Origin of the sequence: Burkholderia sp. MSMB0856, assembly GCF_001524645.2 — a bacterium.
GTDB lineage: Bacteria > Pseudomonadota > Gammaproteobacteria > Burkholderiales > Burkholderiaceae > Burkholderia > Burkholderia diffusa.
In genome coordinates this window covers 744625-975310 of record NZ_CP013429.1, presented here as the reverse complement: position 1 = coordinate 975310, position 230686 = coordinate 744625, and the positions used below count along the sequence as shown (strand labels likewise).

Genomic DNA, 230686 nt, shown 5'->3' with positions numbered 1-230686 from the left:
CAGATCGTCGGCAACGAACGGCAGCGCGGTCCTGCTCGCGAGCTGCAATTCGAGCGCCGCGATCCGCAGCGCGAGGAACAACTGATCGCGCGTCCCTTCGCTCAGGCCGGCGACCTCGACCGACGTGCCCTTCGTGCGTCGCGCGTACAGCGCAGGCGGCGTCCGTTCGGTGTCGACGGTCAGCCGCGCGAATTCGCCCAGCGTCAGCCCCGCGAAAATCTCGCCCGCGCGGCGCAGCATCGGCCCCTGCTTCTGGTCGCGATAGCGATCGGTCGCCCACTTCAGCAGACGGCTCGCGGTCGCTGCTTCCAGATACTGTTCAGCCGCGTCGCCCATCGCGGCCAGCGCTTCCTGCCGCTTCGCCTCGGCCACGGCCGCGTTCGCCTGGCCGTCGATCGCGCCGAATGCCTGCTGGGCGACGACCTGCTGTTGCGCGAGCGCGTTCAGGCGCTTGCCGACGTCGTCGAGCGACTGCTTCACCGCCTCAAGATGCGCGGGCACGTCGGCGATGTCCTGTTCCGCGACCTCGGCCTCGACGGCCGACTGGGACAACCCGTCGCCATCGCGCACCAGTGCCTCCTTCGCGACATCGACGGCCTGTCGAAGCTGGCGCTGGCGATCCGATCGTTCGGCCAGCGGCAGCGCCGCGTCGATCGACGCGACGCCGGCCAGTTGCAGCAACGGCTGAATGCGTGCGTCCGCACCCGCCACCGCGGCGGCCGCGTCGGCGACCTTGCCGTCGGCCTGCCGCACCGCGTCGTCGGCACGATCGATTGCACGCGCGGTTTCCCGTGCGGCCGCCACGCGCATCGTCAATCGGCGCGCGACGTCCAGCCAGTTGCCGCTCGCCAGCCATTCGGGTTCGAGCGCTTCGGCCAGCCGCCGGGCACCGGCCTCGAGCGCAGCCAGCTCGGCACGAATCGCGGCGATCCGGTTGCGCGGCGCATCGGCGGCGGCCAGCTCTTCCGTCACCGCATTCGCGAGCCCGAGCGCCCCTTCCGCCGCAGCCAGCGTCACCGCGTTCGCGGACAGCTTCGCGTCGGCGAGCGCGTCGCGCCATTGTGCTTGCCACGCATCGTAGGCGGCCTGGGCCTGGCCCGCGCGCGAACGGGCCGTCGCGCATCCGCGTTCGGCTTCGCGCGCGCGGTCCTCGAGGCTGTCCTTCTGCGCAAGCGTCTTCTCCGCCGACTGCACGAACGTCTCGGCGATCGCGATGAGTGCCGCCAACCCGTCGGCGTCGCCGCCGCGCGAGACCAGGCGCAGCGCCGAACGCAACGCGGCTTCCGCGCCGGCGCGTGCATCGCGGATCGTCGCGAATTCGCGGCGCTGGCGGTCAAGTTCGAACTGCGCGGCAAACACCGTGTCGCGCTTCGCGAGCCAGTCGCCCATCGCCGCCAGCGGCATGCCGGGCACGCCGGCCGTCGTCGCCAATTCAGACCACACGTCGCGATGCACGGCGAGTTCGCGTTCGCGCTCGTCCATGGCCGACTGTCTGCGCATCAGCATGGCACGCGCGGATTCGACCTGTTGACGCAGTGATTGCAGCGTCGCCGCCGCTTGCGTGGCGCCGAGCTGCGCGTCGACGAGTTCGTCGGCGAGCCGGATCGCATCGTCGACGGCCGGCGCGCCCGTTGCCAGATCGACCACGCCGTTGCGGATGTCGCCCCACGCGCCGTCGCGACGCGCGCGCGCCGCCAGCACTTCGGCAGTCGTGACGACCTTGTGGGTCTCCGCGAAATGTCTCTCCTGCAGTTCGAGCCGCTCGTATTCTTCCTGCGCGCCGTCCCGTGCATCGCGCGCGGCGGCCGCCGCGCTCGCGCGCTCGCTTGCTTCGTTGAGCAGCGCACCGAGCCGCGCCGCCGACGGCACGTCGAGCACACGCAGCGCGTCGACCGGCCTGCGCCACTGGCCGAGCGCATCGAGCGCGTCGGCGAGCGTGCGCTCGGCGGCGGCAATGTCGCGCTCGAGCGCCAGTTCGCGCTGGCCGCTACCGCGAAAGCCCTGCGCATCGGCGAGCGCGGCACGAAGCACTTCCGGCACATCGACGGTAGACAGACGCGCGAGTTGTTCCTGCGCCTGCGCGAGTTCCTGCATGCGTTCGTCGAGCGATTCCCGCGCGCCGGCCAGCGCCTGATGCAGCGCGCCGTGGTCGCGCAAGAGATTCGCGACAGTCGTCAGCGACAGCGCGGTCGGCAATGCCGCGCGCAGCGACGCCTCGTCGATCGGCCAGCCGAGCTGCGCGGCCGCGGAGCCCGCGGCGGTCAGATGCCGCTCCACGTCCGCGCCGAGCAACAGCAGATCCTGAGCGTGATTCATGCATGCGCCGCGCAACCGGTCGAGCGCTTCGATGTCGCCTTCGAGCGCCAGCGCATCGGCGTCCGGATCGATCGCATCGCGCGCCTGGCGTTTCGCGAACAGGTCCGTGCGACGCTCCTCGAGCACCTTCTGTTCCGCCGCGAGATCGCCTTGCGCTTTCAGCAAGTCGGCATACGCGGTCGGCGGCAGCTCGACGACTGTGCCCAGTTCGGCAAGCGCCGCTTCCTTGATCGTCAGTTCCTTCAGGTATGGCGCCAGCCGCCGCACACGCTCGAGCTTCGAACGCAGCGCTTCGAGGCGGCGCTGCTCCACGCGCGCGTGCTCGATCTCCTGCTCGACCGCGTCGCGCGCCTCCTTGCGATCGACCCAGTCACGCGTGCGCACCTGGACCGCCTTCAGTTCGCCGACCGCTTCGTTGAACGACGTCTCGGCGTGCGCGAACGCGCTGCCGCTGCGTCGCGGCGCCCACAGCTCGCCCGCACGCGCGTCGAGCTCCTCGCGCACGGGCCCGAGGGTGCCGACACCCGCCGCCGATTCGAACAGCACCTGGCCGAGCTTGTCGGACGCATCGAGAATGCTCCGGCCGCCGTCGACGAGCCGCCCATGGTCGAGCCCGAACATCTGCTCGAAAAACTCGCGCGTCGCGCCGTCGAGGATGGCCGCGAGGTAGTCGTCCGGCAGCTTGTCGTCGGCGGGCGTGCGCAACGGGCTGCGCCCGCGGGCGCGATGAAATGCAAGCGCGCCGGTGCCCCCCTCCAGCACGCCGCCGATCCGCAGGTCGGGCGTCGCATGCAGGAAGTCGAGCGGCGTCTGCAGTTTCATCCCGAACAGCAGTTCCGACACGGCCGTCCGGATCGTCGACTTGCCGGCCTCGTTCGGCCCCACGATCACGTGAAAATCCTGTCCGGCCGACGGAAAGCGCAGCGTCTCGTCGGTGAACTTGCCGTACTTGATTAGATCGAGCTGGCTGATGCGCATCGCTTATTCCCCCCTCGCCAGCCGCGCGAGCAACGCGGGACCGACCTGCTCGACCAGCGCCGTGAGTTCGCCCGCGCGCGCCATCGTCAGCAGCGGCACCTCTTCCTTCACGTCGCTGCGCACCTTGCCGACGAACGGCTTCAGGTCGCGTTCGAGCAGCGCGAGAAAATCCGGATCGTGCGCGGCGTCGGCCAGAATCTGCTTCAGATCCTCCAGCGCCTCGAGCTGCTCGCTCTCGCCCTGCGGCTGCTCGGGCGCGGATGTCGCGAGACGGACCTTCTCCAGCCACAGCCGTTCGTTGCCGATGATGCCGATCTGATTCAGCACCTCCGCGCGCAATTGGGGCGCACGGCCGAAGAAAAGACCGTGCGCGGGCGTGCGCCCCGTGACCGTCACGCGCACCGCGCGCGGCACGTGACCGTCGACGGTCAACAGCGCCTCCAGCGACTGGCCGATCTTTCTCGACAGGTCGGCGACCGTGAAGCAATCGGATGCGTCGACCGACAGGGCTTCCCAGCGCAGCACGTCGAGGTACAGGCGCTCGACCTGCGTGCGCCCCTGCTCGACCGTCACGAGCACCGCGCCGCGGCGGCCCGTCTCGCGGATATGGCGACCCTGCAGGTTGCCGGGAAACACGACGGTCGACGGCCCCGACCATTGCTGGAACTCGTGCACGTGGCCGAGCGCCCAGTAGTCGTAGCCCTTCGCGTGCAGTTCCGCCAGCGTGCACGGCGCATAGTTCGCATGCGCCGCATAGCCTTCGAGCGCGGTGTGCAGTACGCCGATGTTGTAATGGCCCGGCACGGGATCCGGATAGCCGATCGCGAGATTGTCGACGACGGCCTTGTCCTTGAAGCTCTGCCCATGCAGCGCGACGTCGAATTCCGGCAGCCGATGGGTTTCCGGCTTGCGATGGCCGAACACGGTGACGTTGTCAGGCAAGGTCAGCTTCTTCGTCATCTCGCTTTCGGCATCGTGATTGCCGCCGAGCACGAATGCGCGAATGCCGGCCTTGCGCAGGCGCCCCATTTGCTGGCCGAAGAAAATGCCGGTGTTGTGGTCCTTCCAGTCGCCGTCGTACAGGTCGCCGGCGATCACGAGGAACGCGACCGCCTCTTCGATCGCACGATCCACGAGCTGCCGCAGCGCCTCGCGCGACGCGTTGCGCAACTGCGCGGCCGGCGCGTCGGGATACGCGCTCAGGCCGTGCAACGGGCTGTCAAGATGAATGTCTGCCGCGTGGATGAACTTCACGAAGATTCCTCTGTTTCAGGACGAAGGGGCGATGTCGACAAGCATTGTGCGCCGTCGAGCGACGCAACGCGGGCGAGGTACGAACCGGACCGTCGCCGTTGCATCGTCGCGATGCAACGCTCGTCCAGGCGATGATGCCACCTGTCGCCAGCGGGTCGGGATGGTACCTGAAAGCGGGCGTCGGGAAGGTGCACGACTCCACGCCCTCAATCCGCGCGTGATCGCGCAGCCTCGACGAACCTGCGCCCCGAAACACGGCGGTCGCGATGCCTCGGATGATCTTCTGAAGTCGACGGCTGACGGCACCCTCGACATTCGTCCCGTGCGTGTCACTCGCGGCGCGGCGCGGGTCGCGGCGCAAAGCCGTCGTCGTTGCCCGGGAACGGATTCGCATTGCGACGCAACGCTTCCTCATCGCTTTCCTTCTGTGCGAACAGCGCAACGCCGATCACGCCGACGTTCGCCGTATCGCCGTACTTCGAATTCGCGACGTAGCTGTCGGGCACCGACGCGAAGCGGAACGCGGCGACTTCATCGCGGCTCTTGCGGAAGCCCTCGATCGTCAGCGTACGGCCCGGATACAGCACGTAGCCACCGTTCGCATAGCTGCCCGGCCGCCCCGACAGCACGTCGAGCCCGTCGACCGTCGACACGACCTCGAACGCGCGGCGCCCCTGGTTGCGCAGCACGATCATATAGCGTGCGCCTTCGACACCCGCCATGTGCCAGCGGCCGTCGCTGCGCGCGAGACGCAGCGGCGCGCCTTTCTCGTCCGTGAACGACAACGCGATGTCGCCGTTCGCGAGCGCGACGCGCGTCGGCAACCGGCGAATCCGCGACGCGGGCGGATGCCCGGGCAGTGCATCGTTGTAGTAGACCGACGCGAGATCCGTCGGCGTCGTCGGATCCGCGCGTTTGAAATCGACCTTGCGGGTTTCGGAATGCACCGACTCGCCCCACGCGGTGCCGAGCCCGCGACGTTCGCCGGCATCCTGGCTGGCCGGTGCGCTCGCCGAAGTCGGGGGCGGCGACGCGCACGCCGCGAGCCACAGCACGCAAGCGAGCGCGAGAAGACGGAACAGGATGGTCATGATCGTGATGCCTCGGAATGTTATCGGACCACGCCGGGCAGGCCGGGGCGGCACTTTGGAGTCGTCTGTCGTCACGATGCCGCTCGGACATGCTTGCCTGAATCGACCTGCGCCGCCCGAGGGCGGCCCGGCGATCGGGAGCCTCGCTATTTAAGCACGGTGAGCAAGCAATGGGCAGAGGGTGTGCGGACCGCCTGTTTCGATCCACGGCACACCAACGCGACCACGATGCGCGGCGCGCCCAATGAAAAAAGCCCGGCCCGCATCGAAGCGGGCCGGGCCTTGGCGGGAAGCGTATCGCTTACAGCGCGCCGCCTTGTGCCGACGCCGAACCCTTCACGCCGACCGAAGCGCCGCCCTGCACCGCGTTCGTCGCGCCCTCGAGCGCTTCGCCGGCCTTTGCCTTCGCGCCACCGGCGACATCACCCGCCGTCGATACCGCGCCTTGCACGTGGCTCTTCGCGGAGTTCGCGACATGCTTCACGTGCGACTTCGTCGCGTGCACGGCCGATGCCGCGGCATCCTTCGCCGAGCCGGCGGCCGAGCCGACTGCCTGCGTCGCGCCACCGACCGCGTTGCCCGCTGCCGAGCCGACGCCGCCAACCGTCTTGCCCACGCCGTTCAGCGCACCGCCGACGAGATTGCCTGCGCCCGAACCCGAGCCCGCGGCATTCGCGCCTGCACCTGCCTGCACGCCCACACCACCGCCGAGCAGCGGCGTCTGGACTTGTGCGCCGACGCCGGCGGAACCTTCCGCGCCCGTCTGCGCCGTTTGTGCGAAAGCAGCCGATGCGATTGCCGTCAGCGCGGCACCAAGCAGAATCGTGCGAATCTTGTTCATGGTCATTCTCCCCAAAGACGTTGTTGCTGCGGGCCGCCGTCATGCGGCTGGTCGCATGCCTCGCCGCGACGTGCGGCAGGTGGAGCTAATGTAGCCGCGCCAACGTCCAAAACCATCGAATTGCGGGGACTGTTACTTCAGTTGCAAATGCTGACGATTGACTCACACTGTTTGACAAACATCGCGCTCGGCGCGTGATTGGCGTCGCTCGATGGCATGAATCGGCGCACGAAGTATCTGCTAGCACGGAAAGCGACCATTCCTGTAGGCGTCCCAAAGAACGTGTGTCGGCCAGCCGTCGGTGCAGCCAGATAATCGGCTTCTCGCGATCAGCTCGATGTCGTCGGACATGCACGCCGGGATCGCTGTCGATTTTGTCGAATGCCATCATCCAGCAGACGTCGAACGGCTCCGCCTCGCGGCTGGTCAGCGCGCGACCGCAATCGACATCACAGAGTAAATCGAAAAATCCCGGCCACTTGCCACGATGCGTGGTCGTTCTGTTCGTCGATCGTTGCTGCCATGCGCCGCCTTCATGTTCCATGTCGGTGACGCGCAGCGCCGTGCCCGCTTCGAACCGCAGACCGGCACGATCATCGGCGACTTCGAGCTGCGCGGCCGCTTGCCTGGCTGCACGCGAGCGGCTTTCACGCAGCCGACCTGAGTCCACACGTGCTGCGCAACACATATGCGCGCCGCCCGTTGCTCGACGGACATCCGCATGCCGATGTCAGCGCGATGCTTGGTCTCGCCAGCTTGTGAACGGTTACGCGAATCCGGCTGACGCGGGCACCCGATGCGGGCGCCGATCGCGCACGCGAGAATGCTGATCGGCGTTGTGCACGCAACGACGTGCGGTCAGTCCTATTCGCCCTTGTTCGACTGGATCAGCCGCAGAATGCGGGTGTCATACGGCGACTGAATGACTTCCGCGATGCGGATGTCGGTTGCGGCAGGATGCAGCGGATTCAACAGAAAGTTATGCGCGTGCGGCACGACGACGCTCGGGACGCGCAGCAAGGCGCTCGGTTGCGTATGCAACCACTCGGTCCCGGCACTGCGGGTCCAGTCGACGTTCTCTCGCCAGTCGGCCGGCGCATCGCCATCCGCGATCTCGGCAACGTCCACCGATTCAGGCACCTCGATGCGAAGCAACTGGTATCCGCTCGGCAATTGCGCGACGGTGGCGATTTCGAAGTGAACGAGCGTCTCGAGCAGCGCGAGCGCCGGATGCTCGGCGAGGTAGACGACGGGCTGCCCGGCAAAATGCCAGCGCCCGCCGGCCCGCAATCCGCCGACGCCTTTCAGGTCCGCGTAATTGCTGATCCGCCACAGCGTCGTCAAGCGAAGTACCCCTCGTCGATCTGCGTGAGGGCTTCTTCGACGAGTCGCGCGCCATGCTCGGTACTCGACATGTCGAGCGACGTGCGTCCGCCGAAGCGCTGGAGCCCGTTGCGCAGCCACGCCATCGCCTTGTCCTGGTCGCCGAACGTGGCCGTCGCCTGTGCGACGATGCGCGCCAGCCGGATCGCCTTGTCGGATTCCTCCGGTGACAGGCGCTCGTGCGCCTGGCGGCGATGGCTCAGCGTGCGCCGCGGGATGATGAAAGCGAGTTCATCGGACTTCAGGCCGCGCTCCGACAGCCGGTCGATCACCGCGACGTCGACGCGCGCGCTCGCCAGCTCGGCGAGATCGGCGCCCGAGCGCACGCGAATCGCGAGCAGCTGCTCGAGGATCGTGAACTCGGCCTGGCGCGGGTGCGCGACGCCCGACGGATGAAACGCGATCGTACTCATGGCTCTTCTCCGGCAATTTGCCCAATCATTATAGGCGTTTTGCCGAAGACGGGCGAATTCGGTCGGTGGCCGCCCCGACGGCCGGCAGTTCTTGGTGGCGGCGAAGCGGCTTCCCTGCTCGCGGCCCTGCCCCCATCACGCGTGGTTGAAGATTCGCCGTGGAGCGGAAATCGCGAAATCACGTATATCAAACCGCTCGCTGACGTCATGAAGTTGTCACGTAACAATTTTTCTGATGAATAACCATCGGCAGAGCGGCACCTGCCCTGTCTCAATTGCAACGCGATTGGGAAAGCGAATTTTCGTGCCCGCCATCGATACTTCGTTATCCGATTCGATTTGGCCATCTACTGAACGGGATCGGCGTACGGTCGCCCTCCCGGAGCGCGCCCGCCCATCGGTTCTGCGCCAACATGCCTTGCGAATCATCCGGTCCGCCGACGATGCTGCGCCAACTGCAACCCGCGACCGCCATCATGCACACCAACAATCATCAGACAAACCCCCATTTCTCCCTTGAATCGTTTACCCAGTTGCAATAATTATTCGCTGGAACGTGTATTCCCGACCGGTATCGCGATCGCTACGATGCAATCAACCGCTCAACGTAACCAGCGAAGCGCGAAATCTACGAAAACCGGAGGTCACCATGAAGTCGTTCATCTACGCAGTCGCCGCTGCCGCTGCCCTGTCCGCATCCCTTGGCGCATTCGCTCAGTCGAACCCATCGGACCAACTGACGCGCGCTCAGGTCCGCGCAGAACTCGTCCAGCTCGAACAGGCCGGGTACAAGCCGGAAGTGTCCGACGTCCACTATCCGAATGCGCTGCAGACCGCGCAGGCACGCGTGACGAACAGCGACTCGACGGGTTACGGCGCACAGGCTGCGGCCGGCGTGCGTACTGGCCGCGCGATCGCGGTCAAGCAGAACGCTCACGACTCGGTCTATTTCGGCCAGTAAGACCGCCGCACGCTGCGCATACCGCGATACGCCCGCTGCCGACGAAGCACCCCGCTCCCGTTCACCGGGGCGGGGTGTTTCGCTTTCGGTGCACGCGACATGCGCGCTGCACGCAGCCCAACCGACGCGTGGGCGCGGATCGGCCGCCGCAACGCGCCGTTCACGCAGACCGCCGGCGTTTGCGCATAGAATGGCCGCGTGGTCGGCGCCGGCCGAAGCGAACGCGAGCGAAGCCTCGACTCACCGGGCATACCCACTCGCTGGCCGATCCGATGCCGCACTCATCGCATTTTTCGAAAAGGAGCGGTTTCATGTCTCAAACATCCGGTTCCATGATCACGTTTCGCCGTCCGGACGGCCAGGAACTGCAGGGCTACCTCGCCACGCCGGAAAAGACCGAAGGTGCACCCGCGGTCGTCGTCATTCAGGAGTGGTGGGGCCTGAATGACCAGATTCGCGGCGTCGCCGATCGCCTCGCGCGCTGCGGCTACATTGCGCTCGTGCCCGACCTGTATCGCGGCAAGTCGACCGTCGAGGAGGAAGAAGCGCATCACCTGATGACGGGCCTCGATTTCGGCGATGCGGCATCGCAGGACATTCCCGGCGCGGTGCAATACCTGAAGACGCGCGCGTCGCGCGTGGCGATCACCGGCTTCTGCATGGGCGGCGCTCTCACGCTGCTGTCGCTGCAGTTCGCCGATGCGGACGCCGGCGTTACCTGGTATGGCTTCCCCCCGCTCGACTACCTCGATCCGTCGAAGATCAAAGTGCCGCTGATGGGCCACTGGGGCACGCAGGATGCGTTCTTCGCGATCGACCAGGTCGATGCGCTGGAAAAGAAGCTGACCGACGCAAAGGTCGACGTCGAATTCCACCGCTATCTCGCGCATCACGGGTTCGCGAACGAAACGGCTGTCGGCCCGGGCCGCATCGGCGGCACGCAGTTCGATCCGGTGTGGTCGCAGATCGCGTGGGATCGAACGCTCACGTTCTTCGGGCGCACGCTCTGGGACAAGCAGCAGTAATATCGCAGCGGATCTCCACCGCTGCTGAGCTGCGATGCACATGAAGCGAACGCCACGGCCTTGCAGCCGTGGCGTCGTCGTTTTATGGAGCGAATGCGTTATGCGACCGTCTCGCGCGTCACGGGTTCGACACCGAAGCGCACGACGGAATGTGTGTGCCACGGCCGGCTCCGCAATACACCACCGTTTCGAAAACTCGGCCGCGCCCTCGCCATCAAGTTCGGTATGCAAAATATCCTGCACGGCCAAACGTCGATTCACGGACCGCGTCTGCGAGTGCCGGGTCATTCGACCCGTCACTCGTTGTCCACCTTCGCTCAGGACTCGCAGGAACCGCGCAGCGCCGCCTCGTCGGCGGACAGCATTTCGGGCACGCATTCGCGCAGGAAATCGACGAACGTGCGGATCTTTGCATCGAGGTACTGGCGCGACGCATACAGCGTGTAGACCGTCAGCTTCTGCAGCCGGTACTCGGGCAACACGCGAACCAGCGCACCGCTCGCCAGTGCAGGCACCGCGGTCGACATCGGCAATGAGCCGATCCCGAGGCCGGCGCGCAATGCGGCGCCGAGCGCATCGGCGATATTGACCTGAAAATCCGGCAGCGGCAGTTCGAACGTCTCGCGACCATCAGGGCCGTCAAGATGCCACCGGTCGCGCGGAAAGATCGGCGTGACGATCTGCAGGCACGCATGCGATTCGAGATCGCGCACGGTGCGCGGCGTGCCCCGTTCCTTCAGGTATGCCGGCGACGCACACAGCACGCTGTGCACATCGCCGAGCCGCTGCGACACCAGTCCCGAGTCGGGCAGCTCCGTCGCACTCAATTGGAGCGACACGTCGTAGCCTTCGTCGATGATGTCGGGCACGTGCTGCGACAGCGTGAGCTCGACGGCCACCGACGGATAACGCTGCCGGTATCGCACCACCGCCGGTACCAGGTAGGCCTGACCGAAACTGGTCGTCGCATGCACATGCAAGCGGCCCGACGGCTTCGCCTGCGCGTCGGCCGCCTCGGCTTCCGCTTCGTCGATATAGCCGAGGATGCGCTGGCAGCGGTCGAGATAGCGCTGTCCGGCATCCGTCAATGCGATGCGGCGCGTGCTCCGGTTGAGCAGACGGGTGCGCAGGTGCGTTTCGAGTTGCGCGACCGAGCGCGATGCGTAGGCGGTGGTGATGTCCAGGCGCTGGGCCGCGCTCGTGAAGCTGCCCTCCTCCGCCACCCGGACGAAAATGCGCATCATCTGTAACGTGTCCATCGACATGTCCCCGGGATTGAAATCGCCTTGCAGCGGCGCCCGCCCCGGCACGTTCCGGTCTGGCGCGAATTGTGCGGAACAGTACCGCAGCGGTGCAGACGTGTCCAGTTTGCCGTGCGCCGCATTGGCGGGCGATCGTTCATGCGGCGCCGCATGTCGAAGGACGACCGGCACCGGATCGTTGCAGGCCGCATTGCGGCCTGCCGGGGCACACATCGCGCGTGTAGCGTCACGCTCAGATCGGGTCGAAGGGATTGCGCAGCACGATCGTGTCGTCGCGCTCGGCGCCGGTCGTGATCATCGACACGGACACGCCCGCGATCGTCTCGACGCGCGCGATGAAATCCCGTGCGGCACGCGGCAACGCCGCGCGCTCGCGTACACCCTTCACGGTGCCGTCCCATCCGGGGAACGTTTCGTAGACGGGCGTTGCGCGCGCCTGCGCATCGACGCTCGCGGGCAGATAGTCGACACGTGCGCCGTCAAGTTCGTAGCCGACGCACAGCTGGATTGACTTGACGCCGTCGAGCACGTCGAGCACGTCGAGCTTGGTGAGCGCGAGTGAATCGATGCCCGAAATCCGCACCGCCTGCCGCAACTGCGCGGCGTCGAGCCATCCGCAGCGGCGCGGCCGGCCCGTGTTGACGCCGAACTCCTGGCCACGCGCGCGCAGCGCTTCGCCGGTGGCGTCGGTCAGTTCGGTGAGGAACGGTCCGCCGCCGACGCGTGTCGCGTACGCCTTGGTCACACCCAGTACATGGCCGAGTTTGGACGCGCCGAGGCCCGTGCCGGCCGCCGCGGCCGATGCAACAGTGCCCGACGACGTCACGAACGGATACGTGCCCCAGTCGATGTCGAGCATCACGGCCTGCGAGCCCTCGAACAAGATGCGCTCGCCGCGGTCGTTCGCGTCATTGAGGTCGGCCCACACGGGACGCACGAACGGCAGGATCTTCGGCGCGATGTCGACCAGCGTTGCCAGCATCGCGTCGCGCGAGCACGGCTCGAGCCCCAGGCCGCGGAACCATGCATTGTGGTGATCGACCAGCACGTCGAGCTTATCGGCAAGCTGGCACGGCTCCGCCAGATCGGCGACCCGCAGCCCGCGGCGCCCGACCTTGTCCTCGTAAGCTGGCCCGATCCCGCGCAGCGTGGTGCCGATGGGTTCGCGACGTAGACGCTCCTGCGCCTGGTCGATAACACGGTGAATCGGCAGGACCAGCGTGGCGTTCTCCGCGATCGACAGATTGTCCGGCGTCACTGACAGCCCGAGCTGGGCCATGCGTCCGATCTCGGCCAGGAGTGCTTCCGGATCGAGCGCCACGCCGTTGCCGATCACACCGCGCTTGCCGCGCACGATGCCGCTCGGCAGCAGCGCGAGCTTGTACGTCTTGTCGCCGACGACCAGCGTATGCCCCGCGTTGTGGCCGCCGTTGTAGCGTGCGACGAGATCGGCCTGCGCCGCCAGCCAATCCACGACGCGTCCCTTGCCTTCGTCACCCCATTGGGCGCCCACCACCACCACGTTCGGCATGCTCCATACTCCATGTGAGAAATCCAGACATCCATTCCGGCCGCATTGGCCGTTTGTGTGCCATATTGGCGGAGCAGGATCACCCGATCAAACGATTAAATCTGAGCAGTCGTGTGAATAAATTTCACGCGAAACGATGCATGGCCCGACGACTCCCTCCATTGAATTCGCTGCGCGCGTTCGAAGCCGCGGCCCGCCTCGGCAGTTTCACGCTCGCCGCCAACGAGCTGTGCGTGACGCATGGCGCGATCAGCCGGCATGTTCAACAACTTGAGGCATGGCTTGGCCGACCACTGTTCGAGCGCCACAACCGGCGCGTCGAACTGACCGACGCCGGTCGCATGTACCTTGCTGAGGTCGGTGCGTCGTTCGACCGGATCGCGCTCGCCACCGCGCAGCATTTCGGCCAGGGGCAGCAGCGCGTGCTGCGCGTCAGCGCGCCCGCGACGTTTTCGCTTCGCTGGCTCGTGCCGAAGCTGTCGTCGTTCCAGGTTGCGCATCCGGCCATCGAGGTGCGGCTGTCGACGTCGAACGAGCCCATCGAGAAGTTGCGCGACAAGGTCGACCTGATCGTCCGCGGCGGCCCGCAGGCGATCGACGGATATGTTGCCGAAGAGTTTCTATCCGAAATCCGGCTGCCCGTATGCGCGCCGAAGCTGCTCGAGGGTCGGCCGTTGCGTACGCCGGCCGATCTCGCCGGCTTCACACTGCTGCATGCGGCGACGTACCCCGGTATGTGGCCCGAGTGGCTCGCGGCGGCCGGGCACGCGAATCTGGTGCCGCGGCATTCGCTCACGCTCGAGCATTTCTATCTGACGCTGCAAGGCGCGCTCGACGGCCTCGGCGTCGCAATGGGGCCGATCGCCCTCGTTGCGGACGACATCGCCGAAGGCCGGCTGGTGCAGCCGTTCAGCGAACCGGCACTACCGCCGTGGCGCTATTTCACTTACGTGGCGGCTGCACGCGCGGAAGACGAAGCCGTGCGGGCATTCAAGGACTGGCTGAAAGCAACGGGGAACGCAACGGCGGATGCGCGGCGCTGATCAAGCCGGTATGTCGGCGACAGTCGTTGCGCAATGCGCACCAGCTCGATTGGTGCGGGTTTCATGTGCCTTTGCGCGGAGTGGTATTGCTCGCGAATGATCGCTTCTCGCCTCGTGATTCATCTAACGATCTGTTGTAATCCGTAGGATTCCTCTTAGACTGAACAAGCAGAATTGGGCGTGTCGCTCAAGGAGCACAGGAAGACTAAACGAATCGAGTTGGCATTCACCTCACCAAGAAACAAAGGATATCGAATCAATTGACTCGGATATCACGCCTCCATGGTGACCGGTCGCGCATCGCGTTTCGGCAGCAGAAACGACAAACCCCGGCTCGTGCCGGGGTTTGTCTCGTGGGGGGAACGCTTATTGGCTTGCGCCAGCGGCTTCGCCCGCCTTCTTCTCAGCGTTCTGCAGATTCTGCGGATAGTTCGGATCGTTGGCCGCCGGCTTGTAACCAGCGTCTTCGAGTTTCTTCAGTTCGGCGTTGTTCTTCGCACGCGCTGCCTTGTGTTCGGCTTTGCGTTTTGCCCGTGCTGCCTTGCGTGCTTCACGTTTCGCGGCTTTCGCATCCGATGCGGCGGATGCGGCCGGTGCACTGGCGTCGGTCTGCGCGAACACCGGAGCGGCGGAGCCGAAGAGGAACGCGGCTGCCGTCGCAGCCAGCGTCAGTTTTTTGATCTGGATTCGCATCGCTGAACTCTCTTTTCTGATTGGTCACGGAGTGAAAGCACATCGAGATACCGCCCCTGCCCCTGGTCGGTCTTCATGTCGCGGTCAGGGCCTTTGCATCATAACCGCGTTGAAAAAAATGTGGCGCCATCATGCATACATTGTTGGGAATACGCGTATGGGGCGTCGTATCGTCATGTGTTCCGCGCACGTCCGCCCCGCGTTTCGCAGGGGCCAGGTGATGCATCGTGCTCGGGAATCACGCAGCGTGCACGACCGCCGCAACCGTGTAACGAAGCGGATCGTTCCACCGATACGGTGCAGATTGCCGATGAGGATGAGATCGATTTCGGTGCTTTACGCACTCGCGCGACGCCGACTGTTTCACCCGTGGAATCTGCTGCTCGCGCAACGCGATCGTCGCCTCATGAGCGGGATATGCAACGGAATCGCGAACCTGTGCGCCATGTTGCGATTCGCTGTCGCGCGAACGACGGTTCCTCCCATAAACGACCACGCTTCATTCTGTACCGAGCCTGCCGCATTTCCCGCACGTCGACACAATGCGAACGATCGGGTAACCGATCGTCGCACGCGTGGCTACCTGTTCGGTTCTATTCGTCGCCAGATGTGGGAGATGACGTTTGCGGGTAGAGACGACCTCCGCCGCTCAAGGTGAACGCTTCGATAGGCATTTGTTCACGATTGGCACGGGCACCACGCTAATGGTCGTATGAGCGAATGCGCGACGCTAGTCATCGTACCGACGTCGCGAAGAGTCTCGAGTCTATGCGGCAAGGACGGCGACACACCAGGCGCTGCGCGCGTGCCTCACAGCTTTTCCATCGGATGACTGCATCTGGTGCGGGGGCGTCGCGTGCATGGTTTGTTCGTCCGACAGACGCCTTGTAGGTGAGCTTTTACAGGAGGCGGTAACTTCGGGCGGTGAGAATTTTCGGGATTCGAGCACGGGTTCGATGAGGGTGAGCCATATTGATGGCGCCAGCTTCACGTTCGAGGCAGTTGCCAGGATTGTTGTTATCTAGCGGCGCGGTTGGCGTCTCGCTCGGCACAGCGATGGGTTTTCGTCGCGCCGGTCGAGACACAGTGGCAATTCCGATGCCGGTTCAAAGGTAGAAAACCGCGACGGAGAGTGACCGGTGCAAGAGCCAGCCCATTTCGTCTGTGCACGGGTCATGGAGCAGAAAGCCCCAGACAGACCAACACGTGACAGTCGAAGACTTTTCCACGGAAGCACCGACTCGAACGCTAAAAAAACCGCTTGAGAATGAATTCCAATGATTTCTCACTGCCATGACGAGAACCGGCGGCACTCCCTTGTTGGCCGCAGCGTCCGTAGTCTGCGGGTAATCCCGGATGGGAAACATACCGCTGGGGGCCCTTTTTCGATCCCATAAATGGGAACCTGGGGACTGAAAGCGGGGATTTCCTCCCATAAGTTTCTACGTTTGAGTGTTTGTTAGTAGGTACTCACCTTCATGGGGAGCCTTGCCAGGCCTCGGACGCTTGCAAAATAAGGCCGAGATTGAGGGTCCCACAGGCATTAGGCCCAGAATTGCTGTGCTCGTCGAGCCTCACCGGTTCGCTTTGGTAGCGGTTTATGGGGTTGCTTTTTCTGCACAGGCACACGTGTGTTTACATCTTTGGTAAACCACGTTTACTTCTTTAACTACTTTTAGACGGCTCACAGCCTTGTCTGGCAAGGGTTTGACAGGTGTTCGGTACCCATTTATGGGGGCACAGGCGGAAGGGTATGGGGTTTCAGGTCTGTGGATTTGGGGAATCGGGTACCGCGCTGTGGGAAATGGGGGTTGTGGATATGGGGCACGCGTAGCCTGCTATGGGATTTTGGCCCAAAAACGCCTCAGGTAACCTTTTATGGGGGGAATCTATTGGTACCCATTTATGGTGCGTCCTTGCTGTTTCGTCTACGGTGGCGGGCACAGCATTTCATGTGGGGTTGCCGGTTATGGGATGGATTCCAGGTAGTCATTTATGGGTGCCGTCGCGGACAGAATGATCTAGTCCTGCTTGTCCCCTCGGAACTGGGGTCCCATAAACAGTATCAGGCCGGCGGAAAGGTGACCTTCTGTGGGGAAATCCCAAGGTAGTCATTCATGGGAGGTATTTTCGGTTGCCGAGCGCAGATGAAGGCAAAACGCCGAGTTGGAGGATCGGGATAGGTAACCATTCATGGGATGTGCTAAAGGTAGTGTGTTATGGGGGAATGCAGACCGTGTTGCAGGGCACCACGAATCGAGTTCAGCGATCCCGTTCTTCCGGATTATTTCCCATGAATGGCTACCTTCAGTTGGGCAAGTCCCGTGCCGGATTCTGGCTACAGACCACACAGGTAGCAGGTTTTGGGAGCTGATTTTGGCGGAAAGGTATATGGATATGGGGTTCCGCACAAATCGTAAAAATGGAATTTTTCCTTTTAAGACGCGGTGTTATCGGCGATATTGGAAGTGATACTGGAGAAGAAGGCATTGCCCGATAACTCGAAAAGGTATAAAGTCCGCCATCAATACGGTCACCTTCTCCGGACATCACGATGCCGCGCAAGCCCGCAATCAAAGGCTCCGACAAGCAGGTTTCGCTATTTCAGACGCCCGAGCCCCCCGATCTGCTGCGCAAGGCGGTCCAGGCAATTCATATCGCTCCGAAGTCCGGAAAGATCGGCCTGCAGCAGCGCAAGATGTTCAGCTCGCTGATCAAGAACGCCCTTCGTCAGGAAGCGTTCGAACCCGGCCGGACCAGCTTCTCGATCTCGATCGCCGCGCTGTCGCACGAGAGCGGGTTGAACAGCAACAACACGAAGTATGTGAAGGATACGGTCAACTCGCTGATCAGTACCGTCGTCAACTGGGACTACCTTGCCGCGGATCGCTCGACGGTGTGGAAGGCGTCGGGCCTGCTCGCCGGCGCCGAGCTCGAGCAATCGGTGCTGAAGTACAGCTTCTCCGACCAGATTCGCAGCGAGCTACTCAATCCGGAAATCTACGCGCTCATCGATATGCGGATCGCGCGCGAGTTTCGGCGTTCGCACTCGCTTGCCCTTTGGGAAAACACGGTGCGCTACGAGGGGATCGGCATCACGGCAAAGATCCCGCTGCCGAAATTCCGCGACCTCATTCTCGGTCAGGACAAGGCGTCGCAGTCGTACAAGGAGTACAAGCTCTTCAAGAGCAAGGTCCTGGTGCCGTGCATTCAGGAGGTGAACGAAGTTTCCGACCATACGCTCGAGCTGATCGAACACAAGTCAGGTCGCAGCGTGGAGGCCGTACAGTTCAAGGTGACGCGCAAGCAGAGCGCGGATACGGTCGAGGAAGGCGACGTCAAGAACGAAGCACTCGTTGACGAGGTCGCCAAGTTCGGCATCCCGCGTTCGGAAGCGCGCCGGTTGATCACGCAGTACGGTGTGCAGCGCATCAAGGCGGCGATCGCCTATACGCTCAATCGGACTACGAAGAAGAACGCAGCGCCGGTCGACAACGTGGCCGCGTATTTCCGCAAGGCGCTGACGCACGGCTATACGTTGGCCGACGGTCAGGGGACCGAAACGGCCGCGCCGACAAAGGAATCCAGGCAGAGCAAGCAGGAACAGATTCGCGACAAATACCTGGCGGCGAAGGTCGATGAAGCCGGCGCGTATTTCCGCGAGCTGGAGATCGACGACCAGACCAAGCTGATCGAGCGCTACAACGAAACGGTGGCCGGTTCGAAGGATCTCACGCTGTCGCCGAAGAAGAAGGCGAGTAAGCTGGCGCAAACCAGCTTCTTCCGATGGTTGGCGCTCGATACCTGGGGCGAACCGACCTCGGACGACTTGCTGGAATTCCTGCTGAAAAGCAGCCTCGCGACCAACTGATCAAGGCCTCGCAGCCTGCCATGCGCCGTGCACCGGACTTCATCCGGCCGCGCGGTGCCATGCAGGTGCGAGGCCTTTGCTTTGGTCGCCTTCTCTTATTTTTGCGCGGCTACCGCCAGATCAGCGACGTATGCGTCGATCACGCTCTTGAGCCGGTCGGCGAGCGCTTCCTGGTGGGACGCATCGACCCCCTTCAGTTGCAGATCCAGACGCCCGTCCGGATAGGTCTTCAACTGGCCGATCGCGCGTGACTCAAGCGCGAAATCGTGGCGAACGCTGTAACGCGTGCGCCCGGTCTTCTTGTTGCCGTCGCTCTGTGCGCGCAGGAAATTCTCGAGGTCGCGCACGGACTTTTTCCGGTCGATCACCGCCGTGAGCAGACGGTCGGCAGCTGGTTCGCCCAGGCGCTCGAAAATTAGTTTCAGGAAGTACGCGGCCTGCAGCCCGACCACATCGTTCGCGCTGGCCATCCGTTCGAGCAGTGTGTTCGGCAGTGCGTTCAGCGACAGTGTCTTGCTGATCGATGCCTTGTCCTTGCCGATTTTCTCCGCGAGCGTGTTCTGGTCGGGGAATACCTTTTCGTCGAGGAGACGCTTCCATGCGACTGCATCGTCGAAGATGGTCTGGCGTTCGTGGTCGTGGTTGGCGCGATACGCGATCGTGTAGAGCTGCTCGGGCGTGTGGTCCGTGCGAAACGTCGCGTTGATCGTCTCGTCGCCGTTGATGCTCGTCGCGCGCAAGCGGCGTTGCCCGTCGATCACGACGAGCTTGCCGGGAAATTCCGGAAGACGCGTGACCTTGATCGGCTCGATCTGCCCTTCCCGCTTCAGCGTCAGTGCGAGTTCGTGCAGGCTCGACTCGGAATAGAACACGCGCGGGTTGAACGGGTTCGGGATGCAGTCCTTGACCGCAACCTTCTGCGGCGCGCCGAGATCGAGCGCGTCGGATGGGGGGACGGCGGTCGAGATGACGGGGGTTGTGGCTTCGACGGGAGGATTCGACGCGGGCGTCGGCTCGGGCAGGCGCGTTTCCAGCGCTGCGTTTTCCTGTGCGAGCCCGCGCAGCAAGCCTGCTGCGAGATGCAGGTTGCCGGTCGGCTTCTTGTCTTTCGATGTGTCCTTAGCCATGAGCGGCTCCCGTAGCGCGCGTCGACGCGATGTATTGGGCCATTTCGGTGACCAGTCTCTCGATTTCCGCGCGGGCTTCCTTCAGTCCCTTCAGGTATCGATTGTGATGATGGATCGTGGTGCCGAGGGCAAATGTCTGCCGGTAGACCTCGCGTTGCGCAATCTGACTGTCGAGCAGATGCTCCCCTATTTCTTCAGCCCTTAGAATTTTTAAAATTTCTTCTCGCATTTTAGTTTTTCCATTGACGCTATTCAGCATCAGCGCGGAAGACAAATTCGGGTTACGAACAGCACGCATCGATTCGATCATACGAATCATCGCGACGGTGCTGTACAGGTCGGCCGGCGATGGGGACAGCGGCACGAGGCAGAAGTCGGCGACTTCGAGCACGGATGCGATGCGCGGGTCTTCGAGGTTGCCGGGGCAATCGACGACGATCACATCGAAATTTGCATCCTGCTTCTTGATCTCGCCGCCGATGCCACGGCCGGCGGGGGCCAGCGACAGAACTGTCATCGGCAGCGTATTTTCGCCGCTCGTCACCCATCTGACCGACGTGCCTTGAGGGTCGGCATCGATCAAGGCGACCTTGTTGCCGCCCGCCTCGAAGGCTGCAGCAATATTGACGGAGATGGTGGTCTTTCCAGTACCACCTTTTTGATTACTGACGGCGATCTTGAAAGCCATTAAATTCCTCCAAGGAGTTTTGCGTAATATATGCAGATATTGCTAAAAAGTCCAGAAAAGTATTGGATGAACAGAAGGATTTTCGGATAGATGTTGTTGTCACGTGACAAGCTAATCAAATGGATAGAAAGTTACTTGTAATTCGAACGCGAATGAGAAATAAAACATATGACATTCCATTCGAGATGGAAGGTGCTAATGACTTCAGTGTCGATAGTGACCATGGGTCACAGTGCTGATCCCGAATGCGGTCTCGCCATCGTTGGAAATTCCGGCGCAAGTTGGCAATCGGCTTGTGAACCGCTCTGGGCTGCGTCGGGATCTAAAGTTGTCACGTGACAAGCCGATTTGGCGGGTTAGAGCCCCAAATGCTGCTGGGTGGGAAGCATGCAGACACGACGCGAGATGGTAATGCCGACAATTTCTTCTTCCTCGATTCTCGTTACGGCGCCCTGCGTTCAGATATGACGGCTGGCACTGGCACTGGCACTGATGCGGGTTGTTACGTGACAACGCACCCAAGCGTTGATTTTGGGCACCCATCTCTTGCCTTAGCGTAACTACTGTAGACGGTACGGGTGCGAAGAAATCCGTGCAATATATGAGTTGGTCGTGTTCGATTGGGTCCAGGTCACTTTTGCGCAAACCATCGGGTTGTTGTCACGTGACAACCGTTATGGACGGATGCCGGGGTGGGGGTCTTGACACCGATGCCGTATCTTCAGTGTCGCCCTATGAGGAGGTGCTGGATTAGCCGGGGATATGTCAGCGATCGATGTTGGTCGAGCCGGTTGATGTCTTGGGTAGGCATGCCCGCGCCGCGCGTGTCTCTATCCTGCGGAGGCACACTAATTCTGGCGATATGATATGACCCCAATAAAAGAGGCGATTCGACATCCAGAGGCAATGACATAGGGTAGGGGGCGGGACAGATATCGCATCTTGTTGTGTTGGCCGCCGCTCCGACGGTCGAGGGAATCGGCATTGCGCCACACGTTCTCGATGGGGCTTGAGGCGCAAATTCCTTGGCGTCGGCGAGGAGAGACGGCGCAAATCAGCAGGGCGTGAAACAATTTTGAAAAAGAGGGGGCGTTCGGAAACCGTTGTCTAGCAATGGGTTGCGCCACTTTCTTCACGTTGTTTCACGCAAAACGGGTGCGTGCGACGGATGAAATAGGGGCGCATGAACTTGACGTGCGTTATCGTGTCTGGATAATGATGTTCCACGTGATAGCGTGTCAAATGAGACGTGTTTTGTGATAAACGATACGATTTTTTTGAGTCGACACGCAGTTCGATCGGCCTATTGGCGATCCAAGACATCGCGTGGATCGACCAGCAGGGACTTGCTAGGTGTAGCGAGTTCTATATCGCTAGTTGTCACGTGACAACGCGCTGCGGCGACGGTGCCGGATCGCAAGCCTGTCGGCATCGGGGAAATTGAAGCGGGCGTCTGGCCGATATTGCATTTGCGACGCGCACGCAGGCGGCGTTGAGCGAAGGCGGATTCTGTAGACGGCCTCGGAAGACCGTTTCCTATGCGTCTTGCCGGTGTCCATCACAATGCCGCTGAAGGAGAATCTGCAGACTTTGCGTCAAGAGGATGAAGCGCATCGCCACCGGTGGTGTATATCTCCCACTTCTCCGGATGTCTGCTATCGGGGGCGACCAATCATCGTCACCGACGATCGCCCAAAGAGTCCGCTACTAAGTCGCATACCACAACGAAAATTCACCGCCGCGGCGTTCCCGTCCAGAAACCGCCGCGGCCAACGAACCTACTTCGTCGCCTGCGATGCGCACAGCTGCTGCCTCCGGCGCGTCTTCGTTGCGGAAGCCTTTGCTGGCTCATCGACCGTTCGCCACCAACGTTCGCCGCGATGCGGTGCATCCAGATTGAGTCGCTCGCCCATCCTGGGCGTCGATAGCTCGACGCCGCGCACCATTGCCAACGCGGTGACGCGCTCGAACGGCTCCTGCCAACGGTGCATCGCGAGATCGAACGTGCCGTTGTGAATCGGCATCAGCGTGCGCCCGCGCAGGTCGATGTGCGCTTGCACGGTTTCTTCCGGCTGCATGTGCACGTAGGGCCATTGCGGGTCGTATGCCCCGGTCTCGATCAGCGTCACGTCGAAGGGCCCAAGCCGTTCGCCGATTGTCCGGAAACCGTCGAAGTAGCCGGTATCGCCGCTGAAGAACACCCGCAGGTCGTCGTCAACGATGACCCACGACGCCCATAGCGTGCTGTTGCCGTCAAACAAGCTGCGCCCGGAGAAGTGCTGTGCCGGTGTCGCGGTCAGCGTCAGGCCATCGACTTCGACACTTTGCCACCAGTCGAGCTGGCGTACCTTTTTTGCGTCGATACCCCATTCGATCAGGCGGTCGCCGACGCCCAACGTCGTGACGAACACGCCAGTGGTCGCCGCAAGCGCAAGCACCGTCTCACGGTCGAGGTGATCGTAGTGATCGTGCGACAGGAGCACACCACGCAACGGCGGGAGGTCCTCGCGCGCGATCGGCGACGCATGGAAGCGTTTCGGGCCGATGCGCCGGAACGGCGATGCGCGTTCGGCAAATACGGGATCGGTCAGCCAGAATTCGCCGCGCAGTTTCAACAGCAGCGTCGAGTGCCCTAGCCGATACAGGCTGCGGTCGGGGGCCGCGTCGAGTTGTTCGCGAGTCAGTGAATCGATGGGCAATGCGCCTGTCGGAACCGTGTTGCGTGGTTTGTTGACTAGCATGTTCCATGCAATGCCGAGCGTTTTACCGAAGCCTTCGGCCGGTCGCGGTGCAACGTTGCTGAAGCGTTCGCCGTTGTGCTGCGGCGACTCGCCAGACAGGGTGCGGCCACGCCTGGCGGCGGCGAAACCTAACATGCGATGAAGAAATACGAGAGGCGAAGCCATGTCGATTCGTCCGGAAAATAAAGTACACCGAGCAGTGTAGTTTATCTCTGTAAAAAGTAAACTCTGGGGTGTAAAATTTTTCGAATGAATACGAGCACTTCCCCTCAACGGCTGACCGACCGAAAGCGTGCGGCAATACTCGCCGCGGCGATCGACGAATTCCTCGCGGCCGGCTACGACGCGACCAGCATGGATCGCATCGCTGCTCGCGCGGACGTGTCGAAGCGCACCGTCTATAACCATTTCCCGGGCAAGGAAGCATTGTTCGCGGCGATCCTGCATCAGCTGTGGGACGCAACGCTGACCGCCGGCGCGCCGGCCTACTGCGCCGATGTCCCGCTGCGCGATCAACTGATCGCGCTGCTGGGCCGCAAGTTGCGGTTGCTGAACGACGAAGCGTTTCTTGCACTCGCCCGCGTCGCGATCGGTGCGGCTATCCATTCGCCGGAGCGCGCGCGCGACATGGTCGAACGCATGGGCGAGCGCGAAGAAGACGTGACGGTCTGGATTCGTGCGGCCGCGGCGGCTGGCCGGTTGTCGGTGACCGATCCCGTATTTGCCGCGCATCAACTGCACGGGATCGTGAAAGCGTTCGCGTTCTGGCCGCAAGTGACGATGGGCCAGCCGCCGCTCGGCGTGCAGGAACAACAGAAGGTCGCGGAAACGGCTGCTGACATGTTTCTTGCGTACTACGCGCGCGCGGATCACGCCGATGTGTCACGTACAGTGCAAGACTGATCGCGCGTCGCGCGAAGCGCGATGCGGAATAGTCGCGTCGATATCCGCAACGCGAGCCTCATCCTCCGCCTCGAGGAAAGCGCCATTCGATAAGCGGCGAACTCAGGCACTGGTACACACGTCTACGTAGCCAGATTGAGCCGCACCGACGCATGCGGCACGCGCAAATGAAACCGAACGCGAGCGAAAACCGATGAAGACGCTGTTGATCGTCTATCACACGATGACCGGAGGCACGCAGCAAATGGCCGAAGCGGCCGCGGCTGCCGCGCGCGCGCAACCCGGCGTCGACGTCAGGTTGCAGCGTGCGGATGCGACCAGCGCGGACGACGTGCTCGCCGCCGACGCCTACCTGTTCGCGACGCCGGAAAATCTCGCCGCGATGTCCGGGCTGATGAAGGATTTCTTCGATCGCTGTTACTACGCAGCGCTCGATCGCGTGAACGGTCGCCCGTATGCGACGATGATCTGCGCAGGCAGTGACGGACAGAACGCGCTGCGTCAGATCGACCGGATCGCCACCGGATGGCGGCTCAGGAATGTGTCGCCGGGCCTGATTATCTGCACCCATGCGCAAACGCCGGAGCGGATCCTCGCGCCGAAGACGATTGGCAGCGAGGATCTCGCGCGCTGCGCGGAGATCGGCGCGGGGCTCGCTGCGGGTCTTGCACTCGGCGTGTTCTGATTGCCGGCGATCAAGTCGGCCGAAGCGGGGCTGCGGCAGCGCGCAATGACCGGAGCGCGACGCCTGCCGTATGGCGCCGATTGCAGCGAATTCCCGAGACGCGCATTTTGCGCGAGACATCGCTCGTGCGAATCGCATTGCCGTTTGCGACAGCTGCACCCGTGGAATGTCGATGCCTTAGTCGGCCTTTGTCGACACTGGCGGCCGATGGTATTTGGGCCACAGGCTTTTCACGAGATCGCGTGAAGCGCCATACGCATGGCAGCTGTCGATCTTGAGCGGTTTCCCGTCATCGCCTCGCTGATTCAGTGACGATGGGCGCACGCCGACCGTCGTTTGATAGGCCGCGGTCGCGACAGGACCGAGAATTTCCTTCAGATGTGTGCACGTGTCACACGACGGCAGACGCTTGCGGACCTCGCTGTTCCACCCGGCACCGATGCGCAGTCCGACGAGCGCCTGCAGCGTGTCGCCGCCGCCCGGACACTGTGCATAAGGATGCGACCTGATGAACGTGGATACCGCGCGCACGATCATGTCGGTGTCGAAGACCAGCGTTACGCCGAGATCGTGAATCGGCGCCAGCGCCGCGATGGTGCGCGTGCCGCCGGGCGGCGTGAAATCGCTCGTTTTGCGGTCCGCGAGACAGGCCGTGACTTCGAACAGACCGTCGCTGCGCCGATAGCCGCGCATGTCGATCTGCCGATGGTGAATCTCTTCGCGCGTGATGCCGTCGTGCGGGAAGTCGTGTCGGGAATTCATGTATTCGCTCCGTGTCGTACGGCCGGGGTCATTTTGCATTCGACCGCGATGTCGTCGACTGAACAGCGCGTCGTGAAGCCGGCCACGGCGAACCGCCGACGCTGTCGATCCGGCCAATAGTACGCACTTTCCGATGCCGGCATGCGCTCGACGATCGATGCGGCCGCAACTAATAGCCTGACGGTAGAGATCGATGCACGCTCGCCGCGCCGCGCGTATCGTATGCGAAAGCCCGGTCTTTCGGACGATGCGAATCGGCAGAATCTGACGTCTTCGCTATCCGTACCATTGCTCGCCATTTCGTACTGTGGAATAACCGATGCATCGCGTAACTGGTGCACTGAATCCGAAAGACCAGTAACGACACTACGTAACGCGAGTCTCGATCCACCGCGAAAACGCCGCCATAATGCGCAACACGACCGCGCGGACGCATTGCCTTTCCATCGGATCCGTCAAATGCGAACCGGTGAGTCAACCGACTGCCGCGCGTACCGGTATACTTCCACTCCTGCCTTTATCCGGCATCGTGGCCGGGTGCCTGAAACAGTGGTGGTGGCGATGCGGCCCCGCAATGATCCGCGTCGGTGGCAGACGAGCCGCAGGCGATGCGGCGAACGCCGATGTGCGGAATGGCTGCACGAACCACACCTTATATTCCTGGTGGATTGAATTTATGGGTTTTGAACAACTTGCCGAATTGCGGGCGCAGCTCGCAGCAAAGGCCAAGCAGGAGCGCAACGCGAAGCGACCGGCTACGCAACCGGACGCAGGCGCGAAGCCGAAGTCCGGCGACCGGCCCGCTCGTGGGGCCAAATCGGGTGCCGGGGCCAAAGCGTCGTCCGGCGCGAAGCCCGCTTCGGCGAAGCCGTCGACGCCGGTCGATCCGGTCATCGTCGCGATCGGCAAACTGCAGCGCCGCTTCCCGCGCGCGTTCCCGAAGAATCCGGCTCCGAAGGTGCCGCTGAAGGTCGGTATCTGGGACGACCTCGCTCGCGAGGCGCAAGCTGTCGGCCTGAGCGAGGCCGAGCTGCGCGAGGCGATGTCCACGTGGTGCCGCGGCAATCGTTACTGGTCGTGTCTCGTCGAAGACGCGGTGCGGGTCGATCTGCAAGGTAACGAAGCGGGGCGCGTGACGCACGACGACGCGGCGCGTGCGCGCCGGCTGAAGTCGCGCCGTCCGGGCAACAAGGGCGGCGCGCAAGCGGCGAAGGGCGCACCGCAGCAGCCGAAGGTGGAAGCGCAGGCTGCAGCCGCGCCGCAGCCTGCGACCGCGGAAGCACCGGCCGACGCAGCACCGCAGCCCGAGCAGCAAACGGCCGCGAGCGAGTAACACGCGATGTGTCACTGCGCGACCGCGCGGTGACGGCCTGCCTGCACCACGCATGCAGCGCACACATGACAGACCGACCTGTCCTCCGGGGCAGGTCGGGACTGCCTCCGCTGGCGACACAGCCAGTCAGCCTCACCCAATCCTCATCGAACTGCCAATCGTGACCCACGTCCACTCGCTCACGTTTCGTCACGATAATTCGTTTTCCTAATGTAATCGGATTGAAGATGAAACCCTGGATGCGCTCCCACACGAACTTGTCGCACGTGGGCCGCAGCATAAACGCGAAGTGCGGCCATATTTGAAAGGCCGCAGGGCGATGTCCGGACGCACCGCACGGTCGCCCGCCCGTCAGTTGGCGACCAGTCACACACACGCGATAATCTCCCCGGCACGAATCGTCGGGCCGGAGCGTTGCCGGTCGCGCATGACGCGACAGCTACCTGAAAGCCGGCGCAATTCGTCCGACATTCCCCAAAATTGAAAGGCACCGGCAAGGCGTACGCATCACCGCATCACACGAAGCTTGCCGATTTCATACGCACAACGCGCTACGCAAAGACCGCATCATGAACCCGAGACATTCCGCGATTCTCGTCGCGCTTACGGCTGCCGCGCTGTTCGGCGCCGCGACGCCGCTCGCCAAGGCACTGATCGGCGCGATGTCGCCGTTCATGGTCGCCGGCCTGTTCTATCTCGGCAGCGGAATCGGCCTCGGCGTCGGAATCCTGTTGCGCGGGCTGCGCCGCCGCCGCGCGCCGGCCGAGAACGCCGCGCCGCTGCAACGCTCGGACCTGCCGTGGCTCGCCGGCGCGATCGCGGCCGGCGGCGTCGCGGGGCCGGCGCTGCTGATGCTCGGGCTGTCGAGCACACCGGCTGCGACGAGTGCGCTGCTGCTCAATCTCGAAGGCGTGCTGACGGCGGTCATCGCGTGGGTCGTGTTTCGCGAGAACGTGGATCTTCAGGTGTTTCTCGGCATGGTCGCGATCGTCGCCGGCGGCACGCTGCTGTCGTGGAGCCCGGGGCGCGCGGGCGTGCCGATCGGCGCGTTGCTCATTGCCGGCGCATGCCTGTGCTGGGCGATCGACAACAATCTGACCCGCAAGGTTGCCGCGAACGATGCGATGGTCATCGCGTGTGCGAAGGGCCTGGTCGCCGGGCCCGTGAACATCGGTATCGCGCTCGCGACCGGCGCGGCACTGCCTGCCATTCCGGCCGCGGCCGCCGCGATGCTGACCGGCCTCGGCGGCTACGGGATCAGTCTCGTGTTGTTCGTCGTGGCGCTGCGCCATCTCGGCAGTGCGCGTACGGGCGCGTATTTTTCGGTGGCGCCGCTGTTCGGTGTCGTGCTGTCGCTGCTGATCTGGCCGGCGCTGCCGTCCGTCACGTTCTGGATCGCGGCCGCGTTGATGGCGCTCGGCATCTGGCTGCACGTGCGCGAACGGCACGAACACGAGCACGCGCATGAACGACTCGAGCATACGCACCGGCATCGGCATGACGAACATCATCAGCACACGCACGATTTTCCGTATGACGGTGATGAACCGCACACGCATCCGCACGTGCACTTGCCGATCACGCACAGTCACGCGCATTTCCCGGACATTCACCACCGCCATCGGCACTGATTGCGCGGCAACGGACAACGGCGCGCGCGGCGTGCAATGCGCATCGCAAAGTAGCTGTTTATGGGGACGTTATCGGGTGCCCGCGGGGTCGCGTCGACGTCGTTCGATTGCGACTCAGTCTTCTGTCTGAATCAACCGGATCAACGACCCGTCCGGGTCGATCAGCGCGCCGACGGTGCCGCCCCATGCCTCGCGCTTCGGCCGATGCGCGCGTGGCCAGCCGGTCGTCCGTTCCGGAATGCCGGCGGCGAGCACATCGTCGAAAAACGCGCCGACGTCGCCGAGCCGGAAACAGCAGCTGAACCAGCTCGTGGCCGGGTCGAGAGCGGGATGCGAAAAGAATTCGAGCAGCAGATCGCCGCGTCTCAGGATCATCCAGCCGTCGTCGCGCCAGGTTTCGACGAACCCGAGCTTCGCGTAGAACAGCGACGTGGCTTCGAAATCCCGCGACGGCAGATTGGGACTCGCAAAGTCGGTCAAGGCGGGTTCTCCAGTGAGCGTTGCGGTCGAATGAACGCGCGGGAAAACGCGCGGACGGGATGTCGCGCATCATCGGTCAAACGATGCGCACCGACAAGCTGCGCAGGCCGCCGTCGCGATTATCGCCCCGGGGGAAGCAGAATCCGAAATCCTCGCAGCCCGGGCATCCGGGCGCGGGCCCGGGCGGCCGGCCGAGCGATGCGGCCACTTCCTGCGCGAGGAATTTCTTCCAGCGCAGCTGCGCGACATTGCGTGCGGCAAGCGCGGGGAAATAGCGATCGAGCATCGCGGTTACCGCGTCGCGTCCGTCAAGGCCAAGATCGCGCCACAGGTGATCGGGGCGCAGGCACGCATGCGCGATGATTGCAGCGACGCAGTCGGCGTCGTCGTGCGCGACGGCGGGATATGCATCCCGCATCAGCAGCGCGTGCAGTGTCTCGACGAATTGCGCGTGCGCGGCCGGCAGCGGTGCGACGGTGGCCGTCGGCGCGAGCGCCGACGCGACGGCGGAACTCAGGCGCGGAAACTGGCGGGCAAGCAGGCCGTTCAACCGGGCGGGAGACAGGCCGAGCAGCGCGAGCTCGTTGCGGCACGCACGTGCCGCAATGAGTTCACCGAACAGACGTGCACCCGGAGAATCGGTGTCGGCCGCGCCGGACAGCAGCGCTTGCAATATGCGTCGATGCGCATGCTCGAGCGCGGACGTCATTGCAATCACCGGAGGATCACTCGACCCCAACGATCACGCTCGACGCCTTGAACAGCGCGGACGCGGCTTTGCCGCTCGCAAGGCCGAGACGATCGACGCTGTCGTTGGTGACGATCGCGACGATCTCGGCGCCGCCTGCCGCCTTGATCACGACTTCCGAATTGACCGCGCCCTTCGCGATCGATGACACGGTGCCCGCGACGCAGTTGCGCGCCGACACCTTGCTGCCGTCGACGTCGACCATCACGATCACCGACGATGCCTTGACGAGCGCGAAGGCCTTCGCGTCGGCCGCGAGACCGAGCGATGCCACGCTGCCGTGCGTGATCACGGCGACGATGTCGAGGCCGTCCTGGGTACGCAGCGTGATTTCGTCGTTGACGGCACCGGGCTTGACGGCGCTGATCTGGCCGGCGAATTGATTACGGGCGCTGGTGCGCATGATGACTCTCCAGGAAAGGGGCCGCCCGGCGGGCGGCGAGCGAACAGCGGAAACCGCGGACGAGTTTACCGGCAATGCAAGTCAAGCGCGACGTGGGCATCGACATACCGGACATGCGAAACGGCGCACGATGCTGCGCGACGGCAGGCGCGTCGTACACGCCGTGCCGCGCGCGCTTACTGCGCTTACTACTTCGCGGCGGCCGACGCAGCAGCTGGCGTGCCCGCCGCCGACGTCTGCCGCACCGCCGCGGCCGTTATATCGCCTTCCCAACCGCCGCCGAGCGCGAGGAACAACTTCACCTGGTCTGCGGCGACCTGACCTTCGGCCGCGGCGACCTGCGCACGCACGCTCGTCAGCGTGCGCGTCGCATCGAGATCCGAAATGAACGATTCGCGGCCGGCCGTATACAGCCGATGCGTTTCGTCAGCGGAACTGCGCGCCGATTCGTAGGCCGTGCGCAGCGCGTCGGTGCGCTGCACGTCGGCTGCATAGGTCGCAAGGCTCGACTGCGTCTCGCGCAGCGCGTTCAGTACGACGCCGTCGAAGTGCGCGAGCGCGCCGCCGGTCGCCGCCTCGGCTTCGCGCACGCGCGCGCGCTGGCCGTTGACCGGGAACGACCAGCTGATCAGCGGTCCGAACGACCAGCGATTCGTGGTGGACGAGAACAGGTCGGCGGCGACGCCGACCGAACCGGCGGACGCGCCGATGCTGATCGACGGATACAGCGCGGCGGTCGCGACGCCGATCCGTGCGGTCGAGGCGGCGAGCTGACGCTCGGCTTCGCGAACGTCGGGACGGCGGCGCAGCAGCGCTGCGCCGTCGCCGATCGGAATCGGCTGGCGCAGCTTCGGCAGGCGCTCGCATTCGGCGACTGCCTTCGGCAGGTCCGCGGGCGAACGCGCGAGCAGCGCGGCGAGCTGGTATTGCGCGATCTTGCGGCGGCCTTCGAAGCGCGGGATGTCGGCCGCGAGCGTGCGCACCTGCGTGACGCCGCGCGTGACGTCGGTCTGGTTGCCGCGTCCCGCATCGCGCAGGCGCTGCGACAGCTTCACGCGCTGCTGCTGCAGCGCGAGCGACTGCTTCGCGATCGCGAGTTCGTCGCCGGCGGAGCACGATTCGACGTATGCACGCACGACGTCCGCGACGACGGTGATGCGCGCGAGGTCGGCGGCCGCCTGCACGGCTTCGCTGTCCGCGCGCGCGGCCTCGACGCCGCGACGCAGCTTGCCGAACAGATCGAGCTCGTATGACACGCTGATGCCGACCGCGCCTTCGTTCACGACCGGCAACTTGTTTTCGAGCAGATATTGTTCGGCCGATTCCTGCGCGCGCTGCACGGCTGCTTCCGCGCTCCCGGAGAAGCCGCCTTGTTCGTTCGCGACTTCCAGCGCTGCGCGCGAACGCGCGAGGTTGGCCGCGGCGACGCGCAGGTCGGTGTTCGATTTCAGCGCACTGCGCACGAGTTCGTCGAGCACGGGATCGTCGTACAGCTGCCACCAGTTGCCGGGCACTGCGTCGCGCGACACGAGCGTGCCGTTCGCGTCGTCGAGCGCGTGGTTCGCGAGCGGCGCATTCACGTATGCCTGCTGCGGCAGCTTGTAGTCGGGGCCGACGGATTTGCACGCGCCGAGTGCGAGCGCGAGCGGCGCGAGTGCCGCCGCGAGGCGCAGGCCGTGCCGCTTCATTGCGATGCCCCCGTCGCGCTGACGGCCGCGGGCGCGGATGCCGCGGACGCGCCGGCGGCCGGCTTCGCATTGTCGTCGCGGCGCGTGTCGGTGCGCACCGCGACGGTCGCGGTGCGGCCGGCGATCATCCGGAAGTCGTCGGGCACCTCGTCGAGCACGACGCGCACCGGCACGCGCTGCGCGAGCCGCACCCAGCTGAATGCGGGGTTCACGTTCGGCAGCAGGTTCGCGCCCTGCGTGCGGTCGCGATCCTCGATCGCGGCGACGATGCTCTGTACGTGGCCGCGCAGCGGATGTGGCTCGCCCATCACGACGATGTCGACCGGCTGGCCGATACCGATGCCGCGCAGCTTGGTTTCCTCGAAGTAGCCGTCGACGCGGAACGAATTGCGGTCAACCACCGACAGCACCGCGCGGCCGGCCGGCACGTATTCGCCGACGCGCGGCGCGCGGTCGTTCAGGTAGCCGTCGACCGGGCTCACGATCGTCGTGCGCTGCAGATTGAGCTTCGCGGTGTCGAGCGACACCTGTGCATCGGCGGCGGCAGCTTCGCCCTGTTCGACGCGCGTGCGGCTTTCCTCGACCTGCTCGCTGGCGACCAGGTTGCCGAGCTGCAGGTTGCGCGCATATTCGCGCTTCGCCTGAGCGAGCGTCGCGCGACGCTGCGCGAGCGTCGCTTCGGCCAGCCGCTCCGCGAGCGTGTAGCGGGCCTGGTCGATCACGAACAGCACCTGGCCGCGCTTCACCTCCTGGTTGTCGGCGACGTGCACCGCGGTGATGAGCCCCGACACGTCGGGCGCGACCTGGATCACGTCGGCGCGCACATGGCCGTCGCGTGTCCACGGCGAGAACATGTAGTAGTTGATGATCCGCCACAGTACGAGGGCGGCCACGACGACGACGATCAGGGTGAGCAGGATCTGCCCTGCCGAGAGCCAGGTTTTTTTCACGGTTAGCTAGCCACGAGATGGTGAGACACGATGACGACCGCGGCAAGCACGAACACGTAGATGCCGAGGTCGAAGATCGAACGGTGCCAGACGAGGCGGTAAAAGCCGACGCGTTCGAGCAGCGCGCGCACGACGATGTTGATCAGGTAGGCGATCAGCATCAGCACGAGCGGAGCCGGCACGAATACGCCGAAGATGTCGATTTCGCCGATCATGGTCGCGGTCGGAAAGACAGGTTGGAAAGCGGGATCATGCGGGCGCTCCGTCCGGTGCGGCACGCGGCGGCTGCGCGGACGCGGCCGGGTACAGCGACAGGCGCAGGCCGACGAGCGCGTGCAGCGTGTCGCGCAGCCGGCGGTGTGTCGCGGGCGTGGTCGGCGCTGCGGGAGCGGCGTGCGTCGTGCCGTCGCCCGCCGATGCGGCGGCCGTGCCGGGCAGGTTGCGGCCGGCCACGCGCTGCAGCGCGTCGTCGATCGATGCGAGCAGCGCCGGCGGTGCAGGCTGTCGCGCATTCGCGGCCGCGCAGCGCGCGTAGTGATCGGTGACGCCGGCCAGCACGCGGTCGATCGCGTCGGGCACGTCGCCCGTCAGCTTGCGGCGCGAGCGGCGCAGGTCGAGCGCGTTCAGCGCGATGCGCAGGTCGCGGAAGCTCTCGATCGACGGATGGCGGTGGTCGTCCGATGCGCCGAGGCGCGGCAGCAGTTGCGTGACGCGATCGAGCATGCGCGACGCGTGGTTGCGCTGGTCGTCGAGTGGTTGCGTCGATGCGGAGCGTGCGACGTCTTCCCAGCCCGAACGCAGCAGGCGCCGCACCGCGAGTTCCGCGCCGAACGGACGCGTCGCGCGCGTCCAGACGTACGCGAACAGCAGCCCGGCGACACCCGCGAGGTTGCTGTTCAGGAACACGAAGAAATCGGCGTCGTACGCGCTCTGGATGCTGATGAAGGTGGCGGTGTTCACCGCGACGAGCATCGTCACCATGTTGAACTGCGGGCGCGGCAACAGCGTGCCGATCAGGATGAACGGCCCCGCGAACATCAGGACGAGCATCGGGAAGTCGTGCACGTGCGGCAGCACGACGAACAGGTACAGCCCGGCGAACACGACGCTCGCGGCCGTCGACAGGAAGAACTTGAACACCAGCGGTGCCGGCTCGTCGAGCGCGGCGAAGAAGCTGCACGACACGGCCACGAGCGTGACGGCCGCGGCACCGTCGTGCCAGCCTGACGAGATCCACAGCGAGCATGCGACCACGATCGCGAGCACGACGGTGAGCGTCGAGAACAGCATCATCCCGCGATCGAAGAAGCGTTCGGTGCCGCCGAGCCGCCAGTGCCGGAAACGCGGCTGCCAGACGCCCGACTCGTTCGCGATCAGCGCGCGCAGCGAGCGGCAGTCCTGCCAGATGTCGATGACCTGATGCAGCCGCCACAGCGCGTTCGACAGCAACGCGCCGTCCCAGCTCGCGAGGGCACTGTCGGACGGCTGCAGCGACGCAATGCGCTCGCGCAGATTGTCCGCGACCGGATCGTGGGCCACGTCGCCGTCGGTGCCGGTCTTCACGGCCGGCAGCGGCGCGTCGAACCACTTTGCCGCGTCGGCGAGCAGCGCGTCGAGTGCCGGTGGCCGCACGTGCAGGTCGCGCATCAGCGCGATCAGCGGATCGGCGAGCGACGACATCAGCGGCAGGAACAGCTGCATGCGGCCCGCGAGCGCCTGCGCACGGGCGAGCACGCGCGGGTGCGCATGGTCGTAGCTCAACTGGCTCAGCAGGAATTCGAGACCGGTGATGGTCGCGGCGAGGCGTTGCCGGCACGCCGACAGCGCCTTGCCCGCGATGTGCCCCGACAGTGTCTCGCGACCGTAGAACGCCGCGTCCTTGAACCATGCGTCGGTGCGCTCGATCAGCGTCGGCGCGAGCCGGTTCGGGAACACGGCGCTGCCGACCACGCTCGCGCACACGATACCGAGCACGATTTCCTCGGTCCGCGCGATCGCGACGTCGAAGATCGTCGACGGATCGGTCACCGTCGGCAGCGCGACCAGCGGCATCGTGTAGCCGGCGAGCATGAACACGTAGCTGCGCGCGGTGCGGTCGGAGATCGCGAGGTAGAGCAGTGTGCCGCACCACGTCGCGACGATGATGCTGAACAGGAACGGCGTCTCGACGAACGGCGGCACGAACAGGATCGCGGCGGCCGCGCCGAGCGCGGTGCCGAGCGCGCGATACAGCGCCTTCGAGCGCGTCGCGCCGACGAACGGGTTCGACACGATGTAGACGCTCGCCATTGCCCAGTAAGGGCGCGGCAGCTGGAAATACAGGCCGAGGTACAACGCCAGCATCGACGCGGCGAACGTCTTGCCCGAGAACAGCCAGTCGCGAAGGCTCGGATAGGTCATGGCGCGGAATCGGCGGGGTGAGATGGACGCGACGCCGGATGCTGCACGTCAGCCGCGTTGAACGCGTTCAACACGCGCAGCGTCGCTTCGAGATCGGCACGGGTGACGCCCTTGAGCACCTGGGCGCGCAGCACGCGCAGATCTTCCTCCATCTTGGCGGTGACCGCGCGGCCGGCAGCCGTCAGCGAGATCGTCTTCGCGCGGCGGTCGTGCGGATCCTCGTCGCGGCGAGCGAGGCCGGCCGCGCACAGCTGGTCGAGCAGGCGCACGAGCGACGGCCCCTCGATGCCGACGTGTTCGGCGAGCGTGCCCTGGCGCACGCCCTCGCCGAGGCGGCCGGCAATCAGCAACGGCGTCGCGCAGGCTTCGGACACGTTGTACGCGGTCAGCACGGTGTCGCTCGTGCGGCGCCATTTGCGCGCGGTGAGCACCAGCAGGCTGCTGACGGCGAGGCGGAGGTCGTGCAGATTGGGCATGGGCGAGATGATAGGGGCAAAAACATTCGATAGCAAACTATCGTTTTTGTCACTCGCATGTCATGCCGCACGCCCGGGGCGTCGACCTGTAACGAGCAATTTAGGCGGTCGGTCCGGCGCCGGTCAAGCTGTCAAATTGCAAGCGAGCGGCGGATCCTTACATGTCGCGTGCAATCCGGATCGAGCGCGGCGATCGCACGTGGCGGGTCGGCGGTCCGGCGTGGGTTGTAGGGGCGTTGTAAGAAAAATGCGATCTGGATGATCGCGTACCGGCCGTGCCGCCCGACCGGGATCGCGCGATGCGCACCGTACTGTCCTGCCTCCGCACGCGATTGCACTAGGACAATAATCTCCGGGTGTCTTTCTGAGCGACCATGCGGAAGCAACGACGGAGACATCGAGATGGGACGGACCGAGGTATCGGCGCGCTGGCACGACGCGATCGGCGCGGTGCACGGCATCGAGTCGAAATACAAGCGGCTCGTAAAGGCGATCGCCACCGACATCGAAAGCGGCGCCCTTGCACCGGGCGCGCGGCTCGCGCCGCAGCGCGACGTGGCGTCGAGTCTCGGCGTCAGCGTGCAGACCGTCACCAATGCCTACAAGGAACTCGAAAGACAGGGCCTGATCCGCTGCGAAGTCGGGCGCGGCAGCTTCGTGGCCGCGCGCGTGACCGAATCGATGTCGAACTACATCCTCGATACGGCCGAGCGCGAACTGGTCGACTTCTCGATCGCGCGCATCGTGCACACGCCGGAGCACGACGCCGCGTGGCGGGCCGTCTGCGCGGCGCTGGCCGCTGCCGACGACCAGCCGTGGATCCGCTCGTTCCGGCCGATCGCGGGCCTCGATGCGCATCGCGAAGCCGGTGCCGCATGGCTCGCGTCGCTGAATCTGCCGATTCATCCCGAATCGTTGCTGATCACGAACGGTGCCGCGCACGGCATCTTTCTCGCGCTCGCGTCGATCGTCGGGCCGGGCGACACCGTGCTGTGCGAGAGCCTGACCGACCACGGCGTGATCGGCTCCGCGAACGTGCTCGGGTTTACGCTGAAGGGGCTCGAGATGGATGAACACGGGATCCGTCCCGAACATTTCGAGGAAATGTGCGACGGCGAGCGAATCAGTGCGCTCGTCTGCACGCCGACCCTCAATAACCCGACGGTATCGATGATGTCCGATTCGCGCCGCAAGTCGATCGCGCGCATCGCGTCGCGCTACGGCGTGTATGTGATCGAGGACGACGTATACGGCCCGCTGCCCGCGAAGACGGCCACGCCGATCGCGAGCCTGATTCCGGACCTCGGCTTCTACTGCACGAGCATGACGAAATCGGTGCTGACCGGGCTGCGCACCGGCTATCTCGCGATGCCGAGGCGGCTCGCGCTGCGCGTCGAGAGCGTGCTGCGCGTGAGTAGCTGGATGGCGACGTCACCGATCGCGGAGATCGCGACGCGCTGGATCGCGGACGGCACCGCGCGACGGCTCGTCGAACTGCAGCGGGAGCGGCTCGCGGTGCGCCAGGACATGGTGAAGGCCACGCTCGGCCCGTATGTGCTGGGTGCGCATCCGAATGCGCTGTCCGCGTGGCTGCGCGTGCCCGACTACTGGCAGGCCGACCGGCTCGTGCGCGAATTGCGGACCCGCAAGATCGCCGTGACGTCGCCCGATCCGTTCCTCGTCGGCGGCACCGAGCGGCCGAACGCGGTGCGCGTGTGCATCGGTGCGGAGACGACGGATGCTGCATGCAATGCCGCGCTCGCGACGATCGCGGGCGTGTTCGAGCAGTATCCGCACGTGCACGATTTTCACTGAAGCGAAGCGGGCGTCGTGCCAGCGACGCACAATGTATCAGGACATTCGAAAGCGCAATTTGGAACATTAGACTGGATCGCACTACATCAATGATGAGGCGTGCGATCCATGTCCCTTCTGTCGCTGTCCGACGTCTACCGCGCGCGCCGACGCATCGCCGGGCATGCGTGCGTCACGCCGCTCGTCGCGTCCGCCGCGTTGTCCGCGCGGGTCGGCGCTTCCGTCCACCTCAAACTCGAAACGCTGCAGCCGACCGGCAGCTTCAAGCTGCGTGGCGCGACCAACGCGCTCGCCGAACTCGCGGCACGGCGCGTGACGCGCGTCGTCACCGCGTCGACCGGCAATCACGGCCGTGCGGTCGCGCATGCGGCGCGCACATTCGGCATCGAGGCCGCCGTCTGCATGTCGTCGCTCGTGCCGGCGAACAAGGTCGACGCGGTCGCCGCGCTCGGCGCGCGGGTCGTGATCGCCGGCGACAGCCAGGACGATGCGCAGGCCGCGGCGCGGCGCCTCGTGCGCGACGAAGGCTACGCGTACGTGCCGCCGTTCGACGATCCGCACATCATCGCCGGACAGGCGACGATCGGCGTCGAGATTCTCGAAGCGCTGCCCGATACGTGCACGCTCGTCGTGCCGCTGTCCGGCGGCGGATTGTTCAGCGGCGTCGCGTTTGCTGCGAAGGCGATCCGACCCGCGATCGAGGTGATCGGTGTGTCGATGGCGCGCGGCGCCGCGATGCACGCGAGCCTCGCGGCCGGACGACCAGTCGACATCGATGAACAGCCGACGCTTGCCGATTCGCTCGGCGGCGGCATCGGCCTGGACAACCGCTGCACGTTCGACATGACGCGCGCGCTGGCCGACGACGTCGTGCTGCTCGACGAGCCGGCGATCGCGCGGGGCGTCGCACATGCGTACCGCGAAGAGCGCCTGGTCGTGGAAGGCGCGGGTGCGGTCGGCATTGCCGCATTGCTGGACGAACGGATCGCGCACAGAGATCGCGGCGGTCCGATCGTCGTGATCGTCAGCGGCGCGAACATCGACATGGCCGTGCATCGCCGGCTCGTTTCGGAGAACTGACATGGCCCATCCCGTCACGCTGCTCGGACAGGCGCAACTGCGCGCACTGGTCCCGCTCGATCTCGCCGCGATCGACCAGGTCGAGGCCGCGTTCGCGTCGCTCGCGACCGATGCGGTCGCGATGCCGCCGATCCTCAATCTCGCGCTGCCGGCGCGGCACGGTGAGGTCGACGTGAAGACCGCGTATCTGCCGCGCTTCGACAGCTTCGCGATCAAGGTCAGTCCCGGCTTCTTTGACAACCCGTCGCTCGGGCTGCCGAGCCTGAACGGGCTGATGCTCGTGCTGTCCGCGCGCACCGGCCTGACCGAGGCCGTGCTGCTCGACAACGGCTACCTGACCGCCGTGCGCACCGCGGCGGCCGGCGCGGTAGCCGCGCGCCGGCTCGCGCGCGCCGATGCACGCCGCGCGGCGATCATCGGCTCGGGTGAACAGGCGCGGCTGCAACTTGACGCGCTGATGCTCGTGCGCGATATCGCGCACGTGACGGTCTGGGCGCGCGACGCCGAGCGTGCCACGCGCTTCGCGGCCGACGTGCGAGCCGCGCACGGGATCGAGGCGGTTGTCGCGCGCTCGGTGCATGCGGCGCTCGCCGACGCGGACGTCGCGGTGACGACCACCCCCAGCCGCGAGCCGCTCGTGCACGCCGAGGATCTGCATCCGGGGTTGCACGTGACGGCGATGGGCTCGGACGCCGACTACAAGACCGAACTCGCGCCGTCGGTGTTCGGCGCGGCGCGCTACTTCTGCGACCGGTTGCAGCAGACCCGCGTGGCAGGTGAACTCGCGCACGCGATCGCCGCCGGTGCTGTCGCGCCCGACGCGGTGTTTCCCGAACTCGGCGAAGTGATCGCCGGGCAGCGCGAGGGCCGCAACCATCGCGACGACATCACGATCTGCGACCTGACCGGCACCGGCGCGCAGGACACCGCCATTGCCGTGCTCGCGCTGCAGCGCGCCCGCGCGGCCGAGGTGGGTACGATTTTTCACAACGACCTCACGACTTGAGAGGAGACAGATGTCCGCAGTCATCGAAACCCACGAAGCCGCGCCGCGCCTCGCGTTCGAGCGCGGCGAGTATGCCGCGCGCATCGCGAAGACGCGCGCGGCGATGCAGCGGGCCGGCATCGACCTGCTGATCGTCACCGACCCGACCAACATGGCCTGGCTCACCGGCTATGACGGCTGGTCGTTCTACGTGCACCAGTGCGTGCTGCTGCCGATGGACGGCGAGCCCGTCTGGTACGGCCGCGGCCAGGACGCGAACGGCGCGAAGCGCACCGTGTTCATGGCGCACGACAACATCGTCGGCTATCCGGATCATTACGTGCAGTCGACGGCCCGTCACCCGATGGACTTCCTGTCGACCGAGGTGATCGCCGCGCGCGGCTGGAGCATGCTGCGCATCGGCGTCGAACTCGACAACTACTACTTCAGCGCGGCGGCGTACGCGTCGCTGCAGAAGCATCTGCCGGCCGCGCGCTGGGTCGATGCGACGGCGCTCGTGAACTGGCAGCGCGCGGTGAAGTCGCCGCGCGAGATCGAGTACATGCGTGTCGCCGCGCGGATCGTCGAGCGCATGCATGCGCATATCGTCGACACGATCGAGCCCGGCATGAAGAAGAGCGATCTCGTCGCGCAGATCTATGCGACCGGGATCGGCGGCGCGGACGGCTTCGGCGGCGACTATCCCGCGATCGTGCCGCTGCTGCCGACCGGCGCCGACGCCGCCGCGCCGCATCTCACTTGGGACGACACGACATTCGCGCGCGGCGCGGGCACGTTCTTCGAGATCGCGGGCTGCTACCGCCGCTATCACTGCCCGCTGTCGCGCACTGTCTATCTCGGCAAGCCGCCCGCGCACTTCGTCGAAGGCGAGCGCGCGGTGGTGGAGGGGATCGAGGCGGGGCTTGCCGCCGCGAAGCCCGGCAACGTATGCGAAGACATCGCGAACGCGTTCTTCGCGGTCCTGCGCCGTGCCGGCATCGAGAAGGACAGCCGCTGCGGCTACCCGATCGGCGCGAGCTATCCGCCGGACTGGGGCGAGCGCACGATGAGCCTGCGCCCGGGCGATCGCACGGTGCTCGAACCCGGCATGACGTTCCATTTCATGCCGGGACTGTGGCTCGACGACTGGGGGCTGGAGATCACCGAAAGCATCCTGATCACCGAGACCGGCGTGGAGACGTTCTGCAACGTGCCGCGCAAGCTGTTCGTGAAGGAGTAGAGCGATGCGTGCTTCTCCGATCACGCCGACCGTCGATTTCGACGCGGACGGCGAACAGCATGGCTTTCTGAAGCTGCCTTACTCGCGCGACGATTCTGCGTGGGGCGCAATCATGATTCCGGTGACCGTCGTGAAGCGCGGCGACGGGCCGACGGTGTTGCTGACCGGCGGCAATCACGGCGACGAATACGAAGGGCCGGTCGCGCTGTCGAAGCTTGCCGGCTCGCTGAAGGCGGCCGACGTGACCGGCCGCGTGATCGTCGTGCCGTTCATGAACTACCCGGCGTTTCGCGCCGGCTGCCGCACGTCGCCGATCGATGCGGGCAACCTCAACCGCAGTTTTCCGGGGCGTCCGGACGGCACCGTCACCGAGAAGATCGCCGACTACTTCCAGCGGCATCTGCTGCCGCTCGCGACGCACGTGCTCGATATCCATGCAGGCGGCCGCACGCTCGATTTCGTGCCGTTCGCGGCGATCCACGTGCTGGATGACCGCGACCAGGAAGCACGCTGCGAACGCGCGATGCGCGCGTTCGGCGCGCCGTACTCGATGCGCATGCTGGAGCTCGACAGCGTCGGGCTTTTCGACACCGCGGCCGAGGCGGCCGGCAAGGTGTTCGTGTCGACCGAGCTCGGCGGCGGCGGATCGTCGACGGCCGCGAGCGTCGCGATCGCCGAGCGCGGCGTGCGCGGTTTTCTCGCGCATGCGGGCGTGCTCTCGAGCGGCGACGGCGAGCGCGGCCGCACGCGCGCCGCGCCACGCACGACCACGCTGCTCGACATGCCGGACGGCTCGTGCTTCACGACCAGCGAGCATCGCGGGCTGCTCGAGATGTGCCGCGATCTCGGCAGCGAGGTCGACGCGGGCGACGTGCTCGCGCGCGTGCACGACATCGACCGCACGGGCGTCGCGCCGGTCGAATACGTCGCGCGGCGGCGCGGGTTGCTCGCGGCCCGGCACTTCCCGGGCATCGTGCAGGCCGGCGACACGATCGCGGTGGTCGCCGACATCGTCGAGCGCAACATTCCGGTGGCCGCATGAGGATGCGCACGACGTGATCAAGCTCGACCGATACGACCTGGCGATCCTGCGCATCCTCGAGCGCGACGGGCGCATCACGAAGTCGAAGCTCGCGGAGGCCGTGAACCTGTCGATCTCGCCTGCGTGGGAGCGCGTGCGCAAGCTCGAGGAAAGCGGCGTGATCCGCGGCTATCGCGCGGACGTCGACTGGATCGGAACGTTCTCGGGCAGCCGTATCGTCGTCGAGGTGACGCTGTCGCGTCATACCGCGCCTGACATGCGGCGCTTCGAGGACCGGGTGAACGCGGCGCCCGAAGTCGCGCAGTGCTATGCGACGGGCGGCGGCGTCGACTACGTGCTGCACGTGGTCGCGCGCGACATCGACCACTACCAGCGCTTCATCGATGGTCTGCTGATGGACGACCTCGGCATCGAGCGCTACTTCACGTACGTCGTGACGAAGGTCGTGAAGTGCGAATCGGGCGGTGCGCCGGACTGGCACTGAAACTTCGTGCGAACGCGGGCCAATACGGAAAAAACCGCAAGGCGTGGGCGCCGAAACCGAAATTTCCGCACCCGGCGGCACGACAGAATGAAGCTCGTGCCCACCCAAACGAGGAGACGCAGCATGCTGCCCGGACACCCCGTTCTGTTCAAGTCGACGTGCTATGTCGACGGTCGCTGGATCCACAGCGACAGTGCCGCGACGGTCGCCGTCGTGAACCCTGCCGATCAGACCGTGATCGGCCATGTGCCGATGCTGGAGCGCGCACAGATCGTCGCGGCCGTCGACGCCGCGCAGCGTGCGTTCGACACGTGGCGCTGGACGCCGCAAGCCGTGCGCAGCGCGGCGCTGCTGCGCTGGCATGCGCTGATCCTGCGGCATCTCGACGATCTCGCCGCATTGCTGTCGCTCGAACAGGGCAAGCCGCTCGCCGAGTCGCGCGGCGAGATCCGTTATGCGGCGAGCTTCGTCGAGTGGTTCGCGAACGAGGCGAAGCGTGTTGCGGGCCGCACGATCCCGACGCACATCGACGGCGCGCATCTCGGCACGCTGATGGAGCCCGTCGGCGTCGCGGCACTGATCACGCCGTGGAATTTCCCAGCCGCGATGATCACGCGCAAGGCCGCCGCCGCGATCGCGGCCGGCTGTGCGGTGGTGGTGAAGCCCGCGCACGAGACGCCATTTTCGGCGCTCGCGCTCGCGCAGCTCGCCGACGAAGGCGGCTTCCCGGCCGGTGTGTTCAACGTCGTGCTCGGCGAGCCGCAGATGGCGATGGAAACTCTCGTCGGCGATGCGCGCGTGCGCGCGGTGAGCTTCACCGGATCGACGCGCGTCGGGCGGCTCGTCACCGAGACCGCCGCCAAGGCCGGCATTCGCAAGGTCGCGCTCGAACTGGGCGGCAACGCGCCGTTCATCGTGACCGAGGACGCGGACCTCGAGCAGGCGGTGCGGATCGCCGTCGGCGCGAAGTTCCAGACCTCCGGCCAGGACTGTTGCGCGGCGAACCGGATCTTCGTCGCGCGCCCGCTCTATGAAGCATTCGTCAACCGCTACGCGAACGCGGTGCGCGAACTGAAAACCGGCCCGGCGTTCGAGCCGGACGTCGACGTCGGTCCGCTGATGCACCAGGCCGCGTTCGACGCGACGGCGGCACGCGTCGACGACGCACGTGCACGCGGCGCGCGCATCGTCACGGGCGGGCGGCAGCACGCGCTCGGCGGCTGGTTCTACGAACCGACCGTGATCGCGGATGCCGCACCCGGCATGCGCGTGTACGACGAGGAGAACTTCGCGCCGATCTCGGCGGTGTGTGCGTTCGACACGCTCGACGAAGTGGTCGACAAGGCCAACGACACCGAATATGGCCTCGCCGCCTACGTGTGCGCGACGCGCATCGACACGATCTTCCAGCTCGTGCGGCGGCTCGATTTCGCGATGGTGTCGGTCAACGGCGTGAAATTCACCGGCGCGCCGATCCCGTTCGGCGGGATGAAGGCGTCGGGCCTCGGGCGCGAAGGCGGTGCCGAAGGGTTCGAACCGTTCACCGAAACCAAGTATTTCTGCCTCGGCAATCTCGGCCTGCCCGTCGCGGCGACGGCCTGACCCATTCAAAGGAGCCCATCATGAAACAATCGATCGACGCATTGCTGCGCGAGGACCGTGCCCACTTCATGCACCCGTCGACGCACGCATACGACCATGAGACCGGCGCGCTGCCCGGCAAGATCGTGCGCGGTGCGCACGGCATTCACATCGAGGATCACCAGAGCAAGCGCTATATCGACGCGTTCGCCGGCCTCTACTGCGTGAACATCGGCTACGGCCGCACCGAAGTCGCCGACGCAATGTACGCGCAGGCGAAGCAGCTCGCGTACTACCACACGTATGTCGGCCACTCGTCGGATGCGATCATCGAGCTGTCGTCGCGCATCATCGACTGGGCGCCGGCCGGGATGAAGAAGGTTTACTACGGGATGTCGGGTTCCGACGCGAACGAGACGCAGGTCAAGATCGTCTGGTACTACAACAACGTGCTCGGCCGCCCGAACAAGAAGAAGATCATCTCGCGCGAGCGCGGCTATCACGGCTCCGGCATCGTGACCGGCAGCCTCACGGGCCTGCCGAGCTTCCACCAGCATTTCGACCTGCCGATCGATCGCGTAAAGCATACGGTGTGTCCGCACTGGTATCGCAAGGCGCCGGCCGGCATGAGCGAAGCGCAGTTCGTCGCATACTGCGTCGACGAGCTCGAGAAACTGATCGCGCGCGAAGGCGCCGACACGATCGCCGCGTTCATCGCGGAGCCGGTGATGGGCACGGGCGGCATCATCGAGCCGCCGCCCGGCTACTGGCCCGCGATCCAGGCCGTGCTGCGCAAGCACGACATCCTGCTGATCTCGGACGAAGTCGTCTGCGGGTTCGGGCGTCTCGGCTCGAAGATGGGCGCGCAGCACTTCGGGATCTCGCCCGATCTGATCACGGTCGCGAAGGGGCTGACGAGTGCGTATGCGCCGCTGTCGGGCGTGATCGTCGGCGAGAAGGTGTGGGACGTGATCGCGCGCGGCTCGCAGGCGCACGGGCCGATGGGGCACGGCTGGACGTATTCGGGCCACCCCGTGTGCGCGGCCGCCGCACTCGCGAACCTCGCGATCCTCGAACGCGAGAACCTGGTCGGCAACGCTGCCGAAGTGGGTGCGTATTTCGCCGCGAAGCTGCGTGACGCGTTCGGCGCGCATCCGCTCGTCGGCGAGGTCCGCAGCGTCGGGATGCTGGCGGCGCTCGAATTCATGGCCGACAAGGATGCACGCACGCCGTTCGATCCGGCGCTGAAGATCGGCGCGCAGGTATCGGCCGCGGCGTTGCAGCGTGGCGTGATTGCGCGCGCGATGCCGCACGGCGACATTCTCGGCTTCGCACCGCCGCTCGTGATGACGCGCGCCGAAGCCGACGAGATCGTCGCGATCGTGAAGGAAGCGGTGGACGAGGTCGCGGAGCGCAATGTTTCGAGCGTAGCCTGAGTCTCTTGCGGGTCCGATGCGCGCGCAAGCGCGCGAAGTGACGCCGTCGCACCGAAGTGCGGCGGCGTTTTTGCTTCACGGGGGATCAGTCGCGAAAGCGGTGCTTCTTGCCATGACGCATCACCATCGCTGCAAGAATGGCGGCGATCGATCGAACATCGTCAATATGGTCCGCACGGCGCCCGCTGCGTGCCGCGCATCACTCAGTAGTCCCACACGACAGGGACGAAGCGGAAGCCGTCGCCGTCTCTTGCAATGTGGCCGATCGACGGAAACGCGACATGCGCCGCGGCCAGCATCGCGCCGGTTTCGGCGGCGTCGTTGAACAGTGCGATCCGGACGTCGGTAGCCGCTTGCGGATCGTGCTCGAAGCCGTTTTGCCAGTCAGGATGGTCGAAGTTCACTTCGAAGATCGCATCGCCCGCGAACGTCAGTCGTTCGCCGTTCGATGCGATATCGACCACGCAGTGTCCCGGCGTATGGCCGCCGGTCACGCGCGCCGATACGCCGGCCGCAACTTCCACGGCGTGGTCGAACGGTACGATGTGCTCGCGATACAGCTCCACGAATCGCGCCGCGGCCTTGCGTAGCGCGGGCGGGACGGTTTCCGGCATCACCGTCTTGCTGAAGTCCGGATTCTTCCAGAACGCCAATTCCGCGGCCGACACGTGAATGCGCACGTCGGGGCTCAGCCGGGCCTTGACGCCGTCGACGTTCAGGCCGCCGACGTGATCCATATGCATGTGGGTGATCACGATGTCGGTGATCGCGGCGAGATCGATGCCCGCGGACTCGGGACGCATCACCGACCGTCCCGCGCGCGTGAAGTATTCGAAGCCGTCGCCCACGCCCGAGTCGATCAGGATCAGGCGATCGGCGCTGCGCACCAGCGCGATATTCAGCGCCCAGTCGAACATGTCGCGTTGCAGGAACCGTCCGTCGAACCATTCGTTGCGGTCCGCCTAGCTCACATTGGTGGACATCGTGGAAGTCGGCAGCGGCAGAACGCCGTCGCTGATCAGCACGACGTCGACGTCGCCGATGCGCACCGCGTAGCGGGATGGAACGAGCTCACCAGCCGCTTCCTTGCCAAGAGGGGTCGTTACCGGCCGCACGTTGTGGATTGATCCGTTCATGTTCAATCGTCCTCTTCATCGAGTGGGGTCTTCCGCGCTGCGCAGCGCGGTTCGCGCGCAGTCGTGCATGACGCGCTTTTCGTGTCGCGCGCATGCCGATCGAGCATGTCGGCGATTGTAGGGAGGCCCGACGAACGCCTGAAGCACCGCGCCTGCGAACATCGTGTTGTCCTCGCGACAACAATCCGCCGGCGGGTTCATGGCGCTGAAATGCACATCGCCCGCCGTCCGTCGTCGGACCGCGGGCGATGCAAGGGATGCCGTTTATGGGAGCGGCGTGCGCGCCGCATCCGGTATCAACCCGGCTGTCGCCCCGGCACCGTCTCGCCACGCAGCGAGCATCCGCGCGTCTCGATCACCCCCGACAGCGCCACCAGCCCGATCGCACAGGCCGCCATCATGTAATACGCGGGAATCAGCGCATTGCCGGTCTTGCCGATCAGCCAGTCGTTGACGATCGGCGCGGTGCCGCCGAACAGCGACGTCGACACGTTGTACGCGATCGCCATGCCCGCATACCGCACGTGGGTCGGGAACATCGCCGGGAACATCGCGGAGATGGTCGCGAGCTGCGGCACGTACAGCAGACCCAGCACCGCGAAGCCGACGAATGCACCGAGCACGCCGTGCGTCATCAAGGTGAACATCGGCACGGCCGCAACGAACAGTCCGACCAGCGAGATCCACCACATCGCCTTGCGGCCGACGCGATCCGACAGCCAGCCGGCGAACGGCAGCAGCACCATCATCGCGAGCATGCCGATCAGCGGAATCAGCAACGACATGTTCTCGCTGACGCCGAGCTCCTTGTGCATGTAGGTCGGCATGTACGCGAGCAGCACGTAGTTGACGACGTTCAGCGCGACGACGAGCCCGCCGAGCAGCAGCAGTGGCCGCGCAAAACGGACCAGCAGCTGACCGATCGGCAGCGCGGTCGCGGCGGTGCTCTGCTCGCGCCGATGCGCCTGCTCCTCGAGTTCGCGGAACACCGGCGTTTCCTCGAGACGCGAACGCAGATAGAAGCCGATCAGCCCGAGCGGCGCCGCGACGAGGAATGGCAGGCGCCAGCCCCACGCGTGCATCGCGGTGTCGCCGAGCAGCAGCGCGAAGCCGAGCATCAGCAGCGCGCCGAGCGAGAACCCGGCGAGCGTCGCGAATTCGAGGAAGCTGCCGCACAGGCCGCGTCGCGAATCCGGCGCGTATTCGGCGATGAAGGTCGCCGCGCCGCCGTATTCGCCGCCGGTTGAAAAGCCCTGCACCATGCGCAGCACGATCAGCGCGGCCGGCGCGAGCCAGCCGGCGCTCGCGTAGGTCGGCAGCACGCCGACGAGCAGGGTCGCGCCCGACATCGTGAGAACGGTCAGCGCGAGCACGCGCTTGCGGCCGAGGCGGTCGCCGAGCGGGCCCCAGAACAGGCCGCCGAGCGGGCGGATCAGGAACGAGATCGCGAAGGTGCCGAGTGCGAACAGCGTCGCGCTGGCCGTGTTGCCGGGAAACAGCGCGGCGGAGATGTAGGCGAGTCCGTACGCGTAAATGCCGTAATCGAACCATTCGGTCGCATTGCCGAGGGCGGCGGCCGCGATCGCGATCCGCGGCAGGCAGTGCGGCTCGTCGCCGCGGGAAGCCGTCTCGTCCGGAACGGACGTGGCGGCGGAAACGGAAGTCCACGATGGCACGTATCGCATGAGGGGTCCTCGCTATCAGCGTGCGCCCGGGCGGGCGCCGACGAGGATCAAAGTAATCCCGCCAATTAGCGATGCCCGATGTCATAGGACGATGTGGGGATCGGGGTTTTCCCGTGCCGTGGTCGCTGCTTACCGCACGTGCGGCAGCAACGCGCGCAGCCAGCACGCGACCGCCACCGCGCCGCCATCCGGCGTGCCGATCGCGCGTTCGCCGAGATAGCTCGCACGCCCCGCGCGCGGCGTCATGCCGGCCGTTCGCTGCGCGCCGTGTTCCGCCGCGTCGACGGCTTGCGCCCATGCGCCAGCGGGGTCGCGCTCATGATCGAGCGCGCGATCGAACGCATCGGCGGCCGGCACCAGCGCATCGAGCATCGTCCGGTCGCCGGCACGTGCGCCGCCCAGTTCGGAGATCGCATCCACCGCGCTGCGCAATGCCGCAGCCCAGTCGCGCGCCGAGGGTGCGGCGGTATCCGAGGCATCGGCGAGGCGCCGCGACGCGCGCAGCAGCGCGGTCGCATAAAACGGTCCCGAACTGCCCGCGATCGCTCGACGCAACGTGGTGCCCAGCGCCGCGAGCGCGCCGGCCGGCGTGCCGTACGCGGCTTCCGGCAACGCGAGGATCGCCTGCGCGGCGCGATACATGCTCGCGCCGAGATCGCCGTCGCCGGCGGCCGTGTCGAGTTCCGTCAGCGTCGCTTCGTTGTCGATCAACGCTTGCGCGACCGCGTGCAGCGCCGGCTGCAGCCGTGCTGCCCACGCGCGGCCGGCCGAATCGAGCGGCGGCAGCGGCTGGTCGGGCGCGGCTGCCGAGGCCACCCGGATCTGCGCGTTGACCGCGCCGCCGCCGGGCCAGGCGCGCGCCTGCGTCGGCGCGTCGAGCAGGGCGGCGCGTTCGTCGTTCAGCCGCAGCAGCGAGATCGAGCAACCGGGCATGTTCAGCGCCGACAGGAACGTGCCGGCCCATGCCCGCGCGACGGCGATGCCGCGCCGGCTCAGGTTGTCGTACGCGGCGCGCAGCACGATCGCCAGTTCCATGTCCGGCGTCGCGCCGAGACCGTTGACGAACAGCGCGACGCGCTCGCCGCGATCGAGCACGAGATCGGCGACGATGCTCGACAGCAGTGTCTCGACCAGCGCGTCGGCCGGCAGCGGCGCGGTGCGTTCGACGCCTTTCTCGCCGTGGATGCCGAGGCCGAGCTCGATCTCGTGATCGGCGAGGCTGAACCCCGACTTGTCGGCGCCGGGGATCGTGCAGCCGTCGAGCGCGACGCCCATCGTGCCGAGTTCGGCGGCCGCGTCGCGCGCGATTGCCGCGACGCGGGCGAGCGGCAACCCGCGCGCGGCGGCCGCGCCGGCCAGCTTGTGGATCAGCACGGTGCCCGCGATCCCGCGTCGTTGCCCGCGTTCGACGCGGCCGCGCAGCGACACGTCGTCGGCGACGATCACGGTCTCCACGGGAATGCCCTCGGCGCGCGCAAGTTCGGCGGCCAGCCCGAAATTGAGGCGGTCGCCGGTGTAGTTCTTCACGATGAGCAGCGCGCCGTTCGGGCCGGCGCACGCGCGGATCGCGGCGAGCACGGCGTCGGTGGGCGGCGACGTGAACACCTCGCCGCAGACGGCCGCGCTCAGCATCCCTTCGCCGACATAGCCGCCGTGCGCGGGCTCGTGGCCGCTGCCTCCGCCGGACAGGATCGCGACGGGGCGCTGCGACGGCTCGGGCAACGGCTGGCGCACGAGCACCTGCTCGTCACCGAGGATCGCGACATGCGGCGACTGCCGCGCGATGCCTTCAAGCATTTCGCGCACGACATCGGACGGGTGGTTCACGAGCTTTTTCATGGCAACGGGTTCCTGACGGTGGGACGAAGCCCGGCGGCACGCATGCCGTGCCGCCGGGCTTCGAACTTTGGATGGTAGACGGCGCGCTCAGAAAGCGGCGCGCCGCGCGGCCGGCGTTACGTAACATCGAAGCATTCGTAGCACGAATGTAACGAAAACAGAGCCGCTCATGGGGACCGAAACGTATCGAGCATGATTGCGGGCAGCACTCGCACGGGCGCGCTGAGGCTGGCGTTGCGGCGGGCAGGCCCGTTCGCCTGGCGCCAATGGCATGGAAAATGCTGTTTCTCTCCCGGTCCTCAACCGAACATTTCCATCGCCCGGACCGCGAGGAGACCACCATGTATCGAACCCGCATTGTCACGTCCGCGGCGTTGCTCGCCGCCGCCGGCATGCTGGCCGCCTGTGGCGGCAACGACGTCGCCGCACCGTCGAGCGCGAACGCGAGCACCAGCGGCGCAACCGTCGGCGGCAATACGCCGGGCAGCAACACCTCGGACGGGGGCTGGGGCACCAGCGGCGCCCCCGGCACCCGTGGCGTCGTGAGCACCGCCGGCGCGCTCGCGATCGGCGTCGGCTCGACCGTCAGCGCGATATCGTTGCCGGTACTCGGGAATACCGTGACGCGCAGCGCAGGCGACACGATCTCGAGCGTCAGCACGATTTCGCGCGCCGCGACCGATGCGCTCAGCAACGGGCTCGGCAAGATCGGTTCGACGTCGAACCCGGTCGGCACGACGGTCGCCGGCCTTGGCGACGTCGTCGGCGCGACGGCGAATCCGGTCGCGGGCCTCGCGCAGACCGTCCGCGCGCTCGGCTCGGGGCCGCTGGCGCCGCTCGCGCCGGTGACGACACCCGTCGGCGCGGTGCTCGACACCGTGGCCGGCGGACTCGGCACGGCAGGCAATACGGTCGGCGCGACGCTGGCGTCGGGCGCCGTGCAACAGGTCACGCAGCCGCTCAGCTCGGCCGTCACGCCGCTCGTCATCACGGCTGGCCAGGCGACGCAGCAGATTGGCGCGACCACGGGCCTCGGGCAGCCGGTGGCCGGTCTGCTCGGACAAGTCGGCAGCGCGCTGGCGACGACGGGCTCGCGAATGGGGTCCGTTTCGTCGCAGCCGGCCGTCGGCGCGGTGGGGGCGCTCGTCGGCGCGCTCGGCAATACCGTCACGAACGCGGGTGGTCTCGTGAACTACAACGGCCCGAATGGCGTCGCGCCGATTCCCGGCCTGATCGTGAGTCTCGCGGGCGCTTCCATTACCACCGTGCAGAACGGTCCGTCGAACGGTTCGAGCGCGTCCGGCCCGCTCGGCGGCGTGCTGTCGGGGCTCGGCTCGACGCCGCTCGGGTCGCTGACCGGTGCGCTCGGCGGCACGACCGGTGCCGGTGCGGCAAGCCCGCTGGCGCCGGTGACGAATCTCGTGTCGACGGTCACCGGCACGCTCGGTGGCGCGGCGGGCGGAGCCGGTTCCTCGGCGAATCCGCTCGCGCCCGTTACGTCGTTGCTCGGCGGCGTGACGGGCGGCGTCGGGAAATAGTGGCGTACCGCACGGCGAGCAGCGCATCGGCTTGGCCGGCCCATGCCGTCGATGAATTGCCAAAAGCCGAAGCGTCGGGCGCCCGCGTCGCCGACGCGCGGCGCCGCGTGCTGCCGCGCGATCGCGCTCACTTGACCGCCGCGATCGCCTTCGCGCGAATCAGCCGCGCACGCAGCACATTGCGGCTGATGCCGAGCAGTCGAGCAGCCTGCACCTGATTGCGGTGACTGAAGTCGAACGCGACCCGCATCACGGTATCCTCGATGCGTTCGAACAGGTTTTCGTGGGGCTCGTCGAACAGCGCGCACAGTGCCAGTTCGAGCGCTTCCTGACCGGGCACGCGGCCCGCCGCTTCCCGCGCGCCGGCAACCACGACCCGCACGCATGACGTCGACAGGTTCAGGTCGGTGTCCTGCAGCGCATCGTGGCGGCTCACCAGCAGCGCGTGATGGATCACGTTCTCCAGTTCGCGGATATTGCCGGGCCACGAATGCGCTTCGAGGCGGCGCGCCGCGCGCGGGTCGATGCTGCGCGGCCCGTGGCCGACGCGGCTGCGGTATTCGTCGAGGAAGTGGCGTGCGAGCGGCAGGATGTCGCCCGGCCGTTCGCGCAACGTCGGCACGTCGAGCCGCACGACGTTGAGCCGGTAGAACAGGTCGGCGCGAAACCGTCCGTCCGCCACCGCTTGCTGCAGGTCGACGTTGGTTGCGGCCACCACGCGCACGTCGATCGGAACGCCCGTGCGCGAGCCGAGCCGCACGACCTCGCGCTCCTGCAGCACGCGCAGCAGCTTGACCTGCATCGACAGCGGCAGGTCGCCGATCTCGTCGAGAAACAGCGTGCCGCCGTTCGCGGCTTCGAACCAGCCGTGCTTCGCGCCGACCGCGCCCGTGAATGCGCCTTTCTCGTGACCGAACAGTTCGCTGTCGACGAGCGTGTCGGAGAGCGCGCCGCAGTTCACGGCGACGAACGGGCCGCCGCCGCGATGGCTGACGTCGTGCACCTGACGCGCGATCAACTCCTTGCCGGTGCCGGTCTCGCCGACGATCAGCACGTTCGCGTCGCTCGGCGCGACGAGCCGTACGCGTTCGAGCAGCGCGAGCGAACGCAGATCGACGAACACGGGCGCGCGGGTGCGGGCTCGCGCATGGTGCGTGGAGCGCTCGAGAACGGGCGCGCCGCGCGATTCGTCCGGCTGCGCGGTGACGACACGAAGGTTGACCGGACGCGGCGTGGCAAACAGGGAGGTCATGGCGATGAAGGCGTGAGTCGATCGAACGGTTCGAACCAGCGTCGACTGGCGCCGCGGTCCGGTTGCTGCCTGGTCAGCAGAGTGTTCAGTGTTTTTCGCCGCACGGGAAACATCGATTTCTGATAACGAAAGCCGGATTGCTGCGCAGGATGCAACGGCGCGGAAGCGCGCCGTCGCGACAGCGGATTCGACGTCATCGCGTTCAATGCAATGGCGTCCGGTCGCGGCGATCCGCCGAATGGCGGGCGCGAAACTGCTGATCGAGCAGCAGCGCATCAGCAACGCTGTTTCCGTCGGTTCATCGCGCTGCGGAATATCGATGCGATGCGGCTGGCGAAACGCTTTCCATGGCTGGTTATTTGGCCGCGAAAGCTTTGACAGATGGGCGATCGAATGAAACTTCGTGATGCGGATGATCTGCGCGATCGTGCATCCGTCGACAATGGCACGCTCCTTGCGAACCCGACCTGAATCCGCGCGCGCTTGTCGCCGCCGCGTAGCCCGTCTTTCGTTTTTTCCTTCGATCAGGACCTCTCATGAGCATTCACGAACCAGCAGCCGACGGCGTCAAATTCGCGTACTGGGTGCCGAACGTCAGCGGCGGCCTCGTCGTCAGCACGATCGAGCAGCGTACCGACTGGAGCCTCGAGTACAACCAGAAGCTCGCGCGCACGGCCGAGGCGGCCGGCTTCGACTACGCGCTGAGCCAGATCCGCTTCACGGCCGGCTATGGCGCCGAATACCAGCACGAGTCGGTCTCGTTCAGCCAGGCGCTGCTGCATGCGACGACGAAACTGAAGGTGCTCGCCGCGATCCTGCCGGGGCCGTGGCATCCGGCCGTAGTCGCGAAGCAACTCGCGACGATCGACCACATTTCCAACGGACGCATCGCGATCAACGTCGTCAGCGGCTGGTTCAAGGGCGAATTCACATCGATCGGCGAGCCGTGGCTCGAGCACGACGAACGCTATCGGCGCTCGAAGGAATTCATCCAGGCGCTGAAGGGCATCTGGACGCAGGACAATTTCACGTTCAAGGGCGACTTCTACCGCTTCAACGATTACACGCTGAGCCCGAAGCCTGTTCAGAAACCGCACCCGGAGATATTCCAGGGCGGCAGTTCGCGCGCGGCGCGCGACAACGCGGCGAGCGTGTCGGACTGGTACTTCACGAACGGCAATACGCCGGAGAACCTGAAGGCGCAGATCGACGACATCCGCGCGAAGGCCGCCGCGAATGACCATCGCGTGCGGATCGGCGTCAACGCGTTCGTGATCGCGCGCGACACCGAGGAAGAGGCGCGGGCCGTGCTCGACGACATCGTCCGGCACGCACACGTCGAGGCCGTGCATGCGTTCGGCGATGCGGTGAAGGAGGCCGGCAAGGCATCACCGGAAGGCGAGGGCAACTGGGCGAAATCCACGTTCGAGGATCTCGTGCAGTACAACGACGGTTTCCGCACGAACCTGATCGGCACGCCGCAACAGATCGCCGAGCGGATCGTCGCGCTGAAGGCGATCGGCGTCGATCTCGTGCTCGCCGGGTTCCTGCATTTCATCGAGGAAGTCGAGTATTTCGGCAAGCGCGTGTTGCCGCTCGTGCGCGAGCTCGAAGCGCAGCGGCACGCGGTTGCCGCGTGATGCGCGAGGGTGTGCAGGACGTGGCGATCGTGTGAACGTCACGGCCGGCGCCGCGTGCCGCCGGCCAACAACGATCGCTGCGTCACGACGAGCGGCGCGGGCCGGGCGTGAATTCATCCGATCCGCGTCCTGCCGCCCGCGTCACGCTGCACCCGCCATTTTCGATGCCTCGACGAGCATCTGCACGCTGAGGCCACCGAGCACCGCACCCATCGCCCAGCGCTGCGCGAGCAGCAGCGCCGGACGCCCATGCAGGAACTTTGCGATGCCGCTCGAGCAGATCGCGACCAGTCCGTTCGCCGACGCGAACGCCGCGATCAGCAACGAACCGAGAAAGAGCGACTGGCCGAACACGCTGCCTTGCCGGTAATCGATGAACTGCGGCAGCAGCGACACGAACAGCATCACGAGCTTCGGATTCAGCACGCTGGTCGTCGCGCCCATCGCGAGCAGCCGCAGCGGCTGCTCGTTCGGCAGTGTCTTCACCTCGAACGGCGACCGGCCGCCCGGCCGGACCGCCTGCCACGCGAGGTAGAGCAGATACGCAGCGCCCACCACGCCGAGCACGGTGCCCGCGTACGGCACGCTCAGGAACAGCGTCGTGATCCCGAACGCGGCGCCGAACATGTAGAACAGATAGCCCACCATCACGCCCGCCAGCGATATCAGCCCGGCGGTGCGCCCCTGCGCGATCGAGCGCGACATCACGTAGACCATGTTCGGCCCCGGCGTGATCGCGAGCATGCCGCCGATGACCAGGAATCCGTAGAGCGAGCCGGAGGTGTGCATGGTTGCTGCTTCCCGCGATGAATGTCGATGGCATTCATTGTCCGGCGATGGAGGCGGTCAGTAAAACGGGATAAACTGAATCGATTGATCAGATTTTCTGAATACCATGAAAAAGCTCGATCTCGATGTGCTGGCAATGGTGGTGGCGGTGACGGAATCCGGTTCGTTCGCGCAGGGCGCGCAAGCGGTGCACCGGTCGCCGTCGGCGGTGAGCATGCAGATCAAGGCGCTGGAGGATGCGCTCGGCAAGCCGCTGTTCATTCGCGACACGCGCAACGTCACGGCCACCGACGACGGCCGCATGCTCGCCGAATACGGCCGCCGGATGCTGGCGATGCGCGACGAGGCGTGGGCGTCGGTCGTGCGCCCGGAGATCCGTGGGCGCGTGACGATCGGCGTGCCGGACGATTACATCTCGTCGCTGCTGCCGCAGGTGCTCGGCAAGTTCGCCGCGATGCATCCGCGCGTCGAAGTGCGCGTGATCGGCCAGCCGAGCAGCGCGCTCGTGCCGATGCTGAAGGACAACACCGTCGACCTTGCCTGTCTCACGCGCATCAAGGGCGTGACCGGCGAACTGGTGCGGCGCGAGCCGATCGTGTGGACGGGCTCGGCAAAACGGAACGTGTGGGAAGAGCGGCCGCTGCCGGTCGCGTTCTTCACGCACGGCGGCAGCATGGCGCGCGATCACGCGATCAAGGCGCTGAACCGGCAGAAGATTCCGTTCCGGATGTCGTACGAGAGCCCGAGCTTCCTCGGCTTGCTCAGCATGGTCGAGGCCGGCCTCGCGGTCGCGCCCCTCGCGCGCTGCAGCATTCCCGCGCATCTGGTTCAACTGTCGCCGAACGAAGGGTTGCCGCCGCTCGACGCGCTCGACGTCGTGTTGGCGCGCAGCGCGCAGTCGGCGCGCCCGCCGTGCGATTACCTCGCCGAACAGATTCTCAATGAATGGCGCGCGTGATCGCGCGGTCCGTCCGCCCGCGCGTCAGCACGATTTCAGCAGCCATTCCCGAAACGCCACCAGCGACGGCAGCGTGTCGTTTTCCGGCGGATACACGAGGTAGTAGCTGCGCTGGCTGGTGATCGCGTCGCCGATCGACACCAGTTCGTTGCGGCTCAGCTCGTCCTCCACCAGCACCTTCGGCACGAGGCCGATCCCCATCCCGGCCCGCACGGCCTGGATCAGGTGCGACGTCAGCTCGAAACTGGGGCCGATCCGCATCTCGCGATGATCTAGCCCGAAATGCGAGAACCATTCGGCCCACGCGTGCTGATTGCTCGTCACACCCAGCAGCGTCTGCCCCACCGCCCACGCCGGCGCACGCGGGCCGGCCTTGCGGCGCCCGGCCGCCGCATCGGGGCTCGCGATCGCGATCAGGAACTCGTTGTACAGCCGGTGCGCGTGCAAGCCGGGCCAGTCGCCCGCGCCGACGGTGATGGCCGCGTCGAGGTCGTCGGTGTGGAAGTCGATGCCACCGATCCGCGAATGCAGGTGTACGGTCACGCCCGGATGCGCGGCGTAGAAATCGTGCAGATGCGGCAGCAGCCATTTGGAGCCGAAGGTCGGCAAGGTCGCGAGCCGCAGCGTGCCGGCTCCGGCCTGATGCGACATCGCCTGCAGCGTCGCACCGCGGATGCGCCCGAGCGCGCCGCTCAGCTCGACGAAGTAGCGCCGTCCGACTTCCGTCAGCTTCACCGAGCGGCCCTCACGCCGGAACAGCGGCACGCCGAGCTGATCCTCGAGCGTCTGGACCTGCCGGCTGATCGCGCTCTGGCTCAGCGACAGCTCGTCGGCCGCGCGCGTATAGCTTTCGTGGCGCGCGGCGGCTTCGAACACCAGCAGCAACGACATGGACGGAGTCAGGCGACGATAATTCATGAGTTTTATGCAAGTTTTGCCGGGGGAGAATTCGTTTGTTTCTCGCGATGATTCGCAAGATACTGGATTTCCGCGTTGCGGGGAATCTTGCTCAAAACTCATGTTTCCGAGCGAAGCCACGCGCCGCTCCATCCACATTGCGCTTTCATCCCATGTCGATCGCTTCGTTGCCCCGTCCCGTCAGCCCGCCCGAGGGCCGTTATCGCGACTTTCTCGCCGCCCTCCAGGCGGCCGGATTCGCCGGTGAAATCCGCGCGGACCATGCGAACCGGACCGTGCAGGCGACCGACAACTCGATCTACCAGCGCCTGCCTCAGGCGGTGATCTGTCCCGCGCATGCGGAGGACGTGCGACTGCTCGCGCGCCTGCTCGCCGAGCCTGCGCACCGCGACGTCGCCGTGGCGGCGCGCGGCGGCGGCACGGGCACCAATGGACAGTCGCTGACCGACGGCGTGGTCGTGGATCTGTCGCGCAACATGAACCGGATCCTGGAAATCAACGCCGGCGAGCGCTGGGTGCGCGTGCAGGCGGGCGTCGTCAAGGACCAGCTCAACGCCGCGCTGAAGCCGCATGGCCTCTTTTTCGCGCCCGAGCTGTCGACGTCGAACCGCGCGACGGTCGGCGGAATGATCAACACCGATGCGAGCGGGCAGGGCAGCTGCACGTACGGCAAGACGCGCGACCACGTGCTGGCGCTCGACTTCGTGCTGATGGGCGGCGAGCAGCTGCACAGCGACGCGCTCGCCGATGACGAACTGGAACGCCGCTGCGCGCGGCAGGACCGCGTCGGCAAGGTTTATCGCACCGCACGCCGTATCAGCGACGAAAAGGCCGCGCTGATCGACGCGAAGTTTCCGAAGCTCAATCGCTGCCTGACCGGCTACGATCTCGCGCACCTGCGCGAACCGGACGGCCACTTCAACCTGAACAGCGTGTTGTGCGGCGCCGAAGGCTCGCTCGGTTTCGTCGTCGAGGCGAAGCTGAACGTGTTGCCGATCCCGAAGTATTCGGTGCTCGTCAACGTGCGCTACGCCGGTTTCATGGACGCGTTGCGCGATGCGCGTGCGCTGCTCGAACTCAAGCCGCTGTCGATCGAGACGGTCGACTCGAAGGTGCTGATGCTCGCGATGAAGGATTTCGTGTGGAGCAGCGTGGCCGAGTATTTTCCGCAGGACGATGCGCGTCCGACGCTCGGCATCAACCTGATCGAATTCAGCGGCGACGATGCCGACGACGTCGATGCGCGCGTGCGCGCGTTCGTCGAGCATTTGCGCACCGACACGAGCGTCGAGCGGCTGGGTCACACGCTCGCGACCGGCGACGATGCGGTGAAGCGCGTGTACGCGATGCGCAAGCGCGCAGTCGGCCTGCTCGGCAACGTGCAGGGCGAGGCGCGCCCGCAACCGTTCGTCGAGGACACTGCGGTGCCGCCCGAGAATCTCGCCGCGTACATCGCCGAATTCCGCGCGCTGCTCGATGGCCACGGGCTGCAATACGGGATGTTCGGCCACGTCGACGCGGGCGTGCTGCACGTGCGCCCGGCGCTCGACATGAAGGACCCGAAGCAAGCAGCGCTGGTGCGACCGGTGTCAGACGCGGTTGCTGAACTCACGCAGCGGCATGGTGGCCTCTTATGGGGCGAACACGGCAAGGGCGTGCGCTCCGAATATGCACCGGCGTTCTTCGGCGAGCTGTATCCGTCGCTGCAGCAGCTGAAGGCCGCGTTCGATCCGCACAACCAGTTCAACCCCGGCAAGATCGCGACGCCGCCGGACAACGCGCTGCGGCTGCTGAAGATCGACGAAGTGCCCACGCGCGGCGACCACGACCGACAGATCGACGAGCGCGTGTGGCAGAGCTACGGCACGGCGATGCACTGCAACGGCAACGGCGCGTGCTACAACTTTGATCCGGACGACGCGATGTGCCCGTCGTGGAAGGCGACGCGCGAACGCGTGCAGTCGCCGAAGGGGCGCGCGTCGCTGATGCGCGAATGGTTGCGTCTGCAAGGACAGGCCGGCATCGACGTCGTCGCGGCGGCGCGCGCGCGACAGCCGTTCTTGCGCGGCCTCGTTGCGCGCTGGCGCAACAGCCGCGCCGCGCGCGACGGCGAAGCCGACTTCTCGCACGAGGTGTACGACGCGATGGCCGGCTGCCTCGCGTGCAAGTCGTGTGCGGGGCAGTGCCCGGTCAAGGTCAACGTGCCCGAGCTCCGCTCGCGTTTTCTCGAGCTGTATCACCAGCGTTACCAGCGGCCGCTGCGCGACTATTTGATCGGCTCGCTCGAATTCACGATGCCGTGGATGGCGCGCGTGCCCGCGCTGTACAACGGCCTGATGCGTGCCGGCTGGGTGCGCACGCTGCTCGAGCGGCACGTCGGCATGGTCGACAGCCCGCTCCTGAGCCGCTTCGACCTCGCGGCCGTGATCCGGCAGTGGAACGTGCGGCCGGCCGATCCGCGGGCGCTCGCCGCGCTGGACGAGGCGCAGCGCGCGCGCAGCGTCGTGATCGTTCAGGATACCTTCACGCGCTATTTCGACACCGAGCAACTGGCGACGCTGATCGAGCTGGCCGCGCGCGTCGGCTTCCAGGTGTGGCTCGCACCGCTCGCGCCGAACGGCAAGGCGCTGCACGTCCAGGGCTTCCTCCGCGCGTTCGAGCAGGCGGCGATTCGCAACGCGACGCAACTGGCCGCGCTCGCGCGATCGGGTGTCGCGCTCGTCGGCCTCGATCCGGCGATGACGCTCACATATCGGCAGGAATACCTGAAGGTGACGGGGCTCGCCGACGTGCCGAAGGTCGCGCTGCCGCAGGAGTGGCTGCTGCACGCGCTGCCGGAAGCCGCGGCGGGCGCGGGTTCGGGCGACGTATCGGCGGCGTATCGGCTGCTGCCGCATTGCACCGAGAAGACCAACGCGCCGGACAGCGGCAAGCAGTGGGCGCAGGTATTCGCGCGTCGCGGGCTGCGCCTGGCGGTTCAGGCGGCCGGCTGCTGCGGGATGTCGGGGACGTACGGGCACGAGGCGCGCAACCTGCAGACGTCGCAGGCGATCTATGCGCAATCGTGGGCCGCGCATGTCGATGCGCCGGACGAGGCGGGCGAAGCGCTGGCGACCGGGTATTCGTGCCGCAGCCAGGTGAAGCGCATGTCCGCCCGGCAGCTGCGTCATCCGTTGCAGGCGCTGCTCGATCACGTGCGTGCGGCGGGGTGACGGGCGGTGGTGAGTGTGATGCGGCAGCGCACGCGTCGGATCGAGCGGCACGTGCAACGTCGCGACTGACACCCGCCCTGGCTCAGGCGCCGGCTTTCGCAGTCTTCCGGGCGCGCGGCTTGCGCGCTGCCGGAAACGCGCCGACGCCGCGCGGCCGTTTCGGCTCGATGCCCGTTTTACCGATGACGTGCCGGAAATCGATCTCGTGCGCGGCGAGCGCGCCGATCAGGGTCGCGATGACCGCGAGGTGGGAAGGGACGGTGCCCTTGCTCGAATAGTTCGTGATGGAACTTTCGTTCATACGGATCAGGCGGGCGAATTCCCGAGCCGTCAACTGCGCTTTCTTCAACTCCTGTTGAAATTCCGCATACGCCATTGCACACATGTCGCTTCATCTCCGCAAAACTTGAATCGGCTCCGCGCGGCGCCGGCGCCGACGGATGGCGTTCCCGTCGTGCCGGCGTCGCGGGGCGTTACATCTTCACCTGGTCGAGGAAGGTCTTCTTGCCGCTCTTGTAGCCGTAGATCGAGATGATCCCGTGCGTCAGGTCGCCCTTCGCGTCGAACGTCGTCGTGCCGATCACGCCTTCATATTTCGTCGATGGCATCGCCGCGAGGATCTTCGCCGGGTCGGTCGAGTTCGCGCGCTTCATCGCGTCGACCGCGATATAGACCGCGTCGTACGCGAACGGCGCGTCGAACTTGATGCCCTGGTTGAAGCGCTTCTGGTACTTGGCGAGGAACGCCGCGCCGCCCGGCATCTTCTCGAGCGCCGCGCCGGCCTGCGAGCACAGCACGTTGTCGGCTGCCGGGCCGGCCAGCTCGGCCAGCGAGTCGGTGCACACGCCGTCGCCGGACAGGATCTTCGCGCGAAGGCCGAGCTGCTTCGCCTGCTTCGCGAGCGGGCCGCCGGTGGCGTCCATGCCGCCGTACATGATCGCGTCGGGGTTCTCGCCCTTGACCTTCGTCAGAATCGCGCGGAAGTCGACGGCCTTGTCGTTGGTCGCATCGTGCGACAGCACCTTCAGGCCGAGCGCCTTCGCCTTCTTTTCGAATTCGTTCGCGAGACCCTGGCCGTACGCGGTCGAATCGTCGATCACCGCCACGCTCTTCACGCCTTTCGACTGCGCGTAGCTCGCGAGTGCCGGACCTTGCTGCGCGTCGGTCGCGACCACGCGATAGGTCGTCTTGAAGCCCTGCTGCGTGTAGGTGGGGTTCGTGGCCGACGGTGAGATCTGCACGATGCCGGCGTCGCTGTAGATCTTCGACGCGGGAATCGACGTGCCCGAGTTCAGGTGGCCGATGACGGCGACGACCTTGTCGTCGACGAGCTTCTGCGCGACCTGCGTGGCCTGGCGCGGGTCGGCCGCATCATCCTGTGCGTCGAGCTGCAGCGTGATCTTCTTGCCGCCGATCGTCAGGCCCTTCGCATTGATTTCCTCGACCGCGAGGCGTGCACCGTTCTCGTTGTCCTTGCCGAGGTGCGAAATGCCGCCCGTCGTCGGTTCGACGCTGCCGATCTTCACGACCTGGTCGGCCATCGCGCCCGATGCGGCCGCGAATGCGGCGGCGGCCAGTGCGACGGTCATCAGGGGTTTGCAGCGCATGCCGACAATGCTTCGTTCCATCTGCCATCTCCGTTGATTGATATTTCTATTGCCGCCCGGTCGACCGCGCGCCCTCGTGAGGCGATCGGCGAGCCGGACAAGTCTCCGTGACCCATGACGGGTTCGGCTTGCATGTCGCCGGGCCGTCGAGGCCGGCGATTTCGTGTGACCACATGCAATTGGTATGAATATATCCGAACCCGTTTGTGCCCGCTTGCGCGAATTGCCCAGCCTTGCGCAAATGTGATGCGCTTGCGCCGCTTTTCGCGCAGATGTGGCTGTTTTGTACCGTCGAATGCTCCGATTATTCGACCGGACCGCCACCAATGACCATGGACAGTGCAACGCAATCAATCGAGAACTGTTCGGTCGGTTTGTCTGCACACTTTCATCGTCACGAACGCCGCAGCAAAGCGGCCATCCGATTGATGCAACTAACGGTCAAGTCCGCCCGCGTCGATGAATTGGCGCGCGGTATCGAACTGCATGTGTGTCCAGTTTTGCAGCCGACGGGGCCCGGCTTGGCGGAACCGCGCCCCCGTCATTCTTCGAGCAAGTCTTGCCGTCCGACGAAACCGCTCGCCTATGTCCGTCCGCGCAAGGCCACGAGTATCACGCCGGCAATTGCGAGCAGGCCACCGCACACCGTCTCGATGCCGGGGCGCTCGCCCGTCAGCGCCATCGACAATGCCGTCGCGACCGCCGGCGTCAGATAGAGGAAATTGGCGGCGCGCGCCGCGCCGAAGTGGCCGAGCGCGAAGGTCCACGTCGCGTAGCCCAGCGCGGCGGGAAAGACGCCCAGCACCAGGACGGCAAGCACCGTGTCGCGCGAAGCCCCGCCGCCGAGCGACATGAGCGCGCCGGGCAACCATGGCGTGAGCAGCACCGCACCCGCCAGCAGCGTATAGGCGGCGCAGGGCAGCGCGCCGTATACGGGAATCAGCCGCCGCTGCAACACGAAATAGCTGGCCGAACACAGTGCCGCGCCGAGAATCAGCGTGCTCCCGGAGCCGAGGACGAGACCGCCCGGCTGTCCGTGCGCGATCACGGCGATGCCGGCCAGGCTGACCAGCGAGCCGAGCCATCCCCAGCGATTGAAGCGTTCGCGCAGAAACACCGCGGCCAGCACCGCCGTGAAGATCGGCAGCGTGTTCACGATGAAGCTCGCGGCGCCGGCCGACACGGTCTGCTCGCCGGTATTGAGCAGCGCGTTGTAGAGCGCGATGCCGAGCAAGCCGCAGACGAGAAAGCGCAACGCGTCGCCTTTGGCCGGCATTTGAGGCCGCCGCCACGCGAGCCATGCGATCACGAGCACGGCCGCGGTCGCGAAGCGTGCGGCCGCGAGTTGCAGTGGGGCCAGCCCGTGCAGGCCGATCCGGATGAACGGGAAGGCGGAGGCCCACGAGACGATCGTGAACGCCACCGCGCCGGCCGCGACGAGCGGCAGTCGCGCGCCGCGCGACGAGGGGGAAGAAAGCGTGTTCATGCGGCAATGGTGCGGCGTGGTCAGATGTTAAGCTAGCGCACAGATCAACATGCGGGTATGAATATGGCTCACAGCTCGGTGCGCATGCGGCAGCGTGTGGCGGACGCGCTGCCGGCCCTCGCGTCGGCACCCGGCCCGCGTCCGCCGCTGGCCAGTCTGGAGACCGTCTGCACGGTGGCGCGCCAGGGTTCGTTTCTGGCGGCCGCCGATGCCTCCGGCGTCACGCATGGCGCGATCAGCCGGCGCGTGGCGGCCGTCGAGAACTGGCTGGGCATGGCATTGTTCGAACGTCATGCGCGCGGCGTGCGGCTGACGCCGGATGGTCAGCGCTTCGTCGGCCGGATCGAACAGGCGTTCGCGATCATCGACGGTGCGGCCGATCAGTGGCGCTCGCCGCGCACGCCGCGACTGGTCAGGATGAGCGTGGTGCCTGCGTTCGCGCAGCTCTGGTTGCTCGAGCGCCAGCATGCGCTCGAGAGCGAAGCGCCCGCGTTGCGCATCGAGCTCGGCATCGAGGTTCGCAACGTGGATATCGCCGCCGGCGAAGCGGATCTGTCGATCCGTTACGGGCGCGGCAACTGGCGTCGGCTCGAGACGCGCGAGTTCATGCCGGAGACGCTTTATCCGGTCGCGCATCCGCGGCTCGCCGCGCAACTGGCCGCGCTGCGCCGTCGAAACGGCGACGCCGCGCTGCTCGAGATGCCGCTGTTGCACGACTCCGACGTGACGGGCTGGCGTACCTGGTTCGATGCGCTCGGCATTCCGTTCAAGCCGCGCGCGCAGGATCGCCGCTTCGAGGACTACAACCTTGTGCTCGCGGCGGCCGAAGCCGGGCTCGGCGTGGCCCTGGCGCGGATGCCGCTCGCCGATGCGTATCTCAAGCGCAGCGCGCTCGTGCGCGTGAGCCGGCATGAGGTCGAGTCGCTGCTGAGGTATCACTTCGTGCATGCGAAGGGCGAGAATCGTCCGGAAGTGCTCGCGCTGATGGAGCGGATGCGGGCGGCGCTGCGGTAGGCGACGGCAGCGTCGGGACCGGCGACGCGACGTGCGTCGACGCCGCTGGTGCTCGACCGCGGCCATGGGATCGTCGACAATGCGACCGCGGAAAACCGCGAGATCCGAAGATGAACGAGAATCGATAGTTTTTGCAGACGTGCGGATGCAGAGGGAGAGAGTGAGTAATGAATAGACCAGACAAGTCGTCGAAAGCGCGTGCGGCGCTCGACCAGCTGTTTTCGGGCATGGCGCCCGCGGATGCGCAGCAGCGCGCGTCGCGTCCGGGCAATCCGTTCGAAGCGGCAGGCGACCCCGCCGGCGCCGACGGCCGCGTCGAAGTCACGTTGTCGACGAGAATCCAGTTGCGCGGCTATCCGGGCGCGGATGCGTTCATGAAGCGCATGGCCGAAGCCTGGGGCCTCGCGTGGGGCCCGTACGACGCCGTGCGGGCGACGGCGACGCTGCCGGCCGGCTGGCGCTCGCGCCGACTTCCGGAAGTCACGCAGATCGTCGATGAACGCGACGTGCTGCGCGCGGAAAGCAGCCTGCAGGGCGGCGAGATGTCGTATCTGAAAGTGCATCCGCGCTATTACATCGATGCGCGCAAGGGGTTCGGCTGGCGCAAGTCGTCGAAGGCGTCCGACGATCCGGATCTCGACGGTCCCGACTGGAACTGCTACGTGATGGATCGGGAAAAGTCCGTCGAAGTGCACGAGATGACGACGTCGTCGTCGAAGGCCGATCTGGACAACGCGCGTGCGACGTTGCTGAAATGGCTCGACGAGCACTACCCGAAGCATCGCGATCCGTTCGCGTACTGGACGGATTGCGAACGCCCGTTGTAAGGCGCGCACGGCGCGCCGTCGCCGCGGAGGGCAATTGAAACAGACCGGTGCGGTCCCGATTCTCTGGGCAGCGTTCGGCGCGGCGTTCGGCTCGACCGTCGTCGAGTTGCTGCTCTGGCCGATCGCCGGAGAAGACGCCTTTCACAACCTGCTTCGCGACGCGCGCCTGACGGCCGCCCTCGTGATGGGGCGATCCGTGCTCGGTGCGTCAGCGGGCTTCGATCCGACGATCATGGGCGTGGCGACGCTGGTGCATGCCGCGCTGTCGCTTGCCTATGCGGCCGTGCTGGCGAGAATGGTCCGCAGCCTGTCGCCGGGCGGCGCGCTGCTTGCGGGCGGCGCATTCGGATGCGTTCTCTACGGCATCAACCTGCATGTGTTCACCGCGGTGTTCCCGTGGTTCGCCGCAGTGCGCGGCGCGATCACGCTGGTCGCCCATGTGGCGTTCGGTGTCGTTGCGGCGGGCGTCTACTGCATCGTCCGGCGCTCGCCGCGCGCATGATCGCCGACGGTCCCTGCGTCGTGCATTCGCATCCCGACCCCTGGAATAATCCGGCACGCTACATCGTCTAATGATCGGGTGACTCGATACGAAGCCGTACGTCGTTCGTGATGCCAAGGATCGAGTGGTCGGGGCAATCATGCAGGAGCCGATCATGTGCAACTTGTTTCGGGTCGGGATGGGCGTCGTCTGTCTCGGCTGTTCCATGTGCGTGCTTGCGCAAACGTACGACGACACACTGGATGAAGGCGCCCGTTGCCGTGCGGTCGTCGTGCAAGCGGAAATCGACGGCACGGAGCAGCAGATCGTCGGGCGCGCGTGTCGGCAAAGCGACGGCACCTGGCAGATGATGCAAAGCCAGGACGGCACCATCGTTTGGTATCCGGACACCGCTTATCCGTACGCCGACCCGTGGTACTGGGGGCCGGCGGTGTTCGTCGGCACGGGCGTCAGCTTCGTCTTCATCGACCGTTTCCATCATCGCCATCACTTTGACCACTTCGGTCACGTCGGTCACTTCGATGGGGGCATGCGTGGCCGCATCGGCGTTCCGATGGGCACCGGCTTTCATCGTGGCCCGGCTTTCGTCGGCGGGGAGCACGGGTTCGGTGGGATGCGCCGGCATTGAGATCGCACCGCTCGCGACCGTCGAGCCGCCATTGGCGAAGAAATAGCCGGCGCCGAACGACGGCGTGCCGTTCGCGTAGCTCAGCCCGAAGCTGTAGGTGCGGCCGCTGCCGGTCGCGCCCGCGACGCCGCCGAAGCCGTACTGCGCGGCGAGCTGGAAGCCGGAGATCAGCGGGCTCGAGTATTTCACCGAATGGCTGACGCGCAGACTGTTGTCGTCGTTATCGAGGTCCCCCGGCGTCGAAGTAGTTGTTCTCGGTGAGGTTTGCTAAACACATCTACGCGCCTTGCGAAGTGACCACATCTTCATGTGAATCGCACCGAGTGTTACAGGCACCCTCGCGTCCAAACCAGCGTGCCTGCTGCGTAGTGCTGCTGGCTTCCATCATTCAGCATCGAAGTGCCTCGCTCGAACCGGCAGAGCGCTTACGTTCATCAGCCGAACGCCGGCGGCTCGCCGTGCAATCTAGCTTGCATCGTTATTTCGAAGAAACCCGACGTTGAGGCTTCCATGGTCACCGAGGTCGCGCTGGAGCGATGCATTACGCCTACAAGATATGGTCGAGAACCGATTCAAAACAGCTCGGATGTCCGAACATATGAACGCGACCCTGCTGCGTAATCGCATGATTCTCGACAGCGTCAGGACCACATCCTTTGAACGAAGGCTGGCACCGATCTCGATCGCCAAGGCATTCGCGGGTGATGTCTCAAGTGCATGCGTCGCGACATGCGCGGAATGCGAGCTGTCAGTCGGTACGGGGCGAGGCATGCCGTTAGCTGTCGTTCGAGCCCCTCTTTCTCTGCCGGATGTCAGTTGACGGAGCGCTTATGAATCTCAATACTGAGATAAGAGCGTTGTTCGCCGCGCTGTTGGGCAGTTTGGAATGGATGCGGGTGAACGAGAATGAATTCAGCCTATCCTCAAATCGGGGTGAAAGATGAGATTCGGCCGATGTGTTGCAGTAGTTGGCCTGTGTTCGGCGCTGACGACGATCGCCCATGCGGGTCCGGAGACATCGCACACGGTCGTCAAGCAGGTCAAACTGGTAGCCCATATCGGTGACAGCCTGTTCGTAACGAAACTTGACCGCACTGCGTATGGCGTGGTGGAGTTGACCGCGATTGGCAGTTCGGGTCCGGCGTTGACGGCGACCGTGCCGATCCATATCCGCACGACGGATCCCGACGTGCGCGTCACGCTGCAGCAGCCACTGCGGTTATCGAATGGCCGCGGCGATCTGGCCAATGCGAAAGTCGAGTTGATGGGCAAGTCGGGCGACGTTGAAATTGTTGCCAATGCCGGTCGCGTGCTAACGCTGGAAAAACCCGCATGCGACGGTTTCGGTGGTTTCGACGAAGTCCGTCAAGTGAAGATCACCGCGAAAGTACTTGCCATCAGCGAGGCGTCGCCAGCCAATGCCAGTTATCGTGGAGACATGGTATTGATATTCGAGCCGACTGCTTCCGCGGGGCGTGAGTTGGTGCCGGGAACAATCGTGACGGCTGGGGAGTGAGACATTCCCCGATGGGTATCGTCGACCGCGGGTGTCAATGAAGCGCTTTGTATACGCGTCCGCCCGCATTTGTCCTCGGATGCCTTTCGGAATCTGCCGGCGGTCTGAACGGCTTAGCGACGGTGCCGCATTGCACGATAACCCCCGCTGGGAAATGGTGTCCGCGATAGAGTGACGTCACTCGTCATTCCGTTGTCCTACGCGATCGCCCCTAACAACGTGACAGTGCATGTCCTTCATTCCGCACGTCATGCCGGCAAGCAGCGTGAATAGAGCACCGCCATGCCCGCAAGGGCTATAAACGGGCCGAATGCAATCGGCGTGTCGGCGCGATTGCGCCCGGTGGCGATCAGTATGATGCCGGCGACTGCGCCGGCAACCGACGATATGACGACGATCCATGGGAGTGACGCCCATCCTAGCCACGCACCGAGCGCGGCCAGCAGCTTGAAATCGCCATATCCCATTCCTTCGACACCACGCAGCAGCCTGAACAGCCAGTAGAGCGTCCACAACACCAGATACCCGCAGACTGCGCCGATCACTGCGCTAGAAACCGTCGTGAACACGCCCGCGAGATTCACTATCAAGCCAGCCCACAACAGCGGCAAGGTGATCATGTCGGGCAGCAGCCGATACCGTATGTCGATGATGCTTGCCACAACGAGCGACACGCTGAATCCGCACGCGGCCACCGCCGCGAACGTCGGACCAAAAGCGAAGCACGCGAGAACCGCCGAAAACGTACACGCGGCGGTGACCCACGGTAGCAGTGTCGCGAGACGTTCGCCGCAGCGAAAACAACTGGGTGCGAGACGCAGCAGTCGGATCGATATGACGCGCTCCAGCGGTGTCAGCATACGGTCGCAGTGGTCGCAACTTGTGCCGTGCGCGGGTCTAGTGGGCACTGGTACACCGTCGCGTTCGAGGGCGCCTGGCAGATATGCAACCGCGAACGTCGCCAGCAGGCCCGACACACCGCCAAGCAAAATGAAAAGCAGCCACGTCATGGGGGGCTCATTTGGACGGGCGCCAATGCCTGGGATGTGTCTTGCCCGAGGATGGCGCAGGGATATTGCCGCGATCGCGAATTGACAGCGGTTCGAAAAAAGAATCTTCAGCCGAATGGCTGCGGATCGTCTTGAACAAGACAAACCGGTGGAGAAACCGGCGAATGAAAAATTCAGAAATTGATGGATTCCATGGCGACGAAAACAGGACTGTCGATTGGATGAATAAAATTATAACTCCTAGGCTGATGCGGTCTTGCGAGCGGTAATAAATTTTTATCGAGACAAAAAATCTGACTAATCAACTGTCATTCAAGGGATCGCGGCGATAGCATTCTGCTGTTCGTGGCAGATGCGTCGGCGAGGTATGCCGGGTGGCCGCGGTGGGGCCGAGTCCGAACTGCGCTGGTCGATCAATGCCGTCGGCGTGGATTGATGTTGCTCATCACGCGAGTCGGGGGAGTGTGGCGCCAGTTACTAGTCGAATTCCGGGCGCTGGAATCGCAGTATCGGTGCTTTCGTGATTTCGCGTGTGGCGAGTTTTTTCTATGTCGGTGGCCGTCGTTTATTTTTTGATTGGAAAATACTGTTATGCCTTTGATGAAACAATTTAATGCGGAAAATCGTCGTCGAATTCGTAAACAGCTGGGTCAGGGGATGACCGAGTACATCATTATCGTTGCGCTGATCGCCGTGTCGGCAATTGCCGTGTATGCATTCTTCGGCAAGACGGTGCGCGATCAGACCGCGGGTCTCGCAACCGAGCTGTCCGGCAAGAGCGGCCAGTCCAACATCAGCTCGGCGCAGGCTGACGCGGGAACGGCGACGACCGAGGCGGGCAAGACGAAGGGCCTCGGCAGCTACACCAACGACTCGATCAACAGTTCGGGTGGCAAGTAACACACGCCGTCTCTCATAAGCAATGGTGTTCCGTACCTGTTCAGGCGGAGTGGTGCCTGCCCGCGAGAGCGGGCAGGCACTCGTTCCCGCATTGCTGTTTCTGGTCGTGGGCGGCGTTGCGCTCAACCTTGCGTTCAATTCGCTCCAACTGACCAGTGCCAAGATCAAGTTGCAGAACACGGCGGATGCGGGGGCGTATGCGGTCGCGTTGATGCAGGCGCGCGACTACAACTTTTCCGCGTACACCAATCGCGCCATGGTTGCCAATCAAGCTGCAGTCGCGCAGATGGTCAGTCTGAAATCGTTCGTCGACATGCTGGACGAACATGTTGCTCCCGGCTCGCGTTCCGATCGTTTGGCGGATCAATACAGTGGTGGCGCGGATGACTGGTTCGTGAAAAAGAGCCGGGCGAGGGAAATGATTCATCCGGTGCGTCAGCGCCTGGATTCCGATCTTCCGGGTATGGCGCGCAGTCTCGACACGATCATCGCGGCGTTGAGCAGCGCGCAGCGTGCGTATCACGAAGCAACGCTTGCTGGCGCACCGAACCTCGCCGATGAGATCGCACGTGCTAACGAACCCAATACGCGTGTCATGGACGGATCGTTCGACGATCGGCTATCGCGAACGGAATTCGCCGCGTGGCGGACGCATTCGACAACGTTCGACCCGAGTGCGGGCTACGACGATCGATTCGCCGACGTAGTGGCTGACGCGCGCACGCTTGGCGACTTTGTGCGCAGTCGGCCGGTGGAAGAGTTTGGAAGCGGGTTCGTGCCGGGATGCTGGGGGAGCGTCGGTCGTCGTTCGAGGATGGATGGCGGCACCCAATTGCGGCCCGATCGCCGTGGGTGGCAGGCCATCGATGGCGCAATGACGCGCGTCTGGACGGCGCATGACTGCATCGAGATTTACACGAAATGGGTATGGGTGGAGGACAAGCCTCCCGAGAACGAGGTGGGCGAAGAGGGCGAACAAGGCGATGGCGAACCACCCGTCCCCACGGGGCACTGGGAACGTCGCGAAGTGACGATTGTCAGGGCAGGCATTGATGACACGAGTACGGAAGGCCGGGCGGGCGCGGGGAACGGCAATGCGATGAGCTATCAAAGCTGGTATGGCTATGGCGGGTACCTGAATTTCGGCTATCCAAGCGGTTCGCCAGGATGGGTGTCGTCGGCAATGCGATCGCAGTACGCAGCGGGGCCGGGCATGACGATGAGCATGAATGGCGGTTTGCAACCCTATCGGGATCTGGCTGGACAAGGCGTGGCGAGCGCTGCGCCACGCATCACGATCCGCGTGGCACGCGCGCAGGGCTCGACGATCAGCGATTCGCGCCTGCTCGGCGGCGGGCGACTCGCGCTCTCGCACGATCCGCGCCCGCTGATGGCCGTCGCCTCCGGGGAGGCGTATTTCGTGAGGCCGGACGAGAAGGGGCTGCGGTCTGTCTACGGATTGCTGCGTTACCCCTCCAACTGGTCGCGCACTGACCGGCGAACCGAGTACCCGAGCTTGTTCAGTCCGTACTGGGAAGCGCGACTGGCTGCGGTTCCGGAGGATGCGCGGGCGAGTGGAGGGGTGCGATGAACCGTCGGTACAGGTGGCCTTCCGTGCGCCGTCAACGCGGGCAGGCGATGGTCGAAATGGTCGCCGGGCTCGGGTTGGTGTTCGTCGCCGGGTTCCTCGCGATGGCGATGCTCGGCAAGCTTAACGACGTGCGTAACAAGGTGCTGGTTGGCTCGCGCTACGTTGCATGGGAGCGCACGGTATGGACGAATCCGGACGACGCGGGTACGGGCTCCGACAGCTGGTGGTATCAGAAATTCGGCGCGGGTGCGCAAACCGTGACCAAAACGGACGACGTGCTGTTGAACGAGTTCCTTGCGCGTGTCGTTGCGCCGCGTCGCACGTCCTTGTCAAGCAGCGACGGCAGTGTTGCGCTGTCTGCGGCGTTGCCGGCCGCGTGGCGCGACCCGGGTGGCGCGGCGTTCGTCGAATCGGCGCGCGACATCGCGGTATCCACGCGCGCGACCGATCGACTGACTGCGGGAACGACGAAGCTCGCAAACAAGACGATCGGCGTCTATCAGTCGCCGCGCGTGCGCCAGGAGGTGGCATTGCAGATGGCGTCGCGCACGGCTCAGGACGGGCGAGTATCGGTGCATGTCGGATTGCGCGGCGAGAGCGCAAAGCGGCTGTGGCCGTCGCTCGCGCAGCTGACGTTCCAGGACACGACCACGCTCGTGACCAATACCTGGACACCGGATGGCAGGCTCGGCCTGGTGTCGGCGATCGGGCCCGAGGTGGCGGCGCCGGCGGCAAAGCTCGACGCGATGCTGCAGACGCGTGATCGGCAGACGCTCGTCAAGGCCATGGACGGTGTAGGCACCGTGCTGGGGCCAGCGTACCTCAAGCCGGGCCGAATCGAGGCAGACGTGGTGCCTGCGGGGGTGCTGAAGTGAGTGCGGCGTCATGGTGGCGGTGCTGGGTGCTGGTGGGCACCGTCTGGGCGGGAACGCACGCGAGCGCGCAGACCTGCGACCGAATGCCGGTGCCTGCGGCTCGCGCGCAGTCGATCGGCGGCGACATGCTGTTGAACGGCATGCCGGCCGCGGTCTGGGCGCTGACGTTCGACATGACGGTCGAGCAGGTCGAGCGCGCGTTCCGCGCCTATTGGGAGCGCGCGGAATTGCCCGCGATCGGGATGTCGGGCCCGCGCGGCCGGACGATGAGCGGGCTCGACGGCGTTTGCCAATACGTGCTCGAACTGCCGGCCGGCCAGCACGGCGACACGACCCGCGGCGTCCTGAGCGTGATGCGGCTCGACTCTGCCGGGGCGCGGAATGCAATTCCGGTGTCGGTTGCTGCACTGCCGGCCGGCCGTGTTCTGTCCGACCTCGAAAGCCGCGATCCCGGGCGAGCGGGACGCACATGGGTGATCGCGTTGCCGGGTCGCGCCGACGAGCATGCCACGCGCTATCGCGACGCGCTGGTGCGTGCCGGATGGCGGACGATGTCGAGTACGACGGTTGCGCAGTCGAACGTGCGGCGTGCGCCCGATGTCGGGCTCGCGATGCAAAAGGGTAGGTACAAGCTGGACGCCGTGTTTTCCGGACAGGCTGGACAAGCCACGGCGGTGATCAATGTGATGGAGAGTGGTTGATATGCAACGTTTGACTGGCCGCATGCGGCGTCAACGCGGCCAAGCCTACGTGGAGTACTTCGTGGTCGCTGGATTGATTATTGCAGGACTCGTCGTGGGCGGCGATACGTCGGTCATGAATACGCTTCTGGTCGCGATGAAGTCGTTCTTCGGCGCATACAGCTATGCGTTGTCATTGCCCTAAGCGCGTCAGGATAGTCCAGTGATATTCAGTCGAATCAACTATCGTTCGCTGTTCGCGAACACTTGGCTGCTGGTCAGCATTGCCATGATCACAGCGGGCGGCATCACCTGGATGACGTACCGCTACATCACGGCCAGCGAGGCCCGCATAAAGGCCGAGGCCGAGACACGTCATCAGGGGCGCGGCGTCTCCGTGGTCGTGCCGCGTGCCGACGTACCGGCCGGTACGCCGCTGACGAGCGACGTGTTCGTTGCTCGCGACATTCCGGCGGATCTCGTCTATGACGATATGCTGCGCGCGGCCGATTTCAACCAGTTCCGGCTCGCGACGCTCGTCAAGCCAGTCAGGCGCGGGCGGGCGTTGCGCGCGCAGGATATTGATGCGCTGCGGGCGCGCGACTTCTCGGACATCCTGCCGTCCGGCACGCGCGCGCTCACCTTGCAGATCGACACGGTCAATTCGACCGATGCGATGCTGCGTCCCGGCAACCACGTGGATCTCTACTGGATTGGCCAGAACCCGGATTCGACGATGAGCGGCGGCAACGACGCGGCTGGCGGCGCCCAGTCCATCCTGCTATTGATGCCGGATGTGCTCGTGCTCGCGACCGGCAACGATGTGCGACCGCGCGACACAGGCGAGGCAGCGCGAGACATGGCCGACGGCGCGCAGCGCGAAAGCTACGCGACGGTCACGTTACAGGTGCCGGTCGCGGAGGCCGCACGCATCGTGCTCGCGCAGAAGGTCGGCATGTTGCGCCTGATCCTCCGTAACAGCGAGGATCGTGCCGCGCCGCCGCCGAAGCGGCTTGATGAACCGGGGTTGTTCGCGGCCGCGCCGGACGGTGCCGTCGCCGAAAGCGACGTCGTCGAAATCATCACCGGGGGCAGAGGTAGCGCGACGTTGTCGCGAATCGCTGCGTCGCCGGCCGATGCCGGTATCCCCGGCAGCGCGCCAGTGCCGGCTCCGGTGTCGAAACCGGCCGCACGGCCCCTGGCAGCGAGCGGAGCCTATCAGCAGGCAAACGCGCTTGCAGACCGCCTGCAAGCCGAAATGGGTGCGTCCAGCGCGCCGCGGTAACGTTCGAGAACGCAATACGGGTTGTTCATGAAAGTCATAGATTGTGCGGCGGAGCGCCGCAGCAGGGTGTTGTCGTGCGCATTGGCCGGCGTGCTTGCTGCCCAGGGCATGCCACAAGCGTTCGCCGCGCCACGTATCAACCACGAGGAGCACGTCGCGCCGGCGCGTGCCGCGGTACTCGATTTGTATCGCGGCGAGATCCGGATGATCGACGTACCGGGCCAGATCAAGCGCATCGCGATCGGTGACGGCACTCTGGTGACGGCGAATGTCGTCGATGGCCGGTTGATGTTGCTGGCGGAGAAGCCCGGCATCACGTCGCTCGTCGTCTGGACGACGAACGGCGTCGCAGTGAATACGACGGTGCGCATCGCGAAGGGCAACGTGCACGAAACCGCCGCGCAGCTGCGCCGGGTCCTGGTCGGTGTCCCCGGCGTGCAGGTCGTGGAATCCGGCCCGAACATCGTGCTGACCGGCACGGTGCACCGCGACATGCTCGGCCGCATCAAGGCAGCGACCGTCGACGTGCCGAATCTGCTCGATGCGACGATCGTCGATGAAGGCGATGCGCTGAAGAAGACGATCCACTTCAAGGTGCAGATCATGGAACTCACGCGGAATGCGCAGGAGAATCTCGGCATTCAGTGGGACCAGAAAATTGCCGGGCCGCAGGCGGGTGCGCAAGGGTTCATCGGAAGCCAGGCCGCCACGGCGGCGGGCATGGTTTTCGCGGGAATATCGACGCAGATCACGTCGATGATCAATCTGATGGTCAACAACGGCGATGCCTACGTGCTGGCGTCCCCCGAGCTCAATACGAAGAGCGGCGGCACGGCGAGCTTCCTCGCGGGCGGGCAGGTGCCGATTCCGCGCGCCGGCGCGCTGGGTACGACCGACGTCGAGTACAAGGACTACGGGATCAAACTGAATATCAAACCGGTCGTCGACGCGAACAACGTGATCTCCGCGCAGATCGACACCGAGATCAGCCAGATCGATCCATCCGTGTCCTACGGCGGCTACCCGGGCTTTCTGACGCGTAGCGCGCGATCCGATATCTCGTTGCGAGCGGGGGAAACCATGGCGATTTCCGGCCTGATCAATGCGGACGCGATTGGTAATGCGAGCCGCGTGCCCTTTCTCGGGCGGCTACCGATCATCGGGCGCCTGTTCAGGTCCGACGAGTTTCGTTCGAAGCGCAGTGATCTCGTGATCCTGGTCACGCCGCTCATCTCGGATCCGACGCTCGCACCGAATACGGACATGCTCGCGCGCGCCAACCTTATCAACCGCGGATTCCACGACAAGCACGGCGATCCGAGTCCGCTTGCCGACGATTCGCGCGGCTCGAACGGCACGCTGAATCCGATCGGGCCGACCCGGCCGCAGCAGTTCGGCCCCGTTCGAGTGCAGCCGGCACCGTTACATGCTGCGCCGGGCGGCGACGAGGCGGGCGCATCGGGGCCAGCCGGGCGCGGCGACGGTAGCGCCGACGCCAGGCCGGCTTCGGCCGATACGGCGGACGAACGAGCGACGACGGGCGAGCCGAACTTAAAGAACGCGCGGGGCGACTTCGACACGAAGGACGAGGCCGCGCGTCCTGCGCGGCCGTTGCACACAATTCTCGCAACGCCGGTGACGTGGCGTCCGGCAGTGCCGGCTTCCGCTGTCGATGCAGAGGCGCCCGGCCGCGCGGCGGCTGCCGGTGCGCCGTGACGACCGCTCGAAAGGAGAGAACGTTATGCTGAGTTTGCAAGTACAGGCCCGTCACGGCGTGCAGCGGATCGTGCAGGTCGAGGATGTCTGCACGATCGGCAAGTCACCGGATTGCGACATCGTGGTCAAGGGGATGCTGATCGGCCGAATCCAGGCCCGCATCGCGCTACACGGCAACGCGTGGTATCTCGAGGATCAGGGCGGGATCGTCACCACGCTCGTCAACGGCTCACCAGTCGAGAATTTCGGTCCACTGACGGATTCCGACGAAATCGAGGTAGGAACGACGAGGATTCGCGTGGTGACGGAGACGCAGCACCGTGCGGCTGGCGGTGCGCCGGACGCTGCGGCGCGGCCCACGGCGGCGGCGAGCGAGGAAGCCGCGCCACCGGCCACGCCATCCGCGCAAGCGAAACCGGCGGCCCATGCCGCCCCCGTGTTCGACGCTGAGTCGCCGTCGTCCACACGTGCCGAGCGGCGGGACCGGCGCCCGGCGCGTCGCGCGTCAGTCGCGCCGGATCAACGGACGTCGTCGATCAACAGTCGTGCCGGCATCGAACTGCGAAAGCAGGTGCATATGCGCCTGATCGCCGAGTTCGATTTGCGCCGTCTCAACGTCGCGAGAATGGACGAGGATGAATTGCGGCGCACGGTGGGCAGCGCGCTCGACGAGATCCTGAACGGAGATCCGAGCTTCCGGTCGCCCGACGTGTCGCTCGATGCGTTGCGAAAGAGCGTATTCGACGAAGTGATCGGGCTGGGGCCGCTCGAGGAGTTGATCGCCGATCCGGACGTTAGTGAAATCATGGTGAATTGCCACGACGAGATCTTCATTGAGCGGCGTGGCAAGTTGACGCGGTCGCCAGTGATCTTCACCGACGATCGTGCGGTGCTCGGTGCGATCGAACGCATCGTCGCGCCGATCGGACGCCGCATCGACGAAAGCTCGCCGATGGTCGACGCGCGTCTGTCGGACGGATCCCGTGTCAACGCCGTGATTCCGCCGCTCGCGCTGAAAGGGCCGAGCATGACGATCCGAAAATTCTCGCAGCGCAAGTTGACGGGCGAGGACCTGATCGATTTCGGCTCCATGTCGGCGGATATGCTCGAGTTCCTGCAAACGGCCGTCGAGCAGCGTGCGAACATCATCATCTCGGGCGGGACAGGGTCGGGCAAGACCACGCTGCTCAACGTGCTGTCGAGTTACATTCCGGATGATGAGCGGATCGTGACGGTCGAAGACGCAGCAGAGCTTCAGTTGTCCCAACCGAACCTCGTGTCGCTGGAGGCGCGTCCGCCGAACATGGAAGGCAAGGGCGCGGTCCATATCAGGGATCTCGTGAAAAACTGCCTGCGGATGCGTCCGGACCGGATCGTGGTGGGCGAATGCCGTGGCGGCGAAGCGCTCGACATGCTGCAAGCGATGAATACCGGCCACGACGGTTCGCTCACGACCGCGCACGCGAACTCACCGCGCGACTGCATCGCGCGACTTGAAGTGATGACGCTGATGGCCGGTCTGGACTTGCCGGTACAGGCTATTCGCGAGCAGATTTGCTCGGCCGTCGACATCATCGTCCAGCAGACGCGCTTCTCGTGCGGCTCGCGGCGCGTCACGTACGTAACGGAGGTGAGCGGAATGGAGTCAGGCGTGATCCAGCTGCAGGACGTGTTCGTATTCAAGCAGGACGGGTTCGGCGAGGACGGCAAGGTGCAGGGCACGTTCCGCCCGACGGCTTACGTCCCCGACTTCTACCAGGAGCTGATCCGCCGGCGCATTCCGGTCGATACGACGATATTCACCGGCGGCGCGGAGCTCACGCACCCATGAACATCGTCGTGCTGCTCGCGGCCCTGTTCGCCGGGCTTGCGATTTTCCTGGTCGTGGCGATCAAGCTCGGACGCCGTGCCGTCACCACGCGCTCGAAGCGTGTGGTCAACGAGCTCGAGGCATCGCTTGCGGAAGCATTCGTGTTCGCGAACCGCCAGCGCGTCGCCTTTCTGTCGCTGCTGGCCATCGTCCTGCTGCCGTTACTTGCCTATCAGCTGTTCGACAGCGTGTTCTTCGCGGGCCTCGGGCTCGTCGTGGCGCTGATGGCGCCGGGCCGCGTGTTCGCGGTCATGCGCAAGCGGCGCACCGCACAACTCGAACGCCAACTGCCGGACGTATTGCTGATGATGGCCGGCGCATTGCGCGCGGGAGCAAGCTTCGCGGTCGCGCTCGAAAGTGTCGTGTCCGAATCGCCGGCGCCGATTTCCCAGGAGCTTGAACTGCTCGTACGAGAGCTGCGTCTCGGCATCGATCTCGACATCGCCATGCAAAACATCGAGAAACGCATTCCGGTGCCCGATTTCCTGATGGTCACGGCGGCCGTCACCATTTCGCGTGAAGTGGGAGGGAACCTCGCGGAGGCCCTCGAATCGGTCGCACGGACGCTGGGTGCGAAGTTGCAGATGGAAGGCAAGATCCGTGCGCTGACGTCGCAGGGCCGGATGCAGGGCGTGGTGATGACGTTGCTGCCGGTCGGGCTTATGTTCGTGCTCGACTTCATGGAGCCGGAGGCGATGGCTCCTCTGTTCCACGAACGGATCGGTTGGATGACGCTCGGCGTGATCGGGGTGATGGAGTTCCTCGGTTACAAGGCGATTGCCAAGATTACCAATATCGACGTATGAGCCGGGCGTGCCGCGTCGTCATCCGGGAGTGAAGTGATGATTCTGTTCATGTCGGCGCTTGTCGGCTTCGGTGCGATGTTCGTGCTGTTCCTGCTGACGCGATTTGCCTTGCAAGTGCAACAGGCAGTGCCGAAAGAGGACCGTGCGTATCTCGACCCGTTGCCCAAGGGGCTGAGGGTCATCTGGCCGCTCGTCAATGTTGTCGAGCACTGGATGGGTGACCGTCTCGGTACCGCCTATGTCGAGCGGGTCGATCTGCAATTGCGGCTCACGCACCTGATTTTTCTGATGTCGGCGCGCCAGTTCGTGGCGCTGAGCGTCGTGTCGGCCACCGTGGCGACGTCGTTCGCGCTGTCTGCGATGGCGGTGCTCGGGGTGTTCTCCTTCCTTGCGCCGCCCATTGTCGCGCTCCTGGGTTACTACTATCCGCGCATCTGGATGCGCGACGTCCGACGCGCACGGATCGCCGCGATCCAGAAGCAGCTGCCGGTTTACCTGGACTTCCTGACGCTCGCGGTCGAAGCGGGCCTCAACATCAACGGCGCGATTCAGAAGGCGGTGGAAAAGGGGCCGGACGGACCGCTGCGGCGCGAGTTCGAACATGTGCTGCGCGACCTCAAGTCGGGTTTGAATCGCGCCGATGCGCTGCGGCGCTTTGACGAACGGCAGGGGATCAAGGAGATCACCAATCTGGTCGGTGCCGTGATTCAGGCCGAGCGGATGGGCGCGGGTCTCGCGAGCACGCTGCGTTTCCAGTCGGAGCAACGGCGCGCGGAGCGCTTCCAGCGTGCCGAGAAGCAGGCGATGGAAGCGCCTGTCAAGCTCGTGTTTCCGTTGATGGTGTTCATTTTTCCCGTGACGTTCGTCGTGCTCGGGTTCCCGATCGCGATGAAGTTCATGCAAGGAGGATTTCTGTGAGGCAACGCGTACTAGTCGTGGGGGGGCGCGTAACCGGCGTGCGCGTGGCCGTTACGGAATCGGCGCGCGAGCGTATGAAGGGCCTGCTGGGGCGCGATGCGCTCGGCCCCGACGAAGCATTGCTGCTTGCGCGATGCGGGGCCGTGCACACCTTCGGGATGCGCTTTGCGATCGACGTGCTGTTCGTGAGCCGGACGAACCGGGTCGTCGCCGTCCATCGCGGGGTGCGCGCGGGCCGCATCCTGATGCACTGGCGCGGTGCGAAGACGCTCGAGATGGCGTCCGGTGCCGCCGCGCGTCATGGGATCGGCGTCGGCATGGACCTTGCGTGGGATGCGTGACGCGATGGCGATTCGTCTCAAACGTGCGCGTCAGCGCGGTCAGTCGCTCGTCGAGTTCGTGATCGTTGCACCCGTATTGTTGTTCTTCTGCTTCGGCCTGCTGCAATACGCATTGATGTATCAAGCCAAGGCGACGCTCGATTCGGCGGCGTTGGAAGCAGCGCGCGACGGCGCGGTCAATCATGCCGAACTCGCGCCGATGCAGCGCGCGCTCGCGCGCGGCCTTGCGCCCCTTTACGCACACGAAGCGAGCGCTAAAGGTGCTGAAAATGCGCTCGCGCGCGCCAGGCAGGATGTGCTGGCGCATGCGCGGATCGCGATCGTCAATCCGACGCGTGCGCAACTAGACGATTTCGGACAGGCCCGCTACGACCCGCAGACGCGCACGACGGTCGTTGAAATTCCGAACGATCTGCTGCGCTATCGCCGGACGCAAATCGGCCGCGCGTCGGGCACGGACATCCAGGACGCCAACCTGTTGAAGATTCGCGTGCACTACTGCTATGACATGGTCGTGCCGTTTGTGAATCGCGCCGTGTATTACGCGGTCAACGCAATCGGAGCGGTGTCGCGCGATGGCCTGTCACCGACCGAGCCCGTCGATTCGAACCAGGATCCGTACGGTGCGCCCGCCACGCCGGACTTCATGTGCAGGCGCAAGCTGGAGGACGGGCGCACGACGGGGCGCTGGCCGATCGCGTTGGAGTCGGAAGTCGTCGTGCGGATGCAGTCGGCCTATCGCGGTGCGGTCGGACAGGTCATGGACCGATGAGCGCGCCACATGCATGGCGGCTGCGCCCGCATAGGCAGGGTGCGCGGCCGGTCGGTGCGCTGCGTCGGGGCTGCGTGGCGGTTGCGATGATCGCCGTGGCTCCGCCAGCGGCTGCCGCCGGTGACGTGATGGCGCACGGCGTAGCGATGATCGTCGGCGGTGCGCAAACGGCGGCGGCGCCTGATACCGCCGCGCGACGCGGCGTGGTGCTCACGTTCGCGGTCGCCGGCGCGCAGCCGCGGACGATGGTGACTGCTTACGCACACCGGCGCATGCAGGCGCTGGCGCCGCTCGTGGCGGAGATCGCGCACGCGTTTCGGCTGGACGCGGCATTGTTGATGGCGGTCATCCATGCCGAATCGGCGGGCGATCGCCGCGCGATTTCACCCAAAGGCGCGACCGGCCTGATGCAGTTGATGCCGGCCACGGGCGCAGAATACGGCGCGACCGATCTGTTCGATGCACGACAGAACATTGTGGCCGGCGCCCGCTTTCTGGGCGAACTGCTGCAACGTTACGGCTCGCGCGATCTCGCGCTGGCCGCCTTCAATGCGGGCGCGGGGGCGGTCGATCGCTACGGCGGCCGCATCCCGCCCTACGACGAAACGAGACGCTACGTCGTCAGGGTCAATGGCCTGTATGCACGCTATGCGCACGCAGACGAGGCATTGACGCAGGCGATGCAGTGAAAATCTGACTAATCAAATTGGTTCGTGCGTTGTGAACGGAGATACTGCCGCAAGCAGGCATTTCCAGCCGCGTATGCGTCGTAACGGAAACCATGACCAGTCATTCGATTCGTGCAATGAGCAGAAGACCCCCTATTACTTATGGACGCGGCCCGCGTGCTGCAAACGTCCCCGGCGCGGCCGAAAAGCGCATGCATGCGCTGGCCAACGAATTTCGTGTGGCGATGGCCGCATGCCATTACGGCGCGGCGCGCCGTCTCGCCGAGCGCGCGCTCGCGATTGCGCCGGGCAACCCGACCGTGCTGGGCGATTACGCACTTTGCCTGATGCGCGAAGGGCGCCATGATGCGGCCTACCGTGTCTATCGAGGCATCGACGCGCTGCCGCCGGCGCGACAGAACCTCGTCTCTCCGACCTGGATAGACGGATTGGCCGAGGTATGCGGCTGGCTGCACAAGCCCGATGAGCTGCGTCATTACGGATATCGGTCGCTCGCGGCCGCGGATGCCCGTTTTTCTGGCAATCGTCGCTGGACGGTGCCCGTTGCGCCGCCGCCGTCCTTCGATGCGAGCGAACCTGCTCGCAACGTGATTGCCTACAGTTTGTACGGGGCCGATCCGCGCTACGGCGAGACGGCCGTGATGAACGTACGAACGGCGGCCGAGTTGTTCCCGGGCTGGATCTGTCGCGTGTACCTCGATGACACGGTGCCTGATCACGTACGAACGCGTCTACGCGATGGAGGGGCGCAGGTGGTGACCGTCGACGCCGTGACCCGCCGTGCAATACCGGGCACGATGTGGCGCTTTCTCGTGCTCGACGATCCGTCCGTGACTCGCTTCATGGTGCGCGATGCCGACGCGCTGCTGTCCGAGCGTGAGACATCGGCGATTGCCGCATGGATCGGCAGCGACCGCTGGTTTCATCACATGCGCGACTACTTCACACACACGGAGCTGTTGCTCGCCGGCATGTGGGCAGGCTGCGGTGGCGTGTTCCCGCCCGTGGCGCAGCTGATGGCCGATTATGTACGGCAACATCCGGATGAGCGCCGCTTTACCGACCAGCACTTTCTGCGTGAAGTCCTTTGGCCGACGATTCGCGACAGCGTGCTGAACCACGACGAACTGTTTGGTTTTCACGACGCCCGGCCGTTTCCTCCGCATCCTCCCGTGCGTTGGCGCACGGCCGAATTTCATGTGGGCAGCAATGCAAGCTACCGGCGAATCGGTGGCCCGAGCGCGCGTGGCGACGGTGAAACGCAGCCCGTCATCATGACCTGCGGGGCAGACGGGCCGCTTTGCTACGACGCGATCGTACGCGACGGGCATTGGTCGCTCGATTTGCCGTTCTTCCTGATCGATGCATTCGAGAAGGGCGAGTTGCGCATCGACGTGATGCACGCGGGCGCGTCCGAACCCGTGTAGGAAACTCAGGTCAGGCCGTTGGGACGGCCGTGATTCGACAGCCGGCCGTCATTGCATGACGAGTCGGTTTTTTCATGCCCTTATTTCGAGATATTCGCGGGAGGATCGGAATTGGGGAGGCGCTTTCCGGACGGTAACAGGGAGATTTAATTTGCCGTGCTTCGTCTTTGTTGAGTTGAATAATTAAGAGTTTTCTTAGGATTTTGCGGAATAAATTGTGAATAACATTTAAATTGATTGAGATTCAAAGCGACCTATAAAAAATATGTGATTTTCTGACGAGTCAACTTGATGGTAGTCGGGTTCATGGCAAGAATTGGCTGTTGTTTTAGACGTGGATGGTTGTGTCTTTGCTGGGGAAGCGGAGCGAATGCCGTGTGCGTCTTTTTTTCAAGTCATTGGCAAACAATAAACCAAGGAAGCGCTTGTGAGTACTCGTGTCATCAAACTCGCTGTCGTCAGCGGCAAGGCGATCAATAAAACCGTCGAACTGAATCCTGGTGTGGCGGGGGCGCCAAAGGTCCTCGAGGCGGTTCCCAACGGAAAATACGTACTGATCGACGAATCGACCGGGCTGGCACCCCGGCATGTCACGGTCAAACGCGTCGGTAAGGATCTGCATATTGGCCTGGATGGTGCGAGTGCGGACGAGCCGCAGGTCATCATCGAGGATTACTATGGATCGAGCAGCCAACTGGTCGGCGAAGCAGAGGGCGGCCAGTACTACGACTACGTCGTTTCCTCGAGCGCGGACGGGGAAGCGGAACTGGGCGCGCTCGCCGCGAACGTGGATGCGCCGGTCGGACTGAGCCAGTCCGGTCTGGTGCCGGGTTTCGCCGAAACGATGGCGGCTACGCAGGGGGCGGGATCGCTTGGTCTCGGCACGCTGGGCGCGTTGGGCACCGCGTTTGCCGTCCCCGTGGCGGCCCTTGCGGGCGGAATCGCGGCCAGCGCGGGCGGGCGCTCGAGCGGAGATCAGCCTGAATTGAAGCAGGAGGAACAGCCTGCTCCGCCTGCTGCACCGTCGCTTACCGGCGTCTACGACGACAATGGCGCCGCGTTGAAGTCGATTCCGGACGGGGGTTACACGGATGACGAGACCCCGGTATTCAAAGGCACTGGGCAGACGGCCGGCGATACGATCGAAATCCGGCTCGGTAACGAAATCGTTGGCCGGACCACCGTCGGTGCGGACGGCACATGGTCGCTTTCGCTCAGCGAACCGCTCTCCAACGGAAACTATACGTTCTCGATCGTCGAGATCGATGCATCCGGTCGTGCCAGCGATTCGACCGATTATTCGCTGACGGTCGACACGTCGCCGCCAAGCCGTCCGCTGATCGACCGCGTGATCGACGACGCCGATCCGCACGTCGGCATCGTCAATCGCCAGGACGTGACGAACGACGATCGACCGACGATCGAAGGGCGCGGCAAGATCGGATCGATTATCTATATTTACGACAACGGCGGGGCGACGCCGATCGGCAGCGTTGCAATCGGTGACAGCGGGACCTGGTCGTTCCAGGTGCCCGAATCGCTCGCGGACGGCAATCACAGTCTCACTGCGAAGGCGGTGGACCGCTTGGGCCGCGAGAGTGCGCCTTCGCGTGCATACCAGATTGTCGTCGATACGACGCCACCCGAGCAGCCGACAATCGGCGAGGTCGTCGATCATGTCGGATCGATTCAGGGGCCGTTGGACAATCACAGCTCGACCGACGATCAGAAGCCCGCGCTGTCGGGCAATGCCGAAGCGGGTTCGATCGTGACGATCTACGACGGCGGCAAGGCGATCGGCTCGACCGTCGCCGATCAGGAGGGGCATTGGTCATTCACGCCGAGCCAGCCGCTCGCGGACGGTGAGCACGTACTGACGGTGCGCGCAGAGGACAAGGCGGGCAACACGAGCCAAGCGAGCGACCCGTTTACGATCGACGTCGACACCACGCCGCCGGCCAAGCCGGCTATCACGGATGTGATCGACAACGCCGGTGACGTGACCGGGCCGTTGAAGCCGCACGATACGACCGACGACGCGCGGCCGGAAATCAAGGGGAGCGCTGAAGCACACAGTGTCGTGCTGATCTACGACACGGTCTTCGGCAAACAGGTGTTGCTCGGTAGTGTGCGCGCAGATGCGGACGGCCATTGGTCGTTCCGGCCGCCGTCGCCGCTGCCGGAGGGCGACCACGAACTGAGCGCGATCGCGCGCGACGCTGCGGGTAATGAGAGCGAGCTCGGCGACGGCTTCGACTTTACGCTGCAGATCGGGGGCGTACCGGTTACGCCGTCGATCACGGGCGTGTTCGACGCGGTCGAACCACACATCGGCAACGTCGAGAAGTACGGCGTGACGAACGACGCGCAACCGACCGTAACGGGTACCGCGCCTGCTGGCAGCATCGTGCGCATCTTCGTCGACGGCAAGATCGTCGCGAGCGTGACAGCTGATGGATTCGGCCGCTGGAACTACCGGCCTGAGACGCCGCTTACGGAGGGCTCGCACAGCTTCTCGGCCTCCGCGCAAACGGCGGATGGCAAGGTGAGCCCGTCGACGGGCGACTATTCGATCGTGGTGGACACGATTGCGCCGGAGGCGTCGAAGGACGAGACGCTGCTGGATGACGTTGGTAACGTGACGGGCCCGATCGCGAACGGGACGACGACGGACGACGCGACGCCGGTATACAGCGGCAAGGCGGAGGCCGGCGCGGTGGTGACGATTTACGATGGCGACAAGGCGATCGGCTCGACGGTGGTGAACATGGACGGCACGTGGTCGTTCCGTCCGACTGGGCCGCTCGCCGACGGCGCGCACAGTCTGTCGACGACGGTAACGGACCGGGCCGGCAACGTGAGCGGCCATAGCAAGCCGCTCGAGTTTACGGTCGATACGAGCCATGTCGTGGTCACGATCGATCAGGTGATCGACCACGTTGGCACGGTGCAAGGTCCGTTGCAGCCTGGACAGACGACGGACGACCGCCAGCCGGAAGTGACGGGCAAGGCGAAGCCTGGCTCGCTGGTGAAGGTATACGTGGACGGAGAGGTGGCCGGCTCGGTGCAGGCGGGCAGTGACGGGCAGTGGTCGCTGAAGCTGCCGGCCCCGTTGTCGGAGGGGGCGCACGAGATCGCGGCGTCGTCGACGACGAACGGGGTGGAGAGCGCGCTGACGGAGCCGTTCGAGCTGACGGTGGACGTGACGGCGCCGGATCGGCCGACGATCGAGTCGGCGTATGACGACGTGGGTGCAGTGCAGGGCACGATCGTGAACCACGGGACGACGGACGATACGACGCCGACGCTGAAGGGCTCGGCGGAGCCGGGCGCGGTGGTGACGATCTACGACGGCGGCAAGGCGATCGGCTCGACCGTTGCGAACGCGGCGGGCGGCTGGTCGTTCACGCCGGGTACTCCGCTCGCGGACGGCGAGCATGATTTCAAGGTGACGGCGCGGGACGCGGCGGGCAATGAAAGCGGCGCAAGCGAGGTCTACGCGATAAAGGTCGATACCTCAGGGCCTGGCACGGTCGTCATTACGGACGCCTTCGACGACCAGTTGCCGCAAACCGGCTCGGTGTCGAACGGTGGGTTCACGAACGACACGCGTCCGACGCTGCATGGCACGGCGAAGCCGGGTTCGATCGTGACGATCCGCGATGGCGACACGACGCTGGGTTCGGCCACGACAGACGCGTCGGGCAAGTGGAGCTTCACGCCGGACTCGGCCCATGCGCTGACGGAGGGCAAGCATGCGCTGATTGCGCAGTCGAAGGACATATCCGGCGCGCAAAGCGCGCCGTCGCAGCCGTACGAGTTGAACATCGACTTGACGCCGCCGGGCAAGCCGTCGCTCGAGGAAGTCATCGACAACGCCGGCAACGAGACCGGGCCGCTGCATCCGCACGATACGACCGACGATGCGCAGCCGACGCTGCGAGGCGCGGCCGAGCAGAACAGCATTGTCATGATCTATGACGTCGCGAACGGCACGAAGGTACTGCTGGGCAGCACGCGGGCGGATGCGGACGGCCACTGGTCGTTCCGGCCCGCTTCGTCGTTGCCGGAAGGGACGCACACGCTGTCGGTGATCGCGAAGGATGCCGCTGGCAATGAAAGCGCGTCGAGCGATGGCTTTGATTTCACGTTGCAGGTGGGCGGGGTGCCGAGCGCACCGTCGATCACGGGCGTGTTCGACGCGGTCGAGCCGCAGGTGGGCAATGTCGCGCCGAACGGCGAGACGAACGACACGCGGCCGACGGTGAGCGGCACGGCGCAGCCGGGCCACACCGTGCACGTGTTCGTGGACGGCAAGGAGGTGGGGATCGTCATCGCTGGGGACAACGGCCGCTGGTCGTATCGCCCGGAGACGCCGCTGGCGGAGGGCGAGCACGCATTCAGTGCGAAGGCCGAGTCGCCGGACGGCAAGATGAGCCCGTCGACGGGCGACTATTCGATCGTGGTGGACACGATTGCGCCGGAGGCGTCGAAGGACGAGACGCTGCTGGATGACGTTGGTAACGTGACGGGCCCGATCGCGAACGGGACGACGACGGACGACGCAACGCCGGTATACAGCGGCAAGGCGGAGGCCGGCGCGGTGGTGACGATTTACGACGGCGACAAGGCGATCGGCTCGACGGTGGCGGGTCAGGACGGACGGTGGACGTTCCGGCCGTCGGAGCCGCTGTCGGACGGTGCGCATCGACTGTCGACGACGGTGACGGACAAGGCGGGGAACACGAGCGAGCGAGGGGATTCGCACGAGTTCACGGTGGACACGAGCAAGATGTCGATCGCGCTGGACCAGGTGATCGACCACGTTGGCACGGTGCAGGGCCCGCTGCAGCCTGGACAGACGACGGACGATCGCCAGCCGGAAGTGACGGGCAAGGCGAAGCCTGGCTCGCTGGTGAAGGTGTACGTGGACGGAGAGGTGGTTGGCTCGGTGCAGGCGGGCGGCGACGGGCAGTGGTCGCTGAAGCTGCCGGCCCCGTTGTCGGAGGGGGCGCACGAGATCGCGGCGTCGTCGACGACGAACGGGGTGGAGAGCGCGCTGACGGAGCCGTTCGAGCTGACGGTGGACGTGACGGCGCCGGATCGGCCGACGATCGAGTCGGCGCATGACGACGTGGGTGCAGTGCAGGGCCCGATTGTGAACCACGGGGTGACGGACGATACGACGCCGACGCTGAAGGGCTCGGCGGAGCCGGGCGCGGTGGTGACGATCTACGACGGCGGCAAGGCGATCGGCTCGACCGTTGCGAACGCGGCGGGCGGCTGGTCGTTCACGCCGGGTGCTCCGCTCGCGGACGGCGAGCATGATTTCAAGGTGACGGCGCGGGACGCGGCGGGCAACGAGAGCGGCGCAAGCGAGTCGTTCAACATCACCGTCGATACGTCGGATCCGGGTACGACCGTCATCACCAACGTCGTCGATGATGTCGAGCCGCAAACCGGCTCGGTGTCGAACGGAGGGTTCACGAACGACACGCGTCCGACGCTGCATGGCACGGCGAAGCCGGGTTCGATCGTGACGATCCGCGATGGCGACACGACGCTGGGTTCGGCCACGACGGACGCGTCGGGCAAGTGGAGCTTCACGCCGGACTCGGCCCATGCGCTGACGGAGGGCAAGCATGCGCTGACTGCGCAGTCGAAGGACGCGGCTGGCGCGCAAAGCGCGCCGTCGCAGCCGTACGAGTTGAACATCGACTTGACGCCGCCGGGCAAGCCGTCGCTCGAGGAAGTCATCGACAACGCCGGCAACGAGACCGGGCCGCTGCATCCGCACGATACGACCGACGATGCGCAGCCGACGCTGCGAGGCACGGCCGAGCCGGGCAGCATCGTACTGATTTACGACACGACGTCCGGCGCACAGGTACTGCTGGGCAGCACGCGGGCGGATGCGGACGGCCACTGGTCGTTCCAGTCCGAACCCCTTGAGAATGGCCATCACTCGCTGTCGGTGGTCGCACGTGACGCGGCGGGCAACGCAAGCGAGCCCAGCGACGGCTTCGACTTCTCGGTGCTGACGGGCGTGCCGAGCGCGCCATCGATCACGGGCGTGTTCGACGCGGTCGAGCCGCAGGTGGGCAATGTCGCGCCGAACGGCGAGACGAACGACACGCGGCCGACGGTGAGCGGCACGGCGCAGCCGGGCCACACCGTGCACGTGTTCGTGGACGGCAAGGAGGTGGGGATCGTCATCGCTGGGGACAACGGCCGCTGGTCGTATCGCCCGGAGACGCCGCTGGCGGAGGGCGAGCACGCATTCAGTGCGAAGGCCGAGTCGCCGGACGGCAAGATGAGCCCGTCGACGGGCGACTATTCGATCGTGGTGGACACGATTGCGCCGGAGGCGTCGAAGGACGAGACGCTGCTGGATGACGTTGGTAACGTGACGGGCCCGATCGCGAACGGGACGACGACGGACGACGCGACGCCGGTATACAGCGGCAAGGCTGAGGCCGGCGCGGTGGTGACGATTTACGACGGCGACAAGGCGATCGGCTCGACGGTGGCGGGACAGGACGGACGATGGACGTTCCGGCCGTCGGAGCCGCTGTCGGACGGTGCGCATCGACTGTCGACGACGGTGACGGACAAGGCGGGGAATACGAGCGAGCGAGGGGATGCGCACGAGTTCACGGTGGACACGAGCAAGATGTCGATCGCGCTGGACCAGGTGATCGACCACGTTGGCACGGTGCAGGGCCCGTTGCAGCCTGGACAGACGACGGACGATCGCCAGCCGGAAGTGACGGGCAAGGCGAAGCCTGGCTCGCTGGTGAAGGTGTACGTGGACGGAGAGGTGGCCGGCTCGGTGCAGGCGGGCAGTGACGGGCAGTGGTCGCTGAAGCTGCCGGCCCCGTTGTCGGAGGGGGCGCACGAGATCGCGGCGTCGTCGACGACGAACGGGGTGGAGAGCGCGCTGACGGAGCCGTTCGAGCTGACGGTGGACGTGACGGCGCCGGATCGGCCGACGATCGAGTCGGCGCATGACGACGTGGGTGCAGTGCAGGGCCCGATCGTGAACCACGGGGTGACGGACGATACGACGCCGACGCTGAAGGGCTCGGCGGAGCCGGGCGCGCTGGTGACGATCTACGACGGCGGCAAGGCGATCGGCTCGACCGTCGCGAACGCGGCGGGCGGCTGGTCGTTCACGCCGGGTACTCCGCTCGCGGACGGCGAGCATGATTTCAAGGTGACGGCGCGGGACGCGGCGGGCAACGAGAGCGGCGCAAGCGAGTCGTTCAACGTCACCGTCGATACGTCGGCGCCGGCTAGACCGTCGATTGCGGAAGTGATTGATAACGTCGGTAACGTGACCGGGCCGCTGAAGCCGCACGATACGACCGACGATACGCAACCGATGCTCAAGGGCACGGCCGAAAAGAACAGCGTAGTGCTGATCTACGACACGGCGTTTGGCGCGAAGGTGCTGCTGGGCAGCACGCAGGCGGATGCGGACGGCCACTGGTCGTTCCGGCCCGGTTCGCCGCTGACCGAAGGGCAGCACGAACTGACGGCTGTTGCACGCGATATTTCGGGTAACGAAAGTGAGCCGAGCGACGGCTTTGATTTCACGCTGCAGGTGGGCGGGGTGCCGAGCGCACCGTCGATCACGGGCGTGTTCGACGCGATCGAGCCGCAGGTGGGCAATGTCGCGCCGAACGGCGAGACGAACGACACGCGGCCGACGGTGAGCGGCACGGCGCAGCCGGGCCACACCGTGCACGTGTTCGTGGACGGCAAGGAGGTGGGGATCGTCATCGCTGGGGACAACGGCCGCTGGTCGTATCGCCCGGAGACGCCGCTGGCGGAGGGCGAGCACGCATTCAGTGCGAAGGCCGAGTCGCCGGACGGCAAGATGAGCCCGTCGACGGGCGACTATTCGATCGTGGTGGACACGATTGCGCCGGAGGCGTCGAAGGACGAGACGCTGCTGGATGACGTTGGTAACGTGACGGGCCCGATCGCGAACGGGACGACGACGGACGACGCAACGCCGGTATACAGCGGCAAGGCGGAGGCCGGCGCGGTGGTGACGATTTACGACGGCGACAAGGCGATCGGCTCGACGGTGGCGGGTCAGGACGGACGGTGGACGTTCCGGCCGTCGGAGCCGCTGTCGGACGGTGCGCATCGACTGTCGACGACGGTGACGGACAAGGCGGGGAACACGAGCGAGCGAGGGGATTCGCACGAGTTCACGGTGGACACGAGCAAGATGTCGATCGCGCTGGACCAGGTGATTGACCACGTTGGCACGGTGCAGGGCCCGCTGCAGCCTGGACAGACGACGGACGATCGCCAGCCGGAAGTGACGGGCAAGGCGAAGCCTGGCTCGCTGGTGAAGGTGTACGTGGACGGAGAGGTGGCCGGCTCGGTGCAGGCGGGCGGCGACGGGCAGTGGTCGCTGAAGCTGCCGGCCCCGTTGTCGGAGGGGGCGCACGAGATCGCGGCGTCGTCGACGACGAACGGGGTGGAGAGCGCGCTGACGGAGCCGTTCGAGCTGACGGTGGACGTGACGGCGCCGGATCGGCCGACGATCGAGTCGGCGTATGACGACGTGGGTGCAGTGCAGGGCCCGATCGTGAACCACGGGGTGACGGACGATACGACGCCGACGCTGAAGGGCTCGGCGGAGCCGGGCGCGCTGGTGACGATCTACGACGGCGGCAAGGCGATCGGCTCGACCGTCGCGAACGCGGCGGGCGGCTGGTCGTTCACGCCGGGTACTCCGCTCGCGGACGGCGAGCATGATTTCACGGTGACGGCGCGGGACGCGGCGGGCAATGAAAGCGGCGCAAGCGAGCCGTTCAACGTCGCCGTCGATACGTCGGGACCGGGTGCGACCGTCATCACCAATGTCGTCGATGATGTCGAGCCGCAAACCGGCTCGGTGTCGAACGGTGGGTTCACGAACGACACGCGTCCGACGCTGCATGGCACGGCGAAGCCGGGTTCGATCGTGACGATCCGCGATGGCGACACGACGCTGGGTTCGGCCACGACGGACGCGTCGGGCAAGTGGAGCTTCACGCCGGACTCGGCCCATGCGCTGACGGAAGGCAAGCATGCGCTGACCGCGCAGTCGAAGGATTTGACGGGAACGATGAGCGACGTGTCGCCATCGTTCGTCGTCAACGTCGACACGACGCCGCCGGATGCGCCGGTGATTGTCGACGTGATCGACGATTTCGGCGACGTGACCGGTTCGGTGCATCCGGGCGAAACCACCGACGACCGGCGTCCGACGCTGCACGGTACTGCCGAGCCCGGCAGCGAAGTGCTGATCCTCGACCGGGTCAACGGTAGGGACGTCTACATCGGACTCGTGCAAGTCGGCCTGGACGGCCACTGGTCGATCCGTGTCGGCATGCCGCTCGAGAACGGCCCGCACTCATTCCATGCGGTGGTGACCGACGCGGCCGGCAACAGGAGCGCGTTCAGCGACACCTATGACATCACGGTCTTGCAGGGCGTGCCGAGCGCGCCGTCGATCACGGGCGTCACCGACGCGGTCGAACCGCAAGTGGGCAACATCGAGCCGAACGGTGCGACGAACGACGCGCAACCGACGGTGAAAGGCACCGCGCTTCCCGGACAGATCGTGCACGTGTTCATCGATGGCAAGGAAGTCGGCACGACGATCACGACGGCCACCGGCCAGTGGTCCTACCGTCCGACGACGCCCTTGCGTGATGGCGAGCATACCTTCAGCGCGACGGCGGAAGGCACCGATGGTCAGTTGAGCAAACCGACGGGCGACTATCCGATCGTGGTGGATACGATTGCACCGTCCGCGTCGACCGGCGAGATGTTGATCGACGATGTTGGCCCCACGACGGGTCCGATCGCGAATGGCGCGACGACGGACGATGCAACGCCGACGTACCGCGGCAAGGCGGAGGCCGGCGCGGTGGTGACGATTTACGACGGCGAGAAGGCGATCGGCTCGACCGTGGTGAACTTGGACGGCACGTGGTCGTTCCGTCCGACTGGGCCGCTCGCCGACGGCGCGCACAGTCTGTCGACGACGGTAACGGACCGGGCCGGCAACGTGAGCGGCCATAGCAAGCCGCTCGAGTTTACGGTCGATACGAGCCATGTCGTGGTCACGATCGATCAGGTGATCGACCACGTTGGCACGGTGCAAGGTCCGTTGCAGCCTGGACAGACGACGGACGACCGCCAGCCGGAAGTGACGGGCAAGGCGAAGCCTGGCTCGCTGGTGAAGGTGTACGTGGACGGAGAGGTGGCCGGCTCGGTGCAGGCGGGCAGTGACGGGCAGTGGTCGCTGAAGTTGCCGGCCCCGTTGTCGGAGGGGGCGCACGAGATCGCGGCGTCGTCGACGACGAACGGGGTGGAGAGCGCGCTGACGGAGCCGTTCGAGCTGACGGTGGACGTGACGGCGCCGGATCGGCCGACGATCGAGTCGGCGTATGACGACGTGGGTGCAGTGCAGGGCACGATCGTGAACCACGGGACGACGGACGATACGACGCCGACGCTGAGGGGCTCGGCGGAGCCGGGCGCGGTGGTGACGATCTACGACGGCGGCAAGGCGATCGGCTCGACCGTTGCGAACGCGGCGGGCGGCTGGACGTTCACGCCGAGTTCCCCCCTGTCGGACGGTACGCACGTGTTCACGGTGACCGCGCGCGATGCGGCAGGCAATACGAGTCAGACGAGCGACGGCTTCACGCTTCATCTCGATACGTCCGCACCGAACCCGCCGGTGATCATGGAAGTGATCGACGCCGTGGGTGACGTGACTGGACCGCTGAGCCAGCACGATACGACCGACGACGCGCAACCGCTGGTGAACGGCACGGCCGAGAAGAACAGCCTGGTGCTGATCTACGACACAGTATTTGGCAAGCAGGTGCTGATCGGCAGCGCGCGGGCCGACGCCAGCGGCAACTGGTCGTTCCGTCCGGTTGCGCCGGTTGCGCCGCTGACCGACGGTGATCATCACCTGACGGCGGTGGCGACCGACGCAGCGGGTAACGAAAGCGCGCAGAGCGCGGGGTTCGACTTCACGGTCCTGGTGGGCGGTGTGCCGACCGCGCCGTCGATCTCGGGCGTGTTCGATGCGATCGAGCCGCACGTCGGTAACATCGGCCAGTCGGGCGTGACGAACGACCCGAAGGCGACGGTGACGGGCACGGCGCAGGCCGGGCAGATCGTGCACGTGTTCATCGACGGCAACGAGGTGGGGTCCGTCAAGGCGGACGCGACCGGTCGCTGGTGGTTCCGCCCCGATGCGCCGCTGGCTGATGGCGAACACAAGTTCACGGCCAGCGCCGAAACCGAGGGCGGCGAGAAGAGCGCCGAGACGGGGGCATACACGATCGTCGTGGACACGACGGCGCCTGCCGCCTCGACGGATCAATCGCTGATCGACGACGTGGGCGCGCTGACGGGAGCGATCACGAACGGCACGGTGACCGACGATGCAACGCCGACCTACGGCGGCAAGGCGGAGCCGGGCGCTATCGTGACGATCTACGATGGCGACAAGGCGATCGGCTCGACGGTGGTGGATGCCGACGGCACGTGGCGCTATCGCCCGACGGAAGCGCTGGCGGACGGCAAGCACAGCCTGTCGACGACGGTGACCGATGCGGCCGGCAATACGAGCGCGCACAGCGCGTCGACCGAATTTACGGTCGATACGTCGGGCGCGGGCGTGATCGTGCTCGAGACCGTCACCGATCACGTCGGGACGCTTCAAGGGGTGTTGCAGCCAGGCCAGACGACGGACGATACCCAGCCGGAATTTGCCGGACGGGCGACGGCGAACTCGCTGGTGAAGATTTACGCCAACGGCACGCTGGTCGCGTCGGTGACGGCGGGAACCGACGGCAAGTGGTCGGTCAAGGTCGGCGCGGCGTTGACGGACGGTACCTATGACATCACGGCGACGACGACGACGCCGGCGTCGGGCGAAAGCAAGCCGACCGAGCCGTTCACGCTGACGGTGGATACGACCGCGCCGGATGTATCGACGAACGAGACGGTGACCGATCACGTGGGTGCGGTGACGGGTCAGGTCGAAGCGGGCGGCGTGACGGACGATGCGGCGCCGGTGTTCAGCGGCAAGGCGGAGCCGGGCGCTATCGTGACGATCTTCGACGGCGACAAGGCGATCGGCTCGACGGTGGTGGATGCTGACGGCACGTGGCGCTACCGCCCGACGGAGTCGCTGGCGGACGGTAAGCACAGCCTGTCGACGACGGTGACCGATGCGGCCGGCAATACGAGCGCGCACAGCGCGTCGACCGAATTTACGGTCGATACGTCGGGCGCGGGCGTGATCGTGCTCGAGACCGTCACCGATCACGTCGGGACGCTTCAAGGGGTGTTGCAGCCAGGCCAGACGACGGACGATACCCAGCCGGAATTTGCCGGACGGGCGACGGCGAACTCGCTGGTGAAGATTTACGCCAACGGCACGCTGGTCGCGTCGGTGACGGCGGGAACCGACGGCAAGTGGTCGGTCAAGGTCGGCGCGGCGTTGACGGACGGTACCTATGACATCACGGCGACGACGACGACGCCGGCGTCGGGCGAAAGCAAGCCGACCGAGCCGTTCAAGCTGACGGTGGATACGACCGCGCCGGATGTATCGACGAACGAGACGGTGACCGATCACGTGGGTGCGGTGACGGGTCAGGTCGAAGCGGGCGGCGTGACGGACGATGCGGCGCCGGTGTTCAGCGGCAAGGCGGAGCCGGGCGCTATCGTGACGATCTTCGACGGCGACAAGGCGATCGGCTCGACGGTGGTGGATGCCGACGGCACGTGGCGCTACCGCCCGACGGAGTCGCTGGCGGACGGTAAGCACAGCCTGTCGACGACGGTGACCGATGTGGCCGGCAATACGAGCGAACGGAGTCCGTCGATCGGCTTCACCGTGGACACAAGCCACGTCGAGATCGCGATCGACGAGGTGGTCGACCATGTTGGGACGGTCACGGGCGCACTGCAGCCGGGCCAGACGACGGACGACGTGCATCCGGAGGTGACGGGTAAGGCGACGCCGAATTCGCTGGTGAAGGTGTACGTGGACGGCAAGGTCGCGGGATCGGTGATCGCGGGCGCGGATGGTGCGTGGTCGCTCCGCCCGAATGTCGCATTGACAGAGGGCGTACACCGGATCACCGCCACGGTAACGACACCGACGACGGGCGAAAGCGCGCACACCGCGCCGTTCGAGCTCGAAATCGACACGACACCGCCGGGGGTATCGACGAACGAGACGGTGACCGATCACGTGGGTGCGGTGACGGGTCAGGTCGAAGCGGGCGGCGTGACGGACGATGCGGCGCCGGTGTTCAGCGGCAAGGCGGAGCCGGGCGCTATCGTGACGATCTTCGACGGCGACAAGGCGATCGGCTCGACGGTGGTGGATGCCGACGGCACGTGGCGCTACCGCCCGACGGAGTCGCTGGCGGACGGCAAGCACAGCCTGTCGACGACGGTGACCGATGCGGCGGGCAATACGAGCGCGCACAGCGCGTCGACCGAATTCACGGTCGACACCAAGGGTGCGGGCGTATCGATCGCGATCGACGAGGTGGTCGACCATGTTGGGACGGTCACGGGCGCACTGCAGCCGGGCCAGACGACGGACGACGTGCATCCGGAGGTGACGGGTAAGGCGACGCCGGATTCGCTGGTGAAGGTGTACGTGGACGGCAAGGTCGCGGGATCGGTGATCGCGGGCGCGGATGGTGCGTGGTCGCTCCGCCCGAATGTCGCATTGACAGAGGGCGTACACCGGATCACCGCCACGGTAACGACACCGACGACGGGCGAAAGCGCGCACACCGCGCCGTTCGAGCTCGAAATCGACACGACACCGCCGGGGGTATCGACGAACGAGACGGTGACCGATCACGTGGGTGCGGTGACGGGTCAGGTCGAAGCGGGCGGCGTGACGGACGATGCGGCGCCGGTGTTCAGCGGCAAGGCGGAGCCGGGCGCTATCGTGACGATCTTCGACGGCGACAAGGCGATCGGCTCGACGGTGGTGGATGCCGACGGCACGTGGCGCTACCGCCCGACGGAGTCGCTGGCGGACGGCAAGCACAGCCTGTCGACGACGGTGACCGATGCGGCGGGCAATACGAGCGCGCACAGCGCGTCGACCGAATTCACGGTCGACACCAAGGGTGCGGGCGTATCGATCGCGATCGACGAGGTGGTCGACCATGTTGGGACGGTCACGGGCGCACTGCAGCCGGGCCAGACGACGGACGACGTGCATCCGGAGGTGACGGGTAAGGCGACGCCGGATTCGCTGGTGAAGGTGTACGTGGATGGCAAGGTCGCGGGATCGGTGATCGCGGGCGCGGATGGTGCGTGGTCGTTGAAGCTCGAGACGGCGCTCACGGAGGGCGACCATGCGATCACGGCAACTATGACGACGGATGCGTCCGGCGAAAGTGCGCAAACGGCGCCGTTCATATTCACGGTCGATCTCACGCCGCCGGCACAACCGACGATCGATGCGGTGACCGACGACGTAGGTGCGCAGCAAGGCACGATCGCCGACGGCGCCTATACGGATGACAAGACCCCGACGTTGTCCGGCAAGGCGGAGGCGAACTCGATCGTCACCGTCTACGATGGCGAGGCCGTGCTCGGATCGACCATTGTGGCGGCCGACGGTACGTGGACGTATACGCCGATCGAACGTCTGACCGACGGAGAGCACGTGTTTACCGTGGTCGCGCGGGATGCGGCCGGTAACGCGAGCGAAACGAGCGGCACGTACACAGTGCACGTCGATACGGTTGCGCCGGACGGCCCGAAGCTCGAGCATCTGATGGACGACGTGGGCCCGACCACCGGCGACATGTTCAAGGTCGGCCTCACCGATGACTCGATGCCGATGTTCAGCGGCAAGGCCGAGCCGGGCTCGATCGTGCGGCTCTATTCGGATTACGAGGGCGAGAAGCACCTGCTGGGCTCCGCGCGTGTCACGGCAACAGGCGACTGGTCGATCGTGCCTGCAACGGACCTGGACGACGGCGTGCATCGCATCACGATGACGGCGACCGACAAGGCCGGCAACGTTGGCGCACCATCGGATCCGTACCTGCTCGAGGTCGATACGACTGCACCTGTACAACCAACGATCACGGACGTGATCGTGAATGTCGACGGCGTGACCGGGTCGCTCGGCGCAAGCGGCGGGACGACGACGGACCACCGGCCGCAGATCGCCGGCCTTGCCGAGGCGGGGGCGACGATCACGGTGATGACGGAACACGGCGGCGTACTCGGCACCACGCATGCGGATGCGACGGGCCACTGGACGTTCATGCCGGATACCGCGCTGGCCGATGGGTCGTATGTGATTTCCGTCACGGCAACCGATGCGGCGGGCAACCCGAGCGCCCGATCGACGAAGGTAACGATCGAAATCGAGCCGTCGCCGGCCGGGTCGGCGTATTCGAACGACGTGGAGGCGTCGACCGATTCGCTGTTTGGCGGCGAGCACGATGTGGCGTCGCATGCGGGCGGTAGCCCGGCGCTGCATGAAGGGCACGATGCGGCGAATGCCGGCGAGGTGCGCGAAGCCTCGCTCGACGAAACGTCCCAGGCACTGCGGACGGTGTCAGCCGACGGCGTGCCCGCGCACGTCGAGCCGCGCGGCGAGCACAGCGTGCTCGCGGTGGACGGTGGTGGCCAGACGCTTGACCTCTCGACGCTGTTGAGCCCCTCCCTGCCCGGTGCAATCGATGCGATCGACCTGTCAGGTTCGGGTGCGAACACGTTGAGGTTGTCGCTTGGTGACGTGCTTCAGCATGGCGGCAAGGACTTGTTCGTCGACGACGGCCGCACGCAACTGATGGTGAAGGGCGACGCGCACGATGTGGTCGATCTGTCCGGCTCGCTCGACGGTCACGGCAGTGAATGGGTCGCGCACGGCGAGACGATGGTGGATGGTGTCGCGTACGCGGTCTACGAGAACAGCGCGCAGAACGCTGAACTGCTCGTACAGCACGGCGTGACCACGCACCTGATGTAAGCGGAGGAGCAGCGCCCCGGATCCCCTGGCCGGCATACCGGCCCAGGGATCCGGGGCGCTCTTTGCATGATTTTCTTCGGTATTCCGAGTATCAAGACATTCACATGAGCGTGATCAAGATAATTGTTGCCGGTGGCCACGCTGCCATGCGCGTGGTCGATCCCGGTCGCACGGATCCCGTTGCGACGACCAGGATCGAGGCGACGCCGAACGCGCGCTACATCCTTGCCGATGCGGAAACGGGCAAGCCCCTGCAGGGCATCATGGTGCAGCGGCACGGCGACGATCTGTTGCTGAGTACGGACGGCAATGCATCGCCGCAGATCGTGATCGAGCATTACTACGGTTCGAACGGGCAGTTGCTCGCGGCAGGCGAGAGCGAACAGTACTACGCGTACGACAACCCGGAGGGCGGCGTGGCCACGCTGGCGGACGGCGAGGCGGCCACGCTTGCCGTGCCTGGCCTAGCGGCCGCCGAACCGGGCGTACCGCATGTCAACTGGACCACGTTCGGCCTCGGCGCGTTCGGCGTGGCCGCGGCCACGGCAGGCGCGGTGGCCGCGGCGTCGGGTGGCGGTGGCGATGGCGGTGGCGATGGGGCGGAATCGCCCCGCGCCGTGTCCTCAAGCGACGACGCGACGCGGCCACCGGCGCCGGCCATCCGCTATCTGGTTGACGATGTCGAACCCGTGATCGGCCGGGTCGGCAATGGCGGGATGACGAACGATCCGTGCCCGACGGTCGAGGGAACGGGAAAGGTGGCTGGTGACACGATTCTCGTGTACGTGGACGACACGCTGGTTGGTTCGACGACCGTGTCCGCAGACGGCACCTGGTCGTTCCGGCTGGAGGCGAGCAGGCCATTGCCGGATGGAACGCACGGGCTGCACGCGGTTGAGGTGGGCGCCAACGGGCAGTCAAGCGCGGCATCCGAGCGCTTCGAGGTCACGGCGGGGCCGGCCGTGCCGAGTCGTCCGCTGCTCGACTGGGTGCTCGATGACGCGGAGCCGCACGTCGGCATCGTGAACCGGGGCGGCGTCACCAACGATGCGACGCCGACGCTCCAGGGGCGCGGCGAAATCGGTACGACGGTCTATCTCTACGACAACGGCGGAAGCGACCCGATCGGCAGCACGACGATCGACGAGCGCGGGACGTGGTCGTTGACGCTCGCCCATCCCATGGAAGATGGAGAACACAGCTTCACGGCTGTTTCGATCAATCGCTTCGGCCATGAGAGTGCTGTATCGCGTGCGTACGCGGTGACCGTCGATACGACGCCGCCCGCGCAACCAACGATCGATTCCGTATATGACGACATCGGGCCGGTGCAGGGTCCGGTCGACAACCCCGGATATACAGACGACGCGGCGCCGGTACTGTCGGGCAAGGCGGAGAAGCACACAGTCGTGCGGATTTACGATGGCGACGACGTGCTGGGATCGACCACCGCGGACGATCACGGCAATTGGGTCTTCATGCCCGGTTTGCCGCTGGCGGACGGCCGGCACGAGCTCACGGCAGTCGCAATGGACGCGGCGGGCAACAGCAGTGTGGCCAGCGAGATCCATACCGTGACCGTCGATACGACGGGACCGGGAACCGTTACGATCGTCGCCGTGATCGACGATGTCGAGCCGCAGACGGGGACGGTCGCGAATGGCGGCTTCACGAACGATGTGCGCCCGACCCTGCAGGGCGTCGCGAAGCCGAACGCCGCGGTGACGATTCGGGATGGCGACACGGTGATCGGCACCGCAACGGCGGACGAGCTGGGAAACTGGCGATTCACGCCGGATTCGGCTCATGCGCTGGCGGAGGGCCCGCACACGCTGACGGCGCAGGCTGTCGATCTGACCGGACAGCAGAGCGAACCGTCCGGCCAGTATGAGATTGTCGTCGATACGACGCCGCCTGATCAACCGACGGTCGACACTGTGATCGATGATGTCGGCCCGGTGCAAGGCACGATCCAGAATAACGGCTATACGGACGACACGAAACCGGCCTTGTCAGGGCATGCCGAAGCCCGCGCCCACGTGACGATTCTCGACGGCACCCACGTACTGGGTACCGTGATGGCGGACCTGGACGGCCACTGGACGTTTACGCCGCCGCAAGCGCTGAGCGAAGGCAAACATGCCTTTACCGTGGTGGCGCGCGACGCGGCCGGCAACGCGAGCGTCGCGAGCGACGCGTTCGTCGTGAATGTCGACACCGCAGCGCCGCGGCCGCCCGTGATTACCAAGATCATGGACGATGTCGGCTCGCTCGTCGGGAATGTCATCGAGTTCGGCATCACGGACGATTCGAAGCCGATGTTCGGCGGCACATCCGAACCGTTCACGCGAGTGACGCTGTACGCGGAGTGCGGCGGCAGGACGGAGGTGCTCGGTTCCGTGCAGGCGGACGAGCGCGGTAATTGGGTGCTGGTGCCGGATGACGACTTGAATGACGGCATCTACCATGTGAGCGCATCGGCGACCGACCGGGCCGGCAACGTCAGCGACTTGTCGCCGGCCTGCACGATCCAGATCGACACGACGTTGCCGCGCCCGCCGTGGATCACCGATGTGATCGATGGGGTCGGGGCGGTGACGGGGCCGCTCAATCACGACGGCACGAGCGTAACGGACGATTCCCGTCCGACGATCAAGGGCACGGCGGATGCGTATGCGCTGGTCTATATCTATGACAAGACTGGCCGCGAACCGACCCTGATCGGCAGCACGAAGGCAGATGCCGGCGGCAAGTGGCTGTTCGAACCGGGCGGCGAACTGGTCGATGGCAAGCACGAGATCACGGCGCGGGTGCAAGGGGCGACCGGCGTATTGAGCGATCCCAGCGACGGGTTCGGATTCAAGGTCGAAGCGGCCGTGTCGCCCACGCCGAGCGCGCCGGAAATCACGGCGATCTACGACGATGCCATCCACATCATCGATCCGAACGGCACGACGGACGCGGTGCGTCCATACATCGTCGGAAAGGCTACACCGGGTTTCACGATCTACATTTACGAGGATGCTCAAGACCTGATGGGGTCGACGGTGGCCGACCAGCAGGGGCACTGGTCGTTCCGGCCGAATGACGGCCTGGATGGCGGGGTTCACTCCTTTTCCGCGATCTCGGAGGGGCCAGACGGCGAAACCTACGGCCCAAGCAACAGCTACGCGATCGAGATCGAGGACGCGTGGTACCGGCTGGATTCGCTGTTTGTCGCATCGTCCGCAGACGACGTCGCGCAGGCGGCGCAGCATTCGGCGCCCCATGACGTCACGAACCCGGCGGCGCCCCGGCATGCCGCGCAGGTGACGGATCCCGAACACGATGGGTCCGATCGCGCGACGAGCGACGCGAAGGTGCAGCGCGACACCGGCGAGTCGGCCCATCGTCACGGCGACGCCGCCTCGGCGGTCGACGCGTCGGTCGACAAAGCTGGCGGCGATACGAACGCCCTCCCGGCGGCTGACCGGCCCGCTCCTGCCGCAGCGCTTTCGCAGGAGGGCATGGATGCGCGCGCGCCGTCGGGCATGGCGCGCCACGACGCGGCAGGCGAGCCGTCCGCGCAATGCGCCGCGCACGAGACCGATGCGGACATGCTGACCATCGGTGACGCCGGCGTGTTGAAGCTGTCGCTGTTCGACGTGTTGCAGGACGGTGCGCCCGACCTGTTCGGCGACGACGGCCACGCGCAACTGCGGGTCAACGGCCAAGTGGGCGACGTGCTCGATCTGTCGGACCTCGACATTGGCGGGCATGACTGGGCCGCACACGGCGATGCGGTGATCGACGGAGTCGCATACACGGTCTACGAGAACGGGGCGCAGCACGCGGAGCTGCTGGTTCAGCATGGCATCGATACGCACTTCACATGATGTCGATCCACACGCGCGGACGCGTGCGGTCGGCGCGGCGCGCGCATGCTGCGCCGCCGGACGCTGGCGCGCCAATTTGGGGCGCGTCGCCGAGTGTCGGCGTGCCGTCATCCATGCCCGTCGCCGCCGGCGACGGCATATTCGGCTGAATAGCTATGTCACCTGTTAGATTCCCCGCGCGTGCCGTCGGGCGGCCCGGCAAACACGCCGCTCTTTTCATGGATGCCGTGCGCCATCTGGAGGCCGGCGACGCGGCCGGCGCGGCGCGGCTGTTTCGTGCGGTGCTGGCGCGTGAGCCGCGTCATGCGGACGCGCTGCATATGCTGGGTGTCTCGTGCCACCTGTCCGGACACCACGACGATGCCGTTGATCACATACGCGCGGCGCTGCATATCCGTCGCTCGGCCGCCTTCCTCGCCGATCTCGCGCTTGCGCTTGGTGCGCTCGGTCGTGATCCGGAAGCCGCGACGGCCTACCGCGATGCCATCGGCATGGGCTTGCGGCAGGCGCGCCTGCACAACAACCTCGGCAATCTGCTGAACCGGATGCGCGATCGCCAGGGGGCCATCGAGCAATACCGGCTGGCGATCGACGTCGATGCGCGCTATGCGCTGGCACACAAGAATCTCGCGATCGTGTACGCGGAGGCGGGAGCGCATGCTGATGCGCTTGCCGCGTTCGAGCATGCATTGCAACTCGACGGCGACCTGACCGATGCGTGGCTGGGCTATGGCAGCCTGCTCGAGCGGTTGCACCGGCTTCCCGAAGCCGAGCGGGCCTATCGCCGTGCACGACGCTGGGAGTCCGTGCGCCACGTGCGTCGCCAGCTCGCGCGCTGGGATGATCTGGCGGCGCTCGATTCGGCCGTGGCGGCGGCGCTGGCAGAGCCGCGTGCGCCGGCGATGACACCGTGGGTGCTGCTGAACCTCCCCGGCGTCTCGGCAACCGGCCAGCGGGATGCCGCGCGCCGGTTTGCCGCGAGTCGCTGGGCGAGGGAACTGACGGCCGCGCCGCTCGTGTCGCGTGGCAGCGCCCGTGCCGGCGGGGGCCGGTTGCGCATCGGCTACCTGTCCGCGGACTTCAAGGAGCACGCGACGATGCACTTGCTCGCCGGGGTGCTCGAGCGGCACGATCCTGCCCGCGTCGACGTGCATCTGTACTCGTACGGGCCGGCAGGTGACGATGCGTACCGCGCGCGCATCGCGCGGATGCCGGCCGAATTTCACGAGGTCCGGTCGCTGTCGGACGCCGATGCGGCCGATCGCATTGCGCGCGACGCGATCCAGATCCTTGTCGACCTGAAGGGGTACACGACGGGGGCGCGGCCGGGCATCCCGGCACGGCGCCCCGCTCCCGTCATCGTCAGTTGGCTCGGCTATCCGGGGTCCCTCGGCGAGCCGCGGCTGGCCGACTATCTGATCGGCGACGCGGTCGTGACGCCGATCGACGCCGGTGCAGCGTACAGCGAGACGCTTGCGTTGATGCCGGACTGCTACCAGCCGAACGATGTCCTGGAGCGCGATACGGCAACGCCGTCGCGGGCCGATGCGGGCTTGCCCGAGCACGGCTTCGTGTTCTGCAGCTTCAATCAGACATTCAAGTTCGACCCGGACATGTTTGCCGTCTGGTGCGAACTCCTGAACACCGTGCCTGGCAGTGTGCTGTGGCTTGCCCGGCCAGATGACGCCGAGGCGCAGACGCGTCTGCGCGATGCCGCGCAGGCACATGGCGTCGATCCGTCGCGCGTGATCTTCGCGGCGCGCCTGGCGCGCGATGCACATCTCGCCCGGTTGCGTCTCGCCGATCTTGCGCTCGATACGTATCCGGTCGGCTCGCATACGACGGCGAGCGACGCATTGCGTGCCGGCGTGCCGATGGTGACGCGTATCGGCGAGACGTTCGCGAGCCGCGTCGGCGCGAGTCTGCTCCGAAGTGTCGGGCTCGGGGAACTGGTGACGGACAATCTGCACGCGTATCGCGACGTCGCGCGCGCGCTCGCCACCAATCCGGCCCGGTTTGCAAGCGTCCGTGCGACGCTCGACGAGCGGCGGCACCATGGGCCGCTATTCGATCCCGCACGATTCGCTCACCAGCTCGAACGCTTGTATCGCGCAATCTGGGCGCGCGAGACGTGTGGCACGGAGGCGGACGGACGCCCCATCGTGCTCGATGCATCGATGATATGAAACGAGCAGTCAAAGGCGCACGTGCGACAGGTGCGCTACCGAGCCGGGCGACGTATCGCGCCGGAGCGTTGTCGCGCGTGCGCGCGGCTCATCTTGACCGGCACGGTCGGCCCTGAGCGGGCCGCGCTCGGCCCATCCACTTATCTGACTCGTCATCTTTCAACTGCCGCACCGTCTCTTTAGAATTTTCTGAGTCGATATTCGGCATTCGAGAATATATGAGGCCGGCAATGGCGGAAACGTGCAAGACACATTCCCCGCCGAGCCCGGATTCGATGCGTGTCGCGTGTTCCACGCGTGCCGCTCCAATGCGTGCCACAGCAGCAGGAAAACGAAGGATGAGTGCAAGTACCACGCCTGACCAGGCAGACCGGAATGAGGATGTCCGGAAGAGCAGTGAAACGACTTACCAGGACAGCTTGATGGACTGCGTCGCGTGGATGTGCGAGCGCTACGGTTTCGGCAAAAGTCGCGACGCGATCACGGCCGGGTTGCCCAAGTTCGGCTTTCTGTCACCGTCGATGGCGCTCGATGCATTCGCGAACGCCGGGATGCAGGCGGGGCTAGTCGAACGCGAGCTGCGGATGTTGCCCGGCCATCTGATGCCGATGTTGCTGGTGCGCAAGGACAAGGGCGGTTGCATCTTGCTCGGCGTGCGGCGCGATCCGGACGCCGAGCGGCGCGGGGCGCTCCTGTGTCAGGTCTGGATGCCCGAGATCGCGGGGGGGGCCGTCGAATACAGCGACGAACAGCTGATCGAGATCTACGGCGGTTTCGCGATTCTCGTGAAGCCGGCGGCAAAGGTCGACACGCGTGCGGGCGAAGTAACCCCCGAGCCGATCGGTCACTGGCTGTTCAAGACCGTATGGCGCTATCGCCGTTTCTACTACAGTGCGGCGGTCGGCGCGGTGCTGATCAACGTGCTGGGTCTAGCGTCCATTTTCTTCACGATGAATGTCTACGATCGCGTCGTGCCGAACCAGGCATTCGTCACGCTCTGGTCGCTGGCGATCGGCGTGGCGGTCGCGATGGCATTCGAGGGAATATCACGCTATACGCGCTCGCACTTGCTCGATGCGGCAGGCAAGAAAGCCGATCTGGTGATGGGCACGATCCTGTTCCGCAAGGCATTGTCGATCCAGATGGAGCATAAGCCTCAGTCATCCGGATCGTTCGCGAACCAGTTGCGCGAATTCGAATCGGTGCGCGACTTCGCGACGTCGGCGACGCTGTCTGCGGTAACCGACCTGCCATTCGTGCTGTTGTTCGCGGGCGTGATTTTTGCGGTGGGCGGCCCTCTTGGCTGGATTCCCGCGCTGATGATCCCGATCATCGTCGGCATCAGTGTGACGATCCAGTGGCCGCTGGCACGTGCGATGAAGGAAAGTCTGCGTGAAGCATCGCTCAAGCAGGGAGTCCTGATCGAGTCGATCGAAGGCCTTGAGACGCTCAAGGCTGTCGGCGGAGAAGGTTACATGCAGAAGCGCTGGGAAACGTTCAGCGCGATGCAGTCGGCAACGTCCCAGCGTACGAAGACGCTGTCGTCGCGCGCGATGACGATCGTGCAATTCCTTCAGCAGGTGCAAACGGTTGTGCTCGTCGTCACGGGCGTTTATTTGATTACCGAGGGGCGCTTGACACAGGGGTCGTTGATCGCATCGGTGATGCTTGCCAGCCGCGCAACGGCGCCACTCAACGCGGTGATGGGTCTCGCATTGAGATTTCAGCAGGCGAAGGCCGCGTTCGAGTCGCTGAACCGACTGATGGAGATGCCGTCGGAGCGCGATCCGAGCCGGGAATACCTCACGAATCCGCCGCTCGTGGGGCGCGTCGAACTGAAGGATGTGCGCTTTTCGTATCCGGCGCCGCCGATGCAGCCGAACCCGGAAATCCTGAAAGGCATCCACCTCGCGATCGAGCCGGGCGAGCGCGTGGCCGTGCTCGGCCGGATTGGAAGCGGAAAGTCGACGTTATTGCGCGTGATGGGGCGGATGTACATGCCGACGCAAGGTGCGATGTTTCTCGGCGGGCTTGCCGTCGAGCAGATCGATCCGGCCGACTGGCGCCGAGCGGTCGGCTATGTCGGGCAGGACGGACGGTTGTTCTACGGTTCGCTGCGTCAAAACGTCATGATTGCGCGGCCTGACGCGACGACGGAAGAATTGCTGCGGGTGTTGAAGCTGACCGGACTGGATCATGTCGCCGCTCGGCATCCCATGGGCGTCAACCTGCCGATCGGTGAGGGCGGGGCGGGATTGTCCGGTGGACAGCGGCAGCTCGTTGCACTCGCACGCACGCTGTTGACGCATCCGCAACTGTTGCTGCTCGACGAACCGACGAGCGCGATGGATACGCAGACCGAAGCGGCCTTCATCGAACACCTCGCGCGAGCAACGGCAGGACAGACGCTGATCGTCGTCACGCATCGGCCGTCGCTGCTTTCGCTCGTCGATCGCATTGTCGTTGTGGAAGATGGGCGGATCGTCGCGGACGGCCCGAAGGAGGAGATTCTTGCACGGCTCGCCAGCCAGGGCGAGGCGGGCGCGCAGGATGCCGTCCGCGCCCGGCCCGCGCGCACGATACGGATGCGGCCCGCGCACCCGGGCGACGTGCCGGGTGCCGCGCCAGCGAGCGCAGCCGACCGGATGGAGCACAGCACATGATCGCGAAATGGAGGGCGCGGCGGCCGGGCCGCAAGCTGACGATGAGCAAGGCCGAGCGCGAGTACATGAGCGACATGCGCGAGGCGTTGCTCACGCAATCGTCGCCGGGCTCGAAGGTAATTCTGTACGTCATCGCGGCGCTGCTGGCCGTGTTTGTGATCTGGGCCAAGATCGCCCGTGTCGAGGAAATCACGCAGGGCGAAGCGACGGTCATATCGCGCTCTCGCGAGCAGGTCATCCAGAGTCTGGAGGGTGGGATTCTCGAAGAGATGAACGTGCGCGAAGGCGACATCGTCAAGAAGGGGCAGGTGTTGCTCAAGATCGATCCGACACGCGCACAGACGAGTTACCGTGAAGCGTATTCGAAGGCGATCGGCCTGAGGGCAACGCTCGCACGGCTTCGCGCCGAGGCATTCTCGCAGCCACTGGTATTTCCGCCAGAGGTGCGTGGCGAGACGGATGTCGTGCAGATGGAGACGAAGGCGTACAACGCGCGCAGGCATGCACTCGAAGAGTCGATCGCGGCACTCGAGCGCAGCTATGCGCTGCAGCAGAAGGAAATTGCGCTCGCCGCACCGCTCGCGGAGAAAGGCCTGATGTCCGACGTCGAACTGCTGCGGATGAGGCGGGCGGCAAACGAGCTGAAGTCCCAGATGGTCGAACGCCGTAACCGTTACCAGGCCGATGCGAACTCGGAGTTGACCAAGCTTGAGTTGGAACTTGCGCAGACGAACGAGTCGTTGATCGGTCGGCGCGACGTGCTGTCCCGGACGACGATCGTCGCACCTGTGTACGGTACGGTGAAGAATGTGCGTGTGAATACGATCGGCGGGGTGATTCAGCCAGGCGAGCACATTCTCGAGATCGTGCCGTTGGAGGATCAGTTGCTGGTCGAAGGCAAGATCAAGCCGTCGGACGTAGCGTTTCTGCGGCCTGGACAGGCTGCGATGGTCAAGATCACCGCTTACGATTTCGGCATTTACGGCGGACTCAAGGGCAAGGTGGAGTACATCAGTCCGGACACGCTGAAGGACGACGCAAAGGCTGCGACCGGCAAGGACGCGACCTTTTATCGAGTACAGGTGCTGACGGACAGGGCCTATCTCGATGCCGGCGGCAAGCATTTGCCGATCCTGCCGGGGATGATCGCGCACGTCGAGATCCGCACCGGCGAAAAGACCATTCTAGATTTCCTGCTCAAGCCGATTTTCAAAGCGCGCGAAGCATTCCGGGAGCGATAAGCCATGCCATCTACTCACCAGTGCGCCGATGCAGCCGTGCGCAGCGGAGTTTTCTCCGATTTGCCGTTTCGACGCACGACGCTGTCGCTGCTGCTCGCAACCGGCATGATGGCCGTCTCGCACTCGAGCTCGGCCGCCCTGGTCGAATCGGCAGGCGGTGCCGATCCGGTTGCAGGCGACGAATCGAAGCACGCCGAGCCGTCGGAGAAAGTCGTCACCATTTCGTTATCCGATGACCGTGAAAGCGCCGAAAACCTGACACGTTCAACCCGCGCGGAGCGCACGCAGCGGCTCGAGGCACGCAAGGCAATGCGTACCGCGCGCGCATTGCGCATTGCGTCCATGCTGCAAGCCGAGCGGGCGGCCAGGGCGAACGGCCAAGTCGCGTCGATCGGCGCGGGCAGTCGCGCCGCACCGCCGCCGCGATCGGCCAGAGGTTCGGCGGGCGGACGGGCGTGGACTGATGTCAGCCAGCGGGGCGTGCATGAGGATGTATCGACAGGGTTTGTCATGTCGGGCGTCTCGACACGCTCGGATGCACCGTCGGCGGCCGGTACGGCAACAGGCGCGCTGCGGGAAATACCGCGGCCGGCACCGACGGACGAAGGTGCGGCCGGTCGGTCGGCGGCGATCCGGCCGGATATCGGTGCATTACCGCCGGATCTGGCAGGTGCGTCGGCTTCGTCCGTCCAGCCGGGCTGGGATGCGGTGACCAGGCAGGCGGCGGTCCGGATGCGCGCCCGCACGCTCACGGCGCACCCCAGCAAGCCCGAATCGCTGTTGCGGAATGGTGGCGCGTCGCTGGCATCGGCTGCGAATGGTCGGGTCACACTCGCGGAGATGATCAATGCCGAGCGGCGCGAGCGGGTTTATCCCGCTGCGTTTGATCCGCGTCTTAACCTTGTAGGCTCGGCCGCGATGCCAGGTACGCGTTCGCAGGCGGAACTCGCACGCGACTGGATGGCGGCGCCTGTCGATGGAGACGTTCGCGATCGCTTGCCGCCGCAGAGTGATCTGCGTCCGATTTTTCTCGCGGCGGTCGAGGCGGCGTTCGATCGCAGTCCGCAGATTCAGCTTGCAAATGCGTCATATCGGGCACAAATGGCCGACGTGGACGAAGTCAAGGGCCGGCGCTGGCCGCAACTGCAATTCTCGTCGCGTTCGAGGTCTGTCGAATTCGGTGGCTCGACGCGTAATTCAGCCGGGCACGGCACGGCGATCACAGCAAATGTGACAACGTCGATCTTCGACTGGGGCTATCTGTCGAAGTCGATCAAGAGCCGTCAGAAGACGGCTGACGCGGGCAAGGAATACTACGATGGGCAACTCGAGAATTCGGCGTACACGGTCACGACGGCGATGGCCGAACTGGCCAAGCAGCGGCTGTTGATCACGGTTAGCCAGCAGTTCGTGGACCGAATGCAGCAACTCGTCACGATGCTCGCCCAGATCGTCGCGGTCGATCGCGGGCGGGCGAGCGAGTTGACGCAGGCGAAGGCGCGGTTATTGCAGGCTCAGGCTTCGCGTGATGCGGTAGCCGCGAAGGCGCGCGACACCGAGCTGACGCTGCGCAAGCTGGTGGGCGAGCGGCCGCTGAATTTGCCGCTGGCGTCGGCATGGAATATTGTGCCGGCTCCACTGGAGCTGTTGCTGTCGGATATGGACAAGCATCCGCAGATCCGCCAGGCACGGGCCGAGGCACAGGCGGCCCAGTTGCAGGCAGAAGCGGTGCGCGTGTCGTCTCGGCCTTCGATCAACTGGATTGTGAGCAAGACGATCGGTCGCGATGAGATCGACCGCACCCAGCCGTTCCAGACGATGCTGACGCTCAACTGGAATGCGTTCCAGGGCGGATCGGCGAAGGCCGCGGAAATTGCCGCGCTGGAGCGCGCGCGCGCGAGTGAGCAGAAGATCGAACAGGCGCGGCTCGACCTGGGGTATGCGATTCGCGCGGCCGACGAGGACGCACGCACGTTGCTCAACCGGGCCGGTCTTTACGGCAACCTCGTCGGTGAGACCGATAGCGTGCGCAAGGCGTTCTTCGATCAGTGGTATCACCTCGGCAAGCGCACGCTGCTTGATGTGTTGCAAGCCGAAAGCGATCACTACGGCAATCGCGTAAACGAAATCACGACGCGTTTCGACGGCTATCAGGCCGTGTTTCGCGAGTTGAGCAGCGCGGGCGAGTTGATCCGCTGGCTAAAGGGAACGGTATGAGCACGCCGCCGCACAACACACACCTGCGCATCGCATTGCTTGACTCACATGAGCTCGTGCGCTACGCCTTGCGCACACGGATTGAACAAGAGCCGGCGTGGACGGTGGCGGCCGTCTTCCGACAGGCGGCCCAGTTGCTCGACGCGCTCGCGGACGGCGCATGTTTCGATCTCGTTCTCATGAACCATGTGCTCGATACGAACGATGGGCTCGATCTCGTATGCACCTTGCGCGCGAACTTCCCGACGACACGCATTCTGGTCTGTTCCGAGTACGAGCGCGCGGATACGATCGCGCGGCTATTCGAGCTGGGCGTCAACGGTTTCATCGGCCGCACGCAATCGCTCGACGATCACGCCGAGGCCGTGCGCAAGGTCGCGGCCGGCAACACATACTTCAGCGCGCGAATCATGAGACCGAAGCCGACGACCGATACATTCGCGCACCCGCCGCCTGGTCCAGACGGGGCACCTGCACTCATCTCACGCCCCGATCTCACCGCGCGCGAACGGACCGTGCTCGAATATTACCTGCGCGGTTTGTCCATCACGCAGATAGCCGATCGCGTCGGGCGCAGCTACAAGACCATCAGTTCGCAGAAGCAGTCCGCGTACCGCAAGCTCGGTGTGAGCAATGATGCGGAACTGATCGCGATGCTGTCGCACAACGGCCGTGCATCGCGCGATCGCTATTGAACGCGCCCGCGATGCGATTTCCGAACACGACCTGTGATCTTGCCTCGATTCCATGTACAGCAAGAAGTTCGATCACTTTGTGGCTGTTTTGGGGAGGCAAATGGCAGAAATGCGGTACGGAGACGGCAGTACACGAACGAATTCAAGCCAGCAGTTATTCCTGCTGACGCAAGCGGCCTACAACCTCACGCGCATGAGAACGCTCGCCGCGAAAGCGGCATAGAGGCGAAAGTCGGCGAGGAAATGACATCGAATCGGCCTGAGCCAAGAATCCTACCGCAGCGTCACAAGGGAGCCTGATAGTTCAATCATCATCGATTGATAGAACGCCCGTCGACTATATTCCGGCCCCCGAAGCTGAAGCAAACTACTATCGGCAACTTGAAACAGCTGCCGCTGAACCTGCATTAACTTAAACCAACCAGCCTCGACGATTTCCAGGGCGGTTCAGTGGCGCCGAATACTGCGGCCCCGAGCATGTCAGATCGAGTTCCGGCTAATCCGCGCTAAGTCAGCTCTCGGGGCGTGGCAGGAGCAACGGCTGTTGATCGATGTTTCGCCGCGAATCGCGCAAGCTGTCAATATCATCGATACAGGGTGGGTGAGTCAGAAAGCGTGTCGGAGACGTGTTTGAATTCGTGCGTGCTCCGTCGCGGTCCGCGATACTGATCGCGCTGCTCAAGTGCTGAAGAAATCGTCGAATCCCCGTCGTGACTCAAAGACTATTTGGTAAAGGTCCGCATCCCGTTCAACGCCAATCTTCTGCATCGCCTTCATCTTCTGCGCGCTGATGGTCTGGCGCGTACGTCGCAGCTGTGCCGCGATCTCGCTGACCGACATCCCGGAGACATAGAGCCGCAGCACTTCGAACTCGCTTTTCGTGAGGTTCAGGTGCCGGGATTCAATGCGCTGCTTACGCCGAGCCGCCGATACCTGTGGCGACAGATATTCAGCATTTGCCAGTACAGCATAGACCGCCGAAATCAGATGTGCGACATCGTCGACTTTACTCACTATCGCCTTGACCCCGAGCTTGAGCAGTTTGTTTGCCAACCCGGCACCATCTAGGGCCGTGATCAGGATGATCTGCACGTCGGGAAAATGGGTACGCAGATACGACAGCATCGCAAGCCCGTCGTTGTATCTGCCGTTCGGCATCGCGAAATCAGTAATCAGCAAATCGCACGGCTGACTTGACAATAAGTCAACAATTTCAGTCGAGTTGCCGGCTGTTCCGGTCACGTGAACCGGGCAGAGACTGCGCAAGGTGGCTTCGATTCCGATTAGCACTGCTGGATGGTCGTCGGCAATCACGACATTAAGAGTGTTTGTCGCCAGCATTTAGATGTGCCCCGCTTTAGAGATGTGCCCCCTTCAAATATAGCGATATACCTGAATTCAGGATTTAATACTCGTCCTATTTTCAATGCTTTTTTATGAGACAAGTCATGTGTCTGCCCGGACGGTCAGTTGAAACTCCCCCACATGTGGTCGCGTAAATTCCCCCACCCGGGAAGCAGGATGAAGTGGGTTTTTAGCTCGCTTTCGTTTTGCGCGCAAGCGTTTCGGCGGCTTCCTTGAGGCGATAGCTGCGGCCGTCGAACTCGAGCAGATGGCAGTGATGCATGAGCCTGTCGAGGATCGTGGTGCTCATCGTGTTATCGCCGAGGTAGGCCCCCCAGTCCTGCACGACGCGGTTGGAGGTGACGACGACGCTGCGATGCAGCTTGTAGCGCTGGTGAATCAGCGTTTGCAGTAAGGCGCCGGCGTCATCGGGAATCGTGCGCGACAGGAACAGGTCATCCAGCACGAGCAGATCGCAATCGAGGATGGCTCGCAGCCGGGTTTCACGCTGGGCGGCCGGGCTCAGGGCGTAACGGTTAAAGAAGTCATCGGTCTCGAGATACTGCACCTTGTGGCCTTGCAGCACGGCCTGGTAGGCAACGGCCTTCGCAATGTGCGATTTGCCAGTGCCCGGTTTGCCGATGATCAGCGCGTTCTCGCCGGCGGCGATGAACTTCAGCGCGTGCAGCTGGAAGCAGGCCTGGCGAGGCAGTTTCGGGTTGAAGGACCAGTCGAATTCGGCGAGCGTAAGCTTCTCTTCGAGGCCGGATTGCTGGTAGCGGCGCTCGATGAGCCGGGACTGGCGGCGATCCAGTTCGTCCTGCAGGATCAGCGCGAAGGTCTCGAGGAACGGCTGGTTGGTGCCCTGGGCCTGCAGGATGCGGGTCTCGAGCGTGTCGCGCACGCCGGATAGGCGCAGTTGACTGAGGGCGCGTTCGATTTCGGGTACGGTCATGGTCATGCCTGGGTTTCTCCGGTTGGAGGTTGGGAATCGACGCCGTGCTGCGCGCCGAGGCTAAAGAGTTCGCCGTACTCGGCGGGCGGACGGATCAGGGGGTGATCCTGTGTGAGGGGCAGTGCGAGCTGTGGCGCCTGGTCGAGGCGCTCGAGGGCCTGCTCGAACAGCCGCTCGACGATCGCGCGCACCTGTTTGTAGCGGTAGACATGGTTACGCAACGCGTGATCGCAGGCCTGTTCGACGAGCCGGGCGGGATACTTCTTCGCCAGTCCGACGATGCCCCACATGGCGCGCTGGCCAACACGACCTTCGGCGTCGAACATGTGCTGGCATAGCGCCTTCGTCTGTGGCCCGATGTCGCCGGCACTCGCGAGCAGCAAGGCGGTCTGGCGGGACGGATTGAACGGGCGCTCGTCCTGTGGCAACTCGAGGGAACCGGCTTGCAGGGCACGAGGATGGGTGCGCAGCAGTGCCTGTGTGCGGCGGTCCCGGATCTCGATGGTGGAATCGTAGAGGCGCACCGAGACGAGACTGCCAATCGGCGCGGGCCGCGCCGCATAATTGCTGCGATCGACGCTGACGGTGGTGTCGTCCCAGACGGTACGCACGACCTCGGTGAAGTAGCGGAAGCCAGTGAGCGGCAACGGTCTCAGGCTTGGCTTCTCTTCCTGGAACATCGCCGCGACCTGCCGCCGCGTGCTGCCGTGGATGCGTTTGGCCGCCCAGTTCTCCTCCCAGTGCATCAGGAATTCGTTCTGGGCCTCGAGCGACTCGAAACGCCGGCCGGCGAGCGCGGTACCCTGCGTATGCTGGATCGCGTTCTCTACGGTCCCCTTGCGATTCGGGTCCCGCACGCGAGCCGGATCGGCGACGACGCCGTAATGCTCGAGCATCGCGCCATAGAGCCGGTTGATCTCGGGTTCGTACAGATCAGGCGTGATGACGCCTTCCCGGAGGTTGTCCAGGACGACGTAGCTGACGGCGCCACCGAAGTAGCGGAAGGCTTCTTCATGAAGCTGCGCCCAGACCTGCTTGCTGGACTTCCAGACCACGCGCCGGAAGCTGCGTCGCGAATATCGCAAGGTCATCACGAACAGCCGCGGGCGCCGGTATCGGCCAGTCTTCGGATCGCGGGTCAGTGCGCCTTCGCCGTAATCGACCTGGGCTTCCTCGCCGGGGGCGAACTCGAGACGGTCGAACTGTTCGGGATCGATGTGGCGCAGGGCACGCACGAAACGCTTGACGCTCTCGTAGCGGGCGGTGAAGCCATACTGGTCGACCAGGTCCTGATAGATCGCCTGGGCGTTGCGCTTCAGGCGCACCTGCTGTTCGATCCAGTCGCGATACGGTTCGCACGCCGAGCGCGCGAAATTGAAGGTGGCGGCCGGCGCGGCGGCGTCGACAGCCGGTGGTCGCGGCGGTGGGGGAATTTGCGCGATCGCCGGTTCAAAGCCGGTGGTCACCCCGGGGGAATTTGCGTTCGCGGACTGACGGGCCTCGAAGATCGCCTGGTAGCGGCGGATCGTCTTGCGGTCGATTCCCGTCAGCCGCTCGATCTCTCGCTGGCTCTTGTTGCGCTCGAGTAACGTGAATACGGTGCTTTGCAGGTGCGGCTTCAAGACGTTCAACTCCCCATCCCCTTCTTCTTGTTCGAAGGAGACAAAAATAAACGTCCTGCTACGCCGATCGCGGCCGGCTGACTGCCGGCTCAGGCCGCTAGCCGGCGATCGTTAGGTGGGGGAATTTGAAGTGACCATACCCGGAGGAATTTGACCGACCGCCGGGGTGTGTCTGTGGCGGGTTCGCCAGCCGCGCCACCTTCGCCGCCGCTTCCAACGGCGTCACCGCCGGCATCGTATGTGGCGTGACGCTCGGCGAAAAATACGTCGCGCCGTCGCGCCGACACGACCAGGTGGCCCTTATCGTCGAGCCTGCTGAGGACGCCATGGGCGTCGCTGTGGAAGATCCCCTGGGTTGTCGATCGCCGTCAGGACAATCACCTTCATGCCGGGCCATGTGCGCAGCACACGGATTGAAGCAGCGATAGTCTGTCCACGAAGGGGCCGCCCGCCATGACATAATCGGTGATCAGCACGTCGCAGGGTGTACGCGACAGCAGCGCGATCAGTTCGTCGGTGCGCGCGGTGGCACCGTCGCTCAACGAGCGACACCCCCGACCTGCATGGGAATATTCGTGGCGCCGAAGAGGCGTTAGATCAATCTATCAATTTTAAGGGCACTGCTAGAAGCCAGATGACGCTGCCGAAAGGGACGGTCAGGTCAATGGCGCACACACATGCAGTCATCGCGTGACCCGAAGCGTCGTGACACAAGACGGATTGTGTTCTCGCAGTCAGTCACGAATCTTCGGATGGCGATGGTGTTGATGATCGCGGCGACTCAATTCTGGAAGATAGCGGCAGTATCGAGCCCTGATTCGTAAACCATTTGGTACAGATCCGCGTCCCGCTCGACACCGAGTTTTTGCATTGCCTTAAGCTTTTGCGCGCTGATCGTTTGCTTCGTGCGGTGCAGCCGTGCAGCGATCTCTGTGACCGACATACCCGACACGTATAGGCGTAGCACTTCCAACTCGTTTTTTGTGAGATCGGTTGTCCGGCGGCTGCCACGCGCACTTTTGAGTCCGCGGCTCACGCTGGGCGACAAATATTCGTTGCCCGAGCGCACCGAGTAGATCGAGGATATCAAATGTCCGAGGTCGTCGATCTTGCTGACGATTCCCTTCACACCTAGTTTCAGCAGGCTCCCGGTCAGTATGGTGCTGTCAAGCGCGGTAAACACGATAATCCGCAGATCCGGATAATGCGACCGGATATACGTGAGCATCGTGATTCCGTCGTTGAACTTACCGTCGGGCATCACGAAATCCGTGATCAGCAAGTCGCATCGTCGTTTCTCCAGAAACTCGACGATCTCAGTGGAGTTGCACGCCGAACCGACGATTCGCAACTGCCGCAAGCTGCGCAACGTTGCGTCAATACCAGCCAGGATAAGCGGATGATCATCCGCAATCAGTACGTTGAATGTATTGTTTGCAAGCATGATTTGGCCTCTCCGCATTGATTGATGCATATCAAGTATCAAAATATAGCGGTAGGCCCTGACGCCGTCTGGATGACTTGTCTTATTTTTATTTGAAATAAATAAGACAAGTCTTATTTGCGGTCGAAGTAGTGCGGAGCGCTGGACGCGTCAGCGGGTGATCGGTATGCTGCGTCAGCCGTCAGCCGTCAGCCGTCAGCCGTCAGCCGTCAGCCGTCAGCCGTCAGCCGTCAGCCGTCAGCCGCATCCTTGGTACCTGACGCGACGAGCCCAGTTTCGTATGCGTACTGAAACAGGTCGGCGTCGCGTTCGATGGAGAGCTTTTTCATCGCTTTGATTTTCTGCGCGCTGACGGTTTGCTTTGTACGATTCAACTGCGCGGCGATCTCGCTGATCGATAGACCAGAGGTATAGAGGCGGATGACTTCCGCCTCGCGTGGTGACAACGCTGGCGCGGTGTGGGACGCGATCGCGGTTGCTGCGGTCTTGGCTCGCACGCTGGGGGAATAGTAGGTCGCTCCAGCGTACACGGCATGTGTTGCCGCGATCAGGTGATCGATATCATCGAGCTTGCTGAGCACGCCATCCGCGCCGCTTTTCGACATTTCCTGCAGCATGGCCAGGTTATCGATCGTTGTCAGTACGATTACCTTCATGTCGGGCCATGTGCGCCGCAGGTATTGCAGCAACGGCAGACCGTCCACGAAGCCGCCGCCGGGCATCGCGTAATCAGTGATGAGCACGTCGCATTTGTTACGCGACAACAGTGCGACCAGATCGTCTGTACTCGCTGCCGTGCCGACGATCTCGATCGTCGGCACCCGTCCGAGTTCATAACGGACGCCGGACAGCACGGTGGGATGATCGTCGGCCAAGATGATGCGGATGTTCATGACGGGTCGGGGGATGCGGGGTGGCGCTGCGTATTTAGAGATAAGGCGCGGTTAGTGTAACCGAAGCGTTTCCTGTAGTGAGCCGTATGCTACGGCTTTCAACGAGAATACACTTCGTACCTCGTTGCACCGCGAGATCGGACCCTAATATGCCTCTTCTGCACCAGACACTCGGTGAGCTGCGCCGCTATCACCGCCTTCTGATGACAGGCGGACGCTGTGCCGCTGTACTGGTAATGATCGTTGCGCTTCTCGCCGACGTGACGTTGCTGGTACGTACTTACATCGACGACGAGCGCGAGATGTTCACAATTGCGCACCGACTTGTACGCGGACGTGTCGCTGCGAACGAGCATTCGTTCTTGAACGGGCTGGTTCGTGCGGAACTTTCATGGAGCGACGAGCATGAGGTGCCGGCCAGTCTTATTGCGCGTTTCCGCGCCCGCGGCAACTTACTATCCTGGAAGCCGTTTCCCGCCGAACGGCTGGAATTGCTGATCGCGGCAGCACCGGGTGCGCAGCCGACCGACGACGAGATTGCGCACTACATTCAATTCGCGACCCAGATTGGCCGTGCCAACATTGCGATGTCGAAAGTGCTGGAGCGGCAGTCGACTCAGATTTTCTTCAGCCCCAGTCGCCAGATCGTGGGCATCCTGCCTACATCGTCGATTGATAGTCCGGCCCGGCTGACCAGTGTAGCGGGTCGTACGGCATTCGTGCAGGAGCTTACCGACGGTGCCGAAGCATTGCTCGATGCGGTGCCTCCGCGAGGTCACAACGTGCGACCGATAGTGAACTGGTCGCCGCATCGCTACCGGCTGCCCGATGGCCAGGAGATGCTGCGACTTGCGGCACCTGTCGTTCACCACGGCAGGATCGAAGCGGTGCTCGTGGACGAAGTAGATCCCGCTGATCTGGTGTGGCCGATCCTCGATGGGGCGTACAAAGGCGTGTATGCGATTGTCAATGATAACGGTGACGTCATCGCCACGGCGGCGAAAGAAAAGCCGAACCTGAAATTGCTCGATTACGTGTCGCAGTGGCAGCGGGCGCACGGGCCGGTAGCCGGCAGAGTAGTCGAGCATCGCGACGGTGGCCGCTATCTGCTTGCGCGACGCATCGGTACCACGGGGTATTCGCTCGTCTACAGTTACTCGTGGTTTGATATTGCCGACGCCATCTGGAGCAAAGTGCTCGCTGCGGCCGCCATTTCGTTGGCTGTGCTCGTGGCCATCTGGTTCATGTTGTACCAGCTCAACCGTCGTGTATTCCGTCCCATGTACGCGCGCTCCGAACAAGTGTTCGACAGTGAACGACTAAGCCGTACGGTCATTGAAACGGTACCGGTCGGCATCGGACTCGTGTCCGCGGGAAACGGCGCCCTGCTATACGGTGGATCGTCGCTCCATGCACTGAGTCGCCTGATCGAAGGCGGTATGGACAGGTTGTTGGGCGAGTTGACGAAGCGATATGTGCGGCTGAAAGCGGCACGAGTTGGTGAATCCGACGAAGTGTTCCAGGAAGACGTGATGTTGCCCACGATCGACCGCGGCGAAATCGCGCTGCAGGCGCGCTTCGCACTGGGGCGGTACCTGGGCGAAGACGTAATCGTCGCCGCATTTGTCGATATGACCGCGAACCGCGAACTGCAACAGCAGCTGCGCGACGCGAAGGTCGCCGCCGACCAGGCGAGTGCAGCCAAATCTGCCTTCCTTGCCACGATGAGTCACGAGATTCGCACACCGCTCAACGCGATCATGGGCAATCTAGAGCTGCTCGCTCACTCATCGTTGAATCCACTTCAGCGCGACCGGTTGCGAACGATCCGCACATCGTCCAATGGTCTGCTCGCGATCATCCAGGACGTGCTCGACTTTTCGAAGATCGAGGCGGGCGAAATGCAATTCGAGCGTATCCAGTTCAAGGTGGCCGACGTCATCGAGCGGGCGCTTACGATGTTCGCTCCGGTTGCGCATGCGAAGGGTGTTGAGCTGTACGGCATGTTCGGCGCGTCGATCGATCAGCCGATGCACGGCGATCCGGTTCGCCTTGCACAGGTCGTGCACAACCTGCTGTCGAACGCCATCAAATTTACCGACGAAGGCAAGGTTACGCTCGGCATCGCGTATGAACCCACCGTCGGTGACATAGCCAGTAGCGGCACGCTCGTTGTGACGGTGACCGATACTGGCATCGGTATCGATGCCGAGCAGCGCGCACAGTTGTTCAAGGCGTTTGCGCAGGCTGACTCATCGATTTCCCGACGCTTTGGCGGCACGGGGCTTGGTCTTGCGCTATGCCAGCGTCTGACGGTCGGCATGGGCGGAACGATCGAGTTCGACGGCGATGTCGGCAGGGGTAGCCGCTTTACAGTACGTGTGCCGCTTGATCAGATCAAGTCCTCAGACACGTCGATCATGGCAGACGCACGCATCCTTGCCGGGAAGCGTGTGATGTTGCTGGCTGAGGCGAATGAGTGGCATACGTATGCCGCGACATTGATTGAAGCATGGGGCGCTGAGATCGATGCTTTCCGTCATCCGGATGATCTGCCGGAGGTCAGCGGTCGAGTGCTTGTCATCTGCGGGGATCGCAACGGGTGGTCAGCGGACAGCGAAAACCGCATCGTCGAGGACTGCCAGGCTGTGATCAATTGTGGCGTTAGCTGCCCGTTGCAGCCCGTGCGTGTCGGTCGCGTGGTGACGGTATCGTGTTATGCGCCGGCTGGGCTGCGCGCTGCGCTTGACCATCTGCTGAATAACAAACCGCTCGTACCGCTCGACGAGGCATGCACCGCCGGCGCGTCGGCAGATAGCCATGTCCAGGCGCCGCAGCTCGGCCTGCATGTCCTGGTTGCGGAAGACAATGAGGTTAACCAGCGGTTGTTCGACGAGCAACTGACACTCCTCGGCTGTACGGCTCAAATTGTCGCGGACGGCGTCGATGCATTACGGGTGCTTTCCGATGAAACTTTCGACGTCGTACTCACCGATCTCAACATGCCGCGGATGGACGGCTACGTCCTTGCGCAGATCATGCGTGCGCGCTGGCCACAGACACCAATCGTCGCAGTGACCGCTGACGCAACGGTCGACGAGCGCCGGCGATGTGCCGAACTCGGCGTTCGAACAGTTATCTCCAAACCGCTGTCGCTTGACGGGCTTGCGCGCGTGCTGACGCAGGCCACGGGTGGCGCAGCGCATGGCGTTGGTGACGGCACGAGCGGCGCGTTGCTGGGCGAGCACGCGATGCCGGCCTCGCTCGTCGCGGTGTTTCACAAGTCGTGCACGAAGTCGCTCGAAGTACTGAAGGCGGCGCATGCTCGCGGTGATGTGGCGGCAATGCTGTCGGAGCTGCATTCGCTGAAAGGCGCGTTGGGCATTGTGCAGCAGCATGAGCTTGCGCAGCAATGCAGTGTACTGGAGCGGCAACTCAGGATGGCGGAGCCGGGACAGGCGCACGAGAGCTGGCAACTGCTTTCCCGGTCATTAGAGGCAGTGATTAGCGATCGATCGTTTGGGTAGGTTTTGAATGATGTTGACGTCTCGGCGCCAAGCTGCAAGCGCGAGTGGCTCGATCCAGAAGTTGAATGCTGCCGCAGGCATCGCATGCTCCTCGAGGCCGTCCCTGCTTCGGTTCGTCGCCGGGCAGGTCATTTCGAGGCTGCGCTGCGCGCGATTAGCGCTCGAACGGACACCGCTAGCAGAATCTACGACCTTCAACAGGAGTCGATGGGGCTTGTCACGTTGCCGATTCGACGCTGCGTGGCGGCCACGCGTGCCAATCCGTCAGAAAACAATAGTCGAATTTTGGGCATGACCGGTACGCAGGCGCCAGGCGTCGAAGCGGCCCGCGAGGCGCGCAGCAAATGTCGCTTGAGCGCGAAATGCTGACGGATCGGATCGAAGCAAGACAGAAAAGTCTGCGTGCGATCGGGCAAACGGAAGCCGCGCCCGCGGCGCTTGCGTTCGCGTGAGCTGATGACTATTCTCCGTCAGGTTGTTCACGCGCGCCGCAGCCTTGGCTAAGGCATGTTCGCCAACTCTTCGACGTCTGCCTTTGCCACGGGGTAGCTGCGCAGCTGATCGGTAACGATCTTCTTGGGCGTCGGGGCATTTGCCGACAGCACGCGCTTGAAGGGGCGTTTTGCCGCGGATCTGTCTCGACGCCTTTGCCACAGCCGCTTCGTCTGGCGTTACGAGCCGTGGTAAACCGTATCGTTCAGGCGTTGCAGCGTACCGTCCTGCTCGGCCTTGATCAACTCGTCGATCACTTCGCGGCGCGTCAGCGCATGCTGGGCTTCAGGCGTCGCATTCTGCTGAATAACAGGTGGAGCAGAGTGGTCGGCCGGCGAAGTCGTTCCCGGAGAAGGAGTAGCAAACGCGGCCGTGGTGGAGGCAGCCAGCGTGAGTGCCGAGAGGACGTAAGAAATGTGACGGATGCTTTTGTTCATGATGTTGCCCTTTCCTTGTTTCGATTCATGCAGTCAGTAGTGCGATTCACTGTCTGCATGGACTGAAGTCTAGGGGTGGCGATCCATCATGAAAAATACATGTTCAAAACACCAGCCATAACTTCGAGGCATGGCGCGGGTATCACGGAATCGTCGCGCGGTTTCGATCAGGTTGCCGGCGCGCAGTGGTCGATCAGCATATCGCGGAATCGCCGTGCGCTCGGGCTCAACGTGCTGTCTTTTCGCCAGATGATCGTCAAGTCGCGTTCGATGACCAGCCCCTCGACTGGCAGGCGCACGAGTAAACCCGTCGTCAGTTCCGATTCGATCGTCATGCGCGAGACCCATGCAATCGCGGTGCCGCGCACCAGCAGCCGGTTCATCGCTTCGGCGCTACCGACCGACAGGCGTGGCGAAAAGGCCAGCCCGCATGCGGCGAACGCCGCTTCGACGGCATTTCGTGTGCCGGAGCCGGGCTCGCGCGACAGCACGTCGTGGCGCGCGATGTCGTCGATTCGGATCTTGCGCTTGCGCGCGAGCGGATGGGACGGCGCGGCGACGGGGATGAGCGGGTCCTGGCCGAACCGTGCCGAGTCGAACGAAGTCGTGTCATACGGGCCTTCGACGAAACCGAGCTGGCGATCGTAGGCCAGTACCGCGGCCTCGACCTGCTCCGTATTCATCTCCGCCACGTCGATCGATACATTCCGGTATTGCTCGCCGAACGCATGCAGCACGGACGGCAGCAGATAGCTGCCGATCGTGCGGCTGGCCGCTAGCTTCAGGCTACCGCGCACGAGGCCCGAGAATTCATCGAGCATCGCCTCGGCTTCGTCCGACAGCGAAAAGATTCGCACTGCATAGTCGGCCAGCAGTTGCCCCGCCTCGGTCGGGCTCATGCCGCGCGGGCGCCGGTCGAACAGCGTGACGCCCAGGCGTTCCTCGAGCTCGCGGATTTCGCGGGTCAGCGCTGGCTGACTGACGTGCAAGCGCGCGGATGCGCCGGTTACGCTACCCGCCTCGACCACGGCGAGGAAGGCCGCCAGATGGGTAAAGTTCATTCTGATGTATATAAAAAAGGTATGGATATTATCATCTATATGTATTTTTAATATGTCAAGCGCATCGCTATCGTAGTGGCCATGGGTCGTCGATGGAGATCGCAATGTTCAATTCAAATGCAAACACGGGCACCGCATCTGCCGGTTTTCTCGCGTACAAGATTCGGCAATTCACGCCGAACTGGTTCGCGGTGACCATGGGCAACGGCATCGTCGCATTGGTGCTCGCTACGCTGCCGTTTCGCTTTCCGGGCCAGCAGGGCATCGCGACCGCGCTATGGTGCGCGGATGTCGTGCTGTATGCCGTATTCGGCGCAATGCTGCTGACGCGTGCGATCCGGTATCCCGACACAATCCGGCCGATGCTGCGGCACCCGCTGCAGTCGATGTTCCTCGGCGCCATTCCGATGGGCCTCGTACCGATCATCAACGGCTTCGTGCTGTTCGCGGCGCCGGCGATCGGGCCGGTGGCCCATTCGGTCGCGCAGGTGCTCTGGTGGATCGATGCGCTGCTCGCCGTCGTGGTGGCCATTGCGGTGCCGTATCTGATGTTCACCGAGCAGAATCATGCATTCGAGCGCGTCAGCGCCGTGTTGTTGCTGCCGCTCGTCGGCCCGGAAGTGACCGCATCGAGCGGCGCGGTGATCGCGCCGCACTTGTCGATCGACGGCGCACGAGCGGTGATCGGCGTCAGCTACGCACTCTGGGCCGTCTCGCTAGCCATGGCGTTCGCGGTGCTCACGCTTGTGTTCTTCCGACTGGTCATCCACAAGCTGCCGCATCGCGACCTCGCACCGTCGAGCTGGCTCACGTTGGGGCCGATCGGAACAGGAGCGCTCGGCATTCTCGGTCTCGGCCGGGTGGCGCCGGCGGCGTTCGACGGCAGTTCGTTCGCGCCGCTCGCCGCGCTCGCAAACGAACTCGGCATGGCATGCGCGCTGCTGCTCTGGAGCGCAGGCATCTGGTGGTTCGTAATTGCCGTGCTGTTCACGCTGCGCTATCGCAAGGAAGGGATGCAGTTCAATCTCGGCTGGTGGGGTTTCACGTTCCCGCTTGGTGTGTACACCGCAGCCACGATCGGTTTGTCTCGCGCCACCGACATGATGGTGTTCGCCGTGCTGGGTACTGCCTTCGCGCTGATGCTGTTTTGTTTCTGGAGCGTGGTCGCGACTCGCACCCTGCGCGGTGTGATGCAAGGCCGGCTGTTCCATGCACCTTGCCTCGCGTCGAATAGCTGAATTTTGAGCTGACAACTTGATAGGGACACTGATCACGCGGTCTCCATCTCTAATCCAGAAAATATATTGAGGATATCAAAATGGATGCAGTAAAGCCGGATGTAAAGCGTATTGCCGTGACGGGCGCCGCTGGACAGATCGCCTATTCGCTGCTGTTCCGGATCGCGCGAGGCGACCTGTTCGGCAACGACCAGCCGGTCATCCTGCAACTGCTCGACCTGCCGCAGGCCTATGGCGCGATGCAGGGCGTCGTGATGGAACTGCAGGATTGTGCGTTTCCTCTACTGCGCCGGGTGGAAGTGGCGACCGACCCGACCGTCGCGTTTCGCGACGCCGATTGCGCGTTCCTGATCGGTTCGAAGCCGCGCGGGCGAGGCATGGAGCGCCGCGATCTGCTGGCAGAGAACGCGGCGATCTTTCGCACGCAAGGCAAGGCGCTCAATGCATCAGCTAGCCGCAACGTCAAGGTGCTGGTCGTCGGCAACCCGGCGAACACCAATGCGGCCATCGCGCGCCGCTTTGCGCCCGATCTGCCCGAGGATGCGATCACGGCAATGATCCGGCTCGATCACAACCGCGCGGTATCGATGCTGGCCCAGCGCTGCGCGATCGCGGTCAATGTGATCGGCAACATGATCGTGTGGGGCAACCATTCGCCGACGATGTTTCCCGATTATCGGTATGCGCGAGTCGGCCGCTACCTGATCAAGGACTTGGTCAACGATGAGAACTGGTACCGCGAGACCTTCATCCCGGAAGTGGCGGCGCGCGGAACGACCTTGATCCAAGCGCGCGGCGCATCGTCTGCGGCGTCGGCCGCGAATGCGGCGATCGACCAGATGCGCGACTGGATCCGCGGCAGCGATGGCCGCTGGGTGTCGATGAGCGTGCCGTCCGATGGTAGCTACGGCATTCCGCGGGGGCTGATATTCGGCGTGCCTGTGATTTGTCACGACGGCCGCTACGAGCGAGTCGAGGGCATTCATATCGATGCATTCGCGCGGCAATGCATCGACCGCTCGGTGCACGAACTGCAGGACGAGGCGGCCACCGTCGATGCGTTGTTCGCCGAGTGCTGACGGCAGGTGTCAGGACGTCGACGGATTGGCCCTGATATGCCGGTCCGTGTCCAAGCGCCCTCAAGGGCATTTCTGAAGCCGGTCAGCGAAATTTCGCGAACTTTCTGACTTTTCAAATTTATCTCTTAGTGCCGATAGGCGAACATCGCCCGTCTTTCCAATGGAGCAGTCATGTCGAATCAGATTCAGGCTAACGAAGCAATGAACCGGACCCTAGCGCGAGACGGATTCCGGCGCCGAATTGTGGCAGGCGCACTGTCGGCGACCGTCGCTGTCACTTGCGCGTTGGCGGCGAACGCGCATGCGGCGAATGCCCCGTTTTTCATGACGTTCGCGAAGGCGTCGAACGATCTCCCGATCGTCATGCCGATCTGTTGCCAGGGGCGTGCGAGCTGAACCCGCTTTCGTTTCGACGAGTCGTGCGGCCTGCGTAGTCGGCGCGTCGATCTAGCTTCAACGCAACAAGGGAGAACTCATGAATTTCACACTGGGCGTGCTGCTCAGCCTGTCGTTCATCATCACGGTGCTCGGACTGTTCGTCTTCATCTGGGCGCAATCGAGCGGTTTGCTGAAAATGGGGCAGTCGGCCGCCACGGTGATCTTCGCCGAAGGCGAGATCGGCCATGCGGAGCCGTTCGCGGGCGTTTCGCCGGAAGGCGGCGCCGCCGCTGGTTCGCAGCCCGACCCCGCTGAACTGCGCGATCGCGTGCTGGCTGACCGGTCGAGCAGTGCGGCGGCGCTGGCCTTCATCGCATCGTCGGTGGGCTGGCTGCTGCTTGGTTCGCTGTTCGGCCTGCTTGCATCGCTGAACTTCCAGGTGCCCGACTGGCTGTCGGGCTCGCCATTGGTGACGTTCGGCCGCACGCGCATCGTGCACTTGAACATCGTGACTTACGGATGGGCATCGATGGCGGGCATCGGCGTTGCGTTGTGGCTGCTGCCTCGCTTGTTGAAGACGCAACTGGTCGGTGCGCGTTTCGCGATTGTCGGCGCGGTTCTGTGGAACCTCGGCGTCGCGATGGGCTGTGCTGCGATCCTGTTCGGCTGGAGCGATGGACTCGAATGGCTCGAGATTCCCTGGCAGATCGGCATCTTGCTCGCGATCGCGGGTGCGCTGGCGGCCGTGCCGCTGCTGCTGACCCTGCGGCATCGCAAGGTTGACCACCTGTACGTGTCGGTATGGTATCTCGCCGCCGCGCTGCTATGGTTCCCGATTCTGTATGTGGTCGCGAAAGTGCCGCATGTGCACTTCGGCGTCGAATCGGCGATCGTCAACTGGTGGTTCGCGCACAACGTGCTCGGCCTGTGGCTCACGCCGCTCGGCCTTGGTACCGCCTACTACCTGATCGCGAAGATCGTCGGCCGCCCGATCTACTCGTACAACCTGTCGCTGATCGGCTTTTGGGCGCTGGCCATGTTCTACAGCCAGGCCGGCGTGCACCACCTGATCGGCGGCCCGGTGCCTGAATGGGTCGTAACGGTGTCGATCGTGCAGAGCGTGATGATGATCGTGCCGGTGATTGCGGTGGCGATCAATCACATGATGACGCTCAAGGGGCATGGCGAGATCCTGAAGCAATCGTATTCATTGCGCTTCGTCGCACTCGGCTCCGTGCTTTACACACTGGTGTCGATGCAGGGTTCGCTCGAAGCGGTGCGATCGTTCAACCGCGTGGTTCATTTCACGCAGTACACGATCGGCCATGCGCATCTGGGCGTGTACGGCTTCTATTCGCTGATCATGTTCGGCGCCATCTACTTCCTGATGCCACGCGTGGCCGGGCGCGAATGGCCGTTTCCGAAGCTGATCGCGTGGCACTTCTGGCTGGTCGTCGCGGGCATCGGCATCTACTTCGTGTCACTGACCATCGGTGGCGTGCTGCAGGGCTTGGCGATGCTCGACCCGAAACAGCCGTTCATGGCGTCCGTGACCGTCACTCTGCCGTATCTTGCGGCGCGCACGGTTGGCGGCACGCTGATGACCCTCGGGCACTGCGTGTTCGCGTATCACTTCTGCAAACTTCTGACGATGCGTACGGACCGTCAGGCAGTTGCGGCCGTCACGGCCGAGGCCTAATCATCGACGAGACATCACATGAAACGAATCATGACCGTCATCATCGGGTCGCTGATCCTTATCGCGCTCTCGATGGTGGTGCTGATCGCGATGCCGTATCGCGAACTCGAACGCGAGAAAGCACCTGAAAAGCTGAGCCCCTATACGCTCGCACAACTGCGCGGGCGCGCGACTTACGTGTCGCTGGGCTGCGCGACCTGCCACTCCCAGCAGCCGCGACCGGTGGCGATGGGCCCGGATGCACTGCGTGGTTGGGGCCGCGCGGCGGTGCCGAGCGACTACGTGTACGACTATCCGCACCAGCTCGGCACGTCGCGTACGGGGCCGGACCTGTTCAACATCGGGGCGCGTCAGCCGAGCGTCGACTGGCATCTCGCCCACCTGTACCAACCGCGCGCGGTGACGCCGGGCAGTGTGATGCCGGCCTTTCCGTATCTGTTCAAGATCGTCGATACGCCGGCCGCGGGCGACACGGTGGTGAAGCTGCCTCCGTCGTTTTCGCCCGTGCATGGGCAGGTGGTAGCGACGCAGGAAGCGCTCGACCTCGTCGACTACCTGGTCGGGCTGAACCACACCTACCCGGTAGAAAAAGCCGCACAGGAGGGCAGCGCAAAATGAGCATCGAACGCGACAACGAAGCGGCCCGGCGCGAGAAGGCCGAGCCGACCGAGGGCGTGCGGCCGGTGCCCTGGCTGTTCGTCGGCATTATTGCTTGCCTCACGGCCTGGGGCAGCTTCACGCTTTATCACGGCTCGGGGCGGGAGCCCGATCAGTCGCTGGCGTCCGGCAACCTGCCGCAGGTGATCGACGGCGGCGTGCTGTATACCGCGCATTGCGCGGCCTGCCACCAGGCCGACGGCAAAGGCGTAGCCGGCGCGTTTCCGCCGCTGGCCGGGTCCGAGTGGGTCAACGGCAAACCGGACATGGTCGCACGCATCCTGTTGCTGGGAATCGACGGCCCGATCGGCGTGAAAGGTAGTCAATACAACGGCTCGATGCCGGCATTCGGGGCCACGCTGTCGGACGCCGAGTTGGTGGCCGTCGCCAATCACATCCGCACGGAGTTCGGGAACGACGCGAAGCCGCCGCTCGACGCGCCCATGCTCAAGGCCGAGCGCGTGCAGTTGAAGGGGCGGACGAAGCCGTGGAGCGGCGGCGCGGAACTGGGGAGCCGGGAATGACATCCGCCAGCGCGCCGCAACGCGACGTCGCAGCGTACACCGCCGGCAGCGCGGTGGTCGATGTGCGCGGCATGTGGTGTCCGAGCTGCGCGAACGCCGTCGAGCGGGTGCTGGCCCGGCAGCCCGGTGTGCTCGAGGCGCGCGTGAGTTTCGCGGCCGAGGCCGCGCACGTGCAGTGGGATGCGACGCAAACCACATTCGAGGCGCTGCTCGACGCCGTCACACGTCTCGGCTACACGGCGACACTCGAAGGCACGACGCGCGACCGGCGCGCGCATCTCGCCCGTGAGGCCGCCCGCGTACGGCTGCGGCTCATCGTGGCCGTCGTGTTCGGGATGTGGGCGATGCCGGCGCAGTGGACGCTCTATTTCGACACGCATCACACCATTCCCGAATCGATCCGGCTGGGGCTCGCGTGGTTCGCTGGCGTGACCACGCTGCCGATCCTGGCGTTCAGCGGCTGGCCGTTCCTGCGCGCGGCGTGGCGCACGTTGCGCGCGGGCGCGCCGGGAATGGACGTGCTGGTTGCCAGTGGGGCGACCATCGCATTCGGGCTGTCGGTCTGGCGATTGCTGTCCGGCAGCGCGGACGTGTTCTTCGATTCGTCGGCCATGATCGTCACGCTGTTGCTGGCTGGGCGGCTGATCGAGCACACGATTCGCGCGCGGGCGTCCGACGCGATGCAGGCGTTGCTGGCGCTGCCGGCCGAAACCGTATTGATGATCGATGCGGACGGCAGCCGGCACGAGCGGCTCGCGAAGCGCGCGGTGGTTGGGCAGCGGTTCGTGCTGCGTCCCGGTGAGCGAGCGGCGCTCGACGGCCAGATCGAGAGCGGCACGTCGACGCTCGATCGCGCGCTGCTGACGGGCGAGTCGTCGCCGGTGGCCGTGAGTGCCGGCGACGGAGTCGAGGCGGGTGTGCTGAACGGTACCGGCAGTCTGACGGTGCGGGTCACATCGGCCGTTGGCGAACGCCGCGCCGATGCGATCGCACGCACGCTACGGCGCATGCTCGCGCGCAAGACCGCGACGGACGCGCTCGCGGAGCGGTTTACGCGGCGTTTCGTGCCGTTCATTTTCATGGTGGCGGCTGCCACCTGCGCTTACGGCGTGGGGTCGGGTGCCGGGTGGGGCGCGGCGCTCGAACATGCGATTGCCGTGTTGGTCATCACCTGCCCGTGCGCGCTCGGCCTCGCAACGCCATTAGCGCTGATGGTCGGTGCGGGGCGAGCCGCGCGCGCCGGAATCCTGTTTCAGGATGTCGAAGCGATCGAGCGCGCGGGCCGGATCGATGCCGTGTTCTTCGATAAGACCGGTACGCTGACCCTCGGCGAGCCGCGCATCGTGCGCGTGCATGCCGAACCCGATTCGTGCGAGACGGCGGTGCTGATCGCGGCCGCGACGGCCGAGCAGGGAAGCGAGCATCCGCTTGCCCGTGCGCTGCGCCAATACTGCGTGCACGACATCAACGCCTGCGCGGGCGAAAGTGAAGCCGTTCCCGGCCTGGGTGTGGTGTGGCGTGGACCCGACGGCACGCGCATTGTCGTCGGATCCGGCGCGCTGCTTGCTCGCGAGGGGATCGCGGCGTCGGACCAGCCGGGCGACGAGGGCACGGTAGCGTTCGTCGCGCGCAATGGCCGCTTGCTCGGACATGTGCTGATGGCCGACACACCGCGTGCCGATGCGTCGGCGGCGATCGCCGAACTGCGCGCGCGCGGCATCGAGCTTGGCATGCTGACTGGCGATCGTGCCGGGCCGGCGATCACGGTGGCCGACGCCGTCGGGCTCCCGCGCTCCTGCGTGAGGGCGGATGTCAGCCCCGAGGGCAAGGCGGAGATCGTCGCGAGCGCGCAGCGCGCGCATCGGGTTGTCGCGTTCGTCGGAGACGGGCTCAACGACGGACCCGCGCTCGCGGCAGCTGATTACGGAATCGCCGTCCAGAGCGCGTGCGCGTCGTCGTCGGCCGCCGCAGCCGTCGTGCTGTCGCGTGGCGATGTCGGGCAGGTGGCCGATGCGATCGCGATCGGCCGTCGCATCGCGCGCGTGATGCGTCAGAACCTCGGCTGGGCCGCAACGTACAACCTGATCGCATTGCCTGTCGCGATCTGCGGCTATACATCTCCCGCGCTTGCCGCAGCGGCGATGGTTTTCAGCTCGGTGTCCGTCACGCTTAACGCGTGCCGGTTGAACACCCTACCGGCGCGCCGACTGGAACGCAAGGCCAGGCCATCAGGCACTTCACTGGAATTTCATTCGAAACAGGATTGCACTCAATGAACAAGAAGACGTCGCAATTTTCCGCTACGGGCCGCCGCAAGTTCCTCGAGCGGACGTTCGGGCTCGGCCTGGCTGGGCTGGCGGGTGCCGATGCGTGGGGCGCGGTCGAGAAGGCTATCGAGCTGCCGTTCGGCAATGGCCGTCGCGAGATCACGAACAGTTTTCCGCAAAAGCATGACGTGATCCTGCAGCGCACGCGGCCGCCGCTGCTCGAAACACCGTTCGACGTGTTCGACCGCCATCTGTTCACGCCGAACGACAAGTTCTACGTGCGCTGGCATATGGCGAACATTCCGTCGAGCATCGATGTCGCGAAGTTTCGCCTGAACGTGCGTGGCCATGTGAGGCAACCCGTGGCTCTTACGCTGGACGACTTGATTCACGATTTCGAACCGGTCGAGGTGGCGGCCGTGAACCAGTGTTCGGGTAATTCGCGGGGCTTTTACACGCCGCGCGTGCCGGGTGCGCAATGGGGCCACGGCGCGATGGGGAACGCGCGCTGGACCGGCGTGAGGCTCAAGGATGTGCTCGACCGCGTGGGCGTGCGGGCCGGCGCGGTGCAAGTGCGCATGCACGGGCTGGAATCGCCGGCCGCGCCGCAGACGCCGTACTTCAAGAAATCATTGGCGATCGATCACGCGCTCGACGGCGAGGTGATCATCGCGTATCTGATGAACGGCGAACCGCTGCCGCTGCTGAACGGCTTCCCGATCCGCATGATCGTGCCGGGGTGGTATGCGACGTACTGGATCAAGATGCTCTGCGATCTCGAAGTACTCGACGAACCCGACGACAACTACTGGAGCAAGAGTGCGTACCTGATTCCCGATACACCGGGGGCGAACGTGAAGCCGGGCCAGACCGGCATGAAGATGATTCCGATCAACAAGATGGTGCCGCGCTCGTTCATCACGAATGTGAAGGACGGCGATGTACTGAGGCGCAACGAGCATGTCGAGGTGCGCGGGTTCGCGTTCGGCGGTGACTGCGGTGTCGCGAAAGTGCGGATCTCCGCGGACGGCGGGCACACATGGATCGATGCCCGGCTTGACCGCGACTACGGGCAATACAGCTTCCGGCGCTGGTCCTTCGGCTTCACGCCGCCCGCGGCCGGGCCGCTGGTGCTGATGGTGCGTGCCACCAATGTGGCGGGGCTCGCCCAGCCGATGCAGTCGAACTGGAACGGTTCGGGTTTCATGCGCAACGGCGTCGAATCCGTTGCGCTGCAAGTCGTTTGATCGCGGGAGATCAGAGCATGAATCGTCAAGCGTTTCGTCTGGCTTTGATGTGGGGCATTCCGGTCGTCATTGGTGTGACGATGGCGGCGGCATGGATGCCAGAAGGGGGCTTCGACTGGCGGCGGCATCCAGAGCGGGTCGTGAAGATTCCGTCGGTAGATGCGGTGTTGCCGGTCAGCGCCGAGCGGTTTCCGCCGGGGCAGGGATCGGAGATCGCGAACGCGCAATGTCTGATTTGTCACTCGACGGGCATGGTGACGCGCCAGCCGCCTTTGACCGAAAAGGAGTGGGCCACGATCAGCAACAAGATGCGGCTGTCGTACGGCGCGCCGCTGCCAGCCGAGCAGGTCGATGCGCTCGCGAAGTACTTGTACAGCATCAACGGGCGCAAGGAAGCGGGGAAGGGGCCGTCGGTTGTGGATATGCAGGGGAGTTGAGTACACCGACGAAGAAGTGCCGCGCGTTGCCGCGGCGCCCCGTAAATAGAAATCCGGCATCGGTGCGGCGGGAGTTTCCAACACGTTTCGCGCCGGTTGCCGGCACAAGGGAAACACGATGAAGAAAGAGTGGGTGCGGGCCGCGTTGATCACGGCGCTAGTCGTTGTACTTCAGGGCGGTCTCGATGTGCAGGCGGCACAGGCGGGTGTTCGGACGCTCGATACGCCGGTACCGGTCAGCGTGCCGGCCGGCAAGGTCGAAGTCGTCGAATTCTTTCATTTCGGCTGCCAGTACTGCCGGTTGCTCGAACCGACGCTCGCGACGTGGCGGGAAAAGCAGGGCGACAGGATCGTGTTCCGACGTGTGCCGGTCGCGCCAGTTCCGCAATTGCTCCCGTATGCGAAGCTCTATCACGCGCTGGTTGCGTTGCACCAGGAGGCGTTGATTCCGGCCGCGTTCGATGCGATTCACGGGGGTAGCAACCGGTTGCTGACCACGGAACAACAAATGGCGTTCGTTTCCGCACACGGCGTCGATCCGCAGCGCTTCGCCGTAATGGTCGATTCGCCGGCGACGCAACGTGCGCTTCAGGCGGACCGGCAAATGTGGGAAGCGTACCGCGTGCGCGCGGTGCCGATGTTGGTTGTACAGGGGAAGTACAGCCCCACGATGGGCACCGGGCCGGCCGAGACAGTCGATGCGCTTGATCGCATCGTTGCCGATCAAGTGAACGAGCATCAACGTGACAGATAATGGTTCGTACACGAACTGCACGATACAGCACATTCCGTGCGTTTGTGGTGCTGGGCAGGTCCTCTCGGAGTAGTAAGAGATGCAGGCGAGGGACCAAACCATGGCCGCTGCTGCGCCATCTCGCGCAGCCGTTGCCGCAGTTCGTGGTCGACGACAGACGGCGCCGGCCGTCGGAACGTCCGGCGATTGAGCTCAATGAGCGCGCGCACATCCGGCGCTCCGAATAGTCGCGCTGTTCAATCACCTGCTGCACGGCTTCCCGACGCGGTGTGGGCGAACTCACTTTTTTCCGAGAACACCCTGCAGGCCCCCGATGGCAAGGTTTCGCGCAAAGCCTGCGCGATCTGGCTTTGGCTTCCCTGCCGGTACCAAGCTACACGGCGCTGTGCCTTCGCGCGCAAACACTCGAGATCCAACTGCCGATCGTTCACGACAGCGACCCGATCCATCTGGCGGGCGACAGTTCGGGCATGAAGGTCGACGGCGAATGGAACGTGCTCCAGCCTGGCCATAGGCGATCTCGCGCATACACGACCGAAGCTTCGGACGAGGTTCCTTGACGCTTCTGTAGTACTGAACGCTGCGCAGTCGCATTACAAGCCGACAGGGCCGCCTCATCGTCAATCCGTAATGGCTCGTCGCATCATCCTCACGTCTCGTTTTGTCTCGTCTCTGCGCATGTAACGCTCGCGGGAAGCCCCCCGTCCGACTCCGGGGAATTTTTTTTGGGGCTCGATGAATTGTTAAATTAATCTATCAATCACCGCGAAAATTTCCGGAAGCACGCCTTTTTCGCTCTTACTTGTCATATCTATTCCAATAATATTTTCTGACTTGTCTTATTTAAGAGGAGTTAGGAATCCGGAAAATTGCTTTCCTGTGGGGTGTGCATTCCACGCATTGCGTGTCGACCTTAATTTAAAATCGGCATTTATTTTTTAAACGGCTTTATAGAGATTAGCTGATGAAACTCAAGCAACTCGTTCTGGTACTGGGCGTGACCTCGGCACTGTTTGGCATCGTAAACACGGCTCATGCCGATACGGTGTCGAAGAAAATCACGCTGACCGCGCGAATCGACGACGGCATCTTCGTGTCGAAGCCCGACGGCTCGACCTGGTACAGCACGGAAGAACTGCAAGCAGACGACTACACGCAGACGAAGTTCTCGAAGACGCTGCCGGTTCGCGTATGGTCGAAGAACGCGGACTTCAACATTTCGCTGGCCCAGCCGCTGAAACTGTCAAACGGCAAGTACGAAATGAAGAATGCCGCGGTCACGATGTCGAGCAACAGCGGCGACGCAGCTGTCACGTTCGGCACGGCGCAGAAGATCACTCAGACGGTCGCGGGCAACGGCGGCTTTGACGAAATTCACGACATCAAGATCAACGTCGAGGCGCCGACGAAAGTCGGCACCGTGAGCACGAGCGGCAGCTACAGCGGCGATCTGGTCATGGTTTTCGAACCTCTGGCTACTGCACCGAAGCCCTAACGGGAAGCCCTCATTGAGCACGAACGGCAGCTGCCGCCGCGCTCAGGCCATGGTTTTCGAACCTCTGGTAATTGCAGAAATGATGAAGTAAGCGCTAACCGGAAGCCCTCATTGCAGGGCTTCCTGATTCGCTCCAGCCGAAAAAAATCGCTTATGTCCGTTCCTCCTCTTCCCCCATAGATTAAGCGTGTACGCCGATCAAGTCCCTTTTCGTCTCAACAAGCTGTGGCTAGGTGCGTTTCTCTTCATCTCGTCGCAGGCATTTGCAGATCTGAAGATTTCGTATGGAATCCCTGAGGGGTTCAGTGCGGCCGAAATGGATGATGCGGCGAATTACGTTGCGACGTTCAACGGGCGGACACTGCCGGGCTTTATTGGTTTTTCGCAAGCGGATGGCGTGCTGACGTTCGACGCCGCGAAATTCCAAGAAAACGGAATATCGGCGGAAGATGTCTCGACGCTCAAGCGAGTCGTCTCGCAACTGGATTACAAGCGTTGCAGCAAGGGCTGCGACCTGGAGATCGACGGTTATCACGTGACGGTCGACAAGATGAGACGATCGATCTCGATCCGCGACGCGCGCGAGGATTACATAGCGCCACCGACGAATCTGGGTATCGTCAACAATCAGTCGATCGATCTCCGCGCCGCGTCCGACGGCTATCGCGCGGCGAATATCAACGGCAACACCTGGGTCGGGCTCCCATCGCAAAGCTTTGGCTATGCGAACTGGTATGCGAACCAGACGACGACGCGCGGCAACAGCAACAGCGACCGCGGCGTGTCGTCGTATTACCTGCAGAAGAACTTCGCTAGCACGTATGTTCGAGCGGGCAAGCAGAACAGTATCGACTATACGTCGGGCTCCGTCAGCACGCTGCTGTCGCCGAGCTTCGACCACTTCGTGACGATCGGCAGTCAGGCGCACCTGAAGGTGAACACAAACGCCGGTTCGCTGATCCTTTATGCGACAGCCGAAGGTAATTACGAGTTTTACCGCAACGATCGCCTGATTTTGAAGCGGCCAGCATCGATCGGGCGTAATGAAATCAGCTTTGTCGACTTGCCGGGCGGCTACTACCCGGTCGAGGTCCGGCTCGTCGACCGCAACGGCAACGTGGTTAGCCGCGAGCGTCGTGAAGTCAACAACCTCAATTTCGGCGCCTCCGGCAGCAATGCCTGGCATTTCACCGCGGGCAAGGAGATGGGCAGCGGCGGGTATTTGCTCGAAGCTGCCGTGAGTCGCAACCTGAAGCAGTTCTATTTGAATGCTTCGATGCTGGCCGGCCACGGCGGCAAATGGGCGGCAGAAATCAATATCACGCGCCCGACGCAGATCGCCGGTATCGATGTTACCCCGACGCTCGGCGTGCTGAGTGGCGAGCGCGGAGTCGGCGGGTACGTGAACATCTCGATGGCAAGCGAGGCACTGGGCAGTCTGACAGTGAGCCGCTACCAACGCACGAATGTGTCGCGCTTTTACAGTGGGCAGCCGAGTACGAGCGCATCCTACAGTCGCAACATCGGAAAGGCGATCGTCGGATACAACTACCAGCAGTCGGGGTTCGGCGGTGCTTCACATCAGGCGGAGGTCCGCTGGAACTACCGGCCGAACGGCTTATGGGCCATGTTCGCACTCGGCGTGCAGAAGGGGGGCTACCAGAACGGGAACGGCGGCTACGGCGTGTACTTCAACACGACGATGACGTTGGACAAGGTTCAGGCAAGCTTCAACGCAGCGCATGCGGGTGGGCAGACCCAGTTGAGCGGCGATGTCCGCAAGGATTTCGTCGACGGCTTCGGCACATCGACCGTTGGCGTCACGGCCAATCGGGTCGGCAGCAACTACGGCGTCAACCTCTACGGCACGCGGTCCGGTACGCGTGGCGATGTTTCGCTTAACCTCGGCACGAGCAATGGCGGCAGCAATGCCGACTTCAACTATCGCGGCATGGTGGCAGCGAGCAAGGACGGCGTGGCTGTCGGACGTTACAGCCCGAGCGGCAGTGCGTTGCTGCTCAGAACACCGAATCTGGACGGCATGAAGTACGGCTTCAATGTCGAAGGCAGCCCGGTAGCGGGGGGCGGAACATACGCTGTGCCGCTCAACGCGTACAGCGACGTGTCGTTTGCACGTGTGTTCAGCGACAACGCGAAGCTGGACATGAACATCGAGGTGCCGGCAAACGTCGTTCGAGCCCATCCGGGGCAGGTTTATTCGGCGAAGGCGCGCGTCGACATCAGCATGATCTACAGCGGCTTCCTGACGGACGAGAGAGGCAAGCCCGTCAGCGGCAGGATCGCCGAGACGGGCGACACGGCGTACCGGAACGGGCTGTTCTCGATCGTCAGCAAGAAGATGCTGCGGCTCGTTACCGTTGAGCAAGAAGGGCGACGCCTGACATGCGATCTGACGGAGGAAAACGGGAACTATTTCCGTTGCAAATGACGACCCGGTCAATTTCAGAGAGGAAATGCAATGAAACGTAATACCCCGCTTTCGCTGTTGTTCGGCTTGGTGATGGCAGCTAGCCAGTTTGCCCATGCTGAAGGCGAGTTGATGGTCATGCCGGTGTCGACACAGGTCTTCAACGCGCACGAACAGACGGTGACCGTGAAGAACATGGGCGATGCGCCGCTCTATCTGAACATCAACGTGCAGAAAGTCACGAATCCCGGTGTGACGCCGGAAAAGAAGGTGAATCTGGGCGAGGTCGCACGCCCGGGCATGCTGGCGACCCCCGACAAATTGACGCTCGGCCCGGGCCAGACACGGTCGATCGTGTTGAAGTCGCTGGCCGAGCCGGAGCTGGAAGAGCTTTACCGGCTGTACATCCTGCCGGTCCGATCGCTGAAGGTCGACAACGCGCCGGACGACAAGATCACCGCCCCCATGTCGGTGGCGATCGGCTACGGCGTGCTGGTGCGGCACATGCCGGCACCGGGCAAGCAGAAATCTGCGTGGACGCATCGCTGCGAAAACGGCGGATTGACGCTGGAAAACACGGGGAATATCCGCCAGATCTTTACCGACGTCGTGTATGACAAGGCGAAGCCTGCGCAGACCCTGGCTGTCTTCCCCGGGACGCCGCAGCATTTCCCCAGCAAGCATATGACGTTGCGCGTCGAAGAGAAGCCGGTCACGCTGGATTGTCAGGAATGAGAAGCACGCGGAGCTGGGTGCTGGGCATGTTGGCCGCCGTGTGTTGCACGAGCAGTCTGGCCGCTGGCGTGCTGAAACTGTCCCGAACCGAGGTGTCGTTGGAAGAGGGGAAGCCCGCCAATGAACTTTGGGCAGAAAACGTCGGAGACAGCGCGTTGTACCTCGACGTGACGCAGCAGTGGGTGTCTAACCCTGGACAACTCCCGGAACGCCTCGTGCCTGTCGAGGAAGTGAGCCGTCCGACCTTGTTGGCGCTACCTGGGCGTCTCACGTTGGCGCCCGGGCAGAAATACCGGATGACGTTGAAGGTGCTTGATACACCGCAGCAGTCACAGGTTTGGCGTCTGACCTTTCGTCCGAGGGAGCGCATCGCCGTCGATGACGGTGACATGCGAGGCGCCGTTGCACCGCTGTTCATCAGCGTTGGATATGGCGTCGTGATCTATCAGTTGGCCAAGAACAGCCACTAGGTTCGCTTTCGGAGGCGCTTTATGGTTACGCCGACCTCGAACTGTGTATCGCCCGGAATGCCGTTGGTAAGCGCTATTCCGAACGTATCGCGGTGGTCGATCTTGTCGGTGGTCGACATATTTCGATAGTTGGAGAGGAAGATGGGAAAAAGAAAATGGTCGTTCAAGTGGCTGGGAAAATCGTTCCTGATGGTCATCCTTTACGTTTTAGCAAGCAACGGGGCGGCTGCATATTCTCTTGAACTCGCTCCTCTCAGTAACGGATACAGCAATTGCTCGTGGCGAGACAACGGAGACGGAACGAGTACGGTGGGCGTGATGATTTCCTATAAGGAGGCTTCAGGGAATACCGGTAGTTCTTCCTTTACTTCTCGGGGAGTATTGATATATACATATGACAAAAATGGCGGGGTCGGACCGAGTGCGGCTGCAGCAAAGTTTGTCATGCTCAATGAAGAACAAAATAGCAATGCTTACGTCGGGAGCGGATATGTAATGTACCATGGGGCTACGACCAATGGCGATTGGAAAAAAGAGACCCCATTAACAGCTAATTTAAAGATAGTATTCGATAATGCTTACCTGAGAGAATGGCCAGCCATCACCGTGCGTGCCGGCAATTTCACCAGAGGAAACGATGTAGGGGAGGTTAGGGGAGGGGCCTATGTAGGGCCCGGAACTAGCCAATCTTGCTCCGTCGTGGATCCGAAGATGCCACCACCGCCGCCGATCTCGATCGAAATGACGGCGCCGGATTGGAATCTCGGAGACTTGCCGGAAGGGGATGGCGAGAAGACTTTCTCCAACACCACCGATCAGCTTTGCTTTACTTATGTGGGTGCCGCTGTCAGTGGAAGGCAGTTCATCGTCACTGCCAGCAATTCCAACGGAATTGCACAGAACCGATATCGTCTCAAGCATGTGAACGACGCTTCGCAACTCGTTCCATACACAATTTCGCTGGACGCAGGAACATCGATCTTGAATCTGCCGAATACGGGCAACGTCGCGTTGTCATTGGATAGTTCAGGCAGAACCTGTTTTGTGCCGACATTCAAAACCAGTGTGGACCGCTTGCTGAAAGAGGGCGATTACAGTGACGTTCTCACGTTTACTGTCGTTACGAAATCATGAGAAAGCATATGAGCAATTTGGTTCTTCCATTTCTATTTGCCGGATTGACGTGTCTGTCGGCGACCGCATCCGCGATCGACCCTGTGTCGCTCTCCGGCAAAACCCAGAGCAAGGTGACGGCACACTTCGTCGGGCCGAACAAGCTGATCGTGACGGACGACAAGGGCGGCTGGTTCGAGCGAGGCCTGGAGATGCAGCAACTCGGCGGTTGGGATACGACATATGAGGTGCAGGCACGGCTAAAGGTCGTGTCCACCAGCGGGACGTTCCGGGTGCGTCTGGATTCGCCGTTGGCGATTACGCATCAGTCGAATCCCGCGTTGGCGTTTCGGACACCAACGGTCAAGCTGGGCGCGGACGGTGGTGAATTGAAACCACTTGCAGTCGAACAGGGTACGGAGTTCAAGAACCCGGCTGCGCCGGAGATAGGATCTGACTCCGTCGGCTATTACAACCTAGATGTGCAGGCATATCCGCCTGCCGGCGATTTCAAGAGCACCGTGGGCACCTATAGCGGCGTCTTGTCGATGACGTTCGAACCAGTAGTCAAGGCGCCTTGACCGCCGGTGGTCCCGACTGCCGTCGCAGGGCAGATCGGCGGCAACCTTAATGAGAAAACCGGAGTGTCAATTGGAGGATCCTTCGACGTGAAGCTTCGTTCATCCATCTTGTCGTGCATCGCCTTTGCTGCGGTTTCATCCGTTCCGGTGTCGGCAACCGCGGCAATCGACCTGAACCCGAAGGAAGTAACGGTGGAGAAAGACTCCACATCCGTGCAGCTGATCAACAACGGGGATCGCGTCGAGTATGTGAGCGTTTCGTTGTCGCGTCTATTGAATCCCGGCATGCCGCTGGACAGCGAGCGCCTTGAACCGGTCGGTGAGGTGACGCAGCCGTCGCTCTACGCGTTTCCCTTTCGAGTGACGCTTGCTCCCGGACAAACGAAAACCATCACGCTCAAGCCGCTGCGGCCGGTCGAGACGGAGACCGTCTATCGGCTCAATGTGAAGCCGGTGATCAAACTACTGGGCGCCGAGGATCGGAAAACCACAGCGAATGTCGTTGTGAACCTCGCGTTCAGTGCCCTTGTCCGGCAACTGCCTTCGCAGGTTCGTGAAGGGCTGGCCGCTACGTGTGATGCATCCGGAGCGCGGTTTTCGGTCACTGGAAACGTTCGCTATCGAGTAGAGGGTGTGAAGGTGAATGATGCGATTGTCGATAGCTTCAACGTCTATCCGGGTGTGCCGATTCACGTTCCCGGTGAGAGGGTCGATATTCCAGGGCATCCTGCCTGTCGTCGATAAGGAGGTGTCTGCACGGAAGCTGTCTTTGGAAGCGCGCGCGATCTGCTATCGGTATGGGCAGTTTGAGCGCTGCAGCCTCGAGCGCCGGTCGGCGCGCGATTACGTGCAGAAGGTCACGAATCCGGGTGGACGCCGGAAAAGAAGGTGAATCTGGGCAAGGGCGCACGCCCGGGCATTCTAGCCGCCGTGTGTTGCACGAGCAGTCCGGCCGCTGGCGTGCTGAAACTGCCCCGAACCGAGGTTACGTTGGAAGAGGGGAAACCCGCCAGTGCACCGATCGGGCCGATCCGGCCCGCCCTGAAGAGCCGGAATTTTCCACTTAAGACCGGGACGGAATTTGGGCCACCCGCATCAAACCGGCTCAACGACGCGCGCCATCGTGCATCCGCGCGCGTGGCGAATGCCCGATGCGTTGTCGTGCGTTACTGCGCCGCCCCCTCCGCATCCGCCGTCTCGCCGAGAAACCCTCCGCTCTGGTGCGCCCACAGCGCCGCATAGATGCCGCCCGCCTGAAGCAACTGCAGATGCGTGCCTTCCTCGACGATGCGCCCTTCGTCGAGCACGATCAGTCGGTCCATCGCCGCGATCGTCGACAGCCGGTGGGCGATCGCGATCACCGTCTTGCCGCGCATCAGGCCGTCGAGGCTGCGCTGGATCGCGACCTCGACTTCGGAGTCGAGTGCGCTGGTCGCTTCGTCGAGCACGAGGATCGGCGCATCCTTGAGCATCACGCGTGCGATCGCGACACGCTGCCGCTGACCACCCGACAGCTTCACGCCGCGCTCGCCGACCTCGACGTCGTAGCCGCTGCGCCCGTGCCGGTCGCGCAGCCGGTCGATGAAGTCGGACGCTTCCGCGCGCACGGCCGCGTCGTGCATCTCTTGCTCGGTCGCGTCGGGGCGGCCGTACAGGATGTTCTCGCGCATCGTCCGGTGCAGCAGCGACGTATCCTGCGTGACCATCCCGATCGCCGCGCGCAGGCTGTCCTGCGTCACGTGCGCGATGTCCTGTCCGTCGATCCGGATCGCGCCGTCGTCCACGTCGTAGAAGCGCAGCAGTAGGTTCACGAGCGTCGACTTGCCGGCGCCCGAGCGGCCGATCAGGCCGATCCGCTCACCCGGCCGGATCGTCAGGTTCAGCCCGTCGAACACCGCGCGCTCGTTGTCCTCGTGCGCGAAGCTCACGTTGTCGAACACGATGCCGCCGCGTTGCACGGCGAGCGCCTTCGCGTCGGGTGCGTCGACCACGCTGCGCACCTTCGTCAGCGTGTTGATGCCGTCCTGGACCGTGCCGACGTTCTCGAACAGTTCGGTCATCTCCCACATGATCCAGTGCGAATAGCTCGACAGGCGCAGCGCCATCGCGATCACGGCCGCGACCACGCCCGCGCTCGCCTCGCCGTGCAGCCACAGATAGAGCGCGAGGCCGGTCGAGCCGACCAGCAGCAGCGTCGACAGCAGGTGGTTGACGACCTCGAACGCGCTGACGAGCCGCATCTGCGCATCGCCGGTCACCTTGAACGCCTCCATCGCACGCCGCGCGTGGTCGGCTTCCCGGCGCGTGTGCGAGAACAGCTTCACGGTCGTGATGTTCGAATAGGCGTCGGTGATGCGGCCCGTCATCAGCGCGCGCGCGTCGGCCTGCCGGCTGCCGACCGCACTCAGACGCGGCACGAAATACGCGCACGCCACGCCGTAGCCGAGCGCCCACAGCGCGAGCGGAATCATCAGCCGCCAGTCGAAGCTCGCCGCGAGCGCGAGGATGCCGATCAGGTACGCGCCGACGCCGATCACGACGTCGACCGACATGAACAGCGCGTCGCGCACGGCGAGCGCGGTTTGCATGATCTTGGTCGTCACGCGGCCCGCGAACTCGTTCGCGTAGAACGAGAGGCTCTGGTCGAGCATCAGCCGGTGAAACAGCCAGCGCAGCCGCATCGGGAAGTTGATCGCGAGCACCTGGTGCTTGATCATCGTATGCAGCGCGATCAGCAATGCGCTGCCGGCAAGGATCGCCGCGAAGCCGGCGAGCGTGCCGAGATGTCGGCCGCCGAATTCGGCCGGCGTCACCGACGACAGCCAGTCGACCACGCGCCCCATCATCGCGAACAGCACGGCTTCGTACGCGGCGGTCGCGGCCGACGTCAGCGCAATCAGCAGGATCCAGCCGCGCGCGCCTTTCGTGCACGCCCAGACGAACGAGAAGAACCCCTTCGGCGGCGTGACGGGATCCTCGAGCGGGAACGTCGGCAGGCGCCGTTCAAACCACGAAAACATTGAACCTTCTCCTTGATGCGGCGCGGGCAGGTGGCGCGGCCGCTCATGCGTGTTTCATGTGCGCCGAGCGTAGGCGACGCATCCGCGTGCGCGCGGATTGCATCGTTTTCGCATCGTCCGGCGGCAAGTGTCGCATCGATTCGATCCGGCTGCAGGGCGGTTGCCCGCAGTCGCGCGCCGCGCCGACAGCCCGCCCGGCAGCCTTTGTTGATACGATCGCGCGTATCGTCCACGCCGGCGTCGCACACACCGGCCCATCGGCCGCGCGGCTGCATGATCGCGCGGCCACGTTCGGGAGAAGCGCTTCATGCTGCAGGCGTTCGCGGTCTTGTTGACCTTCCAGTGTCTCGGGGAAGGGGTGTCCCATCTGTTCGGCCTGCCGGTGCCGGGCCCCGTGATCGGCATGCTGCTGCTGTTCGGCTTCGTGATGCTGCGCCCGCAGGTGGCCGACGCGATCGAGCCGACTGCGCTCGAACTGCTGCGCCACCTGTCGCTGCTGTTCGTGCCGGCCGGCGTCGGCATCATGGTGTCGGCCGACCGCGTGCGCGGCGATGCGCTCGCGGTCGTCGTCGCGCTGGCGGTGAGCACGTCGCTCGCGATTGCCGTGACCGCGCTCGTCACGCGTGCGTTGCTGCGCCGCCAGCGGCGCGCGGACGGCACGGCGGAGGGCACGCAATGACGGCCTTCCCGAAACTCGGCGCGATCTGGGTCTACCCCGCCGCGACCCCGCTGCTCGGCCTGACGATCACGTTGATCGCGTACCTGATTGCACAGGCCGTCTATGCCCGCGCGCGTTTCAACCCGCTCGCGAACCCGGTGCTGATCGCGGTCGCGCTGATCGTCGTGCTGCTGACGATCACGCACACGCCGTATCCGACGTATTTCGAGGGCGCGCAGTTCGTCCACTTCCTGCTTGGCCCGGCGACTGTCGCGCTGGCGCTGCCGCTGTACCGCCAGTGGTCGAAGCTGCGGCGCGCCGCGGTGCCGCTGCTCGTCGGGCTGCTGGCCGGTTCGCTGACCGCGATCGTGTCCGCGGTCGGCATTGCCGCGCTGTTCGGCGCGTCGCACCAGACGATCGCGTCGCTCGCGCCGAAATCCGCGACCACGCCGATCGCGATGGCCGTCGCGCAGGAAATCGGCGGGATTCCGTCGCTGACCGCCGTGCTGGTGATCTCGACCGGGATTTTCGGCGCCGTGTGCGCCCGCGCGATCCTGAACGCGTTGCGCATCGAGGAGCCGGCCGTGCGCGGTTTCGCGCTCGGCGTCGCGTCGCACGGGATCGGCACAGCGCGTGCGTTCCAGGTCAGCGAGGAGGCCGGCGCGTTCGCCGGCCTCGGGATGGGGCTGAACGGCGTGCTGACCGCATTCGTCGTGCCGATCCTGCTGCCGGTGCTGTCGCGCTGGATCTGAGCGGCGCCGGGTGCCGGCGGCGCGCGATGCTATCGGTTTCCCTGATGGCACGTGCGCCACGCCGTCTGGCCGGGCGCCTGCCGCGCATGTATCGTTGCCGTTATCAGGAGAATTCAGGAACCGGCACGGACATTTGCGCAGCGATCGGCTAACGTTGCATCGGCGCCGTGGTCGCACGCCGACGTCCGTCGCGTGCGTGCCGGCGTTCGACCCACAACCAACAATCGACAAGGAGATCCGGCCATGACGAAGTCTCGCGTGGTTTCGGTGGCAGTGGCAGTAACGGCGTCGTTCGGTCTGCTGTTGACCGCCGCGCCGGCGGCATATGCGCAGGATCCGGCGTCCGCGCCGACGCAGAAGCAACTCGACAAGGCGCAGAAGAAGGCCGCCCGCAAGGCGGCCCGCGCGCGCCACGCGAAGGACCTGAAGGCGATCGGCACGGGCTCCGGCTACCGGCTGACCAACGATCAGAGCAATTATCCGCAGAACGCGGTCGAGAAGGCGCCCGCGACGAAGGCGGCGCCCGCCGCGCCCGCAGCACCGGCGTCGGGTCAGTAACGGCCGGCGTTCGCACCACGGAAAACGGCGCCGGGTCGACCGGCGCCGTGCTTTCTCGTGCGTGCCGCGCAGGCGGCACGCGCCGCGGTCCCGGGCTTTCCGGGACGGACGGCGCCCGCGTTACGACGCGAGCTTCGCGGCGAGTTCCGCGACGTGCTTGCCCTGGTAGCGCGCGATGTCGAGTTCGTTCGCGCTCGGCTGACGGCTGCCGTCCGCGCCCGCGAGCGTGGTCGCGCCGTACGGCGTGCCGCCCGTGATTTCGTTCATGTTGACGAGCCCGCTGCACGCATAGGGCACGCCCACGATCACCATCCCGTGGTGCAGCAGCGTCGTATGGAACGACGTGATGGTCGTTTCCTGGCCGCCGTGCTGCGTGCCGGTCGACGCGAACACGCTGCCGATCTTGCCGACGAGCGCACCCTTCATCCACAGGCCGCCGGTCTGGTCGAGGAACGTGCGCATCTGGCCGGCCATGTTGCCGAAGCGAGTCGGCGTGCCGAAGATGATCGCGTCGTAGCCCGCGAGTTCGTCCACGGTGGCGACGGGTGCGGCCTGGTCGACCTTGACGCCGATCGCCTTCGCCTGGTCGACGGGAATGGTTTCAGGCACGCGCTTGAGCGTGACCTCGACGCCGGGCACCGATTTCGCGCCTTCCGCGACGTGCTGCGCCATCGTTTCGATGTGCCCGTAGGACGAGTAGTAGAGAACGAGTACCTTGGCCATGTTGCGAATCTCCGATTAAGAAGGCCCCGCGTTCAGCGGGGCCCGATGTTCCGAACGGGCGTCATGCCCACTCGGCCGTCACTTCGACCGGACGCAAATCGAATACCAGCACTTCGGCGTCCTTGCCATCCGTGAACGTCAATACCTGCTCGTCGCGGATACGTGCGCCGTCGCCTTCGCCGAGCGCCACGCCGTTGACCGTCACGCTGCCGCGTGCGACATGCGCGTAGGCGAAGCGATCCGGTGCGAGTTCGAGCGTGGCGCGCTCGTCGCCGTCGAACAGGCCCGCGTAGATCCGCGTGTCCTGGCGGATCTTCAGCGAACCGCCGCTACCGTCGGGCGACACGATCGGCGTGAGCTTGCCGCGCTTGTCGTCCGCCGCGATGTTCGTCTGCTGATAGCGCGGCTCGGCACCCTTCTCGGACGGCCCGACCCAGATCTGCAGGAAGTGGACGGGCGTCTCGTGCGAGTGGTTGAACTCGCTGTGACGCACGCCGGTACCCGCGCTCATCAACTGGACGTCGCCCGGCACGATCACCGACCCGGTGCCCATCGAATCCTTGTGCTCCAGCGCACCGTCGAGCACGTACGACAGGATTTCCATGTCGCGGTGCGGGTGCGTGCCGAAGCCGCGGCCCGGGGCGACGCGGTCGTCGTTGATGACCAGCAGGTCGGAGAAGCCGACTTGCTTCGGATCGTAGTAATTCGCGAAAGAAAACGTGTGACGGGAGCTGAGCCAGCCATGCTCGGCACGGCCACGTTGGTTTGCTGCACGAGTCTCGATCATGATTTTTTCCTGGATTTGGCCTGCCCTCGGAAGTGGGGCCGGCCGTTCGTTGAGATGAATCTTAGGTCAATCGATTTGACAAATAAATGGCTGTAGAGATAATGACTGTCACTCTGAGGTAGACAATATGGAACTCAACGACCTGAGGATCTTCGTCGCGACCGTCGATGCGGGCAGCTTCACGGCGGCGGCCGACCAACTGATGCTGTCCAAGCAGTTCGTGAGCCGGCGCACGATGGCGCTCGAGGCAGCGCTCGGCGTGCGTTTGCTGCATCGCAATACGCGCAATCTCGCGGTCACGGAATCGGGGCACGAGTTCTATGCGCGTGCGCAGCGGATCCTGGCCGAGGTCGCCGACGCCGAGCAGGCGATGTCGGTGCGCAGCACCGAGCTGCACGGCTCGCTGAAGATCAGCGCGCCGCTGTCGTTCGGGATCACGCATGTGTCGCCGCTGATCGCCGAATTCCTGTCCGCGCATCCGGCCGTGCGGCTCAACGTCGACCTGACCGACCGGCGTGTCGACCTGATCGGCGAGGGCTTCGATCTCGTGCTGCGGATCGGCACGCTCGAGGATTCGACGCTGATCGCGCGGCAGCTCGGCGCGTGGGAGATGATCGCGTGCGCGAGCCCCGCTTACCTGAAGCGCCACGGCACGCCCGCGACGCCGGCCGACCTCGCCGGCCACACGTGCCTGATGTATGGGCGCGAGCGGCGCGTCGGCTGGGAGTTCCGGGTCGACGGCGCGGCGCGCACGTTCGACGTGCAGGGGCCGCTCGTCGCGAACAACGGCGAAGTCGTGCGCGACGCGGCGATCGCGGGGCTCGGCATTGCGCTGCTGCCGCATTTCATCGTCGGCGCGGCGCTCGACAGCGGCGCGCTCGTGCCGGTGCTCGACGCGTATGCGCCGTCGCCGATCACGCTGAATGCGGTGTTTCCGCAGCACCGGGAAGGGTTCGTCACGCTGCGCACGTTCATCGGGTTTCTGGCGGAGCGGTTGGGCGTGCGGGGGTAGCGCGCCGATTGATCGGCGGCGCGCATTCGCGTTAGGCTTCGCCGGGGGTGCGGGCCGACAGCGCATGCCGGGCCGGGTATTTTTACCTCGAACGAATCGGGCACATACATCGGGCACGTAGCTTCTACTCACCGCCATCCACGACGAGTCCAGTCCAATGACAATGAAGAATCGATCGAATGCTCGCGCGGGCGAGCGAGGGCAGGCTGCACTTCACGGCCGGCATGCGTGGAGCACGAACCTGCGATCCGTCATGATGTTGGCAATGCTTACGATCTCGCCGATTGCCGCGCACGCGGCCGGCTTCGATTGCGCGAAAGCCGTTTCGCCGACCGAAAAGGCGATCTGCGCGGACGCCGGGCTGTCGTCGCTCGACGGCGAACTGGCGGCGGCATGGAAGAAGGCGCTCGCGAAAGGCGGCGATACGGCCGCGCTGAAGGCCGCGCAGTTGAAATGGCTCAAGCAGCGCGATCGCTGCGGCAGCGAAGCGTCGTGCCTCGGCGACCGCTATCGCGAGCGGCTCGCGATCCTGAACGGCACGTCGCTTGCGGCCGACCGCTGGCAGCAGACGTGGTATCGCGACAGCGCGAATCCGTCGGTCGGCGGCGTGCTGACGTTCACCGGCACGGCACCGCGTCTTCACTTCGAATTGAGCGGCAACAACGGCGCGAATACCGGCGGACTCAGCGGCGATATCGAATTGCACGGCGACAGCGCCACGTTTCGCCAGGACCGATGCCGGCTCGATTTCAGCCGCAAGGGCGGGCGCGTGCGGGTCGCGCAGCAGGGCGGCGATGCCGATTGCGGCGCCGGTGCGGGCGTCGTGTATTCGGGCGACTACGTGACGGCGTCGAAGGCGCAGGCGGGTCAGGCGGCGGATCTCGTGACCCTGAAGGTGCTGGCGGATGCGCGGCAGAATGCGATCGCGCACAAGCTGCTGGGCGCCGATTATCAAACGCTCGTCGACACGGTCAATTCCAGCGCGGACGAACAGGATCTCGACGGCCTGAATGCCGGCGTGAAGTCGTACTGGGTACGCGGCATCGCGACGACGAACGCCGCGATCGTGATGCGCCGGGGCGCCGATTTGTGGATCGGTCTGCTGGTGTTCGATGGGCAAGGCAAGGTGCGGATGCGCTATTACACGAGCGCGCCGGCGTGGAAAAAGACCGTGCCGAAGACCATTCGCGCATGGCACGACAATCTCGACAAGACGCTGCCGGTCGATTTGATGTGATCCGGCGGGCAGGCGCGCCGGCCGATGTACCCGGACGCGTATGACGCGTTTGTTACGTGACAATTGTCCACTCAATCGAGACAGCCAATCTTGTTTTGGCGGATTGAAGATTTTCGGTGAGACAGTAGACTGCACCCGTGCTTCGCCAGAACCGCTCCGCAGCGCGCCACGACGGCGCGACGGGACGGATTCCTCGGCAGCGGGCCGGCCGGCCCGCCGTTCGATCGTGCGAGGAGGGTTCGTTGCCGATCCGTGGGTTCGCCGTTGCGGCGGCCATCGGCACCGAATGCGTCAAACCGTCAATTCAAGGTGATTGCTATGCGTTACGTTTCGCTGGAGTCGAAGAAGGACGAGCTGCTGCTGGCGGCTCGCGTGCTGATGATGATCCTGTTCGTGCTGTTCGGCTGGCAGAAGCTGAACGGCTTCTCGGGCACAGTCGCGTACATGGCGTCGACGGGCGCACCGTCGCCCGAGCTGTCGGCGGTGATCGCGGTGGCGGTCGAACTGGTCGGCGGCGCGCTGATCGCGGTCGGGTTCTACACGCGTCCGCTTGCGCTGGTGTTCGCGGTCTACACGCTCGCGACCGCGTTGATCGGGCATCGCTACTGGGCGCTGCAAGGCATGGACCAGTACCTCGCGATGATCAACTTCTACAAGAACATCAGCATCATCGGCGGGCTGCTGTTGCTCGCGGTGAGCGGGCCGGGGCGCTATTCGTTCGACCGGAAGTAAGCGGGCGCGAGGCTTCGTGCCGCACGACAGGCCCGGTGCGCGCAATCGCGCATCGGGCCTTGTTTTCATCACGCGCACGTCGTCGACGTGCGATCGAAATCGACATCGGTTGCGTGTTCTCGTATAGATTGGGGGCCCTTATTCCCTTTCATCGTTGGCCACCGTGTCGCATCCGACCATCCTTCTCATCGGCGCGTCCGGCCTGCTCGGCCGTGCGGTTGCCGCATCGCTGTCCCGCGAATCGTCGCTGACGCCGATCGGAACGATCCGTAACCCGGACACCGCGGGCGCCCGGCGCCTCGCGTTGCCGCCGGAAAACGTCGCCCGACTCGACGCGCTCGATCAGCCGGCGCTCGAACACCTCTTCGCAACTCGCCGACCGGCCGCCGTGATCATCTGCGCCGCCGAACGCCGCCCGGACGTCTGCGAACGTGACCCCGCCGCCGCACGTGCGATCAACGTCGACGCACCGGCCCGCATCGGCGCGCTCGCGGCGCGCTACGGCGCGTGGACGCTCGGTATTTCCACCGACTACGTGTTCGACGGCAAGGCCGCGCCGTACCGCGAAGACGCCGCGCCGAACCCGCTGAACATCTACGGCCGCACCAAGCTGGAAGGCGAGGCCGCGTTGCTCGCCGCATCGCCGCTTGCTTGCGTGCTGCGGCTGCCGTTGCTCTACGGGCCGATCGTCGACTGGCACGAGTCGGCCGTCACGAGCCTCGTGCCGGCGATCGTCGCGTCCGCGCGTCCGGGTGCGGATGCGGTCGGGATGGACGCATGGGCGATCCGCTATCCGACCTACACGCCCGACGTCGCGGCGGTCATTCGCGACCTGACGCTGCGCCATCTCGCGGGCTCGACCGTCACGGGCATCCGTCACTGGTCGGGCGAGGAGCCGATGACGAAGTACGACATCGCGCAACGGATCGCGGTCGCGCTCGGCGTCGATGCGGCGCTTGCACGGATCGACACGCCGGCTGACGCGACGCCGCGTCCGTACGATTGCCACCTGGATGCGTCGCGCGTGCGCGCACTCGGGATCGATCATGCGACGCCGTTCGCGACCGGGCTGCAAGCCGTGCTGCGCGACGCACCGCCGCTGCCGTAAGCGCGTCGAACCGTGATGCCGCGACGCGTGGCAGCGGTCATCGCAGGTGCACGGCAAGACGCCACGCGGCGCAACCTTCCCGCTCGGCGGGGAACGTCGAGGCTGCGGGGCGGTGCGTCTCGTTCCCCGATGCCCTGACGCATTCGAACAATCACGAGAGCAGAGAGCGCCCATCGCGCTGCGTCTTCGTACCGGATTCAATCGCGTGCACGACTTCGTGCGTGCCCGTTCACGGCCAGGATGCCGATTGGCCGCGTTGCCGGGAGACGTGAAACGTTACGTCATCCATATCGATGCTGGAACGTTGCACGCGCCACGCACCGGCATGCGCGTCGCGCGCGGTCAGCGCGGTCGTCAGATCGGGGCCGCGCGCGGCACGAAGCTGCATGCGCTGTTCGCGCGAGTTGCGTGGGCCGGGTGCCGCTTCGGCACGTAAACCGCCGCGCCGGCGCCGACGCGCGCGGGCTGGCGAAGGCAAGTGTGCGCCGAACCGCAAAAGTCCTCGAACATGACGGATGCGCACTGCTATCATTCGCGCCATGCCGCGCCTGTGCATGGGTGCGGCGCCATGTGTTGCGTGCCGATGCCGTGCGGTTTTCGACGATGGCGGGGCGTTCGGTACACTTCGAAAGCGTTACAGGTCCAGGCAAACGATTCACATATCGCAACACCGATTGGCGGAACTTCGTGATAGGTTCGGCCATCGGAGGTTTTTTTGAATAAAAACATGCCCAAAGAGGATGAATACATGACCCAGGCCCTGCAGGATCTCGAAGCACAACTTCGGGACCTGAATATCAAGCTGTCGGAAGCCAAGCAGAAGGAGAAGCAAGCCGCACTCGCGGCATTCAAGGAGCAGGTCGAGTTATTGGGCATCTCGCAGCAGGAAGTGCTGAGCGCCCTCGGCTACATCGTCCAGCGCAAACGCAAGGCGCCTGCCAAGTATTACGATCCGACGACCGGCCGCTCGTGGTCGGGCCGTGGCCCGCGTCCCAAGTGGCTCGAAGGCAAGGATCTCGATACGCTGCTCGTCGACCGCGAAGCCAAAACCTGGTGGCCCGGCGACGATCGGGGCTGAGGCTGCCCCGCGCCGGTACCGCTCCGGTGTCGTTCGACCCGCGCCGGCGGCGACGCCGGCCTCGCAACACCCGCTTCATCGCGTTCTTTCGGTGTCCCGCCTGACTGCGGATCGCCGGCTTCAATGTCTTTCAAATTCATTACCGACGCTGCCTGCTTCCGTTCCCGGAAGCGGGCGGCGCGGCGCTTTCCGCGTGCGGGCGTCCGGCGCCCGTCATGCGCGGGAACAGGCTTTAGAATGTCGCCCGGACATTTCCGGCAGGACACCATGGCAGCAAACATGAAATCTTCGGCGCTCGGCGATCCGGCGGCGCCGCGCGGCGAGCAGGTCGGCGCGTACGCGTGGAAGGCGCTGGCCGGCTCGGCGATCGGCTACGCGATGGACGGCTTCGACCTCCGGATCCTCGGCTTCATGCTGCCGGCGATCACGGCGGCGTTGCAGCTGACGCCCGGGCAGGGCGGCGCGCTCGTCACGTGGACGCTAATCGGCGCCGTCGCGGGCGGCATTCTGTTCGGTGCCCTGAGCGATCGTTACGGCCGCGTGCGCGTCCTGACCTGGACGATCATGCTGTTCGCGGTCTTCACCGGCCTGTGCGCGTTCGCCCAGGGTTTCCGCGATCTGCTCGTGTATCGGACCATCGCGGGCATCGGCCTCGGCGGCGAGTTCGGAATCGGCATGGCGCTCGCGGCGGAAGCGTGGCCGGCGAGCAAGCGGGCACGCGTGTCGTGCTACGTCGCGCTCGGCTGGCAGGCCGGCGTACTGCTGGCCGCGCTGCTGACGCCGCTGTTGCTGCTCCATATCGGCTGGCGCGGGATGTTCGTGGTCGGCGTGCTGCCCGCGCTGCTCGCGTGGCTGCTGCGCAACCGGCTGCACGAGCCGGAAGTCTTCGTGCAACGCGCGGCGCGGCCGCGGGCCAACGCGTTCCGGATGCTCGTCGCCGACGCCCGCACCGCGCGCACGAGTCTCGGCATCGTGATCCTGTGCTCGGTCCAGAACTTCGGCTATTACGGGATCATGATCTGGCTGCCGACCTTCCTGTCGAAGCAGATGGGTTTCTCGCTGACGAAGTCGGGGCTGTGGACGGCGGCGACTGTCGTCGGGATGATGATCGGCGTCTGGACGTTCGGGCAGCTCGCCGATCGCATCGGCCGCAAGCCGACGTTCCTGCTGTACGAGCTTGGTTCGGTCGTGACCGTCCTCGCATATGCGCGCCTGACGGACCCGACGGCGATGCTGTGGGCCGGCGCGCTGATGGGGATGTTCGTCAACGGGATGGTCGGCGGCTACGGCACGCTGATGTCCGAAGGCTATCCGACCGTCGCGCGCGCGACCGCGCAGAACGTGCTGTGGAACATCGGCCGCGCGGTCGGCGGCTTCGGGCCGGTGGCGGTCGGCGCGCTTGCCGCACACTATTCGTTCCAGACGGCGATCGCGCTGCTCGCCGGCCTCTACGTGCTCGACATGGTCGCGACGCTGTTCCTGATTCCCGAGCTCAAGGGCGTCGAACTCGAATGACGACGCGCGGCGTGCGCCGGGATTCGCGACCCGGCGCACGCCGCGGTTCAATTCAACTTCATCACGGGAATTCACGATGCAACGCAACAACCGAACGATCGGCGTGATGGGCTCGGGCAAGGAACCGTGGCTCGCGTTTTCCGAGCCGCTCGGCGCGTGGCTCGCGCAGGCCGGCTTCAACCTGCTGACGGGCGGCGGCCAGGGCGTGATGCTGGCGGTCGCGCGTGCGTTCGCCGGCGTGCCGGGACGGGCCGGCCGGTCGATCGGCATCGTGCCGACGCAGGCCGATCCGCACGCGGGCTTCGTGCCGCTCGAAGGCTATCCGCATCCGTTCGTCGAGATCCCGATCCTCACGCCGCTGCCGCGCCGCGAACCGGGCGCCGAACCGCATACCATCAACCGGAACTACGTGAACGTGCTGAGCAGCGACCTGATCGTCGCGCTGCCCGGCGGGCACGGGACGGCCGAGGAGATCGCGCTCGCGCGGCGCTGGCGCAAGCCGCTCATCTGCCTCGGGCCGGACGGCGCGTTCCGGGAGCTTGCCGCGGGCGCGACGTGCACGTCGTCGCTCGACGATGTGATCCGGTTCATCGACGCCACGTTCGCGGCCGCGTTGCCGCATGCGGAGCGGGTGCAGCGATAGGGCGGCCGTCGCCGTCGCTGCCCGTCGCGAGCAGCCCCGTCAGCGCCCGGTCTTCAGTTGCGCCCACAACCGGTTCTGGAGCCGGCGAATTTCGGGCGGCATCGGTTTGAGCAACGTCATCTTGCTCAGTACCTCGTCGGCCGGATAGACCGACGGATCGCGCGCGATCGCGGGCTTCACGAACTGGCGCGCGGCCTTGTTCGCGGTCGGGTAGAACACCGCGTTGGTGATCCCCGCGTTGACCTTCGGGTCCTGCAGGTAGTTGATCCACTTCAGCGCGGCGTCGCGGTTCGGCGCGTCCTTCGGGATCACCATCATGTCGAACCACAGCAGCCCGCCTTCCTTCGGATTCGCGAAGCGGATCTCGTACGGACGCTTCGCTTCCGCTGCCCGGCGATGCGCGATGCCGACGTCGCCGGAATAGCCGAACGACACGCACAGGTCGTTGTTCGCGAGATCGTTGATGTAACCCGACGAGTTGAACTGCGTGATGTACGGGCGCACTTTCTTGAGCACGTCGTACGCGGCGCGGTAATCGGCCGGATTCGTGCTGTTCGGATCCTTGCCCATGTATTGCAGCGTCGCGGCGAACACGTCGACGGCCTGATCGAGGAACGATACGCCGCAGCTTTTCAGCTTCGCCATGTTGGCCGGGTCGAACACCAGCGCCCAGCTGTCGACCGGTGCCTTGTCGCCTAGCGCTTTCTTCACCGCCTGCACGTTGTAGCCGATGCCGTCGGTGCCATACGCCCACGGCACGCCGTACTGGTTGCCCGGATCGGCGTCGGCGACCATTTTCATCAGCAGCGGATCGAGGTGAGACAGGTTCGGCAGCTTCGTCTTGTCCAGCGGCTGGTAGACGTTCGCCTGGATCTGCTTGGCCATGTAGTTCGATGTCGGCACGACGATGTCGTAGCCGGAGTTCCCCGACAGCAGCTTCGCCTGCAGCGTGTCGTCGCTGTCGTAGTTGTCGTAGCGCACGTGCAGGCCGGTCTGCTTCTGGAAATTCGGGATCGTGTCCGGCGCGATGTAGTCGGACCAGTTGTAGATATTCAGCTCGCCGGCCGCCTGGGCGTTCGTGTTGCCGAAGGCGGCGATGTCCGCGACGGACATCATGGCGGCGGTTGCGATGGCGCGGCGAAGGGGGCGGAGTTGCATGGCATGTCTTCCGTATTGGAGCGCGCGGTGCTCGGCGGTTGGCGAGTCGCCGCGCCACGGTTCAAGGGTGGACGTGTGTAACCGGCCGGCATTCGAAACGAGCGCCGGCGGTGCATGATGATCGGGTATCCATTCGGTCTACGAAGCGAATCGCACGGACACGATGCGCAGGTCGAACGGAAGGGAGGGGGCGCTAAGGCAGGAGCGATGCCACGTCGTCGGTGTGGATCGCAACGAACGCGCGTGCGGCGACGGCGTTGTGACGGCGGACGGAACGGCGGGACAGGATGGTATAGATCGACAGATGCAGGCGAGGACTCTGCCGGCGGTCACTGTCGTCGGCGGACGAGATCGCGACGCGCACGTTGCGCGCATCGCCTCGTCTCCACCGCACCAGCGGGCCACGGATTCTCACGTTACTCTCGACCGGGTTGTTGAAAGTATTGAACACCTGGCGACTCGCGGACGCTTGCCGTTTCATGCTTCGATCGTCGCGCTTGCCGCGCGGCGATATCGAAGCGTTGAAGCAAAACGAAAGCATGTTGCAAAGTGGAATCGCCGAAACATGACGTTCCTGTGAATCATCAGGTAAATCGCTGTAAGGATGTCTCCGGATTTTCCCTAGTGATTTGAATGCCGTTTGGTTCAGTGGGCGAATGTGAGCGCGCGGGACATGCGTGGTGCGCGCCGCTTGGAATGCTGCCGAAGTGACGAAAATATTCGACAGATCGCCGGCGGCATTTGCACCATGCGCGGTTCGCGCGCGAAGTCGCGGATATCGGCCGCGATGCGAAGCAATGCGCGTGCAGTCGTCAGGCGACCCGGATCCCCAGATTCTCGATCAGCATCGCGGCCTGGTCATACGAGATGGTCGCGCCGCGCAGCACGCCCGACGCGAGCAGCTTCGGCGTGCCGCCGAGTTCCACGTCGCGCAGGTCGGCTCCATCGAACCGGACGTCGTTCAGATGCGCGTTGCGCAGGCTGCCGCCTTCAAACACGGCGTCGCGAAAGTCAGTGCCGGCGAGATCGGCATCCGAGAAGTCGAGCGCCACGAGCCGCGTCTTTCGGAACGAGAAACGGCGCAGACTCGCGCCGACCAGCAGCGTGTTCGAGAACTCGATGCCGAGCGACTTGCATTCCTCGAAGTCCGCGCCGGTGAGCCTGCATTCGTCGAAGCGTGCGGAGCTCAGCTTGCTGCGGCGCCAGCTCGTGTTGTTGAGATCGCAGGACTGAAACTGCGCGTCCTCCAGGTCGGCCGACGCGAAGCTCGTCTGGCGTGCGCGGCAGCGAATCCATGCGGTCTGCGCGAGGGTCGCGCCGACGAACGATGCTTCCGCGAGCGCGCAGCGCTCGAATCGCACGCCGCGCAAATCGAGCCGCGACAGGTCCGCGCCTTCGAGGTCGCAGTCTTCGAGACGAATCGGCGCGGGCGAGCCTTCGACGAGAAGCAGCAGGTCGGCGCGATCGAGCGTTCGGCCGGAGACGGAAACTCCGCAGGTCGTCATGAGGGAATCCAGTGTGAGTTGAAAGGTTCGTGGCCGGTATCGGATGGCATCGGCCGGGTTGCGCGACATCGCGCGCGTTGCCGTTCAGCGCGCCGCCTTCATCCTGGCGGCGACCGGTTTGGCGGCCGGCTCGGGCCGGAACGTCCACAGGATGCGCATCTGCGCGCGCATCGCCTGCTCGTCCGCCGGAATCAGGCAGTACGCGAGCCCGATGCGGCTGATCAGCGCGATGATGTCGTCAAGTGCGGGCACCTGCGCGCCATGCAGGGCGACGTATTCGCGGTACGGCCGTTCCAGCACGCGTTGCCACATCGGCGCGACGTTCTCGACGATGTAGCCGAACACCTCCGTGGAGACGCTCGTCGCGAGATAGTTGTGGTGAAAACCGCCGTGATGACGATCGCGGTAGCGCACCGCGAAGCACATGCTTTCCTCGCAATAGGCTTCGAAGTCGTGCTCGAAGCCGGTGAGCGCACGCTGCATCTCGTCGAAGAACGCGGCATTCTCGACACCGATCACGCCCTGGATCAGTTCCTTCTTCGTGCCGAAATAGCGGTACAGCGTGCGTCGAGAAATATTCGCGCGACGCGCGACGTCGTCGATCGACAGACGGTCGATCCCGTGCTCGATCATCGTATCGAGCGTCGCGCGCAGGATGGCATTTCGCCCGTCGTTGACGCTGTCCCTCCTGCTGGCGTCGCCCCAGCGCAGTTGCCGATCCATGCTTTTCCTCGATGCCGTGAGTGTCGTGAGTCGCGCGGCGTGTGCCGGTGTGCCGACCGAATGCGCCGGTTCGGAATTCTCGCACACGTTGTCACAAATTGATTGATCTGTGACATAGCGCGGGACGCATCAACCCGCCCTGCATGTTCTCGAGCCGCGGGCACGAGACGCCGGATTCGCGGGCTTTCATGCATCATGCGGTTGCATCGACCCGTCGAGCAGCGGGGTCGTGCGAGTCATTGCGTCCGCAACCAATCCGGAGAACCGCCCGCCATGCATTCGAATCCCTTTCGCCTTCGTCGCGCCCGTCTGCTCGCCGCGCTGACGCTCGTCACCACTGCCGTCGCCGCGCATGCGGCCGACTGGATCGTGTCCGGCAACGACGGCAAGTACCAGCGCGTCGAAGGGCGCGATACTTATCTCGCGTCGCCGCCCGCCGACACGCTGACGCTGCTCGACGCGAGCGTGGTTCCGCCGAAGGTCGTGCTGCAGGTCGATGTCGAGAACGGCATCCAGGGGCCGCCGCAGGCCGTTGCGATCGCGCCCGGCGCGAAGCTCGCGCTGGTCGGCGCGCCGACGCGCTATGACCAGAACGCGAAGCAGCTCGTGTACGACACATTCCTGCAGGTCGTGAACCTCGATGCGTCGCCGCCGGCGATCACGCGTATCGAACTCGGCACGCACCCGCAGGGGATCGCGATCGACCGGTCGGGCCGGCTTGCGCTGGTGGCGAACGTCGACGGCAGCGTGTCGATCCTGCGGATCGACGGGACGCAGGTGACACTCGACGGCAACCTGAGGATCGGCAGGAAGCGGCTCGCGGGAATCAGCTTCACGCACGACGGCAAGCATGCGCTCGTGTCGCTGCGCGACGAGCAGGGCGTCGCGGTGCTGAACGTCGACGACGGCAAGGTGACCGACAGCGGCACGCGGCTGAGCACGGGCGCCGCGCCTTATACGATCGACGTGTCGAGCGACAATCGCTGGGCCGTCGTCAGCAACGTCGGGCTCGCGGGGCTGCCGGGTTACACGGGCACGCTCGCGGGCGATGCCGATTCGGTCGCGCTGATCGACGTGTCGCGCACGCCGTTCCGCACGGTCCAGTACCTGACGGTGCCGTCGCTGCCGGAGGGCGTCGCGATCTCGCCGAACGGGAAGTGGATCGCCGTGCAGGCGATGGACGGCTCGAACCTGACCGCCGACAACCCGGGTCGCCACAAGCTCGGCAGGGTGGTGCTGTTCGAGATACGCGACGGCCGTGCGGTGCAGACGAGCGACGTGCCGGGCGGCGAAGCCGCGCAGGGCATCGTGTTTACCGCCGATAGCCGGCACGTGATCGTGCAGTTCAACGTCGAGCGCCAGCTCGCGCTGTATGCGGTCGAAGGCGGCAAGCTGCGCGATACGGGCAAGCGCATTGCGCTGTCGGGCGGGCCGTCGTCGTTGAGGACGTTGCCGCGGTGAAGTGTTGAAGCGTTGACGGGCTGGTCGTGTTCGCGCCGCGCCGACCGGCGTTACGGACGCAGCAGGTCGAATCCGCCGAACACGACCACGCCGCTGAGCGCAATCATCGCGACCGAATGCTGGCCGAAGTAGAGAATCGCGGCCGCGAGCCACGTGGTCAGGCAGAAGGCGCCGATGCGGGCCATCGTAAGTTCCTCGAAATGCGTGATGAAGGGTGTGCGTGCCGGAGTCGGCGCGTCGTCATATCGATGCGGGCGCGGGGCTCGCGCATCGACGGCGCCGGACGGCATCGCGTATCGGGCCCGATCGGGCGGGCGCCGACGCGGGTAGCCCGCGCGGCCTTGCCGGAAGCAGCCGGTGTGCTGCGGCAGCGGGCCAGCGGGCGATTTTACCAGCGTCGACGATCGCCTAATCTGGCCCCTTCGCGACAATCGACGGTGCGCGTACGGCAGCCACGGCGCAGGTGCCGTTTCAACGCACTTCGGAGGGCGGGGCTAAAGTTTTGTCCGACGAATGCCGTAAACGAGTTGCAAGGTATCCCTTGTTCAACCGACCCGAGTCGCACACTCATTACGGACCGACACGATGCAGATCGATCTTTCTTCCGCCGCGCAGACTTCGCTCACCACCGGTCAGACGGCCACCGGCGCCGCGTCGACGGCGACGTCCACCGCGTCGTCGCCGACGGACAGTGCGGCGCCGGCCGACAGCGCGGGGCAGACGCCGGGCGCGTCGGGATCCTCGTTCGAGGATCCCGCGGTCAAGCAGCTGAAGCAGCTCATCGAGCGCTTGCAGAAACAGCTCGCGCAAGTGCAGCAGCAAATGGCGGCCGCCGCGCAGCGCGCGAAGAACGATCCGGCCGCGGCGATCGAGCAGCAGACGCTGAGCGCGGAAGCGAGCACGATCTCCGCCGCGCTGTCGACGGCGATCGCGCAGCTTGCGCAGGCGATCCAGAAGTCTGGCGGCTCGACCTCAGGCGGGCTGGTGTCGACGCAGGCCTGACGGCACGGCGCCGCACCGTTGGGCAGTGCGCGGACGCATCGCGGCACGCCAGCCCGCGCATTACAATCGCAAGCTCGTCTCCCTCGAAAGGACGGCAGAACGATGAATGCGGAATTCACCGACGACGATCTCATCCGCTTCGACGCGCAAGGCGGCACGCCGCTGCCGGCGGCCGACACCGAAGGATGGCTGGACCACGACGGCGCGCGCATCTGGCACGCGTCGTTCGGTGATGGGCCGCCGGTCGTGCTGCTGCACGGCGGTCTCGGCCACGCCGGCAACTGGGGCGGCCAGGTGCCGGCGCTGCTCGCTGCCGGCTACCGCGCGATCGTGATCGACAGCCGCGGCCACGGCCGCAGCACGCGCGACGATCGCCCTTATTCCTACGAACGCATGGCCTCCGACGTGCTCGCGGTGCTCGATGCGCTGCACATCGGGCGCGCGCGCTTCGTCGGCTGGAGCGACGGCGCGTGCGTGTCGCTCGTGCTGGCCGCCCGCGCGCCGGAGCGTGTGGTGGGTGTGTTCTTCTTCGCGTGCAACATGGATCCGGGCGGCACGAAGGAGATGGTGCCGAGCCTGCTGATCGACCGCTGCTTCGCGCGGCACCGCAAGGACTACGCGCGGTTGTCCGCGACGCCGGGCGAGTTCGATGCGTTCGTCGCGGCCGTCAGCGAAATGATGCGCACGCAACCGGATTACAGCGCGGCCGACCTCGCGGCGATCGCCGTGCCGGTCGCGATTGCGCAGGGGGAACACGACGAATTCATCCGCCTCGACCATGCAGCGTATCTCGCACACACGATTCCGGGCGCGACGCTGACGATCCTGCCGGGTGTGAGCCACTTCGCGCCGCTGCAACGGCCGGCGCGCTTCAACGCCGCGATGCTGGCGTTTCTCGACCGGTTGCCGGACTGACGTCCGTATGGCCGGTTCGCGGGCCGCATAAGTTTTTCTTTAGGCTCGCGCAAAATTTCATCGATTGTTGGCAAGCGGCCGGCGGTGGATAGTCCTGCTCGACAGGCCGGCTGCCGCAGTCCTCGCGCGGCGCGGCCGGACCTGTTGTTCACGCAACCATCACAAAAATCGAAGGAACCGCAATCATGCGATTCAACGCGATCCGCATCGCCGCGACCCTGTTCGTCGCCGCGTGCGCCGCCGCCATGGCCGGCCGCTCGGCCGCCGCCACGCAGGACGAAATTCACGAAACCGTGACGCGCCACGTCGCGCCGCTGATGAAGCAGTTCGCCATTCCCGGCATGGCGATCGGCGTCGTCGCCGACGGCAAGCCTTATGTGTTCGACTACGGCGTGATGTCGACGCAAACCGGCAAGCCGGTGACCGGCGATACGCTGTTCGAGATCGGCTCCCTCAGCAAGACGCTGACCGCGACGCTCGCGGCCGACGCACAGGAAGGCGGCGAACTGTCGCTCACGGACCCGGCCGGCAAGTACCTTCCCGCGCTGCAGGGCAAGCCGTTCGGTGTCGTCACGCTGCTCAATCTCGGCACGCATACGCCCGGCGGAATGCCGCTGCAGGTGCCGGACAGCATCCGCGACGATGCGGACCTGATGCGCTATCTCGACGCATGGCGGCCTGCGTACGCGCCGGGCACGCGTCGCACGTATTCGAACGTCGCGATCGGGATGCTCGGTTTTCTCACCGCGAAGGCGATGCACGAAGACTTCGCGGTGCTGATGGAACAGCGGCTGTTCCCCGCGCTCGGGATGACGCATACCTACATCGACGTGCCCGCCGCGCGCCAGGCGGACTATGCGCAGGGTTATACGCAGGACGGCAAGCCGATCCGGATGACGGGCGGCATGCTGTGGCAGCCGGCGTACGGCGTCAGGACGACGGCGGCCGACCTGCTGCGCTTCGTGCAGGCGAACATGGGGCTCGTCGAAACGTCGCCGCGGCTGCAGCGCGCGCTCGAACGCACGCATACCGGCTATTTCCGTGCGGGCCCGTTCACGCAGGATCTGATCTGGGAACAGTATCCGTATCCGGTCGCGTTGCCGACGCTGCTCGCGGGGAATGCGCCGCCGATGCTCTACAACGCGACACCCGCGACCAAAATCGAGCCGCCGCTCAAGCCGCGCCCGGACACGTGGATCAACAAGACGGGGTCGACCAACGGCTTCAGCACGTATGTCGCGTTCGTTCCCGCGAAGCGGATCGCGATCGTGATGCTCGCGAACCGCAGCGTCCCGATCGAGGATCGTGTGAAGACCGCGTACCGGATCGTCGAGTCGCTGCAGGGCAAGCCATAACCTGCGTCGCACCGGCCCGCGTGGAATTGCCGACGATCGGCGTGCGGTGTCCGAGAGCGATCCGCGCGACGAGCGAGCGGGAAGGGCGGCGGATCGAAGCGTGATCGCGCCGGACGCCGTGACGCGCACCGGCGCATTGCCGCCCGAGCCTGGGCTCGGGCATGACGCACATGCTCAGGCGAGCGCGGTGTCGGTGGTGTGCGAGGTCGCCACGCCGGACCCGCTGGAAGAAGACGCACCGGCCAGACGCCGATAGCGCGCGAGCGCCCACAGCGGGAAGTACGCGGTGTAACCGTGATACTTCAGGTAAAAGATGCGTGGAAAGCCCGGCGCATTGTGCGATCGGTGCCACCAGAAGCCGTCGTCCTGCTGCACCGATTGCAGATACGCGATGCCGCGTTTCACCGAGTCGGACTCGCAATCGCCGAACGCCATCTGCGCGAGCAGCGCCCACGCGGTGAAGTTCGACGCGCTTTCGCTTGCGTTGGTGCCGGCGAGCGCCGGGTCGATGTAGCTGTCGTTCGTTTCACCCCAGCCGCCGTCAGCGTGCTGACGCGCACGCAGCCACGCGAGCGCACGGGCGATGTACAGTTGCGACGGGTCCTCGCCGGCGAGCGCCAGCCCGGCCAGCACGCTCCACGTGCCGTAGATGTAGTTCGTGCCCCAGCGGCCCCACCAGCTGCCGTCGGGTTGCTGCGTGCGCTTCACGTAGTCGATCGCGCGCGCGAGCGACGCGCGGTCATCCGCGCGCTTCGTGACGCCGAAGCACAGCAGCACGCGGCCCGACACGTCCTCGGTCGGTGGATCGAGCAGCGCGCCGTGATCGGCGAACGGGATCGCATTCAGGTACATGCGGTCGCAATCGGCGTCGAAGGCCGCGAAGCCGCCGTTGCGCGATTGCAGGCCACGCATCCAGTCGAGCGCGCGTGCGACGCGCGCCGCATACGGGTGCGAGCCGTCCGCGTTGCGATGCGTGCGGCCGCGACGGTCGAGCATCGCGGTGACGACCGCGGTGTCGTCGATGTCAGGGTAGTACGGGTTCGCGTACTGGAACGCCCAGCCGCCCGGTTGCGTGTCGGCGGGCGCGTTCTCGACCCAGTCGCCGCGCAGGTCGTTCACCTGACGCTCGGCGAGCCAGTCGTACGCGCGCGAGATGCGCGCGTCGAGTTCATCCAGTGCACTCGCGGGTGCGCCGGCTTCCGGCGCGGCCACGCCGCGTGCCTGTTCGAGCGCCATCGTGCTCCACGCGGTGTCCCATACCGGCGACAGGCACGGCTGGCAGTAGACGCTGCCGTCGGGCCGCGTGACCAGCAGCTTCTCGAGTGCGTTCTCGCAGTCACGGCGCAACGGATGATCGTCAGGATAGCCAAGTACGTCCATCATCTGGTAGCTGTACACGATCGGCGGAAAGATTCCGCCGAGGCCGTCCTCGCCGTTCATGCGCTCCGCGCACCATGCTTCCGCATGCCGGATCGCGCGCTGCCGCAGGCGTTTCGGCAGCAGCGGCTCGACGTGGCGCACCACGCGGTCGAGCGCGAGGAACGCGCGGCGCATCCCGCGCGCGGGCGGGAAGTACTGGCGTTCCTGGTCGGGCGGCGTGACGAACAGCTCGGGAATCGCGATGTTGCGCGGGTTGCGCGCACGCGCCTTCAGCGAGCACAGCACGAGCAACGGCACCATCGTCGTGCGCGCCCAGTATGCGACCTTGTACATCGAGATCGGCACCCACTTCGGGAACAGCACGAATTCGATCGGCATGAATGGCGCCGCGCGCCACGGCACCTGGCCGAACGTCGCGAGCAGGATGCGCGTGAACACGTTCGCGCGTGCGGCGCCGCCGAGCTTCAGGATCGCGTCGCGCGCGCGGACCATGTGCGGCGCATGCTCGCTGTCGCCGGCGGCCTTCAGCGCGAAGTACGCCTTCACGCTGCACGACACATCCGGATCGCCGTCGACGTACAGGTCCCACCCGCCGTGCGTGTCGAGGCGCTGGATCGCGCGCAGGTAGCGCGCCATCTGCGCCTGGCGCACGTCGTCGATCTTGTCCATGAAATGCATCATCAGGATGTATTCCGCGGTGATCGTCGCGTCGGACTCGAGTTCGAAACACCAGCTGCCGTCAGGCTGCTGAAGACGCATCAGCGCGTCGCGTCCGCGGGCGATCGCGGCGTCGAGCGCGGACCAGTGGGAGGGGGCAGGTTTGTTCATGCGGCGGATCATACCATCCAGCCGGAATGTTTATATCGAGACCGTGGGTGCTAACATCGCCCCCATGAAAAAACGCCAAGAATCCGCTTCGCGCGACATCTCCACGCCTGTCGATACGGCCGGGCAGGCAGGCGCACCGGAAGCACACGAAGCCGCGCCCACCGCTGGCGTGCGGCGAAAAAAAGCGCCGGAACAGGTGCGCGCGCAACTGCTGGAAGCCGCATCCGAGATCGCGACACATCAGGGCGTGGCCGCGTTGACGCTCGACGCGGTCGCCGAACGCGCGGGCGTGACGAAAGGCGCGCTGCAGTATCACTTCGCGAACAAGCAGGGCTTGCTTGATGCACTGTTCGGGCAGGCGACAGAGCGCTTCGTATCGCAGATGGCCGCGCACCGGGCGGCCGATGCGCATGGTAAAGGCGCGGCGGCGCGCGCGTATCTGCATGCGGTGCTCGACACCGCGCAGCCGGCCGCGAGCACCGACGTCCTGCGCGTGCTGGTCGCGTCGATGATCACCGAGCAGGAGACACGTGCACGCTGGTCGGTGCCGATGCGCGAATGGACGCGCCCGGACCCGGTGCCGCTCGAGCAGGCGGCGACGCTGATGATCTGCCGGCTCGCGGCTGACGGGCTGTGGATTTCCGAGCTGCTCGACAGCGTGGAGATTTCGGCCGAGTTGCGCGCGGAGATCGTTCGGCAACTGGACCGGATGAGTGCGGGCGAACCGCCTGCGGGCAAGAGCAAAGGCTTGCGCGGCCGGCGCGGCTGAGCGGGTTCGGTCGCCTTACAGCGCGCCGGGACCGGCGCGCCTTCTCACAACCGTTCTTGCGACGGCGCCTTGATCTTGCTGCGCATGGTGCCGATCCGCACGCCGTGCATGCGGCTGTCGATGTCGGTCGTGACGGCCATTTCCGCACGCGTGAGCGTGCCTCGTACATCCCCATTTCCTGATTGCCGCACGCGCCGCATTGCACGGATGCGGTGCGATCGATTCCAGCAGGCATCCTCAATATTGGGGATGCCGCCGCGAGGCGGAGCATCTACGATCGTCAACGAAGGATCAGGGTGCGGGTGCATCCGACGCGGCACGGCGGCGACGTTTCGAAGGCTGCGCGGCAATGATCCGATGATATGAACCAAATCATTGCGCCGATCGGCGGTGTTCTGACACAGAGCGTGCGTACCGTGACGAGAAGCGAGTACGACGTGTCCCGCGAAAACGACCATGCGGCGACGCGGCGATGACGACAGGCCAGGGCTGTGTTGCGGGGGAATATCGATCAAATGCTGACGAGAGACTATGTGGAGCGCGAGCTGTCTCATATCGAGAGAATGGTCGCGTTGCTGGAAAGCGATGCCGAAAGCGGCGATGCGGCGATGCCGTGCGCGATGCGCGTGAGTCGTCCGAGTTACTGGCGCGGGCGGATCGAAGCGCTGCTGGCGATTCCCGGCATGCCGCGCCGCGTGACGGAACTCGGCAATGGCCTGCTCGCGAAGATCGACGGGATGGAGTCTCGGCTGACGACGGTAAAACCCTGACCGGGTAGGCGCATACCACGCATGGCGTGAAGCGTACTCGGCCTTTATCCGTTATCGAGATAGTTCATATTCCGGATATCGCGTTGCGGGATAGCACGTGCCGCCGCCAAACTTGCGCAAAATCAATCCTACCCGGAGACATTCATGCGTACGCAAGTCGGCATCATCGGCGCGGGGCCCGCGGGCCTGCTCCTTTCCCATCTTCTTCATCTGCGCGGTATCGAGTCGGTCGTCCTGGAGTCGCGCAGTCGCGAACAGATCGAGTCGACCATTCGCGCCGGCGTGCTCGAACAGGGCACGATGGACGTGCTGACTGAAGCCGGTGTCGGCGACCGAATGAAAGCGGAAGGTGCGCTGCATCACGGCTTCGAACTCGCGTTCGAAGGCAAGCGCCGCCGCATCGATCTCACCGAACTGACCGGCAAGGCGATTACCGTCTATGCGCAGCACGAGGTGCTCAAGGATCTCGTGGCCGCGCGTGTCGCGGCCGGCGGTGCGCTGTATTTCAACGTATCCGGGACGACGATTTCCGGCATCGAGACCGACGCGCCGTCGGTCCGCTTCGTGCACGACGGTGTCGAACAGACGCTCGACTGCGATTTCGTGATCGGCTGCGACGGCTCGCAGGGCGTGTCGCGCACGATGATTCCAGCCGCATTGCGGCAGGACTACGAACGGGTCTTTCCGTTCGGCTGGTTCGGCATTCTCGTCGAAGCGCCGCCGTCGTCGGACGAACTGATCTATGCGCGCCACGAACGCGGCTTCGCGCTCGTCAGCACGCGTTCGCCGAACGTGCAGCGCATGTATTTCCAGTGCGACCCGAAGGATTCGGTCGACAACTGGTCCGACGATCGTATCTGGGCGGAGATGCATGCGCGCGTCGATTCCGCCGACGGCCAGCGGGTCGTGGAAGGCCGGATCTTCCAGAAGAACATCGTCGGCATGCGCAGCTTCGTGTCGACGACGATGCAGCATGGGCGACTGTTCCTCGCCGGCGATGCCGCGCATATCGTGCCGCCGACCGGCGCGAAGGGCCTCAACCTCGCGGTGTCGGACGTGCGCATCCTGACGGCCGCGTTGCAGGCGTTCTATGACGAAGACCGCACCGACTTGCTCGATGCATACAGCGAAACCGCGCTGCGCCGGATCTGGCGCGCCGAACACTTCTCGTACTGGATGACGCGCATGATGCATCGTCTCGACGACGCATCGCCGTTCGAGCAGCGTTTGCAGGTCGCGGAGCTCGAGCACGTGACGACGTCGCGCTCGGCGGCGATGGCGATGGCGGAAAACTACGTCGGCGCCGTCGCGGTCTGACGGGCCGCCAGATCTGGCGGGTCGGCTTTTCCGGTCGCGACATCCAGCGTCGCGACCGGCTCCGCCGTCCGGATCGGGCCGGTTCAAGACTGGCCGGGCATCAGGTCGCGATGGGCCGATTCCCTGAATTCGCCCGGCGTCTGACCTGTCTGCTTGCGGAAATAGCGGCTGAAGTACGCGCTGTCCGCAAAGCCCATCTCGTGCGCGATCTGCTTCACGCTCAGATTCGAATAAACCAGATCGCGCTGCGCTTCGCGGATCAGATGCGCGTTGACGACCGCCGTCGTCGAAATCCCCAGTTCCTCGCGGCAGACGCGCGCAAGCTGCGCGGCCGTCACGCCGAGCCGCTCCGCATAGAATTCCACCGGCCGATGCTCGCGGAAGTGTGTGTCGATCAGCTCGCGAAAACGACGCAGCAACGTCCCACGCCGGTCGACGCCCGCATGCGACGGCGCTGCCGCGAGATCGCTCAAGCGCGCGACATGCACGACCAGCGCGACCAGCAGCGCCATCCCGGCCGCGCCGCGGCCGCGTGACGTGCTGCGGAATTCCTGTTCGAGCAACGCGAACAAAGGCATCAGCATCGACACGCTCGCGTCCGGCCCCTTGACCGGAATCACGGCCGCACGTTGCAGAATCGACAGCGCGCCCGGCGCGACCGTCTTGACCAGTTTTTCCAGCGCGTGCTGCACGACCGTGATCACGAGGCCGTCGATTTGCGGCGAGAACTCGAACGCATGGACCGTTTGCGCGGGCAGCAGCACGAGGCACGGCGGCGCGAACGTGTGCTTCCCGCTCTCGATCACGACATGCCCGTGCCCGCCGCGGATGTACAAAATCTGCAATAGCGCATCGTGGCGGTGCGCGGCGATACGCCAGTCGTTCGGCTGGCTGCGCTCCGGTATCCATTCGAAGTTGAACGCGTCGTACCAAGGCGGACGCGCCGATTCGCCATACAGATCGTAGTTAGGGATTCTCCTCATGCCGCGCGGCCTCCTGTGTACAAATTGTCCTGTTGCTTGCGGCGTTTGTCCAATTTTCGCGCGATGCGCGCTTCTATACTTTTTTCATCGACGTAGCGCTTGCAACTGACGCATCGCGCGACGTTCGGGCAGCGTATGCCGGTTCGATCCGGACATTTCAAGCCTATTTAAAGAGGAAACCTAATGATATCGCAAGCAGACAACCGGAAGGCGGACTGGCTGCATCTCGACCGAAAAGTGTGTGTCGTGACGGGGGCGGCGGGCGGCATCGGCACGTCGATTGTCGAAGTGCTCGTGGCGGCCGGTGCGCGAGTCGCACTGCTCGATCGCGACGCGGACAGGACCATTGCCGTCGCGGAGCGGCTGCGCACGGCAGGCGGCGATGTCGTTGCGATCGGATGCGACATCGGTGACGCGGCGAGCGTGACCCAGGCCGCGGAACGCGTCGAGCGCGATCTCGGCCCCGCCGACGTACTCGTGAACAATGCCGGCCTGTTGCGTGCCGGCGGCATCGAGACCATCAGCCTGGACGCATGGAACGCGATGCTGCAGGTCAATCTCACCGGCTACATGCTTTGCTCGCAGGCGTTCGGCCGCGCGATGCTGGCGCGCGGCTCGGGCTCGATGGTGCATGTCGCGTCGATCGCGGCGCGCTACCCGCAGACGCATAGCGGTGCGTACAGCGCAAGCAAGGCAGCGGTCGCGATGCTCGCGCGACAGCTGGCGGCGGAGTGGGGGCCGCGCGGCATTCGAAGCAATACCGTGTGCCCCGGGATGATCCGCACGCCGCTGTCCGAATCGTTCTATCAGAGCGGCGACATTGAGGCGCGTCGCAGCGCGATGACCGCGAGCCGGCGCATCGGCCGCCCCGACGACATCGCTAACGTCGTCGCGTTTCTCGCGAGTCCGCGCGCCGCGTATGTGAACGGGGCGGAACTGGTGGTCGACGGCGGCCTCGACGCGATGCTGATGGACCTCGTTCCGCGGCCGGGCTATGAAGCCGCTGCCGCTGCAAGGTAGTTCAACGACATTGCCGCGCGTGATGCAGACATACCGTGTTAAACGGGGCGGTGGCGCGGCTGTTCCATCCATGGAGGAAGACATGATGAACGATCGGCATCGTTCGAAGCACGTCACGTGCGATCTGCTCGTGATCGGATCGGGAGCGGGCGGCCTATCCGCCGCGATTACCGCGCGCAAGGCCGGCCTCGACGTGATCGTCGTCGAGAAGGAAGCGTGTTTCGGCGGCACGACCGCGTTTTCCGGCGGCGTGCTGTGGATTCCCGGCAATCGCCACGCGAGTGCAAACGGCGTGCACGATACACGCGAGGCGGCGCGCACGTATTTGCGCGGCGAAACGGGCGCGTTCCGTGACGACGCGGCAATCGAGGCCTTTCTCGAGCACGGCCCGCGCATGCTCGAATTCTTCGAGCGCGAAACGGACGTGAAATTCGTCCCGACACTGTATCCCGACTATCATCCGAACCTGCCCGGCGGCGTCGACATCGGCCGCTCGGTCGTCGCCGCGCCGTACGATGCGCGGCAGCTTGGGCGCGATCTCGAGCGCCTGCGTCCGCCGTTGAAGACGATCACGTTCATCGGGATGATGTTCAATTCGTCGAACGCGGACCTGAAGCATTTCTTCAACGCAACGCGCTCGCTCAAGTCCGCGTGGTACGTGACGAAGCGGCTCGCCGCGCATCTGAAGGATCTCGCGCTGTACCGGCGCGGCGTGCAGATCACGAGCGGCAACGCGCTTGCCGCACGACTCGCGAAGTCGGCGCTGGACCTCGGGATCCCGATCCTGACGAACACGCCCGCACGTGAACTCGTGACCGACGGAGGCCGCATCGCCGGCGCCATGGTCGGGGCGGACGGCGAGACGTATCACATTTCCGCGCGCCGTGCGGTCGTGCTGGCGAGCGGCGGCTTCTCGCACGACGTCGCGCGAATCCCGCGTGCGTATCCACACGTCGCGCGCGGCGGCGTGCATGTGTCGCCCGTGCCGGTCGGCAACACCGGCGACGGCGCGAAGCTGGCCGAGCAGGCTGGCGGCCGCGTGGAGATTCGCTATCCGCAACCGGCCGCATGGATGCCCGTTTCGCGCGTGCCGCTCGGTGATGGCCGCTTCGGGGTGTTTCCGCATCTGCTCGATCGCTACAAGCCGGGTGTCATCGGCGTGACCCGCCGCGGCATGCGTTTCACGAACGAATCGAATTCCTACCATGACGTCGGCGCCGCGATGATCGCCGCATGTCGCGACGAGACCGAAACGGCGATGTGGCTCGTGTGCGATCGCGCGACGATCCGCAAATACGGGCTCGGCTTTGCGAAACCCGCACCGGTGCCGCTCGGGCCGCTGCTGCGCAACGGCTATCTCGTGCAAGGCCGCACGCTGGTGGAACTCGCGCAGCGGGCCGGTATCGATGCGGCGAATTTGGAGGCAACCGTGCAGCGCTACAACCGCGACGCCGCGCGTGGTGAGGATTCCGAATTCGGCCGCGGCACGACGTCGTTCAACCGCTATCTCGGCGACGCCGATCATCGTCCGAATCCGTGCGTGGCGCCGCTCGGCAACGGGCCGTATTACGCGCTCAAGGTCGTGATGGGCGATCTCGGCACTTTCGACGGAATCCGTACCAACGCGGTCGGGCAGGTGCTGGCCGCCGACGACCGGCCGATCGCCGGCCTGTACGCGGTCGGCAACGATCGCGCCAGCATCATGGGTGGAAACTATCCGGGTGCGGGGATCACGCTCGGTCCGATCATGACGTTCGGCTATCTGAGCGCGCGCCATATCGTGGGGCTCATCGACCTGATCGGCCCCACCGAACCGACACCATGCGCTGCCGTGGCGCATCCCGCCGACACGCGCGCGACCGCGTGAACCCGGAGCACACCATGACTACCGCGAAAGCATTCATCGATCATCGCATCTATACGATCCGGCCGCGCGGCATGGCTGAGTTCATCGAGATCTTCGACCGGCTCGCGATGCCGATCCAGGTGAAGTATCTCGGCGCGCCCGTCGGCTTCTACATGAGCGACATCGGCGCATTGAATCAGATCGTCCACTTGTGGGGCTACGACAGCATCGCCGATTACGACGCGCGGCGCACCGCGCGCGATGCCGATCCGGACTGGCCCGCGTATCTGCAGGCGTCCGGCCATCTGATCGTCGCGCAGGAAAGCCGCATCATCCGCCGCGTCGAGTTCCCGAGCCTCGCGTACCTGACGCGCTGAGTCCATGACGACGACACCCCGTTTCGACATGGACGCCATTCGCGTGGAGAGGGTGGCGGTCGTGACGGGCGCCGCCGATGCGCCGCCTGGCTGACCTGTGCACGTCGCCTGGACGCCAGACATACAACGAAACATGAACATGGAGATATCCGCGTGCGTGCGGCGCATCAGCGCCGTCTTGCGCCCGGACTGAAGGAGACACACGATGAAAACCCAACCGCGTACGCTCGACGTGCAGTCGTTCATCGACGCCGAGCGCTTTTCCCCCTGCCAGTGGCTGATCCTGATCCTGTGCTTCCTGGTCGTGGCCGCCGACGGCTACGACACGGCCGCGATCGGCTTCATCGCGCCCGCGCTGACGCACGACTGGGGCATCGCGCGCAGCGCGCTCGGCCCGGTGATGAGCGCGGCGCTGGCCGGACTCGGCATCGGCGCACTTGCCGCCGGCCCCTGCGCGGACCGACTCGGCCGCAAGACCGTGCTCGTGCTGTCGGTCGTGTGCTTCGGCGCGTGGAGCATGGTGTCGGCGCATGCGCAGTCGATCGAGGCGCTGACCGCCTTTCGCTTCCTGACCGGGCTCGGCCTCGGCGCGGCGATGCCGAACGCCGTTACGCTGATGGCGGAATATGCGCCGGCCCGGATTCGTGGCGTGGCCGTCAACGCGATGTTCTGCGGCTTCTCGTGCGGGCTCGCGGTGGGTGGCATCACGTCGGCATGGCTGATTCCGCACTTCGGCTGGCAAAGCGTGCTGACCGCGGGCGGCATCGGACCGATCGCGCTGGCGGTCGCGCTCGTGATGCTGCTGCCCGAGTCGGCGCAGTATCTCGCGGCACGACCGGGCACGCATGCGCGCATCGCGCGCATCCTCGCACGGATCGCGCCGAACGAGCGCTTCGACGACTGTACCTTCGTGGCCGCCGGCGCGCGCCCGCAGGCCGGCGGGGCGTCCGCGCTCGCACAGGTGCTGTCCGCGCAGTTTCGTTCGCGCACGCTGATGCTGTGGGCGGCCTACTTCATGGGGCTGCTGATCTATTACCTGCTGACCAACTGGATGCCGACGCTGCTTCGCGATGCGGGCTTCAGCGCCGAAGGCGGCGCGCTGATGACGTCGCTGTTCCCGCTGGGCGGCGTGCTCGGCAACCTCGGTGTCGGATGGCTGATGGATCGCTTCAATCCGAACCGGACGATCGTGTTCGCGTATGTCGTGGCTGCGCTGCTGGTGCTCGTGGCGAGCCGCACGATCGGGCATGCCGCGTGGCTCGGCACGTTGATCTTCCTGTGCGGCACCGTGGTAACCAGCGCGGTGACGTCGATGTCGGCCTATGCGGCGAGCCTGTATCCGACGGGTTGCCGCGCGACGGGCGTGGCCTGGATGCTCGGCATCGGACGGATTGGCGGCGTGGCCGGCGCGTTCGCCGGCGCGATGCTGATGGGGCTCGGCTGGCGCTTCGGCGATGTGTTCAGCCTGCTCGCGGTGCCGGCGCTCGTCGCGGCCGGTGCGTTGCATGCGATCGGCCGTTGCCGCACGGAAATCACGGAACAGGAGCGCGCGAGTGGCGCGGCCGTGCAGCAACACTGATGCGGCGGGGGCCCGCCGAGCACGTGCGGGCGCGTTGCTTGGGGGCGCGGCATGAACAAGAAAAGCCACGGAGGGCTCCGTGGCTTTTCTTCTCGATCACGCAGCCGTGTCACGGCCGCGTATCGCACTGCATCGTGCGAGCGCGCTTACGCGATGCTCTTCGACCAGTTCGCATACCAGTTGCGGAACAGCGTGTACTGCGCTTCCGCGTAGTTGCGTTGCGCGTCGCTCAGTGCGTCGGTTTCGTTGAAGTGCAGCGTGTATTCCTTGTCGCCATTCAGCACCATCAGGTGCTTGTAGAACAGGACCAGGTCGCAGCCTTCGTCGAACGACGACAGCACGGCCAGCGCCGCTTCCAGTTCCTTCGCACGTACGCGTGCCACCGCATCGCCTTGCGCGGCCTTTTTGCACAGGTCGACGAGTTGCAGCACTTCGCGCGGCAGCGCGTTGCCGATGCCCGTGATCGCGCCCGCGGCGCCGCAGTTCACGAAGCCGTGGAAGACTTGCGTGTCGACGCCGGCCATCAGCGTCACGCTGTCGTCCTGCGACGTGATGTTCTCGGCTGCGTAACGCATGTCGGCGGCGCCGCCGAATTCCTTGAAGCCGATCAGGTTCGGGTGCTGGCGACGCAGTTCGAAGAACAGGTCGGCACGGGTCGCGAAGCCGTAGTACGGGCTGTTGTAGATCACGGCCGGCAGGTTCGGCGCGGCGTTCAGGATTGCGGCGAAGTGTGCCTTCTGCGCGGCCGGCGATGCGCCGCGCGACAGCACGCGCGGGATCACCATCAGGCCGTGCGCGCCGACCTTCGCGGCATGCGCCGCGTGCGACACGGCTTCCTTCGAGTTCACCGCGCCGGTGCCGACGATCGTCGGGACGCCGGCTTCGACCAGGCGCGCGACGCCTTCCTGGCGCTGCGCTTCAGTCAGCAGCGGCCAGTCGCCCATCGAGCCGCAGTACACCACCGCGCGCATGCCGAGTGCCACCAGTTCCTTGCCCTTCTTCACCAGCGCGTCGAAATCCGGCTGACGGTCAGCGGTGCACGGCGTCATCAGGGCCGGAATGGTGCCGGTAAAAATGTTGTCGCTCATCTCGTTTCCTCACATTCAGATAGGGTCAACTGCCATTGCTGGCAACGTGGGCGGTACGCGCGCTCGCCGTCTCGTCGGTGCTTCACGTGATCCGGACGGCGGCTGGCCACCTCTTGTTTGCCTCGGTGCCGAAACGTTGCCTCCGGTTTCGCCCGAGAGTCAGCCATCGACGAGTGCATTCTAGCCAGTTCGCATATTTTATACAATATAAAATAAAAAGGGCATGACGAAGGCCGTCGTTCCGGGCAGCGGGGCGGGCGGTGAACCCTGCCACGACGGCCTCCGGCGAGGATGGTGGGCGATTCCTGCGAAGTCGGCGCGATGCGGGTCCTGGCGCTGCACGATGGTCCACAAAGCCGGACCGGCGTTGCGCAAACCGTTCCCATCGCGCTTTCATCAGACCGAAATCCGATCGTTGGCTGACTCTCTGAACGACCGCCGACGTGTCGCATTTCCGCCGAAGGCATTTTTGAGATTGCTTGGATTGTGTATTGGATATTGTATAAAATCTTTCGGCGCGCTTACCCGCGAACCGGCCCGTCAAGGGAAATGGAAGATAACGAGAGGAGATACGGAGATGACAAGTCAGGTCGGCGAGGCAGTCTCGCCTGGTGGTGTGGCGACCGTGCAGGACACGGCATCGAAACGGGAATTGAAGCGGGTCGTCGCGGCGTCGATGGTCGGGTCGGTGGCGGAGTGGTACGAGTTCTTCCTGTATGGAACGGCGTCGGCGCTGGTGTTCGGCACGCATTTCTTCAAGAAGACGGGCAACCCGATCGACGGCCTGCTCGCGGCGTTCGCGCTGTATGCGGTGGGATTCGCCGCGCGCCCGATCGGCGGGCTGGTGTTCGGCTATTACGGCGACAAGTTCGGCCGCAAATACCTGCTGCAGGTCAGCCTGATCGTGGTCGGCATCACGACGTTCCTGATGGGCTGCCTGCCGACCTTCGATGCGATCGGCTACTGGGCGCCGGTGCTGCTGGTGTCGCTGCGCCTGATTCAGGGCTTCGCGTTCGGCGGCGAGTGGGGCGGTGCGATCCTGCTGGTCAGCGAGCACAGCCCGGACAACCGCCGCGGCTACTGGGCCAGCTGGCCGCAAGCCGGCGTGCCGGCCGGCAACCTGGTCGCGACGATCATCCTGCTGGTGCTGTCGAGCTCGCTGTCCGAGGCCGACTTCCTGGCGTGGGGCTGGCGCGCGGCGTTCTGGTTCTCGGCGGTGGTCGTGCTGATCGGTTTCTGGATTCGCCGTAAGGTCGACGATGCGCCGATCTTCAAGGAAGCGCAGGCGCGCCGCGCGCAGAAGCAGGAAAAGCAGCTCGGCGTGGGGCACGTGCTGAAGTACCACTGGCGGCAGGTGCTGATCGGTATCGGCGCGCGTTTCGCCGAAAACATCCTGTACTACATGGTCGTCACGTTTTCGCTGACGTACCTGAAGCTGGTCGTCGGCTTCGATACCACACGGATCCTGAAGCTGATGTTCGCCGCCAACGCGATCCACTTCTTCTTCATTCCGTTGATGGGGCTGATGTCGGACCTCGTCGGCCGCAAGCCCGTGTACCTGACCGGCGCGGTGCTGACCGCGGGCTGGGGCTTCGTCGCGTTCCCGATGATGGACACCGGCAACGACTGGATCATCATGGCCGCAATCGTGCTCGGCCTGTTCATCGAATCGATGACCTACTCGCCGTACTCGGCGCTGATGACCGAGATGTTCCCGACCAACGTGCGCTATACCGCGCTGTCGCTGTGCTATCAGGTCGCGCCGCTGATGGCGGGCTCGCTCGCGCCGTTGATCGGGCTGTCGTTGCTCGAGCGTTATCATTCGTCGACGCCGATCGCGTTGTATCTGGTCGCGGCGGCGGCGATCTCGATCGTATGCGTGGGCCTCGCGAAGGAAACGCGCGGCAAGTCGCTGCGCGACGTCGACGCCGAGGCAAGCCGACGGACCCACGCGTGACGTATGCGGCCGAAGCCTGCTTGAACGCACCGAAGCCACCCGCGAGGGTGGCTTTTTTTCGGTTCATCGCGGATTCCCGGGGGAGGGCGGGGAAGACGGTCAGTGGCCTTCTACGAATTGCCTGGAGCCCTTGACGATCGCCGCCGCTTTCAGGAATTGCTCCGGTTTCCTATGGATCGCGAGCGCGCAGCCGCGACCCGCGCCGGCGCGGCGACGGTCCTGCTCGACATGTCGCGTCAGGGCAAAACCTTGCCGCCGCGGGGCGATGATTTTCGACAGCCGACGGGGTTCAGGCTGCTGCCGCCTGATGAATCGCGTCGTCTCGATCGCCGCCCAGGATATCGACAAGATCGGTCAACATCCGCCCCAATTCACCCGTCATCAGCGTGACGTCGGAGTCGAAGCGTTCGTCGTCGTTTTGCGCGGTGGGATCCGTCGCTTCCTTGATCACGTCGAGCGGCGTGACACGCTTGATCGTCAGCGACGGTGTCAGCACGAAGGAGATCCGGTCATCCCAGGTCATCGCGAGGCGCATGCATTGTTTGCCGGCCTCGATGTGCCGGCGCATGTCGTTCGCTTCCAGCGCGTGGCCGACGTATCGCACCGTGGCGCCGCCTTCGCCGCTCGAGCGCAACTCGGCGTCCTGGTCCACGGTGAATCCGCCCGGCGCGTCGCCGGACAGCAGCCAATCCGTCATCGCGGCGACCGGCGAAAGCGCCACCTGAACGCCGGCGAGCGGCAATTGATCGATCGATTTGACGAGCAGGCCGCGGACGTCGTCGGCAAGCGCCTGTGCAGCCGCATCGATGACGAGCCAGCCGTTCACCGTATCGATCCATACGCGGGTATCGCGGCGAATGGTGAACGCGCGCGGCAGCAGTTCGTCGGTGACTTGCTCCTTGAGTTCGCGCAACTGTTTTCGTCCGACCTTGAAGCCCTGCTGCTCCTCGACTTCAAGCGCGCGGGCCTTGGTCACCTGATTGACGACCGAGGCCGGAAGCAGCTTCTTTTCGGCACGAAACGTCAGCAGCATCTGCCGGTTGATCGAATAGACGAGCGCGCCGTCGTCACGCGGCGACGCCCATCCGACGCGCTGCATCTCGACGCTGGTGCCCGGCTGAAACGCGTGAGGCGCCAACCATGCTTCCATCTGGTCGGGGGTAACGGCCCACGGTGCCGGAAGACGATGAAGCTGAAGATTCTTGAACCACATAGGCGTGCGGGCAAAGCGCATCATTCTATATGACGGTGACGTTTGCCGGCCAGGAAGCGCCGTCAGCCTGCATGCTCATTCGGATACTCGAGCGACCGCTCCGGTTGGCAAACGGGCGTTCCGATGTGAATGATTCGGATCTCGTCATCTGCCAAAGCGCTTCTGACCCGCACTCAGGGTGTTCAGCATCTGGTGAATTCTCAACCCGACAAATTGGCGTTGCGGCGACATGCTACGATCAACGCGATCCGACTTTCATCCCGACGCACGATGACGACAATGTATGAATTGCTCGGTGTGTGCGAGAACGCCACCGACGAGGAAATCAAGCGCGGCTACCGAAAGGCGGCGATGAAAGCGCATCCCGACCGCAACGTCGGGTGCGAAGCGGACGCGCATGCGCGATTTCAGGAGATCAAGGAGGCATACGCGATTCTCTCGAATCCGGAGCTGCGCCGCGTCTACGACACCGTTTACGCAGAGGAAATGCTCCGTCACGCACGGCTTCGCGAAGAAGAGGAGCGCCTGAAGGCGGAGCGCGAAGCGGAATATGCGCGATTCGTGGCATGGGCGATGCGCTTCGCCGAGCAAGGGCACAACCGCGACGTCGTGTTCGGTGTTCTGCTCGGCCGCGATTGCGATGTTCAACTCGCCGAGCGCATTGCCGACAGCGTGGTCGAGCTGCATGCGTCGCGCCAGCCGGGCGCATCGCGGGACGGACCGCATGATGGGCAGATGCCGCAATGCGACGAGAGGGTGACGCAGGCGGCATCGGCGCAAGCGTCAGAGAGCGACGCGCGAAGGAGTGACGAACACGCGCATACGGACTTTTTCCGCGCTCTGTGGCACGGCATGTTCGGGCTGCGCCAGTGAGTCCTGGTGGGCGACCGGTTTTGCGAACGCGGAACTCGACCGCGATCGGTGCCATCGTCGGGGGAGGTTCTTCGATCGACTGCTTCATGAATCGATGGCTAATTGGATTGAATCTGCACCACTAAACGGTCAGTCCCGTCGACGACGATGCGACGAGTTGACACACTTGCGGGGCAGAGGCCCGAGACGGCAATACGGCCGTTGAACAGGTGCGAAGGCGCACGGGCCAAACGTCGGCGTCAGGCGGCGCGTTGCATCGTCCGAATTCGCGGCGCCTGTCCGGGTGCGACCCATGCGATGATGTGCCGTGACCAACATGAGAGATGGAATGACGACTACGTTCGACCAGGCGACAACGGCGGCGATCGCCGCATTTGCCCAATTGGATTTCTACACGGCGGTGCAAGCGATGCGCGCCGAGGCCGATTACGACCGCGAGCGAGACCAGTGGATCACGCGCTATATCGATGAGCACGGCGGCGGGGCGGACGATGCAGCATACGATGCGCTGCACGCGCAGGCCCAGGCGACCCCGGAATACGCGGAGTTCGTCGATGCGGTTCGCCGGGAAATCCTAGAATACTTCGGCGTGACCGACGATCAACTGGACTGCATGGTCCTGCTGCGCGATGACGATAGCGATGAGCTGTGGGCGGAAGTCAATCGGCAGCGGAGCGCGCTGGGAACCGGTGAAGTGCGCGGCGATCTCTGATCGTTGCTTGTCGCTGGGGTGTTGAGTCGTGCTGGGTGCAGTGGGGCGGCATACGACATCCGCAGGCGGGCGAACGAAGGGCGCGACAGCGTGAAGCCCCATGCGGGGGCGGTTCGACGACACGGGCGCTCTGCTAATATTGTAGAAAATATGCAATATCCGCCGCCGCGCCGGCATCCTGCCTGACCGCCTTCCCCAGCCCGAACATGAACGAGAAACGCCCTGCTCTTGTCTACGCCACGCGCGCCGAAGCCGCAGCGAACGAATTGCGCCGCCGTATCCTGACAGGGGAGTATGTCGACGGCTATCAGCTTCGCCAGGATGCGCTGGCGACCGAGCTCGGCATCAGCCGGATCCCGCTGCGCGAAGCGCTCGTGCAGCTCGAGAGCGAGGGGCTCGTCAAGATCCTGCCCCACAAGGGGGCGATCGTTTCGGAACTGTCCCCGGAAGACATCACCGAACTGTTCGAACTGCGCGCGCTGCTGGAACCCGTGCTGCTGAAGAAGTCGATTCCGAAGCTGACCCCCGACGATTTCGCGCGGCTCGATGCGATCCTCGAGGAATACAGCGAGGTGCTGCATGCGAGCCAGTCCGGACGCTGGGGCGAACTGAACACCGAACTGCATCATCTGCTGCTGTCGCGCGCCGACCAGCCGAAGACGGCGGCGATCGTCGCGTCGCTGCTGCAGCAGACCGACCGCTACACGCGCGTGCAGTTGTCGCTGTCCGAGGCCGCGCGCGACGTGGCCGAATCCGAACACGCCGAACTGGTCGCGTTGTGCCGCAAGGGCGATGCGCGCGCGGCGGCATCGCTTCTCAAGCGGCATATCGAGCATGCGGGCGGCGAGCTGAACGCGTTTCTGCGCGATCGACGCCTCGGTCGTTGAGCGCGCGTCCGGCCAGGACGTTGCGAACACCGCGTTGCAGCGGATTCCGGCATCGAGGCGCGATCGCGTGCGAGGCGCGGCCCGTCCGGGCATCGCGGCAACGGGCCTGCATGCGTGACGTTCGCCTACCCGCCGCCGATACCCTGTAGCACCTTGCCCGTTCCTCCGCACACCGTGCACGGCTGTCCTTCGACCATGCCCGTGCCGCGGCATACGCCGCACAGGTCCTCGCCCACGCCCGGCGCATCGGGCGGCCCTTCGTCGCCCGGATTCAGCGGTGTGTCCTGATTCGGCCCTGCCGACATTCTGGTCGTCTGCATCGCATACCTCCTTTCGCATTTTCGATGTCGCCGTGAGCACGCATCGCGCGTGCCCACGGCGACTGCATGCGGGTGGGCGCCGGTCCGTATGCCGGAAGTCGTCATCGCATCGTCATTACAACGACGGCGCCCACATCGAGCCACGTTGCGAAGCGTGAGGTTCGCATCCGGTTGATCGTCGAGGCCTGATATCGCGTGGCAGCGATTGTCGTGTGGTCGGTCATCCTACAACTTGCGAAATAGAAGCGAATACCGGAGTTCGGTCTCGGGAAAGCGATGCAACGTCGTGCCGAGCCAGATGCGGACCCATTTCCGGAAAACGTTTCGCCAAAAGTCACCCGAACAGAGAAGACTTCGTCCCATACCCCGCCGCGAGCCTGCGCCAGTGCCCGTTATAGGGTATGCACCAAGTGAGTAAAACGATTAACCGCCGTACATTCGCTCCGACACATCATACAACGTATGACTGCGATTCCTCGAAGGGCCGTACGTCGATGCATGCGGATGCCGCCCGGATCGCTGCCAAATAACGAGCAACCAGCAAGGAGACTGACGATGAAGCACCGATTCACCCGCTCCCGTAACGCACTGGCCGTCGCGCTGATGGCCGGCTTCGCGGTGTCCGCGCAGGCCCGCGTGTTCCGCTCGGCGGACGTGCACGGCGACAGCTTCCCGACCAACATGGCGGTCAAGTACATGGGCGACGAGCTGTCGAAGCTGACGGGCGGCAAGGACTCGATCAAGGTGTTCGGCAACAGCGCGCTCGGCTCCGAGAAGGACACGGTCGACCAGGTGCGGATCGGCGCGATCGACATGGCGCGCGTGAACGGCGCGTCGTTCAACGAGATCGTGCCGGAATCGCTGATTCCGTCGTTCCCGTTCCTGTTCCGCGACGTCGACCATTTCCGCAAGGCGATGTACGGCCCGGCCGGCCAGAAGATTCTCGACGCGTTCGCGGCGAAGGGGATGATCGCGCTGACGTTCTACGAGAGCGGCGCGCGCTCGATCTACGCGAAGCGCCCGGTGCGCACGCCCGCCGACATGAAGGGGCTGAAGGTGCGTGTGCAACCATCCGACCTGATGGTCGACGAGATCCGGGCGATGGGCGGCACGCCGACGCCGATGCCGTTCGCCGAGGTCTACACGGGCCTGAAGACGGGCCTCGTCGACGCGGCGGAAAACAACCTGCCGTCGTACGAGGAAACCAAGCACTTCGAAGTAGCGCCCGATTACTCGGAGACGCAGCACGCGATGACGCCGGAAGTGCTGGTGTTCTCGAAGAAGATCTGGGACACGCTGTCGCCGCAGGAGCAGGCCGCGATCAGGAAGGCCGCGGCCGATTCGGTGCCGTATTACCAGAAGCTGTGGACCGCGCGCGAGGCATCGGCGCAGCAGACGGTGACGAAGGGCGGCGCGAAGATCCTGCCGGCCGCGCAGGTCGATCGCGCGGCGTTCGTGAAGGCGATGCAGCCGCTGTGGGCGAAGTACGAGAAGACGCCGCAGATGAAGCAGATCGTCGACGAGATCGAGGCAACCAAGTGACCCGTCGCACTTCCCTGAACGGCGCGGCGGCCGTGGGCGCGCCGGACGCGGCCGCCACGGACGGTGCGACATCGTGCCGGCCGCGCGCGGCCGCGCCGCGCCTGCGTTGCGTGAACGACCTGCTGTTTCGCGCACTGGCCGTGGTCGCGTCGCTGTGTCTCGCGGCGCTCACGGTGCTGGTGTTCTACGCGGTCGTGATGCGTTACGTATTCGAGAACGCGCCCGATTTCGTCGAGCCGATCGCGCTGCTGCTGGTGATCGTGATCGCGATGTTCGGCGCCGCGATGAAGGTGCGCGACGGCGGCCACATCGGCCTCGACTCGCTCGTGCGGCGCCTGTCGCCGCGCGCGCGCTCCGTGGTGATCGCGATCCAGCACCTGAGCCTGATCGCGTTCGCGATCGCGATCATGGTCGGCTGCGGCAGCATGGCCGCCGAGACGATGGGCGACCGCATTCCGATCATCGGGCTGCCCGAGGGCGTGCGCTACCTGATCACGATTCCCGCGGCGATCGCCATCATCCTCTTCTCGCTCGAGCACCTGCTCGCGCTTCGTCGTTCTTCGTCGGGCCAATAACGTCATGGAACTCGCGATCCTGTCCGTCAGTTTTCTGATTTTCCTCGTGCTCGGCGTGCCCGTTTCGTTCGCGCTCGGAATTGCCTGCGTGCTGACCTATATGGTCGAAGGGCTGCCGATCGCGACCGCGATGCAGTCGATGATCTCGGGAATGAATGCGTTCTCGTTCCTCGCGGTGCCGTTCTTCATCTTCTCCGGCGAGCTGATGCTGCACGGCGGCATCGCGGACCGGATCCTGCGTTTCGCGCAGGCGACCGTCGGCCACTTCCGCGGCGGCCTCGGGATGGCCAACGTCGTCGCGTGCACGCTGTTCGGCGGCGTGTCCGGCTCGCCGACCGCCGATACGTCGGCGATGGGCGGCGTGGTGATTCCGCTGATGAAGCGCGAAGGCTACAGCGCGGCCTACGCGGTCAACGTGACGACCCACGCGTCGCTCGCCGGTGCGCTGATGCCGACGTCGACCAACATGATCATCTACGCGTTCGCCGCGCAGGGGATCACGGGGATGCTGCATGGCCAGCAGGTGAGCGGCGTGTCGATCGGCGACCTGCTGTTCTCCGGCCTTCTACCCGTGCTGTGGGTGATGGGCTTCGTGCTCGCCGCCGCGTACTGGCAAGCCGTGCGTCACGGCTATCCGCGCCGTGAAGACGGTTCGTCCGCGCTGCCGGCGTTCCCGGGCTGGTATGCGGTGCTGCGCAGCTTCGTCGGCGCGGTGCCGGGCCTGATGGTGATCGCGATCATCCTCGTGTGCGTCGCGAAGGGGATCGCCACCGCGACGGAAGCCGCCGCGATCGCCGTCGTGTATTCGCTCGTGCTGACCGCGATCGTGTACCGCACGCTGACCGTCGAGAAACTGCGCCGCGCGCTGTCGCATGCGGCGCGCACGACGGGCGTCGTGCTGCTGCTGATCGCCGTGTCGAACATGCTGCGCTTCCAGATGTCGTACCTGGAGATTCCGGATGCGATCGAGGGGCTGCTGAAGCAGTCGACCGCAGCGCCCTGGCTGATGCTGCTGTACATCAACATCATCCAGGTGTTCCTCGGCACGTTCGTCGACATGGCCGCGCACATCCTGATCACGACGCCGCTGTTCCTGCCGATCGCGATGGCATGCGGCGTCGGGCCGGTGCAGTTCGGGATCATGCTGCTGCTGAACTGCTCGCTCGGCCTCGTTCATCCGCCGATCGGTTCGGTGCAGTTCGTCGGCTGCGCGATCGGCAACGTGTCGATCGGCGAGACGACGAAGATGGCGTGGCCGTATTACCTCGCGATCTTCAGTGCGATCAACATCGTCACGTACATGCCGTTCTTCTCCACCTGGCTGCCGAGCCTCATCAGCGGGCACGCGGTGTTCTGATCGCGCGTTTCGCCCGTCGCGGCGCCGGACGACCGAGGTTGTCCGGCGCCGCGGTCACGTCTACGGTGTGCTTCACGCACGGCAAATTCACATCGACATGAAAAGAGCATGGCGCGCCGTCGCGGCCGCCGCATTCGCGTTGGCCGCATCGCTCGCGCGCGCAGCGTCGTAAGCGTACGTCTCGAACGGAGACAGCCGCGGCATTCCGGTGTTCGGCGTCGTCCCGGTCGCACGGCGAAAGTGCGCGACGGCAGTCATACGCCGTGCGGCAACCTGTGCGATGATTCGGCGCTTCGCGTTCGTGGCGCCCGTTTCCGGGCCGCCGCCGATCGCATTGACATCCGGAGACGACATGCCCGCACACATTGTTCATGGCAGCACCCTGCATTACCAGGATCACGGCGCCGGCTTTCCGGTGCTGCTTGGACACAGCTACCTGTGGGATTCGGCGATGTGGGCGCCGCAGATCGACGCGCTATCGAGCCGCTATCGTGTGATCGTGCCGGACCTGTGGGGGCATGGCGCGTCCGGCCCGCTGCCCGGTGGCACCGAGACGCTCGACGACCTCGCCGCGCACGCGAGCGCATTGCTCGATGCGCTGGAGATCGAGCAGTGTGCGGTCGTGGGGCTGAGCGTCGGCGGGATGTGGGGCGCGCGGCTCGCGTTGCGCGAACCACAGCGCGTGCGCTCCCTCGTGCTGATGGATGCGTCGCTGGAGGCCGAACCCGACGCGACGCGGCTGCGTTACTTCGGGATGCTCGATGCGATCGCCGCTGCCGGCTGCATCGCGCCGCCGCTGCTCGATGCGATCGTGCCGCTGTTCTTCCGGCCGGACGTGAACCTTGCCGACTCGGTGCCGACCGCGTTTCGCGCCGCGCTCGCGAACCTGCCGGCCGATCGGCTGCGGCAGTCGATCGTCCCGCTCGGTCGACTGATCTTCGGGCGACCGGATACGCTGGCCGCACTCGCCGAACTGGATGCCGAGCGCACGCTGCTGATGTGCGGCGCGGGCGACATGGCGCGTCCGCCGTCGGAGACGGTGAAGATGGCGAGCGTGATCGGTTGTCGCCATGCGCTGGTGCCGGACGCAGGTCACATCTCGAACCTGGAGAATCCCGCGTTCGTCACGCGGACGCTGCTCGACTGGTTCGACGAACAGCAACTCGCGGCGGGCTGAGCGTCACATGCGCGACGCCCGCGGGGAGGGCGCCGTGCGGCGCCGCATGACGACGCAACGGCTTGCATCACTTCATCACTGCATTACGCGCGTTCGCCGACCGGCGTGAACTTGCGGTCGCGCACGCGCCCCTCGTCAACGCCGCGGCGAATCAGGTCCTGCGCTTCCGCGCGGCTTGCGACACACGGCGCGGAGCCGGGCAGCGGCCGCCGTGCGGTTTCGCGCAGCGCGAGCACCGACACGATGCCGATGAACGATGCGCCCATCAGGTAGTAGGCCGGCATCATCAGGTCGCCGGTGCGATCGACGAGCCATGCGGTGACGAGCGGCGTCGTGCCGCCGAACAGCGACACCGACACATTGAAGCCGATCGCGAGCGCGCCGTAGCGGATCCGCGTCGGGAACAGCGCGGGCAGCGCCGACGGCATCACGCCGGTGAAGGTCGACAGCAGCGTGCCGTAGATCAGCATCCCGCCGAACACCGACAGCATCCCGCCGGAGCGGATCAGCAGCAGCGCGGGCACCGACAGCACGAGCAGGCCGACGCAGCCGAACATCATCACCGGCTTGCGGCCGAGCCGGTCCGACAGATGCCCGGCGTAAAGCGTCATCGGCATCATCAGCACCATCACGAGCAGCACCATGAACAGGCCGTGCGTTTCGTTGAAGTGCAGCGTCGCCGACAGGTAGTTGGGCAGGTACGACAGTGCCATGTAGTCGGTCACGTTGAAGATCAGCACGAGGCCGACACACTGGAGCAGCGGCCTCCACTGTTCGATGAGCAGCGTGCCGAACGACTGCTTCGGGCGCGATCGTTCGTCCGCTTCGCGCGCCTCGGCTTCCTTCTTGAACGCGGGCGTCTCCTCGAGCTTGATCCGGATGTACAGGCCGACGAGGCCCAACGGACCGGCGATGAAGAACGGCACGCGCCAGCCCCATGACAGCAGCGCTTCTTGCGACAGCGTCGCCGTCAGTATCGCGACGGTCGCCGCGCCGAGCGTGTAGCCGATCAGCGTGCCGAATTCGAGGAAGCTGCCCATGAAGCCGCGGCGCTTGTCGGTCGAGAACTCGGCGATGAAGGTGGCGGCGCCGCCGTATTCGCCGCCGGTCGAGAAGCCCTGCACGAGGCGGGCGACGAGCAGCAGCACGGGCGCCATGATGCCGATCGACGCATAGCTTGGGATCAGGCCGATCGCGAAGGTGCCGACGGCCATCATGATCATGGTGGCGGCGAGCACGCGCTGGCGGCCGATGCGGTCGCCGAGCGGGCCGAACACCATGCCGCCGAGCGGTCGCACGAGGAACGCGGCGGCGAAGGTGCCGAAGGTCGCGAGCAGTTGCGCGGACGGGCTGCTGGACGGGAAGAACACCTTGCCGAGCGTGACGGCGATATAGCTGTAGACGCCGAAGTCGAACCATTCCATCGCATTGCCGAACGCCATGGCTCCGACCGCACGCTTCAGGACGGCAGGGTCGACGATCGTGATGTCGTCCAGCTTGAGGGACTTGCGCGAAGACCGGGCTTTCGCGGGGTGCGCTTGCGATGAACTCAATGAACGCTCCTGGAGGGGCCTTCGGCCGGCCGAGCGGATGCGGAACCGTCGGGGACGAAGGCGGTTGTCTCGGGATCGCCGTGATGTCGGTGATGCGGCGCGCGTCATGCGACATCCGGCAGGTGTGTGCTGGTGTGAAGCAGTGTAGAGAAACGGGAAACGCGGACTATCGGTCATGCGCCCGGAAACCGGTGGAAAACGACACGGATGGCGCAGCCGGGCAACTCCGGATAACAGCAGGTTCGGTAGATGGCGGTCCGGGCCGCGTCGATGGCGGTCTATACCGGGCGTTGATCTTGCCGGTGGCGGATCGTGCGGGCATGGGATCGGCGATGCATCGCGTACGGATGCGCGCGCGATGAAAGTTGCACCGAATCCGGGCGCATATTCGCGTGTCGAAGTCGGTGCAAGATAATTCGGACTGCGAATACGCGGAGGCGGCGATTCGGCACTTGAACCGCCGCCAGCGCATCAGAACATGTGGCGGATCCCGACGTTCGCGCCGACGGTCGTGCCGGTGACCGCGTAAAGCGCGTTGTTGATCCCGAGCCCGGTGTTCATCGCACCGTGGTTGTTGACCATCGCGACCTGCGCGTACAGCGCGGTTGCCTTCGACAGGCTGTAGGTCGTGCCGACGGCTGCGAGCAGCGAGTGATTGGCGGTGTCGTTGCGATCGCTGGTGAACCAGACGCCGCCGTTCAGGTCGACGGCGGGCGTGGCCTGGTAATCGAGGCCGCCGCCATACACGTTGTTGCTGAACGATCCGCCGACCTTGTAGCTCGTGAACGATGCCTTCGCGGTGACCGGGCCGAAGCGGTACGCGGCGCCGATCGTGCGCCCGACGAACGCGACGGTGCTCGGCGTCGGCGTCGGGTTGGTGCCGTCGTTGCCGTCGTAGAACGCGGCGTCGATCATGAAGCCCTCATGTTCATACTTGAGGCTCGCCGAATACTGGCGGCCGGCCTGGAAGTCGCCTGCCTTGCCGCCGAACGCGAACATCGCGCTGCCGGTGAGGCCGGCGATCGTCGGGCTGGTGTACGACACGGCGTTCGGGTTGAACAGGCCCGTCACCAGCACGTTGTCGACGTAGTTGATCAGCCCGCTACCGAAGTGCGAGAAGCTGCGCGGATCCGAATCGAAGATCGCGAGCAGGAACGGCGAGTACTGCACGCCGGTCTTGACCGTGCCGAAGCCGCCATCGAGCCCGACCCACGCCTGGCGGCCGAAGAAGTTGCCGTTCGAATGGGCGAACGCGCCATTGGTGACGGCAAAGCCGCTTTCGAGCTGGAATTTCGCCTTGAGGCCGCCGCCGAGATCCTCGGTGCCGGTCATCCCGAACGTCGTGGGCGTCATGCCGGTGTCGGTCATCGCGAACTGATGGCCGGCGTTCGCGCCGGTGGCGGCGTCGAGCGTCTTGCTCGTATACAGCAACGCGGCGTCGAGGTTGCCGTACAGCGTCACGCTGCTCTGCGCGAAGGCGCTGCTGCTCACCATCGCGCCCGCCAGTGCGGCGCAACCGATCACGATTCTGCTTTTCATTGGGTGTCTCCAGTGTTGTTGTACGTCGATGCATCGAACGGGGAATGCGACGGACATCCGCGAAGTGGTGTACGTCGCGCGGGCCGCATACGCAGGATGGGGCGCGGCGGAACGCACGTGCGCGGCCGGGTGTCGGCCGCATGCGACGCGTTCATGGCGGGGATGGGCGCCCGAACGCGCGTGCGTCGAAGAGGTCGGGTAGGGCCGGCCGATGCCGGCCCCGTCGTTCAGAGTGGCCGGCCGAGCTGCTCGAGGATCGCCGGATTCTCGAGCGTGGACGTGTCCTGCGTGATCGCCTCGCCCTTGGCGAGCGAGCGCAACAGGCGCCGCATGATCTTGCCCGAGCGCGTCTTCGGCAGGTTGTCGCCGAAGCGGATGTCCTTCGGCTTCGCGATCGGCCCGATCTGCTTGCCGACCCAGTCGCGCAGCGTCTTCGCGAGCGCCGCCGCTTCCTCGCCCTCCGGACGCGAACGCTTCAGCACCACGAACGCGACCACCGCCTCGCCCGTCGTGTCGTCCGGGCGGCCGACCACCGCCGCTTCCGCAACCAGCTCGTGCGAAACCAGCGCCGACTCGATCTCCATCGTGCCGAGCCGGTGACCCGACACGTTCAGCACGTCGTCGATGCGGCCCATGATCGTGAAGTACCCGGTGTCCTTGTCGCGCACCGTGCCGTCGCCGGCGAGGTAGAGCGTGCCGCCAAGTTCTTCCGGGTAGTAACTCTTCTTGAAACGCTCCGGGTCGCCCCAGATCGTGCGGATCATCGCCAGCCACGGACGCTTGACGACGAGAATGCCGCCTTGCCCGTTCGGCACGTCCTGCCCCGTCTCGTCGACCACCGCGGCCATGATGCCCGGCAGCGGCAGCGTGCACGAACCCGGCACCGTCGGCGTCGCGCCCGGCAGCGGCGTGATCATGTGGCCGCCGGTTTCGGTCTGCCACCACGTGTCGACGATCGGGCAGCGTTCCTGGCCGACGTGCTTGTGGTACCACATCCACGCTTCCGGATTGATCGGTTCGCCGACCGTGCCGATGATGCGCAGGCTCGACAGGTCGTAACTCTTCGGATGGACCTTGTCGTCGGCCTCGGCGGCCTTGATCAGCGAGCGGATCGCGGTCGGCGCGGTGTAGAACACCGTGACCTTGTGATCGTTGATCATCTTCCAGAAGCGGCCTGCGTCCGGGTAAGTCGGCACGCCTTCGAACACCACCTGCGTGCCGCCGCACGCGAGCGGGCCGTAGGTGATGTACGTGTGGCCCGTGACCCAGCCGATGTCGGCCGTGCACCAGAACACGTCGGTGGGCTTCCAGTCGAAGGTCCACTTCATCGTCTGCGCGGCCCACAGCAGATAGCCTCCGGTGCTGTGCTGCACGCCCTTCGGCTTGCCGGTCGAGCCCGACGTATACAGGATGAACAGCGGATGCTCGGCGCCGACCCATTCGGGTGCGCACGTGTCGGATTCGCTGTCGGCGATCTCGTGCATCCACAGGTCGCGCCCGGCGTGCCAGTCGATCGTGCCGCCGGTGCGGCGATAGACGATCACGCTCTTGACGGCTTCGCAGCCGCCCATGGCGAGCGCCTCGTCGGCGATGCTCTTGAGCGGCAGCGTCTTGCCGCCGCGCGCCTGCTCGTCGGCGGTGATGAGCGCGACCGCGCCGACGTCGACGAGCCGCTCGTTCAGCGATTTCGCGGAGAAGCCGCCGAACACGACCGAGTGCGTGGCGCCGATGCGCGCGCAGGCCTGCATCGCGACGATGCCTTCGATCGACATCGGAATGTAGATGACGACGCGATCGCCCTTGCCGATTCCGCGTTTCTTCAGCGCATTCGCGAAGCGCGAAACGCGAGCGAGCAGGTCGGCATAGGTGACGCGCGTGACGGTGCCGTCGTCGGCTTCGAAGATCACCGCGACGCGTTCGCCGTTGCCGGCTTCGACGTGACGGTCGAGGCAGTTGTACGACGCGTTGAGTTCGCCGTCGTCGAACCACTTGTAGAACGGCGCGTTGCTCTCGTCGAGCACCTTGGTGAACGGCTTGTGCCAGGTCAGGCCTTCGCGCGCGAGACGCGCCCAGAAGCCTTCGTAATCCTGCTCGGCTTCGGCGGCCAGCGCGCGGTAGGCCGGCATGCCGGAAATGGTCGCGCGCTCGCGCGTGTCGGCCGTCGGTTCGAAGATTCGGCGCTCCTGCAGGATCGATACGAGGGCAGTCAAGATGGTCTCCATGGAAAGCGTTGGGTGTCGCATGACCGTTGAAACGCAACTTGCATGCCAATTGCGTGGGTCTTCGGCCGGTAAGGCGTGTGTGTACGGTGGCGCGCGGTTCCCGATAATTGCTCTGCATTGCATAGCAATGAAAGACGGAACGAGCGGCGCTCTTGTCAGCGTGAAAGTTGCGTCGAAATGCAGCAACGGGTGTTGCAGGCGTCAACACGACGCACGACGCACGACGCGCGGCGTGCGCGCCGTGGGACTGAGGCCGTGCTATGCGATGAACGACCGCAGCACGCCGAGCGCGTCGGACGCACGAAGGCGCGTGAGCGCGGACACCTCGATCTGCCGCACGCGTTCGGCGGACAGGTTCATCTGGCGGCCGATGTCGCGCAGCGAGCAGCCTTCGTCCGCATGCAACCCGTAGCGCAGCCGGAGCACCATCGCCTCGCGCGGCGGCAGCCGGTCGATCGCGGCGGCGATCGTGTTGCGCAACTGGGTGGCGCCGGCGGCGTCCTCCGGCGACGGCGACGACAGATCCGGCGCGACGTCGGCGAACGTCATGTCGCCTTCCGGCGAAACCGGCAGGTCCGCCGACACCGGTTCCTTCACGATCGCCATCAGATCGCGCACCTTGTCGACCGGCTCGCCCATGTGGACGGCCAGTTCGGCAGGCGTCGCGGCCGTGCCCGCGCGTTGCCGATGCTCACGTGCGAGCCGCGTCAGCTTGTTCAACGCATCGACCGTATGCGTCGGCACGCGGATCGTGCGGCCGAGGTCGGCGAGCGCATGCGTGATCGCCTGCCGGATCCACCAGGTCGCGTAGGTCGAGAACCGGAAGCCGCGCCGGTAGTCGTAGCGCTCGATGGCCTTCAACAGGCCGATGTTGCCTTCCTGGATCAGGTCCGCGAACGGCAGCCCGCGATCGGGATAGCGCTTCGCGATCGACACGACGAGCCGCAGGTTCGCGTCGAACAAGCCCGCTTTCGCCGGCTGCATCGCGCGTTCGATCGCGCCGAGCCGGGCATCGAGCGACGCGGTCGCACCGGGCGGCAGTTCCGACGCCGGGGCATCGCGCACGATCGCGACGCGTGCGTCGACGAATTCCGCCGCGCGTCGCGTCAGTGTCGGCGCGCAGGCCGGATGCGCGGCAATGCACGACGCGAGCCAGCCGGCGTGATCGTCGTGGTCCGTCTGCGCGAATGAGGGTGGGACGCCCACGTCGGCCAACAATCGCGCCAACCGGCCGCGCAGCGCGCGGTGCCGGCGCGCGCGGCTGCGTAACGGTTCGCTCATTCGTTCGAGTGCGCGGGCGGACAGACACAGCGTGCCGAGCAGCGCGGCGGCGTCGCGTACGTGCGTGCGATACGCGGCAGACGCGGTGCCGCCCGAGGCCAGCGCGGCACGAATGCCGTCCGCGATTGCGTCGATGCGGGCGAGCCGTGCCAGTACCGCGTCGCGCCAGGCCGAATCCTCCGATGGCGCCTCGTCGTCGCGCCCGGGCTCGCCGGCGGCGGCAGGCGAGGCGCCTGCATCGGCGTCAATGGATCGTCGAGCGTCGCGCGTGGCGTCGGCGAGGAAGATCACGTAGGTCGATGCGGCGGCTCGGCATTCGGCGATCTCGGTACGAATCGACACGAGCGCGTCGAGCGCATCGGGATCGCCGCACAGCACCGCGACCGACGCCGCGCGGCCGCGCTCGATGCGCTGCGCGTATGCGAATTCCTCATCGCGGGTGAGGAGCGGCGTCGTGCCCATCTCGCGCAGGTACAGCCGGACCGGATCGGTCGTGCGCGGCGCGATCAGGTCGGCTGCGGCGAGCGTGCCGGCGCCGTCGACCCATGCGCGCGCGGGTGGCGCCGGGCGGAAGTAGCGGTCGAGCGTCCAGCCGCTCGCGGCATCGACGCTGTCTGACACCGCGATGCCGAGTTCGGCGAGCACGGCGGCGGCCGCATCGATGCTGCTCTCGCTCGCATCGTCGTCGGGCAGCGCGTCGATGATGTCGCCGCGCGTGACGAAGCCGCGCGACAGGCCGGTCGCGATCAGCGCGTGCAGATGCGCGACCGCGTGCGGCGGTGCGCCGTCGTCGCTACCGGCCGCGGGCGCCGGTGCGTGTCGCGCCGGCAGCCCGTCGCGCGACGCGTCACGCGCGCTTCGCATACACGTTGCACCAGCCGTCCGCCGCGACCAGCTTGCCGGCGAACATCGGACACGTGCCGGCGGTGTCCGCCGCTTCGCCCTTGTAGAAGCGGCAATTTGCACAGCGCTGGCCGGCCTGGTATTTCGGGAACTGCGCGGCGTCCACGCTGGACGCGTGCGCGCGATAACCAAGCGTCTTCGCGGCCGGATCGTTCTCGTCGACGAGCGGCGGCGCCGCGCATGCCGTGCGTGCGGCGGCGAGCGTCGCGCACAGGCCGATGGCGTTGATGATGAAGGTTCTGCGGGAGGTCGGGTACGTCACGGTCGTTTCCTGTTGAAGATGAAATCGTGGGGAAGGGCGCGGCCCGCATCGCTTGGCGAAGCCGCTTGCCCGGTGTTACTGGCTTGCGTCCTTATGCGCGGCGGGCCCGGCGACGAGCGGCGCGGTCGACGCGTGAGCGGTATCGGCCGTCAGCTTGTTCTTGCTGGCGGCATAGCCGTTCGACGCGAGCAGGAAGGCCATCAGGTCCGCGTATTCGTCGTCCTTCAACTTGCCGGGTTGGTCCGCCGGCATGTTGGTCGCCATGTAGCCGAACACGCCGCCGATCGTCAGGTGCGAATGCGACAGCGGCGCGAACGATGGGCCGCTCAACGCGGGCGCGGTGTTGCCTTCGAGATCGGCGCCGTGGCACTTTGCGCACGCATTGCCGTAGATTTCCTTGCCGTGGGCGACCTGGGCCGCGTCGAAGGACGGCGCGGCGTCACCGGTGCTCGCGCCGACGCGGATGAAGCCGCCGTCGGCCGGCACGTTGCGCGCGCGCAGCAGGCTACCGGGCACGCGGCCTGCGCTCGCCGTCGCGCCGTCGAGGAAACGCGACGGCATGCGCGACTCGTGCGCCTCGAGTGCGCTGCCGGGCAGCGTCCACTTGCGGGTCAGCGCGGCGAGCCGGCCGTTGTTCTTCATTTGCGTGAGTGCCGCGTCGATACGTTGCTGCAATTCGGCCGAGCGCGGCGCGAACGCAAACGTGAGCTGCCATTCCGCATACGGCGACGACGTCGCGCCGATGCGGAACGCCTGTTTCGGATGCGCCGCCTGATACGCGACGACTGCCGGATACCAGACGATCGCGCGATGCGCGCGGCCGCGCGCGACCGCGTCGACCGTTTGCTCGGACGTGTTCTCGAGATCGAAGCGCGCGTTCTTCTGCTGAACTGCGATCAATTGCGCGGGGCTCGCGTAGGTCGCCGCGACGATTTCGCGGCCGGTGGCCGGCGCGCCGGCATCGCGGCGCGTGACGCTTACGTACCCCGAGCGCAGATAGCCCTGCGAGAACAGCAGTTTCGTATCGGATGCGTCGGCGATGGCCGAGCGCGGAAAACCGGCGAGCACGTCGCAGTCGTGTTCGAGGATGCCGGCGAGCTCATGCGCGGACACGCCGTCGTCGTCGTTGCCGCCCGCGTCGTGCCCGGAGAAGTTCGCGGCGATGCCGGCCGTGCGGAACACGTCGCGAGCGACGGCCTTGTCGAGCGCGGCCGTCGGCGTGCCCGGCAGCGAGCAGACGCGCACCGTCGTCGCGGCCGTGGAGAGCGCCGGTGCCAGCGCCGTGCCTGCCGCGAGCGCACAGGCCACGGCGAGGCGGGAAAGTCGGATGTTCATGATCGTACGCTCGGTTGAACAGGAGAAAGGGAGGAGCGCCCACGCCGGCGGCGCGGGCGCAATACGATTGGCGGGATGCCGATCAGCCGCGGTCGAGGGCGAACACGTACAGCGTGCCGCCGCGCGGCACGTCGTCAGCTGCCTTGGCCATCGGGCCGCCCCAGATCGGATTCGCGCCGCCGTAGCCGGCGAGTACCGCTACGTACTCCTTGCCGTCGACTTCAAAGACGGACGGCTGCGCGATGATCCCGCTCGCGAGCTTCGGGCTCTCCCACAGCACCTTGCCGGTGGCGACGTCGAACGCGTACAGATGGCCGTCGAGCGAGCCGCTGAACGCGAGGCCGCTCGCGGTCGTCGCGACGCCGCCGTTCCACGGCAGCTTGCTCCAGTGGCTCCATACCTTCTTGCCGGTGTTCACGTCGATCGCCTGAAGTTCGCCGTAGCCTTCGCTGCCCGGCTCGGGCTTGATCTCGAAACCTTCGCCGAGATACGGCAGCCCTTCCATGTAGTTGACCGACTTGCCCGACAAGCTCATGCACGCATGCAGCGCCGGCACGATCGCGAGATGGCGCACGGGGTCGTACGACACCGACCACCAGTTCTTGCCGCCGAGGAAGCTCGGGCACGTGTCGATCGTCGTGCCGACCTTCGGATACTTCGCGGGATCCTGGATCGGCGCGCCGTCTTCCGTGTAGCCGGTCACCGACGTCGCCTTCACGAACGGCTCCGCATAGATCAGCTTGCCGGTGTCGCGATCGATCGCATGGAAGTAGCCGTTGCGGTCCGCGTGGATGATCGCGTCGTGCTCCTTGCCTTTGTACTTGATCGTCGCGAGCACGGGTGTGTTGACGCCGTCATAGTCCCAGGTGTCGTGCTTCGTGTACTGGTAGTGCCACTTGAGGTCGCCGTTCTTCGGATCCAGCGCGAGCAGCGAATCGGAGTACAGGTTGTCGCCCGGGCGCAGGTCGGCGAGCCACGGCCCCGGGTTGCCGACGCCCCAGTACAGCGTGCGCGTCGCCGCGTCGTAGGTGCCGGTCAGCCAGGCCGGTGCGCCGCCGTGCGCCTGCATGCCGTCGGGCCAGGTGTCAGCGTGCTTCTCGCCCTGGCCAGGAATGGTGAAGCGTTTCCACAGCAGCGTACCGTCGTTCGGGCTGAGCGCCGCGATGAAGCCGCGTGCGCCGTATTCGCCGCCCGAGCTGCCGACCACGATCGCGCCGTCGAGCGCGAGCGGCGCGAGCGAGAACGCATAACCGAGCCCCGGCTCGAACATCTGCTTCTTCCACACGAGTGCGCCGGTCTGTGCATCCAGCGCGGCCACCTCGCCGCTCAGCATCGCGACGTAGACGTTCTTGCCGTACAGCGCGACGCCGCGGTTCACGACGTCACAGCAGGCCGTCTTGAATGATTCGGCGCCGAGTTTCGGTTCGTATTTCCACAATTGCGCGCCGGTGGCCGCGTCGAACGCGTACACGTTGTCCTTCGGCGTGGTCACGAACAGGTAGCGGCCGTTGACGATCGGCGTGGCTTCGAAACCCTGCTTCAGCTCGGCCGGAAACTTGTAGCTCCACGCTTGCGTGAGCTGCTTCACGTTCGACGCGTCGATCTGCTTGAGCGGCGAATGCGCCTGGCCGTTGTACGTGCGGTAGTAGGTGAGCCAGCCCGGATCGCGTTGCGCATCCGTGAGCCGCTGGTACGTGACCGCCGGATAATCCGCGGCAGCGTCCACCAGGCCGGGATTCAGGGCGATCGCGGCCGCCGCCGCGATTCCGATCGTTGCCAGTCGGCTCGTCGAAGCCGAGAGTTTTTTCATGGTTGTCTCCAGAGTCATTGTGGTCGCACCGCGGCCAACACATGGCCGGGCCGGCAGGGTGGGGATCCGGGTCCAGTGCGCAGCCAGTCACGCAAATCGCATGCCATTGAGGCGCGCGCCCTGTCGCGCAAGGCCGGGCGGCCGATCGTGCGCGCTGCTACGACGTGCGCGGCGTGGCGCGGATGATCCGCGTGTGTTGCGTTCGGGGACAACCGCGGGTCGAGTGTTGCGAAACATGACAGTGCGGTGCGCGGCCGAAGGCGTCGGCTCGTTGATCCAAATTGACACAGGCGCAACAGGGGTGGCACGAACTGCAACAGATGCGCGGTTGCGTATCGATGCGTGGCGGCTTCGATCGGCGGCCGGCCGGGTGTTGCGCGGATCGGCATGCTTCTTGCCGTTCGACACGGGAATGATTCCGCGCAACGAGAGACCGCCATGCATGTCCCGATTTCGTCCAATGCTGCTCGCAGGTGCGAGCGCCGCCGCGTGGTCGCGCTCGCATACTGCGTCGCGCCCGCCGGCCCGTACGCGCCGACGATCGAGATGCCGCAGGCCGCACGCGAACCGTTGCGAGCCGTCGCGATAACGGTATTCGCCGTTCATGCGGCCATCGTGGTCGCCCTGTGGCACGCATGGGTATCCGGTGGACGCCAGACGCTGCCGCGCGCACTCGCCGTCGAGGTGGACGCGAGCGAATTCGCGCGGGTGGCAGAGCCTGGTGTGCATCGTCGGGTGGATGCCGCGACGCAGGTTCCTCACGAGGCTATGCCGTCGCATTCGAGCCGAGAAACAGCCGTGCATCGAGAGGCTCGGCCGAGTGTGGCCGCAACGCATCAGGCCGATCATGCAGGTCCTTCGCGCAAGCCAGCCGCCGTCACCGCGGCGTCGCAGCCGGACAGTGAGCGTGGGCGAACCGTGCCGGGGCAGGAGTCAGCTCAGCCTGCCGCTGAAAATGCAGCGGCGGATACCGCGACGGTTGCCGCGCAGGCAATGCCGGGCGCGCAATCTTCTACCGAACCCAAACCCAAACCCAAACCCAAACCCAAACCCAAACCCAAACCCGTTACCGCACCGCGCTTCGCGGCGGCGTACCTGCGCAATCCCGCACCCGATTATCCGGACGTCGCGCAGCGGCGCGGCTGGGAAGGCACCACGTTCCTGAATGTGCATGTGCTCGCGACCGGCCGGCCCGACCAGGTGCTGCTGTCGGCGAGCAGCGGACACGACGCGCTCGACGATGCGGCCGTCGCGGCGGTCTCGGACTGGCGCTTCGTACCGGCGAAGCGCGGTACGGAATCGATCGACGGCTGGGTCAGGGTGCCGGTCGTGTTCAAACTCGGAAACTAAGGAATCCGTCATGTCAGATTACATCCACTACGCGGTCGTCGGCGCATTTGCACTCCTCGCGGTGCTGTCGGCGCTCACCTGGACGCTGATCGTCGTCAAGACGCTGCTGTATGCGCGCGTCGCGCTCGGCAACCGCCGTTTTTCCGCGCGCCGCGGCGATCGCCCGGTGCTGTCGATGCCGACGGACGACGATGCGGCCGCCAGCCTGAACGCGCGTCTGCAAGGTGCCGTGTGCATCGCATTGCGCGATCTCGACGCGCCCGAGCCGCACGCACCTGCCGCACTGGTCGCGTGGGATCGCCGCGATCTGCTCGAACGCACGCTCGCACGCGAGATCCGGCGCGCGCAGCGGTCGCTCGAGCGCGGGCTTACCGTGCTCGCGTCGATCGCGAGCGTCGCGCCGTTCGTCGGGCTGTTCGGCACCGTGTTCGGCATCGTCCACACGCTGCAGTCGATGACGGCGTCGGCCACGAACGGCATCGATGCGATCGCGGGGCCGATCGGCCAGGCGCTGGTCGCGACCGGCATCGGCATCGGCGTCGCGATTCCGGCCGTGCTGGCGTACAACCTGTTCCTGCGGCGACTCAAGACCGTGACGGCCGGGCTCGATGAGTTCGGGCAGGACCTGATCGCGCTGGCCGAGCAGCGGCGGTTCAGGATCGACGCGCCGGTGCATGCCGCGCTCCCGGCCGCGAGTGACGCGGCCGCCGTGCGTCGGGCGGCCGTATGAGGACGGATAACCGCGAAGCCGACGCGGGCGAACCGCTCGGCGAGATCAACGTGACGCCGCTCGTCGATGTCGTCCTCGTGTTGCTGGTGATCTTCATGGTCGCCGCGCCGCTGATGACGCATGCGGTCCGCATCGACCTGCCGAAGGCGGCCGCCCCGGCGCGCGACATGCATGCATCGACCGTCACCGTGACCGTCGACGCGCACGGCGCGGTCCGTATCGACGGCGCACAGGTCACGCCAGCCGAGGTCGAAGCCGTGCTGGCACGCCGCGTCGCGCGCGACCCGCGGACGAGCGTCAGCCTGCACGCGGACCGCAACGAGGCATTCGGCACCGTGGCCGGTGTCATCGCGTCGATCGGGCGCGCGCGTGTCGCGCATGTGGCGATCGCGACGGCGGACGGCGATGCCGGTACGGCGCGGTGAGGCGACAGACGTCAGCTGAGACGTCGCCGACATATCGGTACGGACAACGATATAACGACGATAAGACAAGAAAATAGGAGACGTGGAGATGAAGGAATCGGATGGGGCGAAACGCCGCTTCGTCGTCCGGCGCGCGGGCGTCACGCTGTGCCTCGGCGGCATGCTCGGCGGCTGGCTGACGCCGGCGTCGGCGCAGCTCGAACCGGCCGGCAACGTCGATGCGCCGACGCTCGCGCCGATCGTCGTCGTCGGCACGACGCCGCTGCTCGGGATCGGCACGCCGCTGTCGCGCGTGCCGGCCAACGTCCAGACGATTCGCGGCGAGGACATCACGCGTCAGCACGGCGGCGTACTGACCGACTACTTCGAGAAGAACGTGTCGAGCGTCGATATCAACGAGGCGCAGGGCAATCCGTACCAGACGGACGTGAACTATCGCGGCTTCACGGCATCGCCGGTCGTCGGCACGCCGCAAGGGCTGTCGGTGTTCGTAGACGGCGTGCGCGTGAACGAGCCGTTCGGCGACGTCGTGAACTGGGATCTCATCCCGCAGGTGGCGATCGACACGATGCAGTTGATCCCCGGTTCGAATCCGACCTATGGGCTCAACACGCTCGGCGGCGCGCTCGCGATCACGACGAAGAACGGCAAGACGAGCCCGGGCGGTGCCGCACAGGTATCGGTCGGCTCGTGGGGACGCAAGACCGCGCAGATCGAGCAGGGCGGGCGCATCGGCGGCAACCTCGACTACTACGTGACGGGCAACGTTGCGAACGACAATGGCTGGGCCGATCACAATGCGAGCCGCGTGCGGCAGGGATTCGGCAAGCTGCGCTACACCGACGCCGATACGACGCTGTCGATCTCTGCCGGCGGCGCGGACAATGCGCTGCAAGGCTCGCAGACGATTCCGCGCTCGTTTCTCGACAATCGCGCGCAGGCCTATACCTATCCAGACCTGAATCGCAACAGCGCCGCGTACGTCACCGTGTCGGGCGACCATTCATTCGGCGATCACGTGCAGCTCAGCGGCAACGTCTATTACCGGCATTACCGCAACACCAACACCAGCAGCAACGTAAACGACGATTTCGGCAGCGTCGACGGCAGCGGCGCCACCGACGCCGTGCAGGCGACCAACGACCGCTCGGTGATCACGACCGACAGCTACGGCGCGAACCTGCAGCTGACGCTGCTCGGCAAGCTCGCGGGCCTGGACAACCAGTTCGTCGTGGGCGCGTCCGCCGATCTCGCTAACTCGGGTTTCGAGCAGTCGTCGCAGGATGCGATGTTCACGGATGCGCGTGCGACGGTCGGCATCGGCGACTTCACCCGGAAGACGCGCGCGAAGACGCGCAACGCCAGCTACGGCGTCTACTTCGACGACACGCTGGCGCTGACGCGGCAATGGTCGCTTACGTTGGCCGGGCGCTACAACTGGTCGCGCGCGGCGATCGAGGACGCGAGCGGCCTGCAGCCGTTGCTGACCGCGCGTCATACGTTCTCGCGGTTCAATCCGGCCGTTGGCGTGACGTGGAATCCCGTGCCCGGCTTCACCGCATATGCGACGTACAACGAAGGAATGCGCTCGCCGACAGCGATCGAGCTCGCATGCGCCGATCCGGCCGCGCCGTGCTCCTTGCCGAACGACTTTCTCGCCGACCCGGCGCTGAAGCCGGTGATCGCGAAGACGATCGAGTTGGGCGCGCGCGGCCGAAGCGGTGAGGCGACGACGTGGAGCGCGGCCGTCTACAGCACGACGCTCGACGACGACATCCAGTTCATCAGCAGCAATGGCGGTGCGAGCACGCTCGGCTATTTCCAGAACGTCGGCAAGACGCGCCGGCAAGGCTTCGAGCTGGCGGGCCATACGCAGCTGGGGCCGGTCGGCATCGGTGTCAGCTACAGCTATGTCGACGCCACCTACCGTTCGACGTGGACCGAAAGCAGCGCGAGCAATTCGAGCGCCAATGCGCAAGGCAACATCGTCGTTCGCTCCGGCGACCGCATTCCCGGGATTCCGTCGAGCACCGTGAAGCTGAGGCTCGACTATGCGGCGACGCCGAAGTGGAACGTCGGCACCAACATCACGTATCGCAGCGGGGTGTTCGCGCGCGGCGACGAGAACAACCAGGACGCGAACGGGAAGGTGCCCGGCTATGTCCTGATCGACCTCGATACGACGTGGCAGGTGACGAAGCGCCTGCAACTGTTCGCGTCGATCACCAACCTGCTCGACAAGCATTACGCGAGCTTCGGGATGCTCGGCCGGAATTTCTTCAACGGTCCGAATCATTCGTTCGACGGACTCAACCCCGTCAACGAGCAGTTCGTCGGGCCGGGCGCGCCGCGCGGCGCGTGGGTGGGCGCCCGCTATGCGTGGGACTGAACGGACGGCTCGGCGTGTTGCGGTGCGTCCGCTGCCGTGACGTCGAGCATCTTACGGACCGCGCGAGCGACGCCACGCGCGAGGGCGTCGTCGCTCATGAGATGCCCGGCCGGCACGCGCTCGACGACGGCCGCCGGCACCGCGCGCGCGAGCCGATCGACGTTGTCGACCGGGCACACGCGGTCTCGCGTGCCGTGCACGGCATGCAACGGCACGCCGGCTTGCGCGGCCTGTCGCGCCAGCGCCAGCAAGCGGCGCTCCCCGAGCCAGCAGTTGCGCTGGAGGTAGTGCGCCTGGATCCGGTACTTGTCGATCAGCCGGTCGATGGCCGGTTGCGTCGGTCGCGCGCCGCGCGCCGGCCGCCCGGTCAGGACCGCATCTTCATACGCGTTCCATGCGAGCGCGACCGCACGCTGCCGCGCCGCACCGGCGCCTGGCTGGAGACGCCGCGCGCAGCAGGCGATCAGGCGATCGGCGCGCGCGGTGCCGGCGGCGGCAGTCAGGTGCTGCCAGGCCCGCGGCGCTCGCACGCGCGTGCCGACGAACAGGCCGCGCACTTCGCGCGACGACGTCAGAAACAACCCGCGCAGCACGACGCCGGTCACGTGCGACGGATGCCGTCCCGCGTAGGCGAGCGCGAGCGCCGCGCCCCACGAACCGCCGACGACGCACCAGCGCGCGATGCCGAGCCGTGCACGCAGCGCGTCGAGATCGCCGACCAGGCGCATCGTGTTGTTGTGACGCAGGCCGCCGCGCGGCGTCGATGCGCCGGCGCCGCGCTGGTCGACCAGCACGACGCGCATGCGTGTCAGGTCGAATAGGCTGAGCACCGCCGGTCGGCTCCCGCTGCCGGGTCCGCCGTGCAGCACGACGACCGGATCGCCGTGCGGGTTTCCGAATTCGGTCCACGCGATCCGGCATGCGTCGCGGCACAGGGCAGGTCGGGGCGCGGAAGCGGAGCGGAGCAGTCGCTGCGTCATGTGGTGTCGGAAAGAGGGTGACGGGTCAACGCCGTAACGGGTGGATCCGGGAGAACCCGACAACAGGCCGGGGCTTGACTCACGTCAAAGCCAGAATCGCGCCAGCGACCACGATCGGGATCGATCGGGCAGCGGCGGCGGGCGGAATCGCGATATTGCGTCCCGGCGCGTCGCCTGCATCGTATGCAATCGGCGTTGCTTTCATTTTGATTTCGGTTTGCGGCAAGTGACGATGCGCGGCGTCCGACGCAAGCGCTGCCGACAGCGTGGCCCGAAGTTTGCTTGATCCAGCACAAAGTCCGGCACCGACCGGAAGGATCCCCGGAGGAGACAATGCGCGATGACGTTCATCCGACGGCCAACGCACGGGCCACGCATGCGCCCGGCTGGCCGACGCCGACGATCCAGAAGTCCCATGAGCGGTCCGAGACGTTCGGCCTGCAGGCGTCTGCACGTCCCGACTACGACCTGCTGTCCGGCGCCGCGCTGGCGCTCAAGCGCGAGCAGAACCGCGTGCTGTGCGTGCATGCGATGCCTGTGATGGAGACGCTGCACGAGCAGATCGTCAATACGCAGAGCATGATCGTGCTGACCGATGCGGAAGGGTTGATCCTGCATTCGATCGGCGACGACGACTTTTTGCGGCGCGCCGAACGGGTCGCGCTGCGCCCCGGCGCGAACTGGGCGGAGAGCCGGCAGGGCACCAACGCGATCGGCACCGCGCTCGCGGAGCTGTGCCCGATGGTCGTGCACGGCGACCAGCACTTCCTGGCCGCGAACCATTTCCTGACCTGCTCGAGCGTGCCGATCCTCGACCCGTACGGCGACGCGATCGGCGTGCTCGACGTGACGGGCGATCATCGCAGCTATCACCAGCACACGATGGCGCTCGCGAAGATGTCGGTGCAGATGATCGAGAATCACCTGTTCACGACGACGTTCCAGGAGACGTTGCAGGTGTCGTTTCACGGCCGCCCCGAATTCCTCGGAACGTTGATGGAAGGGATCGTCGCGTTCACCGCGGACGGCCGCTTCCTGTCGGCGAATCGCAGCGCGCAGTTCCAGCTCGGGATGCCGCTCGCCGCGCTGCGCGCGCATACGCTCGCGTCGCTGTTCGACGTGACGAGCGCGCAACTGATCGACCGGATGCGCGCGAGCACCGAGCAGCACGTGTCGTTGAACCTCGGCAACGGCGCGGTGGTCTGCGCGCGCGTGCAGTTCCGGCGCGCGTTGCGGGCCGAGGGCAGCCGGCCGGCCGAGGTGCACGACGGCGCCGCGTCGGCCGCGCGCCCGCCTGCCGCGCAGGGAGCGGCGAGCCTGTCGCGGCTCAGCTATCTCGACACCGGCGATCCGCAGGTGGCGGCGGTGATCGCGAAGGTCCGCAAGGTCATCGGCAAGGATATTCCGGTGCTGATCACCGGCGAGACGGGCACCGGCAAGGAGCTGCTCGCGCAGGCGATCTACAACGACTCGCCCCGCCGCGACGGGCCGTTCGTCGCGGTCAACTGCGCGTCGATTCCGGAGACGCTGATCGAATCCGAGTTGTTCGGCTACGAGGAGGGCGCGTTTACCGGTGCACGCCGCAAGGGTGCGACCGGCAAGCTGCTGCAGGCCAACGGCGGCACGCTGTTTCTCGACGAAATCGGCGACATGCCGTATCCGCTGCAGGTGCGGCTGCTGCGCGTGCTGCAGGAGCGCGTCGTCAACCCCCTCGGCTCGACGAAGGCGATCGGCGTCGACATCGCGATCATCTGCGCGACGCACCGCGACCTGCGCGACATGATCGCGCAGAACCGCTTTCGCGAAGATCTGTACTACCGGCTCAATGGCCTCGTCGTGCGCCTGCCGCCGCTGCGCGACCGCACGGACCTCGCGGTGGTCGTCCAGAAGATGCTGCAACGGGAGACGTTGTCGGGGCCCGGGCGCCGGCCGTTGAGCGTCGCGCCCGACGTGATGGCGCTGTTCGAGCGCTGCGCGTGGCCGGGCAACTTCCGGCAGCTCGCGAACCTGCTGCGCACGGCGGCCGCGATGGTCGACGACGACTGCGAGATCCGCTGCGAGCATTTGCCGGACGATTTCTTCGACGACGTGCGGCGCGACGGCGGCACGGCGGCGCAGGAGACCTGTGCGCCTGCGCCGCTCGCATCGGAAGCGCCGGCGTTCGCGACCGCGGCCTGCGATGCGCGGCTGCAGGACGTGGCCGCCTCCGCGATCGCGGCCGCGCTCGCGCGTCACGGCGGCAACGTGTCGGCCGCCGCACGCGCGCTCGGCGTATCGCGCAATACGATCTACCGCAAGATGCCAGCCGCCGGCCCGGATGCACTGGAGCGGGACGAACCGTGACGCAAGCCGCGACTGTCACACCGGTGTGTCAGGTTGCAACACCCGGTGTTCAAGGATTCAACACTTGCTCAACCGGCCGAGCGTCACATGAATCGTCGCCAGACGGTTTCTGAAATATTTTCGTTGGCTAATCGTAAGAATGACGGTGCCGTGACCATCCGGCGGCTGCCGCATGCCTTCACACACAGTCGCGCGCCGCAAGTCACGCCTCGGCACGCTCCTTGCTGAATGGGTATCGGCCGCTCGATCGATGCGGTTTTTTCGACTCACCCACTCAACAAGGAGACACATCATGCAATGGACCACCCCGGCCTATACCGACCTGCGTTTCGGTTTCGAAATCACGATGTACATCGCCAACCGCTGATCGACGCGCGCTGTGCCGCCCGCATCGACGGACACGATGCGGGCGGCACCGGGAGCACACGCAGATGAAGATCAAGATACTTGGCTCGGGCGCTGGCGGCGGACTGCCGCAATGGAACTGCAACTGCGGCAACTGCCGTCGCGCGCGGGCCGGCACCGACGGCATCGTGCCGCGCACGCAATCGTCGATCGCCGTCAGCGGCGACGGCGTCGACTGGGTGCTGGTGAACGCGTCGCCGGACATCCTCGCGCAGCTGCGCGCGGCCCCCGACCTGCAGCCGGCTCGCGCGATCCGTGACAGCGCGATCGTCGCCGTCGTGCTGTGCGACGCGCAGATCGATCATGTGACGGGCCTGCTGATGCTGCGCGAACGCACGTTGCCGCTGCCGCTGTATGCGAGCGCGCCGGTGCTCGACGACCTGTCGACCGGGCTGCCGCTCGTGCCGCTGCTCGGCCACTACTGCGGCGTCGACGTTCACACGATCGCACCGGGCGAACCGTTCGCAATACCGGGCGCCGGCGGCATCCGCTTCACCGCCGTGCCGGTCGACAGCAAGCCGCCGCCTTATTCGCCGCGCCGGGAGGCGAGCGTGCCGGGCGACAACATCGCACTCCTGATCGAGGACACGACGAGCGGCCGACAGGCGTTCTATGCGCCGGGGCTCGCCGACGTCGACGACGGCGTGCGCGCCGCGATGCGCGACGCCGACCTCGTGCTGGTGGACGGCACGTTCTGGACCGGCACGGAGATGATCGACCTCGGCCTGTCGTCGAAGCACGCGGCCGACATGGGGCATCTCGAGCAGTGCGGCGACGCGGCGAGGCCGGGCATGATCGACCGCCTTCGGCTGTTGCCGACGCACACGCGCAAGGTCCTCACGCACATCAACAACACGAATCCGATTCTCGACCCCGGTTCCGCGCAGCGCGCGCAATTGCGCGAGCACGGCATCGAGGTCGCCCACGACGGCATGCAATTCGAGGTCTGACCATGAACGCACCGATTCCCGCCGCGGCGCTGCACGCGACGCCCTGGAGTGCGCAGGAGTTCGAGGCGCGCCTGCGCGCGCTCGAATCGCGCTATCACATCCACCATCCATTCAACCGCCGCCTGAATAGCGGCGCGTGTTCACCGGCGCAGATTCGTGGCTGGGTCGCGAACCGCTTCTACTATCAGATCAGCATTCCGCTGAAGGACGCGGCGATCCTGTCCAATTGCCCGGATCGCGACACGCGCCGGCTGTGGGTCGAGCGGATTCTCGACCACGACGGTCACGGCGGCCAGGAAGGCGGGATCGAGGCATGGGCGCGGCTCGGCGAGGCGGTCGGCATCGAGCGCGCGGAGTTGTGGTCGCTCGAGCATGTGCTGCCCGGCGTGCGGTTCGCGGTCGACGCCTACGTCAATTTCGCGCGGCGCGCGCCGTGGCAGGAGGCCGTGTGCTCGTCGCTGACCGAGATGTTCGCGCCGCAGATCCACCTCGACCGGCTCGCGGGCTGGCCGTCCCACTATCCGTGGATCGAGGCGGCCGGGCTGCAGTATTTCCGCAGCCGCGTGCCGCTCGCGCAGCGCGACGTCGAACACGGGCTCGCGGTGACGCTGAACCATTTCACGACACCGGACGCGCAACGGCGCGCGCTCGACATCCTGTCGTTCAAGCTGGATGTGCTGTGGTCGATTCTCGATGCGATTGAAAAGGCGTATCCCGCATGAACTCCAACGACGCCGTCAGCGGCGTGCCGCTGCGCCCCTCGCTGAGGGGCATGTACCGCCTGCAATGGGAGGCGGCCCAGGATGCGTACGTGCTCCTGTACCCGGAGGGCATGGTCCGGCTCAACCCGAGCGCGGGCGAGATCCTCGCGCGCTGCGACGGCACGCGCGAGCTCGACGACATCATCGACGAACTCGAGCGGCTGTTCAGCACGTCGGACCTTGCGTCGGACGTCTATCGCTTCCTCGATCATGCGCGACTGCGCGGCTGGCTCGACTGACATGGACATGACCCCTCCTCCGAACCAGCCGTCCGCGCCGCTCTGGCTGCTTGCCGAGCTCACGTACCGCTGTCCGCTGCACTGCGCGTTCTGCTACAACCCGGTCGATTTCGCGACGCACGGCGCGGAGCTCGATACCGACGCATGGCGCACGGTGATCAGCGACGCGCGCGCGCTCGGCGCCGCGCAGATCGGCTTTTCCGGCGGCGAACCGCTGCAGCGCGGCGACCTGGAGGTGCTGGTCGAGCATGCGCGGTCGCTGGGTTTCTATACCAACCTGATCACGTCCGGCGTGGGCCTGAATGCCACGCGCATCGACCGGCTCAAGGCGGTCGGGCTCGATCATATCCAGCTGTCGCTGCAGGATTCGACGCGCGAGCTGAACGACTTCCTGACCAGCACGCGCACCTTCGACCTCAAGCGCGGCGTCGGGCGGCTGATCAAGTCGCACGGCTATCCGATGGTGCTGAACTGCGTGCTGCATCGGTACAATCTGCCGCACGTCGGCCAGATCATCGAGATGGCGCTCGACCTCGGCGCGGATTTTCTCGAACTCGCGAATACGCAGTACTACGGCTGGGCGATGCTGAATCGCGACCAGCTGATGCCGACCGCCGAACAACTGCGCGAAGCGGAGGAAACGGTCAACCGCTACCGCAAGCTCGTCGGCGAACGGTGCAAGATCCTGTTCGTCGTGCCCGACTACTTCGAGCAGCGGCCGAAGGCCTGCATGAACGGCTGGGGCTCGGTGTTCCTCGGCGTCGCACCGGACGGCACCGCGCTGCCGTGCCATGCCGCGCGCGGGTTGCCCGGCCTCGTGCTGCCGAACGTGCGCGACCGGTCGCTGAAGGACATCTGGTACGAAAGCGACGCGTTCAACGCGTTTCGCGGCGACGGCTGGATGCGCGACCCGTGCCGCACCTGTGACGAGCGCCATGCGGATCATGGCGGGTGCCGCTGCCAGGCGTACATGCTGGCCGGCGATCCGGCGCAGGCCGATCCGGTCTGCGCGAAGTCTCCGCATCACGGCCGGGTCGAGCAGGCCGTGCAGTTCGCGCGGCGGGCAGGGCGACAGGACGAGCGTCCGTTGATCTTTCGCAGTGCTGCGAATTCTGTCGGGCGTTGAGCGGTGCGTGCCGCTGTATCGGGCATGTCATTTTCTTGACTTCTTCGACGATCAACGCACCGCCTGTTCGAGCAACGCCGCGAACGCGGCCTCGTCCACGCGCAGCCCTCGCGGCGAGCGGCGTACCTCCAGCGCCGCGAGCATCCCGGCTTCGAACGCATCGAGCACCGCCGGGTGGATGTAGCAGCGCCGGCATACGGCCGGCGTGTTGCGCAATATGTCGGCGACGGCCCGCACCGTTTCGACGATCTGCTTGCGCGCCTGCGTGACGTCCTCATGCGGGATGCGCCGCAGCAACGCCAGCGCCTGAACGCTGCCCGCCCAGGTCCGGTAATCCTTCGCGGTGAACTCCGCGCCCGCCGCCTCGCGCAGATAATCGTTCACGTCGGACGAGCCGATCGAATGACGTGCGCCGTCGTTGTCCACATACTGGAACAGCTCGTGGCCGGGCAACTCCGCGCAGCGCCGCACGATCCGGCCGACGCGCGGATCTTCCACGGTCACGTCATGCTCGATGCCGCTCTTGCCCGTGAAGCGCAGGCGAACCTGTCCCGGCCGGATCGTCACGTGGCGCTTGCGCAGTGTGGTGAGCCCGTACGACGCGTTCTCGCGTGCGTATTCGGCGTTGCCGATCCGCGCGAGCGTCGTGTCGAGCAGCCGGACGATCGTGGCGACGATCTTGTCGCGCGGCATCCCGGGCAGCGCCAGATCACGCGCGACGCGCGTGCGGATGCGCGGCAGCGCGCGGGCGAAGGCCGCCATCCGCGCGTACTTGTTCGCGTCGCGCGTCTCGCGCCACTGCGGGTGATAGCGATACTGCTTGCGCCCGCGCGCATCGCGCCCCGTCGCCTGCAAGTGGCCGCGCGGGTCCATGCAGATCCAGACGTCGGTATACGCCGGTGGAATCGCGAGCGCATCGATGCGGGCGATTTCGTCGGCGTCGCGGATCCGGACGCCGTCCTGCGTGTAGTACGCGAAGCCGTGGCGCAACCGCCGGCGCGTGTAGCCGGGATGCCGGTCGTCGACATGGCGCAGCGGCGCGGCCGAACGATCGCCGGTTTCGGTGCCGGAGCCGCGCCGGGACGCGCGCTTCTTCATGGCGCGAGGCGCCAGCGGACGAGCGTTTCCATGTGCGGCGATCGGGGGTTCACGCACGGCGGGCATCGTTGTTCTCCTTGTTGTCGGAGCGGCCGTCGCGGGACGCGAACGGCGCTTGCAAGGGCGACAGCAAGATCCGTGCGCCGCCGCCGGATGCGCCGCCCCATCGACGTCGAAGCGGTTGGAACAGACGAAGACAGGCGCTAGGTGTTTATACGTATGCCGATACCGATATCGCTTCAATCCAATATTTCATTGGAAGGTTATCGGACTTGTTTCTAGACTGATCCGGGGCGTACATACCGGGCCGGCCGCATGCGCCGGCCGGCACCGCCCCGAACCGCGTCCGCGCCACGCAGAACCACAACAGCACGGCACCGCGCCAGGCCGGGCCGCGACATACAACGACATCATCGGAGACGGACCATGACATTCATCAGGAAGCTGACGGCCGGTGCGCTCGTCGCCGCGGCGACGGTATTCGCGTCGGGCGCGCACGCGCAACAAAAGCCGATCACGCTCGGGTTCTCGCAGGTCGGTGCGGAAAGCGCGTGGCGCACCGCGAACACCGTGTCGGTGAAGAGCGCGGCGAAGGATGCCGGCATCAACCTGAAATTCTCGGACGCGCAGCAGAAGCAGGAGAACCAGATCCGCGCGATCCGTTCGTTCATCGCGCAGAAGGTCGACGTGATCGCGTTCTCGCCGGTCGTCGAGTCGGGCTGGGAGCCGGTGCTGACCGAAGCGAAGGCGGCCCATATTCCGGTGATCCTGACCGATCGCGGCGTCGACGTGAAGGATCCGTCGCTGTACGTGACGATGATCGGTTCCGACTTCCTCGAGGAAGGGCGGCGCGCCGGCCACTGGATGGAAGAGCGCTTCAAGAACGATGCAGGCCCGATCAACATCGTCGAGCTTCAGGGCACGGTCGGCTCGGCACCGGCCAACGACCGCCGCGCGGGCCTGCTCGAAGTGATCAAGAACAATCCGAAGTTCAAGGTGATCGCGTCGCAAAGCGGCGACTTCACGCTCGCCGGCGGCAAGCAGGTGATGGAAGCGTTCGCGAAGACGTACGGCAAGCAGATCAACGTCGTCTACGCGCACAACGACGACATGGCGCTCGGCGCGATCCAGGCGATGGAAGAGGCCGGAATCAAGCCCGGCAAGGACGTGAGCGTGGTGTCGTTCGATGCGACCAAGGGCGGCTTCCAGGCGATGGTCGCCGGCAAGATCAACGTCGACGTCGAATGCAGCCCGCTGCTCGGCCCGCAACTGATGACCGCGGTGAAGGACGTGGTCGCCGGCAAGCAGCTGCCGAAGCGCATCGTCACGAACGAGACGGTGTTCCCGATGAGCGTGGCGGCGCAGGTGCTGCCGACCCGCAAGTACTGAGTCCCGGCGGACGCGGGCGGCGGCGCGGCTGCCGCCGTTCGTCGTCCGTCTCGAATCGAGGGCGATCCATGACGAATCCGCCGGTGGTCGAGATGATCGGCATCGACAAGGCGTTCCCGGGCGTGAACGCGCTGCAGCGCGTGAACTTCCGGTTGTTTCCGGGCGAAATTCATGCACTGATGGGCCAGAACGGCGCGGGCAAGTCGACGCTGATCAACGTGCTGACAGGCGTGCATGCGCACGACGCGGGCGAGATTCGCGTCGGCGACGCGCCGGTGCGGTTCGCCGCGCCACGCGAGGCCGAGGCGGCCGGGATCCAGACGCTGTACCAGGAAGTGAACCTGTGCGCGAACCTGTCGGTCGCCGAGAACATCTTCGCGGGTCGGCAGCCGATGCGGCGCGGCGCGATCGACTGGAAGACGATCCATGCGCGCGCGCGCGATGCACTCGCCGAGCTCGACCTGTCGCTCGACGTCACGCGTTCGCTCGACGCGTATCCGATCGCGGTGCAGCAGATGGTCGCGATCGCACGGGCCGTGTCGGTCGATGCACGCGTGCTGATTCTCGACGAACCGACGTCGAGCCTCGACGACGGCGAGGTCGCGCGGCTCTTCGACGTGCTGCGCCGACTGAAGGCGTCGGGGATGGCGATCCTGTTCGTCACGCACTTTCTCGAACAGACCTATGCGGTGTCCGACCGGATCACCGTGATGCGCAATGGCGAGCGCGAGGGCGAGTATCTCGCGCGCGACCTGCCGGTCGACATGCTCGTCGCGAAAATGACCGGCCGCGAACCGATGTCCGGCACGCTGCAGGCAGGCGCGGCGGCGGTGCAGCGCGATGCCGATGCGGCCGCGCCGTTCCTGTCGATGCAGCAGGCCGGCCGGCGCGGGATGATGAGCCCGCTCGATCTCGACGTGCGGCCCGGCGAAATCGTCGGGCTGGCCGGGCTGCTCGGCTCGGGGCGCACGGAAACCGCGCGGCTCGCGTTCGCGGCCGAGCGCACCGACACCGGTGCGATCGAGATCGACGGCACGCGCAAGCGGCTCGCGTCGCCGCACGATGCCGTTCGCAACGGGATCGCGTATTGCCCGGAGAATCGCAAGAAGGAGGGGATCGTCGCGGCGTTGTCGATCCGCGAGAACATCGTCCTCGCATTGCAGGCGCGGCGCGGCTGGTGGCGGCTGATCAGCCGCGCGCGCCAGCGCGAACTCGCGGAGACGTACATCGCGCGGCTCGGCATCAAGGCGCGCGACGCGGAACAGCCGATCGGGCTGCTGTCCGGCGGCAACCAGCAGAAGGTGCTGCTCGCGCGCTGGCTTGCGACGGAGCCGAAGCTGCTGATCCTCGACGAGCCGACGCGCGGCATCGACGTCGCCGCGAAATTCGACATCATGGAGCGCGTGCTTGCGCTGTGCGCGCAGGGGCTCGCGATCCTGTTCATCTCGTCGGAGATCAGCGAAGTGGTGCGCGTGAGCCACCGGATCGCGGTGCTGCGCGATCGCCGCAAGGTCGCCGAACTGACCGGTGCCGAGGCGTCGGAGGAACACGTGTATCAACTGATCGCGGGAGGCCGGTCATGATCCGGTTACGCACGTTGCTTCGCCATCCGCTCGTGTGGCCGGTGCTGACGCTCGCGCTGCTGTTCGCGCTCGACGTCGCGTATCGGCCGGGCTTCCTGTCGATCGCGGTGCTCGACGGCCACTTGTTCGGCGCGTCGATCGACATCCTGAATCGCGCGGCGCCGCTCGTGATCGTGTCGCTCGGCATGACGCTCGTGATCGCGACGCGCGGGATCGACATCTCGGTCGGCGCGATCGTCGCGATCGCCGGCGCGGCCGCGGCGATCGTGCTCGACGGCGATCCGACGCGGGTCGGCACGGCGCTGGCCGCCGCGCTCGGCGTCGGGTTGCTCGCGGGCGCATGGAACGGCGTGCTCGTCGCGTTCGTCGGGATGCAGCCGATCATCGCGACGCTGATCCTGATGGTCGCCGGACGCGGCATCGCGCAGTTGCTGACCGGCGGACAGATCATCCCGATCGGCGCGCCGGGCTACCTCGAGCTCGGCGGCGGGTATCTCGCGGCCGTGCCGTGCTCGGTCTGGATCGCGATCGCGACGATCGCGGCGACCGCGCTGCTGGTGAACCGCACGGCGCTCGGCCTGTTCATCCGCGCGATCGGCGTGAATCCGGTCGCGACGCGGCTCGTCGGGCTGCGCGCGGGGGCCGTTGTGTTCGGCGTCTATCTGTTCTCGGGCGTGATGTCGGCGCTCGCCGGCATCCTCGCCAGTTCGAACGTGCGCAGCGCCGACGGCAACAACGCGGGGCTGCTGCTCGAACTCGACGCGATCCTCGCGGTGACGCTCGGCGGCACGTCGCTGCTCGGCGGCCGCTTCAGCCTCGCGGGCTCCGTGCTTGGCGCGCTGATCATCCAGACGCTCACCTACACGACTTATTCGATCGGCGTGCCACCGGAGGCGACGCTCGTCGTGAAGGCGCTCGTCGTGATCGTCGTGACGCTGATCCAGTCGGACGCGGCGCGCGCGCTGGTGATCCAGCATGCGTCGCGACTGATGTCTTCCATCCGTTCGCGCACCACCACCGGAGCCACGCCGCGATGAACCGATTCCTCGCACGGTTTACCGACCCGCGCACGCTGCCGATCGTCGTGACGATCGTGCTGTTCGCCGCATTGTTCAGCTTCGGATCCGTGATGTACACGGGCTTTTTCTCGATGCAAGTGCTGACCGGGCTGCTCGTCGACAACGCATTCCTGCTGATCGTCGCGATCGGGATGACGTTCGTGATCGTGTCGGGCGGCATCGACCTGTCGGTCGGCTCTGTCGTTGCATTGACAACTATCTTCTGCGCGGTCGGCGCCGAACGATTGCACTGGCCCGTCTGGGTGATTGTCCCGCTCGTGCTCGTGTTCGGCGCGCTGTACGGCGCGGCGATGGGCGCGTTGATTCATTACTTCCGGTTGCAGCCGTTCATCGTCACGCTCGCCGGGATGTTTCTCGCGCGCGGCGCATGCTTCCTGATCACGACGCAGTCGATCACGATCAACGAGCCGACCTTCCATGCGCTCGCGGGCATCAGCGTGCCGGTCGGCGGCGGGACGCTGAGCGCGGGCGCGCTGATCGCGCTCGCGACGCTGGCCGCCGCGATCTACGTCGCGCATTTCACGCGCTTCGGCCGCAACGTGTATGCGGTCGGCGGCAACGAGCGATCGGCGCTGCTGATGGGGCTGCCGGTCGCGCGCACGAAGGTCGGCGTGTATGCGCTGAGCGGCTTCTGTTCGGCGCTCGGCGGTGTGGTGTTCACGCTGTACGTGCTGTCCGGCTACGGGCTGCAGGCGCAGGGGATGGAACTCGACGCGATCGCCGCGACCGTGATCGGCGGCACGCTGCTCACGGGCGGGGTGGGGTACGTGATCGGGTCGGTGTTCGGCGTCGGTATTCTCGGCACGATCCAGGTGCTGATCACGTTCGACGGCACGCTGAGTTCGTGGTGGACGCGGATCGTGATCGGCGCGCTGCTGTGCGTGTTCTGTCTGCTGCAGCGGGTCATCGAGCGGCACGCGGCGCGGCGGCGTAGCGGTGGGACCGGGCTCGATCCGAAACGGCGGAAGCGCGATGCCGCGCAGGTGACGCCCGCCGCGCCGAGTGACGATGCGGCGCTCGGTTCGACGATGCGCAGGTTGTTGCGTCTGCAACGTTCGGCGTGATGCCGGCGCGCGTTTGGCGGGCTTCTTCGTTGGCCGGCATCGCTTGCGGCGTCGCCGTTGGTGGCTGTCAACGGCGCTTCGGCGCGGCCGCCAGTCGCGTTTGATCGATTCGCGAATGCGCGTCGCGCGACAGCGGCGCGTGCGTTGCAATCACGCCGGCCCGGCCATGTCCGGTTCCACGTCGAACGACGTATCCACGATGCCCGTCTGCTTCAGCGACTCGGCGAGTCGTTCGATCGCCGGCAGATCCAGCGCGTCCAGGCGCTCGCGCATTGCCTGCACGAACGCGGCATGCCGTGGTGCATGCGCGTGCTGTCCGAGCCATTCCTCGATATCGGTGAGGCGGCCTTCGCTCGCGAGCACGGCCAGCTCGTCGAGCGCGTTGGCAGGCGGACAGCGCATCGCGTGTGCGTCCGCCACGGGCCCGGTTGGATCGGCGGGTTCGGCGGCGCGCACGAGCGCCGACGCCGGGACCATCGCGCGGCCGATCGCGGGCGCCACGATCTGGAACGTGAACGACGTGCCGACGCCCGGCTGGCTCGACACGGCCAGCTCGCCGTGCATCGCGCCGACGATCCGCTGCGCGATGAACAGGCCGAGTCCGGTGCCGCCGTTCACCGCCTGCACCTGCTGGTATGCACGGAAGATGTCGGTGGTCTTGTCGATGTCGATGCCGATTCCGGTGTCGGCGACTTCGAACACGATCCGCCATGCATCGCCTTCCGGATACGCGCCGACCGACAGCTTGACCGTGCCGTCGCGCGTGAACTTCGACGCGTTCGACAGCAGGTTGAGCAGCACCTGCTGCAGTCGAATGCCGTCGATCGACAGCTTGCGCGGCAACGGCGTCAGCGGCCGGTGGACGAACCGGTTGTCCTGCTGGGAACACAGCGCGACCGCATAGTCGCCGATGTCGTTCAGCAGGCCGGGCAGGTCGGTCGCGTGCGGCGAAATGCCGAGCGGCTGCAACTCCGCCTTCGTGTATTGCAGCAATTCGTCGATCAGCGTGAGCTGGTAGCGGATGCTGCGGTCGATCGAGCGGATCAGCCGCGCCTGGCTGCGCGTCGCGCCTTGCAGCAGCAGCTTCGCGTAGCCGTTGATCGTCGACAGCGGCGCGCGCAGGTCGTGGCTCACGTAGCCGAGCGTCTCGATCTTCTGCTGCATGTGCATGCGAACCTGTTGCAGCGCGTCGTTGAGCGCGACCGTGCGCTTCGCGACTTCGTCGCGCAGGCGATCCTGTTCGGTGAGCTGCCACTGCTCGAGACGCTTGCGTGCTTCGGTGCGCTGACGGCCCACGTGGTTGATCCACGCGGCCAGCACGAGCAGGTGCGTGGCGAGACCGATGATCGCGATAACGGGGTTTGGGTAGATGTCGGACTTGATCCAGAACAGCCAGGCCGGGATTGCGTCCTTGCCATCGAGAATGCGGATCACCATGTTGAAGCTCGCGAACGCGATCGCGATCAGCATCACGCGGCCCGTCGGCGTCCGGCGAATCGCGAGCGTCAGTGCGAGGGTGAGGTTCACGATCGCCAGCACGGCGTTCAGCCGCAGGCAGAACCACGTAAACGTGAGGAGGTCGCCGCATGCGGCCCCGACGATGCCCGCGCACTCGAGCGTGATGAACCCCGCGTAGATCGCGCGGAACGGGATGCGTGCCTTCTCGCGATGGGCGACCGTCAGGATGAACGCGATGAAGCACACGATCGACAGGTAGACGAAGATCACCTCGCCGCGCGCTGACCATTCGCGCGCGGCGGGCCACAGATACAGCGCGGTGTAGCCGCGGTAGGTTGCCTCGAACAGCGTCGTGTTCAACGCGAGCATCGCCAGCACGACGAACATGCCGCTGCGCGAGAAGAAGCCGATCAGCAGCGCACACCACATGAGCGCGAGCAGCCCGCCGAGAAAGCCGAAGTTCCACATGGTCGCGTGCAGCTCGTGGGCCTGCCATGCGTCGCGCGTGAAGGCGCTCGGCGCGAGCCGCAGTTCCTTGCGCGACGTGATGCGGATCAGGACGGGCAACCGTTCGCCCGGGCGCAGCGTCGCATCGAGCACCGGATACCGGGACGCCGGCCGGCTCATGCCATTTTCGTCGGCCGGGAAGCGGCCGGCGAGCGTCCACGTGCCGCCGTGCCCGACGTAGAAATCGGCGCGGTCGACGCGTGCGTCGCGGATCGCCAGCACCAGCGGCTGTTCGACGCGGTCGCGGTTGACCAGCGTCGCGGCGACCCACCAAGCGGAGCGTGAGAATTCGATGTTGAACGACGGTCGCGCCGCCGCGGCAGCACGACGTTGAGGCTCGGCGAGTCGTGCGGCGGCCTGGTCGACGGACAACTGCGCGCCCGGATCCTCGAGCAACGAGACGGCGTCCAGCTGTGCGGGGTTTTCCGTCGCGGCGGCCCGGTGTGTCGCGCAGGCGAGCACCAGTGCCGTCAGCAGCAGCACGATCGCGTGCCAGCCCGAGGTGCGACGCCTATGCATCGCGCGGGCAGTCATGCGACGGCGGCGGAGCGTCGACCGTCGGCCGCTGGCGCCGCCAGTCCGACGGCGTGATGCCGAACCGTTCGCGAAACGCCGTCGCGAAATTGCCCGGCGTCGAGAAGCCGATCTCCTCGGCGATGTCGCCGATGCCCATCGACGTCTCGGCGAGAAAGTGTTTCGCGGCGCGCAGCCGCGTGTCGCGCAGGTATTCGAATACGGTCTGGCCGAGATGATCGCGGAACACGCGCGACAGCCGTTTTTCGTGCGTGCCGACCTGCCTCGCGAGTTCGTCGAGCCCGGGCGGGTTGCGCAGCTCGCGCAGCAGGATGTCGCTTGCCGCGCGCACCAGCGCGGCGTCGGGGTGGTCGCGCAGCTTGGGCAGGTGCGCGAACGGCTGGCTGCGTCGCGCCCGTTTCAGATGATTGCGGATCCGTGCAATGACCTCGACCGGCTCGAACGGCTTCACGATGTAGTCGAGCGCACCGGTTTCCAGCCCCGCGATGCGATCCTCGAGATCGCTCGCGGCAGTCAGGATGATGACGGGAATGTTCTGCGTCGACGGCGTCGAGGCCAGCAGCCGGCACGCGGCGAAGCCGTCCATGCGCGGCATCCGCACATCCATCAGGATCAAGTCGGGCGCGATCGCCTGCGCACGGTGATAGGCCTGCAGACCATCGAACGCGACGCTGATCCGGCAGCGCGCGGAACGCAGGATCTCCGTCAGGAGCCGCAGGTCGTTCGGCCGGTCATCTACGACGAGAATGTGTGCGCCAACGAGATCCGGCGTGACGCGGAGCGACGCCGGACTGGACGAGCGGGATGACATGGTTGCGAACGCGAAGGGAGGGTAGGCCGGGGTCGGAATCAATGCATCTATGTGCACGATTGTTGCGAAAAATTATATGCCGACAACAAAGTCGTCGGTGAGGATTCCGTGCGGTCCGTGGGGGCATGTCTGAGACGGCTGAGCGGGCGCATGGCCGCTCCGAACGGTTCGACGAAAAAGGGAGCGGAAAAACTTTCCTGATTGCCGATCGAATATCGGTTTTTATTGCCGCGTGATTCTTTATCAAAATGCCGTGGCCCGAATAATGATTTTGAACGAATTATGTCGTTTCCATACCCGAATTCGGTTCTGGTCGATTTCATCGATTCATTGCCTCGTAATGGAAATCGTATCGGTGGCGCGTTCAAGTTACTTTCATATTTAAATTTCAGCCCGGCGGGCTTGTATGAATGTAAATATCGTCCGCTCTGGAAAAGCATTTTTCCGCCCGGGAAAAGGTTTGGTCTGACGAACCCCGGCACACTAGGCTGGAGGCGGATGGAATCGGTTCTGGACGACCAGCGAATTCACCGCAAACGTTTTGCCGTCGCCGCCTTTTTCGGGGCGCAATATTCAATGTGACATTGCATGCTGGCAATCTCATATTCCGGGATTGCAGCGGTGTGACGGAGACCGGCACGAGGGTAATAAAAACTTCATCATTCTTCGAATGTACCGTTGTAACAAGGTGCATCGGTGAATGCAGAAGTCGATGCGAGTTTGACACATCAAGCAGCAAGAAATCGTCAAAGAAAGTCAGTCGATAAATGGAATGAAGGGGTCATCCGGTCAGTCGACGGTTTTTCCGGAAATCCGGAATGTCCGGCGGTGGCATGGATGTAAAAAGGGGTGAGCGGGTACGCGTCGATCGCCGGGCAGTTCGATCCTTCGAACGGCGGTCGCGCGATACCGCTGTCGATCAGACAGGCACGAGAAGACATGAACATCAAAGGCATGGCAGATCAACGCACCGGTTCGCTCGAACCGGTGTCGGCTGTCAGCGTTCGCGATCCTGCGGCGCATGCGTCAACCCCCGGGGCCGCACGGCGGCATCCGCCTCCCGAATGAACCAGGGCGGCCGGTCTGCAGGTCAGGCCGGCTGCTTCCATCCGGCGTCTGAACGACGCCTCCTCATGAGATTCGACGTCGCCGCGGGTCCGGCGCGACGGTGTCCGCACGCGTTCGTTTCGCGGGCGCGGGGCGCGTCGCGCCGTCGCCTGGCCCAGCGATGTCGGCGTCCATGAGTCGATAACCCGCGATCGTCGTCGCGCCGCGTGTCCGATTGGCACGAGCGGTGTGCGGTCGTGCGATCGCGACAGCGGTCGCGAGTGTCGTGCGGGGCCGTTCGCAATCAAGTTAGCGGTACGAAGTGAAGTAACGGAGCGAGGCGAGGTAACGAGCGCGCGTGCGTGGATGCGCGCTTCGTTTGCCGTCGCATTCGCTGTCGCGTGATTCAGCACACGAAACCCGAGGGAAAACGAGATGAACAAGTCGTTCAAGTCGATCTGGAACGAAGCATTGGGGGCGTGGGTCGCGGCGTCCGAGCTCGATCGCGCGCGCGGCAAGCGCGTGGTGTCGTCGAGAAGTGCGGATGCGCATGCGGCACCGGACGCTGGCGCTGGCACGACAGTGCTGGCGGGGCTGTCGCCGCGGCGAATCGCGATGATGGTCGCGGCCGCGTATCTCGGCTTGTTCCAGGCGGGCGCCCACGCGCAGTATTCGGCGGGGGGCGGCTCCGCGACCGGCGGCGCGAGTTCGATGGCCGTCGGTAACGGTTCGGTCGCCACGCAGGTGAATTCCACCGCGTTCGGCAACCTGTCCACGGCGACGGGCGTTTCTGCCACGGCGATCGGCCCCGGCGCGCACGCCATTGCCGACGGTTCGACATCCGTCGGCATCAATTCTCAGGCAACCGGCGTCAACAGCGTGGCGATGGGCGTGCAGGCGATCGGATCCGGCAACTATTCGGTCGCTCTCGGCAATCTGTCGAGCTCGACCCAAAGCGGCTCGGTGGCGATCGGCAGCGGTGCGGCGGCGATCGGCGTATCCGCGATCGGGCTCGGGAACAATGCGACGGCCTCCGGTCAATACGCGGCCGCGCTCGGTCTCGGATCGGTCGCGTCGGGGGCGCAAGCCGTCGCGCTCGGTTTTTCGTCGAATGCCACGAATACGGGCTCCGTCTCGCTCGGGAATCAGTCGACGAGTTCGGGCGCGGCCGGGGTAGCCGTGGGCAGCGGGTCGCTCGCTTCCGGCAATTCGGCCGTGGCAATGGGCGTGAACAGCGGCGCGAAGGGCACGTCGTCGATCGCCATCGGCTGGGGCGGCACCGCAGGCGTGCCGGGATCGGGCACGCAGTCGCTCGGCACCAGTTCGATCGCGATGGGCTCGAATACCTCGGCGGGCGCCGACAATGCGCTGGCGTTCGGCCTGAACGCGAATGCGTCGGGCCTCAGCTCGATCGCGATGGGCGTGCAGTCGACCGCGACGCAGCAGTTCGGCGTCGCGCTCGGCAATCTCGCGCTCGCGACGGGCATATCGGGCACCGCACTGGGCGCCGGCGCGACGGCGTCTGCCGTGAATGCGACGGCGATCGGCATCAATAGCGTGGCGGCGGCGGGTGCCACGGTCGCAATCGGCGCCAGCAACTCCGTCGCGGCAGCGGCGGGCGCGGGCTCGATCGCCGGCGGGAACAACTCGCAGGTCCTGAGCGGCACCGGCGCCGTCGCGCTCGGCGAAGGCCAGACGGTGAGCGGCAACGGCGCGGTCGCGATCGGCGATCCGAGCACCGCGATCGGCACCGGCGCGGTGACGATGGGCTCGAACAACACCGCGAACGGCAACGGCGCGGTGGCGATCGGCAATTCGAACAACGCGCAGGGCGTCGGCTCCCTCACGCTCGGCAATACGTCGACGGCGGCAGCGGCGGGCGCGGTGGCGTTTGGCGCGTCGGCCGTGGCGAACAACGTCAACGATGTCGCGCTCGGTTCCGGCTCGGTGACGGCCGCGCCGAATCCGACGGCGACCGCGACGATCGGCGGCGTCACGTACAGCTTCAACGGCATCAATCCGACCAGCGTCGTCAGCGTCGGCGCGGCGGGCAGCGAGCGTCAGATCACCAACGTCGCGGCCGGGCGGATCAGTTCGTCGAGCACGGACGCGATCAACGGGTCGCAGCTCGATGCGACGAACCAGGCGGTGACGTCGCTGTTGGCGTCGACGCTGTCGAGCATCACGTCCTTGTCCACCTCCACGTCGACGGGCTTGTCGTCGGCGAACAGTGCGATCACGTCGTTGTCCACGTCGACCTCGACCGGTATCAGTTCGCTTTCCACGGGCCTGAGTTCGACGAACAGTTCTGTCGCGTCCCTGTCGACCTCCACGTCGACGGGCATCAGCTCGCTGTCGACCGGCCTGAGTTCGACCAACAGTTCGATCACGTCGCTGTCGACGTCGACCTCGACCATCGTCGGTTCTCTGTCCACCGGCTTGAGTTCGACGAACAGCAATCTGAGCTCGCTGTCGACCGCCACCTCGACGAGCATCGGATCACTGTCGACGGGCCTGAGCTCGACGAACAGCGCGATCACGTCGCTGTCGACCTCGACGTCGACCACCATCGGCTCGCTGTCGACCGGCCTGTCGAGCACGAACAGCAACCTGACGTCGCTGTCGACTGCCACTTCGACGAGCATCGGATCACTGTCGACGGGCTTGAGCTCCATCGTGAACAACAACACCAACCTCGGCAACAGCACGGCCGGCGCGATCGGCGGCGGGGCCACCTACGATCTGACGACCGGCACGATCTCGGCGCCGTCGTACGTGACGTACAACAGCGACGGCTCGACGACGATCAACAACAACGTCGGTTCCGCGGTCGACAACATCAACGCCCACGGCATCAAGTACTTCCACGCGAACTCGACCGCGCCGGACAGCCAGGCGCTCGGCGTCGACAGCGTGGCGATCGGGCCGAATGCCATTTCGCGGGTCGACGGCAGCATCGCGCTCGGCTCGGGTTCGGTGGCCGACCGCGCGACGGTACCGGCGTCCGGGACCATCCGCAACGGCACCGCGTCGATCCCGTTCAACACGACGGACCAGACGCTGCTCGGCGCGGTGTCGGTCGGCGACGCGACCAGCAGGACGTATCGCCAGATCACCAACGTCGCGGACGGCACGGGCCAGCAAGACGCGGTCACGGTGCGGCAGCTTGCCGGCGCATTGCAGTCGTTCGCGGTCACGGGCCAGAAATACTTCCACGCGAATTCGACGGCGGCGGATTCGCTCGCCGTCGGCGCGGAATCGGTCGCGGTGGGGCCGACGACGGTCGTCAACGGCGACAACGGCGTCGGCATCGGCAACGGCGCGATCGTCGATGCGACCGCGCCGGGCGGGATCGCGATCGGGCAGGCGGCGAGTTCCGCGCAGGCCGACGCGATCGCACTCGGCAGCGGCGCGACGGCGACCGGCGCGCAGTCCGTCGCGCAGGGCGCGAATGCGGCGGCGGTCAGCGTGGGCAGCGTCGCGCTCGGTTCCGGTGCGCACAGCAACGCGACCGACGCCCTCGCGCTCGGCGCAGGCGCGTCGGCGACGTTCGCCAACAGCGTCGCGCTGGGCGCCGGTTCGCTGACCACGGTCGGCGCGCTGACGAACTACGTCGCGTACGGCCTGAGCAGCCCGCAGTCGTCGGCCGGCGAAGTGAACGTCGGCAACCGGCAGATCACGGGGCTCGCTGCCGGCAAGAACGGCACGGACGCGGTGAACGTGTCACAGCTCGACTCGGTCGCGAACCAACTGACGACACTCATCGACAAGCGCACGACCAACCTCGGCGGTTCCTACACGTCGAACCCGTCCGGCGGCAACGTGCCGCCGGGGCCGTCAGGCTCGAACTCGTCGGCCGGCGGCTCGGGCGCGGTGGCTTCCGGGTCGAACAGCACGGCCGTCGGCAACGGGTCGACGGCGTCCGGCAGCGGCTCGACCGCGATCGGCGTCGGGGCGACTTCGTCGGGCAGCAATTCGGCGGCGGTCGGCACGGGCAGCAACGACGGCGGCCGCTCGAACGTCGTCGCGGTCGGCTCGGCGGATTCGGCGCGGCAAGTCGTCAACGTCGCGGCGGGCACGCAGGGCACCGACGCGGTGAACGTGAACCAGCTGAATGCGGTATCGAACCAGTTCACGCAGTCGCTGAACACGGTCAACAACCAGCTCACGCAGATGCAGCAGCAGATCCAGCAGACCGATTCGATGGCGCGCGAGGGGATCGCCGCGACCGCCGCGATGGCGTCGATCCCGCACATGGACCGCGATTCGAACTTCGCGATGGGTGTCGGCACGGCGTCGTTCCAGGGCCAGAAGGCCATGGCGGTCGGCATGCAGGCGCGCATCACGGAGAACCTGAAGGCGACGCTGAACGGCGGTTTCGCCGGCAGCCAGCGCGTCGTCGGCGCGGGCATGCTGTATCAGTGGAAGTGATCGCGCGCGGCGGTTCGTTCCGGCACGCGTTGCCGGAGCGGATCGCGCCGAACGCAAACGCATGCGCATGCGGCCGCGCCATCGCGCCGCACGCGCCGTGCCCAACGCATTTTCGGAGTCCTCAAGTGAAAAACATCCATCTTGCCTTGCTGGCGTCCGTCGTGTCCCTCGCAGCCTGTTCGAGCGCGTCGGGGCCGACGTACAACGCATACGAATTGCAGTCGCGAAACGGTATCCGGACGTTCCAGGTCGACTGCCACGGCATCCTGTCGACCGCGAAGACCTGCATGAAGGTCGCGACGCGCATGTGCGGCAACGAGCCCGTGCGCCTGGTCGATTCCACGACGCCGTTCCGCGACGGCGCCGATCCGCACTCGATCGCGTTCCAGTGCGGCGCGGCACCCGCGCCGGCTGCCGCGGCCGTTGCACCGGCACCTGCCCCGGTCGAGAAAGTGAGCCTCACCGGCGATGCGTACTTCGCGACCGACTCCGCGGTGCTCTCGCCGGCCGCGCGTGCGGAGCTCGACACCTTGCTGAACCGGCAAGGCGACAGGCATTTCTCGCGTGTCGAAGTGGACGGCTATACCGATGCGACCGGCCCGGATGCGCACAACCAGGCGCTGTCGAAGCACCGCGCCAATGCGGTCGCCGCGTATTTGCGAGAGCGCGGACTGAAGGCGGATTCGTTTGAAGCGACCGGGCACGGCGAAGCCGATCCGGCCGCCTCGAACGATACGGCCGAGGGACGGGCGCGCAATCGCCGGGTGGAAATCTCGTTGCAGAGGTAAGGCGCGCGGGTTGCCGCGGGCGTGGCCGTCGAAACCGGATGGCTCGCTTGCGGCAGCAGCGCTCGTCGCGGAAATGGGCCGAGGAGGCAGGAACCGCCGCCGAATCGAGCACATACAATGGAGGCGTCCGTCGGCACGCGCTTCGCCATCACGTAGGTGGCGAGCAAACCGCTCCACCCGCGACTCTCCAAGGCCACCATGGAAATCAAATGGATCGAGGATTTCCTCGCGCTCGCGCAATACCAAAGCTTTTCCCGCGCGGCTGAATTCCGCAACGTCACGCAATCGGGTTTCAGCCGCCGCATCCAGTCGCTCGAGCAATGGATCGGCGCCGAACTGATCGACCGCAGCAGCTTTCCGCCGGTGCTGACGCCGGCGGGGCGCCTGTTTCGCGAAACGGCCGAGGACGTGGTCAACCGCCTTTACGACACGCGCGCCATCATCCGCACCGAGCAACGGATCGGCGGCAAGAGCCTGCAGATTGCCGCGGGCCACACGATCGCGCTGAGTTTCCTGCCGGCCTGGCTCAAGGCGCTCGCCCCGCATTTCGGCGAAGTGCGGGCGCGCGTCATTCCGACCAATGTCCACGACTCGATCCTGATGCTCGTCAACGGCAACTGCGAGTTGATGTTCGCGTACCACCATCCCGAGCTTCCGCTCCATCTCGATCCGGCGAAGTACGAGCACCTGACCGTCGGCATCGACACGTTGATGCCGGCGTGCCGGCCGAACCGGCGATCGGCGCCGGCGTTCCGGCTTCCCGGCACGAAGCAGAATCCGCTGCCGCTGATTTCCTATACGGAAACCAGCTATTTCGGCCGGTGTCTCGCACTGCTGCTCGGCCGTGCGCCGGACGCGCCGGCCTTGCAGCTGCATTACGAATCCGACATGGCCGAGGTACTGAAGAAGCTCGTGATGGAAGGCGAGGGCGTCGCGTGGCTGCCCCGCAGCGCGATCGCCGCCGAACTGGCGGCCGGCGACCTCGTCCCGGCAGGCCCGGCGGTGTGGAACCTGGAAATCGAACTGCGCGTATATCGCGACGTGTCCAATCGCAGCGAATTCCTCGACACGCTCTGGCAGCACCTGCGCGCGGCGCCTTCCCGCCTCGGCTGAGCAGGGTTTTCCCGCCTTATGCGGGACTCGCATACCGCCATGTTGCACCGGCATCACGGTTTTTCCGGCCGTCCCTACCATTCGTTCCAACGGCACATGTGACGCGTGATCCGCGTCGCACGGCCTTCTTCGCAGCGCTCGCCGCATTCCCACGGCCGGGTGCCATCCAAGGACGAATGGACATGAAAAATCGCCTTACCTTCAGCATCGCAGTCGGCATGATCCTCGGTGTCGTCGCCGGCTATGCGTGTCACGCCAATATCGCGGACCCGGCAACGCTCAAGACGATCGCCGGCTATTTCTCGATCGTCACCGACATCTTCCTGCGCCTGATCAAGATGATCATCGCGCCGCTGGTGTTCGTGACGCTCGTGTCCGGCCTCGCCGGCATGGATAGCGGCGAAGACGTCGGCCGCATCGGCCTGCGCTCGATCGGGTGGTTCGTCTGCGCGTCGCTGATTTCGTTGAGCCTCGGCCTCGTCATGGCCAATGCGCTGCAGCCTGGCGCCGGCCTGAACCTCACGGCGGGCGCGGGCGAGGTCGGCACCGGACTGAACACCGCCGCACTGAACGCCCGGGACGTGATCACGCATGCGTTCCCGACCAGCCTGCTCGACGCGATGGCGCGCAACGACATCCTGCAGATCCTGGTGTTCTCGGTCTTCCTCGGCATCGCGCTGAGTGCGCTGAAGCACGACAAGCGGGTCGGCGTCGTGATCCGGTCGATCGACGGGATGGTGCCGGTGATGCTGCGCCTGACGAACTACGTGATGCGCGCGGCGCCGCTCGGCGTGTTCGGCGCGATCGCGTCGTCGGTCACGCTGCGCGGGCTCGATGTGATCTACACGTATGGGAAGCTGATCGGCGCGTTCTATCTCGGCCTGCTCGTCCTGTGGGCGATCCTGATTGGCGTCGGCTACGCGTTTCTCGGACGGCGCGTCGGGTGCCTGCTGAAGGGCGTGCGCGAACCCGCGCTGATCGCGTTCTCGACCGCCAGCAGCGAGGCCGCCTATCCGCGCCTGACCGAGCAGCTCGAACGGTTCGGCGTCGACAAGAAGGTGGTGGGCTTCACGCTGCCGCTCGGTTACGCGTTCAACCTCGACGGTTCGATGATGTATCAGGCGTTTGCCGCCATCTTCATCGCGCAGGCGTTCGGCGTGCACATGCCGCTGTCGGAGCAGGTGTTCATGTTGCTGGTGCTGATGTTGAGCAGCAAGGGGATGGCGAGCGTGCCGCGCGGCTCGGTGGTCGTGGTCGCGGCGGTCGCGCCGATGTTCCATCTGCCGGTGGCCGGCGTCGCGATGGTTCTCGCGATCGACCAGATCCTCGACATGGGCCGCACGATGACGAACGTGATCGGCAACAGCGTCGCGACGGCGGTGATCGCGAAGTGGGAGAGCCGGCGGTCCGCGAAATCGCAAGACGCCGTATTCGAGCAGCCGGAGCTGAACGCATGATGCACGCGGATATCGTGAATGCGAGGCGGAAATTCGGCATCGTCGGCGGTCTCGGGCCGCTGGGAAGCGCCGACGTGTTCTTCAAGATGGTGAAGGCGACGCCTGCGTCGTCCGACGAGGAGCACGCCGAAATGATTTTCGAGCAGTATCCGTTCAAGGGCTCGGGATCGGGCAGCGCGGCGACCATCGAACGCAAGCTGTACGTGTTCGACATGATCCGCGCGTTCGAGAAGCGCGGCGTGACGACGGTCGTGCTGCCGTGCTTTCTGAGCCATACGTTCATCGACGAGCTGAAGGCGAATACGCGCCTGCCGATCGTGGATATCGTCGAGGCCGTGCGCAGCCACGTGCGGCGCAAGTATCCCGACGCGACGCGCATCGGCGTGCTGGCGTCCGACTACGTGCGGGACAAGCGACTCTTCGACGCGTATTTCCCGTCGCCTCGGTTCGAAATCGTCCATCCGCGGATGCACGACGGGATCGACCTCGTGACCGAAGCCATCTACGGCGCCGATGGCATCAAGCGCGGCAATCTTCGCGGCCGGCCGGTCGAGCTGCTGCGCCGCGCGTGCGCGGATCTTGCCGATCAGGGCGTGCAGGTCATCGTCCCCGGCCTGACCGAGATCGCGCTGGTCGCGGATGAAATCGGCCCGCAGCGCGTGCCGCTCGTGGATTCGAACCTGGCGTATGCGCAGTACGCGGTGACCGGGCAGTCGGGGGCGCGCGCGGCGACGTTCAAGATCGGCGTGGTCGGCGGCGTCGGGCCGGCCGCGACGGTCGATTTCCTGGACAAGATCGTGCGCAACACGCCGGCGGCGCGCGATCAGGAGCACGTCAAGCTGCTGGTCGAACAGAATCCGCAGATTCCCGATCGCACCGAGAACCTGGTGGGCACCGGCGCGGACCCGACGATCTCGTTGTACGCGACCTGCAAGAAGCTCGAGGACGGCGATGCCGACGTCATCGCGATTCCGTGCAACACCGCGCATGCATTCGTCGAGCGGATTCAGCCGTACCTCGGCATTCCGATCGTCAACATGCTGACGGTCACGGTTGCTCACCTGCGCGACACGTATCCGGCGCTGAGGGAGGTCGGCGTGCTCGCGACGACCGGCACGATCGAAAGCGGTGTCTACGAGAAGGCGCTGGCGTCGCAAGGACTCCGGCAAGTCGCGCCGAAGCCCGCGTTGCAGGCGCGCGTGATGGAAGCGATTTACGGGAGGCAGGGCGTCAAGGCCGGCTTCACGACCGGGCAGTGCCAGGACGATATCGGTGCCGCCATCGAGGCGCTGATGGCCGAGGGCGTGCGCGTGATCGTGCTCGGCTGCACGGAATTGCCGATCCTGCTTCCGGGTGGTGAATATGTCGCGCGGAACGGGCATCGGGCGACGCTCGTCGACCCGACCGACGTGCTCGCCCGCACGTGCGTCGCCCATGCGACGGCGGGTGGCGGCTGAAGCGCATCGAGCCCGTGGCCGACACCGACGGATCGTGTTGCCCCGCCTGCTCGTGGAAAACTGTATGAATATACAGTATAGTATCCGGCGAACTCGAGCGGCGCGGGCATGACCCGTGCGGCACGTGCGCCGCGCCTGCGGGCATCCGCCGCAGCGTTCCGGCACCGTGAATTCCGGCTAACTCACTCAGACGGGCAGGCAAATTGTCATCCAGCAATCTGATCCGCATTCGCGGAGCACGTCAGCACAACCTCAAGAACCTCGATCTCGACCTGCGCACCGGCGAAATGACGGTCGTCACCGGGCCATCGGGCTCCGGCAAGTCGAGCCTCGTGTTCGACACGCTGTACGCGGAAGGCCAGCGGCGCTACGTCGAGACGTTCAGCGCGTATGCGCGGCAGTTCCTCGACCGGATGGACCGCCCGCAGGTCGAGCGCGTCGACGGCGTGCCGCCCGCGATCGCGATCGACCAGACCAACCCGGTCCGCAGTTCGCGCTCGACCGTCGGCACGATGACCGAGCTCAACGATCACCTGAAGCTGCTGTACGCGCGCGCGGCCGAGCTGTTCGACCGCCAGACCGCGCGGCAGGTGCGGCACGACACGCCGGAGACGATCTACGCGGAACTCGTCGAGCGCACGCGCGCCGACGATCCGCGCGTCGTCGTCACGTTCCCGGTCGAGCTGCCGGAAAGCGCGTCCGAGGATGAAGTCGCGCAGTGGCTGTCCGCGAGCGGCTACACGCGCGTGCAGGCGCAGCGCGAAGTCGCGTCGCCCACGGGCCCGCGCAAGCTGCTCGACGTGGTGGCCGACCGCTTCCGCGTGCAGCAGGCCGACAAGGTGCGCGTGGTCGAGGCGATCGAGGCGTCGCTCAAGCGCGGCGGCGGCCGCGTGAACGTCTACGTGCTCGCGCCGGAAGCGGAAAACGCGCTTGCTGCGCCCGTTGAGCCGCAGGTGTGGCGTTTCTCCACCGGGCTGCACGACCCCGACAGCGACCTGCGCTACGCGGAGCCGCAAGCGGCGCTGTTCTCGTTCAACTCGGCATACGGCGCATGCGAGACCTGCCGCGGCTTCGGCCGCGTGATCGGCGTCGATCTCGGCCTGGTGATTCCCGACGCGCGCAAGACGCTGCGCGGCGGCGCGATCAAGCCGATGCAGACGCCCGCATGGAAGGAGTGCCAGGACGACCTGATGCGCTACGCGGCGAAGGCGGACATCCGCCGCGATACGCCGTGGTCCGACCTGACCGACGCCGAGCGCGACTGGGTGATCAACGGCTCGCCGGACTGGAATGGCAAGTGGCAGAGCCAGTGGTACGGCGTGAAACGCTTCTTCGGCTATCTCGAATCGAAAGCGTACAAGATGCATATCCGCGTGCTGCTGTCGAAGTACCGCAGCTACACGCCGTGCGAGGTCTGCGGCGGCGCGCGCCTGAAGACCGAATCGCTGCAGTGGCGGCTCGGCTCGAAGGCGAACGCCGATACCGTGCTCGCGCCCGCGAATCGCTTCATGCCGCGCGGCGTCGACTGGACGCGCGCACAGCTCGAGGCGCTGCCGGGCCTGACGGTGCACGACCTGATGCTGCTGCCGATCGAGCGCATTCGCCGCTTCTTCGACGAGATCACGCTGCCGAGCGCGCTGCTCGACGATGCCTTGAAGCTGCTGCTCGCCGAGGTGCGCACGCGCCTCAAATACCTGTGCGACGTGGGGCTCGGCTACCTGACGCTCGACCGGCAAAGCCGCACGCTGTCGGGCGGCGAGGTGCAGCGGATCAACCTGACCACGGCGCTCGGCACGTCGCTGACCAAAACGCTGTTCGTGCTCGACGAGCCGAGCATCGGCCTGCATCCGCGCGACCTCACGCGGATCGTCGAGGCGATGCAGCGGCTGCGCGACGCGGGCAATACGCTGGTGGTCGTCGAGCACGATCCGTCGGTGATGCTCGCAGCCGACCGGCTGATCGACATGGGTCCGGGCCCCGGCGAGCGCGGCGGCACGATCGTCTACGACGGCACGCCGGGCGACATCCGCTCCGCGCACACGCTGACTGGCGAGTATCTCGGCGGCCGCAAGCACGTCGCGCATGCGTCGAACTGGGCGCGCCGCCCGGTGGACGCGAACACGCCGCGCATCGTGCTCGAAGGCGCGACCGAGCACAACCTGCGCGACGTGACGGTCGAGATTCCGCTGCAGCGGCTCGTGTGCGTGACGGGCGTGTCGGGTTCCGGCAAGTCGACGCTGCTGCAGGACGTGCTCTATCCGGCGATGGCGCGCCACCACGGCAAGGCGACCGAGTCGCCGGGCGCGTTCCGCAATCTCACGGGTGCCGATCAGGTCGGCGACGTCGTGTTCGTCGATCAGTCGCCGATCGGCAAGACCACGCGTTCGAACCCGGCCAGCTACGTCGGCGCGTTCGACGAGATCCGCAAGCTGTTCGCGAAGGCGCCGCTCGCGCTGCAACGCGGCTACGGCGCCGGCACGTTCAGCTTCAACTCGGGCGACGGCCGTTGCCCGACCTGCGGCGGCTCGGGCTTCGAGCACATCGAGATGCAGTTCCTGAGCGACGTCTATCTGCGCTGCCCGGATTGCGACGGCAGCCGCTACCGCGCCGAGATTCTCGAAGTGCGCATCGAGCGCGACGGCCGCGCGCTGAACATCGCCGACGTGCTCGACCTGACCGTCAGCGAAGCGGCGGCGTTCTTCGCGACCGATGCCGAGGTGCTGCGCGTGCTGCAACCGATCGTCGACGTCGGCCTCGAATACGTGAAGCTCGGCCAGCCGGTGCCGACGCTGTCCGGCGGCGAAGCGCAGCGGCTGAAGCTGGCCGGCTTCCTCGCCGAATCGGCGGCCGCCGCGGGCGGGCGCCGGGTCGCGAGCGAGGAGGCGCGCATCGCGCGTGCGAAGCTGTTCATGTTTGACGAACCGACGACCGGGCTGCACTTCGACGACATCGCGAAGCTGATGCAGGCGTTCGGCAAGCTGCTCGCGGCCGGTCATTCGCTGATCGTGATCGAGCACAACCTCGACGTGATCCGCGCGGCCGACTGGCTGATCGATCTCGGTCCGGAGGGCGGCGACGGCGGCGGCCTCGTGCTGTGCGCGGGCACGCCCGACGACGTGAAGGCATGCGCGCAATCGCATACCGGCGTCGCGCTGCTGCAGTACGACCGCG

General features: G+C 65.4%; 181 protein-coding genes and 5 pseudogenes (2 of these 186 running past the window's edge). 116 read left to right on the top strand and 70 right to left on the bottom strand.

Annotated elements, in window-relative coordinates; genetic code table 11:
* The 5 genes from WS87_RS33030 to WS87_RS34435 all read right to left on the bottom strand — a co-directional run.
* Positions 1-3294, bottom strand: partial view of an ATP-binding protein gene (locus tag WS87_RS33030; RefSeq protein ID WP_059820734.1) — the 5' portion only. It extends 177 nt beyond the left edge of the window; only the first 3294 of its 3471 coding nucleotides appear in the window; its start codon is at positions 3292-3294; its stop codon lies off the left edge, out of view.
* A 3-nt stretch (positions 3295-3297) separates the two neighbouring features.
* Entirely contained in the window at positions 3298-4548 is a 1251-nt protein-coding gene (locus WS87_RS33025; protein ID WP_059530856.1) for a metallophosphoesterase family protein, read from the bottom strand.
* Between the two features lie 329 nt (positions 4549-4877).
* Positions 4878-5639, bottom strand: coding sequence for a hypothetical protein (locus WS87_RS33020; RefSeq protein WP_059820735.1), 762 nt, complete (start codon positions 5637-5639; stop codon positions 4878-4880).
* A 301-nt stretch (positions 5640-5940) separates the two neighbouring features.
* Entirely contained in the window at positions 5941-6480 is a 540-nt protein-coding gene (locus WS87_RS33015; RefSeq protein ID WP_059530850.1) for a hypothetical protein, read from the bottom strand.
* Between the two features lie 85 nt (positions 6481-6565).
* The gene (locus WS87_RS34435) at positions 6566-7150 is read right to left on the bottom strand and encodes a hypothetical protein (RefSeq protein WP_236873291.1); all 585 of its coding nucleotides are present in this window, start codon (positions 7148-7150) and stop codon (positions 6566-6568) included.
* Between WS87_RS34435 and WS87_RS34430 the strand changes: the two are divergent.
* Positions 7111-7239, top strand: a pseudogene (locus tag WS87_RS34430) (tyrosine-type recombinase/integrase); the annotation flags it as partial. The gene WS87_RS34435 and the pseudogene WS87_RS34430 sit on opposite strands and share 40 nt — an antisense overlap.
* A 105-nt stretch (positions 7240-7344) precedes the next feature.
* Here WS87_RS34430 and WS87_RS33000 read toward each other — a convergent pair.
* Together WS87_RS33000 and parS are read right to left on the bottom strand one after the other, a co-directional pair.
* A complete protein-coding gene (locus tag WS87_RS33000) occupies positions 7345-7824 on the bottom strand; it encodes an RES family NAD+ phosphorylase (RefSeq protein WP_059820736.1) in 480 nt (159 codons plus the stop codon).
* On the bottom strand, positions 7821-8276 hold the full coding sequence (gene parS, locus WS87_RS32995) for a type II RES/Xre toxin-antitoxin system antitoxin (RefSeq protein WP_006753033.1): 456 nt from the start codon (positions 8274-8276) through the stop codon (positions 7821-7823). The genes WS87_RS33000 and parS overlap by 4 nt, the downstream gene beginning before the upstream one ends.
* 649 nt (positions 8277-8925) lie before the next feature.
* On the opposite strand from parS, the gene WS87_RS32990 reads away from it, so the two are divergent.
* Entirely contained in the window at positions 8926-9237 is a 312-nt protein-coding gene (locus WS87_RS32990; RefSeq protein ID WP_059697418.1) for a DUF4148 domain-containing protein, read from the top strand.
* A 311-nt stretch (positions 9238-9548) separates the two neighbouring features.
* On the top strand, positions 9549-10262 hold the full coding sequence (locus tag WS87_RS32985) for a dienelactone hydrolase family protein (protein ID WP_059820737.1): 714 nt from the start codon (positions 9549-9551) through the stop codon (positions 10260-10262).
* A 317-nt stretch (positions 10263-10579) separates the two neighbouring features.
* On the opposite strand, the gene WS87_RS32980 is transcribed toward WS87_RS32985, so the two are convergent.
* Together WS87_RS32980 and WS87_RS32975 are read right to left on the bottom strand one after the other, a co-directional pair.
* The gene (locus tag WS87_RS32980; RefSeq protein ID WP_059697535.1) at positions 10580-11521 is read right to left on the bottom strand and encodes a LysR family transcriptional regulator; all 942 of its coding nucleotides are present in this window, start codon (positions 11519-11521) and stop codon (positions 10580-10582) included.
* A 235-nt stretch (positions 11522-11756) separates the two neighbouring features.
* Entirely contained in the window at positions 11757-13055 is a 1299-nt protein-coding gene (locus WS87_RS32975; protein WP_059820738.1) for an adenylosuccinate synthase, read from the bottom strand.
* A gap of 140 nt (positions 13056-13195) precedes the next feature.
* On the opposite strand from WS87_RS32975, the gene gcvA reads away from it, so the two are divergent.
* Positions 13196-14098: a transcriptional regulator GcvA gene (gcvA, locus tag WS87_RS32970; RefSeq protein WP_059820739.1), complete on the top strand. Its 903-nt coding sequence runs from the start codon at positions 13196-13198 to the stop codon at positions 14096-14098.
* Between the two features lie 366 nt (positions 14099-14464).
* On the opposite strand, the gene WS87_RS32965 is transcribed toward gcvA, so the two are convergent.
* On the bottom strand, positions 14465-14791 hold the full coding sequence (locus WS87_RS32965) for a hypothetical protein (protein WP_044848822.1): 327 nt from the start codon (positions 14789-14791) through the stop codon (positions 14465-14467).
* A gap of 2554 nt (positions 14792-17345) precedes the next feature.
* On the opposite strand from WS87_RS32965, the gene WS87_RS32960 reads away from it, so the two are divergent.
* Complete coding sequence (locus tag WS87_RS32960) at positions 17346-18662, top strand: replication initiation protein (RefSeq protein WP_059820740.1); 1317 nt, start codon at positions 17346-17348, stop codon at positions 18660-18662.
* A gap of 95 nt (positions 18663-18757) precedes the next feature.
* On the opposite strand, the gene WS87_RS32955 is transcribed toward WS87_RS32960, so the two are convergent.
* The 3 genes from WS87_RS32955 to WS87_RS32945 all read right to left on the bottom strand — a co-directional run bounded on the left by WS87_RS32955 (position 18758) and on the right by WS87_RS32945 (position 23383).
* The gene (locus tag WS87_RS32955; RefSeq protein ID WP_059820741.1) at positions 18758-19789 is read right to left on the bottom strand and encodes a ParB/RepB/Spo0J family partition protein; all 1032 of its coding nucleotides are present in this window, start codon (positions 19787-19789) and stop codon (positions 18758-18760) included.
* Positions 19782-20477 carry a ParA family protein gene (locus WS87_RS32950; RefSeq protein ID WP_006759638.1) on the bottom strand — a complete coding sequence of 232 codons (696 nt, stop codon included), beginning with the start codon at positions 20475-20477 and terminating at the stop codon, positions 19782-19784. The genes WS87_RS32955 and WS87_RS32950 overlap by 8 nt, the downstream gene beginning before the upstream one ends.
* A gap of 1778 nt (positions 20478-22255) precedes the next feature.
* On the bottom strand, positions 22256-23383 hold the full coding sequence (locus tag WS87_RS32945; protein ID WP_059820742.1) for an MBL fold metallo-hydrolase: 1128 nt from the start codon (positions 23381-23383) through the stop codon (positions 22256-22258).
* An 84-nt stretch (positions 23384-23467) separates the two neighbouring features.
* On the opposite strand from WS87_RS32945, the gene WS87_RS32940 reads away from it, so the two are divergent.
* Together WS87_RS32940 and WS87_RS32935 are read left to right on the top strand one after the other, a co-directional pair.
* Positions 23468-24121, top strand: coding sequence for a TetR/AcrR family transcriptional regulator (locus WS87_RS32940; RefSeq protein WP_059690981.1), 654 nt, complete (start codon positions 23468-23470; stop codon positions 24119-24121).
* A gap of 193 nt (positions 24122-24314) precedes the next feature.
* On the top strand, positions 24315-24806 hold the full coding sequence (locus WS87_RS32935) for an NAD(P)H-dependent oxidoreductase (RefSeq protein ID WP_059820743.1): 492 nt from the start codon (positions 24315-24317) through the stop codon (positions 24804-24806).
* A gap of 177 nt (positions 24807-24983) precedes the next feature.
* Here the strand turns inward: WS87_RS32935 and WS87_RS32930 are convergent, their stop codons facing one another.
* Complete coding sequence (locus tag WS87_RS32930) at positions 24984-25568, bottom strand: DUF2889 domain-containing protein (protein WP_059820784.1); 585 nt, start codon at positions 25566-25568, stop codon at positions 24984-24986.
* A 676-nt stretch (positions 25569-26244) separates the two neighbouring features.
* Here WS87_RS32930 and WS87_RS32925 point away from each other — a divergent pair.
* Both WS87_RS32925 and WS87_RS32920 read left to right on the top strand, forming a co-directional pair.
* On the top strand, positions 26245-26901 hold the full coding sequence (locus tag WS87_RS32925) for a ProQ/FinO family protein (RefSeq protein WP_059530813.1): 657 nt from the start codon (positions 26245-26247) through the stop codon (positions 26899-26901).
* A gap of 569 nt (positions 26902-27470) precedes the next feature.
* Positions 27471-28532 carry a DMT family transporter gene (locus WS87_RS32920; RefSeq protein WP_059820744.1) on the top strand — a complete coding sequence of 354 codons (1062 nt, stop codon included), beginning with the start codon at positions 27471-27473 and terminating at the stop codon, positions 28530-28532.
* Between the two features lie 114 nt (positions 28533-28646).
* On the opposite strand, the gene WS87_RS32915 is transcribed toward WS87_RS32920, so the two are convergent.
* The 8 genes from WS87_RS32915 to WS87_RS32880 form a co-directional block, all read right to left on the bottom strand.
* Positions 28647-29012 carry a bleomycin resistance protein gene (locus tag WS87_RS32915; RefSeq protein WP_059820745.1) on the bottom strand — a complete coding sequence of 122 codons (366 nt, stop codon included), beginning with the start codon at positions 29010-29012 and terminating at the stop codon, positions 28647-28649.
* Positions 29013-29088: 76 nt separating this feature from the next.
* Complete coding sequence (locus WS87_RS32910) at positions 29089-29721, bottom strand: nitrogen fixation protein NifQ (protein ID WP_059820746.1); 633 nt, start codon at positions 29719-29721, stop codon at positions 29089-29091.
* A gap of 16 nt (positions 29722-29737) precedes the next feature.
* The gene (locus WS87_RS32905; protein ID WP_059820747.1) at positions 29738-30163 is read right to left on the bottom strand and encodes a TOBE domain-containing protein; all 426 of its coding nucleotides are present in this window, start codon (positions 30161-30163) and stop codon (positions 29738-29740) included.
* Between the two features lie 188 nt (positions 30164-30351).
* A complete protein-coding gene (locus tag WS87_RS32900; protein WP_059820748.1) occupies positions 30352-31851 on the bottom strand; it encodes an efflux transporter outer membrane subunit in 1500 nt (499 codons plus the stop codon).
* Positions 31848-32801, bottom strand: coding sequence for an efflux RND transporter periplasmic adaptor subunit (locus tag WS87_RS32895; RefSeq protein ID WP_059820749.1), 954 nt, complete (start codon positions 32799-32801; stop codon positions 31848-31850). Before WS87_RS32895 ends, WS87_RS32900 begins: the two co-directional genes overlap by 4 nt.
* A 2-nt stretch (positions 32802-32803) precedes the next feature.
* Positions 32804-33016 carry a DUF1656 domain-containing protein gene (locus tag WS87_RS32890; RefSeq protein ID WP_044849171.1) on the bottom strand — a complete coding sequence of 71 codons (213 nt, stop codon included), beginning with the start codon at positions 33014-33016 and terminating at the stop codon, positions 32804-32806.
* A 34-nt stretch (positions 33017-33050) separates the two neighbouring features.
* Entirely contained in the window at positions 33051-35201 is a 2151-nt protein-coding gene (locus tag WS87_RS32885) for an FUSC family protein (RefSeq protein ID WP_059820750.1), read from the bottom strand.
* A complete protein-coding gene (locus tag WS87_RS32880; RefSeq protein ID WP_059820751.1) occupies positions 35198-35677 on the bottom strand; it encodes a MarR family winged helix-turn-helix transcriptional regulator in 480 nt (159 codons plus the stop codon). Before WS87_RS32880 ends, WS87_RS32885 begins: the two co-directional genes overlap by 4 nt.
* Before the next feature lie 402 nt (positions 35678-36079).
* On the opposite strand from WS87_RS32880, the gene ehuR reads away from it, so the two are divergent.
* From ehuR to WS87_RS32840, 8 genes are all read left to right on the top strand, one after another.
* Positions 36080-37492: a MocR-like ectoine utilization transcription factor EhuR gene (gene ehuR, locus WS87_RS32875; RefSeq protein ID WP_059820752.1), complete on the top strand. Its 1413-nt coding sequence runs from the start codon at positions 36080-36082 to the stop codon at positions 37490-37492.
* Between the two features lie 108 nt (positions 37493-37600).
* On the top strand, positions 37601-38572 hold the full coding sequence (gene eutB, locus WS87_RS32870) for a hydroxyectoine utilization dehydratase EutB (protein WP_059820753.1): 972 nt from the start codon (positions 37601-37603) through the stop codon (positions 38570-38572).
* Position 38573: 1 nt separating this feature from the next.
* Complete coding sequence (locus WS87_RS32865) at positions 38574-39578, top strand: cyclodeaminase (protein WP_059820754.1); 1005 nt, start codon at positions 38574-38576, stop codon at positions 39576-39578.
* A 10-nt stretch (positions 39579-39588) separates the two neighbouring features.
* Complete coding sequence (gene doeA, locus WS87_RS32860) at positions 39589-40797, top strand: ectoine hydrolase DoeA (RefSeq protein WP_059820755.1); 1209 nt, start codon at positions 39589-39591, stop codon at positions 40795-40797.
* Positions 40798-40801: 4 nt separating this feature from the next.
* Positions 40802-41839 (top strand): N(2)-acetyl-L-2,4-diaminobutanoate deacetylase DoeB, encoded by a 1038-nt coding sequence (doeB, locus tag WS87_RS32855; protein ID WP_059820756.1) that lies wholly within the window; start codon positions 40802-40804, stop codon positions 41837-41839.
* Between the two features lie 13 nt (positions 41840-41852).
* Positions 41853-42323, top strand: coding sequence for an Lrp/AsnC family transcriptional regulator (locus WS87_RS32850; RefSeq protein WP_059820757.1), 471 nt, complete (start codon positions 41853-41855; stop codon positions 42321-42323).
* Between the two features lie 123 nt (positions 42324-42446).
* The gene (locus WS87_RS32845; protein WP_059820758.1) at positions 42447-43925 is read left to right on the top strand and encodes an NAD-dependent succinate-semialdehyde dehydrogenase; all 1479 of its coding nucleotides are present in this window, start codon (positions 42447-42449) and stop codon (positions 43923-43925) included.
* Between the two features lie 20 nt (positions 43926-43945).
* Positions 43946-45340 (top strand): aspartate aminotransferase family protein, encoded by a 1395-nt coding sequence (locus WS87_RS32840; protein WP_059820759.1) that lies wholly within the window; start codon positions 43946-43948, stop codon positions 45338-45340.
* Between the two features lie 203 nt (positions 45341-45543).
* Here WS87_RS32840 and WS87_RS32835 read toward each other — a convergent pair.
* From WS87_RS32835 to WS87_RS32825, 3 genes and pseudogenes are all read right to left on the bottom strand, one after another.
* Positions 45544-46476 (bottom strand): annotated as a pseudogene (locus tag WS87_RS32835) (MBL fold metallo-hydrolase).
* A 296-nt stretch (positions 46477-46772) separates the two neighbouring features.
* Entirely contained in the window at positions 46773-48161 is a 1389-nt protein-coding gene (locus WS87_RS32830; RefSeq protein ID WP_059820760.1) for an MFS transporter, read from the bottom strand.
* A 129-nt stretch (positions 48162-48290) separates the two neighbouring features.
* Complete coding sequence (locus tag WS87_RS32825; protein ID WP_059820761.1) at positions 48291-50000, bottom strand: dihydroxyacetone kinase family protein; 1710 nt, start codon at positions 49998-50000, stop codon at positions 48291-48293.
* 341 nt (positions 50001-50341) lie between these two features.
* On the opposite strand from WS87_RS32825, the gene WS87_RS32820 reads away from it, so the two are divergent.
* A complete protein-coding gene (locus tag WS87_RS32820; RefSeq protein WP_059820762.1) occupies positions 50342-51538 on the top strand; it encodes a collagen-like triple helix repeat-containing protein in 1197 nt (398 codons plus the stop codon).
* Positions 51539-51665: 127 nt separating this feature from the next.
* Here WS87_RS32820 and WS87_RS32815 read toward each other — a convergent pair whose 3' ends face one another.
* Positions 51666-52790 (bottom strand): sigma-54 interaction domain-containing protein, encoded by a 1125-nt coding sequence (locus tag WS87_RS32815; RefSeq protein ID WP_059820763.1) that lies wholly within the window; start codon positions 52788-52790, stop codon positions 51666-51668.
* Positions 52791-53326: 536 nt separating this feature from the next.
* On the opposite strand from WS87_RS32815, the gene sfnG reads away from it, so the two are divergent.
* A complete protein-coding gene (gene sfnG, locus WS87_RS32805) occupies positions 53327-54430 on the top strand; it encodes a dimethylsulfone monooxygenase SfnG (RefSeq protein ID WP_059820764.1) in 1104 nt (367 codons plus the stop codon).
* Positions 54431-54571: 141 nt separating this feature from the next.
* On the opposite strand, the gene WS87_RS32800 is transcribed toward sfnG, so the two are convergent.
* Positions 54572-55219 carry a LysE family translocator gene (locus tag WS87_RS32800; RefSeq protein WP_059820765.1) on the bottom strand — a complete coding sequence of 216 codons (648 nt, stop codon included), beginning with the start codon at positions 55217-55219 and terminating at the stop codon, positions 54572-54574.
* 106 nt (positions 55220-55325) lie between these two features.
* On the opposite strand from WS87_RS32800, the gene WS87_RS32795 reads away from it, so the two are divergent.
* Positions 55326-56177, top strand: a complete 852-nt coding sequence (locus tag WS87_RS32795; RefSeq protein WP_059530741.1) for a LysR substrate-binding domain-containing protein — start codon at positions 55326-55328, stop codon at positions 56175-56177.
* A 24-nt stretch (positions 56178-56201) separates the two neighbouring features.
* Here WS87_RS32795 and WS87_RS32790 read toward each other — a convergent pair whose 3' ends face one another.
* Positions 56202-57095 (bottom strand): LysR substrate-binding domain-containing protein, encoded by an 894-nt coding sequence (locus WS87_RS32790; RefSeq protein ID WP_059530738.1) that lies wholly within the window; start codon positions 57093-57095, stop codon positions 56202-56204.
* A 152-nt stretch (positions 57096-57247) separates the two neighbouring features.
* On the opposite strand from WS87_RS32790, the gene ydiJ reads away from it, so the two are divergent.
* Positions 57248-60307 carry a D-2-hydroxyglutarate dehydrogenase YdiJ gene (ydiJ, locus tag WS87_RS32785; protein ID WP_059820766.1) on the top strand — a complete coding sequence of 1020 codons (3060 nt, stop codon included), beginning with the start codon at positions 57248-57250 and terminating at the stop codon, positions 60305-60307.
* An 82-nt stretch (positions 60308-60389) separates the two neighbouring features.
* Here the strand turns inward: ydiJ and WS87_RS32780 are convergent, their stop codons facing one another.
* The 3 genes from WS87_RS32780 to WS87_RS32770 all read right to left on the bottom strand — a co-directional run bounded on the left by WS87_RS32780 (position 60390) and on the right by WS87_RS32770 (position 63400).
* The gene (locus WS87_RS32780; RefSeq protein WP_059820767.1) at positions 60390-60692 is read right to left on the bottom strand and encodes a hypothetical protein; all 303 of its coding nucleotides are present in this window, start codon (positions 60690-60692) and stop codon (positions 60390-60392) included.
* Between the two features lie 88 nt (positions 60693-60780).
* On the bottom strand, positions 60781-61935 hold the full coding sequence (locus WS87_RS32775) for a branched-chain amino acid ABC transporter substrate-binding protein (protein WP_059536583.1): 1155 nt from the start codon (positions 61933-61935) through the stop codon (positions 60781-60783).
* Positions 61936-62497: 562 nt separating this feature from the next.
* The gene (locus tag WS87_RS32770; protein ID WP_059820768.1) at positions 62498-63400 is read right to left on the bottom strand and encodes a DMT family transporter; all 903 of its coding nucleotides are present in this window, start codon (positions 63398-63400) and stop codon (positions 62498-62500) included.
* 57 nt (positions 63401-63457) lie between these two features.
* On the opposite strand from WS87_RS32770, the gene WS87_RS32765 reads away from it, so the two are divergent.
* From WS87_RS32765 to WS87_RS34425, 4 genes are all read left to right on the top strand, one after another.
* Complete coding sequence (locus WS87_RS32765) at positions 63458-64414, top strand: LysR substrate-binding domain-containing protein (RefSeq protein ID WP_059820769.1); 957 nt, start codon at positions 63458-63460, stop codon at positions 64412-64414.
* Positions 64415-64581: 167 nt separating this feature from the next.
* Positions 64582-65241: a hypothetical protein gene (locus WS87_RS32760; RefSeq protein ID WP_059530720.1), complete on the top strand. Its 660-nt coding sequence runs from the start codon at positions 64582-64584 to the stop codon at positions 65239-65241.
* 34 nt (positions 65242-65275) lie between these two features.
* Positions 65276-65743, top strand: coding sequence for a hypothetical protein (locus WS87_RS32755; RefSeq protein WP_059820770.1), 468 nt, complete (start codon positions 65276-65278; stop codon positions 65741-65743).
* A 154-nt stretch (positions 65744-65897) separates the two neighbouring features.
* Entirely contained in the window at positions 65898-66371 is a 474-nt protein-coding gene (locus WS87_RS34425; RefSeq protein WP_059820785.1) for a hypothetical protein, read from the top strand.
* A gap of 6 nt (positions 66372-66377) precedes the next feature.
* Here the strand turns inward: WS87_RS34425 and WS87_RS32745 are convergent.
* Positions 66378-66614 (bottom strand): annotated as a pseudogene (locus WS87_RS32745) (porin); the annotation flags it as partial.
* A 697-nt stretch (positions 66615-67311) separates the two neighbouring features.
* Between WS87_RS32745 and WS87_RS32735 the strand changes: the two are divergent.
* Positions 67312-67887: a hypothetical protein gene (locus WS87_RS32735; protein ID WP_059820771.1), complete on the top strand. Its 576-nt coding sequence runs from the start codon at positions 67312-67314 to the stop codon at positions 67885-67887.
* Positions 67888-68135: 248 nt separating this feature from the next.
* Here WS87_RS32735 and WS87_RS32730 read toward each other — a convergent pair whose 3' ends face one another.
* Positions 68136-68897: a prepilin peptidase gene (locus tag WS87_RS32730; RefSeq protein ID WP_059820772.1), complete on the bottom strand. Its 762-nt coding sequence runs from the start codon at positions 68895-68897 to the stop codon at positions 68136-68138.
* Between the two features lie 591 nt (positions 68898-69488).
* On the opposite strand from WS87_RS32730, the gene WS87_RS32725 reads away from it, so the two are divergent.
* The 21 genes from WS87_RS32725 (at position 69489) to WS87_RS32625 (ending at position 111707) form a co-directional block, all read left to right on the top strand.
* Positions 69489-69797: a Flp family type IVb pilin gene (locus tag WS87_RS32725; protein WP_236873290.1), complete on the top strand. Its 309-nt coding sequence runs from the start codon at positions 69489-69491 to the stop codon at positions 69795-69797.
* Between the two features lie 22 nt (positions 69798-69819).
* On the top strand, positions 69820-71388 hold the full coding sequence (locus tag WS87_RS32720; RefSeq protein WP_059820774.1) for a Tad domain-containing protein: 1569 nt from the start codon (positions 69820-69822) through the stop codon (positions 71386-71388).
* A 56-nt stretch (positions 71389-71444) separates the two neighbouring features.
* The gene (locus WS87_RS32715; RefSeq protein ID WP_159085747.1) at positions 71445-72263 is read left to right on the top strand and encodes a hypothetical protein; all 819 of its coding nucleotides are present in this window, start codon (positions 71445-71447) and stop codon (positions 72261-72263) included.
* Between the two features lie 83 nt (positions 72264-72346).
* A complete protein-coding gene (locus WS87_RS32710; RefSeq protein WP_236873317.1) occupies positions 72347-72964 on the top strand; it encodes a hypothetical protein in 618 nt (205 codons plus the stop codon).
* Between the two features lies 1 nt (position 72965).
* Complete coding sequence (locus WS87_RS32705; protein WP_059820777.1) at positions 72966-73148, top strand: hypothetical protein; 183 nt, start codon at positions 72966-72968, stop codon at positions 73146-73148.
* A gap of 84 nt (positions 73149-73232) precedes the next feature.
* The gene (gene cpaB, locus WS87_RS32700) at positions 73233-74228 is read left to right on the top strand and encodes a Flp pilus assembly protein CpaB (RefSeq protein ID WP_236873289.1); all 996 of its coding nucleotides are present in this window, start codon (positions 73233-73235) and stop codon (positions 74226-74228) included.
* Positions 74229-74255: 27 nt separating this feature from the next.
* Positions 74256-75944, top strand: coding sequence for a type II and III secretion system protein family protein (locus WS87_RS32695; protein ID WP_082750763.1), 1689 nt, complete (start codon positions 74256-74258; stop codon positions 75942-75944).
* A gap of 25 nt (positions 75945-75969) precedes the next feature.
* Positions 75970-77775, top strand: a complete 1806-nt coding sequence (locus WS87_RS32690; RefSeq protein ID WP_059820786.1) for an ATPase, T2SS/T4P/T4SS family — start codon at positions 75970-75972, stop codon at positions 77773-77775.
* Positions 77772-78620: a type II secretion system F family protein gene (locus WS87_RS32685; RefSeq protein WP_059820779.1), complete on the top strand. Its 849-nt coding sequence runs from the start codon at positions 77772-77774 to the stop codon at positions 78618-78620. The genes WS87_RS32690 and WS87_RS32685 overlap by 4 nt, the downstream gene beginning before the upstream one ends.
* Positions 78621-78656: 36 nt before the next feature.
* Positions 78657-79538: a type II secretion system F family protein gene (locus WS87_RS32680; protein ID WP_059820780.1), complete on the top strand. Its 882-nt coding sequence runs from the start codon at positions 78657-78659 to the stop codon at positions 79536-79538.
* Between the two features lie 74 nt (positions 79539-79612).
* Positions 79613-79879, top strand: coding sequence for a DUF192 domain-containing protein (locus WS87_RS32675; protein WP_335671943.1), 267 nt, complete (start codon positions 79613-79615; stop codon positions 79877-79879).
* A 4-nt stretch (positions 79880-79883) separates the two neighbouring features.
* The gene (locus WS87_RS32670; RefSeq protein WP_059820787.1) at positions 79884-80651 is read left to right on the top strand and encodes a TadE family protein; all 768 of its coding nucleotides are present in this window, start codon (positions 79884-79886) and stop codon (positions 80649-80651) included.
* A gap of 86 nt (positions 80652-80737) precedes the next feature.
* Complete coding sequence (locus WS87_RS32665; protein ID WP_082750765.1) at positions 80738-81340, top strand: lytic transglycosylase domain-containing protein; 603 nt, start codon at positions 80738-80740, stop codon at positions 81338-81340.
* 191 nt (positions 81341-81531) lie between these two features.
* On the top strand, positions 81532-82767 hold the full coding sequence (locus tag WS87_RS32660; protein WP_236873288.1) for a tetratricopeptide repeat protein: 1236 nt from the start codon (positions 81532-81534) through the stop codon (positions 82765-82767).
* 427 nt (positions 82768-83194) lie between these two features.
* On the top strand, positions 83195-98830 hold the full coding sequence (locus WS87_RS32655) for an Ig-like domain-containing protein (RefSeq protein WP_159085746.1): 15636 nt from the start codon (positions 83195-83197) through the stop codon (positions 98828-98830).
* Between the two features lie 104 nt (positions 98831-98934).
* Positions 98935-102705: an Ig-like domain-containing protein gene (locus tag WS87_RS32650; protein WP_107938245.1), complete on the top strand. Its 3771-nt coding sequence runs from the start codon at positions 98935-98937 to the stop codon at positions 102703-102705.
* Between the two features lie 218 nt (positions 102706-102923).
* The gene (locus tag WS87_RS32645) at positions 102924-104891 is read left to right on the top strand and encodes an O-linked N-acetylglucosamine transferase, SPINDLY family protein (protein WP_059820843.1); all 1968 of its coding nucleotides are present in this window, start codon (positions 102924-102926) and stop codon (positions 104889-104891) included.
* Between the two features lie 338 nt (positions 104892-105229).
* Complete coding sequence (locus WS87_RS32640; protein WP_082750773.1) at positions 105230-107554, top strand: type I secretion system permease/ATPase; 2325 nt, start codon at positions 105230-105232, stop codon at positions 107552-107554.
* A complete protein-coding gene (locus tag WS87_RS32635; RefSeq protein WP_059820842.1) occupies positions 107551-108795 on the top strand; it encodes an HlyD family type I secretion periplasmic adaptor subunit in 1245 nt (414 codons plus the stop codon). The genes WS87_RS32640 and WS87_RS32635 overlap by 4 nt, the downstream gene beginning before the upstream one ends.
* 3 nt (positions 108796-108798) lie before the next feature.
* Positions 108799-111012, top strand: a complete 2214-nt coding sequence (locus tag WS87_RS34420) for a TolC family protein (protein ID WP_236873287.1) — start codon at positions 108799-108801, stop codon at positions 111010-111012.
* Complete coding sequence (locus WS87_RS32625) at positions 111009-111707, top strand: response regulator transcription factor (RefSeq protein WP_059820841.1); 699 nt, start codon at positions 111009-111011, stop codon at positions 111705-111707. Before WS87_RS34420 ends, WS87_RS32625 begins: the two co-directional genes overlap by 4 nt.
* A 678-nt stretch (positions 111708-112385) precedes the next feature.
* Here WS87_RS32625 and WS87_RS32620 read toward each other — a convergent pair.
* The 6 genes from WS87_RS32620 to WS87_RS32595 form a co-directional block, all read right to left on the bottom strand.
* Positions 112386-113048 carry a response regulator transcription factor gene (locus tag WS87_RS32620; RefSeq protein WP_082750772.1) on the bottom strand — a complete coding sequence of 221 codons (663 nt, stop codon included), beginning with the start codon at positions 113046-113048 and terminating at the stop codon, positions 112386-112388.
* Positions 113049-113241: 193 nt separating this feature from the next.
* A complete protein-coding gene (istB, locus tag WS87_RS32615) occupies positions 113242-114012 on the bottom strand; it encodes an IS21-like element helper ATPase IstB (RefSeq protein ID WP_059820839.1) in 771 nt (256 codons plus the stop codon).
* The gene (gene istA, locus WS87_RS32610; protein ID WP_442861422.1) at positions 114009-115676 is read right to left on the bottom strand and encodes an IS21 family transposase; all 1668 of its coding nucleotides are present in this window, start codon (positions 115674-115676) and stop codon (positions 114009-114011) included. The genes istB and istA overlap by 4 nt, the downstream gene beginning before the upstream one ends.
* A 335-nt stretch (positions 115677-116011) precedes the next feature.
* A complete protein-coding gene (locus WS87_RS33870; protein ID WP_159085744.1) occupies positions 116012-116170 on the bottom strand; it encodes a hypothetical protein in 159 nt (52 codons plus the stop codon).
* A 239-nt stretch (positions 116171-116409) separates the two neighbouring features.
* Positions 116410-117072 (bottom strand): response regulator transcription factor, encoded by a 663-nt coding sequence (locus tag WS87_RS32600; RefSeq protein WP_059820837.1) that lies wholly within the window; start codon positions 117070-117072, stop codon positions 116410-116412.
* A 230-nt stretch (positions 117073-117302) separates the two neighbouring features.
* On the bottom strand, positions 117303-117965 hold the full coding sequence (locus tag WS87_RS32595) for a response regulator transcription factor (protein ID WP_059820836.1): 663 nt from the start codon (positions 117963-117965) through the stop codon (positions 117303-117305).
* A gap of 149 nt (positions 117966-118114) precedes the next feature.
* Here WS87_RS32595 and WS87_RS32590 point away from each other — a divergent pair, with 149 nt between their 5' ends.
* On the top strand, positions 118115-121492 hold the full coding sequence (locus WS87_RS32590) for a hybrid sensor histidine kinase/response regulator (RefSeq protein ID WP_059820835.1): 3378 nt from the start codon (positions 118115-118117) through the stop codon (positions 121490-121492).
* 329 nt (positions 121493-121821) lie between these two features.
* Here the strand turns inward: WS87_RS32590 and WS87_RS32585 are convergent.
* The 3 genes and pseudogenes from WS87_RS32585 to WS87_RS32575 form a co-directional block, all read right to left on the bottom strand.
* Positions 121822-122148 (bottom strand): annotated as a pseudogene (locus WS87_RS32585) (DDE-type integrase/transposase/recombinase); the annotation flags it as partial.
* Between the two features lie 15 nt (positions 122149-122163).
* Entirely contained in the window at positions 122164-122421 is a 258-nt protein-coding gene (locus WS87_RS32580; protein ID WP_059820834.1) for a DUF4148 domain-containing protein, read from the bottom strand.
* Between the two features lie 167 nt (positions 122422-122588).
* On the bottom strand, positions 122589-123587 hold the full coding sequence (locus WS87_RS32575; protein ID WP_236873286.1) for a LysR family transcriptional regulator: 999 nt from the start codon (positions 123585-123587) through the stop codon (positions 122589-122591).
* Here WS87_RS32575 and WS87_RS32570 point away from each other — a divergent pair.
* From WS87_RS32570 to WS87_RS32490, 18 genes and pseudogenes are all read left to right on the top strand, one after another.
* A complete protein-coding gene (locus tag WS87_RS32570) occupies positions 123587-124720 on the top strand; it encodes a TDT family transporter (RefSeq protein ID WP_059820849.1) in 1134 nt (377 codons plus the stop codon). The two genes, WS87_RS32575 and WS87_RS32570, sit on opposite strands and share 1 nt — an antisense overlap.
* 80 nt (positions 124721-124800) lie before the next feature.
* A complete protein-coding gene (locus tag WS87_RS32565; RefSeq protein ID WP_059820832.1) occupies positions 124801-125799 on the top strand; it encodes a malate dehydrogenase in 999 nt (332 codons plus the stop codon).
* A 171-nt stretch (positions 125800-125970) separates the two neighbouring features.
* A complete protein-coding gene (locus WS87_RS33865; RefSeq protein ID WP_159085743.1) occupies positions 125971-126195 on the top strand; it encodes a hypothetical protein in 225 nt (74 codons plus the stop codon).
* Positions 126196-126274: 79 nt separating this feature from the next.
* The gene (locus WS87_RS32560) at positions 126275-127876 is read left to right on the top strand and encodes a cbb3-type cytochrome c oxidase subunit I (RefSeq protein WP_059820831.1); all 1602 of its coding nucleotides are present in this window, start codon (positions 126275-126277) and stop codon (positions 127874-127876) included.
* A gap of 18 nt (positions 127877-127894) precedes the next feature.
* On the top strand, positions 127895-128494 hold the full coding sequence (locus tag WS87_RS32555; protein WP_059820830.1) for a cbb3-type cytochrome c oxidase subunit II: 600 nt from the start codon (positions 127895-127897) through the stop codon (positions 128492-128494).
* A complete protein-coding gene (locus tag WS87_RS32550; protein WP_059820829.1) occupies positions 128491-129057 on the top strand; it encodes a c-type cytochrome in 567 nt (188 codons plus the stop codon). Before WS87_RS32555 ends, WS87_RS32550 begins: the two co-directional genes overlap by 4 nt.
* Complete coding sequence (locus tag WS87_RS32545) at positions 129054-131333, top strand: heavy metal translocating P-type ATPase (RefSeq protein ID WP_059820828.1); 2280 nt, start codon at positions 129054-129056, stop codon at positions 131331-131333. The genes WS87_RS32550 and WS87_RS32545 overlap by 4 nt, the downstream gene beginning before the upstream one ends.
* Complete coding sequence (locus tag WS87_RS32540; protein ID WP_082750768.1) at positions 131330-132571, top strand: molybdopterin-dependent oxidoreductase; 1242 nt, start codon at positions 131330-131332, stop codon at positions 132569-132571. Before WS87_RS32545 ends, WS87_RS32540 begins: the two co-directional genes overlap by 4 nt.
* Positions 132572-132588: 17 nt before the next feature.
* Entirely contained in the window at positions 132589-133008 is a 420-nt protein-coding gene (locus tag WS87_RS32535; RefSeq protein ID WP_236873285.1) for a cytochrome c, read from the top strand.
* Positions 133009-133141: 133 nt separating this feature from the next.
* Positions 133142-133762, top strand: coding sequence for a thiol:disulfide interchange protein DsbA/DsbL (locus WS87_RS32530; RefSeq protein WP_159085742.1), 621 nt, complete (start codon positions 133142-133144; stop codon positions 133760-133762).
* Positions 133763-134079: 317 nt separating this feature from the next.
* Positions 134080-134292 (top strand): annotated as a pseudogene (locus WS87_RS32525) (transposase); the annotation flags it as partial.
* A 434-nt stretch (positions 134293-134726) separates the two neighbouring features.
* Entirely contained in the window at positions 134727-135257 is a 531-nt protein-coding gene (locus tag WS87_RS32520) for a CS1 type fimbrial major subunit (protein WP_059820824.1), read from the top strand.
* A gap of 316 nt (positions 135258-135573) precedes the next feature.
* Positions 135574-137706 carry a TcfC E-set like domain-containing protein gene (locus WS87_RS32515; protein ID WP_059820823.1) on the top strand — a complete coding sequence of 711 codons (2133 nt, stop codon included), beginning with the start codon at positions 135574-135576 and terminating at the stop codon, positions 137704-137706.
* A 30-nt stretch (positions 137707-137736) separates the two neighbouring features.
* Positions 137737-138420 carry a pilus assembly protein gene (locus WS87_RS32510; protein ID WP_107938244.1) on the top strand — a complete coding sequence of 228 codons (684 nt, stop codon included), beginning with the start codon at positions 137737-137739 and terminating at the stop codon, positions 138418-138420.
* Positions 138421-138446: 26 nt separating this feature from the next.
* Positions 138447-138890, top strand: coding sequence for a hypothetical protein (locus WS87_RS32505; RefSeq protein WP_236873316.1), 444 nt, complete (start codon positions 138447-138449; stop codon positions 138888-138890).
* A 141-nt stretch (positions 138891-139031) separates the two neighbouring features.
* A complete protein-coding gene (locus tag WS87_RS33860; protein ID WP_159085740.1) occupies positions 139032-140024 on the top strand; it encodes a hypothetical protein in 993 nt (330 codons plus the stop codon).
* 8 nt (positions 140025-140032) lie between these two features.
* Positions 140033-140584 carry a hypothetical protein gene (locus WS87_RS32495; protein WP_059820819.1) on the top strand — a complete coding sequence of 184 codons (552 nt, stop codon included), beginning with the start codon at positions 140033-140035 and terminating at the stop codon, positions 140582-140584.
* A gap of 87 nt (positions 140585-140671) precedes the next feature.
* The gene (locus WS87_RS32490; protein WP_236873284.1) at positions 140672-141328 is read left to right on the top strand and encodes a hypothetical protein; all 657 of its coding nucleotides are present in this window, start codon (positions 140672-140674) and stop codon (positions 141326-141328) included.
* 422 nt (positions 141329-141750) lie between these two features.
* On the opposite strand, the gene WS87_RS32485 is transcribed toward WS87_RS32490, so the two are convergent.
* On the bottom strand, positions 141751-143604 hold the full coding sequence (locus tag WS87_RS32485; protein ID WP_059820818.1) for an ABC transporter ATP-binding protein: 1854 nt from the start codon (positions 143602-143604) through the stop codon (positions 141751-141753).
* A gap of 307 nt (positions 143605-143911) precedes the next feature.
* Here WS87_RS32485 and WS87_RS32480 point away from each other — a divergent pair, with 307 nt between their 5' ends.
* From WS87_RS32480 to WS87_RS32470, 3 genes are all read left to right on the top strand, one after another.
* On the top strand, positions 143912-144283 hold the full coding sequence (locus WS87_RS32480) for a CidA/LrgA family protein (protein WP_059526036.1): 372 nt from the start codon (positions 143912-143914) through the stop codon (positions 144281-144283).
* Positions 144280-145014: an LrgB family protein gene (locus tag WS87_RS32475; protein WP_059820817.1), complete on the top strand. Its 735-nt coding sequence runs from the start codon at positions 144280-144282 to the stop codon at positions 145012-145014. The genes WS87_RS32480 and WS87_RS32475 overlap by 4 nt, the downstream gene beginning before the upstream one ends.
* A gap of 243 nt (positions 145015-145257) precedes the next feature.
* Positions 145258-145572, top strand: a complete 315-nt coding sequence (locus WS87_RS32470) for a hypothetical protein (protein ID WP_059820816.1) — start codon at positions 145258-145260, stop codon at positions 145570-145572.
* Between the two features lie 120 nt (positions 145573-145692).
* On the opposite strand, the gene wrbA is transcribed toward WS87_RS32470, so the two are convergent.
* Both wrbA and WS87_RS32460 read right to left on the bottom strand, forming a co-directional pair.
* A complete protein-coding gene (gene wrbA, locus WS87_RS32465) occupies positions 145693-146295 on the bottom strand; it encodes an NAD(P)H:quinone oxidoreductase (RefSeq protein WP_059600705.1) in 603 nt (200 codons plus the stop codon).
* A gap of 61 nt (positions 146296-146356) precedes the next feature.
* The gene (locus tag WS87_RS32460; RefSeq protein WP_059820815.1) at positions 146357-147082 is read right to left on the bottom strand and encodes a pirin family protein; all 726 of its coding nucleotides are present in this window, start codon (positions 147080-147082) and stop codon (positions 146357-146359) included.
* 127 nt (positions 147083-147209) lie between these two features.
* On the opposite strand from WS87_RS32460, the gene WS87_RS32455 reads away from it, so the two are divergent.
* From WS87_RS32455 to WS87_RS32440, 4 genes are all read left to right on the top strand, one after another.
* Positions 147210-148094 (top strand): LysR family transcriptional regulator, encoded by an 885-nt coding sequence (locus tag WS87_RS32455; protein ID WP_059820814.1) that lies wholly within the window; start codon positions 147210-147212, stop codon positions 148092-148094.
* A gap of 256 nt (positions 148095-148350) precedes the next feature.
* Entirely contained in the window at positions 148351-149331 is a 981-nt protein-coding gene (locus WS87_RS32450; protein WP_442861417.1) for a lysozyme inhibitor LprI family protein, read from the top strand.
* A gap of 318 nt (positions 149332-149649) precedes the next feature.
* Positions 149650-150063 carry a DoxX family protein gene (locus WS87_RS32445; protein ID WP_059449243.1) on the top strand — a complete coding sequence of 138 codons (414 nt, stop codon included), beginning with the start codon at positions 149650-149652 and terminating at the stop codon, positions 150061-150063.
* Between the two features lie 163 nt (positions 150064-150226).
* Positions 150227-151171: a dTDP-4-dehydrorhamnose reductase family protein gene (locus tag WS87_RS32440; RefSeq protein WP_059820847.1), complete on the top strand. Its 945-nt coding sequence runs from the start codon at positions 150227-150229 to the stop codon at positions 151169-151171.
* A gap of 229 nt (positions 151172-151400) precedes the next feature.
* Here WS87_RS32440 and WS87_RS33855 read toward each other — a convergent pair whose 3' ends face one another.
* Positions 151401-151559: a hypothetical protein gene (locus tag WS87_RS33855; protein ID WP_159085739.1), complete on the bottom strand. Its 159-nt coding sequence runs from the start codon at positions 151557-151559 to the stop codon at positions 151401-151403.
* 360 nt (positions 151560-151919) lie between these two features.
* On the opposite strand from WS87_RS33855, the gene WS87_RS32435 reads away from it, so the two are divergent.
* The 3 genes from WS87_RS32435 (at position 151920) to WS87_RS32425 (ending at position 154407) form a co-directional block, all read left to right on the top strand.
* Positions 151920-152249, top strand: coding sequence for an H-NS histone family protein (locus WS87_RS32435; protein ID WP_059525998.1), 330 nt, complete (start codon positions 151920-151922; stop codon positions 152247-152249).
* Between the two features lie 267 nt (positions 152250-152516).
* Positions 152517-153764, top strand: a complete 1248-nt coding sequence (locus WS87_RS32430) for an MFS transporter (protein ID WP_059820812.1) — start codon at positions 152517-152519, stop codon at positions 153762-153764.
* A gap of 76 nt (positions 153765-153840) precedes the next feature.
* The gene (locus tag WS87_RS32425; protein WP_059820811.1) at positions 153841-154407 is read left to right on the top strand and encodes a hypothetical protein; all 567 of its coding nucleotides are present in this window, start codon (positions 153841-153843) and stop codon (positions 154405-154407) included.
* A 39-nt stretch (positions 154408-154446) separates the two neighbouring features.
* On the opposite strand, the gene WS87_RS32420 is transcribed toward WS87_RS32425, so the two are convergent.
* The 4 genes from WS87_RS32420 to WS87_RS32405 form a co-directional block, all read right to left on the bottom strand.
* Positions 154447-155565 (bottom strand): polyamine ABC transporter substrate-binding protein, encoded by a 1119-nt coding sequence (locus tag WS87_RS32420; protein WP_059820810.1) that lies wholly within the window; start codon positions 155563-155565, stop codon positions 154447-154449.
* A gap of 193 nt (positions 155566-155758) precedes the next feature.
* Complete coding sequence (locus WS87_RS32415) at positions 155759-156046, bottom strand: hypothetical protein (protein ID WP_218921330.1); 288 nt, start codon at positions 156044-156046, stop codon at positions 155759-155761.
* Positions 156047-156377: 331 nt separating this feature from the next.
* Positions 156378-157070 (bottom strand): pentapeptide repeat-containing protein, encoded by a 693-nt coding sequence (locus WS87_RS32410; RefSeq protein WP_059820809.1) that lies wholly within the window; start codon positions 157068-157070, stop codon positions 156378-156380.
* Positions 157071-157154: 84 nt separating this feature from the next.
* Positions 157155-157793: a TetR/AcrR family transcriptional regulator gene (locus WS87_RS32405; protein ID WP_059820808.1), complete on the bottom strand. Its 639-nt coding sequence runs from the start codon at positions 157791-157793 to the stop codon at positions 157155-157157.
* A gap of 273 nt (positions 157794-158066) precedes the next feature.
* Between WS87_RS32405 and WS87_RS32400 the strand changes: the two genes are divergently transcribed.
* Positions 158067-159254, top strand: coding sequence for a beta-propeller fold lactonase family protein (locus WS87_RS32400; RefSeq protein ID WP_059820807.1), 1188 nt, complete (start codon positions 158067-158069; stop codon positions 159252-159254).
* 50 nt (positions 159255-159304) lie between these two features.
* Here the strand turns inward: WS87_RS32400 and WS87_RS34495 are convergent, their stop codons facing one another.
* Positions 159305-159439: a hypothetical protein gene (locus WS87_RS34495; protein ID WP_006750603.1), complete on the bottom strand. Its 135-nt coding sequence runs from the start codon at positions 159437-159439 to the stop codon at positions 159305-159307.
* Between the two features lie 400 nt (positions 159440-159839).
* Here WS87_RS34495 and WS87_RS32390 point away from each other — a divergent pair, with 400 nt between their 5' ends.
* The 3 genes from WS87_RS32390 (at position 159840) to ampC (ending at position 162526) form a co-directional block, all read left to right on the top strand.
* The gene (locus WS87_RS32390) at positions 159840-160256 is read left to right on the top strand and encodes a hypothetical protein (RefSeq protein WP_059820806.1); all 417 of its coding nucleotides are present in this window, start codon (positions 159840-159842) and stop codon (positions 160254-160256) included.
* 102 nt (positions 160257-160358) lie between these two features.
* On the top strand, positions 160359-161171 hold the full coding sequence (locus WS87_RS32385) for an alpha/beta fold hydrolase (protein ID WP_059820805.1): 813 nt from the start codon (positions 160359-160361) through the stop codon (positions 161169-161171).
* A 185-nt stretch (positions 161172-161356) separates the two neighbouring features.
* A complete protein-coding gene (gene ampC / locus WS87_RS32380) occupies positions 161357-162526 on the top strand; it encodes a class C beta-lactamase (RefSeq protein WP_059820804.1) in 1170 nt (389 codons plus the stop codon).
* A gap of 174 nt (positions 162527-162700) precedes the next feature.
* Here the strand turns inward: ampC and shc are convergent, their stop codons facing one another.
* The gene (gene shc, locus WS87_RS32375) at positions 162701-164746 is read right to left on the bottom strand and encodes a squalene--hopene cyclase (protein WP_059820803.1); all 2046 of its coding nucleotides are present in this window, start codon (positions 164744-164746) and stop codon (positions 162701-162703) included.
* Between the two features lie 52 nt (positions 164747-164798).
* On the opposite strand from shc, the gene WS87_RS32370 reads away from it, so the two are divergent.
* A complete protein-coding gene (locus tag WS87_RS32370) occupies positions 164799-165503 on the top strand; it encodes a TetR/AcrR family transcriptional regulator (protein ID WP_059820802.1) in 705 nt (234 codons plus the stop codon).
* A 44-nt stretch (positions 165504-165547) separates the two neighbouring features.
* On the opposite strand, the gene WS87_RS33850 is transcribed toward WS87_RS32370, so the two are convergent.
* Entirely contained in the window at positions 165548-165961 is a 414-nt protein-coding gene (locus WS87_RS33850; RefSeq protein WP_159085738.1) for a hypothetical protein, read from the bottom strand.
* Positions 165962-166018: 57 nt separating this feature from the next.
* Between WS87_RS33850 and WS87_RS32365 the strand changes: the two genes are divergently transcribed.
* Positions 166019-166273 carry a hypothetical protein gene (locus WS87_RS32365; RefSeq protein WP_059820801.1) on the top strand — a complete coding sequence of 85 codons (255 nt, stop codon included), beginning with the start codon at positions 166019-166021 and terminating at the stop codon, positions 166271-166273.
* Positions 166274-166417: 144 nt separating this feature from the next.
* Complete coding sequence (locus tag WS87_RS32360; RefSeq protein ID WP_059820800.1) at positions 166418-167590, top strand: 4-hydroxybenzoate 3-monooxygenase; 1173 nt, start codon at positions 166418-166420, stop codon at positions 167588-167590.
* A gap of 83 nt (positions 167591-167673) precedes the next feature.
* Here the strand turns inward: WS87_RS32360 and WS87_RS32355 are convergent, their stop codons facing one another.
* Positions 167674-168573 carry a helix-turn-helix domain-containing protein gene (locus tag WS87_RS32355; RefSeq protein ID WP_059820799.1) on the bottom strand — a complete coding sequence of 300 codons (900 nt, stop codon included), beginning with the start codon at positions 168571-168573 and terminating at the stop codon, positions 167674-167676.
* Between the two features lie 183 nt (positions 168574-168756).
* On the opposite strand from WS87_RS32355, the gene WS87_RS32350 reads away from it, so the two are divergent.
* The 4 genes from WS87_RS32350 (at position 168757) to WS87_RS32335 (ending at position 173395) form a co-directional block, all read left to right on the top strand.
* A complete protein-coding gene (locus tag WS87_RS32350; RefSeq protein ID WP_059820798.1) occupies positions 168757-169593 on the top strand; it encodes an SDR family NAD(P)-dependent oxidoreductase in 837 nt (278 codons plus the stop codon).
* An 85-nt stretch (positions 169594-169678) separates the two neighbouring features.
* Complete coding sequence (locus tag WS87_RS32345; protein WP_236873315.1) at positions 169679-171460, top strand: FAD-dependent oxidoreductase; 1782 nt, start codon at positions 169679-169681, stop codon at positions 171458-171460.
* Between the two features lie 14 nt (positions 171461-171474).
* Positions 171475-171816, top strand: a complete 342-nt coding sequence (locus tag WS87_RS32340; protein WP_059820845.1) for an NIPSNAP family protein — start codon at positions 171475-171477, stop codon at positions 171814-171816.
* 205 nt (positions 171817-172021) lie between these two features.
* A complete protein-coding gene (locus WS87_RS32335; protein ID WP_059820797.1) occupies positions 172022-173395 on the top strand; it encodes an MFS transporter in 1374 nt (457 codons plus the stop codon).
* Positions 173396-173541: 146 nt separating this feature from the next.
* Here WS87_RS32335 and WS87_RS32330 read toward each other — a convergent pair whose 3' ends face one another.
* Positions 173542-174483, bottom strand: coding sequence for a dihydrodipicolinate synthase family protein (locus WS87_RS32330; protein WP_059525958.1), 942 nt, complete (start codon positions 174481-174483; stop codon positions 173542-173544).
* 577 nt (positions 174484-175060) lie between these two features.
* Between WS87_RS32330 and abaF the strand changes: the two genes are divergently transcribed.
* Positions 175061-176440, top strand: a complete 1380-nt coding sequence (abaF, locus tag WS87_RS32325) for a fosfomycin efflux MFS transporter AbaF (protein ID WP_059820796.1) — start codon at positions 175061-175063, stop codon at positions 176438-176440.
* Between the two features lie 289 nt (positions 176441-176729).
* Here abaF and WS87_RS32320 read toward each other — a convergent pair whose 3' ends face one another.
* A complete protein-coding gene (locus WS87_RS32320) occupies positions 176730-177653 on the bottom strand; it encodes a recombination-associated protein RdgC (RefSeq protein WP_059525954.1) in 924 nt (307 codons plus the stop codon).
* 270 nt (positions 177654-177923) lie between these two features.
* Here WS87_RS32320 and WS87_RS32315 point away from each other — a divergent pair, with 270 nt between their 5' ends.
* The 3 genes from WS87_RS32315 (at position 177924) to WS87_RS32305 (ending at position 180125) form a co-directional block, all read left to right on the top strand.
* Positions 177924-178526: a J domain-containing protein gene (locus tag WS87_RS32315; protein ID WP_059820795.1), complete on the top strand. Its 603-nt coding sequence runs from the start codon at positions 177924-177926 to the stop codon at positions 178524-178526.
* A gap of 328 nt (positions 178527-178854) precedes the next feature.
* Positions 178855-179238, top strand: coding sequence for a hypothetical protein (locus tag WS87_RS32310; RefSeq protein WP_059820794.1), 384 nt, complete (start codon positions 178855-178857; stop codon positions 179236-179238).
* Positions 179239-179444: 206 nt separating this feature from the next.
* On the top strand, positions 179445-180125 hold the full coding sequence (locus WS87_RS32305) for a GntR family transcriptional regulator (RefSeq protein WP_059820793.1): 681 nt from the start codon (positions 179445-179447) through the stop codon (positions 180123-180125).
* 125 nt (positions 180126-180250) lie between these two features.
* Here the strand turns inward: WS87_RS32305 and WS87_RS32300 are convergent, their stop codons facing one another.
* On the bottom strand, positions 180251-180445 hold the full coding sequence (locus tag WS87_RS32300; RefSeq protein WP_059693630.1) for a hypothetical protein: 195 nt from the start codon (positions 180443-180445) through the stop codon (positions 180251-180253).
* 555 nt (positions 180446-181000) lie between these two features.
* Between WS87_RS32300 and WS87_RS32295 the strand changes: the two genes are divergently transcribed.
* The 4 genes from WS87_RS32295 to WS87_RS32275 all read left to right on the top strand — a co-directional run bounded on the left by WS87_RS32295 (position 181001) and on the right by WS87_RS32275 (position 185096).
* The gene (locus tag WS87_RS32295; RefSeq protein WP_059693628.1) at positions 181001-181987 is read left to right on the top strand and encodes a TRAP transporter substrate-binding protein; all 987 of its coding nucleotides are present in this window, start codon (positions 181001-181003) and stop codon (positions 181985-181987) included.
* On the top strand, positions 181984-182562 hold the full coding sequence (locus WS87_RS32290) for a TRAP transporter small permease (RefSeq protein ID WP_059820792.1): 579 nt from the start codon (positions 181984-181986) through the stop codon (positions 182560-182562). The genes WS87_RS32295 and WS87_RS32290 overlap by 4 nt, the downstream gene beginning before the upstream one ends.
* 4 nt (positions 182563-182566) lie before the next feature.
* Entirely contained in the window at positions 182567-183919 is a 1353-nt protein-coding gene (locus WS87_RS32285; protein ID WP_059449222.1) for a TRAP transporter large permease, read from the top strand.
* A 352-nt stretch (positions 183920-184271) separates the two neighbouring features.
* A complete protein-coding gene (locus WS87_RS32275; protein ID WP_059820790.1) occupies positions 184272-185096 on the top strand; it encodes an alpha/beta fold hydrolase in 825 nt (274 codons plus the stop codon).
* Positions 185097-185179: 83 nt separating this feature from the next.
* Here the strand turns inward: WS87_RS32275 and proP are convergent, their stop codons facing one another.
* The 7 genes from proP to WS87_RS32240 form a co-directional block, all read right to left on the bottom strand.
* Positions 185180-186649 (bottom strand): glycine betaine/L-proline transporter ProP, encoded by a 1470-nt coding sequence (gene proP / locus WS87_RS32270; protein ID WP_059820789.1) that lies wholly within the window; start codon positions 186647-186649, stop codon positions 185180-185182.
* A 471-nt stretch (positions 186650-187120) separates the two neighbouring features.
* Positions 187121-188188 (bottom strand): porin, encoded by a 1068-nt coding sequence (locus WS87_RS32265; RefSeq protein ID WP_059820788.1) that lies wholly within the window; start codon positions 188186-188188, stop codon positions 187121-187123.
* Positions 188189-188415: 227 nt separating this feature from the next.
* Positions 188416-190410: an acetate--CoA ligase gene (acs, locus tag WS87_RS32260; RefSeq protein WP_107938241.1), complete on the bottom strand. Its 1995-nt coding sequence runs from the start codon at positions 190408-190410 to the stop codon at positions 188416-188418.
* Positions 190411-190668: 258 nt separating this feature from the next.
* Positions 190669-192555, bottom strand: coding sequence for a sigma-70 family RNA polymerase sigma factor (locus tag WS87_RS32255; protein ID WP_082750523.1), 1887 nt, complete (start codon positions 192553-192555; stop codon positions 190669-190671).
* Positions 192539-192856: a high-potential iron-sulfur protein gene (locus tag WS87_RS32250; protein WP_059510566.1), complete on the bottom strand. Its 318-nt coding sequence runs from the start codon at positions 192854-192856 to the stop codon at positions 192539-192541. Before WS87_RS32250 ends, WS87_RS32255 begins: the two co-directional genes overlap by 17 nt.
* Before the next feature lie 75 nt (positions 192857-192931).
* Positions 192932-194191, bottom strand: a complete 1260-nt coding sequence (locus WS87_RS32245; RefSeq protein ID WP_059814691.1) for a c-type cytochrome — start codon at positions 194189-194191, stop codon at positions 192932-192934.
* A gap of 82 nt (positions 194192-194273) precedes the next feature.
* Positions 194274-196001, bottom strand: coding sequence for a methanol/ethanol family PQQ-dependent dehydrogenase (locus WS87_RS32240; protein ID WP_059690429.1), 1728 nt, complete (start codon positions 195999-196001; stop codon positions 194274-194276).
* A 387-nt stretch (positions 196002-196388) separates the two neighbouring features.
* On the opposite strand from WS87_RS32240, the gene WS87_RS34510 reads away from it, so the two are divergent.
* The 4 genes from WS87_RS34510 (at position 196389) to WS87_RS32220 (ending at position 200895) form a co-directional block, all read left to right on the top strand.
* Positions 196389-197351: an energy transducer TonB gene (locus WS87_RS34510; protein ID WP_261341822.1), complete on the top strand. Its 963-nt coding sequence runs from the start codon at positions 196389-196391 to the stop codon at positions 197349-197351.
* Positions 197352-197361: 10 nt separating this feature from the next.
* Positions 197362-198081, top strand: a complete 720-nt coding sequence (locus tag WS87_RS32230; RefSeq protein WP_059814694.1) for a MotA/TolQ/ExbB proton channel family protein — start codon at positions 197362-197364, stop codon at positions 198079-198081.
* On the top strand, positions 198078-198506 hold the full coding sequence (locus WS87_RS32225; protein WP_059814698.1) for an ExbD/TolR family protein: 429 nt from the start codon (positions 198078-198080) through the stop codon (positions 198504-198506). The genes WS87_RS32230 and WS87_RS32225 overlap by 4 nt, the downstream gene beginning before the upstream one ends.
* Positions 198507-198594: 88 nt before the next feature.
* Positions 198595-200895: a TonB-dependent receptor gene (locus WS87_RS32220; protein WP_059814701.1), complete on the top strand. Its 2301-nt coding sequence runs from the start codon at positions 198595-198597 to the stop codon at positions 200893-200895.
* Here the strand turns inward: WS87_RS32220 and WS87_RS32215 are convergent.
* Both WS87_RS32215 and WS87_RS33845 read right to left on the bottom strand, forming a co-directional pair.
* The gene (locus tag WS87_RS32215; protein WP_059814703.1) at positions 200880-201875 is read right to left on the bottom strand and encodes an alpha/beta fold hydrolase; all 996 of its coding nucleotides are present in this window, start codon (positions 201873-201875) and stop codon (positions 200880-200882) included. The two genes, WS87_RS32220 and WS87_RS32215, sit on opposite strands and share 16 nt — an antisense overlap.
* Before the next feature lie 79 nt (positions 201876-201954).
* Complete coding sequence (locus WS87_RS33845; RefSeq protein WP_159085737.1) at positions 201955-202101, bottom strand: hypothetical protein; 147 nt, start codon at positions 202099-202101, stop codon at positions 201955-201957.
* 107 nt (positions 202102-202208) lie between these two features.
* Here WS87_RS33845 and WS87_RS32210 point away from each other — a divergent pair, with 107 nt between their 5' ends.
* The 6 genes from WS87_RS32210 (at position 202209) to pqqE (ending at position 207699) form a co-directional block, all read left to right on the top strand.
* Positions 202209-204218, top strand: a complete 2010-nt coding sequence (locus WS87_RS32210; RefSeq protein WP_059814706.1) for a sigma-54-dependent Fis family transcriptional regulator — start codon at positions 202209-202211, stop codon at positions 204216-204218.
* Between the two features lie 292 nt (positions 204219-204510).
* Positions 204511-204585: a pyrroloquinoline quinone precursor peptide PqqA gene (gene pqqA, locus WS87_RS32205; RefSeq protein WP_006410019.1), complete on the top strand. Its 75-nt coding sequence runs from the start codon at positions 204511-204513 to the stop codon at positions 204583-204585.
* Positions 204586-204649: 64 nt separating this feature from the next.
* Positions 204650-205573, top strand: coding sequence for a pyrroloquinoline quinone biosynthesis protein PqqB (gene pqqB / locus WS87_RS32200; protein ID WP_059814709.1), 924 nt, complete (start codon positions 204650-204652; stop codon positions 205571-205573).
* A 2-nt stretch (positions 205574-205575) separates the two neighbouring features.
* On the top strand, positions 205576-206295 hold the full coding sequence (pqqC, locus tag WS87_RS32195) for a pyrroloquinoline-quinone synthase PqqC (RefSeq protein WP_059529194.1): 720 nt from the start codon (positions 205576-205578) through the stop codon (positions 206293-206295).
* Positions 206292-206573 carry a pyrroloquinoline quinone biosynthesis peptide chaperone PqqD gene (pqqD, locus tag WS87_RS32190; protein WP_006751646.1) on the top strand — a complete coding sequence of 94 codons (282 nt, stop codon included), beginning with the start codon at positions 206292-206294 and terminating at the stop codon, positions 206571-206573. The genes pqqC and pqqD overlap by 4 nt, the downstream gene beginning before the upstream one ends.
* A gap of 1 nt (position 206574) precedes the next feature.
* Positions 206575-207699, top strand: coding sequence for a pyrroloquinoline quinone biosynthesis protein PqqE (gene pqqE, locus WS87_RS32185; protein ID WP_442861416.1), 1125 nt, complete (start codon positions 206575-206577; stop codon positions 207697-207699).
* 51 nt (positions 207700-207750) lie between these two features.
* Here pqqE and WS87_RS32180 read toward each other — a convergent pair whose 3' ends face one another.
* Positions 207751-208863: a DNA topoisomerase IB gene (locus WS87_RS32180; protein WP_442861421.1), complete on the bottom strand. Its 1113-nt coding sequence runs from the start codon at positions 208861-208863 to the stop codon at positions 207751-207753.
* Between the two features lie 360 nt (positions 208864-209223).
* Between WS87_RS32180 and WS87_RS32175 the strand changes: the two genes are divergently transcribed.
* The 4 genes from WS87_RS32175 to yjfF all read left to right on the top strand — a co-directional run bounded on the left by WS87_RS32175 (position 209224) and on the right by yjfF (position 213912).
* Positions 209224-210186: an ABC transporter substrate-binding protein gene (locus WS87_RS32175; protein WP_059529188.1), complete on the top strand. Its 963-nt coding sequence runs from the start codon at positions 209224-209226 to the stop codon at positions 210184-210186.
* Positions 210187-210254: 68 nt separating this feature from the next.
* Complete coding sequence (locus tag WS87_RS32170; protein WP_059814715.1) at positions 210255-211769, top strand: sugar ABC transporter ATP-binding protein; 1515 nt, start codon at positions 210255-210257, stop codon at positions 211767-211769.
* Positions 211766-212806: an ABC transporter permease gene (locus WS87_RS32165; protein WP_059814719.1), complete on the top strand. Its 1041-nt coding sequence runs from the start codon at positions 211766-211768 to the stop codon at positions 212804-212806. Before WS87_RS32170 ends, WS87_RS32165 begins: the two co-directional genes overlap by 4 nt.
* Positions 212803-213912: a galactofuranose ABC transporter, permease protein YjfF gene (yjfF, locus tag WS87_RS32160; protein ID WP_059814722.1), complete on the top strand. Its 1110-nt coding sequence runs from the start codon at positions 212803-212805 to the stop codon at positions 213910-213912. The genes WS87_RS32165 and yjfF overlap by 4 nt, the downstream gene beginning before the upstream one ends.
* A gap of 150 nt (positions 213913-214062) precedes the next feature.
* Here yjfF and WS87_RS32155 read toward each other — a convergent pair whose 3' ends face one another.
* Positions 214063-216396 carry a sensor histidine kinase gene (locus WS87_RS32155; protein WP_059814789.1) on the bottom strand — a complete coding sequence of 778 codons (2334 nt, stop codon included), beginning with the start codon at positions 216394-216396 and terminating at the stop codon, positions 214063-214065.
* Complete coding sequence (locus WS87_RS32150; RefSeq protein ID WP_059814726.1) at positions 216389-217222, bottom strand: response regulator transcription factor; 834 nt, start codon at positions 217220-217222, stop codon at positions 216389-216391. Before WS87_RS32150 ends, WS87_RS32155 begins: the two co-directional genes overlap by 8 nt.
* A 201-nt stretch (positions 217223-217423) precedes the next feature.
* Between WS87_RS32150 and WS87_RS33840 the strand changes: the two genes are divergently transcribed.
* Positions 217424-217804: a hypothetical protein gene (locus tag WS87_RS33840; protein ID WP_159085736.1), complete on the top strand. Its 381-nt coding sequence runs from the start codon at positions 217424-217426 to the stop codon at positions 217802-217804.
* A gap of 164 nt (positions 217805-217968) precedes the next feature.
* Here WS87_RS33840 and WS87_RS33835 read toward each other — a convergent pair whose 3' ends face one another.
* Complete coding sequence (locus WS87_RS33835) at positions 217969-218178, bottom strand: hypothetical protein (protein ID WP_159085735.1); 210 nt, start codon at positions 218176-218178, stop codon at positions 217969-217971.
* Between the two features lie 526 nt (positions 218179-218704).
* Here WS87_RS33835 and WS87_RS34630 point away from each other — a divergent pair.
* The 6 genes from WS87_RS34630 to uvrA all read left to right on the top strand — a co-directional run.
* The gene (locus WS87_RS34630) at positions 218705-222700 is read left to right on the top strand and encodes a YadA-like family protein (RefSeq protein WP_059814729.1); all 3996 of its coding nucleotides are present in this window, start codon (positions 218705-218707) and stop codon (positions 222698-222700) included.
* Between the two features lie 125 nt (positions 222701-222825).
* Positions 222826-223488, top strand: coding sequence for an OmpA family protein (locus tag WS87_RS32140; RefSeq protein ID WP_059814794.1), 663 nt, complete (start codon positions 222826-222828; stop codon positions 223486-223488).
* Positions 223489-223686: 198 nt separating this feature from the next.
* Positions 223687-224601, top strand: a complete 915-nt coding sequence (locus tag WS87_RS32135; protein WP_059814733.1) for a LysR substrate-binding domain-containing protein — start codon at positions 223687-223689, stop codon at positions 224599-224601.
* Positions 224602-224783: 182 nt separating this feature from the next.
* Positions 224784-226058, top strand: a complete 1275-nt coding sequence (locus WS87_RS32130; protein ID WP_059814798.1) for a dicarboxylate/amino acid:cation symporter — start codon at positions 224784-224786, stop codon at positions 226056-226058.
* On the top strand, positions 226055-227515 hold the full coding sequence (locus WS87_RS32125) for an amino acid racemase (RefSeq protein WP_107938240.1): 1461 nt from the start codon (positions 226055-226057) through the stop codon (positions 227513-227515). The genes WS87_RS32130 and WS87_RS32125 overlap by 4 nt, the downstream gene beginning before the upstream one ends.
* A gap of 203 nt (positions 227516-227718) precedes the next feature.
* Positions 227719-230686 carry the 5' portion of an excinuclease ABC subunit UvrA gene (uvrA, locus tag WS87_RS32120; RefSeq protein WP_059814737.1) on the top strand. Its footprint extends 2936 nt past the window's final position, so only the first 2968 of its 5904 coding nucleotides appear in the window; the start codon lies at positions 227719-227721; the stop codon falls past the right edge of the window.

Excerpts from the sequence above, each read along its gene's own strand:
- WS87_RS33020 (WP_059820735.1), bottom strand. The coding sequence starts at position 5,639 with ATGACCATCCTGTTCCGTCTTCTCGCGCTCGCTTGCGTGCTGTGGCTC.
- WS87_RS33015 (WP_059530850.1), bottom strand. The coding sequence starts at position 6,480 with ATGAACAAGATTCGCACGATTCTGCTTGGTGCCGCGCTGACGGCAATC.
- parS (WP_006753033.1), bottom strand. The coding sequence starts at position 8,276 with ATGAGTACGATCGCGTTTCATCCGTCGGGCGTCGCGCACCCGCGCCAG.
- WS87_RS32990 (WP_059697418.1), top strand. The coding sequence starts at position 8,926 with ATGAAGTCGTTCATCTACGCAGTCGCCGCTGCCGCTGCCCTGTCCGCA.
- WS87_RS32985 (WP_059820737.1), top strand. The coding sequence starts at position 9,549 with ATGTCTCAAACATCCGGTTCCATGATCACGTTTCGCCGTCCGGACGGC.
- WS87_RS32980 (WP_059697535.1), bottom strand. The coding sequence starts at position 11,521 with ATGGACACGTTACAGATGATGCGCATTTTCGTCCGGGTGGCGGAGGAG.
- WS87_RS32975 (WP_059820738.1), bottom strand. The coding sequence starts at position 13,055 with ATGCCGAACGTGGTGGTGGTGGGCGCCCAATGGGGTGACGAAGGCAAG.
- gcvA (WP_059820739.1), top strand. The coding sequence starts at position 13,196 with ATGGCCCGACGACTCCCTCCATTGAATTCGCTGCGCGCGTTCGAAGCC.
- WS87_RS32965 (WP_044848822.1), bottom strand. The coding sequence starts at position 14,791 with ATGCGAATCCAGATCAAAAAACTGACGCTGGCTGCGACGGCAGCCGCG.
- WS87_RS32960 (WP_059820740.1), top strand. The coding sequence starts at position 17,346 with ATGCCGCGCAAGCCCGCAATCAAAGGCTCCGACAAGCAGGTTTCGCTA.
- WS87_RS32955 (WP_059820741.1), bottom strand. The coding sequence starts at position 19,789 with ATGGCTAAGGACACATCGAAAGACAAGAAGCCGACCGGCAACCTGCAT.
- WS87_RS32950 (WP_006759638.1), bottom strand. The coding sequence starts at position 20,477 with ATGGCTTTCAAGATCGCCGTCAGTAATCAAAAAGGTGGTACTGGAAAG.
- WS87_RS32945 (WP_059820742.1), bottom strand. The coding sequence starts at position 23,383 with ATGGCTTCGCCTCTCGTATTTCTTCATCGCATGTTAGGTTTCGCCGCC.
- WS87_RS32940 (WP_059690981.1), top strand. The coding sequence starts at position 23,468 with ATGAATACGAGCACTTCCCCTCAACGGCTGACCGACCGAAAGCGTGCG.
- WS87_RS32935 (WP_059820743.1), top strand. The coding sequence starts at position 24,315 with ATGAAGACGCTGTTGATCGTCTATCACACGATGACCGGAGGCACGCAG.
- WS87_RS32930 (WP_059820784.1), bottom strand. The coding sequence starts at position 25,568 with ATGAATTCCCGACACGACTTCCCGCACGACGGCATCACGCGCGAAGAG.
- WS87_RS32925 (WP_059530813.1), top strand. The coding sequence starts at position 26,245 with ATGGGTTTTGAACAACTTGCCGAATTGCGGGCGCAGCTCGCAGCAAAG.
- WS87_RS32920 (WP_059820744.1), top strand. The coding sequence starts at position 27,471 with ATGAACCCGAGACATTCCGCGATTCTCGTCGCGCTTACGGCTGCCGCG.
- WS87_RS32910 (WP_059820746.1), bottom strand. The coding sequence starts at position 29,721 with ATGACGTCCGCGCTCGAGCATGCGCATCGACGCATATTGCAAGCGCTG.
- WS87_RS32905 (WP_059820747.1), bottom strand. The coding sequence starts at position 30,163 with ATGCGCACCAGCGCCCGTAATCAATTCGCCGGCCAGATCAGCGCCGTC.
- WS87_RS32900 (WP_059820748.1), bottom strand. The coding sequence starts at position 31,851 with ATGAAGCGGCACGGCCTGCGCCTCGCGGCGGCACTCGCGCCGCTCGCG.
- WS87_RS32890 (WP_044849171.1), bottom strand. The coding sequence starts at position 33,016 with ATGATCGGCGAAATCGACATCTTCGGCGTATTCGTGCCGGCTCCGCTC.
- WS87_RS32885 (WP_059820750.1), bottom strand. The coding sequence starts at position 35,201 with ATGACCTATCCGAGCCTTCGCGACTGGCTGTTCTCGGGCAAGACGTTC.
- WS87_RS32880 (WP_059820751.1), bottom strand. The coding sequence starts at position 35,677 with ATGCCCAATCTGCACGACCTCCGCCTCGCCGTCAGCAGCCTGCTGGTG.
- ehuR (WP_059820752.1), top strand. The coding sequence starts at position 36,080 with ATGGGACGGACCGAGGTATCGGCGCGCTGGCACGACGCGATCGGCGCG.
- eutB (WP_059820753.1), top strand. The coding sequence starts at position 37,601 with ATGTCCCTTCTGTCGCTGTCCGACGTCTACCGCGCGCGCCGACGCATC.
- WS87_RS32865 (WP_059820754.1), top strand. The coding sequence starts at position 38,574 with ATGGCCCATCCCGTCACGCTGCTCGGACAGGCGCAACTGCGCGCACTG.
- doeA (WP_059820755.1), top strand. The coding sequence starts at position 39,589 with ATGTCCGCAGTCATCGAAACCCACGAAGCCGCGCCGCGCCTCGCGTTC.
- doeB (WP_059820756.1), top strand. The coding sequence starts at position 40,802 with ATGCGTGCTTCTCCGATCACGCCGACCGTCGATTTCGACGCGGACGGC.
- WS87_RS32845 (WP_059820758.1), top strand. The coding sequence starts at position 42,447 with ATGCTGCCCGGACACCCCGTTCTGTTCAAGTCGACGTGCTATGTCGAC.
- WS87_RS32840 (WP_059820759.1), top strand. The coding sequence starts at position 43,946 with ATGAAACAATCGATCGACGCATTGCTGCGCGAGGACCGTGCCCACTTC.
- WS87_RS32830 (WP_059820760.1), bottom strand. The coding sequence starts at position 48,161 with ATGCGATACGTGCCATCGTGGACTTCCGTTTCCGCCGCCACGTCCGTT.
- WS87_RS32825 (WP_059820761.1), bottom strand. The coding sequence starts at position 50,000 with ATGAAAAAGCTCGTGAACCACCCGTCCGATGTCGTGCGCGAAATGCTT.
- WS87_RS32820 (WP_059820762.1), top strand. The coding sequence starts at position 50,342 with ATGTATCGAACCCGCATTGTCACGTCCGCGGCGTTGCTCGCCGCCGCC.
- WS87_RS32815 (WP_059820763.1), bottom strand. The coding sequence starts at position 52,790 with ATGACCTCCCTGTTTGCCACGCCGCGTCCGGTCAACCTTCGTGTCGTC.
- sfnG (WP_059820764.1), top strand. The coding sequence starts at position 53,327 with ATGAGCATTCACGAACCAGCAGCCGACGGCGTCAAATTCGCGTACTGG.
- WS87_RS32800 (WP_059820765.1), bottom strand. The coding sequence starts at position 55,219 with ATGCACACCTCCGGCTCGCTCTACGGATTCCTGGTCATCGGCGGCATG.
- WS87_RS32795 (WP_059530741.1), top strand. The coding sequence starts at position 55,326 with ATGAAAAAGCTCGATCTCGATGTGCTGGCAATGGTGGTGGCGGTGACG.
- WS87_RS32790 (WP_059530738.1), bottom strand. The coding sequence starts at position 57,095 with ATGAATTATCGTCGCCTGACTCCGTCCATGTCGTTGCTGCTGGTGTTC.
- ydiJ (WP_059820766.1), top strand. The coding sequence starts at position 57,248 with ATGTCGATCGCTTCGTTGCCCCGTCCCGTCAGCCCGCCCGAGGGCCGT.
- WS87_RS32780 (WP_059820767.1), bottom strand. The coding sequence starts at position 60,692 with ATGTGTGCAATGGCGTATGCGGAATTTCAACAGGAGTTGAAGAAAGCG.
- WS87_RS32775 (WP_059536583.1), bottom strand. The coding sequence starts at position 61,935 with ATGGAACGAAGCATTGTCGGCATGCGCTGCAAACCCCTGATGACCGTC.
- WS87_RS32770 (WP_059820768.1), bottom strand. The coding sequence starts at position 63,400 with ATGAACACGCTTTCTTCCCCCTCGTCGCGCGGCGCGCGACTGCCGCTC.
- WS87_RS32765 (WP_059820769.1), top strand. The coding sequence starts at position 63,458 with ATGAATATGGCTCACAGCTCGGTGCGCATGCGGCAGCGTGTGGCGGAC.
- WS87_RS32760 (WP_059530720.1), top strand. The coding sequence starts at position 64,582 with ATGAATAGACCAGACAAGTCGTCGAAAGCGCGTGCGGCGCTCGACCAG.
- WS87_RS34425 (WP_059820785.1), top strand. The coding sequence starts at position 65,898 with ATGTGCAACTTGTTTCGGGTCGGGATGGGCGTCGTCTGTCTCGGCTGT.
- WS87_RS32735 (WP_059820771.1), top strand. The coding sequence starts at position 67,312 with ATGAGATTCGGCCGATGTGTTGCAGTAGTTGGCCTGTGTTCGGCGCTG.
- WS87_RS32730 (WP_059820772.1), bottom strand. The coding sequence starts at position 68,897 with ATGACGTGGCTGCTTTTCATTTTGCTTGGCGGTGTGTCGGGCCTGCTG.
- WS87_RS32725 (WP_236873290.1), top strand. The coding sequence starts at position 69,489 with ATGCCTTTGATGAAACAATTTAATGCGGAAAATCGTCGTCGAATTCGT.
- WS87_RS32720 (WP_059820774.1), top strand. The coding sequence starts at position 69,820 with ATGGTGTTCCGTACCTGTTCAGGCGGAGTGGTGCCTGCCCGCGAGAGC.
- WS87_RS32715 (WP_159085747.1), top strand. The coding sequence starts at position 71,445 with ATGGTCGCCGGGCTCGGGTTGGTGTTCGTCGCCGGGTTCCTCGCGATG.
- WS87_RS32710 (WP_236873317.1), top strand. The coding sequence starts at position 72,347 with ATGCCGGTGCCTGCGGCTCGCGCGCAGTCGATCGGCGGCGACATGCTG.
- WS87_RS32705 (WP_059820777.1), top strand. The coding sequence starts at position 72,966 with ATGCAACGTTTGACTGGCCGCATGCGGCGTCAACGCGGCCAAGCCTAC.
- cpaB (WP_236873289.1), top strand. The coding sequence starts at position 73,233 with ATGATCACAGCGGGCGGCATCACCTGGATGACGTACCGCTACATCACG.
- WS87_RS32695 (WP_082750763.1), top strand. The coding sequence starts at position 74,256 with ATGAAAGTCATAGATTGTGCGGCGGAGCGCCGCAGCAGGGTGTTGTCG.
- WS87_RS32690 (WP_059820786.1), top strand. The coding sequence starts at position 75,970 with ATGCTGAGTTTGCAAGTACAGGCCCGTCACGGCGTGCAGCGGATCGTG.
- WS87_RS32685 (WP_059820779.1), top strand. The coding sequence starts at position 77,772 with ATGAACATCGTCGTGCTGCTCGCGGCCCTGTTCGCCGGGCTTGCGATT.
- WS87_RS32680 (WP_059820780.1), top strand. The coding sequence starts at position 78,657 with ATGATTCTGTTCATGTCGGCGCTTGTCGGCTTCGGTGCGATGTTCGTG.
- WS87_RS32675 (WP_335671943.1), top strand. The coding sequence starts at position 79,613 with ATGAAGGGCCTGCTGGGGCGCGATGCGCTCGGCCCCGACGAAGCATTG.
- WS87_RS32670 (WP_059820787.1), top strand. The coding sequence starts at position 79,884 with ATGGCGATTCGTCTCAAACGTGCGCGTCAGCGCGGTCAGTCGCTCGTC.
- WS87_RS32665 (WP_082750765.1), top strand. The coding sequence starts at position 80,738 with ATGATCGCCGTGGCTCCGCCAGCGGCTGCCGCCGGTGACGTGATGGCG.
- WS87_RS32660 (WP_236873288.1), top strand. The coding sequence starts at position 81,532 with ATGCATGCGCTGGCCAACGAATTTCGTGTGGCGATGGCCGCATGCCAT.
- WS87_RS32650 (WP_107938245.1), top strand. The coding sequence starts at position 98,935 with ATGAGCGTGATCAAGATAATTGTTGCCGGTGGCCACGCTGCCATGCGC.
- WS87_RS32645 (WP_059820843.1), top strand. The coding sequence starts at position 102,924 with ATGGATGCCGTGCGCCATCTGGAGGCCGGCGACGCGGCCGGCGCGGCG.
- WS87_RS32640 (WP_082750773.1), top strand. The coding sequence starts at position 105,230 with ATGAGTGCAAGTACCACGCCTGACCAGGCAGACCGGAATGAGGATGTC.
- WS87_RS32635 (WP_059820842.1), top strand. The coding sequence starts at position 107,551 with ATGATCGCGAAATGGAGGGCGCGGCGGCCGGGCCGCAAGCTGACGATG.
- WS87_RS34420 (WP_236873287.1), top strand. The coding sequence starts at position 108,799 with ATGCCATCTACTCACCAGTGCGCCGATGCAGCCGTGCGCAGCGGAGTT.
- WS87_RS32625 (WP_059820841.1), top strand. The coding sequence starts at position 111,009 with ATGAGCACGCCGCCGCACAACACACACCTGCGCATCGCATTGCTTGAC.
- WS87_RS32620 (WP_082750772.1), bottom strand. The coding sequence starts at position 113,048 with ATGCTGGCGACAAACACTCTTAATGTCGTGATTGCCGACGACCATCCA.
- istB (WP_059820839.1), bottom strand. The coding sequence starts at position 114,012 with ATGACCATGACCGTACCCGAAATCGAACGCGCCCTCAGTCAACTGCGC.
- WS87_RS32600 (WP_059820837.1), bottom strand. The coding sequence starts at position 117,072 with ATGCTTGCAAACAATACATTCAACGTACTGATTGCGGATGATCATCCG.
- WS87_RS32595 (WP_059820836.1), bottom strand. The coding sequence starts at position 117,965 with ATGAACATCCGCATCATCTTGGCCGACGATCATCCCACCGTGCTGTCC.
- WS87_RS32590 (WP_059820835.1), top strand. The coding sequence starts at position 118,115 with ATGCCTCTTCTGCACCAGACACTCGGTGAGCTGCGCCGCTATCACCGC.
- WS87_RS32580 (WP_059820834.1), bottom strand. The coding sequence starts at position 122,421 with ATGAACAAAAGCATCCGTCACATTTCTTACGTCCTCTCGGCACTCACG.
- WS87_RS32570 (WP_059820849.1), top strand. The coding sequence starts at position 123,587 with ATGTTCAATTCAAATGCAAACACGGGCACCGCATCTGCCGGTTTTCTC.
- WS87_RS32565 (WP_059820832.1), top strand. The coding sequence starts at position 124,801 with ATGGATGCAGTAAAGCCGGATGTAAAGCGTATTGCCGTGACGGGCGCC.
- WS87_RS33865 (WP_159085743.1), top strand. The coding sequence starts at position 125,971 with ATGTCGAATCAGATTCAGGCTAACGAAGCAATGAACCGGACCCTAGCG.
- WS87_RS32560 (WP_059820831.1), top strand. The coding sequence starts at position 126,275 with ATGAATTTCACACTGGGCGTGCTGCTCAGCCTGTCGTTCATCATCACG.
- WS87_RS32555 (WP_059820830.1), top strand. The coding sequence starts at position 127,895 with ATGAAACGAATCATGACCGTCATCATCGGGTCGCTGATCCTTATCGCG.
- WS87_RS32550 (WP_059820829.1), top strand. The coding sequence starts at position 128,491 with ATGAGCATCGAACGCGACAACGAAGCGGCCCGGCGCGAGAAGGCCGAG.
- WS87_RS32545 (WP_059820828.1), top strand. The coding sequence starts at position 129,054 with ATGACATCCGCCAGCGCGCCGCAACGCGACGTCGCAGCGTACACCGCC.
- WS87_RS32540 (WP_082750768.1), top strand. The coding sequence starts at position 131,330 with ATGAACAAGAAGACGTCGCAATTTTCCGCTACGGGCCGCCGCAAGTTC.
- WS87_RS32535 (WP_236873285.1), top strand. The coding sequence starts at position 132,589 with ATGAATCGTCAAGCGTTTCGTCTGGCTTTGATGTGGGGCATTCCGGTC.
- WS87_RS32520 (WP_059820824.1), top strand. The coding sequence starts at position 134,727 with ATGAAACTCAAGCAACTCGTTCTGGTACTGGGCGTGACCTCGGCACTG.
- WS87_RS32515 (WP_059820823.1), top strand. The coding sequence starts at position 135,574 with ATGGATGATGCGGCGAATTACGTTGCGACGTTCAACGGGCGGACACTG.
- WS87_RS32510 (WP_107938244.1), top strand. The coding sequence starts at position 137,737 with ATGAAACGTAATACCCCGCTTTCGCTGTTGTTCGGCTTGGTGATGGCA.
- WS87_RS32505 (WP_236873316.1), top strand. The coding sequence starts at position 138,447 with ATGTTGGCCGCCGTGTGTTGCACGAGCAGTCTGGCCGCTGGCGTGCTG.
- WS87_RS33860 (WP_159085740.1), top strand. The coding sequence starts at position 139,032 with ATGGGAAAAAGAAAATGGTCGTTCAAGTGGCTGGGAAAATCGTTCCTG.
- WS87_RS32495 (WP_059820819.1), top strand. The coding sequence starts at position 140,033 with ATGAGCAATTTGGTTCTTCCATTTCTATTTGCCGGATTGACGTGTCTG.
- WS87_RS32485 (WP_059820818.1), bottom strand. The coding sequence starts at position 143,604 with ATGTTTTCGTGGTTTGAACGGCGCCTGCCGACGTTCCCGCTCGAGGAT.
- WS87_RS32480 (WP_059526036.1), top strand. The coding sequence starts at position 143,912 with ATGCTGCAGGCGTTCGCGGTCTTGTTGACCTTCCAGTGTCTCGGGGAA.
- WS87_RS32475 (WP_059820817.1), top strand. The coding sequence starts at position 144,280 with ATGACGGCCTTCCCGAAACTCGGCGCGATCTGGGTCTACCCCGCCGCG.
- WS87_RS32470 (WP_059820816.1), top strand. The coding sequence starts at position 145,258 with ATGACGAAGTCTCGCGTGGTTTCGGTGGCAGTGGCAGTAACGGCGTCG.
- wrbA (WP_059600705.1), bottom strand. The coding sequence starts at position 146,295 with ATGGCCAAGGTACTCGTTCTCTACTACTCGTCCTACGGGCACATCGAA.
- WS87_RS32460 (WP_059820815.1), bottom strand. The coding sequence starts at position 147,082 with ATGATCGAGACTCGTGCAGCAAACCAACGTGGCCGTGCCGAGCATGGC.
- WS87_RS32455 (WP_059820814.1), top strand. The coding sequence starts at position 147,210 with ATGGAACTCAACGACCTGAGGATCTTCGTCGCGACCGTCGATGCGGGC.
- WS87_RS32450 (WP_442861417.1), top strand. The coding sequence starts at position 148,351 with ATGTTGGCAATGCTTACGATCTCGCCGATTGCCGCGCACGCGGCCGGC.
- WS87_RS32445 (WP_059449243.1), top strand. The coding sequence starts at position 149,650 with ATGCGTTACGTTTCGCTGGAGTCGAAGAAGGACGAGCTGCTGCTGGCG.
- WS87_RS33855 (WP_159085739.1), bottom strand. The coding sequence starts at position 151,559 with ATGCAGCTTCGTGCCGCGCGCGGCCCCGATCTGACGACCGCGCTGACC.
- WS87_RS32435 (WP_059525998.1), top strand. The coding sequence starts at position 151,920 with ATGACCCAGGCCCTGCAGGATCTCGAAGCACAACTTCGGGACCTGAAT.
- WS87_RS32430 (WP_059820812.1), top strand. The coding sequence starts at position 152,517 with ATGGCAGCAAACATGAAATCTTCGGCGCTCGGCGATCCGGCGGCGCCG.
- WS87_RS32425 (WP_059820811.1), top strand. The coding sequence starts at position 153,841 with ATGCAACGCAACAACCGAACGATCGGCGTGATGGGCTCGGGCAAGGAA.
- WS87_RS32420 (WP_059820810.1), bottom strand. The coding sequence starts at position 155,565 with ATGCAACTCCGCCCCCTTCGCCGCGCCATCGCAACCGCCGCCATGATG.
- WS87_RS32415 (WP_218921330.1), bottom strand. The coding sequence starts at position 156,046 with ATGAAACGGCAAGCGTCCGCGAGTCGCCAGGTGTTCAATACTTTCAAC.
- WS87_RS32410 (WP_059820809.1), bottom strand. The coding sequence starts at position 157,070 with ATGACGACCTGCGGAGTTTCCGTCTCCGGCCGAACGCTCGATCGCGCC.
- WS87_RS32405 (WP_059820808.1), bottom strand. The coding sequence starts at position 157,793 with ATGGATCGGCAACTGCGCTGGGGCGACGCCAGCAGGAGGGACAGCGTC.
- WS87_RS32400 (WP_059820807.1), top strand. The coding sequence starts at position 158,067 with ATGCATTCGAATCCCTTTCGCCTTCGTCGCGCCCGTCTGCTCGCCGCG.
- WS87_RS34495 (WP_006750603.1), bottom strand. The coding sequence starts at position 159,439 with ATGGCCCGCATCGGCGCCTTCTGCCTGACCACGTGGCTCGCGGCCGCG.
- WS87_RS32390 (WP_059820806.1), top strand. The coding sequence starts at position 159,840 with ATGCAGATCGATCTTTCTTCCGCCGCGCAGACTTCGCTCACCACCGGT.
- WS87_RS32385 (WP_059820805.1), top strand. The coding sequence starts at position 160,359 with ATGAATGCGGAATTCACCGACGACGATCTCATCCGCTTCGACGCGCAA.
- ampC (WP_059820804.1), top strand. The coding sequence starts at position 161,357 with ATGCGATTCAACGCGATCCGCATCGCCGCGACCCTGTTCGTCGCCGCG.
- shc (WP_059820803.1), bottom strand. The coding sequence starts at position 164,746 with ATGATCCGCCGCATGAACAAACCTGCCCCCTCCCACTGGTCCGCGCTC.
- WS87_RS32370 (WP_059820802.1), top strand. The coding sequence starts at position 164,799 with ATGAAAAAACGCCAAGAATCCGCTTCGCGCGACATCTCCACGCCTGTC.
- WS87_RS33850 (WP_159085738.1), bottom strand. The coding sequence starts at position 165,961 with ATGGTCGTTTTCGCGGGACACGTCGTACTCGCTTCTCGTCACGGTACG.
- WS87_RS32365 (WP_059820801.1), top strand. The coding sequence starts at position 166,019 with ATGCTGACGAGAGACTATGTGGAGCGCGAGCTGTCTCATATCGAGAGA.
- WS87_RS32360 (WP_059820800.1), top strand. The coding sequence starts at position 166,418 with ATGCGTACGCAAGTCGGCATCATCGGCGCGGGGCCCGCGGGCCTGCTC.
- WS87_RS32355 (WP_059820799.1), bottom strand. The coding sequence starts at position 168,573 with ATGAGGAGAATCCCTAACTACGATCTGTATGGCGAATCGGCGCGTCCG.
- WS87_RS32350 (WP_059820798.1), top strand. The coding sequence starts at position 168,757 with ATGATATCGCAAGCAGACAACCGGAAGGCGGACTGGCTGCATCTCGAC.
- WS87_RS32345 (WP_236873315.1), top strand. The coding sequence starts at position 169,679 with ATGAACGATCGGCATCGTTCGAAGCACGTCACGTGCGATCTGCTCGTG.
- WS87_RS32340 (WP_059820845.1), top strand. The coding sequence starts at position 171,475 with ATGACTACCGCGAAAGCATTCATCGATCATCGCATCTATACGATCCGG.
- WS87_RS32335 (WP_059820797.1), top strand. The coding sequence starts at position 172,022 with ATGAAAACCCAACCGCGTACGCTCGACGTGCAGTCGTTCATCGACGCC.
- WS87_RS32330 (WP_059525958.1), bottom strand. The coding sequence starts at position 174,483 with ATGAGCGACAACATTTTTACCGGCACCATTCCGGCCCTGATGACGCCG.
- abaF (WP_059820796.1), top strand. The coding sequence starts at position 175,061 with ATGACAAGTCAGGTCGGCGAGGCAGTCTCGCCTGGTGGTGTGGCGACC.
- WS87_RS32320 (WP_059525954.1), bottom strand. The coding sequence starts at position 177,653 with ATGTGGTTCAAGAATCTTCAGCTTCATCGTCTTCCGGCACCGTGGGCC.
- WS87_RS32315 (WP_059820795.1), top strand. The coding sequence starts at position 177,924 with ATGACGACAATGTATGAATTGCTCGGTGTGTGCGAGAACGCCACCGAC.
- WS87_RS32310 (WP_059820794.1), top strand. The coding sequence starts at position 178,855 with ATGACGACTACGTTCGACCAGGCGACAACGGCGGCGATCGCCGCATTT.
- WS87_RS32305 (WP_059820793.1), top strand. The coding sequence starts at position 179,445 with ATGAACGAGAAACGCCCTGCTCTTGTCTACGCCACGCGCGCCGAAGCC.
- WS87_RS32300 (WP_059693630.1), bottom strand. The coding sequence starts at position 180,445 with ATGCAGACGACCAGAATGTCGGCAGGGCCGAATCAGGACACACCGCTG.
- WS87_RS32295 (WP_059693628.1), top strand. The coding sequence starts at position 181,001 with ATGAAGCACCGATTCACCCGCTCCCGTAACGCACTGGCCGTCGCGCTG.
- WS87_RS32285 (WP_059449222.1), top strand. The coding sequence starts at position 182,567 with ATGGAACTCGCGATCCTGTCCGTCAGTTTTCTGATTTTCCTCGTGCTC.
- WS87_RS32275 (WP_059820790.1), top strand. The coding sequence starts at position 184,272 with ATGCCCGCACACATTGTTCATGGCAGCACCCTGCATTACCAGGATCAC.
- WS87_RS32265 (WP_059820788.1), bottom strand. The coding sequence starts at position 188,188 with ATGAAAAGCAGAATCGTGATCGGTTGCGCCGCACTGGCGGGCGCGATG.
- acs (WP_107938241.1), bottom strand. The coding sequence starts at position 190,410 with ATGGAGACCATCTTGACTGCCCTCGTATCGATCCTGCAGGAGCGCCGA.
- WS87_RS32255 (WP_082750523.1), bottom strand. The coding sequence starts at position 192,555 with ATGCGAAGCGCGCGTGACGCGTCGCGCGACGGGCTGCCGGCGCGACAC.
- WS87_RS32245 (WP_059814691.1), bottom strand. The coding sequence starts at position 194,191 with ATGAACATCCGACTTTCCCGCCTCGCCGTGGCCTGTGCGCTCGCGGCA.
- WS87_RS32240 (WP_059690429.1), bottom strand. The coding sequence starts at position 196,001 with ATGAAAAAACTCTCGGCTTCGACGAGCCGACTGGCAACGATCGGAATC.
- WS87_RS34510 (WP_261341822.1), top strand. The coding sequence starts at position 196,389 with ATGCTTCTTGCCGTTCGACACGGGAATGATTCCGCGCAACGAGAGACC.
- WS87_RS32230 (WP_059814694.1), top strand. The coding sequence starts at position 197,362 with ATGTCAGATTACATCCACTACGCGGTCGTCGGCGCATTTGCACTCCTC.
- WS87_RS32225 (WP_059814698.1), top strand. The coding sequence starts at position 198,078 with ATGAGGACGGATAACCGCGAAGCCGACGCGGGCGAACCGCTCGGCGAG.
- WS87_RS32220 (WP_059814701.1), top strand. The coding sequence starts at position 198,595 with ATGAAGGAATCGGATGGGGCGAAACGCCGCTTCGTCGTCCGGCGCGCG.
- WS87_RS32215 (WP_059814703.1), bottom strand. The coding sequence starts at position 201,875 with ATGACGCAGCGACTGCTCCGCTCCGCTTCCGCGCCCCGACCTGCCCTG.
- WS87_RS32210 (WP_059814706.1), top strand. The coding sequence starts at position 202,209 with ATGCGCGATGACGTTCATCCGACGGCCAACGCACGGGCCACGCATGCG.
- pqqB (WP_059814709.1), top strand. The coding sequence starts at position 204,650 with ATGAAGATCAAGATACTTGGCTCGGGCGCTGGCGGCGGACTGCCGCAA.
- pqqC (WP_059529194.1), top strand. The coding sequence starts at position 205,576 with ATGAACGCACCGATTCCCGCCGCGGCGCTGCACGCGACGCCCTGGAGT.
- pqqD (WP_006751646.1), top strand. The coding sequence starts at position 206,292 with ATGAACTCCAACGACGCCGTCAGCGGCGTGCCGCTGCGCCCCTCGCTG.
- pqqE (WP_442861416.1), top strand. The coding sequence starts at position 206,575 with ATGGACATGACCCCTCCTCCGAACCAGCCGTCCGCGCCGCTCTGGCTG.
- WS87_RS32180 (WP_442861421.1), bottom strand. The coding sequence starts at position 208,863 with ATGCCCGCCGTGCGTGAACCCCCGATCGCCGCACATGGAAACGCTCGT.
- WS87_RS32175 (WP_059529188.1), top strand. The coding sequence starts at position 209,224 with ATGACATTCATCAGGAAGCTGACGGCCGGTGCGCTCGTCGCCGCGGCG.
- WS87_RS32170 (WP_059814715.1), top strand. The coding sequence starts at position 210,255 with ATGACGAATCCGCCGGTGGTCGAGATGATCGGCATCGACAAGGCGTTC.
- WS87_RS32165 (WP_059814719.1), top strand. The coding sequence starts at position 211,766 with ATGATCCGGTTACGCACGTTGCTTCGCCATCCGCTCGTGTGGCCGGTG.
- yjfF (WP_059814722.1), top strand. The coding sequence starts at position 212,803 with ATGAACCGATTCCTCGCACGGTTTACCGACCCGCGCACGCTGCCGATC.
- WS87_RS32155 (WP_059814789.1), bottom strand. The coding sequence starts at position 216,396 with ATGCATAGGCGTCGCACCTCGGGCTGGCACGCGATCGTGCTGCTGCTG.
- WS87_RS32150 (WP_059814726.1), bottom strand. The coding sequence starts at position 217,222 with ATGTCATCCCGCTCGTCCAGTCCGGCGTCGCTCCGCGTCACGCCGGAT.
- WS87_RS33835 (WP_159085735.1), bottom strand. The coding sequence starts at position 218,178 with ATGCCTTTGATGTTCATGTCTTCTCGTGCCTGTCTGATCGACAGCGGT.
- WS87_RS34630 (WP_059814729.1), top strand. The coding sequence starts at position 218,705 with ATGAACAAGTCGTTCAAGTCGATCTGGAACGAAGCATTGGGGGCGTGG.
- WS87_RS32135 (WP_059814733.1), top strand. The coding sequence starts at position 223,687 with ATGGAAATCAAATGGATCGAGGATTTCCTCGCGCTCGCGCAATACCAA.
- WS87_RS32130 (WP_059814798.1), top strand. The coding sequence starts at position 224,784 with ATGAAAAATCGCCTTACCTTCAGCATCGCAGTCGGCATGATCCTCGGT.
- WS87_RS32125 (WP_107938240.1), top strand. The coding sequence starts at position 226,055 with ATGATGCACGCGGATATCGTGAATGCGAGGCGGAAATTCGGCATCGTC.